At 74.6% G+C, this 221,342-nt stretch carries 228 protein-coding genes, 1 tRNA gene, 1 other RNA gene and 2 pseudogenes (2 of these 232 only partly in view); 143 read left to right on the top strand and 89 right to left on the bottom strand.

All coding sequences use genetic code 11. The annotated features are described in order from the left end of the window. The 3 genes in view from G1H19_RS09245 to G1H19_RS09235 are tightly spaced (at most 10 nt apart) and all read right to left on the bottom strand, a layout consistent with a single transcriptional unit that may run on beyond the window. Positions 1 to 67: the beginning of an exodeoxyribonuclease VII small subunit gene (locus G1H19_RS09245; protein ID WP_162393085.1), read on the bottom strand. 143 nt of this gene lie to the left of the window's left edge; the window shows 67 of its 210 coding nt (coding positions 1–67); the start codon lies at positions 65 to 67; its stop codon lies beyond the left edge, outside the window. Beyond that, positions 64 to 1,299, bottom strand: coding sequence for an exodeoxyribonuclease VII large subunit (xseA, locus tag G1H19_RS09240; RefSeq protein WP_162393086.1), 1,236 nt, complete (start codon positions 1,297 to 1,299; stop codon positions 64 to 66). The genes G1H19_RS09245 and xseA overlap by 4 nt, the downstream gene beginning before the upstream one ends. A gap of 10 nt (positions 1,300 to 1,309) precedes the next feature. Further along, positions 1,310 to 2,770: a hypothetical protein gene (locus tag G1H19_RS09235; protein WP_152729992.1), complete on the bottom strand. Its 1,461-nt coding sequence runs from the start codon at positions 2,768 to 2,770 to the stop codon at positions 1,310 to 1,312. A gap of 128 nt (positions 2,771 to 2,898) precedes the next feature. On the opposite strand from G1H19_RS09235, the gene G1H19_RS09230 reads away from it, so the two are divergent. Continuing rightward, the gene (locus G1H19_RS09230; protein ID WP_152729991.1) at positions 2,899 to 3,885 is read left to right on the top strand and encodes a 4-hydroxy-3-methylbut-2-enyl diphosphate reductase; all 987 of its coding nucleotides are present in this window, start codon (positions 2,899 to 2,901) and stop codon (positions 3,883 to 3,885) included. A 93-nt stretch (positions 3,886 to 3,978) separates the two neighbouring features. Here the strand turns inward: G1H19_RS09230 and G1H19_RS09225 are convergent, their stop codons facing one another. The 7 genes from G1H19_RS09225 to G1H19_RS09195 form a co-directional block, all read right to left on the bottom strand. Beyond that, positions 3,979 to 4,491, bottom strand: coding sequence for a DUF6542 domain-containing protein (locus G1H19_RS09225; protein WP_152729990.1), 513 nt, complete (start codon positions 4,489 to 4,491; stop codon positions 3,979 to 3,981). A 266-nt stretch (positions 4,492 to 4,757) separates the two neighbouring features. After that, a complete protein-coding gene (locus G1H19_RS09220; protein ID WP_152729989.1) occupies positions 4,758 to 5,912 on the bottom strand; it encodes a DNA recombination protein RmuC in 1,155 nt (384 codons plus the stop codon). Positions 5,913 to 5,978: 66 nt separating this feature from the next. Next, on the bottom strand, positions 5,979 to 6,503 hold the full coding sequence (locus tag G1H19_RS09215; protein ID WP_152729988.1) for a methylated-DNA--[protein]-cysteine S-methyltransferase: 525 nt from the start codon (positions 6,501 to 6,503) through the stop codon (positions 5,979 to 5,981). Further along, a complete protein-coding gene (locus tag G1H19_RS09210) occupies positions 6,500 to 7,981 on the bottom strand; it encodes a DNA-3-methyladenine glycosylase 2 family protein (RefSeq protein ID WP_322099367.1) in 1,482 nt (493 codons plus the stop codon). Before G1H19_RS09210 ends, G1H19_RS09215 begins: the two co-directional genes overlap by 4 nt. Before the next feature lie 50 nt (positions 7,982 to 8,031). Continuing rightward, the gene (locus tag G1H19_RS09205; protein WP_152729986.1) at positions 8,032 to 8,424 is read right to left on the bottom strand and encodes an MmcQ/YjbR family DNA-binding protein; all 393 of its coding nucleotides are present in this window, start codon (positions 8,422 to 8,424) and stop codon (positions 8,032 to 8,034) included. A gap of 5 nt (positions 8,425 to 8,429) precedes the next feature. After that, on the bottom strand, positions 8,430 to 8,813 hold the full coding sequence (locus G1H19_RS09200) for an MmcQ/YjbR family DNA-binding protein (RefSeq protein WP_152729985.1): 384 nt from the start codon (positions 8,811 to 8,813) through the stop codon (positions 8,430 to 8,432). Between the two features lie 9 nt (positions 8,814 to 8,822). Next, a complete protein-coding gene (locus G1H19_RS09195) occupies positions 8,823 to 9,593 on the bottom strand; it encodes a TetR/AcrR family transcriptional regulator (RefSeq protein WP_152729984.1) in 771 nt (256 codons plus the stop codon). Between the two features lie 96 nt (positions 9,594 to 9,689). On the opposite strand from G1H19_RS09195, the gene G1H19_RS09190 reads away from it, so the two are divergent. From G1H19_RS09190 to ychF, 12 genes are all read left to right on the top strand, one after another. After that, a complete protein-coding gene (locus tag G1H19_RS09190; RefSeq protein WP_162393087.1) occupies positions 9,690 to 10,655 on the top strand; it encodes an ATP-binding cassette domain-containing protein in 966 nt (321 codons plus the stop codon). Beyond that, on the top strand, positions 10,652 to 11,470 hold the full coding sequence (locus G1H19_RS09185; protein WP_152729983.1) for an ABC transporter permease: 819 nt from the start codon (positions 10,652 to 10,654) through the stop codon (positions 11,468 to 11,470). The genes G1H19_RS09190 and G1H19_RS09185 overlap by 4 nt, the downstream gene beginning before the upstream one ends. 32 nt (positions 11,471 to 11,502) lie before the next feature. Continuing rightward, complete coding sequence (locus G1H19_RS09180) at positions 11,503 to 13,770, top strand: ATP-binding cassette domain-containing protein (protein ID WP_162393088.1); 2,268 nt, start codon at positions 11,503 to 11,505, stop codon at positions 13,768 to 13,770. An 83-nt stretch (positions 13,771 to 13,853) separates the two neighbouring features. After that, entirely contained in the window at positions 13,854 to 14,762 is a 909-nt protein-coding gene (locus G1H19_RS09175; protein ID WP_152729982.1) for an ABC transporter ATP-binding protein, read from the top strand. Then, positions 14,759 to 15,619, top strand: coding sequence for an ABC transporter permease (locus tag G1H19_RS09170; protein ID WP_152729981.1), 861 nt, complete (start codon positions 14,759 to 14,761; stop codon positions 15,617 to 15,619). Before G1H19_RS09175 ends, G1H19_RS09170 begins: the two co-directional genes overlap by 4 nt. Continuing rightward, positions 15,616 to 16,851, top strand: coding sequence for a sensor histidine kinase (locus tag G1H19_RS09165; RefSeq protein ID WP_235928157.1), 1,236 nt, complete (start codon positions 15,616 to 15,618; stop codon positions 16,849 to 16,851). Before G1H19_RS09170 ends, G1H19_RS09165 begins: the two co-directional genes overlap by 4 nt. Then, a complete protein-coding gene (locus G1H19_RS09160; protein ID WP_162393089.1) occupies positions 16,848 to 17,483 on the top strand; it encodes a response regulator in 636 nt (211 codons plus the stop codon). The genes G1H19_RS09165 and G1H19_RS09160 overlap by 4 nt, the downstream gene beginning before the upstream one ends. A 50-nt stretch (positions 17,484 to 17,533) precedes the next feature. Beyond that, positions 17,534 to 18,433: an ABC transporter ATP-binding protein gene (locus G1H19_RS09155; RefSeq protein ID WP_162393090.1), complete on the top strand. Its 900-nt coding sequence runs from the start codon at positions 17,534 to 17,536 to the stop codon at positions 18,431 to 18,433. Then, positions 18,430 to 19,230, top strand: coding sequence for an ABC transporter permease (locus G1H19_RS09150; protein ID WP_162393091.1), 801 nt, complete (start codon positions 18,430 to 18,432; stop codon positions 19,228 to 19,230). Before G1H19_RS09155 ends, G1H19_RS09150 begins: the two co-directional genes overlap by 4 nt. Before the next feature lie 38 nt (positions 19,231 to 19,268). Then, a complete protein-coding gene (locus G1H19_RS09145; RefSeq protein ID WP_162393092.1) occupies positions 19,269 to 19,523 on the top strand; it encodes an antitoxin in 255 nt (84 codons plus the stop codon). Next, positions 19,520 to 19,945 carry a type II toxin-antitoxin system VapC family toxin gene (locus G1H19_RS09140; RefSeq protein ID WP_162393093.1) on the top strand — a complete coding sequence of 142 codons (426 nt, stop codon included), beginning with the start codon at positions 19,520 to 19,522 and terminating at the stop codon, positions 19,943 to 19,945. The genes G1H19_RS09145 and G1H19_RS09140 overlap by 4 nt, the downstream gene beginning before the upstream one ends. A 36-nt stretch (positions 19,946 to 19,981) precedes the next feature. Beyond that, positions 19,982 to 21,055 carry a redox-regulated ATPase YchF gene (ychF, locus tag G1H19_RS09135; protein ID WP_162393094.1) on the top strand — a complete coding sequence of 358 codons (1,074 nt, stop codon included), beginning with the start codon at positions 19,982 to 19,984 and terminating at the stop codon, positions 21,053 to 21,055. Positions 21,056 to 21,124: 69 nt separating this feature from the next. Here ychF and G1H19_RS09130 read toward each other — a convergent pair whose 3' ends face one another. Beyond that, entirely contained in the window at positions 21,125 to 21,769 is a 645-nt protein-coding gene (locus G1H19_RS09130) for an SMI1/KNR4 family protein (protein ID WP_152729979.1), read from the bottom strand. 222 nt (positions 21,770 to 21,991) lie between these two features. Between G1H19_RS09130 and G1H19_RS24475 the strand changes: the two genes are divergently transcribed. Continuing rightward, positions 21,992 to 22,864, top strand: coding sequence for a leucine-rich repeat domain-containing protein (locus G1H19_RS24475; RefSeq protein ID WP_152729978.1), 873 nt, complete (start codon positions 21,992 to 21,994; stop codon positions 22,862 to 22,864). A 112-nt stretch (positions 22,865 to 22,976) separates the two neighbouring features. Here G1H19_RS24475 and G1H19_RS09120 read toward each other — a convergent pair whose 3' ends face one another. From G1H19_RS09120 to G1H19_RS09110, 3 genes are all read right to left on the bottom strand, one after another. Then, entirely contained in the window at positions 22,977 to 23,393 is a 417-nt protein-coding gene (locus tag G1H19_RS09120) for a hypothetical protein (RefSeq protein ID WP_152729977.1), read from the bottom strand. A 179-nt stretch (positions 23,394 to 23,572) separates the two neighbouring features. Beyond that, a complete protein-coding gene (locus tag G1H19_RS09115) occupies positions 23,573 to 23,878 on the bottom strand; it encodes a hypothetical protein (protein ID WP_152729976.1) in 306 nt (101 codons plus the stop codon). 89 nt (positions 23,879 to 23,967) lie between these two features. After that, complete coding sequence (locus G1H19_RS09110) at positions 23,968 to 25,158, bottom strand: flagellin N-terminal helical domain-containing protein (RefSeq protein ID WP_152730136.1); 1,191 nt, start codon at positions 25,156 to 25,158, stop codon at positions 23,968 to 23,970. A gap of 378 nt (positions 25,159 to 25,536) precedes the next feature. Between G1H19_RS09110 and G1H19_RS09105 the strand changes: the two genes are divergently transcribed. The 4 genes from G1H19_RS09105 to G1H19_RS09090 all read left to right on the top strand — a co-directional run bounded on the left by G1H19_RS09105 (position 25,537) and on the right by G1H19_RS09090 (position 29,797). Further along, positions 25,537 to 26,202 carry a slipin family protein gene (locus tag G1H19_RS09105; RefSeq protein WP_162393096.1) on the top strand — a complete coding sequence of 222 codons (666 nt, stop codon included), beginning with the start codon at positions 25,537 to 25,539 and terminating at the stop codon, positions 26,200 to 26,202. Positions 26,203 to 26,335: 133 nt separating this feature from the next. Then, a complete protein-coding gene (locus tag G1H19_RS09100; RefSeq protein WP_162393097.1) occupies positions 26,336 to 27,733 on the top strand; it encodes a TonB-dependent receptor in 1,398 nt (465 codons plus the stop codon). 46 nt (positions 27,734 to 27,779) lie between these two features. Beyond that, on the top strand, positions 27,780 to 28,508 hold the full coding sequence (locus tag G1H19_RS09095; RefSeq protein WP_162393098.1) for a glutamine amidotransferase: 729 nt from the start codon (positions 27,780 to 27,782) through the stop codon (positions 28,506 to 28,508). A 101-nt stretch (positions 28,509 to 28,609) separates the two neighbouring features. After that, positions 28,610 to 29,797, top strand: coding sequence for a DUF4407 domain-containing protein (locus G1H19_RS09090; protein ID WP_152729974.1), 1,188 nt, complete (start codon positions 28,610 to 28,612; stop codon positions 29,795 to 29,797). 81 nt (positions 29,798 to 29,878) lie between these two features. On the opposite strand, the gene G1H19_RS09085 is transcribed toward G1H19_RS09090, so the two are convergent. The 5 genes from G1H19_RS09085 to G1H19_RS09065 all read right to left on the bottom strand — a co-directional run bounded on the left by G1H19_RS09085 (position 29,879) and on the right by G1H19_RS09065 (position 34,250). After that, positions 29,879 to 30,151 (bottom strand): hypothetical protein, encoded by a 273-nt coding sequence (locus G1H19_RS09085; protein ID WP_152729973.1) that lies wholly within the window; start codon positions 30,149 to 30,151, stop codon positions 29,879 to 29,881. Between the two features lie 107 nt (positions 30,152 to 30,258). Beyond that, positions 30,259 to 30,762, bottom strand: coding sequence for a hypothetical protein (locus tag G1H19_RS09080; RefSeq protein ID WP_152729972.1), 504 nt, complete (start codon positions 30,760 to 30,762; stop codon positions 30,259 to 30,261). Between the two features lie 68 nt (positions 30,763 to 30,830). Next, entirely contained in the window at positions 30,831 to 31,586 is a 756-nt protein-coding gene (locus G1H19_RS09075; RefSeq protein ID WP_162393099.1) for a succinate dehydrogenase/fumarate reductase iron-sulfur subunit, read from the bottom strand. Continuing rightward, positions 31,583 to 33,529 carry a fumarate reductase/succinate dehydrogenase flavoprotein subunit gene (locus G1H19_RS09070; protein WP_152729971.1) on the bottom strand — a complete coding sequence of 649 codons (1,947 nt, stop codon included), beginning with the start codon at positions 33,527 to 33,529 and terminating at the stop codon, positions 31,583 to 31,585. Before G1H19_RS09070 ends, G1H19_RS09075 begins: the two co-directional genes overlap by 4 nt. Positions 33,530 to 33,542: 13 nt before the next feature. Then, complete coding sequence (locus G1H19_RS09065) at positions 33,543 to 34,250, bottom strand: succinate dehydrogenase cytochrome b subunit (RefSeq protein ID WP_162393100.1); 708 nt, start codon at positions 34,248 to 34,250, stop codon at positions 33,543 to 33,545. Positions 34,251 to 34,458: 208 nt separating this feature from the next. Between G1H19_RS09065 and G1H19_RS09060 the strand changes: the two genes are divergently transcribed. The 3 genes from G1H19_RS09060 to G1H19_RS09050 all read left to right on the top strand — a co-directional run bounded on the left by G1H19_RS09060 (position 34,459) and on the right by G1H19_RS09050 (position 36,775). Further along, positions 34,459 to 35,070 (top strand): sulfite oxidase-like oxidoreductase, encoded by a 612-nt coding sequence (locus G1H19_RS09060; RefSeq protein WP_152729970.1) that lies wholly within the window; start codon positions 34,459 to 34,461, stop codon positions 35,068 to 35,070. Between the two features lie 87 nt (positions 35,071 to 35,157). Continuing rightward, on the top strand, positions 35,158 to 35,859 hold the full coding sequence (locus G1H19_RS09055; protein ID WP_235928158.1) for an FAD-binding oxidoreductase: 702 nt from the start codon (positions 35,158 to 35,160) through the stop codon (positions 35,857 to 35,859). A 97-nt stretch (positions 35,860 to 35,956) separates the two neighbouring features. After that, on the top strand, positions 35,957 to 36,775 hold the full coding sequence (locus tag G1H19_RS09050; RefSeq protein WP_162393101.1) for a formate/nitrite transporter family protein: 819 nt from the start codon (positions 35,957 to 35,959) through the stop codon (positions 36,773 to 36,775). Positions 36,776 to 36,779: 4 nt separating this feature from the next. Here G1H19_RS09050 and G1H19_RS09045 read toward each other — a convergent pair whose 3' ends face one another. After that, complete coding sequence (locus G1H19_RS09045; RefSeq protein ID WP_152729969.1) at positions 36,780 to 37,328, bottom strand: DUF1990 family protein; 549 nt, start codon at positions 37,326 to 37,328, stop codon at positions 36,780 to 36,782. A 122-nt stretch (positions 37,329 to 37,450) separates the two neighbouring features. Between G1H19_RS09045 and G1H19_RS09040 the strand changes: the two genes are divergently transcribed. From G1H19_RS09040 to G1H19_RS09030, 3 genes are all read left to right on the top strand, one after another. Then, on the top strand, positions 37,451 to 38,308 hold the full coding sequence (locus tag G1H19_RS09040; protein WP_162393102.1) for a HipA family kinase: 858 nt from the start codon (positions 37,451 to 37,453) through the stop codon (positions 38,306 to 38,308). Continuing rightward, on the top strand, positions 38,305 to 38,697 hold the full coding sequence (locus tag G1H19_RS09035) for a DUF3037 domain-containing protein (RefSeq protein ID WP_162393103.1): 393 nt from the start codon (positions 38,305 to 38,307) through the stop codon (positions 38,695 to 38,697). The genes G1H19_RS09040 and G1H19_RS09035 overlap by 4 nt, the downstream gene beginning before the upstream one ends. 167 nt (positions 38,698 to 38,864) lie before the next feature. After that, on the top strand, positions 38,865 to 40,805 hold the full coding sequence (locus G1H19_RS09030; protein WP_152729968.1) for a PhoX family protein: 1,941 nt from the start codon (positions 38,865 to 38,867) through the stop codon (positions 40,803 to 40,805). 97 nt (positions 40,806 to 40,902) lie between these two features. Here G1H19_RS09030 and G1H19_RS09025 read toward each other — a convergent pair whose 3' ends face one another. After that, a complete protein-coding gene (locus G1H19_RS09025; protein WP_152729967.1) occupies positions 40,903 to 41,994 on the bottom strand; it encodes a DUF3616 domain-containing protein in 1,092 nt (363 codons plus the stop codon). A 68-nt stretch (positions 41,995 to 42,062) separates the two neighbouring features. Between G1H19_RS09025 and G1H19_RS09020 the strand changes: the two genes are divergently transcribed. Further along, on the top strand, positions 42,063 to 42,437 hold the full coding sequence (locus tag G1H19_RS09020; protein ID WP_152729966.1) for a VOC family protein: 375 nt from the start codon (positions 42,063 to 42,065) through the stop codon (positions 42,435 to 42,437). Here G1H19_RS09020 and G1H19_RS09015 read toward each other — a convergent pair. From G1H19_RS09015 to G1H19_RS08995, 6 genes are all read right to left on the bottom strand, one after another. Beyond that, positions 42,416 to 42,775, bottom strand: coding sequence for a 4a-hydroxytetrahydrobiopterin dehydratase (locus G1H19_RS09015; RefSeq protein ID WP_152729965.1), 360 nt, complete (start codon positions 42,773 to 42,775; stop codon positions 42,416 to 42,418). The genes G1H19_RS09020 and G1H19_RS09015 overlap by 22 nt on opposite strands. A gap of 68 nt (positions 42,776 to 42,843) precedes the next feature. Continuing rightward, on the bottom strand, positions 42,844 to 43,557 hold the full coding sequence (locus G1H19_RS09010; RefSeq protein WP_162393104.1) for a phosphoadenylyl-sulfate reductase: 714 nt from the start codon (positions 43,555 to 43,557) through the stop codon (positions 42,844 to 42,846). A 166-nt stretch (positions 43,558 to 43,723) separates the two neighbouring features. Next, positions 43,724 to 45,388: a nitrite/sulfite reductase gene (locus G1H19_RS09005; RefSeq protein ID WP_235928159.1), complete on the bottom strand. Its 1,665-nt coding sequence runs from the start codon at positions 45,386 to 45,388 to the stop codon at positions 43,724 to 43,726. A 114-nt stretch (positions 45,389 to 45,502) separates the two neighbouring features. Then, positions 45,503 to 45,589, bottom strand: coding sequence for a putative leader peptide (locus G1H19_RS24870; protein ID WP_407647143.1), 87 nt, complete (start codon positions 45,587 to 45,589; stop codon positions 45,503 to 45,505). 69 nt (positions 45,590 to 45,658) lie between these two features. Continuing rightward, a complete protein-coding gene (gene cysC / locus G1H19_RS09000) occupies positions 45,659 to 46,249 on the bottom strand; it encodes an adenylyl-sulfate kinase (RefSeq protein ID WP_152729964.1) in 591 nt (196 codons plus the stop codon). Between the two features lie 34 nt (positions 46,250 to 46,283). After that, the gene (locus G1H19_RS08995) at positions 46,284 to 46,760 is read right to left on the bottom strand and encodes an RrF2 family transcriptional regulator (RefSeq protein ID WP_152729963.1); all 477 of its coding nucleotides are present in this window, start codon (positions 46,758 to 46,760) and stop codon (positions 46,284 to 46,286) included. Here G1H19_RS08995 and G1H19_RS08990 point away from each other — a divergent pair. Both G1H19_RS08990 and G1H19_RS24470 read left to right on the top strand, forming a co-directional pair. Continuing rightward, positions 46,759 to 47,553 (top strand): (deoxy)nucleoside triphosphate pyrophosphohydrolase, encoded by a 795-nt coding sequence (locus G1H19_RS08990; protein WP_152729962.1) that lies wholly within the window; start codon positions 46,759 to 46,761, stop codon positions 47,551 to 47,553. The genes G1H19_RS08995 and G1H19_RS08990 overlap by 2 nt on opposite strands. A gap of 198 nt (positions 47,554 to 47,751) precedes the next feature. Then, complete coding sequence (locus G1H19_RS24470; protein WP_162393105.1) at positions 47,752 to 48,621, top strand: endonuclease domain-containing protein; 870 nt, start codon at positions 47,752 to 47,754, stop codon at positions 48,619 to 48,621. A 305-nt stretch (positions 48,622 to 48,926) separates the two neighbouring features. Here the strand turns inward: G1H19_RS24470 and G1H19_RS08980 are convergent, their stop codons facing one another. Continuing rightward, entirely contained in the window at positions 48,927 to 49,097 is a 171-nt protein-coding gene (locus G1H19_RS08980) for a CsbD family protein (RefSeq protein ID WP_152729960.1), read from the bottom strand. Positions 49,098 to 49,539: 442 nt separating this feature from the next. Here G1H19_RS08980 and G1H19_RS08975 point away from each other — a divergent pair, with 442 nt between their 5' ends. From G1H19_RS08975 to G1H19_RS08945, 7 genes are all read left to right on the top strand, one after another. Next, positions 49,540 to 51,270: an ABC transporter family substrate-binding protein gene (locus tag G1H19_RS08975; RefSeq protein ID WP_162393106.1), complete on the top strand. Its 1,731-nt coding sequence runs from the start codon at positions 49,540 to 49,542 to the stop codon at positions 51,268 to 51,270. 251 nt (positions 51,271 to 51,521) lie between these two features. Continuing rightward, positions 51,522 to 52,514 (top strand): ABC transporter permease, encoded by a 993-nt coding sequence (locus G1H19_RS08970; RefSeq protein ID WP_152729958.1) that lies wholly within the window; start codon positions 51,522 to 51,524, stop codon positions 52,512 to 52,514. Positions 52,515 to 52,544: 30 nt separating this feature from the next. After that, positions 52,545 to 53,501 (top strand): ABC transporter permease, encoded by a 957-nt coding sequence (locus tag G1H19_RS08965; protein WP_152729957.1) that lies wholly within the window; start codon positions 52,545 to 52,547, stop codon positions 53,499 to 53,501. A 12-nt stretch (positions 53,502 to 53,513) separates the two neighbouring features. Continuing rightward, complete coding sequence (locus G1H19_RS08960) at positions 53,514 to 54,776, top strand: ABC transporter ATP-binding protein (RefSeq protein WP_152729956.1); 1,263 nt, start codon at positions 53,514 to 53,516, stop codon at positions 54,774 to 54,776. Next, positions 54,773 to 55,870 (top strand): ABC transporter ATP-binding protein, encoded by a 1,098-nt coding sequence (locus G1H19_RS08955; protein WP_152729955.1) that lies wholly within the window; start codon positions 54,773 to 54,775, stop codon positions 55,868 to 55,870. Before G1H19_RS08960 ends, G1H19_RS08955 begins: the two co-directional genes overlap by 4 nt. Positions 55,871 to 55,934: 64 nt before the next feature. Beyond that, positions 55,935 to 56,822: an N-acetyl-1-D-myo-inositol-2-amino-2-deoxy-alpha-D-glucopyranoside deacetylase gene (mshB, locus tag G1H19_RS08950; RefSeq protein WP_162393107.1), complete on the top strand. Its 888-nt coding sequence runs from the start codon at positions 55,935 to 55,937 to the stop codon at positions 56,820 to 56,822. Next, on the top strand, positions 56,819 to 57,235 hold the full coding sequence (locus G1H19_RS08945) for a hypothetical protein (RefSeq protein ID WP_162393108.1): 417 nt from the start codon (positions 56,819 to 56,821) through the stop codon (positions 57,233 to 57,235). Before mshB ends, G1H19_RS08945 begins: the two co-directional genes overlap by 4 nt. Here the strand turns inward: G1H19_RS08945 and G1H19_RS08940 are convergent. Further along, positions 57,214 to 57,951 carry a GNAT family N-acetyltransferase gene (locus G1H19_RS08940; RefSeq protein WP_152729953.1) on the bottom strand — a complete coding sequence of 246 codons (738 nt, stop codon included), beginning with the start codon at positions 57,949 to 57,951 and terminating at the stop codon, positions 57,214 to 57,216. The two genes, G1H19_RS08945 and G1H19_RS08940, sit on opposite strands and share 22 nt — an antisense overlap. A 103-nt stretch (positions 57,952 to 58,054) precedes the next feature. On the opposite strand from G1H19_RS08940, the gene fdxA reads away from it, so the two are divergent. Next, a complete protein-coding gene (gene fdxA / locus G1H19_RS08935) occupies positions 58,055 to 58,435 on the top strand; it encodes a ferredoxin (protein ID WP_152729952.1) in 381 nt (126 codons plus the stop codon). Beyond that, positions 58,432 to 59,550 (top strand): succinyldiaminopimelate transaminase, encoded by a 1,119-nt coding sequence (dapC, locus tag G1H19_RS08930; protein ID WP_152730123.1) that lies wholly within the window; start codon positions 58,432 to 58,434, stop codon positions 59,548 to 59,550. The genes fdxA and dapC overlap by 4 nt, the downstream gene beginning before the upstream one ends. 12 nt (positions 59,551 to 59,562) lie before the next feature. On the opposite strand, the gene G1H19_RS23885 is transcribed toward dapC, so the two are convergent. Beyond that, entirely contained in the window at positions 59,563 to 60,456 is an 894-nt protein-coding gene (locus tag G1H19_RS23885) for a hypothetical protein (protein ID WP_152729951.1), read from the bottom strand. Positions 60,457 to 60,575: 119 nt separating this feature from the next. On the opposite strand from G1H19_RS23885, the gene G1H19_RS08920 reads away from it, so the two are divergent. Then, positions 60,576 to 61,679 carry an alpha/beta hydrolase gene (locus tag G1H19_RS08920; protein WP_152729950.1) on the top strand — a complete coding sequence of 368 codons (1,104 nt, stop codon included), beginning with the start codon at positions 60,576 to 60,578 and terminating at the stop codon, positions 61,677 to 61,679. A gap of 132 nt (positions 61,680 to 61,811) precedes the next feature. On the opposite strand, the gene G1H19_RS08915 is transcribed toward G1H19_RS08920, so the two are convergent. Both G1H19_RS08915 and dapD read right to left on the bottom strand, forming a co-directional pair. Further along, complete coding sequence (locus G1H19_RS08915; protein ID WP_162392785.1) at positions 61,812 to 62,663, bottom strand: NAD-dependent epimerase/dehydratase family protein; 852 nt, start codon at positions 62,661 to 62,663, stop codon at positions 61,812 to 61,814. A 19-nt stretch (positions 62,664 to 62,682) separates the two neighbouring features. After that, the gene (dapD, locus tag G1H19_RS08910) at positions 62,683 to 63,663 is read right to left on the bottom strand and encodes a 2,3,4,5-tetrahydropyridine-2,6-dicarboxylate N-succinyltransferase (RefSeq protein WP_162392784.1); all 981 of its coding nucleotides are present in this window, start codon (positions 63,661 to 63,663) and stop codon (positions 62,683 to 62,685) included. A gap of 54 nt (positions 63,664 to 63,717) precedes the next feature. Between dapD and dapE the strand changes: the two genes are divergently transcribed. The 5 genes from dapE (at position 63,718) to G1H19_RS08885 (ending at position 67,973) form a co-directional block, all read left to right on the top strand. Then, positions 63,718 to 64,830, top strand: coding sequence for a succinyl-diaminopimelate desuccinylase (gene dapE, locus G1H19_RS08905; protein ID WP_162392783.1), 1,113 nt, complete (start codon positions 63,718 to 63,720; stop codon positions 64,828 to 64,830). Then, complete coding sequence (locus G1H19_RS08900) at positions 64,827 to 65,726, top strand: LOG family protein (protein WP_152729949.1); 900 nt, start codon at positions 64,827 to 64,829, stop codon at positions 65,724 to 65,726. Before dapE ends, G1H19_RS08900 begins: the two co-directional genes overlap by 4 nt. A 10-nt stretch (positions 65,727 to 65,736) precedes the next feature. Further along, the gene (locus tag G1H19_RS22580; RefSeq protein WP_193616512.1) at positions 65,737 to 66,285 is read left to right on the top strand and encodes a DivIVA domain-containing protein; all 549 of its coding nucleotides are present in this window, start codon (positions 65,737 to 65,739) and stop codon (positions 66,283 to 66,285) included. A 26-nt stretch (positions 66,286 to 66,311) separates the two neighbouring features. After that, on the top strand, positions 66,312 to 66,773 hold the full coding sequence (locus G1H19_RS08890; protein WP_162392782.1) for an SRPBCC family protein: 462 nt from the start codon (positions 66,312 to 66,314) through the stop codon (positions 66,771 to 66,773). Between the two features lie 189 nt (positions 66,774 to 66,962). After that, complete coding sequence (locus G1H19_RS08885) at positions 66,963 to 67,973, top strand: LacI family DNA-binding transcriptional regulator (RefSeq protein WP_152729947.1); 1,011 nt, start codon at positions 66,963 to 66,965, stop codon at positions 67,971 to 67,973. A 4-nt stretch (positions 67,974 to 67,977) separates the two neighbouring features. On the opposite strand, the gene G1H19_RS08880 is transcribed toward G1H19_RS08885, so the two are convergent. The 4 genes from G1H19_RS08880 to G1H19_RS08865 are packed head-to-tail and all read right to left on the bottom strand — an operon-like array spanning position 67,978 to position 71,118. Beyond that, positions 67,978 to 68,499 carry a hypothetical protein gene (locus G1H19_RS08880; RefSeq protein WP_152729946.1) on the bottom strand — a complete coding sequence of 174 codons (522 nt, stop codon included), beginning with the start codon at positions 68,497 to 68,499 and terminating at the stop codon, positions 67,978 to 67,980. Further along, complete coding sequence (locus G1H19_RS08875) at positions 68,496 to 69,734, bottom strand: molybdopterin-dependent oxidoreductase (protein ID WP_162392781.1); 1,239 nt, start codon at positions 69,732 to 69,734, stop codon at positions 68,496 to 68,498. The genes G1H19_RS08880 and G1H19_RS08875 overlap by 4 nt, the downstream gene beginning before the upstream one ends. Next, a complete protein-coding gene (locus G1H19_RS08870; protein WP_152729945.1) occupies positions 69,731 to 70,468 on the bottom strand; it encodes a TIGR04282 family arsenosugar biosynthesis glycosyltransferase in 738 nt (245 codons plus the stop codon). Before G1H19_RS08870 ends, G1H19_RS08875 begins: the two co-directional genes overlap by 4 nt. After that, the gene (locus tag G1H19_RS08865; protein ID WP_235928070.1) at positions 70,465 to 71,118 is read right to left on the bottom strand and encodes a glycosyltransferase family 2 protein; all 654 of its coding nucleotides are present in this window, start codon (positions 71,116 to 71,118) and stop codon (positions 70,465 to 70,467) included. Before G1H19_RS08865 ends, G1H19_RS08870 begins: the two co-directional genes overlap by 4 nt. A gap of 60 nt (positions 71,119 to 71,178) precedes the next feature. Between G1H19_RS08865 and G1H19_RS08860 the strand changes: the two genes are divergently transcribed. The 3 genes from G1H19_RS08860 to G1H19_RS08850 all read left to right on the top strand — a co-directional run bounded on the left by G1H19_RS08860 (position 71,179) and on the right by G1H19_RS08850 (position 74,647). Next, positions 71,179 to 72,540: a hypothetical protein gene (locus G1H19_RS08860; RefSeq protein WP_162392780.1), complete on the top strand. Its 1,362-nt coding sequence runs from the start codon at positions 71,179 to 71,181 to the stop codon at positions 72,538 to 72,540. 114 nt (positions 72,541 to 72,654) lie between these two features. Then, positions 72,655 to 73,548, top strand: a complete 894-nt coding sequence (locus G1H19_RS08855) for a DMT family transporter (protein ID WP_162392779.1) — start codon at positions 72,655 to 72,657, stop codon at positions 73,546 to 73,548. Positions 73,549 to 73,618: 70 nt separating this feature from the next. Next, positions 73,619 to 74,647 (top strand): glycoside hydrolase family 43 protein, encoded by a 1,029-nt coding sequence (locus G1H19_RS08850; protein ID WP_202925866.1) that lies wholly within the window; start codon positions 73,619 to 73,621, stop codon positions 74,645 to 74,647. 16 nt (positions 74,648 to 74,663) lie between these two features. Here G1H19_RS08850 and G1H19_RS08845 read toward each other — a convergent pair whose 3' ends face one another. Then, positions 74,664 to 75,722 (bottom strand): NAD-dependent epimerase/dehydratase family protein, encoded by a 1,059-nt coding sequence (locus G1H19_RS08845; protein ID WP_162392777.1) that lies wholly within the window; start codon positions 75,720 to 75,722, stop codon positions 74,664 to 74,666. Positions 75,723 to 75,748: 26 nt separating this feature from the next. On the opposite strand from G1H19_RS08845, the gene G1H19_RS08840 reads away from it, so the two are divergent. The 4 genes from G1H19_RS08840 (at position 75,749) to G1H19_RS08825 (ending at position 78,493) form a co-directional block, all read left to right on the top strand. Further along, entirely contained in the window at positions 75,749 to 76,330 is a 582-nt protein-coding gene (locus tag G1H19_RS08840; protein ID WP_152729943.1) for a DNA-3-methyladenine glycosylase I, read from the top strand. A gap of 140 nt (positions 76,331 to 76,470) precedes the next feature. Beyond that, on the top strand, positions 76,471 to 76,638 hold the full coding sequence (locus G1H19_RS08835; protein ID WP_012947303.1) for a DUF3117 domain-containing protein: 168 nt from the start codon (positions 76,471 to 76,473) through the stop codon (positions 76,636 to 76,638). 98 nt (positions 76,639 to 76,736) lie between these two features. Then, the gene (locus G1H19_RS08830; RefSeq protein ID WP_235928069.1) at positions 76,737 to 78,236 is read left to right on the top strand and encodes a leucyl aminopeptidase family protein; all 1,500 of its coding nucleotides are present in this window, start codon (positions 76,737 to 76,739) and stop codon (positions 78,234 to 78,236) included. An 80-nt stretch (positions 78,237 to 78,316) separates the two neighbouring features. Continuing rightward, positions 78,317 to 78,493, top strand: coding sequence for an antitoxin (locus G1H19_RS08825; RefSeq protein WP_152729942.1), 177 nt, complete (start codon positions 78,317 to 78,319; stop codon positions 78,491 to 78,493). Between the two features lie 74 nt (positions 78,494 to 78,567). On the opposite strand, the gene G1H19_RS08820 is transcribed toward G1H19_RS08825, so the two are convergent. Then, complete coding sequence (locus G1H19_RS08820; protein ID WP_152729941.1) at positions 78,568 to 80,064, bottom strand: phytoene desaturase family protein; 1,497 nt, start codon at positions 80,062 to 80,064, stop codon at positions 78,568 to 78,570. 15 nt (positions 80,065 to 80,079) lie between these two features. Continuing rightward, complete coding sequence (locus G1H19_RS08815) at positions 80,080 to 80,628, bottom strand: GNAT family N-acetyltransferase (protein WP_152729940.1); 549 nt, start codon at positions 80,626 to 80,628, stop codon at positions 80,080 to 80,082. 59 nt (positions 80,629 to 80,687) lie between these two features. Between G1H19_RS08815 and G1H19_RS08810 the strand changes: the two genes are divergently transcribed. After that, the gene (locus G1H19_RS08810) at positions 80,688 to 81,521 is read left to right on the top strand and encodes an alpha/beta fold hydrolase (RefSeq protein ID WP_152729939.1); all 834 of its coding nucleotides are present in this window, start codon (positions 80,688 to 80,690) and stop codon (positions 81,519 to 81,521) included. On the opposite strand, the gene G1H19_RS08805 is transcribed toward G1H19_RS08810, so the two are convergent. Then, positions 81,455 to 83,242, bottom strand: a complete 1,788-nt coding sequence (locus G1H19_RS08805; RefSeq protein WP_162392776.1) for a putative bifunctional diguanylate cyclase/phosphodiesterase — start codon at positions 83,240 to 83,242, stop codon at positions 81,455 to 81,457. The genes G1H19_RS08810 and G1H19_RS08805 overlap by 67 nt on opposite strands. Next, a complete protein-coding gene (locus tag G1H19_RS08800; RefSeq protein ID WP_152729938.1) occupies positions 83,239 to 84,078 on the bottom strand; it encodes an alpha/beta fold hydrolase in 840 nt (279 codons plus the stop codon). The genes G1H19_RS08805 and G1H19_RS08800 overlap by 4 nt, the downstream gene beginning before the upstream one ends. A 176-nt stretch (positions 84,079 to 84,254) precedes the next feature. Here G1H19_RS08800 and G1H19_RS08795 point away from each other — a divergent pair, with 176 nt between their 5' ends. From G1H19_RS08795 to G1H19_RS08785, 3 genes are all read left to right on the top strand, one after another. Next, on the top strand, positions 84,255 to 85,253 hold the full coding sequence (locus G1H19_RS08795) for an App1 family protein (protein WP_162392775.1): 999 nt from the start codon (positions 84,255 to 84,257) through the stop codon (positions 85,251 to 85,253). Positions 85,254 to 85,369: 116 nt separating this feature from the next. Then, the gene (locus tag G1H19_RS08790; protein WP_162392774.1) at positions 85,370 to 86,206 is read left to right on the top strand and encodes an undecaprenyl-diphosphate phosphatase; all 837 of its coding nucleotides are present in this window, start codon (positions 85,370 to 85,372) and stop codon (positions 86,204 to 86,206) included. A 194-nt stretch (positions 86,207 to 86,400) separates the two neighbouring features. Further along, the gene (locus G1H19_RS08785) at positions 86,401 to 86,700 is read left to right on the top strand and encodes a hypothetical protein (RefSeq protein ID WP_152729936.1); all 300 of its coding nucleotides are present in this window, start codon (positions 86,401 to 86,403) and stop codon (positions 86,698 to 86,700) included. Between the two features lie 108 nt (positions 86,701 to 86,808). Here the strand turns inward: G1H19_RS08785 and G1H19_RS08780 are convergent, their stop codons facing one another. Continuing rightward, positions 86,809 to 88,857, bottom strand: coding sequence for a DUF222 domain-containing protein (locus G1H19_RS08780; RefSeq protein WP_235909716.1), 2,049 nt, complete (start codon positions 88,855 to 88,857; stop codon positions 86,809 to 86,811). 565 nt (positions 88,858 to 89,422) lie between these two features. Further along, a complete protein-coding gene (locus tag G1H19_RS08775; RefSeq protein ID WP_162392773.1) occupies positions 89,423 to 89,842 on the bottom strand; it encodes a hypothetical protein in 420 nt (139 codons plus the stop codon). A gap of 112 nt (positions 89,843 to 89,954) precedes the next feature. Here G1H19_RS08775 and G1H19_RS08770 point away from each other — a divergent pair, with 112 nt between their 5' ends. Then, positions 89,955 to 90,695, top strand: coding sequence for a hypothetical protein (locus G1H19_RS08770; protein WP_162392772.1), 741 nt, complete (start codon positions 89,955 to 89,957; stop codon positions 90,693 to 90,695). Positions 90,696 to 90,701: 6 nt separating this feature from the next. Here G1H19_RS08770 and G1H19_RS08765 read toward each other — a convergent pair whose 3' ends face one another. Beyond that, on the bottom strand, positions 90,702 to 91,841 hold the full coding sequence (locus G1H19_RS08765; protein ID WP_162392771.1) for a spore photoproduct lyase family protein: 1,140 nt from the start codon (positions 91,839 to 91,841) through the stop codon (positions 90,702 to 90,704). 152 nt (positions 91,842 to 91,993) lie between these two features. Between G1H19_RS08765 and G1H19_RS08760 the strand changes: the two genes are divergently transcribed. Genes G1H19_RS08760 through G1H19_RS08740 form a run of 5 tightly spaced genes read left to right on the top strand, consistent with a single transcriptional unit; the run spans position 91,994 to position 94,743 of the window. After that, positions 91,994 to 92,347, top strand: coding sequence for a YciI family protein (locus G1H19_RS08760; protein ID WP_162392770.1), 354 nt, complete (start codon positions 91,994 to 91,996; stop codon positions 92,345 to 92,347). Next, a complete protein-coding gene (locus G1H19_RS08755) occupies positions 92,344 to 93,588 on the top strand; it encodes an RNA polymerase sigma factor (RefSeq protein ID WP_152729932.1) in 1,245 nt (414 codons plus the stop codon). Before G1H19_RS08760 ends, G1H19_RS08755 begins: the two co-directional genes overlap by 4 nt. Before the next feature lie 21 nt (positions 93,589 to 93,609). Beyond that, the gene (locus tag G1H19_RS24465) at positions 93,610 to 93,891 is read left to right on the top strand and encodes an SH3-like domain-containing protein (protein ID WP_152729931.1); all 282 of its coding nucleotides are present in this window, start codon (positions 93,610 to 93,612) and stop codon (positions 93,889 to 93,891) included. Continuing rightward, positions 93,884 to 94,156: an SH3-like domain-containing protein gene (locus G1H19_RS24460; RefSeq protein WP_162392769.1), complete on the top strand. Its 273-nt coding sequence runs from the start codon at positions 93,884 to 93,886 to the stop codon at positions 94,154 to 94,156. The genes G1H19_RS24465 and G1H19_RS24460 overlap by 8 nt, the downstream gene beginning before the upstream one ends. Further along, the gene (locus tag G1H19_RS08740; RefSeq protein ID WP_152729930.1) at positions 94,153 to 94,743 is read left to right on the top strand and encodes a nitrile hydratase subunit alpha; all 591 of its coding nucleotides are present in this window, start codon (positions 94,153 to 94,155) and stop codon (positions 94,741 to 94,743) included. Before G1H19_RS24460 ends, G1H19_RS08740 begins: the two co-directional genes overlap by 4 nt. A gap of 82 nt (positions 94,744 to 94,825) precedes the next feature. On the opposite strand, the gene G1H19_RS08735 is transcribed toward G1H19_RS08740, so the two are convergent. From G1H19_RS08735 to glgA, 3 genes are all read right to left on the bottom strand, one after another. After that, complete coding sequence (locus G1H19_RS08735) at positions 94,826 to 95,344, bottom strand: hypothetical protein (protein ID WP_152729929.1); 519 nt, start codon at positions 95,342 to 95,344, stop codon at positions 94,826 to 94,828. A 40-nt stretch (positions 95,345 to 95,384) separates the two neighbouring features. Continuing rightward, entirely contained in the window at positions 95,385 to 95,852 is a 468-nt protein-coding gene (locus G1H19_RS08730; RefSeq protein WP_152729928.1) for a hypothetical protein, read from the bottom strand. A gap of 98 nt (positions 95,853 to 95,950) precedes the next feature. Next, positions 95,951 to 97,123, bottom strand: a complete 1,173-nt coding sequence (gene glgA / locus G1H19_RS08725; RefSeq protein ID WP_162392768.1) for a glycogen synthase — start codon at positions 97,121 to 97,123, stop codon at positions 95,951 to 95,953. 78 nt (positions 97,124 to 97,201) lie between these two features. On the opposite strand from glgA, the gene glgC reads away from it, so the two are divergent. Both glgC and G1H19_RS08715 read left to right on the top strand, forming a co-directional pair. Beyond that, positions 97,202 to 98,422 carry a glucose-1-phosphate adenylyltransferase gene (gene glgC / locus G1H19_RS08720; protein WP_152729927.1) on the top strand — a complete coding sequence of 407 codons (1,221 nt, stop codon included), beginning with the start codon at positions 97,202 to 97,204 and terminating at the stop codon, positions 98,420 to 98,422. Continuing rightward, the gene (locus G1H19_RS08715; RefSeq protein ID WP_202925865.1) at positions 98,320 to 98,988 is read left to right on the top strand and encodes a 2'-5' RNA ligase family protein; all 669 of its coding nucleotides are present in this window, start codon (positions 98,320 to 98,322) and stop codon (positions 98,986 to 98,988) included. The genes glgC and G1H19_RS08715 overlap by 103 nt, the downstream gene beginning before the upstream one ends. 18 nt (positions 98,989 to 99,006) lie before the next feature. Here G1H19_RS08715 and G1H19_RS23085 read toward each other — a convergent pair whose 3' ends face one another. Then, positions 99,007 to 99,690, bottom strand: a complete 684-nt coding sequence (locus G1H19_RS23085; protein WP_162392766.1) for an O-methyltransferase — start codon at positions 99,688 to 99,690, stop codon at positions 99,007 to 99,009. Between the two features lie 186 nt (positions 99,691 to 99,876). Here G1H19_RS23085 and sigE point away from each other — a divergent pair, with 186 nt between their 5' ends. The 5 genes from sigE to G1H19_RS08685 all read left to right on the top strand — a co-directional run bounded on the left by sigE (position 99,877) and on the right by G1H19_RS08685 (position 104,506). Beyond that, a complete protein-coding gene (gene sigE, locus G1H19_RS08705; RefSeq protein WP_235928067.1) occupies positions 99,877 to 100,530 on the top strand; it encodes an RNA polymerase sigma factor SigE in 654 nt (217 codons plus the stop codon). Further along, complete coding sequence (locus G1H19_RS08700; protein WP_152729926.1) at positions 100,527 to 101,084, top strand: anti-sigma factor family protein; 558 nt, start codon at positions 100,527 to 100,529, stop codon at positions 101,082 to 101,084. The genes sigE and G1H19_RS08700 overlap by 4 nt, the downstream gene beginning before the upstream one ends. A 65-nt stretch (positions 101,085 to 101,149) precedes the next feature. Beyond that, positions 101,150 to 102,724 (top strand): S1C family serine protease, encoded by a 1,575-nt coding sequence (locus G1H19_RS08695; protein ID WP_162392765.1) that lies wholly within the window; start codon positions 101,150 to 101,152, stop codon positions 102,722 to 102,724. Positions 102,725 to 102,791: 67 nt separating this feature from the next. Then, positions 102,792 to 103,190 carry a twin-arginine translocase TatA/TatE family subunit gene (locus G1H19_RS08690; RefSeq protein ID WP_162392764.1) on the top strand — a complete coding sequence of 133 codons (399 nt, stop codon included), beginning with the start codon at positions 102,792 to 102,794 and terminating at the stop codon, positions 103,188 to 103,190. 362 nt (positions 103,191 to 103,552) lie between these two features. Beyond that, on the top strand, positions 103,553 to 104,506 hold the full coding sequence (locus G1H19_RS08685; protein WP_152729925.1) for a hypothetical protein: 954 nt from the start codon (positions 103,553 to 103,555) through the stop codon (positions 104,504 to 104,506). Positions 104,507 to 104,578: 72 nt separating this feature from the next. On the opposite strand, the gene G1H19_RS08680 is transcribed toward G1H19_RS08685, so the two are convergent. Beyond that, positions 104,579 to 105,736, bottom strand: coding sequence for an Mrp/NBP35 family ATP-binding protein (locus G1H19_RS08680; RefSeq protein ID WP_152729924.1), 1,158 nt, complete (start codon positions 105,734 to 105,736; stop codon positions 104,579 to 104,581). A gap of 172 nt (positions 105,737 to 105,908) precedes the next feature. Between G1H19_RS08680 and G1H19_RS08675 the strand changes: the two genes are divergently transcribed. Beyond that, positions 105,909 to 106,586, top strand: a complete 678-nt coding sequence (locus tag G1H19_RS08675) for an AzlC family ABC transporter permease (protein ID WP_162392763.1) — start codon at positions 105,909 to 105,911, stop codon at positions 106,584 to 106,586. Continuing rightward, the gene (locus G1H19_RS08670; RefSeq protein ID WP_162392762.1) at positions 106,583 to 106,894 is read left to right on the top strand and encodes an AzlD domain-containing protein; all 312 of its coding nucleotides are present in this window, start codon (positions 106,583 to 106,585) and stop codon (positions 106,892 to 106,894) included. The genes G1H19_RS08675 and G1H19_RS08670 overlap by 4 nt, the downstream gene beginning before the upstream one ends. Positions 106,895 to 106,914: 20 nt before the next feature. Here G1H19_RS08670 and G1H19_RS08665 read toward each other — a convergent pair whose 3' ends face one another. After that, complete coding sequence (locus G1H19_RS08665) at positions 106,915 to 108,453, bottom strand: alpha/beta hydrolase domain-containing protein (RefSeq protein WP_162392761.1); 1,539 nt, start codon at positions 108,451 to 108,453, stop codon at positions 106,915 to 106,917. 115 nt (positions 108,454 to 108,568) lie between these two features. Here G1H19_RS08665 and G1H19_RS08660 point away from each other — a divergent pair, with 115 nt between their 5' ends. Further along, on the top strand, positions 108,569 to 109,192 hold the full coding sequence (locus G1H19_RS08660) for a P-loop nucleotide/nucleoside kinase family protein (RefSeq protein ID WP_162392760.1): 624 nt from the start codon (positions 108,569 to 108,571) through the stop codon (positions 109,190 to 109,192). After that, the gene (locus G1H19_RS23080; protein WP_202925864.1) at positions 109,189 to 109,656 is read left to right on the top strand and encodes a GNAT family N-acetyltransferase; all 468 of its coding nucleotides are present in this window, start codon (positions 109,189 to 109,191) and stop codon (positions 109,654 to 109,656) included. The genes G1H19_RS08660 and G1H19_RS23080 overlap by 4 nt, the downstream gene beginning before the upstream one ends. On the opposite strand, the gene G1H19_RS08650 is transcribed toward G1H19_RS23080, so the two are convergent. Continuing rightward, positions 109,649 to 110,269, bottom strand: a complete 621-nt coding sequence (locus tag G1H19_RS08650) for a DUF1003 domain-containing protein (RefSeq protein WP_162392759.1) — start codon at positions 110,267 to 110,269, stop codon at positions 109,649 to 109,651. The two genes, G1H19_RS23080 and G1H19_RS08650, sit on opposite strands and share 8 nt — an antisense overlap. Next, positions 110,262 to 111,500 carry a magnesium transporter MgtE N-terminal domain-containing protein gene (locus G1H19_RS08645; protein ID WP_162392758.1) on the bottom strand — a complete coding sequence of 413 codons (1,239 nt, stop codon included), beginning with the start codon at positions 111,498 to 111,500 and terminating at the stop codon, positions 110,262 to 110,264. The genes G1H19_RS08650 and G1H19_RS08645 overlap by 8 nt, the downstream gene beginning before the upstream one ends. 24 nt (positions 111,501 to 111,524) lie before the next feature. Between G1H19_RS08645 and G1H19_RS08640 the strand changes: the two genes are divergently transcribed. From G1H19_RS08640 to G1H19_RS08630, 3 genes are all read left to right on the top strand, one after another. Beyond that, positions 111,525 to 112,442, top strand: coding sequence for a PhzF family phenazine biosynthesis protein (locus G1H19_RS08640; RefSeq protein ID WP_152729922.1), 918 nt, complete (start codon positions 111,525 to 111,527; stop codon positions 112,440 to 112,442). Continuing rightward, a complete protein-coding gene (locus G1H19_RS08635; RefSeq protein WP_235909715.1) occupies positions 112,439 to 113,371 on the top strand; it encodes a DMT family transporter in 933 nt (310 codons plus the stop codon). The genes G1H19_RS08640 and G1H19_RS08635 overlap by 4 nt, the downstream gene beginning before the upstream one ends. Positions 113,372 to 113,527: 156 nt before the next feature. After that, entirely contained in the window at positions 113,528 to 114,481 is a 954-nt protein-coding gene (locus G1H19_RS08630) for an HpcH/HpaI aldolase/citrate lyase family protein (RefSeq protein ID WP_162392757.1), read from the top strand. A gap of 34 nt (positions 114,482 to 114,515) precedes the next feature. Here the strand turns inward: G1H19_RS08630 and G1H19_RS08625 are convergent, their stop codons facing one another. After that, positions 114,516 to 115,256: a hypothetical protein gene (locus G1H19_RS08625; protein ID WP_152729921.1), complete on the bottom strand. Its 741-nt coding sequence runs from the start codon at positions 115,254 to 115,256 to the stop codon at positions 114,516 to 114,518. Between the two features lie 123 nt (positions 115,257 to 115,379). On the opposite strand from G1H19_RS08625, the gene G1H19_RS08620 reads away from it, so the two are divergent. Together G1H19_RS08620 and G1H19_RS08615 are read left to right on the top strand one after the other, a co-directional pair. Then, positions 115,380 to 116,579: an acyl-CoA dehydrogenase family protein gene (locus tag G1H19_RS08620; RefSeq protein ID WP_152729920.1), complete on the top strand. Its 1,200-nt coding sequence runs from the start codon at positions 115,380 to 115,382 to the stop codon at positions 116,577 to 116,579. Between the two features lie 116 nt (positions 116,580 to 116,695). Next, on the top strand, positions 116,696 to 120,289 hold the full coding sequence (locus G1H19_RS08615; protein ID WP_202925863.1) for an ATP-binding cassette domain-containing protein: 3,594 nt from the start codon (positions 116,696 to 116,698) through the stop codon (positions 120,287 to 120,289). A gap of 65 nt (positions 120,290 to 120,354) precedes the next feature. On the opposite strand, the gene G1H19_RS24455 is transcribed toward G1H19_RS08615, so the two are convergent. Further along, positions 120,355 to 121,170: a L,D-transpeptidase family protein gene (locus G1H19_RS24455; RefSeq protein ID WP_152729919.1), complete on the bottom strand. Its 816-nt coding sequence runs from the start codon at positions 121,168 to 121,170 to the stop codon at positions 120,355 to 120,357. Between the two features lie 148 nt (positions 121,171 to 121,318). Between G1H19_RS24455 and G1H19_RS08605 the strand changes: the two genes are divergently transcribed. Beyond that, on the top strand, positions 121,319 to 123,700 hold the full coding sequence (locus G1H19_RS08605; protein ID WP_152729918.1) for a right-handed parallel beta-helix repeat-containing protein: 2,382 nt from the start codon (positions 121,319 to 121,321) through the stop codon (positions 123,698 to 123,700). A 75-nt stretch (positions 123,701 to 123,775) separates the two neighbouring features. On the opposite strand, the gene G1H19_RS08600 is transcribed toward G1H19_RS08605, so the two are convergent. The 3 genes from G1H19_RS08600 to G1H19_RS08590 form a co-directional block, all read right to left on the bottom strand. Next, a complete protein-coding gene (locus tag G1H19_RS08600; RefSeq protein ID WP_152729917.1) occupies positions 123,776 to 125,815 on the bottom strand; it encodes an ArnT family glycosyltransferase in 2,040 nt (679 codons plus the stop codon). Further along, complete coding sequence (locus G1H19_RS08595; protein ID WP_152729916.1) at positions 125,812 to 127,095, bottom strand: bifunctional glycosyltransferase family 2/GtrA family protein; 1,284 nt, start codon at positions 127,093 to 127,095, stop codon at positions 125,812 to 125,814. Before G1H19_RS08595 ends, G1H19_RS08600 begins: the two co-directional genes overlap by 4 nt. A 309-nt stretch (positions 127,096 to 127,404) precedes the next feature. Then, a complete protein-coding gene (locus tag G1H19_RS08590; protein WP_152729915.1) occupies positions 127,405 to 127,629 on the bottom strand; it encodes a hypothetical protein in 225 nt (74 codons plus the stop codon). 103 nt (positions 127,630 to 127,732) lie between these two features. Here G1H19_RS08590 and G1H19_RS08585 point away from each other — a divergent pair, with 103 nt between their 5' ends. The 3 genes from G1H19_RS08585 (at position 127,733) to G1H19_RS08575 (ending at position 130,808) form a co-directional block, all read left to right on the top strand. Then, positions 127,733 to 127,975 (top strand): hypothetical protein, encoded by a 243-nt coding sequence (locus tag G1H19_RS08585; protein ID WP_152729914.1) that lies wholly within the window; start codon positions 127,733 to 127,735, stop codon positions 127,973 to 127,975. A 19-nt stretch (positions 127,976 to 127,994) separates the two neighbouring features. Next, the gene (locus G1H19_RS08580; protein WP_152729913.1) at positions 127,995 to 128,699 is read left to right on the top strand and encodes a glycoside hydrolase family 16 protein; all 705 of its coding nucleotides are present in this window, start codon (positions 127,995 to 127,997) and stop codon (positions 128,697 to 128,699) included. Positions 128,700 to 128,825: 126 nt separating this feature from the next. Continuing rightward, positions 128,826 to 130,808, top strand: a complete 1,983-nt coding sequence (locus G1H19_RS08575; RefSeq protein ID WP_235909714.1) for a glycosyltransferase family 2 protein — start codon at positions 128,826 to 128,828, stop codon at positions 130,806 to 130,808. 40 nt (positions 130,809 to 130,848) lie between these two features. Here the strand turns inward: G1H19_RS08575 and G1H19_RS08570 are convergent, their stop codons facing one another. Beyond that, positions 130,849 to 131,787, bottom strand: coding sequence for a quinone oxidoreductase family protein (locus G1H19_RS08570; RefSeq protein ID WP_152729912.1), 939 nt, complete (start codon positions 131,785 to 131,787; stop codon positions 130,849 to 130,851). Between the two features lie 248 nt (positions 131,788 to 132,035). On the opposite strand from G1H19_RS08570, the gene G1H19_RS08565 reads away from it, so the two are divergent. Next, on the top strand, positions 132,036 to 132,236 hold the full coding sequence (locus tag G1H19_RS08565) for a hypothetical protein (protein WP_152729911.1): 201 nt from the start codon (positions 132,036 to 132,038) through the stop codon (positions 132,234 to 132,236). A 20-nt stretch (positions 132,237 to 132,256) separates the two neighbouring features. Here G1H19_RS08565 and G1H19_RS08560 read toward each other — a convergent pair whose 3' ends face one another. Further along, positions 132,257 to 134,368: a S53 family peptidase gene (locus G1H19_RS08560; RefSeq protein WP_152729910.1), complete on the bottom strand. Its 2,112-nt coding sequence runs from the start codon at positions 134,366 to 134,368 to the stop codon at positions 132,257 to 132,259. A gap of 241 nt (positions 134,369 to 134,609) precedes the next feature. Between G1H19_RS08560 and G1H19_RS22575 the strand changes: the two genes are divergently transcribed. From G1H19_RS22575 to G1H19_RS08520, 8 genes are all read left to right on the top strand, one after another. Beyond that, entirely contained in the window at positions 134,610 to 135,215 is a 606-nt protein-coding gene (locus tag G1H19_RS22575) for a hypothetical protein (protein WP_193616511.1), read from the top strand. Further along, entirely contained in the window at positions 135,212 to 135,628 is a 417-nt protein-coding gene (locus tag G1H19_RS08550; protein WP_162392755.1) for a type II toxin-antitoxin system VapC family toxin, read from the top strand. Before G1H19_RS22575 ends, G1H19_RS08550 begins: the two co-directional genes overlap by 4 nt. 185 nt (positions 135,629 to 135,813) lie before the next feature. After that, entirely contained in the window at positions 135,814 to 137,064 is a 1,251-nt protein-coding gene (locus G1H19_RS08545; protein ID WP_162392754.1) for a CpaF family protein, read from the top strand. Further along, a complete protein-coding gene (locus G1H19_RS08540) occupies positions 137,061 to 137,924 on the top strand; it encodes a type II secretion system F family protein (RefSeq protein WP_162392753.1) in 864 nt (287 codons plus the stop codon). Before G1H19_RS08545 ends, G1H19_RS08540 begins: the two co-directional genes overlap by 4 nt. Then, positions 137,921 to 138,862 (top strand): type II secretion system F family protein, encoded by a 942-nt coding sequence (locus G1H19_RS08535; protein WP_235928066.1) that lies wholly within the window; start codon positions 137,921 to 137,923, stop codon positions 138,860 to 138,862. The genes G1H19_RS08540 and G1H19_RS08535 overlap by 4 nt, the downstream gene beginning before the upstream one ends. Positions 138,863 to 138,881: 19 nt before the next feature. Continuing rightward, positions 138,882 to 139,100, top strand: a complete 219-nt coding sequence (locus tag G1H19_RS08530) for a hypothetical protein (RefSeq protein ID WP_152729908.1) — start codon at positions 138,882 to 138,884, stop codon at positions 139,098 to 139,100. Continuing rightward, positions 139,090 to 139,506: a TadE/TadG family type IV pilus assembly protein gene (locus G1H19_RS08525; protein ID WP_162392752.1), complete on the top strand. Its 417-nt coding sequence runs from the start codon at positions 139,090 to 139,092 to the stop codon at positions 139,504 to 139,506. The genes G1H19_RS08530 and G1H19_RS08525 overlap by 11 nt, the downstream gene beginning before the upstream one ends. Next, positions 139,503 to 139,994 carry a hypothetical protein gene (locus G1H19_RS08520; protein WP_235928065.1) on the top strand — a complete coding sequence of 164 codons (492 nt, stop codon included), beginning with the start codon at positions 139,503 to 139,505 and terminating at the stop codon, positions 139,992 to 139,994. Before G1H19_RS08525 ends, G1H19_RS08520 begins: the two co-directional genes overlap by 4 nt. Before the next feature lie 34 nt (positions 139,995 to 140,028). On the opposite strand, the gene G1H19_RS08515 is transcribed toward G1H19_RS08520, so the two are convergent. After that, positions 140,029 to 140,388, bottom strand: coding sequence for a hypothetical protein (locus G1H19_RS08515; protein WP_152729907.1), 360 nt, complete (start codon positions 140,386 to 140,388; stop codon positions 140,029 to 140,031). Between the two features lie 188 nt (positions 140,389 to 140,576). On the opposite strand from G1H19_RS08515, the gene G1H19_RS08510 reads away from it, so the two are divergent. The 16 genes from G1H19_RS08510 (at position 140,577) to G1H19_RS08435 (ending at position 153,412) form a co-directional block, all read left to right on the top strand. After that, positions 140,577 to 140,939, top strand: coding sequence for a hypothetical protein (locus tag G1H19_RS08510; protein WP_152729906.1), 363 nt, complete (start codon positions 140,577 to 140,579; stop codon positions 140,937 to 140,939). Between the two features lie 106 nt (positions 140,940 to 141,045). Beyond that, on the top strand, positions 141,046 to 142,161 hold the full coding sequence (gene prfB, locus G1H19_RS08505) for a peptide chain release factor 2 (RefSeq protein WP_162392751.1): 1,116 nt from the start codon (positions 141,046 to 141,048) through the stop codon (positions 142,159 to 142,161). A 141-nt stretch (positions 142,162 to 142,302) separates the two neighbouring features. After that, entirely contained in the window at positions 142,303 to 142,992 is a 690-nt protein-coding gene (gene ftsE, locus G1H19_RS08500; RefSeq protein ID WP_162392750.1) for a cell division ATP-binding protein FtsE, read from the top strand. Positions 142,993 to 143,068: 76 nt separating this feature from the next. After that, on the top strand, positions 143,069 to 143,953 hold the full coding sequence (gene ftsX / locus G1H19_RS08495; RefSeq protein ID WP_152729905.1) for a permease-like cell division protein FtsX: 885 nt from the start codon (positions 143,069 to 143,071) through the stop codon (positions 143,951 to 143,953). Positions 143,954 to 143,978: 25 nt separating this feature from the next. After that, positions 143,979 to 144,461, top strand: a complete 483-nt coding sequence (smpB, locus tag G1H19_RS08490) for an SsrA-binding protein SmpB (protein ID WP_152729904.1) — start codon at positions 143,979 to 143,981, stop codon at positions 144,459 to 144,461. Next, entirely contained in the window at positions 144,458 to 145,378 is a 921-nt protein-coding gene (locus G1H19_RS08485) for an NADP-dependent oxidoreductase (RefSeq protein ID WP_162392749.1), read from the top strand. Before smpB ends, G1H19_RS08485 begins: the two co-directional genes overlap by 4 nt. Before the next feature lie 250 nt (positions 145,379 to 145,628). After that, positions 145,629 to 146,588, top strand: coding sequence for an amidohydrolase family protein (locus G1H19_RS08480; protein ID WP_235928064.1), 960 nt, complete (start codon positions 145,629 to 145,631; stop codon positions 146,586 to 146,588). 10 nt (positions 146,589 to 146,598) lie between these two features. Next, positions 146,599 to 147,594 carry a GNAT family N-acetyltransferase gene (locus G1H19_RS08475; protein ID WP_162392748.1) on the top strand — a complete coding sequence of 332 codons (996 nt, stop codon included), beginning with the start codon at positions 146,599 to 146,601 and terminating at the stop codon, positions 147,592 to 147,594. A 41-nt stretch (positions 147,595 to 147,635) separates the two neighbouring features. After that, on the top strand, positions 147,636 to 148,517 hold the full coding sequence (locus tag G1H19_RS08470) for an SCO6745 family protein (RefSeq protein WP_152729902.1): 882 nt from the start codon (positions 147,636 to 147,638) through the stop codon (positions 148,515 to 148,517). A gap of 24 nt (positions 148,518 to 148,541) precedes the next feature. Beyond that, positions 148,542 to 149,000, top strand: a complete 459-nt coding sequence (locus tag G1H19_RS08465; protein WP_152729901.1) for a cupin domain-containing protein — start codon at positions 148,542 to 148,544, stop codon at positions 148,998 to 149,000. Then, the gene (locus G1H19_RS08460) at positions 148,993 to 149,532 is read left to right on the top strand and encodes a carboxymuconolactone decarboxylase family protein (RefSeq protein WP_202925861.1); all 540 of its coding nucleotides are present in this window, start codon (positions 148,993 to 148,995) and stop codon (positions 149,530 to 149,532) included. Before G1H19_RS08465 ends, G1H19_RS08460 begins: the two co-directional genes overlap by 8 nt. Before the next feature lie 256 nt (positions 149,533 to 149,788). Next, positions 149,789 to 150,940 (top strand): magnesium and cobalt transport protein CorA, encoded by a 1,152-nt coding sequence (locus tag G1H19_RS08455; protein WP_152729900.1) that lies wholly within the window; start codon positions 149,789 to 149,791, stop codon positions 150,938 to 150,940. A 196-nt stretch (positions 150,941 to 151,136) separates the two neighbouring features. Next, positions 151,137 to 151,512, top strand: a transfer-messenger RNA (tmRNA) gene (gene ssrA / locus G1H19_RS08450). Between the two features lie 108 nt (positions 151,513 to 151,620). Next, the gene (locus tag G1H19_RS08445; RefSeq protein WP_162392747.1) at positions 151,621 to 151,794 is read left to right on the top strand and encodes a hypothetical protein; all 174 of its coding nucleotides are present in this window, start codon (positions 151,621 to 151,623) and stop codon (positions 151,792 to 151,794) included. Between the two features lie 298 nt (positions 151,795 to 152,092). Continuing rightward, a complete protein-coding gene (locus G1H19_RS08440) occupies positions 152,093 to 152,932 on the top strand; it encodes a hypothetical protein (RefSeq protein WP_163638799.1) in 840 nt (279 codons plus the stop codon). Positions 152,933 to 152,986: 54 nt separating this feature from the next. Further along, complete coding sequence (locus G1H19_RS08435) at positions 152,987 to 153,412, top strand: SRPBCC family protein (RefSeq protein WP_152729898.1); 426 nt, start codon at positions 152,987 to 152,989, stop codon at positions 153,410 to 153,412. A 12-nt stretch (positions 153,413 to 153,424) separates the two neighbouring features. Here the strand turns inward: G1H19_RS08435 and ggh are convergent, their stop codons facing one another. From ggh to G1H19_RS08415, 4 genes are all read right to left on the bottom strand, one after another. Further along, positions 153,425 to 154,927 carry a glucosylglycerate hydrolase gene (gene ggh, locus G1H19_RS08430; protein WP_217269513.1) on the bottom strand — a complete coding sequence of 501 codons (1,503 nt, stop codon included), beginning with the start codon at positions 154,925 to 154,927 and terminating at the stop codon, positions 153,425 to 153,427. 137 nt (positions 154,928 to 155,064) lie between these two features. Next, entirely contained in the window at positions 155,065 to 156,069 is a 1,005-nt protein-coding gene (locus G1H19_RS08425; protein WP_162392746.1) for a potassium channel family protein, read from the bottom strand. A 30-nt stretch (positions 156,070 to 156,099) separates the two neighbouring features. Continuing rightward, on the bottom strand, positions 156,100 to 156,600 hold the full coding sequence (locus G1H19_RS08420) for a MarR family winged helix-turn-helix transcriptional regulator (RefSeq protein ID WP_152729897.1): 501 nt from the start codon (positions 156,598 to 156,600) through the stop codon (positions 156,100 to 156,102). A gap of 54 nt (positions 156,601 to 156,654) precedes the next feature. Continuing rightward, on the bottom strand, positions 156,655 to 158,418 hold the full coding sequence (locus tag G1H19_RS08415; protein ID WP_152729896.1) for a class I adenylate-forming enzyme family protein: 1,764 nt from the start codon (positions 158,416 to 158,418) through the stop codon (positions 156,655 to 156,657). Between the two features lie 101 nt (positions 158,419 to 158,519). Between G1H19_RS08415 and G1H19_RS08410 the strand changes: the two genes are divergently transcribed. The 3 genes from G1H19_RS08410 to G1H19_RS08400 all read left to right on the top strand — a co-directional run bounded on the left by G1H19_RS08410 (position 158,520) and on the right by G1H19_RS08400 (position 161,716). Further along, on the top strand, positions 158,520 to 159,374 hold the full coding sequence (locus tag G1H19_RS08410; RefSeq protein ID WP_152729895.1) for a patatin-like phospholipase family protein: 855 nt from the start codon (positions 158,520 to 158,522) through the stop codon (positions 159,372 to 159,374). Between the two features lie 183 nt (positions 159,375 to 159,557). Next, complete coding sequence (locus tag G1H19_RS08405) at positions 159,558 to 160,790, top strand: hypothetical protein (protein ID WP_162392745.1); 1,233 nt, start codon at positions 159,558 to 159,560, stop codon at positions 160,788 to 160,790. 161 nt (positions 160,791 to 160,951) lie between these two features. Beyond that, the gene (locus G1H19_RS08400) at positions 160,952 to 161,716 is read left to right on the top strand and encodes a crotonase/enoyl-CoA hydratase family protein (protein ID WP_152729894.1); all 765 of its coding nucleotides are present in this window, start codon (positions 160,952 to 160,954) and stop codon (positions 161,714 to 161,716) included. A gap of 142 nt (positions 161,717 to 161,858) precedes the next feature. Here G1H19_RS08400 and G1H19_RS08395 read toward each other — a convergent pair whose 3' ends face one another. Continuing rightward, positions 161,859 to 163,496 carry a long-chain-fatty-acid--CoA ligase gene (locus G1H19_RS08395; protein WP_235909713.1) on the bottom strand — a complete coding sequence of 546 codons (1,638 nt, stop codon included), beginning with the start codon at positions 163,494 to 163,496 and terminating at the stop codon, positions 161,859 to 161,861. 103 nt (positions 163,497 to 163,599) lie between these two features. On the opposite strand from G1H19_RS08395, the gene G1H19_RS08390 reads away from it, so the two are divergent. Further along, positions 163,600 to 164,361: a 3-hydroxyacyl-CoA dehydrogenase gene (locus G1H19_RS08390; protein ID WP_152729893.1), complete on the top strand. Its 762-nt coding sequence runs from the start codon at positions 163,600 to 163,602 to the stop codon at positions 164,359 to 164,361. Positions 164,362 to 164,468: 107 nt separating this feature from the next. On the opposite strand, the gene G1H19_RS08385 is transcribed toward G1H19_RS08390, so the two are convergent. Continuing rightward, positions 164,469 to 165,164 carry a TetR/AcrR family transcriptional regulator gene (locus G1H19_RS08385; protein ID WP_174278000.1) on the bottom strand — a complete coding sequence of 232 codons (696 nt, stop codon included), beginning with the start codon at positions 165,162 to 165,164 and terminating at the stop codon, positions 164,469 to 164,471. A gap of 106 nt (positions 165,165 to 165,270) precedes the next feature. Between G1H19_RS08385 and G1H19_RS08380 the strand changes: the two genes are divergently transcribed. The 3 genes from G1H19_RS08380 to G1H19_RS08370 are packed head-to-tail and all read left to right on the top strand — an operon-like array spanning position 165,271 to position 168,448. Further along, positions 165,271 to 166,560 (top strand): acyl-CoA dehydrogenase family protein, encoded by a 1,290-nt coding sequence (locus G1H19_RS08380; protein ID WP_152729892.1) that lies wholly within the window; start codon positions 165,271 to 165,273, stop codon positions 166,558 to 166,560. After that, positions 166,557 to 167,549 (top strand): acyl-CoA dehydrogenase family protein, encoded by a 993-nt coding sequence (locus tag G1H19_RS08375; protein ID WP_162392744.1) that lies wholly within the window; start codon positions 166,557 to 166,559, stop codon positions 167,547 to 167,549. Before G1H19_RS08380 ends, G1H19_RS08375 begins: the two co-directional genes overlap by 4 nt. Next, positions 167,546 to 168,448 carry an enoyl-CoA hydratase-related protein gene (locus tag G1H19_RS08370; protein WP_235928063.1) on the top strand — a complete coding sequence of 301 codons (903 nt, stop codon included), beginning with the start codon at positions 167,546 to 167,548 and terminating at the stop codon, positions 168,446 to 168,448. Before G1H19_RS08375 ends, G1H19_RS08370 begins: the two co-directional genes overlap by 4 nt. Positions 168,449 to 168,466: 18 nt before the next feature. Here G1H19_RS08370 and G1H19_RS08365 read toward each other — a convergent pair whose 3' ends face one another. Together G1H19_RS08365 and G1H19_RS08360 are read right to left on the bottom strand one after the other, a co-directional pair. Then, positions 168,467 to 170,302 carry a sigma factor-like helix-turn-helix DNA-binding protein gene (locus G1H19_RS08365; RefSeq protein ID WP_162392743.1) on the bottom strand — a complete coding sequence of 612 codons (1,836 nt, stop codon included), beginning with the start codon at positions 170,300 to 170,302 and terminating at the stop codon, positions 168,467 to 168,469. Positions 170,303 to 170,355: 53 nt separating this feature from the next. Then, positions 170,356 to 170,880, bottom strand: coding sequence for a MarR family winged helix-turn-helix transcriptional regulator (locus G1H19_RS08360; protein WP_152729890.1), 525 nt, complete (start codon positions 170,878 to 170,880; stop codon positions 170,356 to 170,358). 87 nt (positions 170,881 to 170,967) lie between these two features. Between G1H19_RS08360 and G1H19_RS08355 the strand changes: the two genes are divergently transcribed. From G1H19_RS08355 to G1H19_RS08335, 5 genes are all read left to right on the top strand, one after another. After that, complete coding sequence (locus G1H19_RS08355) at positions 170,968 to 171,525, top strand: YceI family protein (protein WP_152729889.1); 558 nt, start codon at positions 170,968 to 170,970, stop codon at positions 171,523 to 171,525. 192 nt (positions 171,526 to 171,717) lie between these two features. Then, positions 171,718 to 172,638, top strand: coding sequence for an ATP-binding cassette domain-containing protein (locus tag G1H19_RS08350; RefSeq protein ID WP_152729888.1), 921 nt, complete (start codon positions 171,718 to 171,720; stop codon positions 172,636 to 172,638). Next, complete coding sequence (locus G1H19_RS08345; protein ID WP_152729887.1) at positions 172,635 to 173,468, top strand: ABC transporter permease subunit; 834 nt, start codon at positions 172,635 to 172,637, stop codon at positions 173,466 to 173,468. The genes G1H19_RS08350 and G1H19_RS08345 overlap by 4 nt, the downstream gene beginning before the upstream one ends. Then, on the top strand, positions 173,384 to 174,751 hold the full coding sequence (locus G1H19_RS23880; RefSeq protein ID WP_456071369.1) for a sensor histidine kinase: 1,368 nt from the start codon (positions 173,384 to 173,386) through the stop codon (positions 174,749 to 174,751). Before G1H19_RS08345 ends, G1H19_RS23880 begins: the two co-directional genes overlap by 85 nt. Next, positions 174,748 to 175,410 carry a response regulator gene (locus G1H19_RS08335; RefSeq protein ID WP_162392742.1) on the top strand — a complete coding sequence of 221 codons (663 nt, stop codon included), beginning with the start codon at positions 174,748 to 174,750 and terminating at the stop codon, positions 175,408 to 175,410. The genes G1H19_RS23880 and G1H19_RS08335 overlap by 4 nt, the downstream gene beginning before the upstream one ends. A gap of 25 nt (positions 175,411 to 175,435) precedes the next feature. On the opposite strand, the gene G1H19_RS08330 is transcribed toward G1H19_RS08335, so the two are convergent. Continuing rightward, entirely contained in the window at positions 175,436 to 176,125 is a 690-nt protein-coding gene (locus G1H19_RS08330; protein WP_152729885.1) for a histidine phosphatase family protein, read from the bottom strand. A 323-nt stretch (positions 176,126 to 176,448) separates the two neighbouring features. Between G1H19_RS08330 and G1H19_RS08325 the strand changes: the two genes are divergently transcribed. The 5 genes from G1H19_RS08325 (at position 176,449) to typA (ending at position 181,480) form a co-directional block, all read left to right on the top strand. Continuing rightward, the gene (locus tag G1H19_RS08325) at positions 176,449 to 176,958 is read left to right on the top strand and encodes a MauE/DoxX family redox-associated membrane protein (RefSeq protein WP_235928062.1); all 510 of its coding nucleotides are present in this window, start codon (positions 176,449 to 176,451) and stop codon (positions 176,956 to 176,958) included. Continuing rightward, positions 176,948 to 177,718, top strand: a complete 771-nt coding sequence (locus G1H19_RS08320; RefSeq protein ID WP_162392741.1) for a DsbA family protein — start codon at positions 176,948 to 176,950, stop codon at positions 177,716 to 177,718. The genes G1H19_RS08325 and G1H19_RS08320 overlap by 11 nt, the downstream gene beginning before the upstream one ends. A 47-nt stretch (positions 177,719 to 177,765) precedes the next feature. Next, positions 177,766 to 179,124 carry a DUF4232 domain-containing protein gene (locus G1H19_RS08315; protein WP_152729883.1) on the top strand — a complete coding sequence of 453 codons (1,359 nt, stop codon included), beginning with the start codon at positions 177,766 to 177,768 and terminating at the stop codon, positions 179,122 to 179,124. 22 nt (positions 179,125 to 179,146) lie between these two features. Then, entirely contained in the window at positions 179,147 to 179,500 is a 354-nt protein-coding gene (locus tag G1H19_RS08310) for a hypothetical protein (protein ID WP_152729882.1), read from the top strand. A gap of 87 nt (positions 179,501 to 179,587) precedes the next feature. Next, complete coding sequence (gene typA / locus G1H19_RS08305) at positions 179,588 to 181,480, top strand: translational GTPase TypA (protein ID WP_152729881.1); 1,893 nt, start codon at positions 179,588 to 179,590, stop codon at positions 181,478 to 181,480. Positions 181,481 to 181,570: 90 nt separating this feature from the next. Here the strand turns inward: typA and G1H19_RS08300 are convergent, their stop codons facing one another. After that, the gene (locus G1H19_RS08300) at positions 181,571 to 182,212 is read right to left on the bottom strand and encodes a TetR/AcrR family transcriptional regulator (RefSeq protein WP_174278001.1); all 642 of its coding nucleotides are present in this window, start codon (positions 182,210 to 182,212) and stop codon (positions 181,571 to 181,573) included. Between the two features lie 35 nt (positions 182,213 to 182,247). Between G1H19_RS08300 and G1H19_RS08295 the strand changes: the two genes are divergently transcribed. The 4 genes from G1H19_RS08295 to G1H19_RS08280 all read left to right on the top strand — a co-directional run bounded on the left by G1H19_RS08295 (position 182,248) and on the right by G1H19_RS08280 (position 185,803). Next, positions 182,248 to 182,655 carry a RidA family protein gene (locus G1H19_RS08295; RefSeq protein WP_152729879.1) on the top strand — a complete coding sequence of 136 codons (408 nt, stop codon included), beginning with the start codon at positions 182,248 to 182,250 and terminating at the stop codon, positions 182,653 to 182,655. A gap of 93 nt (positions 182,656 to 182,748) precedes the next feature. Further along, positions 182,749 to 183,810 carry a Rieske 2Fe-2S domain-containing protein gene (locus tag G1H19_RS08290; RefSeq protein ID WP_152729878.1) on the top strand — a complete coding sequence of 354 codons (1,062 nt, stop codon included), beginning with the start codon at positions 182,749 to 182,751 and terminating at the stop codon, positions 183,808 to 183,810. Between the two features lie 213 nt (positions 183,811 to 184,023). Next, positions 184,024 to 184,521: a DUF5994 family protein gene (locus G1H19_RS08285; protein WP_235928061.1), complete on the top strand. Its 498-nt coding sequence runs from the start codon at positions 184,024 to 184,026 to the stop codon at positions 184,519 to 184,521. A gap of 304 nt (positions 184,522 to 184,825) precedes the next feature. Continuing rightward, positions 184,826 to 185,803, top strand: a complete 978-nt coding sequence (locus G1H19_RS08280) for an NAD-dependent epimerase/dehydratase family protein (RefSeq protein ID WP_162392740.1) — start codon at positions 184,826 to 184,828, stop codon at positions 185,801 to 185,803. A gap of 50 nt (positions 185,804 to 185,853) precedes the next feature. Here G1H19_RS08280 and G1H19_RS08275 read toward each other — a convergent pair whose 3' ends face one another. Both G1H19_RS08275 and G1H19_RS08270 read right to left on the bottom strand, forming a co-directional pair. Next, positions 185,854 to 186,525, bottom strand: coding sequence for a class I SAM-dependent methyltransferase (locus G1H19_RS08275; protein WP_152729877.1), 672 nt, complete (start codon positions 186,523 to 186,525; stop codon positions 185,854 to 185,856). A gap of 11 nt (positions 186,526 to 186,536) precedes the next feature. Beyond that, entirely contained in the window at positions 186,537 to 187,550 is a 1,014-nt protein-coding gene (locus G1H19_RS08270) for an NAD(P)/FAD-dependent oxidoreductase (RefSeq protein ID WP_162392739.1), read from the bottom strand. A gap of 102 nt (positions 187,551 to 187,652) precedes the next feature. Here G1H19_RS08270 and G1H19_RS08265 point away from each other — a divergent pair, with 102 nt between their 5' ends. Next, complete coding sequence (locus G1H19_RS08265) at positions 187,653 to 188,237, top strand: helix-turn-helix domain-containing protein (RefSeq protein WP_162392738.1); 585 nt, start codon at positions 187,653 to 187,655, stop codon at positions 188,235 to 188,237. A 4-nt stretch (positions 188,238 to 188,241) separates the two neighbouring features. Here the strand turns inward: G1H19_RS08265 and G1H19_RS08260 are convergent, their stop codons facing one another. Genes G1H19_RS08260 through G1H19_RS08250 form a run of 3 tightly spaced genes read right to left on the bottom strand, consistent with a single transcriptional unit; the run spans position 188,242 to position 190,547 of the window. Further along, complete coding sequence (locus tag G1H19_RS08260) at positions 188,242 to 189,645, bottom strand: MFS transporter (RefSeq protein ID WP_235928060.1); 1,404 nt, start codon at positions 189,643 to 189,645, stop codon at positions 188,242 to 188,244. Continuing rightward, positions 189,642 to 190,214 carry a sigma-70 family RNA polymerase sigma factor gene (locus G1H19_RS08255; RefSeq protein ID WP_162392737.1) on the bottom strand — a complete coding sequence of 191 codons (573 nt, stop codon included), beginning with the start codon at positions 190,212 to 190,214 and terminating at the stop codon, positions 189,642 to 189,644. The genes G1H19_RS08260 and G1H19_RS08255 overlap by 4 nt, the downstream gene beginning before the upstream one ends. Before the next feature lie 57 nt (positions 190,215 to 190,271). Then, positions 190,272 to 190,547 carry a hypothetical protein gene (locus G1H19_RS08250; protein ID WP_152729875.1) on the bottom strand — a complete coding sequence of 92 codons (276 nt, stop codon included), beginning with the start codon at positions 190,545 to 190,547 and terminating at the stop codon, positions 190,272 to 190,274. Positions 190,548 to 190,628: 81 nt separating this feature from the next. Between G1H19_RS08250 and G1H19_RS08245 the strand changes: the two genes are divergently transcribed. The 8 genes from G1H19_RS08245 to G1H19_RS08210 all read left to right on the top strand — a co-directional run bounded on the left by G1H19_RS08245 (position 190,629) and on the right by G1H19_RS08210 (position 198,398). Further along, positions 190,629 to 191,189, top strand: coding sequence for a TetR/AcrR family transcriptional regulator (locus G1H19_RS08245; RefSeq protein ID WP_152729874.1), 561 nt, complete (start codon positions 190,629 to 190,631; stop codon positions 191,187 to 191,189). A gap of 73 nt (positions 191,190 to 191,262) precedes the next feature. After that, positions 191,263 to 191,907 (top strand): zf-HC2 domain-containing protein, encoded by a 645-nt coding sequence (locus G1H19_RS08240; protein WP_152729873.1) that lies wholly within the window; start codon positions 191,263 to 191,265, stop codon positions 191,905 to 191,907. Beyond that, complete coding sequence (locus tag G1H19_RS08235) at positions 191,904 to 193,643, top strand: copper resistance CopC/CopD family protein (protein ID WP_162392736.1); 1,740 nt, start codon at positions 191,904 to 191,906, stop codon at positions 193,641 to 193,643. Before G1H19_RS08240 ends, G1H19_RS08235 begins: the two co-directional genes overlap by 4 nt. 47 nt (positions 193,644 to 193,690) lie before the next feature. Beyond that, a complete protein-coding gene (locus tag G1H19_RS08230; RefSeq protein ID WP_162392735.1) occupies positions 193,691 to 194,413 on the top strand; it encodes a YcnI family copper-binding membrane protein in 723 nt (240 codons plus the stop codon). Continuing rightward, positions 194,410 to 195,084: an SCO family protein gene (locus tag G1H19_RS08225; RefSeq protein ID WP_162392734.1), complete on the top strand. Its 675-nt coding sequence runs from the start codon at positions 194,410 to 194,412 to the stop codon at positions 195,082 to 195,084. The genes G1H19_RS08230 and G1H19_RS08225 overlap by 4 nt, the downstream gene beginning before the upstream one ends. After that, entirely contained in the window at positions 195,081 to 196,157 is a 1,077-nt protein-coding gene (locus tag G1H19_RS08220) for a hypothetical protein (protein ID WP_152729870.1), read from the top strand. Before G1H19_RS08225 ends, G1H19_RS08220 begins: the two co-directional genes overlap by 4 nt. 44 nt (positions 196,158 to 196,201) lie before the next feature. Then, positions 196,202 to 197,446: an APC family permease gene (locus tag G1H19_RS08215; protein ID WP_235928059.1), complete on the top strand. Its 1,245-nt coding sequence runs from the start codon at positions 196,202 to 196,204 to the stop codon at positions 197,444 to 197,446. Positions 197,447 to 197,645: 199 nt separating this feature from the next. Continuing rightward, complete coding sequence (locus tag G1H19_RS08210) at positions 197,646 to 198,398, top strand: M23 family metallopeptidase (RefSeq protein WP_152729869.1); 753 nt, start codon at positions 197,646 to 197,648, stop codon at positions 198,396 to 198,398. A 320-nt stretch (positions 198,399 to 198,718) separates the two neighbouring features. Here the strand turns inward: G1H19_RS08210 and G1H19_RS08205 are convergent, their stop codons facing one another. From G1H19_RS08205 to G1H19_RS08195, 3 genes are all read right to left on the bottom strand, one after another. Beyond that, complete coding sequence (locus G1H19_RS08205; protein ID WP_162392733.1) at positions 198,719 to 199,507, bottom strand: class I SAM-dependent methyltransferase; 789 nt, start codon at positions 199,505 to 199,507, stop codon at positions 198,719 to 198,721. A 499-nt stretch (positions 199,508 to 200,006) separates the two neighbouring features. After that, positions 200,007 to 200,615 carry a class I SAM-dependent methyltransferase gene (locus tag G1H19_RS08200; RefSeq protein WP_162392732.1) on the bottom strand — a complete coding sequence of 203 codons (609 nt, stop codon included), beginning with the start codon at positions 200,613 to 200,615 and terminating at the stop codon, positions 200,007 to 200,009. Positions 200,616 to 200,730: 115 nt separating this feature from the next. Beyond that, on the bottom strand, positions 200,731 to 201,099 hold the full coding sequence (locus G1H19_RS08195) for a hypothetical protein (RefSeq protein ID WP_193616510.1): 369 nt from the start codon (positions 201,097 to 201,099) through the stop codon (positions 200,731 to 200,733). Positions 201,100 to 201,363: 264 nt separating this feature from the next. On the opposite strand from G1H19_RS08195, the gene G1H19_RS08190 reads away from it, so the two are divergent. Continuing rightward, positions 201,364 to 201,582, top strand: a complete 219-nt coding sequence (locus tag G1H19_RS08190; RefSeq protein ID WP_152729867.1) for a hypothetical protein — start codon at positions 201,364 to 201,366, stop codon at positions 201,580 to 201,582. A gap of 7 nt (positions 201,583 to 201,589) precedes the next feature. On the opposite strand, the gene G1H19_RS08185 is transcribed toward G1H19_RS08190, so the two are convergent. The 7 genes from G1H19_RS08185 to G1H19_RS08160 form a co-directional block, all read right to left on the bottom strand. Beyond that, the gene (locus tag G1H19_RS08185) at positions 201,590 to 202,075 is read right to left on the bottom strand and encodes a hypothetical protein (protein ID WP_152729866.1); all 486 of its coding nucleotides are present in this window, start codon (positions 202,073 to 202,075) and stop codon (positions 201,590 to 201,592) included. Then, positions 202,072 to 202,359: a helix-turn-helix transcriptional regulator gene (locus G1H19_RS08180; RefSeq protein WP_152729865.1), complete on the bottom strand. Its 288-nt coding sequence runs from the start codon at positions 202,357 to 202,359 to the stop codon at positions 202,072 to 202,074. Before G1H19_RS08180 ends, G1H19_RS08185 begins: the two co-directional genes overlap by 4 nt. Before the next feature lie 44 nt (positions 202,360 to 202,403). After that, positions 202,404 to 203,078 carry a response regulator gene (locus G1H19_RS08175; RefSeq protein ID WP_162392730.1) on the bottom strand — a complete coding sequence of 225 codons (675 nt, stop codon included), beginning with the start codon at positions 203,076 to 203,078 and terminating at the stop codon, positions 202,404 to 202,406. Next, a complete protein-coding gene (locus G1H19_RS08170) occupies positions 203,075 to 205,633 on the bottom strand; it encodes a sensor histidine kinase (protein ID WP_162392729.1) in 2,559 nt (852 codons plus the stop codon). The genes G1H19_RS08175 and G1H19_RS08170 overlap by 4 nt, the downstream gene beginning before the upstream one ends. Positions 205,634 to 205,691: 58 nt before the next feature. Then, the gene (locus tag G1H19_RS23875; protein WP_268895254.1) at positions 205,692 to 205,820 is read right to left on the bottom strand and encodes a hypothetical protein; all 129 of its coding nucleotides are present in this window, start codon (positions 205,818 to 205,820) and stop codon (positions 205,692 to 205,694) included. Beyond that, a complete protein-coding gene (locus G1H19_RS08165) occupies positions 205,817 to 205,960 on the bottom strand; it encodes a hypothetical protein (RefSeq protein ID WP_162392728.1) in 144 nt (47 codons plus the stop codon). The genes G1H19_RS23875 and G1H19_RS08165 overlap by 4 nt, the downstream gene beginning before the upstream one ends. A 100-nt stretch (positions 205,961 to 206,060) precedes the next feature. Further along, positions 206,061 to 206,393: a hypothetical protein gene (locus G1H19_RS08160; protein WP_152729863.1), complete on the bottom strand. Its 333-nt coding sequence runs from the start codon at positions 206,391 to 206,393 to the stop codon at positions 206,061 to 206,063. Between the two features lie 400 nt (positions 206,394 to 206,793). Here G1H19_RS08160 and kdpF point away from each other — a divergent pair, with 400 nt between their 5' ends. From kdpF to kdpC, 4 genes are read left to right on the top strand one after another with little or no spacing between them, the layout of a single operon-like run. Then, positions 206,794 to 206,886 carry a K(+)-transporting ATPase subunit F gene (kdpF, locus tag G1H19_RS08155; protein WP_152729862.1) on the top strand — a complete coding sequence of 31 codons (93 nt, stop codon included), beginning with the start codon at positions 206,794 to 206,796 and terminating at the stop codon, positions 206,884 to 206,886. Continuing rightward, the gene (kdpA, locus tag G1H19_RS08150) at positions 206,886 to 208,547 is read left to right on the top strand and encodes a potassium-transporting ATPase subunit KdpA (protein ID WP_152729861.1); all 1,662 of its coding nucleotides are present in this window, start codon (positions 206,886 to 206,888) and stop codon (positions 208,545 to 208,547) included. The genes kdpF and kdpA overlap by 1 nt, the downstream gene beginning before the upstream one ends. After that, positions 208,544 to 210,610, top strand: a complete 2,067-nt coding sequence (kdpB, locus tag G1H19_RS08145; RefSeq protein WP_152729860.1) for a potassium-transporting ATPase subunit KdpB — start codon at positions 208,544 to 208,546, stop codon at positions 210,608 to 210,610. The genes kdpA and kdpB overlap by 4 nt, the downstream gene beginning before the upstream one ends. Then, complete coding sequence (gene kdpC / locus G1H19_RS08140; RefSeq protein WP_152729859.1) at positions 210,610 to 211,221, top strand: potassium-transporting ATPase subunit KdpC; 612 nt, start codon at positions 210,610 to 210,612, stop codon at positions 211,219 to 211,221. The genes kdpB and kdpC overlap by 1 nt, the downstream gene beginning before the upstream one ends. A gap of 49 nt (positions 211,222 to 211,270) precedes the next feature. Here kdpC and G1H19_RS23060 read toward each other — a convergent pair. After that, positions 211,271 to 212,323: pseudogene (locus G1H19_RS23060) on the bottom strand (glycerophosphodiester phosphodiesterase family protein). A 216-nt stretch (positions 212,324 to 212,539) separates the two neighbouring features. Between G1H19_RS23060 and G1H19_RS08130 the strand changes: the two are divergent. Beyond that, a tRNA-Ala gene (locus G1H19_RS08130) sits at positions 212,540 to 212,612 on the top strand. Between the two features lie 152 nt (positions 212,613 to 212,764). Here G1H19_RS08130 and G1H19_RS24865 read toward each other — a convergent pair. The 3 genes and pseudogenes from G1H19_RS24865 to G1H19_RS08115 form a co-directional block, all read right to left on the bottom strand. Next, positions 212,765 to 213,280 (bottom strand): annotated as a pseudogene (locus G1H19_RS24865) (site-specific integrase); the annotation flags it as partial. A 256-nt stretch (positions 213,281 to 213,536) separates the two neighbouring features. Continuing rightward, complete coding sequence (locus tag G1H19_RS08120; RefSeq protein ID WP_152729858.1) at positions 213,537 to 213,836, bottom strand: hypothetical protein; 300 nt, start codon at positions 213,834 to 213,836, stop codon at positions 213,537 to 213,539. Between the two features lie 74 nt (positions 213,837 to 213,910). Beyond that, positions 213,911 to 214,153: a helix-turn-helix domain-containing protein gene (locus tag G1H19_RS08115; protein ID WP_152729857.1), complete on the bottom strand. Its 243-nt coding sequence runs from the start codon at positions 214,151 to 214,153 to the stop codon at positions 213,911 to 213,913. Positions 214,154 to 215,102: 949 nt separating this feature from the next. On the opposite strand from G1H19_RS08115, the gene G1H19_RS08110 reads away from it, so the two are divergent. From G1H19_RS08110 to G1H19_RS08100, 3 genes are all read left to right on the top strand, one after another. Next, positions 215,103 to 218,906, top strand: coding sequence for a P-loop NTPase (locus G1H19_RS08110; RefSeq protein WP_152729856.1), 3,804 nt, complete (start codon positions 215,103 to 215,105; stop codon positions 218,904 to 218,906). Between the two features lie 372 nt (positions 218,907 to 219,278). Beyond that, positions 219,279 to 220,919, top strand: a complete 1,641-nt coding sequence (locus G1H19_RS08105; protein WP_152729855.1) for an SIR2 family NAD-dependent protein deacylase — start codon at positions 219,279 to 219,281, stop codon at positions 220,917 to 220,919. A 407-nt stretch (positions 220,920 to 221,326) separates the two neighbouring features. Continuing rightward, a protein-coding gene (locus tag G1H19_RS08100; RefSeq protein ID WP_152729854.1) for a hypothetical protein crosses the window boundary here: on the top strand, positions 221,327 to 221,342 show its beginning. Its footprint extends 746 nt past the window's final position; the window shows 16 of its 762 coding nt (coding positions 1–16); it begins with the start codon at positions 221,327 to 221,329; its stop codon lies off the right edge, out of view.

The following is a 221,342-nucleotide window of genomic DNA, read 5'->3' as shown; positions in this document are numbered from 1 at the left end:
GCACCACGTCGGCCAGCTCCTCCCGGGCCTGCTCGTAGCTCTGGCTGGGCTGCTCCTCCGACGTCACGGTGTCGCATCCTCCCCGGCGCCCGCGGGCTGCACGCGCACGGGTAGCCGGCCGCCGGCCACCCGCACCGCGAGCAGCTCGCCGGCGGACACCTCCGCTGGGTCGCGCACCAGGGCGCCGTCGGCCCGCTGCACGACGGCGTAGCCGCGCTCCAGCGTGGCCGCCGGGGAGAGCGCCGCGACGCGGGCGCGGGCGTGCTCCAGGTCGCGCTCGGCACCCTCGACGCGGTGGGTGAGCGTGCGCACCGCGCGGGCGCGCAGCGCGACCACCTCGTCGGCCCGGCTGCCCAGCAGCCGCTGCGGCTCGGCCAGCACCGGCCGGCTGCGGGTGGACTCCAGCCAGCGCTCCTGCTGGTCCAGCCGCGCGCTGAGCAGGGCCCGGGCGCGGGCGCGCAGCCCGTCGACCAGCCGGCGCTGCTCACCGATCTCCGGCACCACCCGGTGCGCAGCGTCGGTGGGGGTCGCGGCCCGGACGTCGGCGACGTGGTCGACCAGCGTCGTGTCGGTCTCGTGACCGACCGCGGTGACCACCGGCGTGCGGCAGGCGGCGATGGCCCGCACCAGGCCCTCGTCGGAGAACGGCAGCAGGTCCTCCACCGACCCGCCACCCCGGGCGATGACGATGACGGCGACCTTGGGGTCGGCGTCCAGCCGGCGCAGGCCCTCCATCACCGAGGCGGCCGCGGTGGGGCCCTGCACGGCGCAGTGGTGCACCGCGAAACGGATCGCGGGCCACCGCCGGCGGGCGGTCACCAGCACGTCGCGCTCGGCGGCGCTCTCCCGGCCGGTGATCACCCCGAGCACGGCCGGGGCGAACGGCAGCGGCCGCTTGCGCACGGCGTCGAACAGGCCCTCGGCCGCGAGCAGCTGGCGGATCCGCTCGATCCGGGCCAGCAGCTCACCGAGGCCGACCGCCCGGATCTCGGTGGCCCGCAGCGAGAAGGAGCCGCGGGCCACGTAGTAGTCCGGGCGGGCGCGCACGATGACCCGGGCGCCCTCGGTGAGCTCCAGGCCGGGACGGTCGGCGACGTCCCGGTGGCAGGTCACCGGCACGGACAGGTCGGCCGCCGGGTCACGCAGGGTGAGGAACACCGTGGCCGCCGCTCCCCGCCGGGACAGCTGGGCGACCTGGCCCTCGACCCAGACCTCCCCGAGCCGGCCGATCCACTCGGCCACCTTGCGGGCGACCGTGCGGACCGGCCACGGCGACTCGGGGGACGACGGGCTGGTCACCGGATGGCCGTCAGCTGTCGGCCTGCAGCCGCTTCAGCCGGTTGCGCAGCATCGTGACGTAGGGCGCCCGGCCGCGGGTGGCCTCCTCGTACTCCAGCAGCGCCTGCACGGTCTCGACGCTGTACCGGCGCAGGTGCCCGCGCAGCGAGGCGATGCTGAACTGGTCGTAGCCGTCGACCGGCTCGCTGTGCGTCCCGGCCGCGACCGGCTCCTCCGGCTCGTCGGTTGCGGCGTCGGGCTCGGCGGTGGCGTCGTCGGCATCCGGCGTCCCGGAGGCCGGCTCCTGCGTGCCGGCCTCCTCTGTGGGATCGCTGTCGGGGACGGCGTCCGTCGTGGGGGTGCTGTCGGAGATGGCGTCGGTGCCCAGGGGGCCGGCGGTGTCGTCGGCGAGCACGGCGGCCTCCGTGCTCTCGGAGATCTCGCCGGTGTCCGGGACCTCCTCCAGCGCCGCGGCGACCTCGGTGCTCACCGCGTCGGAGGTCTCGGCGGCGGGGTCCAGCACCGCCTCGGGCGCGTCCGCGGGGGCGCGCTCGTCGCCCGGCGCCGAGGTCGCGTCCCCGGCGTGCGCGTGGTGCCCGTGCGGGTGCTCCAGGTGCTCCTCGGCTGCCACGACGCGCTGGTCCAGCGGCGCCTCGAGGCCGATCTCGTCGGCCACCTCCTCGACCGCGTCGATGACGGCGTCGGCGATCGGGTCGTCGGGCAGGCTCTCCACGACGTCGTCGGTCAGGCTCGCCGCGCGGCGGGCGGCCCGCTCGTCGATCTCGGCGTCGTCCTCCAGCAGGCCGTCCAGCGTCACGTCACCGAGCACGGCGGCGTCGAGGGCGGCGTCCGCGTCGGACCGCACGGCGTCGTCGGGCGCGGTGCCGGCAGTGGCGGTGTCGACCGGAGCGGTGTCGACGGGAGCGGTGTCGTCGGTGGTGCTGTCGTCGGTGGCGGTGTCACCGAGGGCGAGGGTCAACTCGTCGGCGGCGGCAGCGTCCGGTACGACGGCGAGCTCGTCGGCCGTGCCCTCCACGACCGCCAGCGCCACGGCGACGTCGTCGACGTCCAGGCCCTCGACCGAGGGGTCGGCGGCACCCTCGACGACCTCGGCGGCCACGTCGTCGGCCAGCTCGTCGAGCAGCTGGTCGGTCAGCTCCTCCTCGGTCTCCTCCGGGACGTCCTGCACCAGGTCGAAGGACGACGTCCGGTTGCCCAGCCCGGCGCCGCGCGGCGGGGGCGGCGGCAGCTCGTCGTCGTCGTCGAAGGTGGCCAGGCCGCGGTCGGAACCGCCGCGCAGCTCGTCGAAGAGCTCGTCGCCGCGGGCGACCAGGCCGGAGTACTGCTGCTGCAGGCGCAGCGAGGTCTGCAGTGCCAGCCCGAGCACGCGCACCGGCAGGCCAGGCAGCTCCTCGGGCAGCTTGCGGACCTCGTCGACGACGGTGGCGGCCAGTCCTACGGCGGCTCGGAGGGCCATGGGGATCTCGGGCATGCCCCAAGAGTGCCTCAGGACGGCGACCGTGGCAGGCCGACGGTGCTCCGCTCCACCCCCCGAGTGACGCACGTCGCGGCTCGGGTCGTCCGGCGCCACGGCTGCGCCGGCGCCCCTACCATGGGGTCATGGCTGAACAGCGCGGACGCGTCCTGCTCGCCGATCCCCGGGGGTACTGCGCCGGTGTCGATCGTGCGGTGATCGCGGTGGAGCGAGCTCTGGAGATCCACGGGGCCCCGGTCTACGTGCGCAAGCAGATCGTCCACAACAAGCACGTGGTGGCGACCCTGGAGCGCAAGGGCGCGGTGTTCGTCGAGGAGACCGACGAGGTGCCCGAGGGCTCGGTCGTCGTCTTCAGTGCCCACGGGGTGTCCCCGGCGGTGCACGAGCAGGCACGTGAGCGGCAGCTGCGCACGATCGACGCCACCTGCCCGCTGGTCACCAAGGTGCACATGGAGGCCAAGCGCTTCGCGCGCGACGACTACGACATCCTGCTGATCGGCCACCGCGGGCACGAGGAGGTCGAGGGCACGATGGGCGAGGCCCCGGCCCACACCCAGCTGGTCGACGGCGCGGACGACGTCGCCTCGGTGCAGGTGCGCGACCCGGACAAGGTGGTGTGGCTGTCCCAGACCACGCTGTCGGTCGACGAGACGCTGGCCACGGTCGACCAGCTCAAGGGCCGGTTCCCGGGTCTGCAGGCGCCGCCGAGCGACGACATCTGCTACGCCACGCAGAACCGGCAGCAGGCCGTGAAGCAGATGGCCGCCGACTGCGACCTGGTCGTCGTGGTCGGCTCGACGAACTCCTCGAACTCGGTGCGGCTGGTCGAGGTCGCCCTGGAGGCCGGTGCCCGCGACTCCCACCTGGTCGACTACGCGACCGAGATCGACGAGGCCTGGCTGGACGGGGTCTCCACGGTCGGTGTCACCAGCGGCGCCTCGGTGCCGGAGATCCTGGTCAGCGAGGTGCTGGACTGGCTCGCCGCGCGCGGCTACGCCGACGTGGAGACCGTGGTGGCGGCCGAGGAGCGGCTCGTGTTCGCCCTGCCGCACGAGCTCAAGCCGCGCCGCGCGGCGCTGGCCGTCGACACCGAGGCCGCCACGGCCGACTGAGCACCAGGCAGCCCCAGGCCCAGGCCCAGGCCCAGGCACGACGACGGCCCGGCCCCTCCGTGGAGGGGCCGGGCCGTCGTCGTGCGGACCGGGTCAGCGGCGGGCGGCCATCCGCAGCAGGGCGATGACCAGGGCGGCGCCGGTGGCGAGGGCCATCGCGGGGAAGCCGCGGATCAGCAGCGTCGCGATGCCGGCCAGGCCCACCGAGGAGGTCAGCGCGGTGCCGATCAGCGCGGCGGCGATGTAGACCAGCGGGGGGGACACGACGACGGTGGCGAGGTCGCGCCGGCGCACCAGCAGGGTGGCCAGTGCGGCGGCGATCACCAGGCCGGCGGTCGTGATCAGGCCCAGCCCGGTGCTGAGGTAGGAGTCGACCACCGCGGTGAGCAGGGTCATCAGCAGCATCGCGAGCACGGCCAGTGACCCGCGCAGCCGGGAACCGGTGGGTTCGGGCCGGGCGGGCTCCACCCGGCCGCGGCCGGTGCTGCGCAGCGGGCTGGACCCGTGGGCGACCTCGTCCGAGGCCCAGGACGACGCGCGGTCGTCCGGTCGGGCCTGCGGGCGTCCACCGGCAGCGGGTCGTGGCCCGCGCGGCAGTGGCGGCACCGGGTGTGGGCGACCGGCAGCCGGTCCGCGCTCTGGGCGCACGCCGACCTCCCTGCTGACGTCAACAGCACGCATGGATGCGATGGTGCCCCTCCTTCGACCTGCGACGGCAGAGGCCGACCGCTGCTCAGGGAGAACCGTAACTGCCGACGCTGAGAACTGGGTGCACGTTGCCGGGAGTGGCGGCGCCCTCGTGGTCCGCCGTGCGTGACGGGGCGGACGGGTGGGGCGCGGCGTGACCGCTGGGGATGCCGGGCCGGGTGGGATCAGCCGGTGGCGCCGTCCGGAGCCCGGTGGGATGGCAGGTCGTGCGGTGCCCGCTCACGGCCGGCTGGGTGGTCTGGCAGATGTTGTGCGAGAGGCCCGGTGCCGGTGGCGCCGGGTGCGGGCGGCGGCGGCACCGCGCGCAGCGGCCGCACGCCGGTGTCGACCGGGGTGGGGGCGGGCACCGGCGACTCGGCGACCCCCAGGTCGTCGAAGCGTCGGGCGGCCACCAGCACGGAGTTCTCGTAGGAGCCGACGGTGTCGTTGTAGCGGCCGACGGCGGAGCCGAGCGCGGAGCCCAGCCGGGTCAGGTGGCCGGACAGGGTGGCCAGCCGGGCGTGCACGGTGCGGCCGACCTCGAGCACCGCGGTGGCGTCGCGGGCCAGCCGCTCCTGCCGCCAGGACCACGCCACGGTGCGCAGCAGGGTGAGCAGCGTGCTCGGGGTGGCGATCACCACGTCCCGGGCGAAGGCGTGCTCGAGCAGGGCCGGCTCGGCCTCCAGTGCGGTGATCAGGAAGCCGTCGGAGGGCACGAACAGCACGGTGAACGGCGCCGCGGAGCTGAACGCCGACGGGTAGTGCCGGGCGGCGAGCACGTCGACGTGGGCGCGCAGCTGCCGGGCGTGGTCGGCGACCCGCTGGGCCCGGACCGCCTCGTCGGTGGCCTGCACCGCCTCGATCCAGCCGGCGAACGGCACCTTGGCGTCGACGAGCACCTGCCGGCCGTCGGACAGGGTGACGACCAGGTCGGGGCGCACCCGGGCGCCGTCGGAAGTGGTACCGCCGGGCTGCTCGACGAAGTCGCAGTTGTCCAGCAGGCCGGCGACCTCGACCAGCCGGCGCAGCTGCACCTCGCCCCACCGCCCGCGCACGTGCGGGGTGCGCAGCGCGGTGACCAGGGCGGAGGTCTCCTGCCGCAGCAGGGCGGAGGTGGCGCCCACCGTGCTGACCTGCTCCCGGAGCTCGCCGTGGGCGGTGGCGCGGTCGCGCTCGATGCCGGCGAGCAGGCGGTGCAGGTGGTCCAGCGACTCGTGCACCGGCTCCAGGCCGGCGTCGGCGGGCTGCCGGCGGCCGAGCAACGAGACGAGCCCGAGGGTCACCGCGGTGGCCAGCAGGGCCCCGACGACGAGCCCGAGCAGCAGGGAGGTCACGTCCATGCCGCGAGGGTGCCCGACCCCTCCGACATTCCGGTGTCGCCGGACCGGTGTGGGCCGAACGGCTGCTCACACCGGGACGGCGGCGTGCGCGGCCTCGTGGTCGAGCAGCCAGCGCTTGACCGGGGTGCCCCAGCGGAAGCCACCCAGCCCGCCGCCGGTGGCCAGCACCCGGTGGCAGGGCACGAACAGCGCGGCGGCGTTCCGCGCGCAGGCGCCGGCCGCAGCCCGGATCGCTGCCGGCCGGCCGCAGCGCACGGCGAAGGCGGCGTAGGTGTCCGGCGTCCCGGCCGGGACGGTCCGCAGCACCTCCCAGGCCTCCTGCAGGAACGGCCCGGACCGCTGCCGCACGACCACGTCGTCGATGGCGGCCACGGAGCCGGCGTGGAAGGCCTCGACGACGTCCATCACGTCGAGCCGGTCGACGCGCTCCACCGACGCCGGGCGCAGCGAGGCGTGCACGACCGGCACCAGGTCACCGACGTCGGCGGTCCAGCCGCTGGCCAGGACGACGTCGCGTCCGTCGTCGTCCGCGGTGACCAGAGCGGTGAACGGGCCGGGCGGCGTGGCGACGGTGGTGAAGCGGGCGGTCATGACGAGCTCCTGACAGGACGGGGATGGCGGGTGAAGAGGGAGGGCACGGCGAGCGCCCAGAGGTGCTGGACGGCGTAGGAACGCCAGGGCCGCCAGCGGGTGGCCGCGTCGGTGTCCGAGCTGCCGACCAGGGCCAGGCTCTTGCGCACCGCGAGGTCGCCGGGCAGCCAGACGTCGGGGTCGGCCAGCCCGCGCATGGCCACGATCGCGACGGTCCACGGGCCGATGCCCGGCAGGGCGAGCAGGTCGCGGGAGGCCTCGGCGCGGTCGGCGCCCGGGTCGAGCGTCACCGTCCCGTCGGCCAGCGCGGCGGCGAGGATGCCGACGGTCCGCCGGCGGGCGCCGGTCAGCCCGACCGTCGACAGGTCGGCGGAGGCCAGGGCCGCGGCGCGCGGGAAGACGTGGGTCAGCGTGCCGACCGGTTCGGCGAGCGGGGTGCCGGCGGTGGTCAGCAGCCGGGCGGTCAACGTGCGGGCGCCGGCGACCGACACCTGCTGGCCCAGCACCGCCCGCACGGCCAGCTCGTCGGCGTCCGGGGAGGCCGGCACCCGCCGCCCCGGCGCGGCGGCCACGAGCTCCCGCAGTGCCGGGTCGGCGCCGAGCACCTCGTCGACGGCGACCGGGTCGGCGTCCAGGTCGAGCAGGCGCCGGCAGCGGGACACCGCGGCGCCCAGGTCGCGCAGCTGGGAGAGCCGCAACCGAGCGCTGATGCCCCCGGCGGTGGGGGAGAGCTGCACGACGGCGGGGCCGTGCGGCAGGTCGAGCACCCGGGAGAACGTCGTCCCGTCCCACTCCTCCAGGCCACCGACGGCGTGCGCCCCGAGGAAGAGCAGCACCTCCTCGGCCGGGTAGGGCGCGCGGGCGGCCAGCCGCAGGGTGAGCCAGCCCGGTGCGCCGCCGTCCACCCGCGGGGTCGCCGGGCGCAACGCCGACGGGGTGGTCGCGAAGACCTCGCGCACGGTGTCGTTGAACTGCCGGATGCTGGCGAACCCGGCGGCGAAGGCGACGTCGGCCATCGGCAGCGTGGTGGTCTCGATCAGCAGCCGGGCGGTCTGCGCGCGCTGGGCCCGGGCGAGCGCGAGCGGGCCGACCCCCAGCTCGCCGACGAGCAGCCGGTTCAGCTGCCGCTCGGAGTAGCCCAGCCGGCCGGCCAGCCCGGGCACGCCGGCCCGCTCGACCTCGCCGTCGGCGATCAGCCGCATCGCCCGGGCGACGACGTCGGCGCGGACGTCCCACTCCGGCGACCCGGGGACGGCGTCGGGGCGGCAGCGGCGGCAGGCCCGGAACCCGGCGTGCTGCGCGGCGGCGGCGGTGGTGTGGAAGGTGACGTTGCGGGCCAGCGGGGTGCGCGCCGGGCACGACGGGCGGCAGTAGATCCCGGTGGTGTGCACCCCGGTGAAGAACCACCCGTCGAAGCGGGCGTCGCGGCTGGCCACGGCGCGGTAGCAGCGCTCGGCGTCGAGGCCCTGGAGGATCACGTCACCGAGCATGCCAGCGCCCCGCACCTGCTACTGGCGGTTTTCGGACGTCACCGTGCGAGCTCGGGGTGGGCCGCGACCAGCCGCTTCGGCGCCCGGGCCAGCCACGCCTCGGTGACCAGCTCGGTCAGCAGGTCGGCGTCGAGCTCGTCCAGCCGCACCAGCACCGCGGCGAACCCCTCGAAGGACCGGACCGTGAAGCAGACCTCCGGCTCCTCGACCAGCAGCGCCTCCTTGGCCCCCAGGTCGGGCACCCGGACGGCGAGCACCGGGCCGGTGGGCGCGGCGGCACCCAGGTCGGCCAGCTCCTTGGGCCGCATCAGCCGCTCCCACGCGAAGGCGGGCCGGCCGGCGACCGACCAGCCCCGGGTGCGGTGCACGGCGCTCACGGCGGTCTCCGGCAGCGCCAGGCAGGCCCGCTCGACATCGTCCCAGGTGGCCATGGAGGTCAGGTCGGCCGGTGCTCGGCCACCAGGCGCTTCGGCGCCGTCGACGCCCACGCCTCCTCCACCAGCTCGGCGAGCAGCTCGGGCCCGAGTTCGTCCAGGCGCACCAGCACGGCGGGGTGGCCGTCGAAGTGGCTGGTGGTGAAGCAGGCGGCAGGCTCCTCGGTCAGCAGCGCCTCCTTCACGCCGACGTCGGGCACCCGGACGCCGAGGACCGGGCCGGCCGGGGCGGCGTCGCCCAGCTCGGCCAGGTCCTTCTTCCCCAGCGGGCGCTCCCACACGAAGCTCTTCCCGCGCACCGCCCAGCTGCGCTTGCCGTAGGAGGTGCCCTCGGCCGTCTCCGGCAGCGCCAGACAGGCCCGCGCGACGTCGTCCCAGCTCGACATGGCCGGACGCTAGCGCTTCTGACCGACGAGGACGCCGATCCCGTCGAGCAGTCGGTCCAGACCGAACTCGAAGGACCGGCGGGGATCGCCAGCCCCGAGCTCCTCGCCGGCGACCGGGCCCACCCGGGCGGCGGTGGGGAAGCGCTCGGCGTCGAGGACCTGCGCGACGTACGGCTCGGTCGCCGCCCACCACTGGTCCTCGGTGATGCCGGTGACCCGCTCGGCGTCGGCCTTCTCCTGTACCCCGCCGACCGCGCCGCGCACGAAACCGGTCACCAGTGTCACCAGCAGGTCCATCTCGACCTCGGGCAGGCCCAGCCCGTCGACGGCGCGCAGCTCCAGCTCGTACTTGCGCATCAGGTGCGGGCCCAGCGGCGGCCGCCCGGTGGCCAGGTGCAGCGCCCAGGGGTGCCGGACGAAGAAGTCCCAGTTCGCCCGGGCCACGGTCGAGAGCCGGTTCCGCCAGTCGCCGGCGACCACCAGCGCCTCGTCGGGGTAGAGCTCGGCCAGGACGGCGTCCAGCATGAGGTCGACCAGTTCGCCCTTGCCCGGCACGTGGCTGTACAGGGTCATCGCGCCGACACCCAGGTCGGTGGCCACCCGGCGCATGGACAGGGCGGCCAACCCCTCCGCGTCGGCCAGCCGCACAGCCGCGGCGACGATCCGGTCGACGTCCAGGGTCGGACGGGGTCCTGGCCGGGCGGCACCGTTGAGCGGGACGCGCCACAGCAGCGCCATGCTGCGGGCCGGGTCGCCGGTGCCGGTGAACTCCGTCGCCATGTCTCCCACTCTCCCGCACGAGGTCCTGGCGGAGTGACTCCGTACGGCGTACGGTACTCCTCGGACCTGATGACGTACAGCGTACGGAGGTAGCCGGTGACCGGTGCGATCTCGATCCAGGGACTCGCCAAGAGGTACGGGGAGAAGGTGGTCCTCGACGGGATGGACCTGCAGGTGGCGCGGAGGTCGGTGTGCGCGCTGCTGGGCCCGAACGGGGCGGGCAAGACGACGGCGGTCCGGGTGATGACCACCCTGGTGCGGCCGGACGGCGGAACGGTGCAGGTCGCCGGGTTCGACGTGCGCCGCCACCCGCGGGAGGTGCGGCGGCGCATCGGCCTGGTCGGGCAGCAGCCCGCGGTGGACGACGTGCTGGGCGCGCGGCAGAACCTGGTGCTCTTCGCCCGGCTGCACCACCTGGACCGGCGGGCGGCCGGGGTGCGCGCCGACGAGCTGCTGGCCCAGGTCGGACTGCTCGACACGGGGTCGACGCCGGTCCGGGACTTCTCCGGCGGGATGCGACGCCGGCTGGACATCGCGGCCGGGCTGGTGCTGGCGCCCGAGGTGCTGTTCCTCGACGAGCCGACGACCGGGCTGGACCCGGCCGGACGCCGCGACGTGTGGGAGGCGATCCGAGCGCTGGTCGCGCGCGGGACGTCGGTGCTGCTCACGACCCAGTACCTGGAGGAGGCCGAGCAGCTGGCCGACGACGTGTGCGTGCTGGACGGCGGCCGGGTCGTCGCCCGCGGCACTCCCGGCGAGCTGACGGCCGCGGTCGGCGGGGACCGGCTGGAGCTGGTGGTGGCCGACCCCCGGCGGGCCCAGGAGGCGGTGCTGCTGGCCGAACGGGCGGCGGGCAGCGCCCCGGGTTCAGCACCGCCCGGCACGGGGGAGCGGGTCGTCGTGCCGGTCGCCCGGCGGCACGGCGTCGTCGGGGCGGTGGTCCGGGCGCTGGACGAGGCGGGGATCGCCGTGGACGACGTCGTCCTCCGCCCCACCACCCTGGACGAGGCCTATCTCCGGATCACCGGCCGGGACGACGAGCGCGCGGAGGTGTCGGCATGACCGCGGTCCTGGCGGGGGAGACCCTCGGTGCGCGGGTCCGGTGGGCGGTCACCGACGCGCTGACGGTGGCCGGGCGGGACGTCGCGCACTGGCGCCGGCAGCCCGCCGCCGTCCTGGTGGGCGCGCTGTTCCCGGTCCTGCTGCTGCTGATGTTCACCTACCTGCTCGGCGGCGGCATGGTGGTGCCCGGAGGCGGTGACTACCGGGACTTCCTGGTGCCCGGCATGCTCGCGCTGTCGATGGTCTTCGGCGTCGAGGCGACGATGACCGCCGTCGTCACCGACACCGCGCGCGGCATCACCGACCGGTTCCGGTCGCTGCCGATGGCCCCGTCGGCGGTGGTCGCCGGTCGCTGCCTGGCCGACATGGCGTCCTCCGCCGTCGGGCTGGTCGTGCTGATGCTGGCCGCGCTGGCGATCGGGTGGCGGCCGGCGGGCGTCGTCCCGACTCTGGCGGCCGTCGGGTTGTTGCTGCTCCTGCGGCTGGCGTTCCTCTGGATCGGCATCTGTCTTGGCCTGCTCGCCCGCGACCCGTCGATGGTCGTGGCCGTGCAGATCCTCGTGTGGCCGTTCGCCTTCCTCTCCAACGCGTTCGTGGCGGCGTCGTCCATGCCGGGCTGGCTGTCCACGATCGCGGAGTGGAACCCGGTCGCGGGCACGGTGACCGCAGTGCGCGAGCTCCTCGGTGCCCCGGTCGACACCGCCGGCGGCTGGGCGACCGACCACGCCATGACCCTCGCCGTGGTGTGGCCGATGGTGCTCACCGCGGTCTTCGCGGTCCTGAGCGTGCGCCGCTTCCAGGGCCTGTCCCGGTGAGCGTCGTCGGTACCCGGTGGGATGCTCCGGCCGTGATCACTGACGCCGGCTACGGCTGCATCCAGGTGCGCGGCGCGCGGGAGAACAACCTGCGGAACGTGTCGGTCGACATCCCCAAGCGGGCGCTGACCGTCGTCACCGGGCTCTCGGGCTCGGGCAAGTCCTCACTGGTGTTCGCCACCATCGCCGCCGAGTCGCAGCGGCTGGTCAACGAGACCTACCCGCCGTTCCTGCAGTCGCTGATGCCGCGGTTCGGCCGGCCCGACGTCGACGCGGTGGAGAACCTGTCGGCGGCGATCGTGGTCGACCAGGGCCGGATGGGCACCAACGCACGCTCGACGGTGGGCACCGCCACCGACGTCTCGGCGCTGCTGCGGGTGCTCTTCTCCCGGCTGGGGCTCCCCGCCGTGTGGCCGGCCTCGGCGCTGGGCGCCAACGACCCGGCCGGCATGTGCCCCGAGTGCGAGGGCCTGGGGCGCACCAGCCAGGTCGACGTCGACGCGCTGGTCGACCGTGACAAGTCGCTCGACGAGGGGGCCATCGACTTCCCCAACTTCGCCGTCGACTCCTGGTTCTGGACGATCTTCGCGAAGTCCGGCTTCTTCGACCCGGCCGCCAAGCTGCGCGACTACACCCCCGACCAGTGGGACACGTTCCTGTACCGCGGCGAGGGCAAGGTGCAGAACGGCAGCATGAAGTCCACCTACGAGGGCCTCATCCCGAAGCTCCGACGGCTGTACCTGTCCAAGGAGGCGGCCGACCTGCAGCCGCACGTGCGGCGGGCGGTCGAGCGCATCACCACCACCGGCCCGTGCCCGGAGTGCGGCGGCACCCGGCTCAACGAGGCCGCGCGGAACTGCCGGATCGACGGCGTCTCGATCGCCGACTGCTCGGCGATGCAGGTCGACGGCCTGCTGGAGTTCGTCTCCTCGCTGCGGGCGCCCGGGCTGGAGCGGGTGGTCGACGGCCTGGCCGCCTGCCTGCGCGACCTCGCCGACATCGGGCTGGGCTACCTCAGCCTCGACCGGGCGTCCTCGACGCTGTCCGGCGGGGAGAGCCAGCGGGTCAAGATGGTCCGGCACCTCGGCTCGGCCCTTACCGACATCACCTACGTCTTCGACGAGCCGTCGGTCGGGCTGCACGCCCACGACGTGCAGCGGCTCAACGAGCTGCTGCTCCGGCTGCGCGACAAGGGCAACACGGTGCTGGTCGTGGAGCACAAGCCGGAGGTCGTGGCCATCGCCGACCACGTCATCGACATGGGTCCCGGTGCCGGCACCGGCGGCGGTCAGGTGGTCTACGCCGGGCCGGTCGAGGGTCTGCCCCGGGCCGACACGGTCACCGGCCGGCACCTGGCGCGGCACCAGGCGGTCGCGGCCACCGGGCGCACCCCCACCGGTCACCTGCGGATCAGCGACGCCCGGCTGCACAACCTGCAGGGCGTCACCGTCGACGTGCCCACCGGCGTGCTCACCGCCGTCACCGGGGTCGCGGGCTCGGGCAAGAGCTCGCTGGTGCTGGGCTGCCTCCCGGCCCAGCACCCGGGCGTCGTCGTGGTCGACCAGAGCCTCACCCGCGGCTCGACCCGGTCCAGCACCGCGACCTGGACCGGCATCCTCGAGCCCATCCGCAAGGCGTTCGCCAAGGCCAACGGGGTCAAGCCCGCCCTGTTCAGCGCCAACTCCGAAGGGGCCTGCCCCGAGTGCAACGGGCTCGGGCTGATCTACACCGACCTGGCGTTCCTGGACACCGCGGTGAGCGTCTGCGAGACCTGCGAGGGCCGCCGGTTCACCGCCGAGGTGCTCACCTACACGCTGCGCGGCAAGGACATCAGCCAGGTGCTGGCCATGCCGGTGGTCGAGGCCCGGGAGTTCTTCCCGGAGAAGGTGATCGCACCGGTGCTGGCCGCCCTGGAGGACGTCGGGCTGGGCTACATCACCCTCGGCCAGCCGCTGAGCACCCTGTCCGGCGGCGAGCGCCAGCGGCTCAAGCTCGCCGTCGAGATGGCCGGGGACAGCGCCGTCTACGTGCTCGACGAGCCGACCAGCGGCCTGCACATGGACGACGTCGACCGGCTCATCGGCCTGCTGCACCGCATGGTCGACAGCGGCCGCACCGTGGTCGTGGTCGAGCACAACCTGGACGTCGTCGCCCGCGCCGACTGGGTGATCGACCTGGGCCCCGGCGCCGGGCACGACGGCGGGCGGGTGGTCTTCGAGGGCACGCCGGCTCAGCTGCTGGCGGCGACCGGGTCGCTCACCGCCGACCACCTCCGGATGCGCGCGCCGACAGCAGGCTGAACTCCACCGTCCACCGTCCGGTGGACGGTGGACCCACGACCCGGTCGTCCCGATCACCTGCCGCGCCGGGCGAGGCTCGGTGCATGACGACGACAGAACGAGAGCCGGTGGTCGTGGACACCGTCCGCGACGCACCGGCGGTGTGTGTGCGGGGCCTGCGCAAGAGCTACGGCGGGCGCGCGGTCCTGGACGGGCTGGACCTCGAGGTGTCCCACGGCGAGTGCGTCGCCCTGCTCGGGCCGAACGGAGCGGGCAAGACCACCACCATCGAGATCCTCGAGGGTGTCCGCGCCCGCGACGCGGGTCAGGTGCTGGTGCTCGGTGAGGACCCGGCCGTCGCCGGGCGCGGCTGGCGGGCACGCGTCGGGGTGGTCACCCAGGGGGAGGCTGCCGGTCAGGCGCTGACTGTCCTCGAGACGGTGGAGCACTTCGCCGTCTACCACGCGCGCCCGCGACCGACCGCCGACCTGCTGGAGGCGGTCGGGTTGCAGGAGCAGTCCGGCACCCGGGTGGCGCAGCTGTCCGGCGGCCAGCGCCGCCGGCTCGCGGTCGCCCTCGGCGTCCAGGGGGACCCGGACCTGGTGTTCCTCGACGAGCCGACCACGGGCATGGACCCGGTGGCGCGCAGGCAGTTCTGGGAGCTGGTCCGCGGCCTGCGGGCGGCGGGCACGACGGTCGTGCTCACCACGCACTACCTGGACGAGGCCGCCGAGCTGGCCGACCGGGTGGCGGTCGTCTCCGCCGGTCGCCTGGTCGAGGTGGCACCGCCGCGGGAACTCGGCGCGTCCCTGCGCCGGCAGGTCACCGTCACGTGGACCGAGGACGGCAGGCCGCGCCAGGTGCGCACCGAGAAGCCCGAACCGCTGCTGCGCGACCTCCTGCTCACCCACCGCCACCAGTGCGTACCCGATCTCACCGTCACCCGGCCGACGCTGGAGGACGTCTACCTGCAGCTGATCGGCGCCACCGGACCCACCGAGGAGAGACCATGACCGCGACCGTTCCCCCGCCGAGTGCCGACCGGGCGTCCCGGCCGGCCGGCCCACGCCCGTCCCCGCCTCCGCTGGCACGCATCTCATGGGCCCGGGTCGGGCTGGAACTGCGGTTGTTCGCCCGCGACCGGCAGCAGGTGGTGTTCTCCTTCGCCTACCCGGTGGTGATGATGGTCGTGTTCGGGTCGGTGCTCGGCGGGGACGACTCGCCCGGTGGCGTCCCGTTCCCGCAGTACTTCCTGGCCGGCATCGCCGCCACCGGCATCATGCTCACCAGCTTCCAGGCCCTGGCCACGTCGATCGCCGTGGAGCGGGAGAGTGGCCAGCTGGAGCGGCTGCAGCTCGTCGGCACGCCTCCGGTGGCCTACTTCGCCGGCAAGGCCGGTCAGGTGCTGGTCACCACCGTGGCGCAGGTGGCGCTGCTTCTGCCGGTGGCCCGGTACGGGTACGACGTGCCGATGCCCGCCGACGCCGGCCGCTGGCTGACGTTCGCGTGGGTGGCGGTGCTCGGTGCGCTGGCCGGGACGGTCGTCGGCATCGCGGCGTCGGCGCTGCCCGGTTCCGCGGCGTCGGTGGGCACCGGGGTGTCGGCGGTCGCCGTCGTCCTGCAGTTCTTCTCCGGGGTGTTCTTCGCCTTCTCCGAGCTGCCCGAGTGGATGCAGACGGTGGCCGGGCTGTTCCCGCTGAAGTGGATGACCCAGGGCATGCGCTCGGTGTTCCTGCCCGACGAGGCAGCGGCGTTCGAGTCCGGCGGGGGCTGGGACCACGCGGGGATCGCCCTCACCCTTGCCGCGTGGGCCATCATCGGCGTCGTGATCTGCGCGCGGACCTTCCGCTGGCGGCAGGGGCGCGAGTGAGCTGGGCCGCCCGCCTGCGAACCGCCGTCGGACCCGCCCGGGGCGGGGACGACGGCGGCCCGCCGCTGTCCGAGCGCGGCTGGCGGACGACCGTCGTCGGGGTCCACGTGGTCTTCGTGGTGATGCTGCTGATCGCTGCAGCCGCCACTCGGGTCGACGCCTTCGACGGCCCGCGCACCGCGACGCTGGCCGTCCTGGCCGCGCTCGGCGTCTCCTACGCCGTGCTGGGCGCGCCGGCGCTGAGCGGGGACCACCCGTGGCGGGCGATCGGCTACCTGCTGACCCTGGTCGTGGTGCTCGGCCTGCTCAGCCTCTGGGCGTCCCAGCTGCTGTTCCTGCTGTTCCTGGCCTACCCGCAGGTGTGGTTCCTGGTGGAAGGCGTACGGCCGGGCGTCTTCTGGACCGTGCTGCTCGCGCTGGCCAGCAGCGCCGGACCGGTCGTCGAGGTGGTCCGGGGCGAGCAACCGGTGTCCGGGGTCGTCGACTCCGCGGTCGGCCTCACCTTCAGCATCGCGCTGGGGGTGTGGATCAGCCGGGTGCTCGCCCAGAGCCGGGAGCGGGCCTCGCTGATCGAGCAGCTGGAGTCGACCCGGGCCGAGCTCGCCACCGCGCACCGTGAGCAGGGGGTCGTCGCCGAGCGCGAGCGGCTGGCCCGCGAGGTCCACGACACCCTGGCGCAGGGGTACACCAGCATCGTCGTCCTCGCCCAGACTGCCGCCGTCCAGGTCGACCGCGACCCGGCGGGAGCCCGGGAACGGCTCGCGCTCATCGAGGAGGTCGCCCGCGAGAACCTCGCCGAGGCCCGCGCGATGGTGGCGGCGTTCTCGCCGGTCGCACTCGACGGTTCGACGCTGGTGGAGGCCCTGCAGCGGCTGGCCGACCGGTTCGGCCGGGAGACCGGGACGTCCGTCCGGGTGGACGCGGTCGCGCTCGGCGACGGGGCGGTGCTGCGTCGCGACGAGGAGATCGTGCTGCTACGCGGCGCCCAGGAGGCACTGACCAACGTCCGGCGGCACGCGGCCGCCTCCGCCGTCGTCGTCCGGCTCTCGCGGGTGCGCGGGGTGGTGTCGGTGCACGTGGAGGACGACGGGGTGGGCTTCGACCCGTCCCGGGCGCACGGCGCGGGCCTCACCGGCCTGCGTGACCGGGTGGGACAGGTGGGCGGCTCCGTCGAGGTGGCGTCCGCGCCGGGGGAGGGGACCCGGGTGACGGTGCGGGTGAGCGGGGCGTGACGATCAGGGTGCTGGTGGCCGACGACCACCCGGTGGTCCGTGGCGGGCTGGTCGGCTGGCTCGACGCGCAGCCCGACCTCGAGGTCGTGGGCGAGGCAGCCGACGGGGTCGAGCTGCTGGCCGCCGTCGCCGAGCACGCGCCGGACGTCGTCCTGATGGACCTGCGGATGCCGCGGATGGACGGCGCGACGGCGACGGCTCGGCTGGCCGCGGCGCACCCGGCGGTGCGGGTGCTGGTGCTCACCACCTACGACACGGACGCCGACATCGTGCGCGCCGTCGAGGCGGGAGCGACGGGGTACCTGCTGAAGGACACCCCGCTGCCCCAGCTGGCCGAGGCGGTGCGGTCCGCGGCGCGGGGGGAGACGGTGCTGGCCCCGCCGGTGGCGGCCCGGCTCCTGTCGCGGCTGCGGGCGCCGGCGGCCGACGCCCCCACCGCCCGCGAGCTCGAGGTGCTCGCCGGCGTCGCCCGGGGGCTCACCAACGCCGAGATCGGCCGGGAGCTGTTCATCGGTGAGGCCACGGTGAAGACCCATCTGCTGCGGGTCTTCGCGAAGCTGGGGGTCGACGACCGCACGCGCGCCGTGCTGGTGGCCGTGGAGCGGGGCCTGCTGCCGCCGCCCGGCGGCTGAGAGGCGGCGGCCGGCACCTGCGGGCGCGCCGGGTGGGTGATGCTGGGTGCGTGACCACCACCGGACTGCAGCCGCCCCCGGCCGCGACCGACCGGGCCGCGCTCACCGTGCGCGGCCTGCGCAAGCAGTACGCCGGCCGGTCCGTGCTCGACGGCGTGGACCTGGAGGTGCGCGCCGGGGAGTGCTTCGCGCTGCTCGGCCCGAACGGCGCCGGCAAGACCACCGCCATCGAGGTGCTGGAAGGCGTCCGCAGCCGGGACGCCGGGGAGGTGACGGTGCTCGGCGAGGACCCGGCCACCGCCGGGCGGGCGTGGCGCGCGCGGATCGGGGTGGTCAGCCAGGGCGAGGCGGCCGGCCCGGCACTGACCGTCCAGGAGACCCTCGACCACTTCGCGGCCTACCACGCCACCCCGCGCAGCACCGCCGACCTGCTGGACGCGGTGGGACTGGCCGACTCGTCCGGCACCCGGGTGGCGCGGCTGTCGGGAGGCCAGCGTCGCCGGCTCGCGGTGGCGCTGGGCGTGCAGGGCCGGCCGGAGCTGGTGTTCCTCGACGAGCCGACCACCGGCATGGACCCGGTGGCCCGGCGGCAGTTCTGGCAGCTGATCCGCGAGCTGCGGGCCGCGGGCACCACCGTGCTGCTGACCACGCACTACCTGGACGAGGCCGCCGAGCTCGCCGACCGGGTGGGCGTGATCGCCGCGGGCCGGCTGGTGGAGGTGGCGCCGCCGGACGAGCTGGGCGCGGCGCTGCGCCGGCAGGCCACCGTCCGCTGGCTGGACGACGGCGCCTGGCGCGAGGTGCGCACCGAGCAGCCGGCCGCGGTGCTGCGCGACCTGCTCGCCGAGCACCCGCACGGTGAGGTGCCGGGGCTGGCCGTGACCCGGCCAGGCTTGGAGGACGTGTACCTGCAGCTGGTCGGTGCCGGGGCGCCGGAGGTGGACGCGTGAGCCGCCCGGCACCGCCGTCCGCGGCCCGGATCGCCCTGGCGCGGGTGCGGCTGGAGCTGCGGCTGTTCGCCCGGGAACGCCAGCTGGTGGTGTTCTCCTTCGCCTACCCGGTCGTGATGATGGTCGTGTTCGGGTCGGTGCTCGGCGGCACGACCACACCCGGCGGCATCCCCTTCCCGGCCTACTTCCTGGCCGGCATCGCCGCCACCGGGATCATGCTGACCAGCTTCCAGGCGCTGGCGGCGTCGATCGCGGTGGAGCGGGAGACCGGTCAGCTGGAGCGGCTGCAACTGCTGGGCGCCCCGCCGGTGGCCTACTTCGCCGGCAAGGCCGGGCAGGTGCTGGTGACCACGGCCGCGCAGCTGCTCGTGTTGCTGCCGGTGGCGCGCTACGGCTACGACGTGCCGATGCCACCGGACCTCGCGCACTGGGTCACCTTCGCCTGGGTCGCGGTGCTGGGGGCGCTGGCCGGGACGGTGCTGGGCATCGCGGCGTCGGCGTTGCGGGGGAGTGCCGCGTCGGTGACCACCGGGGTGTCGGCGATCGCGATCGTGCTGCAGTTCTTCTCGGGCGTGTTCTTCGCCTTCCCCGAGCTGCCCGGCTGGATGCAGCAGGCCGCCGCGCTGTTCCCGCTGAAGTGGCTCACCCAGGGCATGCGCTCGGTGTTCCTGCCCGAGCGCGCCGCGGCGTTCGAGGTGGCCGGCGGGTGGGAGCACGGCCGCACCGCGCTGGTGCTGCTGGCCTGGGTGCTGATCGGCCTGGCTCTCTGCAGCCGTACCTTCCGCTGGCGCCGGTGATGCTCACGCATCATCCAGCATGATGCTATGATGCGTCCGTGCGGACGACCGTGACCCTTGACGACGACACGGCGCAGCTCCTGCAGGAGCGCATGCGCCGGCACGGCATCTCCTTCAAGCAGGCGCTGAACGACGCGCTCCGAGCCGGCTTGACGGCGGATGCGCATCGGCCGGCCTTCGAGGTCAGGTCCGTCGCCATGGGCGCGCCGCGAGTGGACCTGGACAAGGCGCTGGCGGTGGCGGCCGACCTGGAGGACGACGAGCTGATCCGCAAGATGGCCATGCGCAAGTGAAGGTCGTCGACGCGAACGTCCTGCTCTACGCGGTCAACACCGACAGTCATGGCCATGCGCGCTCGAAGGCCTGGCTGGAGGCCGCCTTCTCCGGGCGCGAGGTCGTGGGCCTGCCGTGGGTGGTCATCCTCGCGTTCCTGCGGATCTCCACCCGGGCGGGCTTGTTCGACCGTCCGCTCACGGTGCCGGAAGCCATGGAGCACGTCGAGTTGTGGCTCGCCCAGCCCGGCTGCGTCGTCATCGAGCCGACCGCCCGACACCTGGCTGTGCTGCAGGGTTTGCTGGACGACGTCGGGACGGGCGGCAATCTCGTGAACGACGCGCATCTCGCTGCGTTGGCCGTCGAGCACGGCGCCACGGTCGTCAGCTGGGATCGCGACTTCGCGCGCTTCGCGGGTGTCCGGACCGAGCTGCCCGGCTGATCGGGAGCGGCGTTCCGGGCCGTACCCTCGACTCCCGTGGCTCTCTCCATCGGGATCGTCGGTCTGCCCAACGTCGGCAAGTCGACGCTCTTCAACGCCCTGACCAAGAACGACGTGCTCGCGGCGAACTACCCGTTCGCGACGATCGAGCCGAACGTCGGGGTGGTCGGCGTGCCCGACGACCGGCTCGGGAAGCTGGCCGAGGTGTTCAGCAGCCAGAAGACCATCCCGGCCACGGTGAGCTTCGTCGACATCGCCGGCATCGTGCGCGGGGCCAGCGAGGGGCAGGGCCTGGGCAACAAGTTCCTGGCCAACATCCGCGAGAGCGACGCCATCTGCCAGGTGATCCGGGTGTTCACCGACCCGGACGTGGTGCACGTCGACGGCAAGGTCTCACCCGCCGACGACATCGAGACGATCAACACCGAGCTGCTGCTGGCCGACCTGCAGACCCTGGAGAAGGCCGTGCCGCGGCTGGAGAAGGAGATGCGCAAGGACAAGGAGCGCGCGTCGCTGCACAAGGCCGCCGTCGAGGCGCAGCAGGTCCTCGACACCGGGAAGACCCTGTTCGCCGCCGGCGTCGACGCCGAGCCGCTGCGCGAGCTGGGCCTGATGACCACCAAGCCGTTCCTCTACGTCTTCAACATGGACGCCGACGAGCTGGGCAACGAGGAGCTGGTCGCCGAGCTGCGCGCGATGGTGGCGCCGGCCGAGGCGATCCTGCTGGACGCCCAGACCGAGAGCGAGCTGGTCGAGCTGCCCGCCGACGAGGCCGCCGAGCTGCTGGCCTCGATCGGGCAGGACGAGCCGGGCCTGGACCAGCTGGCCCGCGTCGGCTTCCGCACCCTCGGCCTGCAGACCTACCTCACCGCCGGCCCCAAGGAGTCCCGGGCCTGGACGATCCCGGTCGGCGCGACCGCCCCGCAGGCGGCCGGCGTCATCCACTCGGACTTCCAGCGCGGCTTCATCAAGGCCGAGATCGTGAGCTTCGACCAGCTGATGGAGGCCGGCTCCATGGCCGCCGCCAGGACCAGGGGCTGGGTGCGCATCGAGGGCAAGGAGTACGTCATGGCCGACGGCGACGTGGTGGAGTTCCGCTTCAACGTCTAGCGGATCACCAGGTGGGCAGCTGACCTGCGTGACGTCCCGCTCTGACCTGCGGCGACGAGGTGTCGGCAGTCAACGGTCCGTGGCGAAGCGGCGGACGTCGTCCGCGGTGAGCCGGGCCTGGTACGGGTCCCTCAGCGAACGCGGGATGGTCGGGCTGGCCCACTCGCCGACCAGCGCGAACGTCTCGTCGTCGGGGTCGTCGGCCCTCAGTCGTCGTGGCAGCTCCAGTGCGTCGAGGGCTGCCGTGACCTCCTCCCGATCAGGGAGCAGGAGGTGGTAGGCGGTCCAGGCGCGCAGGAAGGAGTCGAGGTCCTCGCCGAGGATGCCGAGGCACCCAGGTTCGAAGACCGAGCCCACCCCCACCACGAGTGGGCGCCCGGGCGTGGCGGCCGGCACCCAGAGTCCGATCGGGTCCCCTCCACCGCCGGTCCCGATCAGCACCAGTTCCTCCGGCACCGGCCACTCCCACCCGCGGTACGTCGTCGACGCACGGGCCACGGTCAGGTCGTGTTCACGCACCAGGGGGAAGAGGACGAGGTCCCCCGCGAGCCAGGAGCCGCCGTCGTGTCGGGCGTACAGCTCCCGGAACGCCGGCGGCATCCGCCGTCCTGATGCTCGCTCGACCTCGGCCAGGTCTCGAGGTGACCCCGGGCCCCCGGGCTCGTGCAGCCCCGCGCTCGCCGTCCACGCCGCCAGGACCCGCTGATCGAGCATGCGGGAACCCTAGGAGGCCGACCGGTCGCGCCGTCGTCGCCGTCCATCACCGTCGACAGCGAGCAGCAGGTCCGGGTCGGCAGGACACGCACGGATCAGCCACGGCGACGCGAGCTCCCGGGTGAGGATGGGGCATCGTCGGAGGCCCGCCGGCACACCCGTCGGGCCCTGGGAGTCGGAGGCACCGTCATCACCACGACATGGACCTGGACGGCGAGGTGGGTGCTCGTCTGCACGGTGCTCGCCGGCTGCGGTGCGGCGACCGAGGAGCAGGCCGGCGGCCCGGCGCGACCGGTGGACCAGGTCGTCCCGGACGCCGCCCTGGCCACGTGCGTCGCCGACGCCGCCGGCCTGCCCGACGCCACCGCGACGGCGACCGACGCAGCGCTGGCCGAGATCACCGAGCTGCACTGCGACGGCCAGGCGACGGGGCAGCGGATCGCCTCGCTCGAGGGAGTGCAGGCGTTGACGGCGCTCGGCGAACTGGACGCCCCGCGCAACGCCATCGCCGACCTGACGCCGCTGGCCGAGCTGCCGGCCTTGGGCACACTGACGCTCACCGACAACGCGGTGAGCGACCTGTCGCCGCTGGCCGGACTGGGGCTCTCCGACCTCGGTCTCTCGCTGAACCCGATCAGCGACCTGCGCCCGCTGGCCGGGACGACGACGCTGCGCGCCCTCGGAGTGGCCTCGGCGCAGGTCACCGACATCAGCGCACTCGCCAGCCATGACGGGCTGGCCTCGCTGGACCTGTCCGGCAACGCGATCACCGACGTGTCGCCACTGGCCGGGCTGCCGAACCTGGACACCCTGCGCCTGTCCCGCAACGCCGTCGTCGACCCCGCGCCGCTGGGCACCGTGCCCACGCTGCTGGTCCTCGACCTCTTCGGCAACCAGATCAGCGACGTCACCGGCCTGGCCGGCGCACCCCTGCTGCAGGAACTGCAGCTCGGCGCCAACCCGCTGACCGACCTCACCCCCCTGGTGCAGGTCCGGACGCTGGTCAACCTGGGACTGGACGAGACGGACTCGATCGGCCTGACCGGCATCGAGCAGCTGCGGGCGGCCGGGGTGTCGGTCAACGGCCTGGCCTGACGGCGTCCCCCCAGGGGGCGGCCGACCAGCCACGCGCCACGGCCAGGACCGTCGCAGCAGCTCGGCCACCTCGCCGGCATCCCGTCCCACGGCGGTCCCGCGGTGGACGGCGTCAGGAGATCGACAGGTCCTGCAACCCGGTGATGCTCTCCAGGGGCACCGCCACGCCCTCACCGCCTCGGGTGTCGAAGACCTCCAGCTCGAGGACCCGGCCCGAGGCCACGTGCAGGACGACGTCGACGTGTCCGAGCGCGCGGGACCGGACGGCGAGCACGTCGTCCCGGCCGGTGCCGGACAGCTGGGCCACCCGCTGCGGGGGGATCGCCGGTGCGTCCGTCCGGAGTGCCACCGAGGAACAGCCGCATCCACAGACGGCGGTGACCAGCGCGGTGCGGACCTGCTCGTGCAGCAGCGGCTCGTCGACGAACGCGGCGAGCTCGGCGAGCAGCCGGGTCTCCTCCGGACCGGGACACCGAGGCGGGTGGAGTTCGTGCCACACGGGCGCCCTGACGCCGGGCGGGTCGGTCACCGGCGGACCGTGGGACGTGGCCACCGCGTCGGCAGCAGACCGGCCGGAGCGGCCGTCGCGAGACCGGTGACGGGCGCGGGCATCACCCGGGATCGCCCACCCGACCAGGAGGTGACGTCGCCGCGCACAGCGTGGACGGTACGTGCCCGACCGGCGTCCCCGCAGGTCGTCGGGCCGGCTCAGGCAGCGAGGGCGTGGTGGTGGCAGCGGCCACTGCTGCCGGCGCGCGCGGCGCAGGGCGCGCCGGCGCGGGTCAGCCCACCGGTGTCGCCGCACCGGACCGGCTCGCCCGACGCCACGGCGACGGGGGCGACCAGGACCGGCCGGGTGAAGGGCAGCACGACGGCGTCGTGGCCGGTGTCCTGCACCGACGGGACCTCGACGACCGCGAGCTGACGGCGGGCCGACATGCCACGCAGCGCCGCGGCTGCGGTCAGTCCGGCGGTGAGGGCGGCGACGGCGGTGGCGACGTGGCTGGTGCGCATGCGCTGTCCATCGGCAGTCCGGGCGTCAGGTGGTACCGGTTCCCCGAGCCCGAGCCCGAGCCCGAGCCAGAGCCCGAGCCCGAGCCAGTTCAGCCCAGCAGTGTGAGCAGGTTCTGCGCCGACCGGTTCGCCTGGGCCAGCATCGCGGTGGCGGCCTGGGTGAGCACCTGGTTGCGGGCGAGCACGGTGGTCTCCCAGGCCATGTCGGCGTCCCTGATCCGGGACTCCGACGCCGCGGTGTTCTCCATCGCCACGCCCAACCGGCTGATGGTGTGCTCCAGCCGGTTCTCCAGCGCACCCAGCTCCGCGCGGGTCGACGTCACGTGCGCGATCGCCCGGTCGATGACCGCGATGCCGCCGCTGGCCCCGGTGTGGCCGCTGTAGGTGGGGGTCAGCCGGACGGCGTCCGCCGCGGTCGACGCCGGGCCCGGGACGGCGCCGGTGAAGGTCAGCCCGCCGGCGCTGCCGGTGAACGGGGTGTGCCCGGTCTGGAACACCGGCATCGCGGCCGCGGTGAGCCTGGTGAGGAAGTCCGTCGAGGTCACCGCTCCGGTGTAGTCGACGCTGCCCAGGTCGAACGTCTTCCCGTCGTAGGTCAGGGTGCCGCCGAGCGCGGCGAAGCTCGCCTCGTAGACACCCGGTGTCACGTGGTCACCGGCCAGCACGAGCCGGCCGGAGGCCGGGACGCCCTGCGCCGCGGACACCGCCGGGAACACCGTCGCGGCCAGGTCCACCGGTGCTCGGGTGACCGACACCGCTCTGACGCCGAGGCCGTCGGCGCCCATGCCGGACCCGGGCCGGCCGATCCGGATGGGGATCGTCTCGCCCACGTCGGCCCCGACCTGCAGCACCGTGTCGAAGCTGCCGTCCAGCAGGGGCGTGCCGTTGTACGTGGTGGCCGCGGCGACGCGGGACAGCTCCTGCTGCAGCTGGGTGACCTCGCTCTGCACGGCGGCCCGGGCGCCGGCGCTCAGCCCGCCGTCGTTGGCGGCCTGGACAGTCAGCGCGCGCATCCGCTGCAGGATCGTGGTCGTCACGTCCAGCGCGCCGTCGGCGATGCGGACGATGCTGATCCCGTCCTGGGTGTTGCGGATGGCGCGCGCCATGCCGTTCACCTGGGAGCGCAGGCCCTCCGCGATCGCCAGGCCGGCGGCGTCGTCGGCGGCCCGGTTGATCCGCTGCCCGGACGAGAGCCGTTCCAGCGAGCGGGTCATCGAGTCACCGGCCCGGGCGAGCGACCGCTGCGCGCCCAGCGCTGCGACGTTGCTGACGATGCTCATGGGCACGGCGTCCACCTCCTGTCCGGCTCCCTCGACCGGTCATCGGCCGCCCACGAGCTGGTCGGTACCGGAACGGCCAGGTGCCTGTGCTGATGACGGCGTGCCCCCGGCGCACCGGCCCGGCTACCGTCCTCGACGTCCGCGACCAGCAGCCGGGTGGCCTCGCCACCGCGGGTCCTGCACGTCGGGTCGCGGACGGTGCCACATGTGCAGGCGTCTTTCGGAACGCACGGGTTCGAGTCCTGAGAGCCGTCCGGCACGTGGTCGTCCCGGCATCGGCGGTCTGTGGCGCTGCGCGCGCCCCCCCCCGTCCGGTGCCCGACCGCGTGCCGGACGGTCCGTGCCGACCGGGCGCACACAGCAGGAGAGGAGCGGGTCGTGCGGGTCGTCGTGCAGGAGTGGGAGCGGGTCCTGGTGTACCGGGACGGCCGCTTCACGACCGAGCTGGGTGCGGGTCGGTACCGGCTGCGGCGGCGCCGGCACGCCGTCGTCCGGGTCGTCGTCCGGCCGCGGCTGGTCGTCGTCGGTGGGCAGGAGGTGCTCACCGCCGACGGGCTGTCGGTCCGGTTGAGCCTGGCGGTCACCTCCCGGGTCGTCGACCCGCGGCGCTGGCACGAGGCCGTCGAGGACGCCGACGGCTTCGCCTACGCGGGCCTGCAGGTCGCCCTGCGGGACGCCGTCGCCGACCGCACCCTCGACGAGCTGCTCGGTGCCCGGGGCGAGGTGGGCGAGCGGGTGCGCACCCTCGTGGAGCCCACCGTCGCGGCCGTCGGCGTCCAGGTGGAGACCGTGGCGCTGCGGGACGTGATGGTGCCGGCGGAGCTGCGGCGGGCCGCGGCCGAGGTGGCCACCGCCCGCGCGCAGGGCCAGGCGGTACTGGAACGGGCCCGGTCGGAGGTCGCGGCCACCCGGGCGTTGGCCAACGCCGGGCGCATGCTGACCGGCAACCCGGGCCTGCTGCAGCTGCGCACCCTGCAGGCGGTCGAGGCCGGTGGGGCGACGGTCGTGCTCACCCCGGGCCCAACCGGGGTGGGCCCGGCCTGAGCCGGTGCCCCGCGGCGCCGTCCGGACGACGGCGGCGCGGGGTCGCCGGACCGTCGGGTGCCGGACGCGCGCCCGTCACACCCGGCACCTACGCTCCGAGCGACGACGCCCACGCACCGTCAGGGGGACAGCTGTGGAAGCCGGCACGGACACGCTGCAGAAGGCGCTGCAGATCAACCTCGACCCGCGCTGGTACGGCACGATCGCCGAGATCGGCGCCGGTCAGGAGGTCGCCCGCTGGTTCTTCCGCGCGGGCGGCGCGGCCGGCACGGTGGCCAAGTCGATGTCGGCCTACGACATGTCGGTCAGCGACGCCGTCTACGGCAAGAGCGACCGGTACGTGTCCAAGGGCCGGCTGCAGGCCATGCTCGATCACGAGTACGAGCTCAACGTCGACCGCCTCGGCGACGAGCGTGGCGACGAGACGGCGTTCTTCGCCTTCGCCGACACCGTCGTCGCCCGCAGCTACCGCGGCGGCAACGAGTGCCACGGCTGGATGGGCGTGAAGTTCCAGTCGCACCCCCGCGACGAGGCCAGCCAGATCGTGCTGCACGTGCGGATGCTCGACGACGAGGCGGCGCTGCAGCAGGAGGCGCTCGGCGTCGTCGGGGTCAACCTGCTGCACGCCGCGTTCTTCACCCACCACGAGCCCGAGCGCCTGGTGGAGAGCCTGCTGGACCGGCTGACCACCGGGCGGATCGAGATCGACATGATCGAGCTGCGGGGCATCGAGTTCCGCGCCGTGGACAACCGGCTGATGGCGCTCAAGCTGGTGCAGGTCGGGCTCAGCGGGGCCGCGATGTTCGCCCCGGACCGCCAGGTGCTCCAGCCCAGCGAGGTGCTGCGCAAGAAGGCGATCCTGGTCGAGCGGGGCAGCTTCCGGCCGCCCACCGTGGTCAACATCGACATGCTGGAGGCGGCGCAGGCGCGGTTCGAGGCCGACCCCGCCGTCGCCGGGCGCGACGTCCTGGTGCTGACCGAGCTGACCATGGCCAACCTGCGGGCCGGTGGCGACGTCGACCGCCGCGACTTCCTCGCCCGGGCCGACCTGCTCGCCGCCTGCGGGATGACCGTGCTCATCTCCGACTTCGCCGCCTACCACCGGCTGGCCGCCTACCTGGCCTGGCGCACCGACGGGCGGATCGGCATGGTCATGGGCCTGCCCAGCCTGATCAGCCTGTTCGACGAGGCCAGCCACGCGCAGCTGCCCGGCGGCATCCTGGAGAGCTTCGGCCGGCTGTTCAAGAACGAGCTGCGACTGTTCGTCTACCCCATGCTGGACGACGGCGAGGTGGTCACCGTCGACACCGTCCGGGTGTCCCCGGAGCTGCAGCCGCTCTACGACTACCTGGCCGGGCGCGGCAGCTTCGTCGGGCTGGACGAGTACAAGCCGGAGTACCTGCCGATCCTCAGCCGCGACGTGCTCAAGCGGATCCCCACCGAGGACGAGAGCTGGGAGTCCATGGTCCCGGTCGAGGTCTCCGAGCTGATCCGCAAGCGCGGCTTCTTCGGGTACAACCGCGCTCGCTGACGGAACACCCGGCCCGCGGCGTGGGGGCGGGGCATAGCATCGCCCGGTGAGGCCCTTCCTGCTGCTGGCCTCCCGCGCCGAGGACGAGGCCGCGCAGGACGAGTACGCCGCCTTCCTCCGCGCCACCGGCCTGGCCCCGGAGCAGCTGCGGCACGTGCGCATGGAGGCCGCGCCGCTGGGTGACCTGCGGCTCGACGACTACTCCGGCGTCCTGCTCGGCGGTGGGCCGTTCAACTCCAGTGACCCGCCGCAGACCAAGTCGGCCGTGCAGCACCGGGTCGAGGCCGAGCTGCGCACCCTGCTCGACGAGGTGGTCGACCGGGACCTGCCCTTCTTCGGCGCCTGCTACGGGATCGGCACGCTGGGCGTGCACCAGGGCGGCGTCGTCGACCGGGTGTTCGGCGAGCCGATCTCGGCGGTGCCGGTGACGCTCACCGCCGAGGGGCTCGCCGACCCCGTGCTCGCCGGGATGCCCGAGCGCTTCGACGCCTTCGTCGGGCACAAGGAGGCCTGCCGGGTGCTGCCGCCGTCGGCGGTGCTGCTGGCGTCGTCGCCGGCGTGCCCGGTGCAGATGTTCCGGGTTCGGCGCAACGTGTACGCCACCCAGTTCCACCCCGAGCTGGACGTCGCCGGCATCCTCACCCGGGTGCGGGTCTACCAGCACGCCGGCTACTTCCCGCCCGAGGAGCTCGACACCCTGGTCGAGCGGCTCTCGCCCGCGGTGGTGACCGAACCGGCCCGCATGCTGGCCGCCTTCGTCGCCCGGTACGCCTGATCCCGGCCGGTCGTGGCGTGCCCGGCGGGGCCCGCGACTGCCGATGAGGGACAGCGGACCCTGCGCCGCCGGGTGCCCCGTCGCCGCAGGAGGAGATCAGCATGGCCGGTCGGATCCGCCCGATGCTGTGGGCGTCAGGGGTCGACGTCGACGCCGCCGAGCAGCACCGGGAGACCCGCCGGTACGCGACGTTCGGTGCGCTGATCTGCCTGATGACGCTCTGGTCGGCCGGCGCGATGTTCACCACGGCCCGGTTCACCCTCGGCCTGGCGCTGCCGCTCGCGCTCGCCGCGGCCGCCGTGTTCGGCGGGGTCATGTTCAGCATCGACCGGCTGATCAGCCAGATGACCATCGAGAAGGACACGCTGCGCTACCGGGTCGGGCACGTGCTGCTGGTCCGCGGTCTGCTGTCGGTGGTCATCGGGATGGTCGTGGCGCACTCCAGCCTCACCTTCCTGTACGCCGCCGACATCCGGCACCTGGTCGCCGTCGACGCCGCCGCGGCCGCGTCGCGGGAGGTGGCGCTGGTGGCGCAGAGCGCCCCGGAGACCGAGCGGATCGCGGCGCTGGAGGCCGAGGTGGCCCGGCTGGACGCCGAGGTGGCCGCCGCCTACGCGCGCACCGACGAGCTGAAGGCGGCCTGGGTGGCCGACGCCATCCCGGTCAACGGCACCAACCGGGCCGCCAACGGCAACTACGCGGGCCCCGGCGACGTCGCCGACCCGCTGCGGCGGGAGTGGGAGACCTACCGCGACGTCGCTCTGCCCGCCGTGCTGGCCGCGCGCGACACCGCCCTGCCCGGGCTGCAGGCGCAGCTGGCCGAGCAGCGGCAGGCGCTGGGGCAGCGCCAGGACGCCGCCCACGACGCCGCGACCACCACCGGTCTGAGCGCGGAGAGCCGGGCCTTCCTGCAGCTGCTCGGCGACGACCCGACCGTGTGGCTGTGGCTGCTGTTCTTCGTCGTCCTGGACCTGGTGGTGGCCGGCCTCAAGGCGTTCTGGCCGGCGTCGGAGGTGGACAAGGCCAAGCGCGCGGTCATCGCGGAGACCGCCGCGCAGGCCGAGTTCAACCGCACCGACACCGCGATGGCCGCCGCCTATGCCCACCGCGCCCGCCGCGCGGCCGAGGTGTACATGGCGCTGACCGACGCCGACGCCTCCCGGGAGATCGCCGCGGCGGTCGCCCGGGAGCAGCAGGGCACGACCGCCGCCGCGCGGCTCGGCGGGCGGCAACCGGAGACCCGCGAGCTGCGTCCCCGCCGGGGCAGCCGGCTGCCCTCCCGCGGCTGACGCCGCGGCCAGGCCCACCACGGGCGTTGCCAGCTCTCCCGAGCTGTCGTGGGTCGTCGCCGGCCACGCCCTCGCAGCGGGTCAGCCGCCCGGGACGGCGGCGCGGTCGCGCTCGGTCTCGCCCACGGCGGACGACAGCACGTCGGCCGGCCGGGTCAGCCGCAGCAGGTGCAGGACGGCCAGCATCGCCACCGCCCAGCCGGCCAGCACGAACAGGTCGCCCAGGTGCACGCCGTGGTTCCACGACAGCCGGGTGACCACCGGACCGTCTTCCAGGTACTCACCGGTGACGAGCAGTACGGCGAACCCGGACACGACCGCCGCCAGCACCACGGCACTCGCCCAGCGCAACATCCCCCGACCGTAGCGCGCTCAGCAGGGCGCCGGTGGCGCCGTGGACACCCGCCCCCCTTGTCCGGGGCGTCAGGCCTGCCCGGACCGCCGGCGCAGGCTGCTCCCGGTCACCGAGGCGACCTGCTGCAGCAGGCTGGCCGCAGCGCGCCGACCACCTCCGGTGGCAGCTCCAGCCCGAGGACCGACGGCTCCCGGGACAGTGCGGCCAGCGCCCGGCGCTGTGCGGTCAGCTCGGCCAGCAGCCGCTGGTCCGTCCGCATCCCCGGGGCCGTGGCCCGCGAGGCGGGTGGTCGCAACGGGCGCGCGGGTGCCGGGGGCGCGGGCCGGCGCAGCCCAGGGTCGTCGGCGTCGAAGCGCACGGCTCGGCTCCGAGCGGCGAACCGGAGCCGCACCACCTGGTGCAGGACCGGCGGCACCAGGCCGCGGCCGCCCGGGGGTGCCGCCACCCGGCTGCGGAACACCTCGCCGGCCGCGGTGCGCACCTCCACGGTCCACTCCTGCCCGGGTCCGGCCGGAACTGCGACGACCACGCCGGTCGCCGTTTCCCAGCGCTTCCAGAACACCTCGGCTGCCTCCTGCGTGTCGGCCGCGTCGACGCGGGTGCCGGCCATGGTGGCAGCCCGGACAGCACGACGGGCGGGCACCCAGGGAGGGTGCCCGCCCGTCGGCAGGGGTCAGCTCAGCTGGCCGGCACGGCGTTGGCGCGCAGGGCGCCGAGCAGGTCGTGGTTGAGCCGGGAGATGGTCTCCATGGAGATGCCCTTGGGGCACACCGCGGAGCACTCGCCGATGTTGCTGCAGCCACCGAAGTCCTCGGCGTCCTGCTGCGCGACCATCTTGATGACCCGGGCGTCCCGCTCGGGCTGGCCCTGGGGCAGCAGGCCGAGGTGGGACACCTTCGCCGCGGTGAACAGCATGGCCGAGCCGTTCGGGCACGCGGCCACGCAGGCGCCACAGCCGATGCAGGTGGCGGCGTCGAAGGCGGCGTCGGAGTCCTTCTTGGGCACCGGGGTGGCGTGCGCCTCGGGCGCGGTGCCGGTCGGTGCGCTGATGAACCCGCCGGAGGCGATGATCCGGTCGAACGCCGAGCGGTCGACGACGAGGTCCTTGATCAGCGGGAACCCGCCCGAGCGCCACGGCTCGATGTCGATCTCGTCGCCGTCCTTGAACGACCGCATGTGCAGCTGGCAGGTGGTGGTCTGCTCCGGCCCGTGCGCGTAGCCGTTGATCATCAGCCCGCAGCTGCCGCAGATGCCCTCACGGCAGTCGTGGTCGAAGGCGACCGGGTCGTCGCCGGAGAGGATCAGCTGCTCGTTGAGGACGTCGAGCATCTCCAGGAACGACATGTCCGGGGACACGTCGCTGACCTTGTAGGTCACCATCTTGCCCTTGGCGGTGGGGTGGGGCTGCCGCCAGACCCGCAGGGTCAGGTTCACTTGTAACTCCGCTGAGCGAGGTGGACGTACTCGTAGTTGAGGTCTTCCTTGTGCAGCACGGGCGGCTCGCCCTCCGGCGTCCACTCCCAGGCCGCGACGTAGGCGTAGTTCTCGTCGTCGCGCAACGCCTCGCCCTCCTCGGTCTGGCTCTCGACCCGGAAGTGGCCACCGCAGCTCTCGTTGCGGTGCAGCGCGTCGATGCACATCAGCTCGGCGAGCTCGATGAAGTCGGCCACGCGGCCGGCGTGCTCGAGGTTCTGGTTGAAGGTGCCCTGCTCGCCGGAGACCTTGACGTTGGTCCAGAACTCCTTGCGGATCTCCGGGATGCGGTCCAGCGCCTTGCGCAGGCTCTCCTCGCTGCGCTCCATGCCGCAGTAGTCCCAGACCAGGCGGCCGAGCTCGCGGTGGAACGAGGCGACCGTGCGGGTGCCGTTGATCGACAGCAGCTTCTCCGACTGGGCCACGACGGCCTGCCGGGCCTCCACGACCGCCGGGTCGTCCTCGGCCACCTTGGGGAAGGGGCCGGCGGCGAGGTAGTCGGTGATCGTGTTGGGCAGGACGAAGTACCCGTCGGCCAGGCCCTGCATCAGGGCCGAGGCACCGAGCCGGTTCGCGCCGTGGTCGGAGAAGTTGGCCTCGCCGATCACGAACAGGCCCGGGATGGTCGACTGCAGGTCGTAGTCGACCCACAGACCGCCCATCGTGTAGTGCACGGCCGGGAAGATCCGCATCGGGACCTCGTACGGGTCCTCGCCGGTGATCCGGGCGTACATGTCGAAGAGGTTGCCGTACTTCGCCTCGATGGCCTTGCGACCCAGGCGCTGCATGGCCTCGTCGAAGTCCAGGTAGACACCCAGACCGCCGGGGCCCACGCCGCGGCCCTCGTCGCAGACGTTCTTGGCCTGCCGCGAGGCGATGTCGCGGGGCACCAGGTTGCCGAACGCGGGGTACTTGCGCTCCAGGTAGTAGTCGCGCTCGTCCTCGGGGATCTGCCGCGGGTCGCGGTCGTCGCCGCGCTCCTTGGGCACCCACACGCGACCGTCGTTGCGCAGCGACTCGCTCATCAGCGTCAGCTTCGACTGGTAGTCACCGCTGGTCGGGATGCAGGTCGGGTGGATCTGGGTGTAGCAGGGGTTGGCCAGCAGTGCGCCCCGCTTGTGTGCCCGCCAGATCGCCGTCGCGTTGGAGCCCTTGGCGTTGGTGGACAGGTAGAACACGTTGCCGTAGCCGCCGGTGGCCAGCACGACGGCGTCGGCCATGTGCGTGGTGACCTCGCCGGTGACCAGGTTGCGCGCCACGATCCCGCGCGCCTTCCCGTCGACGACGATGAGGTCCAGCATCTCGGTACGGGCGTGCTGCTCGACGTTGCCCAGGCCCATCTGCCGCTCCAGGGCCTGGTAGGCGCCGTAGAGCAGCTGCTGGCCCGTCTGGCCCCGCGCATAGAAGGTGCGGGACACCTGCGCGCCACCGAAGGAGCGGTTGTCCAGCAGGCCGCCGTACTCGCGGGCGAAGGGCACGCCCTGGGCCACGCACTGGTCGATGATGTTGGTGCTGATCTCGGCCAGGCGGTGCACGTTGTTCTCCCGCGAGCGGAAGTCCCCGCCCTTCACCGTGTCGTAGAACAGCCGGTGCACGCTGTCGCCGTCGTTGCGGTAGTTCTTCGCGGCGTTGATGCCGCCCTGCGCGGCGACGCTGTGCGCGCGGCGCGGGCTGTCCTGGTACCAGAAGGACGTGACCTTGTAGCCGGCCTCGGCCAGGGTGGCGGCGGCTGAGCCACCGGCCAGACCGGTGCCCACCACGATGACGTGCAGCTTGCGGCGGTTGGCCGGGTTCACCAGCCGGCCGCGGAACTTGCGCTCGCTCCACCGCTCCCCGATGGGGACGTCGGTGGGGGCCTTGGTGTCGGCGATCGGGTCGCCCTCGGTGAACAGCTCCAGTGCCATGTCTGCGCTCCCGTCAGTTCACGAAGTCAAGGGCGACGGCGACCGGGGTCACCAGGTACAGGGCGATCAGCCCCGTCGCGAAGGTGGTGGCGGTGATGTTGAGCAGCCGCTCGCGTCGCTTGTTGGTCTGCCCCAGCGTCTGGGCGGCGCTGAAGATGCCGTGGCGCAGGTGCATGCCGAGCAGGACCAGCGCCAGCACGTAGAAGGCGGTGATGAACGGGTTCTCGAAGCTGGCGACCAGCCGGTCGTACGGCGTCGAGTCGGTGCCGTCGGGGTTGACCGCGCCGAAGGTCATGTCCAGCAGGTGCCAGATGATGAACAGCAGGATGATCACCCCGCCCCAGCGCAGCGTGCGCGAGGCGTAGCTCTGCTGGACGCGCTTCTTCGTGACGTAGGCGACCGGGCGTGCCCGCTTGGCCTGACGCCAGAGCGAGAAGGCCGACCACATGTGGGCGACCACGGACACCAGCAGACCGATCTCGATCAGGGTGAGCAGGGTCCGGTGGGGGAGTGCCGGCTCGCCGAACTCGCGGAGCCACTCGGAGTACTCGTTGAACGACTCGGCACCCTGGAAGACGTGCAGGTTGCCGATCGCGTGGGCCACCAGGAACAGCACCATGAGGATGCCGCTGATGGCCATGACTGCCTTCTTGAAGACCGAGGAGGATCCCCGCCCGGTCTTCGCTGCCCTGCGCTGGGCTGTCTGCGTTGCGGTCGCCACAGGGCAACGCTACGTCGTGCACAGACGGACGCCCATGTGAACGTGACGTGACACGTCTCATGTAAGGCCGTCCTCATCCGTGGGTGGTCCGTTGTGCACCACCAATCTCCCACGTCACAGGCCCCGGCGCTCGCCCCGGGACGGGCGTTCCCGCGTCCGACGAGGCAAGATGCACCCGCACCGGCACGACGGCGAGGGGACGACGACGATGGCTGGACCGACCCGGGGCTTCCTCGGGCGAGCACGCACCCCGCGCGACGCGCGACTGCCCCCGGGCCAGTACGACACCGGCAGCGACTGGCCGGTGCTCACCGCCGAGCCGACCCCCCGGATCAGCCCGGAGACGTGGAGCATCACCGTCGACGGGCAGGTCGAGACGCCCACCACCTGGTCCTGGGACGAGGTGCACGCGCTGCCCGCCGCCGAGTACCGGGGCGACATCCACTGCGTGACGACCTGGTCGAAGTTCGACACCCACTTCGCCGGCGTCAGCGTCGACTCGCTGCTCGAGGTGGCCCGGCCCACCGAGGAGGGCCGGTTCGTCATGGCCACCGCCAAGACCGGCTACACCACCAACCTCCCGCTGGACGACGTCCGGGGCGGGAAGGCGTGGCTGGTGTGGGAGTTCGACGGCCGGCCGCTGTCGCTGGAGCACGGTGGCCCGGTGCGACTGCTTGTGCCGCACCTGTACTTCTGGAAGAGCGCCAAGTGGGTCACCAGGCTGACGCTGATGAAGCGCGACCAGCAGGGGTTCTGGGAGCGCAACGGCTACCACGACCGCGGCGACCCGTGGCTCCAGCAGCGCTACCAGGGTGACTGAAGGAGGACCCCGTCCCTCCCCACGACGTGCTGCGCACGCCGCGGGCCCCCGGGACGGGGCCGACGGGTGGCGGACGGAGGTGACCCCGTGACGCGAGCGAGCCGCGGCGGGTGGCGGACGGCGACCGTGGCGGGGGTGCGACGTCCGGTGGCCCGGGGCGTGCAGCTGCGTCTGGACGTCGCCGACCGGGTCGACCACCTGCCCGGGCAGCACTACGTCGTCCGGCTGACCGCGCCCGACGGGTACACCGCGCAGCGGTCCTACTCGGTGGCCTCGGCGCCCTCGGACCCGCTGCTCGAGCTGTTCGTCGAGCGGCTGGACGACGGCGAGGTGTCCGGGTACCTCGCCGACGTCGTCGAACCGGGCGACGAGCTGGAGGTGCGCGGCCCGATCGGCGGCTGGTTCGCCTGGGACGGCGTCTCCCCGGCGCTGCTGGTCGGCGGGGGCAGCGGCGTCGTCCCGCTGGTGGCGATGGTGCGGCACGCGGTCGACACCGGCCGCACGGACCTGCTGCGGGTGGCGGCGGCCGGGCGTACCCGGGCGGGACTGCCCTACGCCGACGAGCTGGTGTCCGCCGGCGCGGTGCTGGCCCTCTCCGGGGAGGCCACCGGCGTCCGCCCGGCGTCCCGGCTGACCGCGGCGGACCTGGTGCCGCTGTGGGAGCCGGGCCAGACGGCGTTCGTCTGCGGTTCCACCGCCTTCGTCGGCGCGGCCACCCGGCTGCTCACCGACGACCTGGGCATGCCGGCCTCGGCGGTGCGGGTGGAGCAGTTCGGGCCGAGCGGCTGACGACGGTGCCCGCCGGCCCGGTTCCGGGCGGGCGCGCCGGGTAGTGCCGCCGGGCAGGCGTCGAGCCACGGACCTGCTCTGCGACCGAGGAGGCACCGTGGTCGACCAGGCGCGGGTGGAGCTGGGCAGCACCGACGCCCCGGCCGAGGACGAGGTGCAGGAGGCCTTCGAGCTCATCGTCAGCGAGGGCGCGCAGCGGCTGCACCGCACGTGGCGGGAGGTGCTGGCCACCGGGCTGGCCGGCGGGGTGGAGGTGGCGACCGGCGTCCTGGCGCTGCTGGCCGTCTACACCGAGACGCAGAGCCACCTGCTCGCCGGGTTGGCGTTCAGCATCGGCTTCATCGCGCTGCTGCTGGCCCGCAGCGAGCTGTTCACCGAGGGCTTCTTGGTGCCGGTCACCGCCGTCGTGGCCGGCCGGGCGGCACCGGGCCAGCTGGCCCGGCTGTGGAGCGGCACGCTGGTCGGGAACCTGGTCGGCGGCTGGTTGATGATGTGGGTCGTCGTGCACGCGTTCCCGCAGTACCGGGCGACCGCGGTCGAGTCGGCGGTGCACTTCGTCGACGCGCCCTTCGACGTCACCTCGGCGTGCCTGGCCTTCCTCGCCGGGGCCGCGCTGACCTTGATGACCCGCATGCAGCACGGCACGACGTCGGACCCGGCGAAGATCGTGGCCGCCGTCGCGGGGGCGTTCCTGCTGGCCGGCCTGCAGATGTTCCACTCGATCCTGGACTCGCTGATCGTCTTCGCCGCCCTGCAGTCCGGCGCCCCGTTCGGCTACGGCGCGTGGCTGGGCTGGTTCTGGTGGACGGCACTGCTGAACATGGCCGGCGGCCTGCTCGTGGTGACGCTGCTGCGGCTGGTGCGCAGCAAGGACCTGATCCAGCACGAGCGCGCCGAGGCCGGCGCCGGGCGGTGACCGCTCAGCGGCCGGCGGCGGCCCGGCGGATCGCGCGGGTGTACAGGCCCAGCGCCAGGGGCGGCACGTGCGTGCTCACCGGGCCGCCCAGCTTCGCCAGCCGGCTGGCCATCCGGGCGAAGGCGCGCATCGTGAACACGACCTCGCCGGAGGGCTCCAGGCTCACCACGAACGACTCCTCGCCGCTCTCCGGGTGGCCCGGCAGCGTGCCGTAGCCGAAGCCGCGGCGGTCGGGCTGCTGGACCACCCACACCACCCGGCACGGGATGTCCAGGCCGAGGCGGGGCAGCCCGATGGTGAGCAGCACCAGCGAGCCGACCTGGCTGGCCGGCCCGGTGGCCCGCACCCGCAGCCCGGAGCCGCGCTGGGCCTGCCAGTCGAACACCGCGGCCGCGGCGCGCTCGAAGTCCTCCCGGCCGGAGCCGACGACCTCCCGGCGCTCGATGTGCTGGTACCCCTCCGGCAGCTCGGCCCGCTGCGTGGCGCCGATCTCGGGGTAGGTGAGCGCCAGGTCGGCCATCCGGGACAGCGACGTGGTGCGTCCGATGCCCATCAGGGCGCGCCCATCAGCATGGGACCCATCAGTGCGGCGGCGTCGCGGGCGGGGCGGGAGTCCTCACCGGCCCAGTGTCCCCGGGGCCTCCGGAAGGCGCGCGCCGGTAGGGTCGCGGCATCGTGCTGCCCGCCGTCACCGCCACCCGCTACGTCACGCCGCTGCGTGAGGGCGGGTCGCTGCCCGGGCTCATGGAGGCCGACGACCTCGGCACCTACGTGGTCAAGTGGCGGGCTGCCGGCCAGGGCGTGCGCGTGCTGGCGGCCGAGGTGGTCTGCGGCGAGCTGGGGCGGGCGCTGTCCCTGCCGGTCCCCGCGCTGGTCACCGTGGACGTCGCACCCGAGCTGGCCGTGGGTGAGCCCGACCAGGAGGTGCAGGAGCTGCTGCGGGCCTCCGCCGGGGTCAACCTCGGCATGGACTTCCTGCCCGGCGCCCTGGACTTCGAGGCCGGCGCGGCCGGGGTGGACCCGGAGCTGGCCGGCCGGGTGCTGTGGTTCGACGCGCTGATCGGCAACGTGGACCGCTCCTGGCGCAACCCCAACATGCTGTTCTGGCACGGCCGGCTGCAGCTCATCGACCACGGCGCCGCGCTCACCTTCCACCACTCCTGGGCCGGTGCCCCGGCGGCCGTCGCCCGGCCCTACGACGCCGCGCAGCACGCGCTGGTCGAGTCGGCCCCGGACGTGCGGGCCGCCGACGCGGCGCTGGCCCCGCGGGTGACCCGGGACCTGCTGGTCCCGGTTCTCGACGCCGTGCCCGACGCCTGGCTGGAGGGGCCCACCGGGGAGGAGCCGGCGGCCCGGGTGCGGCAGCGCTACGTCGACCAGCTGCTGGCCCGGCTGGCCGCCCGGGACGCGTGGCTGCCCGGGCTCGTCGAGGCCGCCGCGGCCGGGGGAGCCGGGCGGCGCGCCGCCCCGCGCGGGCAGAACCGCCCGACCTGGCTCGGGCCGCCGCCGCCGGACGGGGTCACGCAGCGGTGAGGCGGGAGACCTTCGAGTACGCGGTGCTGCGGGTGGTGCCGCGGGTGGAGCGGGGGGAGGCGATGAACGCCGCGGTGCTCGTCTACTGCCGCCAGCTGGACTTCCTCGGCGCCCGGGTGCACCTCGACGTCGACCGGCTGCGCGCCCTGGACCCGACGGCCGACCCGGGGGCCATCGGCCGGGCGCTGCAGGCCGCCGCCGACGTGTGCGCCGCCTCCGCCGCCGCGGGTGCCGCCGGCCGCGAGGTGCTGGGCTCCCGCTTCCGCTGGCTCACCGCACCGCGCAGCACCGTCGTCCAGCCCGGGCGGGTGCACACCGGGCTCACCGCCGACCCGGCGGCCGAGGCGGACCGCCTGCTGCAGCTGCTGGTCCTGCCCGTCCCGGCCTGAGGAGGACCTGAGCAGGGCCTGAGCAGGCCTGCGGGGGCCGGGCCCTACCGCGTGCGGGTGAACGACCGGTGGACAGGAGGTTCACGATCGGCACGTCGCTCGTCCACCTCCCGGTCGTCCGGGCTGCCTAGCGTGCCGCCCTGTCAGGCCCCCGAGACAGGAGAACGATGAGCGAGTACGGCGACGCCTCCGAGAACGTCGGCACCAACCCCACGACCGCGACGCACATGAGCGCACTGATCGACGCGCGCCTGTCCCGTCGCAGCGTGCTGATGGGCGGTCTGGCCACCGCGGTCGGCTTCATGAGCGCCTCCGTCGTGACCGCCGGCTCCGCCGCAGCCGCGCCCGGCAAGGGCAACGGGAACGGCAAGGGCAAGGACCGCACCGGCCTGCTCGGCTACACCCCGGTGCCGCTGGCGTTCGGCGACCAGGTCGTCGTCCCGGCGGGGTACAAGGCGACGCCGTTCCTGCCCTGGGGCACCCCCCTGCTCGGCAGCTACCCGGCCTTCCGCCCGGGCCAGAACACCGCTGCCGAGCAGGAGCAGCAGGTCGGCATGCACCACGACGGGATGCACTTCTTCCCCGACCACGGCAGCAGCACCCGCGGCACGCTGGTGGTCAACCACGAGTACACCGACGAGCAGCTGCTCCAGGTCGGCTCCAAGGCCACGCCCCGCCCGGGCAAGGACGTCATCACCGCCGACCAGGTGCGCAAGTCGCAGGCCGCGCACGGTGTCAGCGTTGCGCGCATCGAGCGGGGCAGGGACGGCGCCTGGGCGCTGGTCCGCTCCGCGCAGAACCGGCGGATCACCGCCAACACCCCGATGGCGATGAGCGGGCCCGCCGCCGGTCACCGGCTGGTGCGCACCCCGGCCGACCCGGACGGCCGTCGTCCGGTCGGCACGCTGAACAACTGCTCGAACGGCGCGACCCCCTGGGGCACGTACCTGACGTGCGAGGAGAACTTCAACGGCTACTTCGCCGTCGAGGGCACCCTCGACCCGGAGGCGGAGGCCCTCAAGGCCCGCTACGGCATCGGCGGCGACAACTACTACTGGGCCGCCCGGGACGCCCGGTTCCGGCTCTCTGCCGGCAACTCCAACGAGGTCAACCGCTTCGGCTGGGTGGTGGAGATCGACCCGGCCGACCCGCGGTCCACCCCGGTCAAGCGCACCGCGCTCGGGCGCATCAAGCACGAGGGCGCCTTCGTGCACACCACCAAGGGCCAGCGCGTCGTCGTCTACATGGGTGACGACCAGGTCAACGAGTACGCCTACAAGTTCGTCAGCAGCGGCAACTGGAAGAGCCTGCGCGCCCGCGGCAAGAGCCCACTGGACGAGGGCACGCTGTACGTCGGCAAGTTCGGCGAGGACGGGCGCGGCACCTGGCTGCCGCTGGTGCACGGGACCCCCGGGCTCACCGCGGCCGAGGGCTTCGCCGACCAGGGCGACGTGCTGGTCAAGGCCCGCCTGGCCGCCACCAGCGTCGGCGCCACCCCGATGCACCGCCCGGAGTGGACCTCGGTCGACCAGAACACCGGTGCGGTGTACCTGACGCTGAGCAACGACGGCGGCTCGGCGTCGGCGGTCAAGAACGCGGCCAACCCCCGCGTCCCCAACAAGTGGGGCTCGGTCATCCGCTGGTACGAGGACGGCGACGACCACGCCGCGACGTCCTTCACCTGGGACCTGCTGCTGCTGGCCGGCCCCGGCCGGGACGCCGTCGGGGTCGCCCCGGACGGCTCCACCGTGCTCGCCGAGGACGCCTTCGGCTCGCCCGACGGTCTGTGGGTCGACCGGGACAGCCGGGTCTGGGTGCAGACCGACGGCACCCAGCCGCTGGGCGCCAACGACCAGATGCTGGCGGTCAACCCGTTCGTGACCGACGCCGACGGCCGCCCGGAGATCAAGCGCTTCCTCACCGGCGTCCGGGGCTGCGAGGTCAGCGGGGTCATCGACACCCCCGACCAGCGGACGATGTTCGTCAACCTGCAGCACCCCGGTGACGGCGTGCCCGAGGCGACCTGGCCCGGGCTCGACGGCGTGACCGTGCCCCGGTCCGCCACCGTCGTCATCACCAAGGACGACGGCGGGGTCATCGGCAGCTGAGCCGGCGCCGACCGCCGCCGGACCTCAGGGGAAGGGTCCGGCGGCGGTCGTGCGTCCTGTGCCGTCGGGAGCAGGGTCCCGACGGCACCCGTGCGGGTCAGCGGTCCGGCAGGTCGACCACGTCGGCCAGCAGCGCACCGGCCTCGGCGTGCCGGTCGGCGGCCGGGCTGTCGTGCACGACCAGCAGCCGCCGGGCGCCGTCCGGGCCGGTCTCGTCCAGCACGGCGATCCCCTCCGCGTGGTCCTGGCCCTCGCCGTGGGCCAGTTGCAGCACCGCCGGCAGCTGCTCCCGGCGGACCACGGCGGGCGCGTCGGTGGCGCACCCGTCCAGCCAGCGGTGCACGCGCACCGGGCCGGACAGGCTCATGCTCGGACCGGCGAGCACCAGCAGGTCGGGCCCGTCCGGGCAGAGGTCGCGCACCCCGAGCCCGTCCAGGTCGAGCAGGTGCAGCCGGTACCGGCCGCCCTCGGGCAGCTCCCGGAGCCGCAGCCGGTGCGGGTCGCCGGGGGAGGTCTCCGGCCACACCTCGGCCACCACCGCCCAGCCGCGCAGCACCGGGCCGCGGAAGCCGACGTAGAGCCGGTCGCCGTGCACCGCGATGCCCTCGACGTCGACGCCGTTGTCCTTGCTGGGGATCGACAGGAACGGGGCGAGCAGCGGGTCGCGGGCCATCTCGTCGGTGAGCGCGTCGCCGCGCCCGCCGAGGACCGCGGCGGTGAGCACGCCGTCGGGGCCGGCCACCCGTCGTGCGGGCAGCCCGGTGGCCGGGTCGACCGGCAGCCGCATGAGCACGAAGCGGTTCGGCTCGCGCACCACCTTCGCCAGCCGTCGCCGGGCCTTGGCGTCGTCGTCGCCCGCGCGCAGCCGCTTGCGCTTGAGGCTGTGCGAGCCGACGGCCCACAGCCACGGGCCCTGCCGGGCGATGCCCTCGACGTCGACCTCGTCGTCGGCGGCGGGCAGCTCGACCAGGTCGGCGAGCCGGACGCTGTGCTGGTCGGACCAGCCAGTGGCGACGCCGTCGGTCGTGCGCACGGTCAGCCGCTCGAGCGTCGCGGTCTCGTCCCCGGCCACCCACAGGTGCGGCCCGTCCTGCCGGACGGCGGACAGGTTCACGTGGGTGGCCGCGGCGCGTGACCCCTCGGTGAAGTGCAGCGCCACCTGACGCACGACCGGGGCGGGGGTGATCATGCCGGCAGCCTGCCAGACCACCGCCGGGCGCCCGTCGATCTGTCGGTGGGGTGCGGTAGGACCTGGGCATGGAACTCGCTGCCGTCGCCGTGTCCGCTGCCGACCTGCCCCGTGCCGTCGCCTTCTACGAGCTGCTGGGCTTCTCGTTCCCGCCGCTGCAGCCGGGGGAGCAGCACGTGGAGTCGACCGGGTCGCCGAAGCTCATGATCGACGACCACGAGATGATGACGGGGCTGCTCGGCGAGCCGCCGCGGCCGGGCAACCACGCCGCCATCGCCCTGCTCTGCGGTTCACCGGCCGAGGTCGACGAGGCGGTGGCCGCGATCGGGTCGCTGGGCACGGTGGTCACCGCCGCCTGGGACGCGCCGTGGGGGCAGCGGTACGCCACCGTCGCCGACCCCGACGGCTACCGGGTGGACCTCTACGCCCCGCTGCCGGGCTGAGCGGGCGGCCGGCGCGCACGGGTGCGCTGCTCGTCGGTCCGGTCGAGCGCCCGCGGGCCCTGGTCCTCGCCGAGCACCCGGTCGATCTCGCGGGCCAGGCGCAGGTCCAGCTCGGTGACACCGCCGACGTCGTGGGTCGTCAGGCCGACGTGCATCGTCCGGTACCGCAGGTCGACGTCCGGGTGGTGGTCCATCTCGTCGGCCTCGGCGGCGATCTCGACCACCGCCTCGGCCGCGGCGAGCATGCTGGGGAACCGGCGGGACCGGCTGATGCCGTGCTCGTCGCCCTGCCAGGCCGGCAGCCCGGCGAGCGCGGCGGCGACCTCGGCGGCACCCAACGCCGTTGGCCTCGTCCTCGGGGCCCGCGGCGTGCGGAGCGCGTCGTGGGGAGGGACGTGGTCCTTCTTCAGGTGTGCAGCCCGCACTCGGTCTTGCCGTTGCCCGCCCAGCGGCCGGCGCGCGGGTCCTCGCCCGGGGCGACCGGGCGGGTGCAGGGCGCGCAGCCGATCGAGGCGTAGCCGATCTCGGCGAGCGGGTTCACCGGCACCTGGTGCTCGGCGGTGTAGCGGTCGACGTCGTCCTGGGTCCACGCGGCCATGGGGTTGACCTTCACCATGCCGAGCTTGGCGTCCCAGTCGACCAGCCGGGTGCCGGCGCGGGTCGGCGACTCGTCGCGGCGCACGCCGGACCCCCAGGCGGAGAGCCCGGCCAGCGCCCGGGCCAGCGGCTGCACCTTGCGCAGGTCGCAGCACCGGTCGGGCTCGCGGTCGTGCAGCCGGGGCCCGTACTCGGCGTCCTGCTCGGCGACGGTCTGCGCCGGGAGCACGCTCTGCACCTGGATAGGCATGACCGAGGCGATCCAGTCGCGGGTGCCGATCGTCTCGGCGAAGTGGTAGCCGGTGTCCAGGAACACCACGCGAACCCCCGGGACGGCGCGGCCGGCCAGGTGCGCCAGCAGCCCGTCGGCCATCGAGGAGGTGATCGCGAACGAGTCGCCGAAGGTCTGCCCGGCCCAGGTGAGCACGGCCAGCGCCTGCTCGACGGGCTCGGCGATGCCGGAGAAGCGGGCGTCGGCCTCGGCGGCGAGCTCGGGGCCGGGCTGGGTGAGGGCGACGGTCACGGTTGCTGCACTCCTGTCCCGGTCAGGCGGAGGGTGAACGTCCGCAGGCAGGACCCGCAGTGCCACTCGCCGTCGTCCTCGCGCGGCCGGAGGGTCTCCTCGCCGCAGTACGGGCAGTGGAACGGGGGCAGCTGCCGGGTTCTTCCCTCCGTCGGTGGAGGCGGGGTCAGCGCAACCACTCCTCGTCGGCCCGCGCGGCGTACGCGGCGAAGCGCTCGCCGGGCTCGCGGTGCTCGAGGTACCCGCGGAGCACCCGCTCGACGTAGTCGGCGGTCTCCTCGGCGGTGACCTTGTGGCCGCGCAGCTTGCGGCCGATCGAGGACTCGAAGCCCAGGTGGCCGCCCAGGTGCACCTGGAAGCCCTCGTCGCCGCGCACGACCATGCCCTTGAAGCCGATGTCGGCGGTCTGGAACCGGGCGCAGGAGTTGGGGCAGCCGTTGACGTTGATCGAGATCGGCTCGTCGAAGTCCGGCAGCCGCTGCTCCAGCTCCGTGGTCAGCGTGCGGGCGCGGCCCTTGGTCTCCACGATCGCCAGCTTGCAGAACTCGATGCCGGTGCAGGCCATCGTGCCGCGGCGGAAGGCGCTGGGCCGGACCTGCAGGTCGTGCACGGCCAGCTCGGTGACCAGGTCCTCGACGTGGGCGTCCGGCACGTCCAGGATGACCAGCTTCTGGTCCGCGGTCGTGCGGATGCGTCCGGCACCGAACCGGTCGGCCAGGTCGGCGACGGTGCCGAGCAGCTCGCCCCCGATCCGGCCGGTGTGCAGGGCGAAGCCGACGGCGTTGGTGCCGTCGACCTGGCGGGCGACACCGACGTGGTCGCGCTGGTCGGTCGCCGGGCGCTCGGGGGCCGGGCCGTCGGGCAGTGCCTCGTGCAGGTACTCGTCCTGCAGCACCTGGCGGAACTTCTCCGTGCCCCAGTCACTGATGAGGAACTTGATCCGGGCGTGGGTGCGCGAGCGGCGGTAGCCGTAGTCGCGGAAGACCGCGCACACCCCGGCCCACACGTCGGAGACCTGCTCGGGGCGCACGAAGACGCCGAGCCGCTGGGCGAACATCGGGTTGGTGGACAGCCCGCCGCCGACCCACAGGTCGTAGCCGACCTCGCCCGCGGCGTTGCGCACACCGACGAAGGCGACGTCGTTGATCTCGTGGTTCGTGCAGTGGTGGCTGCAGCCGGAGATCGAGGACTTGAACTTGCGCGGCAGGTTGGAGAACTGCGGGTCACCGACGTACTTCTCCACCGTCTCGGCGATCGCGGCAGTGGCGTCGACGACCTCGTCGTCGAGCACCCCGGCCAGCGGGCAGCCCAGGACGACGCGCGGGGTGTCGCCGCAGGCCTCGGTGGTCGACAGCCCCACCGCCTCCAGCCGCTCCCAGATCTCCGGCACGTCCTCGATCCGGATCCAGTGCAGCTGCACGTTCTGCCGGTCGGTCACGTCGGCGACGCCGCGCCCGAACTCGGTGCTGATCCCGGCGATGACGCGCAGCTGGTCGGCCGACAGCTGCCCGCCGTCGATCCGGACGCGCAGCATGAAGTAGCTGTCCTCCAGCTCCTCGGGCTCCAGGACGGCGGTCTGGCCACCCGGGATGCCCGCGGCTCGCTGCGTGTAGAGGCCCATCCAGCGCATCCGGCCGCGCAGGTCACCGGGGTCGATGGAGTCGAAGCCGGCCTTGGAGTAGATGTCGATGATCCGCTGGCGCACCTCGAGGCCGTCGGAGTCCTTCTTCATCCGCTCGTTGGGGTTCAGCGGCTCCCGGTAGCCCAGGGCCCACTGACCCTGCCCCCGCGTGGGGGCCTGGCCGGGGCGGCGAGTGGGGGAGTAGGTCACGACGGCACTTCTTCCTGCGCCGGGTGCGGCCCCAGGGGCCGGGCTCGGGCGCTGACGGAGCGGACGCGGCGGGGCCGCAGGGGAGGCGGCGGGGCCGCGGGCGGGGCGGTGCTGTCAGCCGGCGGCAGGACACGCGGCGCTGGAGACGCGCCCGAGGTCGACGTGCAGGCGCGCGACGAGGACGAGGTCACGGCGCGGCACGGGCCCATGGTGCCACAGCGGGGACCGGCTGCCGCCCCTCGTCCGGGTGCACCGGTGACGGTGCGCTGCTCAGCGCCGGGCGCCGGCCTGCGCGCGGTCCCCCTGCGCGCGGTCCATCGCCTCCCGGATCAGCGCGACCGACCCGGACACCGGCGTGCGGGAGGTGTCGATGGTCAGCTCGGGGTCGACCGGCAGCTCGTACGGGTCGCTGATGCCGGTGAACTCGCGGATCTCACCGGCACGGGCCCGGGCGTAGAGACCCTTCACGTCACGCTCCTCGCACACCTCCAGCGGGGTGGACAGGTGCACCAGCAGGAAGTGGCCGTGCTCCTGGACCAGCGCCCGCGCCTGCTGCCGGGCCTGCTCGTAGGGCGCGATCGCGGCGACGACGACCGTGCCGCCGTGCCTGACCACCTCGCCGGCCACCCAGCCGATCCGCCGGATGTTCAGGTCGCGATCCGCCCGGCTGAAGCCCAGCTCGCTGGACAGGTGGGTGCGCACCACGTCGCCGTCCAGCACGGTCACCGGCCGGCCCGCCGCGGTCAGCTCGGCGACCAGTGCGTCGGCCACCGTCGACTTGCCGGCGCCGGACAGGCCGGTGAGGAAGACGGTGACGCCGGGCGGCGGCGGGGTCCAGGGTGCGGCGGACGGGGCGCTCATGCGCACAGTGTCGCCGAGCCGCTGGTGGGTGCGGTCAGTCCCGGCGCTCGGGGTCGCCGAAGGACCGCCAGGCGCTCTCCACCTCTGCGAGCTCCGCGACGGCGGGCGGCAGGGTGCCGGACACCACGTCGGCCAGCGTGACCTGCTCCAGGACCCGCCGGTAGCTGTCCCGGGCGGCCACCCAGACGCTGGTCAGCGCCTGCGCGCTGCCCGGGTAGGCGACCTCCTCCGGCCGCTGGCCGTGCACCTCGGCGAGGAAGCCCTGCTCCACCCGCATGACCCGGGCGATGGACACCTCCTCCGGCGGCAGGGCCAGCCGGTAGCCGCCGTCCCGGCCGCGCTGGCTGGTGACCAGCCGGGCGTGCTGCAGGTCGCCGAGGATGGCCTGCAGGAACCGGGAGGGGATGCCCTGTGCCTGGGCGATCCGGTCGCAGGTGAGGGCGTCCGGGGCGGCGGCGGCCAGCTCGATGGCCGCCCGCACCGCGTAGTCGACCCGGGCTGTGATGCGCATGACGCCCATCGTGCCCTGCGTGCGGCGCGGGCTGGTGGCCGGCAGCCCGCGCTGGGAGGCTGCCGGGGTGGTCCACCTGCGGTTCAGCACCCTGGTCCAGGCACCGACGACGGTGGCCTTCGACGTCGCCCGGGCCCTCGGCCGGCCCTGGCGGGCGCCGTTGCAGGAGGTGGAGTCCCGTCGTCCGCACCGGGACGTGTACGCGGGTGGCCCGGGCCCGCGGGTGGTGCACACCCGTGAGTTCACCGCCACCGGCGCCGGCACGCGCGTCGAGGAGCTGGTGGACTGGGACGCAGGGCCGCTGGACCAGGTGGTGCTGCGCCGGCGGGTGGTCCGGGCGATGCGGGCACACCTGGACGGCTACGCCGCCGCGGCTGCCACCCGCGCCCTGGACGTCGTCCAGGTGGTGGGTGCGGCGGTGGTGCGGGGCGACCGGGTGCTGGTGGCGCAGCGGCGCGGCGGGGCCTTCGACGGCCGGTGGGAGTTCCCCGGCGGCAAGGTGGAGCGCGGCGAGCACGACCTGGACGCCCTGGTGCGGGAGTGCCAGGAGGAGCTCGGTGTCCGGGTCGAGCCGGGCGCGTTCGTCGGCGAGGTCGTGCTGGACGCGCGCATCGGTGGCGGTCCGCCGGGCACCTCGACCATGCGGGTGTGGGCCGCCGGGCTGGTGTCCGGCGAGCCGGCGGCCCGCGAGCACGCAGACCTGCGCTGGGTGGGTGCCGGGGAGCTGGCCGCGCTGGACTGGATCCCCGCCGACCGTCCCCTGCTCCCCGCCGTCCGCGCCCTGCTCGGCTGACCCGACCGCCGACCCTCATCCCGAGCCGGTGCGCCCACCCGAGACCGACTACTCCGGGCTCGAGTCCGGTCTCTGCGCGACGTGGGAACCCGCTCCAACGGACTTTTTCGGGCTCAAGTCAGGGAGCGGGTGACACGGCCGGCCTGACCTGTGGACGACGCCAGCAGGGAACGGCTCCGGCACCCCATGATCCGTCGCGTGACCCCAGATCGTCGGGAACTGCACGGCGTCTTCCTCGGCACTCACGCGGTCGCGGCCGGGTACGTGACCCGCCCGCAGCTGCGCCGGTACCGCCGGTTGATGCAGAACGTCTACGCCGATCCGGCGCTCAACGCCGACCACGAGCTCTACAGCCGGGGGGCTGCACTCCTGCTGCCGCCGGGCGCAGCGCTCGGCGGCCGTTCGGCTGCGGCGTGGTTCGGGGCGCCGTTCGCTTCGGCGATCGAGCCGGTGCTGGTCGTGGCACCCCGGGGCTGTCCGTGGGACGGGCCTCGCGGGGTCCGGGTGCACAAGACCGACGTCGCACCGGGAGAGATCTGGACGACCGACGACGGCATCCCGCTCACCCGGCGCGGACGCACCGCCTGGGACGTCGCGGCGATCGAGACGGTGGCCACGGCCGTCGGCCTGCTCGACGCCATGGTGCGCAGCGACGGCGGGCTCGACCTTGCCGGCGAGCTCGCGCGACGCCGCGGACGGTGGCGCTCGGCCCGGGTCGGCCGAGTGTTCCCGCTGGTCGACGGCCGGGCCCAGAGTCCCCCTGAGTCGTGGGTGCGCGTCGCCTGCCACCGGGCCGGACTGCCGGCTCCGGTCCCGCAGTTCGTCGTCACCGAGGGGGGCTGGTCCGCGCAGGTGGATCTCGCCTGGCCGGAGGCGAAGCTGATCGTCGAGTACGAGGGCGAGTACCACTTCGACGAGCTGCAGATCCGCCGGGACGACCGGCGCTACGCCCGGCTCGTCGCCGCCGGCTGGCGGGTCATCCGACTCAGCGCCAACGACCTCCGTGATCTCGACGGCGTGGTCAGCCGGATCCGTGTGGCACTCCGCGAGGCACCGATCGCCGGTTGACCCGAGGCCCGGGGTGCCGTCCGGCGGTGCTGCCGGGCAAGCCCGCTACGACCGGGGCCGACCCGGGGCTGCTCCACGGCGGTGACCGGCCACCACTGCCCGGACAGGGCGATCAAGCTGCCCGGACCGGTGACCTGAGCCCGAGATAGTCAGCAGCAGGGGAGGGGCAGGCGCGAGGGCGGTCACTTGAGCCCGAAAAAGTCAGGGAGGGGGCGCGCGGGGCGACCGGGGCCGGACGCACGAGGACGCCGTCGGCGTACCGACGGCGTCCTCGTGCGTGCTCCGGCGTCAGCCGCCGGACGGGGTCACTTGAAGACGTCCTTGAGCTTCTCGCCGGCCTGCTTGACGTTGCCGCCGACCTGGTCGGCCTGGCCCTCGGCCTGCAGGTCCCGGTTGCCGGTGGCGTTGCCCGCGGCCTCCTTGCCCTTGCCGGAGAGTTCCTCGGCCTTGTTGTTCAGCTTGTCCATGGCGCTCATGACTGCTCCTCGGGTGGGCGGCGTGATTGCGAGCTCCTACCCGGGGTGGGCGGCGGTCACACCTGTCGACCGCCTGGCAGCAGGCGCCGGCGGCGGGATCGACCGTCCGCCGGGGGCGTCCCCCGGCGCGCGCTCAGGCGTCTCGTGGGGCCGCCGGACGATCCGGTCGTGAGTCGACGATTGGCCGCAAGACGTCCTGGACAGGGGGTGTCCAGGTGGACGTTCACAGGCCCAGCTCCCGGATCGTGAGGCAAGGTCACAAATCGGACACGGGCATGGACTGCCTTCTCCGCTGGTGCCTAGGGTCCTCGCAGTCGACCTCGGCCGGCAGTGTCCTGCCAGGTTCGTCCCCAGCTCGTCCCAGCCAGCCGTCTGCCCCGCACGCGGACTGGTCAGACACATGAAGTCCCCCCGCGCGAGCGGGCAGAGGAGGCATTCGAACGTGAGGTTCAGCAAGCAGAGCGCTGGGCTCGTCGCCGTCGGGCTGATCAGCGCCATGGCGCTGACCGCCTGCGGTGGCAGCGACGACGGTGGCGGCGACAGCGAGAGCGGTGCCACGGGCACCGGCACCGTGGTCTTCGGCGAGTCGACCGACTTCCCGGAGAACCTGTACCAGTTCATCTCCGCCGGCAACGCCACCTCGGTGCAGAACATCATGGGCCGCATCCTGCCCAGCACCTACAACGTCGCCCCCGACTTCTCGGTGGCCTGGGACGAGAACGTGCTCGCCTCGGAGCCGACGCTGTCGACCGACGGTGGCACCCAGGTGAACACCTACGAGATCAACCCGGACGCGGTGTGGAGCGACGGCACCCCGATCACCGCCGACGACTTCGCGTTCACCTGGAACGCCAACCGCAGTGCCGACCCGGCCGACGGCGGCTGCGAGTCGGTGCTGTCGACCAACGGCTACGCCAACATCGCCTCGGTGGAGGGCAGCGGTGACGGGAACAAGACCGTCACCGTCACCTACGCCGAGCCGTACGCCGACTGGCAGTCGCTGTTCACCGGCATGATCCCGGCGCACCTGATGGCCAACGAGGACCCGGTCGCGCAGTGCGCGACGACCACCGCCGGCTGGCCGATCGACCAGGGCATCGTGGGTGACATCTCCGGTGGGCCGTTCCAGCTCAAGAAGGAGAACATCGACGTCGGCAACCAGGAGGTCACGCTGACGCCGAACCCGGAGTGGTGGGGCGAGCCCGCAGGCGTGGCCTCGCTGGTCGTCAAGAACATCGGCAATGACCCGACCACGGCCGTGCAGGCGCTGCAGAACCAGGAGATCGGGGTCATCTACCCCCAGCCGCAGCTGGACCTGGTGAGCCAGATCGAGAACCTCGAGCCCAACGTCACCTCCGACATCACGTTCGGTCTGTCGTTCGAGCACCTGGACTTCAACACCACCGACGTGCACCTGGCCGACCCGCTGGTGCGCCAGGCGTTCGGTCAGGCGCTGGACCGCCAGGAGATCGTCGACCAGACCGTCGGCCAGTTCTCCGACGACGCGCAGGTGCTGAACAACCGGCTCTACGTGAACAACCAGCCGGAGTACCAGGACAACGCCCCGGAGCAGTACAAGCAGGCCGACCCCGAGGGCGCCAAGGCGCTGCTCACCCAGGCCGGCTACACGATCGGTGCCGACGGGATCGCCACGCACCCGCAGCGCGGACCGCTGAACATCCAGATCGACACCACGGCCAACAACCCGCTGCGTGAGACGACGATCACCGTCATGATCCCGCAGCTGAAGGCCGCCGGCATCAACGCGACCTTCAGCGCCAACCCGGACATCTTCGCCGATGTCGACAAGCCCCGGAGCCTCGTCGCCGGTGGGTTCCAGGCGGCGCTGTTCGCCTGGGTGTCGACGCCGTTCGTCTCGTCCAACCAGTCGATCTACTACTCACCGGACAACGGTCTGGGGCAGAACTACTCCCGCACCGGCACCCCGGAGATCGACGCGCTGCTGGCCCAGATGGTGTCCCAGCCCGACCCGGCCCAGGCCGCCGACCTCGCCAACCAGGTCGACGTCGCGCTCTGGGAGCAGCTGGCCACCATCCCGCTCTACCAGAAGCCCACGTTCATCGCGTACCAGAGCAGCATCCAGAACGTGGAGGACAACGCCAGCCAGGCGGGTCCGCTCTGGAACGCGGAGAAGTGGACCGTCGCCGAGTGACCTGAGGTCGGCGCCCCGTCCGCGGGGCGCCGACCACACCCCGGCGTCTCCCCGCGACGTCCGGGTGCACCATGTGAGTGATGTCCGCAGTGCCCACGACCCCCGGCGCCCCGCCCCGGGGGTCGTGGCATGTCCGGGTTGTGTGTCGGCTGTGTGACGACCACGTACCGACGTCGGGACCTGCGCCGGAGCGCTTCCGGTACACCGCCGTCCGAGCTGAACCGTTGCCCGTAGAGAGCTAAGGTGCGTTGATGTTCTTCTTCACGATCCGGCGGGTCGTCAGCTCCGTCTTCGTGCTGCTCGCCAGCTCGCTGCTGGTGTTCGCGCTGTGCGCGGCGAGCTTCGACCCGCTGGCTCGCGAGCGGATCCGACAGCCACCGCCCACGGCGGAGTACCTTGCGAGCCGGGCAGAGGCGTTGGGCCTGAACGACCCGTTCTTCCAGCGGTACTGGGACTGGCTGTCCGGGGTGGTCCGCGGCGACTTCGGCACGACCGTCAACGGCACCGAGGTCGCCGACCAGCTCGGCGGACGCATCCTGGTGACCGGCCGGATGATCGTGCTGGCCATCGTCGTCGCCGTGCTGCTGGCGATGGTCGTCGGCGTGATCGGGGCCGTGCGGCAGTACAAGCCCTCGGACTACGCCTTCACCTTCCTGGCCTACCTGCTCATCGCGCTGCCCACGTTCTGGTTCGCCGCGATCCTCAAGGAGTTCGTCGCCGGCGGGGTCAACGACCTGTTCGGCAAGCGGCTGCTCTACACGATCGGCGAGCAGTCACCGGGCATCAGCGCCACCGGGGCCGATGCGTGGACCATCTGGACCGACCGGTTGGGCCACCTCGTGCTGCCCACGCTGAGCCTGGCGCTGCTGTCCTTCGCCGCCTGGAGCCGCTTCCAGCGCTCGGCCATGCTCGACGTGCTCGGCTCGGACTACATGCGCCTGGCCCGGGCCAAGGGGTTGAGCTACCGCCGCACCGTCTGGAAGCACGGGCTGCGCAACGCGCTCATCCCGCTGACCACCGTCGTCGCCTTGGGCGTCGGCACGCTGTTCGGCGGCGCGGTGATCACCGAGCAGGTGTTCGTCTGGAACGGCATGGGCCGCTACCTGCTGCAGGACGGCATCGGGGACGGCGACATCAACGTCGTGCTCGGCTGGCTGCTGGTCAGCGCCGTGTTCGTGGTGCTGTTCAACCTGATCGCCGACATCCTCTACGCGGTCCTCGACCCGCGCATCCGCCTGGCCTGACCGGGCCGACAGCGAGAGAGAAGACACCTCATGGCCACCACCCAGGCCACCACCGAAGCGCCCGTCCCGGCCGAACCCGGCCTGCCCCCGGGCGGCGGCGTCGAGCGGGAGTTCACCGTCAAGGCGCGCAGTCAGCGCCAGCAGGTGCTCCGCCGGTTCCGGCGCAACAAGGTCGGGATGACCGGGTTGGTCATCTTCCTGGCCATGCTCGCTTTCGGTTTCCTCGGACCGCTGTTCTACGACGTGGACTACGCCACGCTGGACCGGAACGCCCAGTCGGTGCCACCGGGGGAGCAGGGCTACCCGCTGGGCAGCGACGAGATCGGCCGTGACCTGCTGGCCGGGCTGATGAGCGGCGTGCAGCGCTCGATGCTCATCGTGCTGCTGTTCGTGGCCATCGCCCTGCCACTGGGCCTGCTCGTCGGCGCGCTGGCCGGCTACTTCGGCAAGTGGGTCGACAGCCTGCTCATGCGGCTGGTCGACCTGATCCTCACCGTGCCGCTGCTCGTCGTGCTGATCGTCGTGGCCAGCAACTTCCCCGAGGCGCGCACGCCGCTGGGCGTGGGCATCCTGCTGGGCCTGTTCGGCTGGCTGGACCTGGCCCGCATCGTGCGCAGCCAGTTCCTCTCGCTGCGCGAGAAGGAGTACGTCGAGGCGGCGCACGCACTCGGGGCGTCGAACTCCCGGATCATCTTCCGGCACCTCATCCCGAACGCCCTGGGCTCGCTGATCGTCTGGACGACGCTCGCCGCGGCGACCGCGATCATCCTGGAGGCCTCGCTGACCTACCTGGGCGTCGGCGTCAACGGCGCGGGGGAGACCTCGCTCGGCCGCCTGGTCTCCGACGGCGTACAGGCCACCACGACGCGCCCGTGGCTCTTCTACTTCCCCGGCATCACCCTGCTGATCATCGTGCTGTCGATCAACCTGATCGGCGACGGCATCAGGGACGCCTTCGACCCCAGCAACCGCCGCGTGCGGGCCTGAGCAGGAGTTCCCATGTCCAGCCACGGCGCCACAGCCGTCACGCCCTCGTCCCGGTCCACCGGCGGCCTCACCGCCGGCGGCACCCGCGCCACCAGCCTGCCCGGCTTCGACGCCTCCGCCCCGCTGCTGGAGGTGACCGACCTCGACGTCCGGTTCCCCACCGAGGACGGCTCCGTGCACGCCGTGCGCGGCGTCGACTACTCGCTGCGCTCCGGTGAGGTGCTCGCCATCGTCGGGGAGTCCGGCTCCGGCAAGTCCGTCACGTCGCTGGCGGTGATGGGCCTGCTGCCGGGTTCCGCCCGGGTCACCGGCTCGGTGCGCTACCGCGGGCAGGAGCTGCTCGGCCAGCGTGACCGGGCGATGTCCGGGGTGCGCGGCAAGGGCGTCTCGATGATCTTCCAGGACCCGATGACGTCCCTGGACCCGGTCTACAAGATCGGCTACCAGATCGAGGAGACGCTGCGCCAGCACGACCGGTCGCTGTCGAAGAAGGCAGCCGGTGCCCGCGCCGTCGAGCTGCTCGAACTGGTCGGCATCCCGAACGCCGCCGACCGGGTGCGCTCCTACCCGCACGAGTTCTCCGGCGGCATGCGCCAGCGGGTGGTCATCGCCATCGCCATGGCCAACCAGCCCGACGTGATCATCGCCGACGAGCCCACCACCGCCCTCGACGTCACCGTGCAGGCGCAGATCCTCGAGGTGCTGCAGACGGCCCTGCAGGAGACGGGTGCGGCGATGGTGCTGATCACCCACGACCTCGGCGTGGTCGCCGGCATCGCCGACCGGGTGCTGGTCATGTACGCCGGCCGGCCGGTCGAGATCGGCAGCGTCGAGGACATCTACTACGAGCCGCGGATGCCCTACACGCTCGGGCTGCTCGGGTCGCTGCCGCGGCTGGACGCACCGCCCGGGCAGCGGCTCATCCCGATCACCGGCTCGCCGCCCTCGGTGGTCAACATGCCCCCCGGCTGCCCGTTCGCACCGCGCTGCCCGCTGCACGTCGCCGACTGCGACGTCGCCGAGCCCGAGCGGCTGCTCGTCGGCCCGGACCACACCGCGGCGTGCATCCGCACCGAGCAGGTCGCCGCGGCCGGCGGCGACGCGCACGCCGTGTTCGCCGAGACCGCCAGCGACGCCGGGCTCGTCGGTGTGGACCAGACCTCCCCGGCCGCGCCCGAGCCGGAGCAGTCCGAGCACACCGGCGGACCCACCGGCACCGGCTCCGTCGTCTCCGGCGTCGGCAGCCCCACCACCTCGACGGGAGACCGGGCATGAGCGCCCCCACCACCACAGGGCGGGATCCGGGGGCAGGGCGGGAGACGCACCGCGCCGCCGGCGGCGTCGACCGCACCGGCGAGCCGATCCTGAGCGTCCGCGGCCTGGAGAAGCACTTCCCGATCAAGGGCGGTGGGCTGATCAAGCGCACCGTGGGTGCCGTGCGCGCCGTCGACGGCCTGGACCTGGACATCCACCCCGGCGAGGTCGTCGGCCTGGTCGGCGAGTCCGGCTGCGGGAAGTCGACCACCGGCCGGGCGATCCTCAACCTGCAGCCGGCCACCGGCGGCTCGGTGAAGTTCCAGGGCAAGGAGCTGGTCGGTCTCAACCGCTCCCAGATGCGGTCGCTGCGCCGGGACATCCAGATCGTGTTCCAGGACCCCTACGCCTCGCTGAACCCGCGGCTGCCGGTCTTCGACATCGTCGCCGAGCCACTGGTCATCCACGGCCTGACCAAGGACGCGAAGGAGCTGCGCGAGCGGGTGCGCACCCTGGTCGAGACCGTGGGCCTGAACCCGGAGCACACCAACCGCTACCCGGCGGAGTTCTCCGGCGGCCAGCGGCAGCGGATCGGCATCGCCCGGGCGCTCGCGCTGCAGCCCAAGCTGCTGGTGCTCGACGAGCCGGTGTCGGCCCTGGACGTGTCGATCCAGGCCGGCGTGATGAACCTGCTGTCCGACCTGCGCGACGAGCTGGGCCTGGCCTACCTGTTCATCGCGCACGACCTGTCCGTCGTCCGGCACATCTCCGACCGGGTCGCGGTGATGTACCTGGGCCGGATCATCGAGATCGCCGACCGGGACGAGCTGTTCGAGCGGCCGGCGCACCCGTACACGCAGGCCCTCATGTCGGCGATCCCGCTGCCGGACCCCCGGCGCGAACGCGCCCGCCAGCGGATCATCATCTCCGGCGACGTGCCCAGCCCGGCCAACCCGCCCTCGGGCTGCCGGTTCCGCACCCGCTGTCAGAAGTTCGCCCACGTGCTGGACGACGGGCGACGCGAGACCTGCATGACGGTCGACCCCGTCCTGGAGGACCGCGGCGCCGGGCACCTCAACGCCTGCCACTTCGCGGAGCCACTGAAGGTGCTGTAGCGCGGGAGGGCAGCGCGGCCCCCTGGTCGCGCTGCCCTCCTGGTCGCCGGGATGTAATGGTGGGGTGATCCCCGACCGGCGTCTGTTGCTCGTGCACGCCCACCCGGACGACGAGACGATCAACAACGGCGCGACGATGGCCCGCTACGCCGCCGAGGGGGTCGGCGTCACCCTGCTCACCTGCACGCTGGGGGAGGAGGGCGAGGTCATCCCGGACGAGCTCCGCCAGCTGGCCGCCGACCACGCCGACCAGCTCGGCGGGTACCGCATCGGCGAGCTGGCCGAGGCCATGGCGCACCTGGGTGTGACCGACCACCGGTGGCTCGGCGGCGCCGGGCGGTGGCGCGACTCCGGGATGCTGCACACCCCGCCGAACGAGCACCCGCGGGCGTTCTGGCGCGCCGACCCCGCCGAGGCGGTGGCCGCGGTGGTGGCCGTGCTGCGCGAGGTGCGCCCGCAGGTGGTGGTCACCTACGACGAGAACGGTGGCTACGGCCACCCCGACCACGTCCAGGCGCACCGGGTGACGATGGCCGCCGTCGACGCGGCTGCCGACCCCGCGGCGCACCCCACGCTCGGTGCGCCGTGGCAGGTGTCGAAGGTCTACTGGACCTGCCTGCCGGTGTCGGTGCTCCGGCGTGGCCAGCAGGCGCTCGCCGAGGCGGGGCAGGAGACCGGCTTCGCGATCGCCCTGGACGCCGGGGAGCTGGGCGACGCGACCGCCGACGAGCTGGTCACCGCCGAGGTGGACGGCGAGGCGTTCCGGGCGCACAAGGAGGCGGCGATGCGGGCCCACGCCACCCAGATCACCGTGCGCGGGTCGTTCTTCGCGCTGTCCAACGGACTCGGCCAGGAGCTGCTGGCCACCGAGCACTACCGGCTGGCGCGGGGCGAGCCCGGGGTGGCGCAGGGCCGGGAGCAGGACCTGTTCACCGGCATCGACCCCGCGTGAGCGTGCTGCGGGTGCTGGGCTGGGCGGTGCTCGCGCTCCTCGTGCCCGCGTGGCTGGCCCTGGTGGAGGTGCTGTGGCTGAACTGGCGGGTGGCCGGTGTGCCGGTGCCGCTGTCGGTGCCGGTCGCCGTGGTGGGCAACCTGATGCTGGTGCCCCTGGCCCACCGGCTGTCCGGCTCGCGCCTGGTCGGCGTGCTGCCCGCGCTGGCCTGGCTGGTCGTCGCCGTCCTCTCCTCGGTGCGCACCTCCGAGGGCGACCTGCTGCTCACCGGCACCCCCGCCGGGCTGGTGTTCCTGCTCGCCGGCGTGGTCGCGGCGTCCTTCGCGGTGGGCCGCGTGGTCGCGGGGGGCCCGCGGCCCGGCCGGCCGGCCGTCTCGCCGCCGGCCGCGGGTCAGGTGACCAGCCGGCGGTAGTGGTAGCGGTGGTGCTCGATGTGGCCGAGGCGCCGGTAGAGCGCCCGGGCAGCGGCGTTGTCCTCGGTCACCTGCAGGTAGCTGCTGTGCGCCCCCCGCGCCACCGCCCAGCCGCGCAGGGCCTCGGTGAGCGCGGTGGCCAGGCCCCGCCGCCGGTGCTCGGCGGCGACGCTGAGGGCGCTGGTGCCGAGCCAGCCGTCGGTGAGCACGCCGCGGGCCACGGCGACCACGGGACCGGGGCCGCCCACCGAGGCGAACACGACGTCCTCCGGGCCGGTCAGCACCTCGAGGGCCCCCGCCGGCAGGGCGCCGTCTCGGTGGCGGGCCAGCCAGGCGTCGTCCGGGGCGGGGCGCAGGTCGACCGGCACGGACGGCGGGACCGCCGGACCGAGCGGCGCGGTGAGCACCAGCGTCCGGTCCTGCGCCTGCCAGCCGGCGGCCGCGAACGCCGCGTCGGCCCGGCGGGACGCGGTGCCGGGCAGCATCGCCGCCGGGGTCAGCCCGCGCTCGGCGTACCAGCGGGCGACGGCGTCGACGGCGTCCGGCAGCGGCAGGCCGGGGTCGCCGACGACCAGCACCGAGTTGGCGCGCCCGGTGAACCCACCGGCCGCGCGCAGCAGCCAGTCGCCCAGCGGGGCCTGCTCCGGCGCCGGCCACCCGCGGGCGGCGAGCCGTTGGAGGTCCTCCACCCCGAGCGGTGAGCGGCGCTGTCCCATGCCGGGATCCTCCGGCCCCGTCCGCCGCCACCGCGCACCGGCCCCCGTGCGGGTGGCACCGGTGCACCCGTCGCGCTGGATGCCCGGGTGCCGGGTGATACTGATGACGATCGAACGCACCCCTGGCCTGCCAGGGAACCCGCACCCGGAGGAACTCGTGACCTACGTCATCACCCAGGCCTGCGTCGACGTCCTCGACAAGGCGTGCATCGACGAGTGTCCGGTGGACTGCATCTACGAGGGCGACCGGATGCTCTACATCCACCCCGACGAGTGCGTGGACTGCGGGGCCTGCGAGCCGGTCTGCCCGGTGGAGGCCATCTACTACGAGGACGACGTCCCGGACAAGTGGAAGGACTTCTACAACGCCAACGTGGAGTTCTTCTCCGACCTGGGCAGCCCCGGTGGCGCGGCCAAGACGGGCAAGATCCCCAAGGACCACCCGCTGGTCGCCGCCCTGCCCCCGCAGGGCGAGGGGCACTGACCACGGTCCCGGGGGCGGGGCCGCACGCGCTGCCGGACTTCCCCTGGGACTCCCTCGCCGGGGCGCGGGCACGGGCTGCCCAGCACCCCGGCGGGGTGGTCGACCTGTCCATCGGGACGCCGGTCGACCCCACCCCGGGCGTGCTGCGGCACGCGCTCGCCGCGGCCGCGGACGCGCCCGGCTACCCCACGGCCCTCGGTACCCGGGAGCTGCGGCAGGCCGCCGCCGGCTGGCTGCAGCGCCGGCTCGGGGTGCAGCTGGCCGACCCGCTGGGCGCCGAGCCCTCGGTGGTGCCCACCGTGGGCTCCAAGGAGCTGGTGGCGCTGCTGCCCACGCTGCTCGGGCTGCGCGGGCGGGGCACGGTCGTCGTCCCGGAGGTGGGCTACCCGACCTACGAGGTGGGCGCGGTCGTGGCCGGCCTGGCCGTGCACCGCACGGACACCCCGCCGGAGCGGCCCGGGGACACCGTCCTGGTCTGGCTGAACAGCCCCGGCAACCCGCACGGCCGGGTGCTCACCGACGCGCAGCTGTCGGACTGGGTGGCCTGGGGCCGGGCGCACGGCGTGCCCGTGGTCGCCGACGAGTGCTACGTCGAGCTCGGCTGGGACGTCGTCCCCACGTCGGTGCTGCACCCGCGGATCGCCGGCGCCGACCACACCGGCCTGCTCGCCGTGCACTCGCTGTCCAAGCAGTCGACGGCGGCCGGCTACCGGGGCGGGCTGCTGTCCGGTGACCCCGCGCTGGTGCGCCGGGTCTGGGAGGTGCGCCGGCACCTCGGCCTGCTCGTGCCCACGCCGGTGCAGGCCGCGATGGCCGCGGCGCTCGCCGACGACGCGCACGTCGCCGCCCAGCGCGAGCGCTACCGTGCCCGCCGCGAGCTGCTGGCCGCCGCGGTGCGTGCGGCCGGTGCCCGGATCGACCACTCCGAGGCCGGGCTGTACCTGTGGGTCACCCGCGACGAGGACTGCTGGACGACGATCGACTGGCTGGCCGGCCTCGGCGTCGTCGCCGCGCCCGGCGCCTTCTACGGCCCGGCCGGTGCCCGCCACGTGCGGCTGGCCCTGACCGCGAGCGACGAGCGGATCGCCGCCGCCGTGGAGCGCCTCACCGCCTGACCGGCCGGCGCCTCAGGTGGCCAGGGTGACGGTGAGCTGCGGGCCCGCGGCGGCGGACTCGGCCCAGCCGTCGCCCGGCGTCCAGGCCCAGCCCGCCAGCCGCACCTCGGCGAGCTGCAGCCGCTCGGCGTGCGCCACGGCCCACTTCGCCGCCGCCCAGCCCCCGCCATCGAGCCGGACGACGCCCTCGGGCAGCGGCGTGGTGATCAGGCCCAGCTCGCGGCCGGCGACGGTGGCCACGGCCGCCGCCCTGTCGTCGACCGGGCCGGTGGCGTCGGGCGGGGAGTAGGTGCAGGACAGCCGCCCCGGGACGTCGGAGAGCAGCGCGTCGGTGACGGCCTGGGCGACCGGCTCGTGCTGCTGGTAGGCCTCGGGGAACCCAGACCGCTGCACCGACTGCGCGACCTCGGTGAGCCGGCCGGTTTCCCAGCCGCGCACCTCCACCAGCCCGTCGAAGAACTTGCCGGCGCTGTAGACCGGGTCCTGCACCTGCTCTGGGCTGCCCCAGCCCTGCGAGGGCCGCTGCTGGAACAGGCCCAGGGAGTCGCGGTCGCCGTAGTCCAGGTTGCGCAGCCGGGACTCCTGCAAGGCCGTGGCCAGGGCGATCACCGTCGCCCGGTCGGACAGCCCGCGGACGCGGGCGACGGCGGCGATCGTGGCGGCGTTGGCCGCCTGCGCCGTCGTCAGGGTGATGGCGGTGTCGGTGACGGTGCACCGGCCGGCGACCGGTGGCTCGTCACGCCGGTCGGTGTCCCAGGACAGCGCGACGGCGATGCCCAGCACCACCAGCAGCGCCGGCCACGCCCGGGCGATCCGCACCAGGGGGTGCACCCGGCGGCCGGGACGCCGCGCCGGCGGCCGGCCGGCCGCGCGCCGGGGAGGGGCCCCGCCCCGGACGCTGCTCATCCCGGCCAGGGTAGGACGGCAGGCTGGCAGGAGCCGGGACGTCGGCCCCCGCGGTGTCCCGGCTGCGAGCGGCGGGGCCTACCGTGCTCGGCGACCGGAGCCCCGAGCGAGGAGAGCCGATGAGCACCGACGCGCTGCTGCCGGGGGTGACCGCCGAGCGGGTGACCACCGCACGGCTGACCCAGCAGGTCCTGCACCCCGACGGCGTCGACCCGCGGGCCGGTGGCGAGGCCGTGCTGCTGGTGCACGGCAACGTCAGCTCGGCGCTGTTCTGGCAGCCGGTGCTGCTGGCCCTGGACCCGGCGCTGCGCCCGCTGGCGGTCGACCTGCGCGGCTTCGGCGGCACCGACCCGGAACCGGTGGACGCCACCCGCGGCGTGCGGGACTGGGCCGACGACCTCGACGCGCTGCTCGACGCCCTCGACGTCACCCGGGTGCACCTGGTCGGCTGGAGCATGGGCGGCGGCGTGGTGCTGCAGCACCTGCTGGACCACCCGGAGCGGGTCGCGTCGGTCGCGCTGGTCGCGCCGGTGTCCCCCTACGGCTTCGGTGGCACCACCGGCCAGGACGGCCGGCTGGTGCACCCGGACGGCGCGGGCTCCGGCGGCGGGGCTGCCGACCCGGCCTTCGTCGCCGCCCTCGCCGCGGGCGACACGGGCGACGGTGGCCCCTCCAGCCCACGGTCGGTGCTGCGCGCGTTCTACGTGGCCCCGGGCAGCCTGCCGCTGGACCCGGCGCTGGAGGACGTGTTCGTGGCCTCCATGCTCACCACCCGCACCGGCCCGGACCACTACCCGGGCGACGCGAGGGCCAGCGACGGGTGGCCGGGCACCGCGCCGGGCGGGCGGGGCGTGCTCAACACCATGGCACCCACGGTCTTCGACGTCTCCGGCATCACCGAGGTGGATCCCAAGCCGCCGGTGCTGTGGGTGCGCGGGGACGCCGACCAGGTCTGCAGCGACACGTCCGCCTTCGACCTGGCGTTCCTCGGCTCGGTGGGCGCCGTGCCCGGCTGGCCGGGGGCCGAGGTGTGCCCGCCGCAGCCGATGGTCACCCAGACCCGCGCGGTGCTCGACCGGTACGCGGCCTCCGGCGGCGCCTACCGGGAGGTCGTCGTCCCCGGTGTGGGGCACGCGCCGCACCTGGAACGGCCCGCCGACGTCGTCGCCGTGCTGGTCGAGCACCTCACCGCGCCGCCGGCGCCCCCCGACCGCTTCTGGTGACCCGCCCGGTCCCCGGCCCCTGACGATCATGGACCTGGGTGAACGACACGCCGGCGTGTCGCTCACGCAGCTCCATGATCACCGGGAAGAGGTGGGGGGTGGGGGGTGGGGGGTGGGGGGCAGGGGTGGGGGTCAGATGTGGTTGCGCCAGGAGTGTTCGGGCTCGTAGGCGAGCACCTGGCGGGCGCGGTCGATGCTGAGCAGGGTCTCGTGCTCGCCGAGCTCCCTGGTGACCGGCACCCCGGGGAACTGCTCGGCGACCAGTTCGGCGCTGGACCGGCTCATCACCGTGTCCGCGTTGGCGATCACGAACAGCTCCGCGCCCGTGCCGTCGTGCAGCAGGGCCCGCTCCACGGCCTGGGCCCCGTCCCGGGCGTCGATGTAGGCCCAGGCGTTCCACCGGCGCAGCGTGGCGTCGGCGTCGAAGGAGGGGAACCGGGCGTAGTCCTCGACGTCCATGACGTTGGAGAAGCGCAGCCCGATGATCGACAGCCCGGGACGCCAGCGGGCGAACTGCCGGGCCATCTCCTCCTCCAGCGTCTTGCACAGCGAGTAGGAGCTCTCCGGGTTCGGCCCGGTGTCCTCGTCGACGGGCAGCCGGTCGGGCGGGGTCTCGAAGGGCAGCCCGAGCACCGTCTCGCTGGAGGCCCAGACCACCTTGTCGATCCCGGCGAGCTGGGCAGCCCGGAAGACGTTGTAGGTCGTGGTGACGTTGTTGTGGAACAGCGCCGCGTCCGGGCGCAGGCCCGGGGCGGGCAGCGCGGCCAGGTGCACCACCGCGTCGGGGGTGCCCCACCGGTCGTCGACACCGGTGAGCGCACCCACCGCCTGGCCGTAGTCGGACAGGTCGGCCCGGGTGGCCGGCACGTCGGTGCGGTGCGGGGCGGCCAGGTCGACCACCGCCACCTCGTGCCCGCTCGCCACCAGCCGGTCGACGACGGCCCGGCCCAGCTTCCCGCTGCCCCCGGTCACCACGATGCGCACGGCTGCGTCCCTCCCGGGGTCAGTTGGCGTGCAGGGCGGCGTTGAGCGAGCCCCAGGTGCCCTCGCGGGCCAGGGCCTCGAGCGCGCCGCTGACGCTGTTGCGGCGGAACAGCAGCCCGTCCCGGCCGGACAGCTCCGCGGCCTTGACCACGGAGCCGTCCGGCAGCGTCACCCGGGAGCCCGCGGTGACGTAGCACCCGGCCTCGACGACGCACCGGTCGCCCAGGCTGATGCCGATGCCGGCGTTGGCCCCCAGCAGGCAGCCGCTGCCGATGGAGACGACCTGCTTGCCGCCGCCGGACAGGGTGCCCATGATCGACGCCCCGCCGCCGATGTCGGAGTCGGCGCCGACGACGACGCCGGCGCTGATCCGGCCCTCCACCATCGACGGGCCGAGCGTGCCGGCGTTGTAGTTCACGAAGCCCTCGTGCATCACCGTGGTGCCCTCGGCCAGGTGGGCGCCCAGCCGCACCCGGTCGGCGTCGGCGATCCGCACCCCGGCGGGGACGACGTAGTCGACCATCCGCGGGAACTTGTCCACCCCGAAGACGGTGAGGTGGCCCAGCCGCGCCCGCAGCCGGACGGCGGAGAAGCCCGCAGCCTCGACCGGGCCGGCGCTGGTCCACGCCACGTTGGTGAGCAGACCGAACACCCCGCTCATGTCCATCCCGTGCGGGCGCACCAGCCTGTGGGAGAGCAGGTGCAGCCGGAGGTAGACGTCGTGGGCGTCGACCGGCGGCCGGGCCAGGTCGGCGATCACGGTGCGCACGGCGACGACCTGCACGCCGCGGGCGTCGTCGGTGCGGGTGAGACTGCCGTAGTCCGGGCCGAGCTCGCTCTCCAGCTCCAGCGTGCCCAGCTGCGTGGTGCCGGTCGCGGCGCCGTCGGGTGCGCCCAGGCGGGGGGCCGGGTACCAGGTGTCCAGGACGACGCCGGCGGTGGTCACGGTGGCCAGGCCCACCGCCACGGCACCGGGGGCGGGATCTGCAGCAGAGGTCACGGGTGTCCACGCTACCGATCCGCGCGCGCAGGGGGTTCCGTAGGCTCGGTCACCGTGAGCACCGCCTACCAGCTGGACCTGTCCACCGACGTGCTCGCGCTGACCCGGGCCCTCGTCGACGCCCCGTCGGTGTCCGGCAGCGAGGAGCCACTGGCCGACGCGGTGGAGGCCGCGCTGCGCGGCCTGGGCGGGCTGGAGGTCGAGCGGGTGGGCAACTCCGTGCTGGCCCGCACGTCGCTGGACCGGGACACCCGGGTCGTGCTGGCCGGTCACCTGGACACGGTGCCGATCGCCGACAACGTGCCCAGCCGGCTGGACGAGGCCACCGGCCGGCTCTACGGCTGCGGCACCAGCGACATGAAGTCCGGGGACGCGGTGATGCTGCGCCTGGCCGCCCGGTTCGGGGTGCCGGGCGCCGAGCCCGCGCACGACCTGACGTTCGTCTTCTACGACAACGAGGAGGTCGACTCCTCGCTCAACGGCCTGGGCCGGGTGGCCCGCGAGCGCCGCGGCTGGCTCTACGGCGACCTCGCGATCCTGCTGGAGCCGACCGACGGGCAGATCGAGGGCGGCTGCCAGGGCACCCTGCGCGCCGTCCTCGAGGTGAAGGGGGTGCGCGCGCACAGCGCGCGCAGCTGGCTGGGCAGCAACGCCGTGCACGGCGCCGCCGGCATCCTGGCCACCCTGGCCGGCTACCGGGCCCGTGAGGTGGACATCGACGGCTGCCTGTACCGGGAGGGCCTGAACGCCGTGCGGATCACCGGCGGGGTGGCCGGGAACGTGGTGCCCGACGAGTGCTCGGTGACCGTCAACTTCCGGTACGCCCCCGACCGCGACGAGGACGCCGCCGAGGCGCACGTGCGGGAGGTCTTCGCCGAGGCGATCGCCGCCGGCGTCACGCTCACCGTCGTGGACAACGCCGGCGGCGCGCTGCCCGGGCTGTCCGAGCCCGCGGCGGCGGCCTTCGTCGAGGCCGTCGGCACGCCGGCCCGGGCCAAGCTGGGCTGGACCGACGTCGCCCGGTTCGCCGCGTTCGGCATCCCGGCGGTGAACTACGGGCCGGGCGACCCCAACCTGGCGCACACCCGCGAGGAGCACGTCGTCGTGGCGGGGCTGCAGCCTGCCGAGGACGCACTCGTCGCCTACCTGAGCAGGAGCGCCCGATGACCGACGAGTCCGCCCGCCCGCCCGGCCGGCCCACCCGGCACCGGGGGCCGGTCACGCTGCGCGGCGGCGAGCCCGACCCGCGCACCGAGGGCACCACCACCGACCAGCGGCTGCTGGACGCCCGCGGGCCCAGCGACTGGGTGCACGCCGACCCGTGGCGCGTGCTGCGCATCCAGGCCGAGTTCGTGGAGGGCTTCGGGTTGCTGGCCGACCTGCCCCGCGCGGTGAGCGTGTTCGGCAGCGCGCGCACCACCCCGGACGACCGGTTCTACGCCGCCGGCGTCGAGCTCGGCGCGGCACTGGCCCGGGCCGGCTACGCGGTGATCACCGGTGGTGGCCCCGGTGCGATGGAGGCGGCCAACCGGGGCGCCTGCGAGGCCGGCGGCATGTCGGTCGGGCTGGGCATCGAGCTGCCGTTCGAGCAGGAGCTCAACGAGTGGGTCGACGTCGGCATCTCCTTCCGGTACTTCTTCGTGCGCAAGACGATGTTCGTGAAGTACGCCCAGGCCTTCGTGATCCTGCCCGGCGGCTTCGGCACCCTGGACGAGCTGTTCGAGGCGCTCACCCTGGTGCAGACCACCAAGGTGACCCGCTTCCCGGTGATCCTGTTCGGGACGGCCTACTGGAGCGGGCTGATGGCCTGGGTCCGGGACACCCTGGTGCCCGCCGGCACCGTCTCCGCCCGGGACGTCGACCTGCTCACCGTCACCGACGACGTCGCCGAGGTGATCCGGGTGATCCAGCAGGCCGACCGGGCGCGGGCCGGCGGGGCGGACGCCGCGAAGCCGGTCCCGACCCACCCCGCCACCGGGGACCCGGCCGCGGCGGACCCGGCCGTCGTGCCGGGAGCGCGGCCGGGGGCGGTCGACCCGGCCGGTCCGGCGCCGGCCGGCTGATCGGTCCGGCGTGGTCACCTTCGTCTTCTTCGTCCTCGGCCTGGTGCTCGTCGGGGGCCTGCTGTTCGCCGGTGCGTCCCTGCTGCTGGGCCGGGGGGAGACCCAGCCGCCGCAGGAGCTGGACCGCTCCCCGGTGGAGCTGCCCGGCGACCGGCCGGTGGTCGCCGACGACCTGCGCCGGCTGCGCATCTCGGTCGCCGTGCGCGGTTACCGGATGACCGAGGTGGACTGGCTGATCGAGCAGCTGGCCACCGCCCTGGACGAGCGGGACCGGGAGCTGGCCGCCCTGCGCGGCACCCCAGCGGGGCCCGACGACGAGCTGCCCACCGGGCCCTCGGCGCAGGAGCTGGACGACGCCGACCCGCCGGCGGACGGCGACCCGACGGCCGGGGCCGGGGCCGGAGCCGGGGCCGGGGCGCTGACCGGGCACGCCACCCGGGTGCCGGCGGGCCCGGCCGGGACCGGTGCGCACGCTGCCGGCCGGTCCGAGGCGAGCGCGGCGGATGATGGGCACCGCACCGACCCGGTGCCCGGATCCGAGGAGCTGCCCCGTGCCTGACCGCACATCCCCGACGGACCCCCGCTGTGCCTGAGCTCGAGCTGCGGGTCGACGTCGACGCACCGCCCGCCCGCACGTTCGCCGCGCTGGTCGACTGGGAGCGGCAGGGCGAGTGGATGCTCGGCACCGACGTCTCCGCGGTCGACGGCGACGCCCAGCAGGTGGGCGGCCGGCTGGCCGCCGTGACCGGGCTGCCGCTGCCCGGCGGGAAGCACCTCGGCGTGCTGGACACCATGGTGATCACCGCCTGGGAGCAGGACCACCGGGTCGACGTGCTGCACACCGGCCGGGTCGTGCGCGGCACCGGCAGCTTCGTGGTGCTGCCCCGCACCGGCGGTGGCTCCACGTTCGTATGGGGCGAGCAGCTGGACCTGCCGCTGGGCGCCCTCGGCCGGCTCGGCTGGCCGCTGGTGCGGCCGTTCTTCGTGGCCGGGGTGCGGCTGTCGCTGAAGCGGTTCGCCGCCTTCGCGCGCGACCACACGGGCTGACCGGAGCTGCTTGACGAGGCGGATGTGAGCGCTCACACTCGCCGCGGTGAGCGTCTCCACGTCCCCAGCCGCGCGGCCGCCCGGCGCGGTCTGAGCGTGGACACCCCGCTGCCCGACCCGGCGGGCCCGGGTCCTGAGAGTCCCCGGCCCGCTCGGGCGGGCCAGGGCCGCGCCGGCCGCCCGGCGGTCATGATCGACGTCGCCCAGCTGGCCGGTGTCTCGCACCAGACGGTCTCCCGGGTGCTCAACGACCACCCGCACGTGCGGGAGGAGACCCGGGTCCGGGTGCTCGACGCCATGCTGGAGCTCGGCTACCGGCGCAACCTCACCGCGCGCGCCCTGGCGACCCGGCGGACCGACACGATCGGCGTCATCGCCTTCGACACCACGCTGTACGGCCCGGCCCGCACCCTGTTCAGCATCGAGCAGGCCGCCCGGGCGCGCGGGTACGTGGTGCACATGGCCACCGTTCCCGACCCGGAGGAGGACGCGTTCTCCGACGCGCTGCGCCGGCTGCTGGAGCAGTCGGTCACCGGCGTCGTCGTGCTGGCCCCGCAGCGGGCCGCCGTCCGGGTGATGGGCGGGTTGCCCGCCGACCTCGCGGCCGTCGCCGTGGAGGGCGGGGCGGTGCCCGGCCTGCCGTCGGTGGTGGTCGACCAGGTCGACGGCGCGGTGCAGGCCACGGTGCACCTGCTGGAGCTCGGGCACCGGGAGGTGGTGCACGTGCGCGGCCGGGAGGACTGGATCGAGGCCTCGGCCCGGCACCAGGGCTGGCAGCAGGCCCTGGTGACCGCCGGCGTCGCCGTGCGCCCGGCGCTGCCGGGTGACTGGAGCGCGCGGTCGGGCCACGAGGCGGGCCGCCGGCTGCTGGCCGAGCACCCCGGGGTGACGGCCGTGTTCTGCGCCAACGACCACATGGCGTTGGGGCTCGTCCGGGCGCTCACCGAGGCCGGGGTCTCGGTGCCGCACGACGTGAGCGTGGTCGGCTTCGACGACATCGCCGAGGCCGAGTTCCTCTGCCCGCCGCTGACCACCGTGCACCAGGACTTCGCCGAGGTGGGCCGGCGCTGCGTGGACGTGCTGCTGGAGCGGGTCGAGGCCGACGGCGGCTGGTTCGACGGGCCGCCGGTCGTCGTCCCGTCGGAGCTGGTGGTGCGTGCCTCGACCGCGCCCCCGGGCGCGGGCATCCCGGCCCGCTGACCGCTCAGGACGACGGCGGCCCGGGGGACAACGGCTCCGGCGACGACGGCTCCGGCGACGACGGCTCCGGCGACGACGGCGCGCGCCGCACGGCGACCACCGCCCAGACCACCGACGCCGCCAGCACCGCGGCGACCAGCACCAGCAGGTTCCGGCCGTAGCCCCGCGGCAGGAAGGAGGGGTTGGTCGGCTCGTAGCCGTAGCCCAGCACGAAGGGCAGCGCCACCAGCACCAGGACGCCGCTGACCAGTGCCCCGGTGACCACCGCCGGCCGGGCCGCGCGGGGCGCGAACCGCGCCACCAGCCAGCCACCGGCCATCCACAGCGGCGCGATCAGCAGGTCGTGCACCAGGGCGCTGCCGACGAACCAGGTGGCCCACGGCAGCAGCGGCACCCGGCCGCCGGCGCCGAGCAGCCCGACCGTGCCGTAGGCCACCGCGGCCAGGCCGGGCAGCAGGAACAGCCAGCGCCACCACGGCCCGCGCAGCGCCGAGGCGACCGGGCGGGCCGCGTCCGGTCCGCTCATGCCGGGGCCACCCGGGTGACCCACTTGGTCTGCATCACGCCGGGCCGGTTCGGTGCGATCAGCCGCACCGGGGAGCCGTGGTCGACGTCCAGTGGCTCGCCCGCCAGCTGCAGCGCCAGCAGGGTGCGCGGGCTGCGCGCGTGCGGCGGGGCCACCGTGGACACCCGGTACAGCCCGCCGGTCTGCAGCGACTCGACGGTCACCTCGGTGTCCCGGGGCAGACCGGCCGCCGCCAGCACGTCGCCCAGCCGCACCCCGGTCCAGGTGGCGTCGGCGCTCCAGCCCTCCACGCAGGCGATCGGCAGCCGCTCGGTGTGCTGCGGGAAGGCCTGCAGGTCCGCCAGGGTCAGCCGCAGTGGCGTCGGCCCCTCGACGGTGAGCCGGTAGCCCGGGTCGGCGGCGGACTCCAGCACGCCGGCCGAGCGCCCGGTCTGGCGCACCGGCAGCCCCTGCGGACCGACCCCGGGGATGCGCGGGGCGAGCAGCGACACCTGGCCGAGCGGGGACAGCGACTGCCCGACGGTGGCCAGCGTGACGGCGCCGACGCCCAGGCCGGTGGCCAGCACGAAGGCCCGGCGCGGCACGGCGGCGGTCTCGGCGGCGTCGTCGACGGCGGTGAGCTCGGCGGCCTGCTCCGGGGTCAGGCCGGCGACCGAGCCCGGCGAGCCGCGGCGGGCCAGGCCGCGCCGGATCTCCGGTGCCTTCGCGGCCACGTGCACGCCGACCGCGCCGATGGCGATCCAGCCCGTCCAGTAGTGCGCGGCGGTGAAGAAGAAGCCGAACGGGTACCACTCGGAGATGTTGATCAGCCCGGTCGCCAGCTGCATGGTGGCCGCGCCGACCAGCACCAGCAGCGACAGCCGGCTCAGCAGCCGGGCCGGGGTGGCGGCCGGCGGCCAGGCGAACAGCGCCGGGTAGACGCCCCACAGCTTCACCAGCAGCAGCGGGACGGCGGCGATGCCCACCGCGACGTGGGTGCCCTGGGTGACCCGGTACAGCCAGGACGGCGACGCCGGCCAGACGAACCAGGACGGCGGCTGCTGCACCAGGTGGCTGAGCAGCCCGGTGAGGAAGCAGACGGCGAACGCGGCACCCAGCCAGACGCCGACCCGGGAGGCGCGGCGCTCGGAGTGCAGCGGGCTGGTGAACGCGCCGTCCCGGAAGGGTCCGCGGCGCAGCGCCTCCGGCGGGTCGGGCAGGCGCGCGCCGAGCAGCCGGTCCAGCGCGGGGGTCACCCGGGACCGGCCCCGTCGGCGAGCTCGGCGGCGACCTCGCCGACCACGCGGTGCGTGCGGCTGCCCGGGGGACAGAGCCGGGCCACGGCCAGGGCGTCGGGGAAGTGGTCGACGTCGGTGAGCACGGGCAGGTCCAGCACCTCCAGCCCGGCCCGCTCCAGCGCCGCGCGGGTGAGCGCGGCGGTGTCGTCGCGGCTCATCGGCACGGCGGGCAACACCGCGGCGGCGCCGGGGGAGTGCACGCCGAGGGCCCACCAGCCGCCGTCCGGTGCCCCGCCCAGGACGGCGGTGCCGGGCCCGGCGGACAGCAGCTGGTCCAGGCAGTCGGCGAGCAGGTCCGGGGTGACCTGCGGGGTGTCCATGCCGATCAGCAGGGTCGCGGCCGGGTCGTCGCCCGGCATCGCTGCGGCGAAGGCGGCCGCCAGCCGGGTGCCGAGGTCGCCCTCCACCTGGGGCACGACGTCGCAGCCGGAGAGGTCCAGCGCGCCCGGGTCGCCGTCCAGCGCGACCACGCGGCGCCCGACCGGGGTGGCGCGCACCGCGTCCAGGGTGTCCCCGACGGCGGCCTCCGCGATCCGGCTCGCCTGCAGCGGGGTGCACGGCGGGGTGAGCCGGGTCTTGCTGCGGCCGGGCACCGGTGCCTTGGTGATCACCAGCAGCTGCGCGTCGGCGAGCAGCTCGGCGTCGACGTCGGGCGGGGTGTCGGCGTCGTCCTCGGGTGGGAGGGTGGTCATCGGGCCAGCACCCGGCGCATGTCGCGCACGGTCCGCACGGTGCCGCGGACCGTGCCGGTGACCTTGGACCTCGTGCCCTCCGCGCGCGGGTGGTAGTCGACGTCGACCTCCCGCACCCGCCAGCCGGCGTCCGAGGCCCGGGTGACCATCTCCAGCGGGTAGCCGAAGCGCCGGTCGGTGATGCCCAGGCCGAGCAGGGCCTCCCGGCGGGCGGCCCGCATCGGCCCCAGGTCGTGCAGGGACAGGCCGGTGCGCCGGCGCATCAGCACGCCGAGGGCGGTGTTGGCCACCCTCGCGTGCGGCGGCCAGGCACTGCGGTGGCTGGGGCGGCGGCGGCCGAGGACCAGGTCGGCGGTGCCGGCCAGCACCGGGTCGGCGACCAGCGGCAGGTCGCCCGGGTCCATCGAGGCGTCGGCGTCGCAGAAGCACACGACCTCGTCGGTCGCCGCCTCCAGCCCGGCGTGCGCCGCCGCGCCGAAACCCCGCTGCGGCACGTGCACCACCAGCGCGCCGTGGTCGGCGGCGATCTGCGCGGATCCGTCGGTGGAGCCGTTGTCGGCGACGATCGCCCGGTAGCCCGCGGGCAGCCGGGTCAGCACCCAGGGCAGGGCGCCGGCTTCGTCCAGGCAGGGGAACACGACGTCGGGCACCCCGCGGACGGTACCCAGCCCGGCCGTGCGGCGGAGGTCCGGCGCTTACCCTCGGTGCGCGTGAGCACCTCCGTGTCGCCGGCGCCGGCCGTCGCGGCGTCGCCGTCCCGCCGGTCGCTGCCACTGATGGCGGTGCTGCTCACCGGTCTCGCGGTGCTGGGCATCGGCTGGCAGGGCTCCCGGTTGGCCGCCGACGGCGTGACGCTGCACCTGCTCGGCGGGTACGTGCTGCGCGGCGGCTTCGACGTCGTCTGGTCGGGCCGGGTGGTGGGCCCGGTCGTCGTCGGGCTGGCCGTGGTGCTGCTCGGGCCGGGCCTGGCCGCGCGGGTGCCGTGGCGGGTGCTGCTGCCGGGGTCGGCGGCGCTCGCGGCACTGTGGGCGGTGGTGCTCGCCCTGACCAGCGGCACGCACCGGCTGACCGAGCCGCTGGCCTCGCGCTTCGAGTACCCGCACGACGTGCCCCGGGTCGGGTCGGTGGGTCGGCTGCTGGCCACGTTCACCGACTCGGTGCCGGCCGACTCCGCCGACCCCTGGACGACGCACGTGGCCGGTCACCCACCCGGTGCCCTGCTGGCCTTCGTGACGCTGGACCGGCTGGGGCTCACCGGCCTGGGCTGGGCCGCCGCGCTGTGCATCGCGGGTGGGGTGCTGGCCGTGCCGGCGGTGCTGGTGGCCGTGCGGGCGGTGGCCGACGAGGAGCGGGCCCGGGTGCTCGCGCCGTTCCTGGTGCTGGCGCCGCTGGTGCTGTGGGTGGCCACCAGCGCGGACGCGCTGTTCGCCGGCGTCTCGGCCTGGGGCATCGCCCTGCTGGCGGCGGCTGCGGCCCGCGCGCCGGGCCGGCGCAGCGACCTGTGCGCGCTGGGCGGCGGGCTGCTGCTGGGGCTGGCGCTCTTCCTCTCCTTCGGGCTCGCCGCGCTGGGCCTGACGGCGATCGCGGTGGTCGCCGTGCAGCTGCCCCGGCTGGGCTGGGCCGGGGTGCTGCGGGTGCTCGCCGTCGGCGGGGTCGGCGTGCTGGCCGTGGTGGCGCTGTTCGCCGCCGGGGGGTACTGGTGGCTGGACGGTCTGGCCGCCGCCGACGACCGGGTGCGCTCGGGCCCGTCGTACGCCGACCGCCCGCTGGGCTACTTCGTGTTCTCCAACCTGGCGGCTGCCGCCGTCGCACTGGGGCCGGCCGTCGTCGGCGGGCTGGCCGCGCTGCGCCGCAGCCGGCTGGCCGTGGTGCCGCTGGCCGCGCTCGCCGGCCTGCTGGTCAGCGACGCCACCGGCCTGGTGCGCGGGGAGACCGAGCGGATCTGGCTGCCGTTCTACGTGTGGATCGCGGTCGCCGCCGCCTTCCTGCCGGCCCGGCACCGGCGGGTCTGGCTGGCCGCCTCGGCGGTGCTGGCGGTCGCCGTCGAGGTCGTGGTGCGGACGGAGTGGTGAGCCCTGCGGACCGGCCCGGCGGGTGAGCGCGGGTCGGCGGCCGGTGCCGGGTCATGATGGCCGGGTGTCGTGTGGCGGCTGTCCAGCAGCGGGTGTCCGGTCGAGGTGGGTGCGGTGAGCCGGCGCGGCTGGGTGCTGTTCCTCGCCATGTCGGTGATCTGGGGGCTGCCGTACCTGCTGATCAAGGTGGCGGTGGATGAGGTGTCGCCGGCCGCGGTGGTGTTCGTCCGGTGCGCGCTGGCCGCCGCCCTGCTGCTGCCGTGGACGATCGCCCGCGGGCAGCTGCGCCCGGCGCTGCGGCACTGGCGGGCGCTGCTGCTGTTCACCGTGCTGGAGATGACCGGCCCATGGCTGCTGATCAGCTGGGCGGAGCAGACGCTCACCAGCTCGCTGGTCGGGCTGGCCATCGCCGGCGTGCCGCTGGTGGCGGTGCTGACCGCCCGCCTGTCCGGGGACACCGACCGGCTGGACGCGGTGCGCCTGGCCGGGCTGGCGCTCGGGGTGCTCGGCATCGCGCTGCTGCTGGGCCTGGACCTGGACGGCGCGCAGCTGCCCGCCCTGGGCGCTCTGGTGCTGTCGATCATCGGGTACGCGACCGCGCCGATGGTGGTCAACGGGGCGCTGGCGGAGGTGCCCGGGGTGGCCGCCAGCGCGATCGCGCTCACCGTCACCGCGCTGGTCTACGCCCCGTTCGCGCTGCCGCAGACCGCCCAGGTGCTGGACGCCTCCACCGGGGCGCTGGCCTCGCTGGCCGGGCTGGGGCTGGTCTGCACCGCGGCGGCGCTGGTGCTGTTCTTCGCCCTGATCCGGGAGACCGGCCCGCAGCGCGCCCTGGTGATCACCTTCGTCAACCCGGTGGTCGCGGTGCTGCTCGGCGTCCTGCTGCTGGACGAGCCGCTGACGCTGGGCCTGGCCGTCGGGCTGCCGGTCACCCTGGTCGGGTGCGTGCTCGCCACCCGCCGGAACGCACCGGTCTCGGAGACGGTCGCGGACCGACCTACCGTGTGAGGGAGTGCGACGTGGGTCGCACCCGGTGCGGGGAGACGGTGTGGACGACGGTGGGCGGTCAGGTCGAGGTGTGTCGAGGCGTGCGGTGCTGATCGGTGCCGGTGCGCTGCTGGGTGCCGCGGCGGTGGCGTCGACGGTGGCGCTGACCACCGGCTCGGACGGCGACGACGGCTACGACCCGGCCGAGCCGCTGATCCGGCAGCGGGCGGACCCGTTCGTCGTCCGGGCCGAGGACGGCCGGTACCTGTTCACCGCCTCGGTGCCGGAGTACGACCGCATCGTGCTGCGCGGCGCGGACACCGTCGAGGGTCTGCGGACGGCGGAGGAGCGCACGCTGTGGACCCGGCCCGGCACCGGGCAGATGGGCGGCTACATCTGGGCGCCCGAGCTGCACCTGGTCGACGGCGTGTGGCACGTGTACTTCGCCGCCGGGGACGCCGACGACGAGTTCCACATCCGGCCCTACGTGCTGGTCGCCGACGGGCCCGACCCGCTCACCGCCGGGTGGAGCGTGCTCGGGCAGATCGAGACCGCGTGGGACAGCTTCTCCCTGGACGCGACGACGTTCACCCACCGCGGCACCCGCTACCTGGTGTGGGCCCAGCAGGAGGACGCCGTCGGGCCGGGCACCAACCTCTACATCTCCGCGATGTCCGGTCCGGCCACGCTGACCGGCGAGCAGGCGCGGATCGCGGTGCCCAGCCGCGAGTGGGAGACGATCGGCTTCCGGGTGAACGAGGGCCCGGCGGTGATCGTCCGCGGCGACCGGGTGTTCTGCTCGTTCTCCGCCAGCGCCACCGACGCCAACTACTGCATGGGCCTGCTCACCGCCCCGGCCGACGCCGACCTGCTCGACCCGGGCAGCTGGACGAAGTCCGACCAGCCGGTGTTCCGGTCCAACCCGGCCACCAGCCAGTACGGGCCCGGGCACAACAGCTTCACCGTCGCCGAGGACGGCAGCGACCTGTTCGTCTACCACTCCCGGGACTACGAGCAGATCGACGGCGACCCGCTGTTCGACCCCAACCGCAACACCCGGGTCCAGCAGCTGCGCTGGACTGCCGACGGCACCCCCGACTTCGGCGTCCCCGAGGCCTGAGGGCGCTGCTGCCCTGTCAGGGGGCCGGGCGCAGGGGGGCGGTGGCGAACTCGCGCATGCCGTCGGCGAAGGCGACCTGCGCGGTGTGGCCCAGCTCGGTCCCGGCCCGGGCGGGGGAGGCGACGACGTGTCGCACGTCGCCGATCCGGTACTCGCCGGTGACCTGCGGGTCGGGGCCGCCGAAGGCGTCGGCCAGCGCCCGGGCCATGTCGCCGACGGTGTGCGGCACGCCGGAGGCGATGTTGTAGGCGCGCAGCGCGGCGTCCGGCGGGTCGGCCTCCAGTGCCAGCAGGTTGGCCCGGGCGACGTCGGTGGCGTGCACGAAGTCGCGCATCTGGCCGCCGTCCTCGTACACCGACGGCGCCCGGCCGGCCTCCAGCGCGCTGCGGAAGATCGAGGCCACCCCGGCGTAGAAGGTGTCCCGGGGCATGTGCGGGCCGTAGACGTTGTGGTAGCGCAGCGCCACCGCGCCGCCGCCGGTGGACCGGGCCCACGCGGCCGACAGGTGCTCCTGGGCCAGCTTGGTCGCGGCATAGGTGTTGCGCGGGTCCAGCGGGGTGTCCTCGCCGACCTCGCCCCAGGCCAGCGGTGCGCCGCACACCGGGCACGGCGGCTCGAAGCGGCCGGCGTCCAGGTCCGCGCGGCGGCGCGGGGCGGCGGGCACGACGCCGTGCTCCGGGCACTCGTAGCGGCCCTCGCCGTAGACCACCATCGAGCTGGCCAGCACCAGCCGGGACACCTGCGCCCGGGCCATGCCGGCCAGCAGCACCGCCGTCCCCAGGTCGTTGATGCCGGCGTAGCTGGGCATGTCCTGCACGTCGATGCCCAGGCCGACCATCGCCGCCTGGTGGCAGACGGCGTCCACGCCGTCGAGGCAGCGCTCGACGGTGTCGGCGTCGCGGACGTCGCCGACGACGACGTCGACGCCCTCGGTGCCGGGCGGGCCGTCGGGGTAGGGCGGGTGCACGGCGGGCAGCAGCGCGTCGAGCACCCGCACCTCGTGCCCGGCCTCGCGGCAGGCGGCGACGACGTGCGAGCCGATGAAGCCCGCTCCTCCGGTGATCAGGACCCTCACGGGTGCAGACGCTAGCTTCACGCCCCATGGAGCGCCCCGCCGACGACCTGCCCCGCTGCGGCTGGGCGACCAGCGCGCCCGAGTACGTGCGCTACCACGACGAGGAGTGGGGCGTGCCGGTGCACGGGGACGACGCGCTGTTCGAGCGGCTGTGCCTGGAGGCGTTCCAGAGCGGGCTGAGCTGGATCACGATCCTGCGCAAGCGCCCCGCCTTCCGGGCCGCCTTCGCCGGCTTCCGGGTGGACGCGGTGGCGGCCTTCGACGACGCGGACGTCGAGCGGTTGATGGCCGACGCCGGGATCGTGCGCAACCGGGCCAAGGTGCTGGCCGCGATCGCCAACGCGCGCGTGGTGCAGCAGCTGGACGTCGGTCTGGACGAGCTGCTGTGGTCCTTCGCCCCCGCGGGTCCGCGCTCCCGGCCCGGCACGCTCGCCGAGGTCCCGGCCATCACGCCCGAGTCGACCGCCATGGCCACCGAGCTCCGCCGCCGCGGTCTGCGCTTCGTGGGCCCGACCACGGCGTACGCGCTGATGCAGGCCACCGGGATGGTCGACGACCACGTGGCCGGCTGCTGGCGCGCCGGCGGTGCCGACCACCCGTCCAGGTGAGCACGGGGTCACCCGCTCGGGCCCCCGGTTGGTCGTTGCCGGGGCATGCGGGAGAATGGGGCGTACAGCTGAGGCAATTGCACGACCAACGCCACACCGCGGCCGCACCGGTTCGCGGGTGGCCGGTGAAGGAGGCACGCATGGCGGCCATGAAGCCGCGCACGGGTGAAGGTCCCCTCGAGGTCACCAAGGAGGGCCGCGGCCTGGTCATGCGCGTCCCTCTCGAAGGTGGCGGGCGGCTGGTGGTCGAGCTCTCGCCCGACGAGGCAGCAGCCCTCTCCGAGGCCTTGAAGGGCGCGACGAGCTGAGCGCCGCCGCGAGCCTGCCCCCGGGCAGCCCCGCGGCAGACGACACGGCCCCGACCACCGGCACCACGCCGGCGGCCGGGGCCGCGCCGTTCCCGCAGGTGCACTTGCGCACCGACCTGCCGGAGTTCGCCGAGGACGACGTCCTGGCCGTGCCGGTGGGCGCCGCCGGTGCCCTGCCCACCTGGTTCGCCGCCCACGGGCCGGTCGACGCCGGGTTCCTGGCCGGCGCGCTGGCCGACACCGGCAACGGCGGCAAGCCGGGCGGGATCACCAACGTGCCGGTGCCCGGGCGCCGGCCACGGTCGCTGGTGGCCGTCGGCGTCGGCGACGCGACGCTGCCGCACCTGCGCAGCGCCACCGGGGTCGCCGTGCGGCGCGGGCAGACCCTCGCCGAGCACGGCGCGCGCCGGCTCGTGCTGCCGGTGGACTCCCGGGCGGGTGCCGACGGGGTGCGCGCCGTCGTCGAGGCCGCGCTGCTGGCCGGGTACCGGTTCCGGCACACCTCCACCCCGCACCCACCCCGCCTCGCCGAGGTGCTGGTCGTCACCGCCTGCGCCGGCGAGCCGCAGGTCGTCGCCGCCGCGCAGGCCGGCCGGGTTACCGCCGGGTCGGTGGCCTGGGCCCGGGACCTGGTCAACACGCCCGGCAGCACCAAGGACCCCGGCTGGGTGGCCGAGCGGGTGCACGAGCGGCTCACCGCCGAGCACGTGCAGGTCACCGTGCTGGGCGCCGGTGACCTGGCCGCCGGCGGCTTCGGCGGCGTGCTGGCCGTGGGCGGCGCCTCCGCCTCGCCGCCGTGCGTGGTCGTCGCCCGCTACGACCCGCCGGGCGCAGGCGCCGGGCACCCGGTCCTGGTCGGTGCGGGCACCACCTTCGACACCGGCGGCATCTCGATCGCGACCACCGCCGTGATGCGGCACGCGCACACCGACGTGGCCGGGGCAGCCGCCGTGCTCGCCGCGGTGGACGCCGCGTCCCGGCTGCGGTTGCCGGTGCGGGTCACCGCCGTCGTCCCGCTGGTGGAGAACCACGTCGGCGCCGGCGGCTACCGGCCGGGCGACGTCGTCCGGCACGTCGGCGGGCGCACCACCGAGGTGCGCCGCACCGACGCCGAGGGTCGGCTGCTGCTCGCCGACGCACTGGCCTGGGCGCGACTGGAGCTGGGCGCCTCGGTGCTGGTCGACGTCGGGACGCTGACCCGGGCGGTGTCCACCGCGCTCGGCTCCCGCACCGCGGGCCTGTACGCCGGCACCGACGGGCTGGCCGGTGCGCTGCAGGCCGCGGCCTCCCACACCGGTGAGCGCCTGTGGCGGATGCCGCTGACCGAGGAGCACGTCGGGCACCTGCGGGCGCAGCTGCACTCCGACGTCGCCGACGCGAACAACGCCCCGGGCGACCCCGGCGCCACGACCGCGGCGCTGTTCCTGCAGCCGTTCGCCGGTGACCTGCCGTGGGCGCACCTGGACGTCGCCGGACCCGCTCGCGCCGCCGCCGACGACGCGGAGGTGGTCAAGGGCGGCAGCGGGTTCGCCACCCGCACGCTGCTGCGCTGGCTGGAGGCCGGCGCGCCGACCGACGCCGAGGTGGCCGTCGCCTGACCGGTTGAGACCGGTGCATCGGGGGCACGGTCGCAGGGACGTCGCGTCACCCGGCGCGATGCTGACGTGAGGAGCACCCCATGGCCGGACTGGCCGACAAGGCGAAGGACTTCCTGAACAGCGACAAGGGCGAGACGGTCAGCGACCAGGGCCTGGAGAAGGCCGGCGACTTCGCCGACCAGCGGACCGGTGGCACGCACGACGCCCAGATCGACAAGGGCCGGGACCTGCTCGACGGCAAGATCGGCGACCAGTAGCCGATCGGGTGGACGGGCCGGGTGGCGACCGTGAACGTGGTCGCGGCCCGGCCGCCGCTCTTGGCTGACGCGCCCTACCGGGCCGGGCCGACCAGACCGGTGACGATCTCGGCGGACAGCAGCACCAGCGGCAGCCCGCCACCGGGGTGCGCGGACCCGCCGACCAGGTAGAGCCCGGGCAGCGGTGAGGCGTTGGCCGGCCGCAGGAACGCCGCCCGCGCACCGTTGCTGGACGTGCCGTAGATCGACCCGCCGACGCTGCGGGTGTCCCGGGCCAGGTCGGCCGGGGTGCGCACCACCCGCCAGCGCACCCGCGACCGCACGTCCAGCCCGCGCTCGGCCAGCACCGCGAGCACCCGGTCGGCGTAGGAGTCGGCGAGCCCCGGGGTGTCCCAGTCCACGCCCCGCCCCGGCTCGTGCCGCGGTGCGTTGACCAGCACGAACCAGGACTCGCTGTCGTCGTCCGGGCGGGTGGCGGGGTCGTCGGGGGCGCTCACGTAGACGGTCGGGTCGGCGACCGGCCGGGGCGGGCCGCCGCGGCCGAACAGCGCGTCGAACTCGGCGTCGTAGTCCTGCGGGAACAGCACCGTGTGGTGCGCCAGCCCGGGCGTGCGGCCCTGCAGCGCCAGCAGCAGCACGAAGCCGGAGAACGACGGGGTGGTCCGGGCCAGCTGCGCCCGCGCCGCCCGGACGGGGGCGCCGGCCGGCAGCAGCCCGGCGTACAGCGCCTCGGCGTCCGCGTTCGACACCACGACGTCGGCAGCGATCCGCTCGCCACCGGCGAGCTGCACGCCCCGGGCACGACCGCCTTCGGTGAGCACCCGGGCGACCGGCGCCGACGTGCGCAGCTCGGCACCCCGGTCGGCCGCCCGCCGGGCCACCGCCTCGGCCACCCGGCGCAGCCCGCCGCGCACGTACCAGGAGCCGAACGCCTGCTCCACGTAGGGCACGGTGGCCAGCGCCGCCGGGGCGCGCCGCGGGTCGGAGCCGGAGTAGGTGGCGTAGCGGTCCAGCAGGGTGCGCAGGTGCGGGTGCTGCAGGTACCCGGAGCCGAGCCCGCGCAGCGACCGCCAGGGCGCGATCGTGGCGACGTCGCCGGTGCTGCGGGCCAGCCGGGCCAGGGTCGCCGCGCCGGCCAGCGGGGAGCGCAGGAACGGCTGCTCGGTGGCCTGCCACATCCGCTCGGCGCGGTCCAGGAACGCCGTCCACTGCGTGCCGGCGCCGGCGCCGAGGGCGTCGTCCAGGGCGGCCGGGATGCCGGCCGGGTCGCCGGGCAGCTGCAGCCGGGTGCCGTCGGCGAACCGGTAGCCGGTGGCCGGGTCCAGCCGGAGCAGGTCCAGCTCGCTCTCCAGCGGTGCGCCGGTGGCGGTGAACAGGTCGCGCAGCACCTGGGGCAGCGTGACCAGGCTGGGGCCGGTGTCGAAGCCGTGCCCGTCGCGGGCGTACCAGCCGAGCTTGCCGCCCACCTGGGGTGCCTGCTCCAGCACGGTGACCTGGTGCCCGCCGGCGGCCAGCCGGGCCGCGGCGGCGAGCCCGCCCAGCCCCGACCCGATGACGACGACCCGGGACATGCGGCCCACGGTAGGTCAGTCCGGGCGGCGCAGCCGGTAGACGACGTGGTCGCGTGGGTCGACCGGGTTGTCCGGGGTCATCCCGCCCTCGGCGACCCGCGCAAAACCGGCCGCCTCCAGGCTGCGCCACGACGCGGCGTTCCCCGCAGCCACCGGCACGACGACGTCCTGCGCGTGCGGGTGGGCCGCCCAGCACAGCTCCACGAACGCGGCGACCATCCGGCCGCCGAGCCCGCGTCCGCGCGCGGCCGGCTCGCCGATCAGGTAGTCCACGCTGATGGCGCCGGGCGGCACGGGGTACACGGCGTCGAGCTCGGCGGCGTCCTCGGGGTAGGAGGTGATCTCGTAGCGCTGGATCAGCCCGAACGGTCGGCCGGCCTGCTCGGCGAGGAACACCTGGGTGGGCTCGGCGCCGTCGATGCAGGGCCCGTAGTCGCGTTCCAGGGTGGCCGGGTCGTGCTCGTCGTGCCACCACCGGTGCACCAGGGGCTCGGCGAGCCAGCCGGCCAGCAGCGGGAGGTCGCTGCGGCGCAGCGGGCGGAAGGTGATCGGCTCGTCGGCCATGCGCGCAGGGTAGGAGCGCCGAGGAGCAGGGGCGAGCGAGTTGCCCTTACCGTGACCCGGTGCGGTGGCCGGGCAGTGCGCGCCGCACACCGCTGGAGTGGGCGCCCGGTCGCTCGGCGTCGCTCTTCCACCGGGAGCGCGGCCGGGGCGGGGTGCCGGTGGTGCTGGTGCACGGGCTGGGCATGTCCAGCCGGTCGATGCTGCGGCTGCTCCGCCGGCTGTGCGGGCAGGGTCGTGTGCTCGCCCCCGACCTGCCGGGCTGTGGCCGCACCCGCGGCGGGCGGCGGGTGGTCACCGCCGCGGAGCTGGCCGCGGCGCTCACCGCCTGGCTGGACGCGCTCGGGCTGGACGACGTGGTGCTGGTCGGGCACTCCCTGGGCGCGCAGGTGTGCTGCGAGGTGGCCGTTCGGCAGCCGGCCCGGGTGCGGGCCCTGGTGCTGGTCGGCCCCACCCGGGACCCGGCCGCGCCCACGGTGGCCCGTCAGGTGCTGCGGCTGGTCGCCGACGTACCGCGCGAGCACCCGGGCCTGTGGGCCGTGGGTGCCCTGGACTACCTGCGTGCCGGGCCGCTGCGGATGCTGCGGGTGCAGGCCGCGGTGCTCCGCGACCCGGTCGAGGTGCCGGCCGCCCGGATGCGGGTGCCGACCACGGTGGTGCGCGGCGCGCGGGACCCGGTGAGCGGGCAGGCGTGGTGCGAGCGGCTGGCCGCGCTGGTGCCGGGTGCGGTGCTGCGGGTCGTGCCGGGTGCGGCGCACGGCGTGCCGTTCTCGGCACCCGGCGCGCTGGCCCGGCTGGTCGGTGAGGTGCGCGCCGCCGACGGGTCGGGTCAGGCGACGCCCACCGGCAGCGGCGGGAACAGCACGTCGGCCGGCTGCGGCCGGTCGAACAGGTAGCCCTGCAGCTGGTCGCAGCCCAGCTCCACCAGCGCATCGCGCTGCTCGGCGGTCTCCACGCCCTCGGCGACGGCGATCATCCCCATGGCATGGGCCAGGTGGACGCAGCTGGCCACGATGGCCCGGTCGCCCACGCCGGTGGTGAGGCCGGCGACGAACGAGCGGTCGATCTTCAGCTCGTCGACCGGGAACTGCTTGAGGTAGGTGAAGCTGGAGTACCCGGTGCCGAAGTCGTCGACGGCCAGGTCCACCCCGACGGCGCCGAGCTGCTCCAGGGTGCGCAGTGCCAGCTCCGGCGAGCTCATCAGCGCGGTCTCGGTGATCTCCAGGACCAGCCGTGCGGCGGGCAGCCCGGCCCGGGCGAGGACGCCGGCGACCCGGTCGGCCAGCCCCGTCTCGGCCAGCTGGCGGGCGGACAGGTTGACCGAGACGTGCAGGCCGGCGGCGTCGCCACCGGCCCGGTCCCAGCGGACCACCTGCTCCACCGCCTCCTGGAGCACCCAGGCCCCCAGCTCGCGGATCAGGCCGGAGTCCTCGGCGGCGTCGATGAAGGCCGACGGCGGCAGCAGCCCGCGGGTCGGGTGCTGCCAGCGCACCAGCGCCTCGACGCCCGCCGTCCGGCCGGTGGCGGCGTGCACCCGGGGTTGGTAGTGCACCCGGAGCTCGCCGTCCCGGAGGGCCACGCGCAGCTGCTCGAGCAGGGTCAGCCGGTCGGTCGCCGGGTCGCTGTCGCCCGGCTGGTGCGCGGCCCAACGACCGCGGCCCTGGGCCTTGGCCCGGTACATCGCGGTGTCGGCTCGGCGCAGCAGCAGCTCCGCGGTCGCTCCGGCCTCATCGGGGGCACCCGGGAGGGCGGCGGCGATGCCGATGCTCGCGGTCGGGACCACCTCGACGCCGGCCAGCTCGACCGGCTCGGCCAGCGCCGCCAGGAGGCGTTCGGCGACCGCCGGCGCTGCCGACGGCGGGAGGTCGTCGAGCACCACGAACTCGTCTCCGGCGAACCGGGCGACGGCGGCCCCGGCGCGCGCGGCAGCGGTCAGCCGGGCGCCGAGCACCTGGAGCAGCTGGTCGCCGACGGCGTGCCCGAGGTCGTCGTTGACGGTCTTGAACCCGTCGAGGTCGATGAACAGCACGGTCGGCACGGCGTCGTCCGGGCCGGTGCCGCCGGGCGCGGTCAGCCGGGTGTTCAGCGCGCGCCGCAGCCCCGGGCGGTTGAGCAGGCCGGTGAGGGAGTCCCGGTGCACCAGGGCCTGCAGTCCGGCCTCGGCCTCTGCGATCTGCGCGGCCCGCTCCTCGGCGCTGCGCCGGGCCGAGAGGAGCTCCTGCTCGTAGCGGCGGCGCTGCTGGGCGTCGACCAGGGTGATGCGCACCTCGGGGCCGGCGGCGGTGGTGACCCGGCTGGCGCTCATCAGCACCGGGTGGCGGGCGCCGTCGGCTCCGCGCACCTGCACCGACACCTCCGCGACGCGGCCGGTGGCGGTCAGCTGGGCGACGCACCGGGTCGTCCAGAGGATCCGGTCACCGGCCGGCAGCAGCTGGGCGAACGGGGTGCCCAGCGCGGCCGCGGGGGTGTGCCCGGTCCAGGCGGTGAACGTGGCGTTGACCGCCTGGACGAGCCCGTCGTCGCCCAGCAGCAGGTGGGCGCTCGGGGCGTTCTGCCACAGCTCCTCGAAGTCCCGCCCGGTCGCGGTGGTGGACCCGGCGGGTGCCGGTGCGTTCACGGCGTCCCGAGCAGGTGGGCACGGATGACCGCGGCGGTCTCCGCGGGTGCGCTGACGTGCGGGCAGTGGCCGATGGCCTCCAGGCGCACCAGCGTCGCGTCCGGGATCCGGTCGGCCACGTGGTCGCCCACCGACAGCGGGGCCATGGCGTCGTCCCGGCACTGCAGGACGACGGTCGGGACGCCCACCTGCGGCAGCAGGGGGCGGAAGTCGGTGGTGAAGGCGGTGCGCATGAGCCGCCGGGCGATGTCCGGGTCGGCGCGGCAGAAGCTGGCGGTCAGCTGGTCGCCGAGCTCGGGCTGGTCGGGGGTGCCCATGATCACCGGGGCGAGCGACTCCGACCAGGCGAAGTAGTTGCTGTCCAGGGACTCCAGCAGGTCGGCGAGGTCCTCGGGGGTGAAGCCGCCGTCGTAGCCGTCCGCGGGGTCGGCGAGGTACCAGGGCGACGGCGCGACGAGCACCAGCTGGCGGAAGCGGCCGGGCTGGGCGATGGCGGCGATCGCGGCCATCATCGTGCTGACGCTGTGCGCGACCAGGGTGACCTCCTGCAGGTCCAGCTCCTCGCAGATGGCCAGGATGTCCGCGGCGTAGCCGTCGAAGCCGGCGTGCCGGACCGGATCCCAGGCCGAGCTGTCGGAGCTGCCGGCGCCGATGTGGTCGAACAGGACGACGCGGTGGTCGTCGGTGAAGGCCGGCACCACGCCGCGCCACATGTCCTGGTCGCAGCCGAAGCCGTGGGCGAACACGATCGGGGGGCCGTCGGGGCGGCCGGTGATGACGACGTTGTGCCGGGTGGCCACGCTGCTGGACGGCCGGGTGACTGCTGGGACTGACATCTGACCGCCTCGGGGCGTTCGACTGCTGCGCCCTGTTCTCGAGCGTTGGTCATCTGGTTCATCGGCGCAGCGGCCGGCTGGGCCGAGCGACACGGGGTGGACCTCACCCCGAGGGGTGGCCGGCAGGTGGGTGCGGGCCGCAGGTGCGGTGGCCGTCGAGGTGGCAGGGTGTCCGCGTGAGCAGCCTCCCCGCCGTCGCGTACCGCTGGGAGACGGGGGTGCGCGACCTGCTGGCCCGGTTCGCCCGCCGGCGCGGCTGGACCCCGACGGTGCTGGCCCACCCCGGCTACGGCAGTGGCGGTCGGGTGCGGGTGCTGGGCCGGGTCCTGCTGGCCCCGGCCGGCGCCCGGCCCGAACGCCGACGTCCGCTGCCGGGCTGGCAGCGGCTGCTCACGCTGGAGAGCCCGGGCACGCAGGTGCAGGTGCACGTGGGTGGGTACGTGGCGCAGACCGTCAGCGACCGCAACGGGCTGGTCGACGTGACCGTCGACCTGCCGACCGAGCTCCAGGGCCGCGGTCAGGTGCCGGTGGTGCTGCGGGTGGAGGGGCGCTCGGCCGGGACCGTGGCCCACCTGGCCGCCCCGGGGGCGGCGCAGGGCGTGGTGTGCGACCTCGACGACACGCTGCTGGTCACCGGCATGACCTCGCCGCTGCTGGCCGCGTACCGCACGCTGGTGCAGCTGCCCACCCGGCGCCGGGCCGTGCCGGGGATGTCGGAGCTGCTGCGGGAACTCACCACCGCAGCGGTGCCCGTGCCGGTCGTGTACCTGAGCAACGGGCCGTGGAACTTCGCCGGCAGCCTGGCCAGGTTCCTGGACCGCAACGGCTTCCCGCCGGGGGCGCTGCTGCTCACCGACTGGGGCGTGCAGCCCGACCGGTGGTTCCGGGACGGCCGGGCGCACAAGCGGGCGTCGCTGCGGAGGCTGGTGGACGACGTGCCGTCGGTGCGGTGGACGCTGCTGGGTGACACCACCGAGCACGACCCGGTGCTCTACCGCGAGTTCGCCGCGCAGGCGCCCGACCGGGTGCGGGCCATCCTGCTGCGCGACCTGGCCGTGCCGGACGGGCCGGCGCGGGTGGAGTGGCTCGGGTCCGTGCCCGTCGTCTCGGGCCCGGACGGGCTGGTGCTTCGGGACGCCGTGCGCGCTCTCGGCGGCCGGGACCAGCCGGTCTGAGGACCGCCGTCCAGGTCCCGTCCAGCTGACGTCCAGCGACGTCCAGGTCGGCGTGGGCACACTGCCGTGCGCCGGGCGACGCCGGGTGGGTGCCGGACGACCGGGGAGTGGACGACGTGGACGTGCTGCAGGCTGTGGTGCTGGGCGTGGTGGAGGGGTTGACGGAGTTCCTGCCGGTGTCCAGCACCGGTCACCTGACCATCGCGGAGCAGCTGCTGGGTCTGCAGGTGGACGACGCGGGGGTCACCGCGTTCACCGCGATCGTCCAGACCGGCGCGATCCTGGCCGTGGTGCTCTTCTTCCGCGCGGACATCGGCCGCCTGGTCGCGGGCCTGCTCCGGGGGCTGGTCAGCGCGGAGGCCCGCCGGCTGCCTGCCTGGCGCGAGGCGTGGGTGGTGGTCGTCGGCTCGGTGCCGATCGGGGTGGTGGGCCTGCTGGCGCAGGGCCTGGTGTCCGGGCCGCTGCGCAGCCTGTGGGTGGTCGCCGTGGCGCTCGTCGCGTGGAGCGTGGTGATGGTGCTCGCCGAACGGCACGGGCGGCAGGACCGCGGGGAGGGCTCCGTGGGTGTGCGGGACGCGCTGGTCGTCGGGCTGGTGCAGTGCGTGGCGCTGGTGCCCGGGGTGTCCCGGTCCGGGGCCACGATCAGCGCCGGGCTGGTGCGCGGGCTGGACCGGGTGGCGGCGACGCGGCTGTCGTTCCTGCTGTCGGTGCCGGCGTTGCTGGCCGCCGGTGCGCTGGAGGCGGTGCGCGAGGGTGGCGCGGTCTCCGCCGGTGTCGGGTGGGGGCCGACCCTGCTGGCCACCGCGGTGAGCTTCGTGGTGGGGTACGCCTCGATCGCCTGGCTGCTGCGGCTGGTCGCCCGGTACCCGATCACCGTCTTCGTCGGGTACCGCGTCGGGCTGGGGGTCCTGCTGGCCGGGCTGCTGACGACGGGAGTGCTCAGCGCCACCTGACGCGCGCCGGTCGGGTGGACCGTGCCGGAGTCCTACGCGCGGACGGCGACGCGGGGGAGTGCGTGCCGCCGGCGCGTTGTCTGCCGGGGGTGTGGAAGGTGCGTGCCGACTGCGGGCTGTGTGGCGCGGGGTGGCGGAGGTGCGTGCCGACGGTGACGCGGATGGCTCGCGGGGCGGTCGGGTAGGGGACGCCCATGGTCCTGCGCAACGCGGCGGTCGCGGCCGCCGGCCAGTGGGTCGACCCCGACGACGGTGTCCGGTACCCCGGAGGTGAGGTGCACGCCTGGGAGCGCGGCCGCAACGAGACGGTGTGCGGCCTGTCGCTGTACCGGTCCGGGCTGGCCCGGTTCCCGCACGTGCCGTGGAGCGACGTGCAGCCGGAGTCCGGCCGGCACGCCGAGGAGGTGCAGGAGGTCTGCCGGCGGTGCCGGGCCGCCCTGGGGGTCCGCCGGGACGATCGCGGCTGGACGCGCAGCAACCCGCGCCTGCGCTGACCGCCGTCGCCGGGACGACCGGCTTCCGGCTGGGTGGGCGACGGCCACCCCGATGACGGTCACCGGCTGGTCGATGGTGGTGCACGGAGATGCCGGCAGCCGGCCGACTCAGAACGGCGGCGTGTCGGTGTGGGCGCCCGGCGGTGTCCCGGGGCCTGGTGGCGCGTCGACGTAGCCCGGTGGGCGCGTGGTGGTGGTCAGCCCGGTGGGGGTCGTGACGGTGAGCCGGCCGTCGGCGTGCAGTTCGTGCTGCCAGCCGGGGGCCTGGTGCTTGCCGCGGTGGTCCCGGGTGCAGTAGCCGCCCAGGTTGGCTGCGCTGGTGGGCCCGTCAGGGTAGGGCACGGCGTGGTCGAGCTCGCCGCCGAGCGGCACCCGGTTGCGGCAGCCGGGGAACCGGCAGCGCCGGTCGCGGGCGCGCACGAAGCGGTCGAGCTCCGCCCCGGGCCGGTACCCCGGCGTCGGCGGTGGCGGGAGGAGACCCGGCCGGTCGGTGAGGTCGTGGGTGCAGGGCCGGGTGCGGCGGGCGCAGGCCCGTCGGCCGCAGTGAGCCAGACGGCGAAGCCGTGGTGCATCGGTGAGGGCCAGCAGGGTGCCGGTGAGCGCGTCGACCACGGCCAGCCGCGGCCGGTCGACCAGACCCCCGCCGCCGGTACGCAGCAGCAGGTCGCCGACGGTGGCGCGCTGATCGGCCGAGAGCAGGGTGAGCGCCTCGACGCTGGTCCGGGCGTCGGTCAGGCGGCCGGCCGGCGAGCCGGCGTGGGCGCGCTCGTCGGCGGCGGCGCGGTGTTCGGCGGTGGCGACGTCGTGGCGGGCTCGGGCGATCGCTCGTCGGCTGTCCTCGAGCAGTCGGCTGGCGGCCTGGACGACGTCGTCGACGGCTGACCATCCCGGGAGGTCGGTCTCCGTGCCGCACGCGGGTGCTGTGCTGCGGGCGGCGGACCGACCGGGGCAGGTGGACTCGTCGCCAGGACCTGCCAGGGGGCTGCGCGGCCGCCGCGGGACCGGGTCGGGGAGGGGCTCGGCGTCCCAGGCGCTGGTCGCGGCGGCGATCTCCCGGGCACGCCAGTCCTGCCAGAGCGCAGCCCAGCCGGCGTCGTCGTCGACGTCGGGGAGGTCGGAGTCGGCGAGCTCCGGGGGCAGCTGCTCGCGGACCGGCCACCGCTGCTGGTCCACGGGTTTGCGCTCCTCCGCCTGCACGGCGGCGAGCAGGCGGCGCTCCTCGTCGCTGGGGGCGGCTCCCCACTGTGCGCCGACCAGGTCGTGCCCGCTGTGGTCACCGGTGCGTACTTCCTCGTCCGGCCAGCTCGCGCCCCGGCGGGGGGACCCCGAGATGCCCGCTCGTGGGTCGGCGCTCTCGCCTGCTGGGGCACCGACGGCATCCTGATCGGGCGTTGCAACGCCCGCCGGGGGTCTCGGCTCGGGCAGCAGACCGAGTCCGCGGGCGAGGTGCCGGACCATCTCCGCGGGTACGACCTGGCCGTCGACCTCGCCGGGGGCGTCACCGCCGGCGAGCGTCTCGACGGTGGCCACGACCGTGAGCCGGGCCTGGACCGGGGGCAGGTCGACGGCGCCCGGGCGCAGGACGAGGTCGAGCAGGACGTCGACCATCTTCTGCGCCCGGGTGCGCGGGGAGGCGGCGTCGGGGTCGTCGGGGAGCAGGTCGGCGTAGGCGCCGAGGACCTGCCAGCAGGCCCGTGCCTCGGGCGTGGTCAGCACCGCGGTCAGCTGCTCCATCCCGGCTTCCCGGTCTGCGGACAGGTACACGCCGCGCGAGCGGATGGCCCGCTCCAGCCGGCGCGCAGCGGCGGTGGCGTCGAGCCGGAGCACGACTCGCTGGGCCCGGTCGGCGAGCTGGGCGGGGGTGGTGACCTGCCCGGCCGACCAGGCGATGAGGTCGGCCTCGACGGTGCTGCGCACCGCCGCGTCGTCGATGGGCGCGACCTGCTCCAGGAACACCCGCAGGTGCCCGGCGTGTACGGTGCCGCACTCCAGTGCCACGAGCGTCGCGGGCAGCCGGTCGACCAGCAGCAGGGCGTGCTCCAGCAGGCGCTGCGCTGCCGCATGGCCGATGGACAGCGCGATGGTGAGCTCCCGCGGCGCCCACTCGCTCACGTCCTGCAGGGCGGTGGGCCGGGCCGCCCGGGTCGCGGCGGACATGGCGCCGAGCGTGCCGGCCGGACGGTCGAGGCACGCCGGGCGGGTGCGGGCGAAGGCCGCCGCAGCTCGGTATCGCGCCGCGGTCAGCCGGCCGATCTCCCACTCCGCTGCCTGCAGGTCGCCCAGCTGACCGCTCGAGCGTCCGACCGGCGGGCCGGTCCGTGCGGCCGGGACGGCGTCGACGGCTGGGCCGACGTGTGGCGGGACGGGGACGCGGCGGCGTGCCGTTCGAGGAGGTGCCGTCGCCGCCATGTGTTCGATCATATGTTCGAATTGTCCGAATGGCAAGCCTCTGAGCTGCACGGACTGCGCTGTGGAGGCGGGCGCAGACTGTCACTAGCTCGTGTTGAGGTGGTGTGCGCCCCCGCGTGTCTCGCTCTGCCAGCGGGTCGTCCGGGGGGCAGGCCGGGCAGCAGCACAGGCGGGATGCGGGTGCAGCGGTCCGCCCGGTGGTGGCCGGCAACGCGCGGGGGTGATCCGGTCCGGACACCTTCCGTGACCTCCCAGCGCACCCCGGTCGCGCCTCCTCGGGTCGTCTGCTGGGTGGGCGACGAGGGAGTGCGGGTCAACCGGCCGCGGCCGGTCCGCGGCCGTCGTCGCTGTCGTCGTCGGACGACCAGCACCGGACAGCCGGCCGGGACACGAGGACGGTGGTCGCGACCGCGGGGACCACGAGGAACGCCACCGCCCATGCGACGCCGACCGGGCCCTCGGAGGCGAGCTCCGGGTCCGTGGCGCAGCCCAGGACGACGATCGCGGCCGTCGCTGGCATCGCGGCCAACAGGGTCGACCGCCCGCGGCGCAGGGCGAGCACCAGCACGCCGACCGCCGTGACCACGCCGGTGGCTGCGGCTGCGACCGCGAGGCCCCGGACGTCGGTGAAGACCGCCACCAGTGCGGTCATCGGCAGGGTGCAGATGCCGCCCGCCGCGGCCAGGACCACCTCACCGGGCCGTCCCCGCACCGGCGTCGGTTGCGTCGTCACCCGAGCAGTCTGCCCCGGTCGAGCGCGCGCCGACCGGAGGAGGAGTGCCGAGCGAGGCCACCGTCTCCCGAGCACCGCCCCGCTCCGCGGGCCGCCGTCTACGGTGCCGGGGATGACCAGCAGCGACCCGTCCCCGGCCGTCGCGGCCGCGGTGGCCGACAACGTGGCCTGGTGCGAGGCGGTCTGCCGTTCCCTGGGCCGGCGCACCGGCCGGACGGCGCACGTGTGGTCCTCGCCCGACCCGCCGCGCTGGTTCTCGCACCGCATCACCCTGGGCCCCGGCACGACGGCGGAGCAGGTGCTGGCCGGCCTCGACGGGCAGGCGTCCTGCTGGGTCGAGGACAGCCACGCGTCGCTGGCACTGGACGAGCACGGGTTCGTGCCCGTCGTCGACGCCTGGTGGACGTGCCGCCCGCCGGGCGCCCCGGCCGGGACACCCGACTGGACGATCGTGCGCTCGCCGGACGAGCCGGACGAGCCGGACGAGCCGGACGAGCCGGACGAGCTGGACGAGCCGGACGAGCTGGCCGCGTGGACGTCGCTGACCGGCCTGACCGACGTGGTCACGCCCCGGCTCGCGGCCTGCCCCAGCGTGCGGCTGGTGACCGTCCGGGAGCGTGGCCGACCGGTGGGGGCGGCGGCGTTGAGCACCGGCGCCGACGTCGTCGGGGTGTCCTGCGTCGTGTCCCACGGCCAGGACCCGGACGCGACGTGGGCGGCGGTCGTGCACGCCGCCACGCAGCTGTTCCCCGGGCGCCTCCTGGTCGGCTACGAGAGCGGCGAGGACCTCGACGCCGCCCGGCGGGCGGGCTTCACGCCCACCGGGCCGGTGCGCATCTGGCACCGGCCGTAGGACGCGTCAGAACGCGTACCGCACCCGCAGCCACGGGGCGTGCTGGTCGATCAGCTCCTGCAGCCGCTGCACCCCGGCCCGCTTGACGTCGTTGCGGTACCGCACGTTGAGCTGACCGTTCTGCGAGCGCTTGGGCTGCTGCAGGTCCGGGCGCCACAGCGCGTCCTCGGCCTTGGGGTGCCAGCCGAGGTTGACGGTGTGCAGGTCGGCGTTGTGCGTCAGCATGATGACCTCCACCGCCGCCTGCGCCTTGGTGGCCTCGGACAGCTCGTCGTCCAGCTGCTGCAGCAGCGTCGTCCAGTCGGCCTCCCAGCCCTGGCGCAGCACGACGGGGGAGAAGTTGACGTGCACCTCGTAGCCGGCCTCGACGAAGTCGTCCATCGCCGCGATCCGCTCGGCGATCGGGGAGGTGCGCACGTCCAGCAGCTTGGCGTCGTCGTGCGGCATGAGGGAGAAGCGCACGCGGGTGCGTCCGGCCGGGTCCAGTTCGAGCAGCTGCCGGTTGACGAACTTGGTGGCGAACGACGCCTTCGCGGTGGGCAGCGTGCGGAACAGGGCCACCAGGTCGGCGACGTTGTCGCTGACCAGCGCGTCGACCGAGCAGTCGCTGTTCTCCCCGAGGTCGTACACCCAGGCCAGCGGGTCGCACTGGTCGGGCTCGGGCTTGACCCCCTGGCGGGCGACGTGCCGGCGCAGGTAGCCGGTGATCTGCTCGATGTTGGTGAACACCGTGATCGGGTTGGCGTAGCCCTTGCGCCGCGGCACGTAGCAGTAGGCGCAGGCCATGGCGCACCCGTTGGACGTCGACGGGGCGATCCAGTTGGTGGAGCGGCCGTTCTCCCGGGCGGTCAGCGACTTCTTCACCCCGAGCACGAGCACCTCGCTCTTGACCCGCACCCAGCGCTCGACGTTGCCGGCGTTGCCGTGCAGCTCCGGGATCTGCCAGTGGCTGGGCACCTCGACGACCTCGGCGTCGGGGAAGCGGGCGAGGACCTGCTGCCCGCGCGGGGAGGCGAGCGCCGCGGGTTCGGCGTACACCTCGCGGACCCGCAGCAGGCGGGGGAGGTCGGTGCTGGGCGGGGGAGGGGTCTGGTCGGGCAGGGAGTCGAAGAGGGTCAGCGGCAGGTGGTCAGCAGCGGCCGGCACGCCCTGTGCAGCGACCGGACCGGCAGCTGCATTCCGGTGCGCCGGGTGTGTCCCGGACCCACCGGGACGTGGTGTCCTTCTGGCGGTCCGCCGTTCGTCCACTGCGCAGAGGATGGCGACCGACGCCGCCCACAGCCCCCGAGGAGATCGACGTGCCCACCTACGCAGCCATCCTGTACAGCAGCCGTGACGCCGACTGGACCGCCCCCGAGGAGGGCCCCGTGATGGCCGAGTACGGCGCCTTCAGCCAGGTCGCCGGCCCGGCCGTCACCGGTGGAGCCGCACTGTTCCCGACGTCGACGGCCACCACCGTGCGCGTCCAGGGCGGCAAGGGCGGCGACGTGCTCACCACCGACGGCCCCTTCGCCGAGGCCAAGGAGGTCCTCTCCGGCTTCTTCCTGCTCGACGCCCCCGACCTGGACGCCGCGATCGCCCTGGCCGCGCAGATCCCGGCGGCGTGGGACGGCGCCGTCGAGCTGCGACCGGTCATCCCCATGGCCGGATGACCAGCGCTGGACAGCAGCAGGCCGCCCAGCGGCTGGCCGACGTGGTGCGGGACGAGGGGCGCCGCGTGCTGGCGACCCTCGCCCGCACCACCGGCAGCCTCACCGTCGCCGAGGACGCCGTCGCCGACGCCGTCGAGACGGCCCTGCGCCGGTGGCCGGTGACCGGCGTGCCCGACGAGCCGCGCGCCTGGCTCACCACCGTGGCGCGCAACAAGGCCCTGGACACGCTGCGCCGCGAGGCCGCCCGGGTGGGCAAGGAGGCCGACGCCGTGGAGGTGGCCGCGCTGAACGCACCGGAAGGCCCACCGGAGGCCTCCGTCGTGCGCGACGACCTGCTGCGGCTGGTGTTCACCTGCTGCCACCCGGCGCTGCAGGTCGAGGCCCAGGTGGCGCTCGCCCTGCGCACGGTGTGCGGGCTGGCCACCGCCGACGTCGCCCGGCTGCTCGTGCTGCCGGAGGCGACGGTGGCCAAGCGGCTCACCCGGGCCAAGCAGAAGATCGCCGTCGCCGGGATCCCGTACCGGGTGCCGGACGCCGAGGACCTGCCCGCGCGGCTCACCGCCGTGGCCACCGTCGTGCACCTGGTGTTCACCGCCGGGCACAGCGGCGGCGAGACGCTGGTGCGCCCGCAGCTGTGCGACGAGGCGCTCCGGCTGGCCCGGCTGCTGGTCGAGCTGATGCCGGACGAGTCCTCGCTGCAGGGGCTGCTCGCCCTGATGCTGCTCACCGACGCGCGCCGGGCCACCCGCACCGACGCCGACGGCCGGCTGCTCACCCTCGCCGAGCAGGACCGCAGCCGCTGGGACGCCGACGCGATCGCCGAGGGCGCCCGGCTGGTCGAGGCGGCGCTGCGGCGCAGCCGGCTGGGCGCCGGCCGGTTCGAGCTGCAGGCGGCGATCGCGGCCTGCCACGCCTGCGCGCCGAGCCTGGAGCAGACCGACTGGGCCGACGTCGTCGCGCTGTACGACGCCCTGCTGCGGGTGGAGGACACCCCGGTGGTGCGGCTGAACCGGGCCGTCGCCGTCGGTGAGCTGGCCGGCCCGGCCGCCGGGCTCGCCGCGCTGGAGGCCGTGGGCGGCCTGGGGCGGCTGCACCTGTGGCACGCCTGCCGGGCCGAGCTGCTGGCCCGCCTCGACCGCCGCGGCGAGGCCGTGGCGGCGTGGCAGCAGGCACTGGACTGCCGGCCCTCGCCCCCGGAGGAGGACTTCATCCGGCGCCGGCTGGCCGGTACGACCGGCTGAGCGGTGCGGGAGGATGCCGGCATGAGCCGGATCAACGACGTCGGGGGCGTGGTCGGCTTCCCCGCCGTGGTGCAGGAACCCGACGAGCCGCCGTTCCACGCCGACTGGGAGGCGCACGTCTTCGCCCTCAACGGCGCGCTGATCAAGGCCGGGGTCTACAACCTCGACGAGTTCCGGGACGCGCAGGAGCGGATGGACCCGCAGGCCCACCTGGCGGCGTCCTACTACGAGCGCTGGTTCACCGCGATCACCACGCTGCTGGCGGAGAAGGGCGTCGCGACGCCCGCCGAGCTCGGTGGCTGACCGCTTCGTGCCCGGTGACCGGGTGCGGACCCGCTCGGTCGACCCGGCTGGGCACACCCGGCTGCCGCGCTACGCCCGCGGGGCCCTCGGCACCGTCGTCGAGCGGGCCGGTGTGCACCCGCTCGCCGACGACCGGGCGCGCGGCCTGCCGGGCGCGGCCGAGCCGGTGTGGCACGTGCGCTTCGAGGCGACGGAGCTCTTCGGGACGGGCGACCACGCGGTCACCGTCGAGGTGTGGGACAGCTACCTGGAGGCGGTGTCATGAGCTCCGACCACGGCAGCTCGGCGATCAGCGAGCGGGTGCGCCGGGTGGAGGCGCTGCTCGAGCAGCGGGGCGTGATCGCCGCCGGTGAGGTCGACCGGCGGATCGAGGAGTTCCTGGCCGGCGGCTCCCCAGCCAACGGGGCGCGCATCGTGGCCCGGGCCTGGGTGGACGACGGCTTCCGCGACCGGCTGCTGGCCGACGCCAACGCGGCGCTGCCCGAGGTGGGCCTGTCGATGGCCGGTGGGATCCAGGAGCAGCGGCTGAAGGTGGTGGCCAACTCCGCCACCGAGCACCACGTGCTGGTCTGCACGCTGTGCTCCTGCTACCCGATCGCGCTGCTCGGCCCGTCGCCGAGCTGGTACAAGAGCGAGGCCTACCGCTCACGCGTGGTGCGCGACCCACGCGGCGTGCTCGCCGAGTTCGGGACGACGCTGCCCGACGACGTCCGGATCTCGGTGTGGGACGCCAGCGCCGAGTCCCGGTACATGGTGCTGCCGGTGCGCCCGGCGGGCACCGGCTCGCTGTCGGAGACCGAGCTGGCCGCCCTGGTCACCCGCAACGGCCTGATCGGTACCGCCCTCCTCTGACCCCGGCGGCTCGACCGTGCGGTCCGGGTCGACACGGGCGGCGTGTCCGCCCGTGTCGCCGACCCGACCGCGCACTCGAGCCTCAGCCGGCGAGCCGCTGGGCGACCGTGTGCACCTGCTCCAGGCCGGCGTCCTGGTCGGCGGGCCGGCCGGGGCCGCGCGGGGTGCTGGTCACCCGGGCGATCGGTGCGTCCCGGTGCCCGGTCAGCTGGACGACGACGTCGTTGCCCCAGCTGCGGCGCCCGGCGGCGGTCACCGCGGCGAACCGGCCGGCCGCGACGTCCACGTCGGTGACCTCCGCGGGCAGCGCGCGCAGGACGGCGACGATCCGGTCGGGCAGGTCGGGGCGGGCGGTGACCGCGACGCTGGCCTCCTGCGCCCGCACCGGCTGCTCCCGGGCTGCCGCCCCGCGCCGCAGCAGGAGCATCCCGGCGCCCACGGCGACGCCGGAGAGCAGCCCGAACAGCAGCCCGACGCCGACACCGGTGCCCACGCCGACCCGCGCGGAGTCGTACGCCGCGCCGGTGACCACACCGGTCAGCAGCCCGAACAGCAGCCCGCCGACAGCCACGACCAGCAGGGAGGCGCGGAGGGCGTGCACGCGTCCATCCTCGGCGCCGCAGCCGGTGCCGTCGACCCGGTCAGTCCCGCAGGTGCTCGGCGACCGCGGTGACGCTGCGGTACCCGCGGCCTCCGTCGGCATCGACCGGCCAGTGCGGTGTGCTCGTCACCCGGGCGGTCCACCGGTCGTCCGGTCCGGCCACGAGCGTCACCGCGACCTCCTCGCGGGTGCCCCAGCGCCCGGCGGTCCTGGCCACGAAGCTCCTGGACACGGGGTCGGCCGACGTGACCTCGGCGGGCAGCGACTCCAGCACCCCGACGATGCGGTCAGCCAACTCGGGGTCTCGGTCGACCAGCACGGTCCGCTCTTGACGCGGGGAGATGCTCACGCCCGCCGGGACGTCCCGGGTGCGCCACAGATGCGGGCCGATCGTGATCGCCGTCGTGACGAGGATGAACAGCACCGCCCGAAGGAGCACATCGAGCCACGAGAACGGGATGTCGCCGAAGAGGGCGGTGAACACGCCGAAGAAGACCCCTGCGGGCACCTGCCGCACCAGTGCTCGGCCGGTGCAACGCGCCGCGCGCCGCTGCCGGGACGCGCGGTCGCCGGCGACCGGGCTGGTCCCCGCTGACAGCATGCTGCTCAGGCGCGCGCGGCCAGCACGCTCGCGTAGACGTCCATGGTCGCCCGCGCGACGGCCGGCCAGCCGAACTCGGCGAGCACCCGCTCCCGCCCGGCCGCACCCATGGCGGCAGCCCGGGCCGGGTCGGCGAGCAGCTCGGACATCCCCTCGGCCAGGCCGGCCTGGAAGGCGACCGGGTCGTCGGGGTCGTGGTGCACCAGCAGGCCGGTGCGCCCGTCCGCGACCACCTCGGGGATGCCGCCCACGTCGCTGGCGACCACCGCGGTGCCACAGGCCGCGGCCTCCAGGTTCACGATGCCCAGCGGCTCGTACACCGACGGCACCACGAACACGGTCGCCCGGGTGATCAGCGGCACCAGCTTCTCCCGCGGCACCATCTGCTCGATCCACACCACCCCGCTGCGGCGGGCCTGCAGCGTCTCGACGGCGTCGGCCACCTGCTGGCGCTCCGCCGGCGTGTCCGGGGCGCCGGCGCAGAGCACGAGGGCGGCGTCCGGCGGCAGCTGCTCGGCAGCGGCCAGCAGGTGGGTCAGCCCCTTCTGCCGGGTGATCCGGCCGACGAACAGCGCGTAGGGCCGGTCCGGGTCCACGCCCATCGAGCGGACGACGTCCGGGTCGTCGACCGGGTGGTAGGCCTCCGCGTCGACGCCGTTGACCACCACGTGCACCTTCGCCGGGTCCAGGTCGGGGTAGGCGTCCAGCACGTCGGTGCGCATGCCGTTGCTGACCGCGATGACGGCGTCCGCGGCCAGGTAGGCAGTGCGCTCCACCCAGGAGGACAGCCGGTAGCCGCCGCCGAGCTGGTCGGCCTTCCACGGCCGCCGCGGTTCCAGCGAGTGCGCGGTGACCACGTGCGGGACGCCGTGCACCAGCGAGGCCAGCTGCCCGGCGAGGTTGGCGTACCAGGTGTGCGAGTGCGCCACGTCGGCACCGGCCAGGGCCGCGGCCATCTCCACGTCCACCCCGACCGCCTGCAGCGCACCGTTCGCACCGGTCAGGCCCGGCGGGACGGCGTGACCGGTGGCGTCGTCCCGGGCACCGCCGAAGCAGTGCACGTCGACGTCCGGGCCGCCCTCCAGCTGTCGCAGCGCCGCGACCAGGTGCTCCACGTGCACACCTGCCCCGCCGTAGACGTCCGGCGGCCATTCCCTGGTGATCACTCCGACGCGCACGTCCGTCACCCTAGGGCGAACGGGTGGTGCCAGCCGGGCGAGATCGCGCTGCGGCCATGATCCGGTTAGGTTCGCCCCATGCGCGGTGGTCCTCGGGTACTCGGAATCGTGCTCGCCGGTGGCGAGGGCAAGCGCCTGTCGCCCCTCACCCAGGACCGGGCCAAGCCGGCGGTTCCCTTCGGGGGCAACTACCGGCTGGTCGACTTCGTCCTGTCCAACCTGGTCAACGCCGACATCCGGCGGATCGCGGTGCTCACGCAGTACAAGAGCCACAGCCTCGACCGGCACATCACCACCACGTGGCGGATGTCCAGCCTGCTGGGCAGCTACGTCACCCCGGTCCCCGCCCAGCAGCGCCTGGGCCCGCGCTGGTTCACCGGCAGCGCCGACGCGATCTACCAGAGCCTCAACCTGATCTACGACGACCGGCCCGACATCGTCGTGGTGTTCGGCGCCGACAACGTGTACCGGATGGACCCGGCGCAGATGATCGAGCAGCACGTGGCCAGCGGTGCCGGCGTCACCATCGCCGCGCTGCGGGTGCCGCGAGCGGACGCCACCGAGTTCGGCGTGATCGACGCCGGCGAGGACAAGAAGATCCGGGCGTTCCTGGAGAAGCCGGCCGACCCGCCCGGGCTGCCGGACTCCCCGGACGAGAGCTTCGTGTCGATGGGCAACTACTGCTTCAGCACCGACGCCCTGCTCGAGGCCCTGCGCGCGGACGCCGAGGACGAGGACTCCGTGCACGACATGGGCGGCTCGATCATGCCGATGCTGGTGTCCACCGGCGACGCCTACGTCTACGACTTCTCCACCAACGTCATCCCCGGCTCCACCGAGCGGGACCACGGCTACTGGCGCGACGTCGGGACCATCGACTCCTACTACGACGCCCACATGGACCTCGTGTCCGTGACGCCGGTGTTCAACATGTACAACGACAAGTGGCCGATCTACACGCTGCCGCCGCAGTTCCCGCCGGCCAAGTTCGTGCTCGGTGGCCGCGCCGAGGAGTCCATGGTCAGCGCCGGGGTGATCCTCGGCGGTGGCTCCGTGCTGGGGTCCGTGCTCTCCCCGGGCGTGCGGATGGACCGCAGCTCCCGCGTCGAGGACAGCGTGCTGATGGACGGCGTGCAGATCGGCGAGGGCGCCGTGGTGCGCCGGGCCATCCTGGACAAGAACGTCGTCGTGCCGCCGTGGGCACGGATCGGGGTCGACGAGGCCGCCGACCGCGAGCGCTACCACGTCAGCGCCGGCGGGATCACCGTGCTCGGCAAGGGCGCCCGGGCCATCGTGTGACGCCGGGCGGCGACGCCGCGGCCCCGCTGGTGGTGACCCTGCTGCTCCAGGAGGAGGCGCAGGCGCGGTTCGACCGGTTGCGGGCCCAGCACTTCCCGGTGAGGCCCCTTCCAGGGGCCCGCCGCGAGCGTGCGAGTGGTGGAGGGGAAGGGGTGTTTCGACTCGCCGCGCACGTGACGCTGTTCCACGCGCTCCCGGGGGAACAGCTGGCCGCCGTGGACGCCGATCTCGCGGCCGCGGCGGACCGCGCGCCCTTCGACGTCGCCGTGACCGGGGTGCGGATGCTCGGCCGGGGCGTGGCCTACGACCTCGCGGCACCCGAGCTGACCGCGCTGCGGGACGGGCTGGCCGTCGGCTGGGCGCCCTGGCTCACCCGGCAGGACGCGCAGCGGCTCCGTGCGCACATCACCGTGCAGAACAAGGTGACCCCGGCGCGGGCCCGCGCGCTGCACGCCGAGCTCACCGCCGGCTTCGTGCCCGAGCGGGTACCGGCCCGCGGGCTGGGCCTGTGGCGCTACCTCGGCGGGCCGTGGGAACCGGTCGCCGAGCACCCGTTCACCGGCTGAGGAAGCCCCCGTGACCGGTCAGCCCCGGCGGGACGCCACCAGCAGGCCGGCGCCGACCGGCAGCACCGCGGTGAGCAGGTCGTCGTCCTCCCGCAGGGTGCGGGTGACGTCCCGCCAGGCCACCGTCTCCGGGTCGCGGGCCGAGCGGTCGGCGATCAGCCCGTCCGCCAGCAGCCCGTGGCACACCAGCGCGCCCCCGGTGCGCACCAGGCCGAGCAGCCCGGCCAGGTGCGGGCGGTACTCGGTGGGCGGGCCGCAGCAGGTGACCAGGTCGTAGGCGCCCGGCGACAGCCGCGGCAGCACCTCGGCGGGGGTGCCGAAGATCAGCCGGGTGCGGCCGGACGGGATGCCGGCCTCGCTGAACGCGCGGCGGGCCGAACGCAGCTGCTCCGGGTCGCCGTCCAGCGCGGTGAGCACGCCGTCCGGACGCATGCCCTGCAGCAGCCACAGCCCGCTCACCCCGCCGGCGCTGCCGATGGACACCACCGACCGGGCCTGCACACCGGCGGCCAGCACCGCCAGGGTCGCGCCCACGGCCGGCTCGACCAGGGCGCGCCCGCCGAGGGAGGCAGCGCGGTGCCGGGCCGCGAGCTGCGCGGTGGTCTCGGTGGCGAAGCGGTCGGCGTAGGCGGCCGCCACCGCCCGCACCTCGGCGCCGGGCCCGGCCGGGGTCGCGCGGGGCGGTCCACCGGCGCTGGTCACCGGGAGAGGGTAGTGGGCAGGTCCGGCGGGCGCCGGACCTGTGGGTTGCCTGGGCGTCGGCGGGGAACGGGAACACGTTCCGGCGCGCCGACCGTTGGACCGGGTGTGCGCCTGAGCCCTGGCCCCCTGTCCACCGACACCCCCGGTGGGGAGGTCGCCGCCCCCGCCGTCTGCGATCCTGGTGCCGTGCCCGAACCGACCGTGCCTGCCGAGACCACCGGCCAGGCCGCACCGCCGTCCCCCGACCAGCCGGTCGCGGGCACCCGCGTCGCCGGCGCGGTGACCGACGGCGTCGACGGCTGGGTCGCTCCCAGCTGGGAGCAGGTCGTGCGCGAGCACTCGGCCCGCGTCTACCGGCTGGCCTACCGGCTCTCCGGCAACGCGCAGGACGCCGAGGACCTCACCCAGGACACCTTCGTCCGGGTGTTCCGCTCCCTGGCCGACTTCTCGCCCGGCACCTTCGAGGGCTGGCTGCACCGGATCACCACGAACCTGTTCCTGGACATGGTCCGGCGGCGCCAGCGGATCCGCTTCGACGCCCTGCCCGAGGACACCGAGCGGCTGCCCGGCAGCTCGCCGAGCCCCGAGCAGGTCTACAGCGACACCCACCTGGACCCGCAGGTGCAGGCCGCGCTGGACGCGCTGAGCCCGGAGTTCCGCGTCGCCGTCGTGCTCTGCGACATCGAGGGCCTCACCTACGAGGAGATCTCCGCGACCCTGGGCATCAAGCTCGGCACCGTGCGCAGCCGCATCCACCGCGGCCGCGTGCAGCTGCGCGAGGCCCTCGCCCACCTCGACCCGCGCCGCGTGCCGGGCCCGGCCGTGGTCGAGCCGGCATGAGCCTCCCGGTCACCCACCTGTCCCAGGACGCCGTCGCCGCCCTGGTCGACGGCGAGCTCAGCTGCGGCGCGGCCGGCCGGGCGGCGCGGCACCTGAGCGGGTGCGCGCAGTGCCGGATGGCGGTGCAGGCGCAGCGGGAGGCCAAGAGCGCCCTGCTGGACACCCGGGACGTCGCCGTCCCGACCGACCTGCTGTCCCGGCTGCGGGACATCCCGTTCACCGCCGACGTCGGCGGCAGCCCGTCGGTGCTGTCCACCGACGGCAGCGCGCTCACCGCCTCCGCCGGCGGCTCCTCCTGGTCGCTGCCGCTGACCGCCAGCGCGCCCGAGCCGCAGCCCGGTCACGCCCGCTGGTTCCGGCGCAGCATGATCGGGGTCGTGACCGGCGTGGGCATCGGGGTGGCCGCGCTCGCCGCCAACCTGCCCACCGGCGTGCCGTGGGACCCGCCGGTCTCCGTGGCCGGCCCGGGCGCCTCCACCGACCGCACCGAGGTCGTGCCGCCGGTCGTGCGCACGATCACCGTCACCCGGTCGCCGGCAGGCGGCACACCCTGAGCGAGCGGGCGGACCACCAGGGCACGGGACGAGCGCAGGACCCACCCGCCGGGGAGACTCGACCGGTGACCGACCCGACCCGCCCCGGCGCCACCGCTCCGTCCGGTGCCGAGCAGGAGTACGCCCGCCCCAGCGGTGCGCGCGGCTCCTTCGACCTGCCGCCCGAGCGCCGCCCCGCCCCGCCGCGCCCCCCGCTGCCTCCCGCGCCCGGGCAGCAGACAGCCTTCGGCCGGCCCGAGCGCGTGCGGGGCTCGTTCGCCGGTGACCGGCCCGGTGGCCTGCCCCGTCCCGCCGCACCGCCGCCGCCCCCGGAGGCGGTGCTGCGCGCCTTCGCCCCTGGCCGGCCGGGTGAGCGCGGCCTGGGCGACCCACCCGGTGGCCGCGCCCCCCGCCGGCGCACCGCCAGCGCGCCCTGGTGGAAGCCGGACGCCGCCGCCGACCCGTGGCGCGACCCCTACGCACCCGCCTCGCTGGGCGCCCCGGCCGAGTACCCCGACGAGGACGAGCAGCCCGGGCCGCTGGTCACCGACGCCCGGGGACGCACCCGGCTGCGGGTGCGGCAGCTGTCGATCCCGCTGTCGATCCTCACCGTGCTGGTGATGCTGTTCTCCGGTGCGGTCGGTGGCAGCGCCGGCTGGCTGCTCACCCGCACGGCCGACGAGGAGCCACTGCTCAGCCCGGACGCCCAGCTGTCCCAGACGTCGGAGGGCATCACCCGCGAGCCCGGCTCCGTCTCCGACATCGCCGGCCGGGTCAGCCCCGCGGTGGTGTCCGTGGAGGTGCGGGTCGGGGAGGCCGGCGCCACCGGCTCCGGCGTGGTGATCGACGCCGAGAACGGCTACATCGTCACCAACAACCACGTCATCTCCGGGGCCGCCGACGTCGAGGGAGCCGAGATCCGGGCGGTCTTCAACGACGGCAGCGGGTCGGCCGCGCGCATCGTCGGCCGTGACCCGGCCAGCGACATCGCCGTGATCAAGGTGGAGAAGCCGCAGCTGCTGGCCGCCACCCTGGGCACGTCGGACAGCGTCGTCGTCGGTGACCCGGTGGTGGCCATCGGCTCCCCGCTGGGGCTGGCCGGCACCGTGACCAGCGGCATCGTCAGCGCCCTGGACCGGCCGGTGCGGCTGTCCGGTGAGGGCAGCGACACCAACGCGGTGATCAGCGCGGTGCAGACCGACGCCCCGATCAACCCGGGCAACAGCGGCGGCGCGCTGGTCGACGCCACCGGGGCGGTGATCGGCATCAACACGGCCATCGCCTCCCTCGGCGGCAACGGCACCACCGGCGGCTCCATCGGCCTCGGCTTCGCCATCCCCATCGACACCGTCCGCGACATCTCCGAGCAGCTGATCACCACCGGCGAGGCGGTGCACGCCAGCCTCGGCGTCAGCACCCGGTCGGTCACCGACGGCACCCGGGACGGCGCCCTGGTGCTCAACGTCGACCCCGGTGGCCCCGGCGAGCAGGCCGGCATCGACGAGCAGGACGTGATCATCAGGGTCGGTGACACCCGGATCGGCAGCTCCGAGGAGCTCGCCGTCGCCGTCGACGCGCAGGACCCCGGTGAGCAGATCGAGGTCGAGCTGGTCCGCGGCGGCGCCTCCCGCACGGTCACCGCCACACTGGGCACCGCCTAGCGTCAGCAGTGCCCCCAGCCGGGACACCTACGCTGGGCGCGACCACGGGGGCACGAGAGGAGCTGGGGTGTTCGACTCGATCGGCTGGGGCGAGATCATCGTCCTCGGGCTCGCCGCGCTCTTCATCTTCGGCCCCGAACGGCTGCCCAGCCTCGCGAAGGACGCCGCCGACGGGCTCAAGCGGGTCCGCTCGGCGGTCACCGGCGTCCGCGGGCAGCTGCACGACTCGCTGGGCGAGGACTTCGACCAGCTGCGCGACATGGACCTGCGGCAGTACAACCCCAAGACCTTCATCCGCAAGCAGCTGCTGGACGACGACGACGACGGCCCGCCCGTGCGCCGCGGCAGCGGGCCGGGGTCGGCCGGCGTCCCCGGCGCGGCCGCTGCTGGTGCCGCAGCCGGTGCCACGCGCGCCGTCCGCCGGGACCGCAGCGTCCCGCCCCCGTTCGACCTCGACGCCACCTGACTGCGGGCCCGGGCGGCGGCGCGACGCCGAGGCCGCCGCGGCCCGGGTCGACCCCACCGACCGGACGGGGCTCCCGGGACGCAGAGTCCGTCACAACCGGACAGTCCGCCGGCATCGTCTTCGTGCACCTCTCCCGCTGAGCCGCCGCGCAGCAGCCCCGACTCGCTGGGATGCTGAGCCAGCCGCCGATCCGGGCACGGCCCGCCGTTGCCCGGGTCGCCGGCGTGGCGTCGGCGGCCGCACGCCGACCGTCGTGGTCGGCGACAGGACGGGCGGGAGGCGACGAGTCCGCGGTCCGCGAGCCGTGTCCACGGGCACCGCTGTACCCCGGACCGCATCGAGCGGCCGACGACAGGAGACGCATGTCCACCCGTGCCGCCCGGCTCCCCGCGCTCACCGCTGCGACCCTGACCGCGCTGACCATCGCGACCATGACACCCGCCGCCGCCCGCTTCACCACCGGCGGCGAGGTCGAGGGCCGCGGCCCGGTCTACCTCTTCAGCGGTGCGTTCAACGTCGACGGCCAGGCGCAGCGGGGCATCCTCTTCGGTGAGGACGACGACCTGGCGTACGTCGGGGACTGGTACGGCACCGGCCGCGACCTCCCCATGGTCCGCCGTGGGAACACCTTCCACGTGCCCGGCCGGGTCGACCCGTCGGTGACGGCCACGGTGTTCAGCTACGGCGACGTGCAGGACGACGTCCACGTCGGCGACTGGGACGGCGACGGCATCGACAGCCTCGCCGTCCGCCGGGGCAACACGTACTTCGTCAAGAACGACGTCCGGACGTCGGGCGTGGCCGACACGGTGTTCACCTACGGCGACCCCGAGGACCACGTGCTCGTGGGCAACTGGAACGGCGAGGTCAGGGCGCCGGCACCCGGGGTGACGGGCAAGGGCGACACCCTCATGGTGGTCCGAGACGGGCACTTCTTCGTCAAGAACGACCTGAGGACCGGCACGGCCGACGCCGACTTCCTCTTCGGCAACCCCGACGACGCCGTCTACGCCGGGGACTGGGCGCCGCAGACCACGGTCGGCGGCAAGCCCACCGCCACCGACGCCGACGGCGCCGACCAGCTGGCCGTGCGCCGCGGCAACCAGTACTTCCTGTCCGCGGAGCTGCCGACCTCGGGCGGGGCGACCAACCCCCGGACGACGCGCGTCCTCACCTACGGCAACCCCGACGACGCGGTGTTCGTCGCGACCTCCCCGACCCTGGTGGACGCGAACGGGGACGTCACCGAGGACGACACCACGGCCACCGGCGTCATCACCGGCGACGGGCTGGGCGTGCGGCGCCTGCTCAGCTGACGGGCGCCGGCCGGAGACGGCGACGGCCGGTCCCCGTGTGGGGGACCGGCCGTCGTGGTCGTGCGGCCGGAACTACTTGCGGACCGGGGTCAGGCTCAGCGACATGCCGGACAGGCCGCGCTGGCGCACGGCCAGGCCGTCGGCGATCTTCTGCAGCGCCTGGGCGGCCGGGGCGTCCGGCTGGGCCAGCACGATCGGCGCACCGCTGTCGCCGGCCTCGCGCACCCGGGTGTCCAGCGGGATCTGGCCGAGCAGCGGCACCCGCGCGCCCAGGGTCTTGGTGAGCGCGTCGGAGACGGCCTCACCGCCACCGGAGCCGAACAGCTCCATCCGGCTGCCGTCGGGCAGGTCCAGCCAGGACATGTTCTCGATGACGCCGACCACCTGCTGGTGGGTCTGCGTGGCGATCGCGCCGGCGCGCTCGGCCACCTCGGCGGCGGCCTGCTGCGGCGTGGTGACCACCAGGATCTCGGCGTTCGGCACCAGCTGGGCCACCGAGATCGCGACGTCGCCGGTGCCCGGGGGCAGGTCCATCAGCAGCACGTCCAGGTCGCCCCACCACACGTCGGCGAGGAACTGCTGCAGCGCGCGGTGCAGCATCGGCCCGCGCCACACCACCGGGGTGTTGCCCGGGGTGAACATGCCGATCGAGATGACCTTGATGCCGTAGGACTGCGGCGGCATGATCATGTCGTTGACCTGCGTCGGCTTGTCGTCCACGCCGAGCATGCGGGGCACCGAGTGGCCGTAGATGTCGGCGTCCACGACGCCGACGGACAGGCCCTTCTTGGCCAGCGCCGCGGCCAGGTTCACCGTCACGCTGGACTTGCCGACGCCGCCCTTGCCCGAGGCGACCGCGTACACCCGGGTCAGCGAACCGGGCTGGGCGAACGGGATGACCGGCTCGGCGGCGTCGCCGCGCACCGTCCGGCGCAGCTCGGCGCGCTGCTCGTCGTCCATCACGTCCAGCTCGACCTGCACCGAGGTCACGCCGGCGACCGCGGAGACGGCCTGGGTCACCCGGTTGGTGATCGTCTCGCGCATCGGGCAGCCGGAGACGGTGAGGTACACGTCGACCCGCACGGCGCCCGGGTCGCCGCCCACGCCGATCTGCACGTCCTTCACCATGCCCAGCTCGGGCAGCGGACGGTTGATCTCGGGGTCCTGGACGGTGGCGAGGGCCGCGTTCACGGCGTCCAGGGCCGGAGAGCCGGTCAGGGTGTCGGGCATCTGCGGTGTGTCTCCTTCGACGGGGAGGCCAGGGGATCGAGGAGTCGCCGCATCGGCGGCGACCCTCGCACCGGGCCTCCTCCACTGTACGGCGGCGCACAGGGGGCACCTGGGCGCGGCGGTGTGACGACCGTGGCACCGGCGCCGGGGGGTGCTGCCTAGGGTCGGGGGCGTGCCGTCCACCCGTGCCCAGACCGTCCGCGACGCCGTCGGGCTCGGGGTCGCGGTCGGCCTCTACGGCGTGGCCTTCGGAGCCGCCGCCGACGCCGCCGGGCTGGACGTGTGGCAGGCGCTGACGCTGTCCGCGCTCATGTTCACCGGCGCCTCGCAGTTCGCCCTGGTCGGCGTGCTCGGGGCCGGTGGGGGAGCGCTCGCCGCGGTCGGCAGCGCGCTGCTGCTCGGCACCCGCAACACCGTCTACGGCGTCCGGCTGCTGCCGCTGCTGCAGCCGCGCGGCACCCTGCGCCGGCTCGGGACGGCGCACTGGGTGATCGACGAGACGACGGCGCTGGCGCTGGCCGCCCCGGACCGCGACCTGGCCCGGCTGGCGTTCTGGACCGGCGGCGCCAGCCTCTACCTCAGCTGGAACGCGATGACCGTCGTCGGTGCCCTCGGCGCCGCCGCCCTCGGGGCCACGGCGCAGGCCGCCCTGGACGCCGTCGTGCCCGCGGCGTTCCTGGCGCTGCTGTGGCCGCGGTTGCAGCGGGGCTGGGACGAGGCGCCCGCGCAGCGCCGGGTGGCCCTGGGCGGTGCGCTGGTCGCCCTGGCGCTGACGCCGGTGGTGCCGGCCGGCGTGCAGGTGGTGGCGGCGGTGGTGGCGGTCGCCCTGGCCGGGCGGGGGCGCCGGTGAGCACCGTGTGGGTCGCCGTCGTCGTCGGCGCGGTGGGCTGCTACCTGCTCAAGGTGGCCGGGCTGTCGGTGCCGGCCGCGTGGGTCGAGCACCCGGTGGTCGCCCGGGTGGTGGAGTTCGTGCCCGCGGCGCTGCTCGGCGCGCTGGTGGCCGTGCAGGCCGCGACCTCCGGCAGCGAGCTGGTGCTCGACGGCCGGCTGGTCGGGCTGGCCGTCGCGGCGCTGGCCCTGGCGCTGCGGGCGCCGTTCGTCGTGGTGCTGCTGCTGGCCGGTGCCGCCGGGGCGCTGGTGCAGGTGCTGACCGGCTGACCTCGGCGGGCCCGCAGCGGTCAGGCGGGCGCGGACAGGAAGGCGGCCCGGGCGGCGTCCAGCATCGGCGCACGCTCCTCGGCGCGGAGGTACCCCTGCCGGACCTGCTCGTCCACGGCCGCTGCGTAGCGTGCGAGGTAGTCGTCCACCGTGCCGTACCGGGTGGCCAGCTCGCCGGCCGTGAAGGGCTGCCACCCGCCCCAGTTGCCGCAGACGTCGAGGATGTTCCGGGTGCTCACCGGGGGCAGCGCGACGGGCAGCGGCCGGCCCAGCGGCACGGTCGCCTCCGGGAAGCGCACGCCGCCCAGCGGCTGCGCGGTGTCCGGGTCGACCCGGGGCACCGACAGCGCGACGCCGGGCAGCGCGTTGAAGGTCGCCGAGGCGGCCGGGGCGGCGGTGAGCTCGAACAGCGCCGACGGCGGCAGCGCCCGCCGGGCGCCCGCGCCCGGGTGGGTGAGCGCCGTCGCGAACTGCGTCACCAGGGTGCGCAGGTGGGGCCGGTAGTCGATCGGGTTGCGCGGTACCACCGAGCCGTCGTTGCAGCGCAGCAGGCCGAACACCACCGCGTCGGGGAAGCTGGTCCCGGCGTGCGGGGACGGCCAGTCGTAACGGCGCGCGTCCGGTCGCCGCGGCGCCTGGTCCGAGACGCTGGCGCGCAGCCGGTAGAAGTCGGTGTAGTTGGCGACGTCGACGTACAGCGGGTCGCTGCGGTGCCGGGTGAGCAGCTGGTCGATGGTGACCGGCACGCCGTCGGGCAGCAGGTACGGCTGCTGCGGCGCCGTGCCGGCGAGCCGGTTGATGGCCAACCGGTTGCCGGTGCCGTCGACGGCCAGGGCCCCGTCGAACACCCGCCGGCCGGTGCGCGGGTCGGCGTTGAACCCCTCGTCGACCAGCGTGTTCACGAACCACGCGCTCTGGCTCACCCCGGCCAGCAGTGAGGCGCCGAACACCGGCAGCCCGCGCCGGTCGGCCACGCCCCGGTCGGTCCCCTCCAGCAGCCGGCCGAAGTCGCGGGTGATCACCTCGCCGATGCCCTGCGCGGTCGCCGGCACCCCGGCGGAGATGCCGGTCTCCCACTGCACCCGGGCGTAGGAGACCCCGACCGACTGCAGGAAGCCGTTGCCCAGCCCGGGCGGCCAGTTGATGGCCCGCGGGCTGGTCGGGGAGCCGACGGGCAGGGTGAGGTCCTGGAGTGCGCCGAGCACCAGCGGTGAGCCGCGGTTCTCCGCCTCGACCAGCACGAGGTCGGCCCGGGTCGCCCCGGTGGGCGCCAGCACCTCGAACTCGGACGTGTAGTGGTGGCGCCCGGCGGCGTCCACCGGCAGGCCGGCGAGCCCGGCGACCTGCTCGCGCGGGTCGACCACCCCGCTGACCGTGCCCACCGTGCGCGTCCAGGAGGCACCGGCCAGGGTCAGCTGCGTCGTGGTGGCCTCGATGCCGGTGACGGCGGACACCAGCGGGGACCGGTCGCCTGCCTGGGCCCCCGGCATGCCGACGGTGACCGCGGTCACCAGCCCGAGGACGGCGGCGAGGGCTCGGGCCGGGCTGCGTCGGTGCATCGTCCGGGATCTCCTGGCTGTGTGCCGGCAAGTGACGCCGGCCACCCTACCCACGCGCCGGGTCCCGGCCGGCGGGGCGACCAGGCGGCCGGCGCCGCTCGGGCATGCTGACCCGGTGCTGGTGCTCATCGGTGGGCTGCCCGGGGTCGGCAAGACGACGCTGGCCCGGGAGCTGGCCGGCCGGCTGCGGGCCGCGCACGTGCGGATCGACGCCGTCGAGGCCGCGCTGGTGCGCAGCGGCCTGGTCGCCGGGCAGGACGACGTCGGCGGGGCGGGGTACGAGCTGGCGCTGGCCATGGCCGGCACCTGCCTGCAGGCCGGCACCGACGTGGTGGTCGACGCCGTCTTCCCGGTCGCGGCCTCCCGCGCGCCGTTCGCCGAGCTGGCCGCGGCCACCGGCACCCCGGTGCGCTGGGTGCGGCTGGTCTGCGGCGACCGGGCCGAGCACCGGCGCCGGGTGGAGCAGCGCCACGCCGACCTGCCGGGGCACGTGGTGCCGAGCTGGCAGCAGGTCGCCCGCCGCGACGTCGACGCGTGGACCGAGCCGCACGTCGTCGTCGACACGGCCGGGCCGGACCCGCTGGGGGCGGTCGAGGCGGCGCTGACGGCCGCCCTGACCCCGGAGGCCACCCGGCGCACCGGCCGGATCGCCGCGGCGACGGTCCACCGGGAGGGCAGCGCCGACCCCGGGGAACTCGGTGGTGCCGGCGACGCCGAGCCGGTAGGCAGAGCACCGTGATCACCATCCGCGACTACGCACCCGCCGACTGGCAGCGGGTCACCGAGGTGCACGACGCCGCCCGGCTCGGCGAGCTGGCCGCCTCCGTCGGCGTCGAGGCCTTCCTCACCCTGGAGCAGACGTACGAGGGCGAGGGCCTGTTCGACGGCGACCTGTGGGTGGCCGAGCTCGACGGCCGGGTGGTCGGTTTCCTGGCGTTCTCCGACGCCGAGGTGACCTGGATGTACGTCGACCCCGCCTGCCACCGGCGCGGCGTGGGCCGGGCGCTGCTCCGGCACGCGCTGGAGCGGGCCGGTGCCGAGGTGGAGCTCACCGTGCTCGACGGCAACGACGCCGCCCGGGCGCTCTACGAGAGCGAGGGGTTCGTGGTCACCAGCACCACCACCGGGCGGCTGGTGGGCAACGAGGCGTTCACCGCGACCGGGCACGAGATGCACTGGTACCGGGAGCGCACGGTCAGCTGAGGGGTTCCTCCCGGCGCCGCGGCGGCCGCCGGTCGGCGGTGGACGACGACCCGGAGCGGGCCGCGGCCGCCGCGGCGGCGGCCTCGCGCTTCTTCTTCTGCTTCTTCTTGCGCTCGGCCGCGGCGGCCGCCGCGTCGCCCTCGTCGCCGCCGATGGCCCGCTGCAGCTCCCCGCGGATGAAGTCCCGGGTGGCCAGCTCACCGACGGCCACCCGCAGCGAGGCCAGCTCACGGGCCAGGTACTCGGTGTCGGCCCGGGTGCTCGCCGCGCGGGCCCGGTCCTCCTCGGCCTGCACCCGGTCGCGGTCGGTCTGCCGGTTCTGCGCGAGCAGGATCAGCGGCGCGGCGTAGGCCGCCTGGGTGGAGAAGGCCAGGTTCAGCAGGATGAACGGGTACGGGTCCCAGCGCAGCTGCACCGCGAAGACGTTGAGCGCGATCCAGACGACCACGATCATCGTCTGGATCGCCAGGAACCGCCCCGTCCCCAGGAACCGGGCGATGCCCTCGGCGAGCCGGCCGATGGTGTCCGGGTCCAGCCGCACCAGGTTGCCCAGGCCCCGGGCGGCCCGCGGCTGGTCCAGCCGGCGCGCGCCCTCGCGGGGGCCGTCAGCCACGCCGGGCCTGCTCGCGCCAGTCGTCGGGCAGCAGGTGGTCCAGCACGTCGTCCACGCTGACCGCGCCGACCAGCCGGCCCTGGCTGTCCACCACCGGGGCGGCGACCAGGTTGTAGGTGGCGAAGTAGCGGGTGACCTCGTTGAGGGTGGCGCCGGGGCGCAGCGGCTCCAGGTCGTCCAGCACGCCGCTGACCAGCGTGGAGGGTGGCTCCCGGAGCAGCCGCTGGATGTGCGCCAGGCCCAGGTACCTGCCCGTCGGGGTGGCCGAGGGTGCCCGGCACACGTACACCTGGCTGGCCAGTGACGGGGTGAGCTCGGGCTCGCGCACCCGGGCCAGCGCCTCGGCGATCGTGGCGTCCGGGGTGAGGATCACCGGCTCGCTGGTCATGATCCCGCCGGCGGTGTCCTCGTTGTAGGCCAGCAGCTGGCGCACCGACTCAGCCTCGTCGGGCTCCATCAGCTCCAGGTAGCGCTGCTGGTCGGCCCCGGGCATCTCGTTGAGCAGGTCGGCGGCGTCGTCGGGGTCCATCTCCTCGAGCACGTCGGCGGCCCGCCGGTCGGCCAGCGTGCCGAGGATGCCGATCTGCTCGGCCTCGGGCAGCTCGCCGAGCACGTCGGCCAGCCGGTCGTCGTCCAGGGCCTCGGCGACCTCGTGCCGGCGCTTGACCGGCAGGTCCTGCAGGGCGTGCGCCAGGTCGGCGGCGTTGAGGTCGCGGTAGGTGGCCAGCAGCGTCTCGGTGCCCTGCCCGCCCTGCGGCAGGGCCAGCCCGCTCACCTCGTCCCAGGCCAGCTGGCGCAGCTGCCCGCGGCGCCCGATCCGGCCCGGCTCCTGGACGGCGACCCGGGACAGCACCCACTCACCGGTCCGGGTCTGCTCCATGCCGGCGTCCACGACAGTGGCCGGGCGGTCGTTCTCCAGGATGCGCACCGAGCGGTCCAGCAGCTCCCCGAGCACGAGGGTCTCCCCGGCCCGCTGCTCGAAGCGCTTGAGGTTCAGCGTGCCCGAGCCCAGCACCACCGAGCCCGCGTCCAGCCCGGTGACCCGGCCCATCGGGATGAAGATCCGGCGGCGGGCCACGATCTCCACGACCAGGCCCAGCACCCGCGGCGGGGCGGAGTCCACCCGCAGCGCCACGACGACGTCGCGCAGCTTGCCGACCCGGTCGCCGTTGGGGTCGAAGACGGTGAGCGCGGCCATCCGGGAGACGTAGGCCCTGCTCACCGTGGTCACGAGGAGCGAGGTTACCGTCGCGCCATGGCGGATCCCCGTGCGCGCGGCGTCGGTGACCACGGTCTCGGCGAGGCCGGCCTCCGCTACGAGGTGGTCGACGTCTTCGCCCCGCGCCCCTTCGCCGGGAACCCGCTGGCCGTCGTCCTGGACGCGGGTCACCTGACCGCGGCGCAGTGCCAGTCCATCGCCTCGGAGTTCCACCTGTCGGAGACCACGTTCGTCTCCGACGTGACCGCGACCGGGTACCGGGTGCGGATCTTCACCGCGTCGGTCGAGCTGCCCTTCGCCGGTCACCCCAGCGTGGGCACCGCGCACACGCTGGTGCGGCTGGGCCTGCTGCCGGCGGGCACGCTGCAGCAGCAGTGCGGCGTCGGCGTCGTGCCGGTCGAGGTCGGCCCGGACGGTGCCCGGCTCACCGGCGGGCCGGTGTCGCTGCGACCCGCGCCCGACGCCGCCGACCTGGCCGCCGCCGTCGGCCTGACCGCCGCGGACCTCACCGGGCGCCCCGCGCACCTGGTCGGCTGCGGCATCGACTTCGCCCAGCTGGAGGTGCGGCCCGAGGCGCTCGCCCGGGCGGTGCCGGACCGCACCGCGCTGGCCCGGCTGCTGCCCGACGTGGAGGGCGGCATCTCCCTGCTGGTCTGGGACGCCGCCACCCGCACCGGCACCGTGCGGGTCTTCGCCGGAGGCATGGCGTGGGAGGAGGACCCGGCCACCGGGTCCGCCGCGCTCGGCACCGGGGTGTGGCTGGCCGCGGTCGGCCTGGTGCCCGACGGCACCACCGACTTCGTGCTGCACCAGGGCGAGCAGATCGCCCGGCCCTCGGTGCTGCGCTGCACGGTGACCAGCAGCGGCGGCCGGGCCGAGCGGGCCACGGTCGCCGGGGACGTCCTGCCGGTCGCCCGCGGTGTCATCCGGGTGCCGGCACCCGACGGGGCATGAGCGCCGCCGACAGCGTCACCGCGGCGCCGGCGTGGGCGCTGCACCGCCCCGGGGGGCGCGACGTGCTGCTCATGGGCATCGCCGTCGTCGGCATCTCGCTGTCCGGGCCGCTCACCGCACTGGTCGTGGCACCGGTGCTGGCCATCGCGTTCTGGCGCAACGCCGCCGGGGCGGCCGCGCTGCTGCCGGTGCTGCTCACCCGGGAGCGAGGCACGCTGGCCGGCCTGCGGCCCCGCGACCTGCGCAGTTCGGTGCTCGGCGGCGTGCTGCTGGCCGCGCACTTCGCCGCGTGGCTGCCCAGCCTGTCGATGACCACGGTGGCCGCGTCGGTGGCCCTGGTGACCACCACCCCGATCTGGACGGCGCTGGCCGCGCGGCTCACCGGCGTGCGGCTGCCGGCCGCGGTGTGGTGGGGCCTGGTGCTCGCCGTCGTCGGGGCGGGGCTGATCGCCGGGGTCGACGTCACGGTGTCCCTGCGGGCACTGGCCGGGGACGGGCTGGCCCTGCTGGGCGCGGTCTGCGCCGCCGGGTACGTGCTGGCCGGGGCGCACGCCCGGCAGCGGCTGGCCACCTCGGCGTACGCGGTGGTCTGCTACTCGACCTGCGCGGTGGTGATCGCGGTGGCGGCGCTGGCGGTCGGGGTGCCGCTGACCGGCTTCAGCGCGCAGGACTGGTGGCTGATCGCGGCCATCACGTTCGTCGCCCAGCTGCTCGGGCACACCCTGTTCAACCTGGTCGTGTCCTCGGTGGGGCCGACCATCGTGGGCCTGGCGATCCTGCTGGAGGTGCCGGGGGCGCTGCTGGTGTCCCTGGCGCTGGGCCAGGCGGCGCCGCCGCTGCTGGCGCTGCCCGGCATGGCCGCCGTCGTCCTCGGGGTGGGTCTGGTGGTGCGGGCCAGCCGGCCGGTCGTGGCCGAGCCGGTCGGCTGACCGGGTCCCCATCGCGGGTGAGCGCGCGCTGTGGACCGCCTCACGTCTGGCCGCTGGGATGCCGCCCGAGGCGGGCCGCGTGGTTACCCTCCGGCGACGCCGGACCTTCCCGGTGTGCCGTCATGACCGTGCAGCACCACCCCAGCAGGAGGCATCGTGGCCGAGCTCCGTCCCCGTCGTTCCAACCTCGCCGTCCCGGGCAGCAACCCCCGGTTCCTGGAGAAGGCCAAGGGCCTGCCGGCCGACCAGGTGTTCCTGGACCTGGAGGACGCCTGCGCCCCGCTGGCCAAGCCCGGCGCCCGCAAGAACATCGTCGCGGCGCTGAACGAGGGCGGCTGGGGCGACAAGATCCGGGCGGTCCGGGTCAACGACTGGACGACGGAGTGGACCTACCGCGACGTGGTCGAGGTCGTCGAGGGCGCCGGGGCGAACCTGGACGCGATCATGCTGCCGAAGGTGGCCGACGCCGCCCAGGTGCGCGCGCTGGACATGCTGCTCACCCAGATCGAGAAGAGCAACGGCCTCGAGGTCGGCCGGATCGGCATCGAGGCGCAGATCGAGACGGCGCAGGGCCTGATCAACGTCAACGACATCGCCTTCGCCAGCCCGCGGATCGAGACGATCATCTTCGGCCCGGCCGACTTCATGGCCAGCATCAACATGAAGTCGCTGGTCGTCGGTGCACTGCACCCGGACTACCCCGGCGACCCGTTCCACTACATCCTCATGCAGATCCTCATGGCCGCCCGCGCCCGCGGCGTGCAGGCCATCGACGGGCCCTTCCTGCAGGTGCGCGACGTGCCGGCCTTCGAGGAGGTCGCCAAGCGCGCCGCGGTGCTCGGCTTCGACGGCAAGTGGGTGCTGCACCCGGGCCAGATCGACGCCGCCAACGCCATCTTCGCGCCGTCGCAGGAGGAGTACGACCACGCCGAGCTGATCCTCGACGCCTACGAGTACGCGACGTCGGAGGCCGGTGGGAAGAAGGGTTCGGCCATGCTCGGTGACGAGATGATCGACGAGGCCAGCCGCAAGATGGCCCTGGTCATGGCCAACAAGGGCCGGGCCGCCGGTCTGACCCGCACCTCGGTCTTCACGCCGCCGGACGCCTGAGCCGACCGGGCCGGGGCGTGCTGCCCCGGCCCGCTCAGCCGCCGACGGCAGCCGCCGGGAGCAGCGCCAGCCGCTGGGCGATCGAGCCGCCGGCGGCCAGCACGGCGGCCTGGTCGCTGCCGATCAGCACGGACAGCACCGACCCGCGCGCCTGGCCCACCACGACCTGCAGGAACCCGGTGCTCAGCTGGTAGGCGACCCGGAAGTTCTGCGGCGCCAGCCCGTCCGCCGGGGGCGTCTGGACGAAGGTGTAGTCCTCCGGCGGGCAGCCCTGGAAGGCCGCGGCCAGCTCGGTGAGGGCCAGTGACGCGCTCTCCGGGGAGTCGTAGGCGATCGCCTCGCTGGTGATCCCGGCCGCGCCGGAGGGGTCGACGCCGACCACCGGGTACTTGGCGGTGCGCCGGTCCTCGGAGGTGAAGGCGTAGCCGCAGATGCCGGCCAGGCTCTGCCCGAGGTCACCGGCCACGACCGGGTTGGCCTGCACGCTCCAGCCCGCGGGCAGGTCGGCCGCGCGCAGCGCGCTGGCCAGGGCGGCGCCCGCGGGGTCGGTGGCGGCGGCCGGGTCGGCGGCGGCCGCCGCGGACGCCTCGGCCGCGGCCACGGACGGCTCGACGGCGGTGGGCGTGGCCGCGGCGGTCGGCCCGTCCGGCACCGCACTGGTCGAGGCGGCGGTCGCGTCGGCGGGGTCGGGTGCGTCCCCGCCACCGCACCCGGCGAGCAGCAGCATCGCGGTGGCGGCGGCGGCGGTCAGGGCGCGTGTCGGTCGGGTCGTCACCGCCACGACGCTAGCCGCCCGTGCCCAGCTGGGGTGACCGTGAGCAGGGACACCCCGGCGCGGGCGTCGTCGTCGTCCATACTCGCCGGTAGCCCGGACACCGGAGTCCCCGGAGGAGACCTCATGACCCGCTTGGCCCAGACCCTCGACCTGACCGACGTGCAGCAGGAGATCCTGTCCACGGTCAAGCGGTTCGTCGACAAGGAGATCATCCCGCGGGCGCAGGAGTTGGAGCACTCCGACACCTACCCGCAGGAGATCGTCGACGGCATGAAGGAGATGGGGCTCTTCGGCCTCATGATCCCGGAGGAGTTCGGCGGGCTGGGCGAGTCGCTGCTCACCTACGTGCTGGTGGTCGAGGAGATCGCCCGCGGCTGGATGAGCGTCTCCGGTGTGATCAACACCCACTTCATCGTCGCCTACATGCTGGTGCAGCACGGCACGCAGGAGCAGAAGGAGCGCTTCCTGCCCCGGATGGCCACCGGCGAGGTGCGCGGCGCGTTCTCCATGTCCGAGCCGGGCCTGGGCTCCGACGTCGCCGCCATCCGCACCAAGGCGAAGCGGGACGCGAACGGTGACTACGTCATCGACGGCCAGAAGATGTGGCTGACCAACGGCGGCAGCTCCACGCTGGTCGCGGCCTTGGTCAAGACCGACGAGGGCGCGGAGAAGGCGCACCAGAACCTCACCGCGTTCCTGGTGGAGAAGCCGGCCGGCTTCGGCGAGGTCAAGCCCGGGCTCACCATCCCCGGCAAGATCGACAAGATGGGCTACAAGGGCGTCGACACGACCGAGCTGGTCTTCGACGGCTACCACGCCAGCGCCGACGACGTGCTGGGCGGCGTGCCCGGCAAGGGCTTCGCCCAGATGATGGACGGCGTCGAGGTCGGCCGGGTCAACGTGGCCGCCCGCGCCTGCGGCATCTCCATCCGGGCCTTCGAGCTGGCCGTCGAGTACGCCCAGCAGCGGGAGACCTTCGGCAAGCCGATCGCCCAGCACCAGGCGATCGCGTTCCAGCTCGCCGAGATGGCCACCAAGGTGGAGGCCAGCCACATGATGATGGTCAACGCGGCCCGGCTGAAGGACTCCGGCCAGCGCAACGACGTCGAGGCCGGCATGGCCAAGCTGCTGGCCAGCGAGTACTGCGCCGAGGTGACCACGCAGTCCTTCCGCATCCACGGCGGCTACGGCTACTCCAAGGAGTACGAGATCGAGCGCCTCATGCGCGAGGCGCCGTTCCTGCTCATCGGCGAGGGCACCAGCGAGATCCAGAAGACGATCATCAGCCGCGGGCTGCTCAAGGAGTACGCCAGCAAGCGCTGACCGCCGGGCGGCGCCGATCGGGGTGATATCCAGGCGCGGACCGTCGGTGGGGCGCTCTAACGTCCGGCGCGGGCCCCACGGGTGGGCCGGACACGAGCCGGGCGGAGGTGGGGCGGGTGCGGCAGCACGCGCCGCGGGGTCTGCGGCGGCTGGCCGGCCCCGGCACCGTCGTCGCGTTCGTGCTGGCGGTGACCGCCGCCGTCATCGAGACGGTGGGGACGGTGGTCACCGGGCGCATCGCCGAGGATCCGACCGCCGGCCTGGTCGGGGTCCTCGCCGGCCTCCTGGTCGTGGCCGCGGCCGGTGAGGTCGTGGGCCGCACCCTGTTCGCCACCGCGGTCGGCCGGGCCGAGGGCGTGCTGCGGGCCGACCTGCTCGACGCTGTGCTGCACCAGCCGCTGACCACGCTGGAAGGACAGGGCGTGGGCGAGTTGCTGGACCGCGTGGACGACGACACCCGTCAGCTCGCCACCCTGCTGCGGATCAGCGGCTGGGCGATGGGCCGGGCGGTGCTGCGCTCGGTGCTCGCCTGGGTCACCGCCGGTGTGGTCTGGTGGCCGGCCTGGGTCGCCTTCCCGCTGGTCGCGGTGGTCGTGCTGGCCGCCGTCCGCCGGTTGACCCCGGAGCTGGCCCGGTCCAAGACCGTGGAGGAAGAGGCCTGGTCCGACGGAGCGGCGCAGCTGGAGGAGGCGGTCGCCGGTCGCGACGACGTCCGTACCTCCCTGGGGCAGGCGCACGTGCTGGCCCAGTTCGCCCAGCGGTCGGCGGAGATCCTGCGCCGGAACGGGCGCACCTCCCGGGTCGCCGCACGGGTCGCGCTGCGCAGCGGGCTGGTGCTGCACGGGCTGCTCGCGGCGCTGGCGCTGCTGGCGATCGCACTCGTCGACGGCGGCACCCTCGACGTCGCCACCCTGGTCACGCTCTGGCTGCTGGTCACCACCTTCGTCGGCCGGCTCGACGAGGTGAACCACCACCTGCCCGAGATGCACGAGGGCCTGGGCGCCCTCACCCGCATCCGCACGCTCATGGCCACCGCCCCCGAGCCGACCGGCGGCGCGCCGCTCCCCGTCACGGACAACACCGTGGAGGTGCGGGAGCTCGACTTCGCCTACGACGGCGAGGGCCACGCCGAGCCGTTCCACCTGCGCATCGACGGGTGGGTGGTGCCCGCCGGGACCACCTGCGCGCTGGTCGGACGCAGCGGCGCCGGCAAGTCGACGCTGGCCAAACTGCTCTCCCGCGCGGTGGAGCCGCCACCGGGCACCGTGTGGGTCGGGGGCCAGGACGTGACGGGTACCGACCTGCAGCAGCTGCGAGCCGGCGTGGGCGTGGTCACCCAGCGCACGGAGCTGCTGGGCGCCACCCTCGCGGAGAACCTCACCCTGTTCGCCGACGTGCCCCGCGACCGGGTCGAGGCGGCCGTGGCCGAGCTGGGCCTCACCTCCTGGGTCGACTCGCTCCCTGACGGCCTGGACACCCAGATCGGACCCCGGGGCACCACCCTGTCCGCGGGGCAGGAGCAGCTGGTGGCCTTCGCCCGGCTGCTGCTGCGCGACGTACGGGTGGTGGTGCTCGACGAGGCCACTGCCCGGATGGACCCGGCCACCGAGCAGCTGGTCACCCGAGCCACCCGTCGGCTGCTGCGCGACCGCACCGGCATCGTCGTCGCCCACCGGCTGGGCACCACCCGCTGGTGCGACGCGGTCGCCGTCCTGGACGCCGGGCGCATCGTGCAGCACGGCCCCCGCACGGAGCTGGCGACCACCCTCGGACCGTTCCGCGACCTCCTCGTGGCGGCCGGCGCAGGCGCCGGGGGCACGCTGGACGCCACCACGCCCGAGCCGCACCTGGCCGAGCCGCACCTGCCCGCGCCGCACCTGCCCGAGCCGCACCTGCCCGAGCCGCAGACGCCCGCACCGCACGGGCCCGGCCCCACCGTCACCGGGGAGCGGGCGGCCCGCGGCACGCCGGACACGGGACCGGCCACCGCCGGGGAGCGGCGGGAGCCTCGACCGCCGCCCGACCCGCCCCGGGTCCGGCTGGCCCGCACCGTGACGCGGGCGGTCCTCGCCCACCCGGCCTGGGGTCTGACCGCCGGCCTGGCGTTCTGGCTGGGGTCGGTCACCGGCACCTACGGGGTCCTCACCGGCGCGCTCTGGGGCGAGCTGGTCGCCGGGCTGGAGCGGGGCGAGGGCCCGGCCGGGACGGCGATCGCCCTCGCGTCGTCCCTGGTGGTGTCCTCGGTCTTCGTCGGCTTCGCCTTCCGCTGGTTCCCGCTGTGGTGGACCGGGGTCACCCTGCGGCTGCGGCTGGCCGTGCTGCGCGGGCAGACCGAGCAGCGCCGGCTGGCCCGCACCCCACCGGGGGAGGTGACCGCCCGGGCGCTGGACTCCGACCGGCTGCTCAACCTCACCGACCGGTGGATCGACGTCGTGCTGGGAGCCGGCGCCACGGTGCTGACCGTCGTCGTCACCGGTCAGCCCGTCGCCGGCCTGGTCGCCGGCGGCGTCATCGTCGGGTCGGCTCTGGTGGCCGCGCTGGGCGCACCGCTGGCCGGCCGCGCCGGGCGGGTGGCCGGTGACCTGCGAGCCGACTTCGGCCGCCAGCTGGTCTCGGCGCTGGAGGCCGTGCGCACGGTGAAGCTGGCCGCGGCCACCGGCCCGGTCCAGCGTCACCTCGAGCAGGTAGACGCGCGTCGGGTCGGCGCCACCGTGCGGGAGACGCGGATCCGCACGCTGTTGGAGGGCGCGCCCGTGCTGCTGGTGCAGCTGGCCGTCGTCGCCACGTGGACGCTGCACCTGACCGGGGCCTGGGACCTCGCCACCGCGTTGACGGTGAGCACGGCCGTGGCCGGTTTCGGCTGGTACGGCACCACCGCCGGGCTGGCCGTCGTCGAGCGGCCGATCGCCGGGGCATGGCTGCGCGAGGCGACCCGGCTGGCGGGCCGGGAGGACCTGGTGTCCGTCCCGCCCGGAGTCGACCTGGTCGCCGGCAGCGCCCCGGCACCGGCGGTGGGAGACCGAGTCCGGCTGGAGCGGCTGCGCCTGTCCGGGGTGACGGTGGTGCACGACGACGGGACGGTGGGTGTCTCCGAGGTCGATCTGGACGTGCCGGCCGGGTCGCTCACCCTGCTGGTCGGCCGGGTCGGCTCGGGCAAGTCGAGCCTGCTGGCCGCGCTGGCCGGACTGGCCGACCACGAGGGCACCATCCGCTGGAACGACACGGTGGTCGGCGACCCGCAGCTGTTCCTGCGGCCCGGCCAGGTGGCGCACGTGGCCCAGCTGCCGCGCGTGCTGTCGGGGACCATCACCGACAACGTCGCCCTGGGCCACGACCGGGAGGTCGACGGGGCGCTGGTCGCTGCCCGGATGCAGACCGACGTGCTGGCCGCGGGCGGGGTCGGCACCCTGGTCGGCCACCGGGGGGTGCGGCTGTCCGGCGGGCAGGCGCAGCGGCTCGCGCTCGCCCGGGCACTGGCCACCGACGCCGAGCTGGTGCTCGCCGACGACGTGTCCTCGGCCCTGGATGCGCGCACCGAGCTGGAGCTGTGGGCGGCGCTGCGCGACCGCGGGACCACGGTCGTGGGCGCCACCGCCAAGCGGGCCGCGCTGGCGCTGGCCGACCAGGTGGTGGTGCTCGAGGGCGGCCGGGTGGCGGCGACCGGCAGGTGGACCGACCTCGCCGAGGCGTGGGGCCACCTGGCCGGGTGAGGAGCACCGTCGGTGTCCGGCCCGGCGACGTCGCGGAGGCCGCGCGGACCCGACGTCCCGTCCGGTCAGGCGGTGATCGTGACCCGGGTGCCCAGCGGCAGCCCGATGTCCTCGACCATCTGCCTGACCACCTCGTTGGTGACCCGGATGCAGCCGTCGCTGACGTCGGTGCCGACGGTCTCCGGGGCGTCGGTGCCGTGGATGCCGATGACGCCCTCCCCGCCGGAGTAGCTGGTGAACACGGTGGAGAAGCCGGACAGACCGTAGGCGTACGGGCCGTAGCCGCCGTCCGGGTCCGGCGGCTGCAGCAGCTCCTTGAGGTAGTACGTGCCGCCGGGGGTGGGCGCGTCGGCGGCGCCGACCCCGACCGGGGTGTCCAGCAGGACGGCGTCGGCCTGCCGCACCAGCATCCGGTGCTCGGCCAGCCGCACCTCGATGCTGTAGTCGTGCGAGGTCAGGCTCATGTCGGCGGCACGCACCCAGCCGGTGGAGCCGTTGGGCCGGGTCGGCAGCTGGACCTGCAGCCAGTCGCCCTGCTGGCTGTCGACCACGAAGGTCAGCTGCCCGGAGAGCTGGTCACCGGCGTCCAGGGACTGCACCGGCGCCGCGCCGGCGTCGGGCCCGGCGAACACGTCCACCTCGTCGACGACGGCCGCGGCGACCGTGGTCGGGAACGTGGCGGCGGGGGTCTCCGGGGGTGCGTCCGGGACGGCGGGGGAGGCGCTCGCGGTGGTCGGCGTCGGGTCCGCGGTCGGCCGGGTGACCGGCTCGTCCCCGGGCAGCAGGACGGCGAGCAGCACGGCCAGGGCCAGGACCACCACCGTGCCGGCCGCGACGAGGCGGCGGCGGGTCGTACCGAGCAGCGCTGTCCACGAGGTCACGAGCACCGACAGTAGTGCCGCGTCACGCAGCATCACGAAACGCTGGCCGTGTCGCACGGCAGGTCACCAGTTGGTCACCAGTATTGACATAGCTTGTGCCTCACAGGGCGGAACGGGGCCCACCCTCCACACAGACGGACGACCAGACATGCGACGTATCACCACCGTGCTGGCAACATCTGCCGTCCTCTGCGGGATGGCCGTGTTCAACCCGCTGAACGCCAGTGCCGCCAACGTGCCGCTGAGCAGCGCCGACATGGCCGGCCTGCGCGCCGCCGTGTCCACCGCCAACGGCACCGCCGAGGCGGACACCATCACCATCGCGCCTGCCGGTGCCTTCACGCTGTCCGCGGGTGCTGCGAGCGAGGACGCCAACGCCGGCGGCGACATCGACGTGATCGGCCAGCTGGTGGTGGACGGGAACGGGTCGGTCTTCAACGCCGCGGGCGTCGACCGCCTCTTCGACGTGCTGCCCGGGGCCTCGCTGACCCTGACGAACATGACGATCACCGGCGGCGTGGCCCCGGCGACCGAGAACGGCGGCGCCGTCCGCGTCGCCGCCGGCGGCGCGCTGACCCTGACCGGCGTGACGATCCAGAACAGCACCGCGCTCAACCCGGGCGCGCCCGCGGCAACCGCCGGCAGCGGCGGTGCCGTCGCCACCGCCGGCACGCTGACCGTCACCGGCAGCACGTTCACCGGCAACACCGCCACCCGGGCCGGTGGCGCCGTCGAGGTGCTGGCCGGCGGGAAGGCCGCCGTCACCGGCTCGACCTTCACCGGCAACAACGGCGGCGCGGCGCCCGGCAACGGCGGTGGGCTGCACATCACCGGTGCCGGTTCCGCCACCGTCGCAGGCTCCACGCTGACCGGCAACGCCGCCGCCGAGGGCGGTGCGCTGTGGAACTCCGCCACGGGCACGCTGGCCGTCACCGGCAGCACGATGCGGCAGAACGTCGCCAACGGTGCCCTCGCCGACCAGGGCGGTGGCGCAGTCTTCACCGAGGGCGGGGCCGTCACGGTCGACGCCTCGACCATCGACGACAACGACGCGACCGGCGCCGCGGGCTCCGGCGGCGGCATCCTCAGCGTCACCGGCCGGGTCACCGTGACCAAGTCCGCGATCACCCGGAACACCGCCGTCCGCGCCGGTGGAGGGGTGGAGGCCGGCCCGCTGCTGGCCACGGCCACCGCGCCCGCCCGCGCGGATGCCACCACCACGACGCTGACCGGCGTGGACCTCTCGGACAACGTGGTCACCGGCCCGCCCGGCAACGGTGGCGGCCTGCACGTCACCGGTGCGGGCACGGTCACCGTCGACGCCTCCACCGTGCGCCGCAACACCGGCGTCGAGGGCGGCGGCCTGTGGAACTCCGCGGTCGGCGAGATGGTCGTGACCAACAGCGAGATCACCGACAACACCGCCACCGGCGCCCTGGCCGACCAGGGTGGTGGCGGCGTCTTCACCGAGGGTGGCGCCGTCGCGATCAGCGGCTCCCAGGTCCGCGGCAACCGGGCGACCGGCACGCTGGGCTCCGGCGGCGGCATCCTGAACATCACCGGCGAGGTGCTCGTCGACTCCTCGACGGTCGCCGGCAACACCGCGGTGCGCGCCGGTGGCGGCATCGAGGCCGGGCCGCTGCTGCCCACGGCCACGGCGCCCGGCCGCACCGACGAGACCGCGACCGTGCTCACCGGCGTCGCGCTCAGCGGCAACGCCGTCACCGGCCCGCCCGGCAACGGCGGTGGCCTGCACCTGACCGGGGCCGGCGACGTGCTCGTCCAGGGCTCCACGGTCAGCGACAACACGGCCGTCGAGGGCGGTGGGCTGTGGAACTCCGCCACCGGCTTCCTGGCGGTGCTGGAGTCGACGCTCAGCGGCAACTCCGCCACCGGCACCACGGCGCCCGTGGGTGGTGGTGCCGTCTACAACGACGGTGGCGAGGTCGTCGCGATCAACTCCACGATCAGCGGCAACACCGCCGCGAGCCAGGGCGGCGGCGTGTACAGCGTCGCCGGCACGGTGGACCTGCTGCACGCCACGGTCACCGGCAACTCCAGCGGCATCACCGGCGCCGCCTCGATCGCGAACACCGTGCTCGCCGGCAACACCGGCGCCGACGTGACCGGCCCGGTCGTCTCCTACGGCGGCAACGTGCTGAAGGCGGCGCTGCCCTACGGCCCGGGCCGCCTCGCCGGGGACGTCGACGTCACCGGGGTGAGCGACCCGCGCCTGGGTGCGCTCGCCGCCAACGGCGGGCCCACCGCGACCCGGCTGCCCGCGCCGGGCAGCCCGGTGATCGACGCCGGCGTGCTCGTCCCCGAGGCGATGGACGAGGCCGTGGAGGGCGTGAACCTGATGACCGACCAGCGCGGGGTCACCCGCCCGCTGGACGGCAACGGCGACGGAACCGCCCGGGTCGACGCCGGCTCGGTCGAGGCCCCGGCCGTGGCCCGCACCGTCGCTCCGGTCACCGGCACCAGCCCGCGGGCGACCCCGGTGAAGGCCCGTCCGGACTACACCGGCTGACCCGGTCCCCGCGGCACCGACGGCCCCCTCGCCCAGGCGTGGGGGCCGTCGTCGTGCCGGGGCCGGCCGGGCGGGTCAGCCGGCCGGCTGGGTCAGGTCGTAGAGCGTGACCCCGTCGACGGTGGTCGCGGTGAAGGTCGCGGCGACCCAGGTGCTGATCTCGCCGGCCGTCCCGCCGCCGCCACGACCGCCGGCTCCGCTGCCGCTGACGTACCAGTGCACCTCGCCGTCGGCGACGTACTGCTGGAACTGCGCCAGCGTCGGTGAGGGGTCGCTGCCGCTGAACCCACCGATGGCCATCACCGGGTCGCCGGTGGCCAGCTGGTAGCCCGCGGCGCTGGTGGAGCCGGTGGTCGCCGCCGCCCAGGTGTAGGAGTCGGCGTCCTCGGCGACGAGGGTGGTGACCTGGTCGCTCACCTGGCCCTCGCCGCCGGGCCCTGCACCGCCGCCCGGTCGGCCCGCGGCTCCGGCGCCGTCTCCGGTGCCGGCCCCGCTGGGTGCGTCCACGCCGGGCGGCGGCTGCATGCCCGCCGGCGGGCCGCCCCCGGCGCGGCCGGGGCCGCCACCGAAGCCCCCGCCGGTGCTGGCACCCGCGGGACCGGCGGTCACGACCGACCCGGTGAGCGGCGTGCTGACGGTGCTGGCGGCGTAGGCGGCGGGCCCACCGAGACCCACGACCAGCAGGGCCGCCACCAGCCCGGTGAGCACGCCCCGGCGTCCCAGCACCGGCAGGTGCCCGACGGTCAGGGCCACGGCGGCCAGGACCCCGGCCACGACGACGACCCAGCGCAGCCAGGGCAGGTGGTCCGGGGTGCGGGACAGCAGCACCGCCGACCACACGGCCGTGCCCAGCACGGTGCCCGCGAGCACCAGTCGCGGCCACGCCTGCGCCCGGCGCTGCCACAGCAGCCGGCCGCCGATCCCGACCAGGGCGGCGATCGCCGGGGCCAGGGCCACGGTGTAGTACTGGTGGAAGGTGCCCTGCATGAAGCTGAAGACGGCGGCGGTGACCAGCAGCCAGCTGCCCCACAGCAGCAGCGAGGCCCGGCGCAGGTCGGTGCGGGGGGCCCGGCCGACGGCGACCAGGCCGCCGACCAGCAGCACCAGGGCCGCGGGCAGCAGCCAGGCGATCTGGCCGCCGACCGAGCTGTCGAACATCCGGGTCAGCCCGGTGTCCGAGTTGAACCCGCCGGCACCGCCGCCGCCGGCCGCGGAGCCCTCGCCGAAGATCCGGCCCAGGCCGTTGTAGCCCCAGATCAGCTCCCAGGTGGAGTTGCCCTCGGAGCCACCGATGTAGGGGCGGCTGTCGGCGGGCACCAGCTCGACCACGGCGATCCACCAGCCACAGGAGACGCAGAACGCCGCCCCCGCGACCAGCAGGTGCCTGACCCGCGCCCACAGCACGGTGGGTGCGGCCACCAGGTAGGCCAGCGCGAAGCCGGGCAGCACCAGCACCGCCTGCAGGGTCTTGGTCAGGAACGCGAGGCCCAGCAGCACCCCCACCCCGACCAGCCAGCGCAGCGAGGCCCGCTCCACCGCCCGCACCGTGGCGTAGGCGGCGGCCGTCATCAGCAGCACGAGCTGGGCGTCCGGGTTGTTGAACCGGAACATCAGGACGGCGACCGGGGTCAGCGCCATGACCAGCCCGGCGAGCAGGCCGAGGGCGGGGCCGCTCACCCGGCGCACCGCGAGGTACACCAGCCCGACGGTCGCCACGCCCATCAGCGCCTGCGGGGCGAGCATCGACCAGGAGCTGAAGCCGAACACCCGGCCGGAGAGCTCCATGATCCACAGCGACCCCGGCGGCTTGTCCACGGTGATCGAGTTGGCGGCGTCGGAGGAGCCGTAGAAGAACGCCTCCCAGCTCTGCGTCCCGGCCTGCACGGCGGCGGCGTAGAAGCTGTTGGCGTAGCCGTTGACCGACAGGTCCCACAGGTACAGCAGCCCGGTGCCGGCCAGCAGCCCGGCCAGCGACGGGCGGACCCACGCCGGGTCGTCCACCCGGCCGCGGAGCAGGCGCTGCAGCCGGGAGCGCGGTGCCGCCGGCGGCGCGGCGGGCAGCCCGGGTGAGGCGGGACCCGCCGGGCCGGGGGGCGCGGTGGTGACGGTGCTCATCGGGCGTCCTCCAGGTCGCTGCGGGTGGTCGACGACGGGGTGCCGCCGTGCGGGGTGCGGTGCCGGAACACCCAGGCCCGCAGCAGCAGGAAGCGCACGAGGGTGGCCAGCGCGTTGGCCACCACCAGGACGGCCAGCTCCAGCAGCCGGCTCGGGGTGCCCGCGCCGGAGTGCAGCAGGGCGAGCGCGCCGCTGGTCAGCGCGAGACCCAGGCCGAACACGACCAGTCCCTGCAGCTGCGCGCGGGCGCGGCCGCCGGAGCCGCGGATGCCGAAGGTGACCCGCCGGTTGGCCGCCGTGTTGGCCACCGCGGTCACCAGCAGCGCGAGCAGGTTGGCCACCTGCGCCGGGCTGACGGTGCGCAGCAGCACGAAGAGCACCAGGTAGGCCAGCGTGGAGAGCACGCCGATCACGGCGAACCGGACGAGCTGGCCGACCAGCCCGGTGGGCACGCCGGGCACCGGGTCGGTCAGCGGGCGGCGGCCGATCTGGGCCCGCAGGTCGGCGACCGGGAGCCGGCCGGTGCTCAGCGCCCGCAGCATCCGCGCGATGCCGGCGAGGTCGGCGCGCGCGGTGGCGAGCACGTCCACCCGGCTGTCCGGGTCGTCGACCCAGTCGACCGGCACCTGGGCGATCCGCAGCCCGCTGCGCTCGGCGAGCACCAGCAGCTCGGTGTCGAAGAACCAGCCCTCGTCCTCGACCAGCGGCAGCAGCCGGTGCGCGACGTCGCGCCGCACGGCCTTGAACCCGCACTGCGCGTCGGACAGCCGCGTGGCCAGCGTGCCGCGCAGCAGCAGGTTGTAGCTGCGGCTGATGAACTCGCGCTTCGCCCCCCGCACCACCCGGGAGTCCCGGGCCAGCCGGGTGCCGATCGCCAGGTCCGAGTGCCCGGAGATCAGCGGGGCGACCAGCGGCAGCAGCGCGGCCAGGTCGGTGGAGAGGTCGACGTCCATGTAGACCAGCACGTCGGCGTCCGAGGCGAGCCAGGTGGTGCGCAGCGCGCGACCGCGGCCCGGCTCGCGCAGGACGACGACGTGCACCCCGGTGAGCTCGGCGGCGAGCCGGCGTGCCACGGCGACGGTGCCGTCGGTGCTGGCGTTCTCGGCGACGGTGATCCGGAAGGGGTAGGGCTGCTGTGACAGGTGGTCGTGCAGCCTCCGCAGGCAGGGCTCCAGACCCGCTTCCTCATTGTGCACGGGGACGACGACGTCGAGGACGGGTGGACGGGCAGGGGCAGGGGTGACGGCGCGGGCCTGCGCGCCGAGGCTCACGGCTGACATGGGTCCGTCGGTGGCATGTCGCAACCGTCGGGCGCCCGCCTGGCGGCGCACCCAGGCGCGGCTGAGCATGCCCTGTGCGACCGGCGTCCCCGTGCTGGCACGGAGCGGGATCGCGCACCGTCGCCAGACGCACGCGCCAGGTCAGCGGACCTGGGGCGTGTCACGACTGGGCTGTCGACGCCGTCCGGTCCGGGTCATCCTGAGGGCACCGACGGCGCCGGGGCCATGCCCCAGTCCCGGCGTCGGAGGACCCCGCCCGGCCGTGCTGCCCGGCGGGCGCCTCTGGATCCGGGCAGCTGCGGCCCGGGCTCACCCGCCGCGCTCGACCTCGGCCTGCACGATCGAGCGGACGGCGAGGGTCAGCGCGGCGTCGTCGGTGTCGCCGCGCTCCAGGGCCGCGCGGGCCGGCTCGGGCAGCAGGCCGATCGCGACGTCGTCCAGCCAGACGACGTCGTCGCCGGTGCGCCGGCCGATCGCGAGGGTGTCGCCGTCCCGGCGCAGGAGGTGGTCACCGCAGATCAGGTCATCGCTCATGCCGCTGCCCCTACCCGTGTGCCGCGCTCCACACCCGGAGTCCGGGGGGTGCCGGGAGGGGCCGGGAGCTGCGCCGGGGGCCCCGGGTGTCTACGGTCCTCCTGTGGAGATCGACGTCCTCGTCCGCAACATCGAGAAGGCCCGCGACCAGGCACTGGCCGACCACCGCGCGTTCATCGCCGAACGCGACCAGCTGGCCGGCAGCGCCGACAGCCTGGGGGAGACCCTGCGGCTCACCATCAGCGCCATCGCCGCCGACACGGTCGCGGCGAACCTCAGCCGCATCCTGGGCGAGGAACGCAGCCGCCCGACCCAGGAGGCGCAGGTGACCAGCGGTCAGGCCTGAGCGGGTCGGCGGGCGGCGCCTGGTCTGGGCCGACGACTTCGCCGGGCCGCCCGGCGCGCCGCCCGACCCCGCCTCCTGGACGCCGGCGACCGGCGCCGGTGGCTGGGGCAACGGCGAGCTGCAGACGTACACCGGTGACCCGTCCAACGTCGCCCTCGACGGCGCGGGTCACCTGCTGATCACCGCCCGCCGGGACGACGACGGCACCTGGACGTCGGCCCGGGTGCACACCGCGGGCCGGCGCAGCGTCCGGCACGGGCTGGTGCAGGTGCGCGCCCGGCTGCCGGTCGGCACCGGCATCTGGCCGGCCGCCTGGACCCTCGGTGAGTCGCTGCCCCAGGTCGGCTGGCCGCGGTGCGGCGAGGTGGACCTGATCGAGACCGTCGGGGACGGCGCCGTGCGGGTGCAGACCGTGCACGGCGCCGACCGGGACGGCGGGCACTGGCAGCGCGGCGTGCCCGTCCCGCCCGGGCCGCCGCTGAGCGAGCGGTTCCACGTGTTCGCCGCCGACTGCGGGCCCGACCAGGTGGTGTTCTCCGTCGACGACGTGGTGACCGGTGTGGTGTCGGCCGACGACGTCCCGCCGGGCGGCTCGTGGGCGTGCGACGGCCCGCACCACCTGCTGCTCGACGTGGCGGTGGGCGGGCACTGGCCCGGCCCACCGGACGCCTCGACGCCGCCGGTCGTGACGATGGTCGTCGACTGGGTGCGCCTCCACGGCTGAGCCGGCCTCACCCGTCCGGGTGCGCCGCCCCCTGCTCGGCTGCACAGCGTGACCGCGGCGTCCGATGCCCGGGGACGGAGGTCCGGGACGCGACCTCCGTTGCCGAGCAGAGGTGGATCGATCCGGATGACCAGGGCGATGGGCAGCGTGCCGCCGATGGTGGTGCCGGTCGAGCGGCGGGAGAGGGGCCGGCTGTACGGCCGGGCGTCGTCGGAGGTGGCCGGGCCGCTGGCGCCCTGGTCGCCGGTGGTGCGCTACCGGGCGGCCCTGCAGCCGCGCACCCGCGCGGCGATGGTCGCCGCCGGTGGCGTGCACCTGGCCACGACGTTCGCCCTGGTCGTCGTCCTGCTGTGGCCCTCGCACCTGCCGGTGCTGGACGACGGGCCGCTGCTGGGCGCCGTCGTCGTCCTCGGGTTCGCGGTGCTGCTGCTGATCCAGGCCGTGTCGGCGTTCCGGACGTGGGTGGCGACCTGGTTCCTGGTGCACGCCCGCGACCCGATCCCGACGCAGGCGGCGCCGGGGCTGAAGGTCGCCGTGCTCACCACGATCGTGCCGGGCAAGGAGCCGCTGGAGCTGGTGCTGACCACGCTGCGGGCGATCCAGCGCATCCGGCACGACGGGGAGATGGACGTGTGGCTGCTGGACGAGGGCGACAGCCCGGAGGTGCGCGCGGCGTGCGAGCAGCTGGGCGTGCAGCACTTCAGCCGCAAGGGCGTCGCCCGCTGGAACACCGAGGCCGGCGCGTACAAGGCGCGCACCAAGCACGGCAACCACAACAGCTGGCGCGAGCAGCACGCCGCCGACTACGACGTGGTGGCCCAGATGGACCCCGACCACGTGCCGTTCCCGCACTTCCTGGAGCGCACGCTGGGCTACTTCTCCGACCCGGACGTCGGGTACGTCGTCGCCCCGCAGGTGTACGGCAACCAGGACGAGTCGTTCGTGGCCCGCGGCTCGGCGCAGATGTCCTACGGGTTCAGCGCGGTCACCCAGCGCGGGGCCAACGGCCTGGGCATCCCGGTGCTGATCGGCACCAACCACCTGTACCGGCCGGCCGCGTGGGCCTCGATGGGCGGCTACCAGGACAGCATCATCGAGGACCACCTCACCGGCATGACGGTGCTGACCAAGGTCAACCCGGACACCGGCAACCACTGGACGGGCGTCTCCACGCCGGACGTGCTGGCCGTGGGGGAGGGGCCGGTGACCTACAGCGACTGGTTCAGCCAGCAGAAGCGCTGGGCGTACGGGATGTGGGAGGTCATCCGCGAGCACTCGTTCCGGGTGGTTCCGCAGATGCCGCGCCGCAGCCAGCGGATCGCCTACGCGGCGCTGCAGGCGCACTACCCGCTGACGGCGGTGAGCTGGCTGGCCGGCATCTCGATCTTCTCCCTCTACCTGTTCGGCGGTGTCTCGGTGACCCGGCTGCCGGCCACGCTGTGGGTGTCGCTGCTGGTGCTGAACCTGGCTGTGGGCTTCGGGGTCTTCCAGCTGCTGCGGCGGTTCAACCTGGCCGAGCACGAGCGGCGCAGCTGGAACCTCACCGGGACGGCGCTGGACCTGGTGACCGGCGCCGTCTACGCGGGTGCCGCCGCGGCGCAGCTGGCGGGCCGGCCGCTGGTGTACGTCGTCACCGCGAAGGGCTCGGCGGCCACCGGGGACACCTGGCGCACCTTCCGCCCGCAGCTGCTGTGGCTGGCCGTCGCGGCGGCCGCGATCGGCACCGGCCTGGCGCTGGGCCACCAGTACGTGACCCTGCTGTTCTGGGCCGCGGTCACCGCGCTGGTGTGCCTGGCCCCGGTGGTGCACCTCGCGCTCAGCCGGGTGGCCGACACGGTGCCGGCGCTGGTGGCCCGGGTGCAACCGGTCCTGCGCACCCGCCGGATCGGCGACGTGCTGGTGGAGCAGGGCGTGCTGACCGTCGAGCAGCTGCGCGACCTGCTGGACCTGCAGGCCACCCGGGACGCGTCCTGGCTCCGGCTGGGTGACCTGGCCGTGGCCGAGGGCCTGGTCAGCCGGTCGCAGCTGGCCGCGGCGCTGCTGGCCGCCACCCCGGCCCGCCGGCCGCTGGGCGGGGTGGCGGCCGTCGAGCAGGCGGCGGTGCTGTAGCCGGTCGCGCCCGGCGTCCCGCGGGGCGCCGGGCTGTTCGTCAGAAGGTGAGCACCAGCCGTCCGCGCACGCCGCCGGCCTCGAGCCGGCGGTGTGCCTCGGCGGCCTGCTCGGCCGGGAACGTGGCGGCCACCCGCAGGGTGAGCACGCCGTCCTCGGCCTGCCGGCGCAGCCGGTTCAGGGCCTCGCGCTCCTCCGCGTAGCGCCGCACCAGCACCGGGTGCACCCGCAGGTCGCGGGAGCCGTCGCCGCGGTAGCCGCGCACGGTGGCCACCGTGCCGCCGTCGCGTACCGCGGGAAGCACCCGGGCGTCCTGCACCGAGCCGTCGGCCAGCCCGTCGACGCCGTCGGGGAACAGCTCCCGGACGCGGTCGGCGACGTCGTCCCCACGGCGCACCACGTGCTGTGCGCCGAGCCCGCGCACCAGCTCCTCGTCGGCCTTTGACGCGTCGGCGACCACGGTGAGCCCCTCGGCGACGGCGAGCTGCACGACGTACCCGCCGAACGAGCCGGCCGCCCCGGTGACGGCGAGGGTCTGCGCGGGCTGCAGGCTCATGAGGTCCAGCGCGAGCCGGGCAGTGAGCCCGTTCATCGGCAGGGTGGCCGCCTGCTCGTCGCTCGCCCCGGCCGGCGCCCGGACGACGGACCCCGCGGGCAGCACGATGTCCTCCCGGTAGCCGCCGTGCGCTCCGGTGGGCACCACGATGCCCATCACCCGGTCGCCGACGGCGAGGTCGGTCGCGGTGTCCGGTCCGATCCCGGTGAGCACCCCGGCGACGTCCATGCCGGGTACGAAGGGCGGCTGCTTCACCGGGTCCCGGCCCGCGTAGGCGCCGGAGCGGGCGTGGGTGTCCGTCGGGTTGACCGCGGCCGCGGTCACCCGCAGGCGCAGCTGCCCCGGGCCCAGCGGCTCCGCCGGCACGTCGACGATGTGCAGGGCCTGGGGCCCGCCGAACTCGGTCACACCGGCTGCTCTCATGCCCCCTGCCTACCGCATGCCGCGGCTGCCTGCGCCCGAGCCGTCCCCGGTGCCCGTGACGATGGGTGACCGGCGACCGGACCACTGCGGTCCGGATCCGTCACCCGATCGGTGCGATGTGACGCTCCGTGGTGGGAATCCCTGCCCACGAGGGGGTGGACCACGGGAACGGGCGGTCTCGTACGCCCTAGCCTCGGAGCATCGACCGGCCGCCCTGGGTGGGTGCTGGTCCTGACGAAGGAGAAGCGTTGCGCACCTCGATCCGGGCCGCCGCCGACCGTCTCACCGCCGTGGTCGTACGGGTCCGTGACGACGAGCGCGGCGAGGTGACGCACTGGGGGGCGTTGGCCGGCCTGGCGTCGGTGGGCACCGTGGTGATGGTGGCGGCCTACCAGGACCTGCTCGTCCGGGCGATGACGTCGGTGTGGGCGGGCCTGCCCGGGGTCTGACCCGCCCACGGGCGTGGGGGTCACCGCAGGAGCGCCGCGAGGAACGCGTCGCCGTCGGGCGTGCCGACCCCGGAGCCGGTGTCGTACCCCCGCACGGTGTGCAGGGTGGTCAGCGGGGTCTCCTGCGTGCGCACGCTGAGGGTGAGCCCGCCGGCGGCGCTCTCGCTGTCGGTGTAGTTGACCCGCACCACCGCCGGCAGCGGGTCCGCCGCGGTGCAGGCGCGGCCGCCGCAGGACAGGTCGGACTGGTCGACGTCGTACAGCGCCGACGGCGTGCCGGCGTAGACGGCGTAGATGCGCGGGTTGAGGAAGCCCAGCGCGTGCCCGGCCCGCTGGTCGGCCACCGCGGCGAGCCCGGCCATCAGCGGCGCCGCCAGCGACGTCCCGCCGATCCGGTACTCGTCGTACTGCACCCCGGTGGTGAACTGCTGGGTCTGCCCGACGAGGAACCCGGTGTTCGGGTCGGCCAGGGCGCTGATGTCGGGCACGAGCCGCCCCGAGCCGGGCAGCGCCGACTGGTAGGCGGGCTTGGCGAAGACCGTGCTCACCCCGCCGCCGGCGCCGCCGGTGAACGGCGCGGGCAGCGGCTGGGCCAGGGTGCCGTCGGCGGTGTAGGTCGGCGCCCCGGACGCGGCCCGCGCGATGGTGCCGGAGAGGGCGTCCTGCGAGGTCTGCCAGCCGGTCTCGAAGCCGCGGGTCCAGTTGGCCGCCGCGGTGAGCGCGTTGCCGCCGGCGTTGCCGAACAGCGGGCTGTCGCTGGTCAGCGGGGCCGTGCCGGCGGTGGGCACGACGGCTGCGGACGTGCCGCCGACCGCGGTCACGTAGGGGCTGTCGGCGTAGAAGTCCGGCTGTGCCACCCCGGTCGCGGCGACCTCGTCACCGGAGTCGCCGCTGGAGACGAAGACGCCGACGCCGGTGGCCACGGCCTCCTCGAAGGTGTTGGACAGGCTGGTGACGAAGCCCTGCGGCACCTGCTCGCCACTGAAGCCGTAGCTGATCGAGAGGGTGGCGGCGAGGTGCTTGTCGACGATCGCGTTGATGCTGGCGTCGAAGTCCTGGCCGGCGTTGGCGGAGCCGACGTAGAGCAGCGTCGCGTCCGGCGCCATCGTGTGGATGGCCTCGGCGTCCAGGGTCTGCTCGCCGTAGAAGTCGCCGGGGGTCTGCCGCGGGGTGTCGGGGTGCCGGTAGGTGCCGGGGGCCACCTGCTGCTGGATGGACGGTGCCGGCAGGCCGTGCAGGGAGCTGTACCGCGTCACGTCCTGCACGATCGTCGGGCTGGCGTTGGCCCCGACGAAGGCCACCGTCTGGCCGGCGCCGGTGTCACCGGGGGTCAGCCCGTACAGCCCGCGGACCTGGGCCGGGGTGTAGCCGCACGGCGCCAGCGGGGTGCTGGTGTCGCCGTACACCGGTGAGCTGGTGGTCACGGTGGAGGAGCCGTAGTACGACGCGCACGGCTGGCCGGCCCGGAAACCGACGCCGGGGGCGCCGTGGGTCTGGCCGTTGCCCTTGCCGTTGCTCTGGGCGTTGCCGTTGCCGTTGCCGGTGGTCGAGTCGGGGGCCAGCAGCGTCGCGCCGTCGTCGAGCCCGACCACCGCCGAGACCGTGCCGGCCAGTGCCGCGGGGACCGACGGGGCGCTCTCTGGGGCGCGCAGCGTCCGGCCGTGGGTGGAGTAGAGGCCCAGCGTCGTGCCGAAGGCCGCCTGCGCCTGGGCGACGGTGCCCTCGACGGCGACGTAGTGCCCGTTGTCCGGGGTGTCGGCGATGCTGAACCCGGCGGAGCGGAGCCACTGCTGCACGGCCGCGACGTCCTGCTGGGAGGGGGCGAAGCGCGAGCGGAACTGCTGCGGGCTCAGGTACTGGCCGTAGGACGGCGAGCCGGGTGTGCTCACCGCGGTGGCCAGGGCGTCGAGCCCGGCCTGGTCGCGCCAGGGCAGGTACACCCGGGCGTGCACGACGTCGCCGGCCGGGGCGGCACCGCGCAGCGCCGACGCGGTGGCCCAGCTGGGGACGCTGGTGGGCAGGGCGCCCCGGGAGGGCGCGGCGAGCGCGCCGGTGGCCGCGCTGACGGAGCCCACCGCCAGGGCGAGGCACACCGCCCCGGTGAGTGCTGTCAGGCGTGTCGATCGGCGCATGGCACCCGCTCCTCGGGGGTTCAGCCCCACCCCCGTGGCGGCGCTGGTTGCGGGATGCAATCACCCGTTCCTGGCGGTCGGCTGCCAGTCGGCTGTCAGCCGGCGTCGTGGCCGGTGAGCGGTCGGCACGGCGGGTGACCGCCTCCGGCACCGGTCGGTTCCCGCCGGACCGGGTCCGGGCACCGCGCAGTCGAGCAGTCGGTCAGGACGAGGCCGGTCGTGCGAGCTGGGCGGAGTGCACATGGCCGGCAGGACCGCGCCGACGAGGGACGACGAGGACCTGCAGGCGCCTCGGCTGAACGGGTTGCTGGTGCTCACCGCGGTGGCGTCGGCGATCTCCGGGTTCGGCGTGACCGTCTCCGGTGGGCTGCTCGGGCTGCTGCTCGGCGTCGGGCTGCTGCTCATCTGGCGCAGCGGCCCGCGCGCCCCCCAGCGACGCCCGGCCGCCGAGCGCTCCGGACGGCGGCGGCAGCTGCTGACCGAGGCCGGGCTGACCGGCATCAACCCCGCCCAACTACTCACGCTGAGGGCTTCCGGCCGCTGTCCAGATCCACCCGTCGGTGGTCTCGCGGCTACTCTCACCGTCGTGAGCGCTGCGGACGGGTGGGATCTGACGGTCCCAGAGGACGGGTCCGAGTTGCTGGCCGAGCTGCGGCGCCATGGCGTGCGGCCGGGACAGCGCCTGCACGTCGTACCGGCGTCCGCCCAGTCCGGCGGTCGACCTGATGAGACCGCGTCCGCAGAAGACCGGCCGAGACGGCGACTGAGCTTCACCGCGACCGGCGACGGCGAGTCGGACTTGGCCCGGAACACCGACGAGTACCTGAAGGGCTTCGGCCAGGCGTGATCCTGGTCGACACGAACGTCATCGTGGCGCTGGCGAACGGTCGGGACGATCTGCACGGCGTCGCCGTCGAACTCGTGGCAGGGCTCCCGACGGAGGTCCTGCTCGTGCCACCGACGGTCGTCGCCGAGGTCTGCTACCTGCTGGGTGAGCGCGTGAGTCCGCGGTCCGAGGCCCAGTTCCTGCGGTCCTTCGCTGCGGGTGAGCTCCAGCTGGCCGAACTGTGGCCTGTCGACCTCGTGCGGATGGCTGAGCTGACCGAGCAGTACGCCGACCTCGGGCTGGGCGGGACCGATGCTTCGGTCGTCGCCATCGCCGAGCGCTTGGGGATCGAGCGCGTGGCCACCTTCGACCGGCGGCACTTCGGTGTCGTCCGGCCCGACCACGTGACCGCGTTCACCCTGCTGCCTGACTGACCGTCGCCGACCGCGCCCGGGCGCCTCGCCGGGCTGACGTGCTGGTTCACCCGGTCGGGTGGAGTCGTGCGCGCAGAGTGGTGGCGTTGTCCACAGGTGGCCCCGTTCGGGTCCCGCGGGGCCGCTGGGTTCCTTAACCTCCGCGGGTCAGGCGCGTCCGGTGCCTGCAGCGGAAGGGGAACTCGGTGCCTGCTGCGACCAGTGCCCTCGACGTGGTCGACGGTGAGGTGCGGGAGCTGATCCGCCGGCGCGGGCTGGACCCGTTCGCCGACCCGGCCCCGATCCGGCTGCTGGTGCGCGAGGTGGTCAGCGACTACGCCGACCGGTCGATGACCTCGGCGCTGCCGGCGCTGGGTGACGCCGACGGTGTGGTGCGCGACGTGCTGGACCGGGTGGCCGGGTTCGGGCCGTTGCAGCGGTGGCTGGACGACCCGGAGGTCGAGGAGATCTGGGTCAACGAGCCGGGCCGGGTGTTCGTGGCCCGGCGCGGGCGCAGCGAGCTGACCACCACGATCCTGGGGCCGACGCAGCTGGCGGACCTGGTGGAGCGGATGCTGCGCACCTCGGGCCGCCGGGTGGACATGAGCCAGCCGTTCGTGGACGCGATGATGCCCGACGGGTCCCGGCTGCACGTGGTCATCCCGGACATCACCCGCCGGCACATGGCCGTGAACATCCGCAAGTTCGTGCTGCAGGCCCACAGCCTGGACGAGCTGGTCGGCTTCGGCACCCTGACCCCGCAGGTCGCCCGGTTCCTGGAGGCCTCGGTCGCCGCCGGGCTGAACATCCTGGTCTCCGGCGGCACCCAGGCGGGCAAGACCACCTTGCTGAACTGCTTGACCGCGGCGATCCCGGCCCGGGAACGGGTGATCACCTGCGAAGAGGTCTTCGAACTCCGCGTGCCGCTGCCCGACGTCGTGTCGATGCAGACCCGGCAGCCGAACCTGGAGGGCGCCGGGGAGATCCCGCTGCGCCGCCTGGTCAAGGAAGCGCTGCGGATGCGCCCGTCCCGGCTGATCGTCGGCGAGGTGCGCCAGGAGGAGTGCCTGGACCTGCTGATCGCGCTGAACTCCGGGCTGCCGGGCATGTGCACGCTGCACGCCAACTCCGCCCGGGAGGCGGTGGTGAAGATGTGCACCCTGCCGCTGCTGGCCGGGGACAACATCGGCCACGCGTTCGTGGTGCCCACGGTCGCGGCCAGCGTCGACCTGGTGGTGCACGTGGGCACCGACGCCACCGGGCACCGCCGGGTGCGCGAGGTGGTGGCCCTGCCGGGCCGCGCCGAGGACGGCGTCATCGAGACCGCCGACGTGTTCACCACCCGGGAGGGCCGGCTGGTGCGCGCGGACGGCTACCCGCCGCACCCCGACCGGTACGCCGCCCTCGGCATCGACCTGCCGGCGCTGCTGGGCGAGCCCGGGCGGTGGTCGGCGTGACCGTCTCCGGTGGGCTGTTGGGGCTGCTGCTCGGCGTCGGGCTGCTGCTCATCTGGCGCAGCGGCCCGCGCGCCCCCCAGCGACGCCCGGCGGCCGAGCGCTCGGGACGGCGCCGGCAGCTGCTGGCCGAAGCCGGGCTGACCGGCATCAACCCCGCCCAGCTCGCCGCGCTGCAGGTCGCGTTGGGGCTCGCCGCGCTCGTCGTCGTCCTGCTCACCACCGGCACCGTCACGATCAGCCTGGCGTTCGGCCTGTTCGGCGCCGCCGTGCCCGTGGTGCTGGTGCGCCGGCTGGCCACCAAGCGGCGCAGCGACCTGCGCGAGGTGTGGCCCGAGGTGGTGGACAACCTGGCCTCCGCCGTCCGGGCCGGGCTGTCGCTGCCCGAGGCGCTGTCCGCGCTGGCCACCCGCGGGCCCGAGGTGCTGCGGGCACCGTTCGCGCGGTTCGCCGCCGAGCACCGGTCCACCGGCCGGTTCAGCACCTGCCTGGACCGGCTCAAGGACGACCTGGCCGACCCGGTGGGCGACCGCATCGTCGAGACGCTGCGGGTGGCCCGCGAGGTCGGCGGCAGCGACCTCGGCCGGGTGCTCCGCACCCTGGCCACCTTCCTGCGCGAGGACGCCCGGGCCCGCGCCGAGCTCGAGACCCGGCAGGGCTGGGTGGTGTCCGCGGCGCGCCTGGCGGTGGCCGCGCCCTGGGTGGTGCTGCTCCTGCTGGCCACCCAGCAGACCACGCTGTCGGCCTACGACTCCCCGGTCGGCACCGCGATCCTGGTCGTCGGCGGCGCGGTCTGCCTGGTCGCGTACCGGCTGATGCTGCGGATCGGGAAGCTGCCGCAGGACATCCGGGTGCTCCGGTGAGCGCCACCCTCGTCGGCATGCTGCTGGGGCTCACCGCGGCCACCGGCGTGGTGCTGCTGTTCTGCTACGCGCCGCCGCTGCGACCGGTGCGACTGGTCGACCGGATCGCCCCCTACGTGCACGACACCCCGCCGCCGTCCCGGCTGCTGGGCACGGCCACCGAGCCCGGCATGCTGAGCGCCGTCCGGCGGATCGTCGGCCCCTCGCTCACCGACGGCGCCCGGCTGGTCGACCGGCTGCTCGGTGGCCGCAGCGCGGTACGGCGACGGCTCGACGCGCTGGGCAGCGGCCAGACCGTCGAGGACTTCCGGGTCGAGCAGGTCGTGTGGGGGGCGCTCGGGCTGCTCGCCGGCGCGGTGGTCAGCGCGGTTGGCGTCGCGGCCGCCACCGAGGTGAACGTGCTGTCGGTGGCGCTGCTGTGCCTGGCCGGCCTGGTCGGCGGCGTGCTCGGCCGGGACTGGTGGCTGACCCAGCAGGTGCACGCCCGCGAGGAGGTGCTGCTCGCGGAGTTCCCCGTGGTCGCGGAGCTGCTGGCCCTCGCGGTGACCGCGGGGGAGAGCCCCACGGCGGCGATCGCCCGGGTCACCCGGCTGTCCGGCGGTGAGCTGTCCCGCGAGCTGGGCGGCGCCCTGGGCCGGGCCCGGGCCGGGGTGCCGCTGGTCGACGCGCTGCAGCAGGTCGCCGACCGCACCTCCCTGGAGGCCCTCGCCCGATTCGTCGACGGCGTCATCGTCGCCATCGAGCGCGGGACCCCGCTCGCCGAGGTGCTGCGCGCCCAGGCCGCCGACGTCCGGGAGGCCGGCAAGCGCCGGCTGCTCGAGGTCGGTGGCCGCAAGGAGATCCAGATGATGGTCCCGGTGGTCTTCCTCGTGCTGCCGGTGACCGTCCTGTTCGCCCTCTTCCCAGGCCTCATCAGCATCGTCTCGCTCGCCCAGTGAGCACACCAAGGAGAACCGGATGCCGTTCCTGACCACGCTGCTCACCACCCTGACCGCCGGACTCGCGGCGCTCGACGCCCGGCTGCGCGACGACGACCACGAGCGCGGTGACGTGCCCGGCTGGGTCATGATCACCGTGATGACGGCGGCGCTCGTGCTCGCCATCCTGGTGCCGTTCCGGACCGCGATCGTCGCCGCGGTGACCAACGCGCTGACGTCGGTGACGGGTGCTCGCTGAACGACGGCCCCCCGCAGGACGGGACCCGGAGCGGGGCAGTGCGGTCGTCGACTTCGTGCTCGTCTCGCTGCTGGTCGTGGCACTGCTGCTGGCGGTGCTGCAGGTCGCGGTCTACGCGCACGTGCGCAACGTGGTCACCGCCAGCGCTCAGGACGGCGCCCGCTACGCGGCCAACGCCGACGTGCCCAGCTCCGCCGGCGCCGGCCGCACCCTGCAGGTGGTCGCCCGGGCCACCTCGCAGCAGACCGCGGACGGGCTGGACTGCACGTCCACCCAGCAGCAGGACCCGAGCGGGCTGACGCTCGTCGTCGTGCGCTGCACCGGCTCGGTGCCCAGCCTGTTCGCCGCGCTGGGTGACCTGTTGCCGATGGACGTGACCGGCCGGTCGGTGGAGGAGGCGCCGTGACCGTCACCCGGTGGGTGCGGCGGGGCAGCGCGTGGCTGCGGGGCCGGATGGTCGAGGGGGAGCGCGGGTCGGCGATCGTCGAGTTCGTGTTCATCGCGCTGGTCGTGTTCGTGCCGCTGGTGTACCTGGTAGCCGGCTTCTCGGCGGTGCAGCGCGGCGTGTTCGCCTCCACTGCTGCGGCCCGCGAAGCGGGCCGGGCGATGGGCACGGCGCCTGACGCGGCCATCGGGCAGGCCCGTGCCGAAGCCGCCGTCCGGCTGGCGGTGGCCGACCAGGCGGTGGACGCCACCGACGTCCGGCTGGCCTACGCCCCGGCCGGAGCCGACTGCGCCGCCGCCGGCTCCTACACGCCGTCGCTGACGCCGGGGGAGGAGTTCAGCGTGTGCGTCACGGTGACCGTGCGGGTGCCGCTGCTGCCGGAGTTCGTGGACACCAACACCGCGACCGGCCAGTTCGTCGTCGAGCGCGACCGCTACGTCGACGGCTGAGCCCGGCGGGGCAGCGGGCAGCAGTCGTGCCGGCTCAGGGAGCCGGCGCGGAGTCGTCCAGCAGGGTCGGGCCGTCGTCCGGGATCACCGTCGGCTCACCGCGGGACACCCGCCGGATGACGATGACCACGTCGGTCAGCGCGAGCGCGGCGAAGAGGAAGAGCACCAGCGCGTAGGCGATGGTCCGCCCGCTGTGCCAGAACACGATGCCCAGGCCCACGCTGAGCGCGAAGACGGCCAGGTCCAGCAGCAGCCGCCCGACGGGCAGCGGCACCTTGGCGTGCGGGTCGATCGGCACCTCCACCTGGGTGGCGCCGCTGTCGCTGCCGGTCCGGGGCTGCGCGCCCGGGGCAGGGGCGGCCTGGTCTCGGTCCGCGTCCCGTTGCTGGCTCATGCCGCGCCCGGTACCCAGCTCGGCGCCCGGCAAGCAGGGAGTCTGCTCGCTGCCCACCCCGCCGACGGAGGCCCAGCGGAACGGCCCCGCGCGAGGTGGGAGACCGGCTCGCGCCACCCGCTCAAGTCCACCCGCAGTGCCGCCGATCACAGGAGCAACGAGCAGCACACCGACGAGGAGCCACCACCATGATCGACCAGGACCTGCGGGACGCGATGCACCGCGACATGGCCTACCGCGCCGCCGACGAGGCCATCGCCGCCGCCCGCGCCCAGGTGCCCGCCGTCGAGCGCCGCCTGGCCGACGAGATCTGGACCCTGGGCACCCTGCCCCGCGGTGGCTTCTCCTCCGGGTCCGCGCGCCGCGCCGCCCGCGAGGTCGTCCGCGGCCTGGAGCGCCAGCTCGAGGTGCTGCACGAGCAGATCGAGCTCGCCGAGCTGACCCGCCGCACCCTCACCCGTCAGGCCGACGAGGCCCGCGGCCGGCACACCCCCGCCCTGCCCGCGCCGCGCCACGCCGCCGACGACGTCCGGCAGGACGCCGTCGCCTGAGCTCCGGAGCCCACCCGGACCCTGGAGCCGGCCGGGGGCACACCCTGGTCCGCGAGCCCGGACGCGTCGGTCCGGGGTGCGGGCCCGGCGACTACGCTGAGGCGTTGTGGCTGCTGACTTCTCGACCCGACTGGACGAACTGGACGCCACGCTGCGCTCGATCGAGGCCGTGCTGAAGCTCGACGACATGCGCGCCGAGGTCGCCGACCTGGAGCTGCAGGCCGCCGCCCCCGACCTCTGGAACGACGTCGAGGCCGCCCAGTCGATCACCTCCAAGCTCTCCTACCTGCAGGGCGACCTGCGCCGGGTGGAGGAGTTCCGCAGCCGCCTGGACGACGTCGGCCTGCTGCACGAGATGGGCGCCGAGGAGCACGACGAGGCCACGATGGCCGAGGCCGAGCGCGAGCTGGAGAGCCTGCAGAAGGGGATCGAGGAGCTCGAGGTCCGCACCCTGCTCTCCGGTGAGTACGACCAGCGCGAGGCTCTGGTGACCATCCGCTCCGAGGCCGGCGGCGTGGACGCGGCCGACTTCGCCGAGATGCTGATGCGCATGTACCTGCGCTGGGCCGAGCGGCACAAGTACCCCACCGAGGTGTACGACGTCTCCTACGCCGAGGAGGCCGGGATCAAGTCGGCCACCTTCGCCGTCAAGCAGCCCTACGCCTACGGCACCCTCTCGGTCGAGCAGGGCACCCACCGGCTGGTGCGCATCTCGCCTTTCGACAACCAGGGCCGCCGGCAGACGTCGTTCGCCGGCGTCGAGGTGCTGCCCGTCGTCGAGCAGACCGACCACGTCGACATCCCGGAGAACGAGATCCGGGTCGACGTCTTCCGCTCCTCCGGCCCCGGCGGGCAGAGCGTGAACACCACCGACTCCGCCGTCCGGATGACGCACATCCCCACCGGCATCGTCGTCTCCTGCCAGAACGAGAAGAGCCAGATCCAGAACCGTGCCGCCGCGCTGCGCGTGCTGCAGGCCCGGCTGCTGGTGGTGCGCCAGCGGGAGCAGAAGGCCGAGATGGACGCCCTCAAGGGCGACGGCAGCAGCTGGGGCAACCAGATGCGCTCCTACGTGCTGCACCCCTACCAGATGGTCAAGGACCTGCGCACCGAGCTGGAGAGCGGCAACCCCAGCTCCGTGCTGGACGGCGACATCGACGGGTTCATCGAGGCCGGCATCCGCTGGCGCCGCGAGAGTGAGAACGCCGACAGCGACGCCTGACCGCCGTCACCGCCTGACCTGCGGCGCAGCAGGTCCGGCACCCAGCTGACTGCCAGACGCCGTGCCCGGCGGGCAGGTCTGTGCACGGCGCGCCGTCGCAACCGGACATCGTGGCCTCCGGGGCAGGTAGCGTGGACCCTCGTGATCGAATTGCAACACGTCACCAAGCTGTACCCGGCCAGCGGCCGCCCAGCCCTCGATGACGTCTCCATGGAGATCGACAAGGGCGAGTTCGTCTTCCTGATCGGCGCCTCGGGCTCCGGCAAGTCGACGTTCCTGCGGCTGCTGCTCAAGGAGGACGCCCCGACCAAGGGCGTCGTGAAGGTGAACGACAAGAACCTGAACACCATGAGCAAGTGGCAGGTGCCGAAGCTGCGCCGCACGATGGGCTGCGTCTTCCAGGACTTCCGCCTGCTGCGCAACAAGACGGTGGCCGAGAACATCGCCTTCGCCCTCGAGGTGATCAACAAGCCGCAGCGCACGATCAAGCGCGTGGTCCCCGAGGTGCTGGAGATGGTCGGCCTGGAGGGCAAGGCGCACCGCCTGCCCAACGAGCTCTCCGGTGGTGAGCAGCAGCGCGTGGCCATCGCCCGCGCGTTCGTGAACCGGCCGCTGGTGCTGCTGGCCGACGAGCCCACCGGCAACCTGGACCCCGAGACCAGCCAGGGCATCATGCTGCTGCTGGAGCGGATCAACCGCACCGGCACCACCGTGGTCATGGCCACCCACGACTACCACATCGTCGACTCCATGCGGCGACGGGTGATCGAGCTCCACGAGGGCGTCGTCAGCCGCGACCAGTCCCGCGGCGTCTACGGCGTCGGGCGCTGACCCCCCAGCTCACCCCCGCTCCCGCGGCCCGCACGCCGGGACACCCCGTGCCGGGCCACCACACGACAGGGAACTGATGCGCGTCAACTTCGTACTCTCCGAGGTGGTCACCGGACTGCGTCGGAACCTCACCATGACGGTCGCCATGATCCTGACGACCGGCATCTCGCTCGGTCTCATGGGCACCGGTCTGCTGATCGCCAACATGATCAGCGACATGAAGGACATCTACTACGACAAGATCCAGGTGTCCATCTACCTGACCGACGACGTCACCGAGGAGCAGCGCGCCGCCATCCAGGCGAAGCTGGAGGCATCCCCGGAGGTGGCCTCGGTCATCTACGAGACCAAGGCCGAGGCGTACCAGCGGTTCCAGGAGCAGTTCAGTCAGCAGCCCGCGCTAATCGAGAACACCCCGCAGGACGCGCTGCCGGAGAGCTTCCGGGTGGAGCTGGTCAACCCCGAGCGCTACCCGGTGATCGCGCAGGAGTTCCCCGAGGGCCAGAACGGCGTGGACCAGGTGCGCGACGAGGGCGACTTCCTCGACCGGTTGTTCAGCCTGCTCAACGGTGCCCGCAACGCGACGATCGCCGTGGCGGTGGTCCAGGCGCTGGCGGCGCTGCTGCTCATCTCGAACACGATCCAGCTGGCCGCGTTCAACAGACGCAACGAGACCAACATCATGAGACTCGTCGGCGCCTCCCGCTGGTACACCCAGCTGCCGTTCATCCTGGAGGCCGCCGTCGCCGGGCTCATCGGCTCGATGCTGGCCATCGGCGGTCTCGTCGTCACCAAGCTGCTGTTCGTGGACAAGACCCTGGCCGGGCCGATCCGGAGCGGCATCATCCCACCGGTCGACTGGTCGGCGATCATCACCATCTCGCCGATCATCGCCGGGGCCGGCATCGGCCTCGCCGCCGTCGCCGCCTACGTCACCCTGCGCCTGTACGTGAGGCTGTAGGCCCGGCCTCGCTAGTCTGGAGGGCATGCCGCGGGAACAGGGGCGGAAGTTCATCGCCCAGAACAAGAAGGCGCGGCACGACTACTCGATCCTCGACACCTACGAGGTGGGCCTGGTGCTCACCGGCACCGAGGTCAAGAGCCTGCGGATGGGTCGTGCCTCGCTGGTCGACGGCTTCGCCCTGGTCGAGGACGGCGAGGTGTGGCTGCACCACGTGCACATCCCGGAGTACACCGAGGGCACCTGGACGAACCACACCCCGCGCCGCAAGCGCAAGGTGCTCATGCACCGCGCCGAGATCGAGAAGCTGATCGGCAAGACCAAGGAGGGCGGGCTGACGCTCGTCCCGCTCGACCTTTACTTCAAGGACGGCCGGGCCAAGGCCACCCTCGCCCTGGCCAAGGGCAAGAAGAGCTACGACAAGCGCCAGGACCTCGCCGAGCGGGACTCCCGCCGGGAGATGGAGCGCGCCTTCGGCTCCTACGTCAAGCGCGGGGTGCGCCGGTGAGGGGCATCGCCTACGACCGGTTCGGCGGCACCGAGGTGCTCACCTACCGCGAGGACCTGCCCGAGCCGCCGGTCGGGCCGGACACCGTGCTCGTCCGGGTGCGCGCGGCCGGGGTCAACCCGGTCGACATGCTGGTCCGCGGCGGTGGACTGGCCGGGGCGTTCCCGCACCACTTCCCGATCGTGCCCGGCTGGGACGTCGCCGGCGTCGTGGAGGCGGTCGGCCCCGCGGTGGTCGCCTTCGCCCCCGGTGACGAGGTGTACGGCTACGTGCGCCGGGACGACGTCCAGTGGGGCACCGCCGCCGAGCTGGTGCCCGCGCCGCAGCGCTGCCTGGCGCACAAGCCGGAGTCGCTGTCGTTCACCGAGGCCGGCGGGCTGCCGCTGGCCGGGCTCACCGCCTACCAGGCGCTCACCGAGGCACTGGACGTCGGCGAGGGCGACCGGGTGCTGGTGCACCGCGCCGCCGGGGGAGTGGGCTTCAACGCCGTGCAGATCGCGGTCGCTCTCGGGGCGCACGTGATCGGCACCGCGAGCCCGAAGAACCACGACGTCCTCCGCACCGCCGGCTGCGCCGAGGTGCTCGACTACTCCGCGGGGCCGATCAGCGGGCAGCTGTCCGAGCCGGTGGACGCCGTCCTGGACCTGGTCGGTGGGGACACCCTCACCGACGCCCCAGCCCAGGTGCGCGACCCGGCCCGGATCGCCTCGGTCGTCGAGCCGCGGGTGCTCGAGCTGGGTGGGCGGTACGTGTTCGTGCGGCCCGACGCCCACGACCTGGAGGAGCTCGCCCGGCTCGCCGACGACGGGCAGCTGCGGGTGCCCATCGCCCGGGCCTTCCCGCTGGCCGAGACCGCGGCCGCCCACGAGCTGGTCGCCGGTGGTCACGTGCGCGGCAAGGTCGTCATCACGCTCTGAGACCGGTGCGGCGCGGCGACCCGTCGTCGAGCCACCTGCCTGCCGGTCGGCTCCGGCCCCGTCCGGCGCCTACCTGTCCCGCCGGGAAGTGTCAGGGATCCTCGACACTCCCCGGCGAGGTGGTCGTCGGCTGCGGATGGTCCGGGGTCGCCGAGGGTGGGCCCATCGGCCCAGGACGACATCGACCGGGGCGCACCGATCGGCGCGCATCGACCGGGTCACGTCGGCCGGCGCGGCTAGGGTCGCCTGCGTGATCGAGCCGCCCACCGACGACGCCGACGTGCCCCGGTACTGGCGGGGACTCGGGCTGCCCGGGCTGGTCGACGTGCACGTGCACTTCCTGCCCGAGCGCGTGCAGGAGAAGGTGTGGGCCTACTTCGACCAGGCGCCGGACCACTACGGCGCGCCGTGGCCGATCACCTACCGCGGGTCGGTCGCCGAGCGGCTGGCCACGCTGCAGGCGCTCGGCGTCCGGGCGTTCTCGACGCTGCCCTACCCGCACAAGCCGGGCATGGCAGCGTGGCTGAACGAGTGGTCGGCAGCGTTCGCCCGCACCGACCCGCGGGTGCTGCCGTCGGCCACGTTCTTCCCCGAGCCGGAGGCCGCCCGGTACGTGGAGCAGGCGCTGCACGCCGGTGCGCGGGTGTTCAAGGTGCACGTGCAGGTGGGGTCGTTCGACCCGCGGGACCCGCTGCTCGACGACGTCTGGGCGCGGCTGGAGGGGACGGGCACCCCGGTGGTGATCCACTGCGGGTCGGGGCCGCTGGCCGGGGAGCACACCGGACCGGCGCCGATGGCCGGGCTGCTGGAGCGCCACCCGCGCCTGCAGCTGGTGATCGCCCACCTGGGCATGCCGGAGTACGCGGCCTTTCTCGACCTGGCCGAGCGCCACGAGCGGGTGCACCTGGACACCACCATGCTCGCCACCGACCTCGCCGAGCGGCTGATGCCCTTCGACCGGGCGCTGCTGCCGCGGCTGGCCGGGCTGCGGGACAAGGTCCTGCTGGGCTCGGACTTCCCGGCGATCCCGCACTCCTACGCCCACCAGCTGGCCGTGCTGCACCGGCTGGACCTCGGCGAGGACTGGCTGCGCGCCGTCCTCTGGGGCAACGGCGCCCGCCTGTTCGACCTGCCCGGCAGAGGCGCCGGCGGCCCGGCCGTCGGGGCCGGCGGCGAGGCTGCGAGGCGCGGGGGGCCGCCGGGTCCCTAGGCTCTGCAGGGTGTCCTCCGCCCCGCTGACCCTGCCCGACGGCTTCACCGGCCGCCCGCTGACCGCCGACGACGCCCCCGCCGCGGCGGCTCTGCTGGCCGCCGCCGAGCCCCTCGACGACACCGGTGAGCACCACTCCGCGGCGGACCTGCTCGAGTTCTGGGTGAACGAGCTGGTGCACCTGGCCGACGACGGCCGCGCCGTGCTCGACGCCGACGGCACCCTGGTCGGCTACGCCACCACGATCGCCCCGCCCACCTTCCGCGACGCCTACGGCGTGCACCTGGAGGGCCGGGTGCACCCGGACCGGCGCCGGCGCGGCATCGGCCGGGCACTGCTGGACTGGCAGCTGGCCCGCGGCGCCGAGCTGCACGCCGAGCGGCACCCGGAGGCCCCGGCCCGGCTCACCGTCACCGCGCACACCACGATGCCCTCGCTGGAGGCGCTGCTGCGCACCGCCGGCCTGGAGCAGCTGCGCTGGTACCACCACATGCACCGCGACCTGGCCGAGCTGCCCCCGGCCCGCACCGTCGAGGGCGTCCGGCTGACCTCCTTCACCTGGGACCGGGACGAGCAGCTGCGGCACGCCCACAACGCCGCCTTCACCGAGCACTACGGCTCCAGCGAGCGCGACGTCGCCTCCTGGCAGGTCATGTTCACCGGCCAGCGGTCCTTCCGGCCCGACCTCACCGTGCTGGCCCTGGACGGCGAGGAGGTGGTCGGGTACGTGATCGCCTACGTCTACGAGTCCGACACCGCCGCCACCGGCCGCGAGGAGGTCTACTACGGGCAGATCGGCGTCGTCCCGGTCGCCCGCGGGCGGGGGCTGGCCAAGGCGGTGATCATCGAGGCGCTGCGCACGGCGGCCGCCGCCGGGTGCGCCGGTGCCGGGCTCGAGGTGGACAACGACAACGTCACCGACGCGCTCGGGCTCTACGAGAGCCTCGGCTTCGCCACCGCACGCACCGTCGTCTCCTGCTCCCGGCGGATCCCGCCGCTGCGCTGACCGGGCCGGACGCGGCGCGACCCGACCGCTAGGGTCCGCACATGGTCAGCGTCGATCACCCCACCGCCCTGGAACCGAAGCTCGTCGCGCGGGCGCACCGGGCCGTGGAGCCCCTGCACTCGCACGTCTACTTCGCACCCGAGACCGACGAGCACCTCGTCGCCGCCGGTCTGCGACCCGGCCGGATGGTCTACTTCGCCGGCCGCGCGGCGGCGTTCGGCCCGTGCGGTCCCGGCCTGGTGACGGCGACCTTCTACAACTTCGCCCCGGCGATCGTCGCCCGGCACGTGCCGCGGGCGTGGACCCTGGTCGAGCCCACCGCGGTGCTCGCCGCCCGCACCGACGCCGCCCGGGCCTCGCTGACCCGGCTGCTCGGCGGCCCCGACGCCGTCGCCGGCCCGGAGATCGCCGAGCTCGGCGGGCTGCTGCGCGAGGCGTGCACCGCGCTGACACCCGAGGGTCGGCCGCTGTACGCCGCGCACGCCGACCTGCCGTGGCCCACCGAGCCGCTGCTGGAGCTGTGGCACGCCGTCACCCTGGTCCGCGAGCACCGCGGCGACGGGCACATCGTCAGCCTGGTGCGGCACGGGCTCAGCGGCCTGGACGCACTGGTCACGCACACCGCCACCGGCCGCGGCTTCACCCGGGCCGCCGCCCAGGCCACCCGCGGCTGGACCGACGAGGAGTGGGCCGAGGCCGTCGAGCGGCTCACCGCCCGCGGGCTGCTCGACGCCGACGGGCTCACCGACGCCGGCCGGCAGCTGCGCGCCGACGTCGAGGCCGAGACCGACGCGCTGTCGGCCGCACCGTGGGAGCACCTGGGCCGCGAGCGCACCGAGCGGGTCGTCGAGGTGGCCCGCGCGCTGGCCGGCCGGCTCGTCGCCCACGGCGCCTTCCCCGACAGCGTGTTCGCCCGCTCCTGACCGGCCACCCGCCCGGAGGACCCGATGAGCCACCTGCCGGACCCGGCGACCTTCTCCGCCCGGGCCGACCAGCGCTCGGCCGGGCGTACCCGGTTCGTGGCAACCGGCAGCCAGACCCGCGGTGACTTCGGGCTGTTCGAGGTGACCATGTCGCCCGGTGGCGGCGGGCCGGGCCCGCACCTGCACCGCACGTTCAGCGAGAGCTTCCACGTGCTGGAGGGCGAGCTCGCGGTGCTCGACGGCGACCGCTGGACGACGGCCCGGGCCGGGGACCTGGTGTACGTGCCGCGCTCGGGCGTGCACGCCTTCCGCAGCGCCGGCCCGGACGTCGGGGCCCGCTTCCTCATCCTGTTCACCCCGGGCGCACCGCGCGAGCAGTACTTCGAGCAGCTGGTCGAGCTGCACGCCGGGGGCCGCACGCCGTCCACGGCCGAGATCGACGAGCTGGCCCTGCGGCACGACCAGCTGAACCTGCGTGACTGACCGCCCCCGGCTGCCGGACGGCCCCACCCAGACCCCCACCGCCGACCTGCTCCGGGCCCGCCGCGGCGGCGAGCTGTCCGGGCTGGACCGGCTGCTGCTGCACAGCCCACCGGTCGCCGAGGGCTGGAACGCCCTGCTCGGCGCGCTGCGCAACCGGACGACGCTGCCCGCGGAGCTGACCGAGCTGGTGGTGCTGCGGATCGCCGTGCTCAACGGCGCGGGGTTCGAGTGGGCGGCGCACGAGCCGGCCGCCCGCCGCGCCGGGGTCACCGACGTCCAGCTCGCCGCGCTGCGCGCCGACGACCCGGCCGGCTCGGGGGAGTTCACGGCGGCGCAGGCCGCGGTGCTGCGGGCGACCGACGCGTCGACCCGCGACGTCGTCGTCCCCGAGGGGGTGTTCGACGGGCTGCGGGAGCACCTGGACGACCGGCAGGTGGTCGAGCTGCTGGTCACGGTGGGCGGCTACGCGATGGTGTCCCGCTTCCTCGTGGCCCTGGAGGTGCCACCCCCGACGGGTGAGGTCGCCGGCTGAGAGACGATGTTCACCCGCCGGTCGCGCGGCGCACGCTCGTCGGGGTCGCGCCGGCGTGTCACCATGGACGACGGCCCACCGCACGGACGGCGGGCGCCGACGGAGGAGGTGGCGGGCGTGCGCACCGAGCCCCCCAGTCACAGTCCCGAGGTCCCCGCCCGCTGACCCACCCGTCCCGACCCCCGGGACCGGCGGGGAGCAGCGGCGCCCGGGACCTCTCCCGCGCCCACCGCCCCGCCGCACCCGGGAGCCCGTCATGGCCGACCGTCGACTCACCCCGCTCAGCGCCCCGCTCACCGCCCTGTCCACCCTCACCCGCCGCGGACGGGTCAACGGCGGGGCGACCCGCGCGCCGCAGCCGCGCCTGGAGCTGCCCGGCCGCGCCTCGCGGCTGGTCGACAACGCGGTCTACGCCAGCGGACGGCGGATCGCCACGCCCGACTCGCCCGCCGAGAGCCACGAGTGGCTGACCGAGGGCCACGACGACCGGTTCGTCTGGATCGGTCTCTACCGGCCCGAACCGCACGAGCTGGGCGAGCTGGCCGTGCAGTACGAGCTGCCCGAGCTCGCCGTCGAGGACGCCATCCAGGCCCACCAGCGGCCCAAGTTCGAGCGCTACGGCGACACGCTGTTCGTCGTCCTCAAGGCGGCGCGGTACCTCGACGCCCGCGAGGAGGTGGAGTTCGGTGAGCTGCACCTGTTCCTCGGCCCGGACTTCGCCATCACGGTGCGGCACGCGGAGTCCCCGGACCTGTCCCGGGTGCGCCGGCGGCTGGAGAGCGACCCGGAGCTGCTGGCCCGCGGCACCGAGGCGGTGCTCTACGCGATCCTGGACGCCGTCGTCGACGGGTACGCGCCGGTGGTGGCCGGGCTGGAGAACGACATCGACGAGATCGAGCTGGAGGTGTTCCGCGGCGACCCGCGGGTGTCCCGGCGGATCTACGAGCTCTCGCAGGAGGTCGTCGACGTGCAGCGGGCCTGCCAGCCGCTGACCGGCATCCTCGCCGCGATCACCGCCGGGTTCGAGAAGTACGGCGTCGACGAGGACCTGCGGGCCTACCTGCGCGACGTCGCCGACCACGTGGTGGTGGTCAACGAGCGGGTGGAGGGCTTCCGGCTGCAGCTGCGCGACATCCTCACCGTGAACGCCACGCTGGTGGCCCAGCGGCAGAACGAGGAGATGAAGACGCTCACCGAGACGTCCATCGCGCAGGGCGAGGAGGTCAAGAAGATCTCCGCCTGGGCCGCCATCCTCTTCGCCCCGTCGCTGGTGGGCGGGGTCTACGGCATGAACTTCGACCACATGCCGGAGCGGACGTGGGTGTACGGCTACCCATTCGCGCTGAGCCTGATGTTCCTGACCAGCCTCGTCCTGTACGTCGTCTTCAAGCGCCGCGACTGGATCTGACCCACCACCACCCCGCTGCCCCTGCCCAGCCAGCCCGGCCTCCCCGCTCGGTGATCATGGAGCTGCGTGAGCGGCGCGCCGCGTCCGGCCTCACGCAGCTCCTTGATCGCCGCGGAGGCGGGTGCGGGGGGTGGGGTGCGGCGGGGTGGGAAGACTGCCGGGGCGGCGCGGGTTAAGGTGGGTGCACAACTGCACAGGGGGTGATTGGTCTCGACTTCGGTCGTGAGGCCAGGGGAAGCGAGCCGAGGAAGCCAACGATGATCTCGTTAACCATCCGTTGGAAAAAAATCAAGCGCCGATTCCAATCAGCGCGACTTCGCTCTCGCTGCCTAACAGCAGCTAGGCGAGTCTGTCAGCCCGGGTTCGCCTTCGACCCGGTTCCTGGCATCAGCTAGGAGGCTCACCGTGCGGATCGGTCGCGGATCCGCACGGGACATCGCACAGCGACTGGGCCCGTCACACCGGCTCGTCCGTGGGACCGGTGGGGTCGAGCAGAGACAGAGCGGACTGCGCTCGGAGAAGCCCTGGTGTTGCGTCGGAGGACGCGGGTTCGATTCCCGCCACCTCCACCACCCCGGTACGAACACGGAGGGCCCGGTCAGCTGACCGGGCCCTCCGTGCGTCCGGTGCGCCGTCGCACTCGACGGTTGGTCCACGCGGCGATCGGGCAGGTCCCGGGCATGACCGAGACCAGCCCCACCCACTCCGAGGACCCCGCCGAGGGTGCCGTCAGCGGCACCGAGAACGACACCGGTGGCCGCACGCCGCACACCGAGCAGCCCGCGGAGGGCGGCGACGCCGAGCAGCACGCCCGCGAGGGTGTCGACGCGGACAGCCGGATCACCGACGGCTGAGCCCCCGGGCGGGGCGCCGTCCGGGCACCGAGTCGCGAGGTGGGAGCACGGGCTGTCACCGACGCGCCGGGACGGCGCCGTCCGACCGGCCTCTGAGCAGGGCAGATGCCACCGGGCCTGGTTACCGTGGGCGCCCCCTGCCCGCGCGTACCCGGACGGGACGCCGGTCGTAGTCAGAGAGCAGGCCCCCGTGACGACAGTGAGAGAACAGCACGGCCCGGTCCACGAGGCGAAATCGCGGCCGACGTGGCACGGACTGCTGCTGAACGCGACCGATCGTGACGCGACAGCCGACCGGGTGCCGCCTGGCTTCGCCCGCACGGTGCTGCTGACCCCGGTCGTCGGACTGGCCCTGCTGCTGGCCCTGGCCGTGGTGGACCGCCCGGCCTTCTACTGGGCGCTGCGGGAGGACCGGCTGGTCGAGTGGGGCCAGTTCGCCCTGTGCCTGGTGACGGCGCCGGTCGCCGTGGCCGCAGCCACCCTCTTCGTGCTCCGCCGGGAGCCGTTGCTCGCCGCCCTGGCTGCGGCGACCGGTCTGGGCTCGTTCCTCCTGGCCGGTGAGGAGATCTCCTGGGGGCAGCGGGTCTTCGCCTTCAGCACCCCCGACGAGCTGGCCGGGGCCAACCAGCAGGCGGAGTTCAACCTGCACAACGTGGACGCCGGGCTGGAGCTGCAGGACCTGTTCAAGCTCGTCGAGGTGGCCCTCGGGGTCACCGGCATCGTGCTCGCCCTGCTCGTCTGGGGCGGACGGCTCACCCACCCCTTCTGGACGGCGGTCGCGCCGCCCCGGTACACGGTGCCGGCCTTCGCCATGATGGTCGTCTACACCCCGATGCTGTTCCTGCCGCTGGACGCGGCCCCGCTGATCGTGCTGCAGGAGTGGGCCGAGCTGTGCCTGTTCCTCGGTCTGGCGATGACCGTGTGCTGCGTCCTGGTGCGCGCTGCCGGAGGTGCGCCGGGCGTGTCCTCGGCGCCCGTCCACCGGGGCCGGCACGCGGCCGTCAGCCCCGGTCGGCCGCTGCTGTCCCGCCCGTGGGCGGTGCCGGCCACCGCGGTCGTCGCCGTGCTGGCGCTGACCGTGGTGTTCGCGACGCTCACCGCGGTGCACGGCATCGTGCCGGGCGACGTCGTCCAGTAGGCCTCCGCGCCGCACCGGTGTGTCGCTGCCGGGCCGTCGGGTAGCAGTGACCGCATGCAGGCACACAACGAGCGCGTCATCGCCGCCCCACCCGCCACCGTCGCCGCCGTCCTGGCCGACCGCGAGCTGTTCCCGCAGGTCGCCGCCGGGCGGTCCGGTGAGTTCGAGGGGGACTGGCCCCAGGTGGGGTCGGTCTGCACTGTCCAGCGCGGCGTCGGCCCGCTGCACGCCGCCGACGTCATGCGCGTCACCCGCCGGGTCGGCCACGGCTTGCAGGTGGTCGGCGGCACCGACGGCGTGCTCACCGGCACCGTCACCATCGACGTGGAGCCGGTGGGTGCGGACCGCACCCGGGTGCGGCTCACCGAGGAGCCGACCGGCGGGGTGGGCCGGCACCTGCCCGGGCTGCGCCGGTTGCTGGAGGCGCGCAACGAGGGCGTGCTGGCCCGGCTGGAGCAGCAGGTCGGCGCCCGGTCCTGACCGCCGGGGCGCTCAGCCGGTGCGGCCGGGCGGCCGGATCTGCCGCACCGACGCCGGGGGCGTCGTCCCCGCCGGGGTGATCGCCGGCAGCTCCCGGGTCAGCAGCCGCACCGCGCGGCGGCGCCCGGGCCGGCGGGCGGCCAGGAAGTCCAGCGCGATGGCTGCCGTCCAGGACTGGTCCTTGCTGCCCAGGCTCTCGCCGGTGATCGGCTCGTAGTACTCGGCGAAGTCGCAGTCGACCAGCTGGGCGAGGCCCGCGGCGCGCAGCGAGTTGGCCGCCTCCTGCTCCCCGGAGCGGTTCAGCGCCCACGCGTAGAGCCAGTTGAGCACCGGCCATTGCGGGCCGCGCCAGTAGGTGCGCTGCCGGAAGTCCGGCGAGGCGGGGGAGACCGAGGGCACCGTGGGCCAGCGCAGCCGGGAGTGCCCGCACCAGCGAGGGCCCAGCAGCAGGTCGCGCTGGCGGCGGATGGCGGCCTCGTCGCCGCCGCAGATCAGCAGGGCGAAGCCCGCCGCGCTCTCCACCTCCAGCCACTCGCCGGTGCGCAGGTCGAGATCCCGGCACAGCCCCGTCTCCGGCGACAGCGAGCGGAGCACCCCGCTGCGGAAGCGCCGGGCGATGCCGCGCAGCTCGTTGACGCCGTCGACCGGGCAGCCCAGCTCCTTGCCCATGTCGGCCAGCAGGTCGCTGGCCGCGGCCAGCAGGGCGGAGACCAGCACGTCGCCGACCACGAAGTCGCCGCTGGCGCGGTAGGTGACGTCGTCGTAGCGGGCGCGCACCTTCTGCTCCAGCAGCCAGAGGTAGCGGGCGTACTCGGTGTCGGAGGGGCGCTGGCTCGGGTCGGACACGTGGGCCAGGTCCCGGCGGACGAAGGGCGGCAGGTCGGGGCCGGGGTGCACGTTGGCGTAGGGGGCGTCCCAGCGGGGGCTGTCGTCCATGCCGGACTCCCAGCCGTGGTGGATCTCCACCAGGCCGTGCTGGTGCGGGTCCCGGGCGGTGGCCAGGTAGCGGTGCCAGGCCAACCAGCGGTCGAAGGTCTCCACCACGAAGGCCTCGGCCTGCTCCTGGTCGTCCCCGCCCTTGCGGCGGGCGTCGTGCAGGATCCGGGACAGCGCGATCACGTGGATCGGCGGCTGGCATATGCCGGAGGTGAGCACGCCGGCCGGGCGGGCCGCCGCCACCTGGGTGCGCCAGCGCTCCGGGCCGGGGAAGTAGTCGCTCTCGGTGTGGAACAGGATGTGCGGGATCATCCCGTTGGCCCACTGGCCGCCCAGCAACGTCCGCAGCTCGTCCAGGGCGCGCGGCACCGAGACGGTGGCGATGCCGAGGGCGACGAAGCCGGCGTCCCAGCTCCACATGTGCGGGTACAGCCGCGGCGAGGCCACGGTGAAGGTGTCCCGGTCGTTGGCCTTCAGCACGTACCCGGCGCGGCCGGCCATCAGGGCCACCTCGACCGGTGACGGCGGCGGCAGCGAGCGGCCGGGGACGCGCTCGTCGATCGGGGTCGGGCGGTCCATGGGGTCTCCTCGACGTCTCGTCCGAGGGCAGTCTTCCCCGCGGTCGTCGCGGCACCAACGTGGTGGCGGTCTCACCGCCGGCGGGCGGTGGCTGTCCTCACCGAGATCATCGGCGCGCCCGCGCCCGAGGTTGAGCCTCAGCGGTTGGAGCGGATCACGACCAGCACGTCGCCGCTCTGCAGGGTGCCGATCAGCGGGTCGTCGAAGCGCAGCGCCCGCCCCCCGCGGGACACCGACAGCACGATGTCGCGCAGCTGGCGGGCGTCCATGCCGACCTCCCCGGGACCCACCGGGCGCTGGGTGATGTCCAGCCCGCGGCCGGAGGTGACCAGGTCCTCCACCACGGCGACGACGTTGGGGCTGTCGCAGGAGAGCCCGAGCAACCGCCCGGACGTCGCCGAGGAGGTGATCACCGTGGTCGCCCCGGACTGCCGCAGCAGGCTGGCGTTCTCCTCCTCCCGGACGCTGGCGGTGATCGGCACGCCGGGGTTGAGCTGGCGGACGGTGAGCACGATCAGCGCCGCGGCGTCGTCCCGGTTGGCCGCGACGATGACGGCGCGGGCCTTCTCCACCGCCGTGCGGCGCAGCACCTCGGTGCGCCCCGCGTCGCCGACGACGCCGATGTGCCCGGCCCCGGTCGCCTCGGCCACCATGCTGCCGTCGGGGTCGACGACCAGGATCTGGTCGGCCGGCGTGCCGTCGGCCAGCAGTGCGCGGATGGCGCTGCGGCCCTTGGTGCCGTACCCGCAGACGATGACGTGATGGCGCACGCGTGACCTCCAGCGTCGGACCCGGAACTCGTCCCGGGAGCGGGCGGTGAGCGCTTCCAGGGTCGTGCCGATCAGGATGAGCAGGAACAGGATGCGCAGCGGCGTGACGAACAGGATGTTGACCAGCCGCGCCCCGGCCGTGACCGGCGTGATGTCGCCGTAGCCGGTGGTCGACAGGCTGACGGTGGCGTAGTACGTGGCGTCCAGCAGCGACAGCGCGTTGCCGCTGTTGTCCCGGTAGCCGTCCCGGTCGAAGTACACGACCAGGACCGTGGTGATCAGCACGGCAGCGGCGAGGACCACCCGCCGGCCCACCTGCCGGGTCGGCGACTCCTCGAACCGTGGCAGCTCGACGTCGGCGCGATCGCTCACGAGGTGCCCGTGCCGTCCACGCCGGGCAGCCTAGTGAGCAGCCGGGGCGCCCGCGTCCGCGACAGGCGTGCCCAGGGCGGAGACCACCCGATCGAGCAGGGTGTGCAGCGTGCGGGCCTCGGCCGGGGTGAGCCCGAGCAGCGCCGGGTCGGAGAGGTGCTCGAGCACCGGGCGCGTCCGGTGCAGGGCGGCGCGGCCGGCGTCGGTCAGCCGGACGTCGATCCGCTGCCCGCGGCGGGCGCCCGCGGTGCGCTCGACCCAGCCCGCCCCGGCGAGCCCATGCAGCAGCGTGCCCATGCTCTGCGGCGTCACCTCCAGCCGGCGGGCGAGCTCCGCCGAGGTCGACGTCGGCTCCCGGGACAGGTGCAGCAGGACGGCGAAGGTGTGCGGTCGCAGCCCCACCGCCGCCAGCCGGTCACCGAACACCGCCGTCGCCGCGCGCCCTGCCCGGCCGACCACGAACAGCGTGGAGGACGCCGGGTCGCGGTGCAGCGGGTCGACCGGGTCCGCGTCGGTCCCCGGCTGGCTCATGCCCCCACGGTAGGGCCCCGCACCCGGACGCCGGTCCGGGTGCGGGGCCGCCGGTCAGGACCGGGCGTCGGCGGCCGCGCGCTCCCGGGCCGACAGCTCCCGCTTGAGCACCTTGCCGGCCGGGGACACCGGGATCGCGTCGACGAAGACCACGTCCCGCAGCCGCTTGTACGGCGTCACCTGCTCGTTCACCGCCGCCATCACCGACTCCGCGGTGAGCGCGGCCCCCGCGTCGTCGCCGCGCCGGACGACGTAGGCGACCGGCAGCTCACCCGCCTCCGGGTCGGGCCGGCCGACGACCGCCGCGCCGGCGATCCCGGGCAGGCCGAAGAGCACCTCCTCCAGCTCGCGCGGGAACACGTTGTAGCCCTTGTAGAGCAGCATGTCCTTGGTGCGGTCGACGATCGCCAGGTAGCCGTCGGCGTCCAGCACCCCGACGTCGCCGGTGTGCAGCCAGCCGTCGGCGTCGATCGACTCCGCGGTGGCGTCCGGACGGCCGGCGTACCCGCGCATGACCTGCGGGCCGCGGATGCAGACCTCGCCGCGCTCACCGGTGGGCAGCGGGTCGCCGCCGCCGAGCGGCCGGATGCTGATCTCGGTGTCGAACACCGGGCGCCCGACCGTGCCCGGCTTGCGCAGTCCCGAGGTGTTCGTCGGGTTGCCGGTGGCCTGCATGGTCACCTCGGTGAGCCCGTAGCCCTCACCGATCACCGCGTTCGGGAAGAGCGTGTGCAGCCGCTCGATCAGCGGCACCGGCAGCGGCGCCGCGCCGCTGGAGATGCCCCGCACGCAGGTGAGGTCGGCCTCGGCGATGCCCGGCACCTGGAGCAGCGCCACGAACACCGGCGGGGCGCCCCCGATGCTGGTCACCCGGTACCGGACCGCGTCGGCGACGTAGGCGACCGGGTCGAACCGGTCGTGCACCACGAGGCTGGCCCCCGCGACGACCTGGCCGTTGAGGTAGCCGATCGCCCCCATCGCGTGGAACCACGGCGTCAGGTTGACCATGCTGCTGGTGCCCAGGCGCACCGGGAACTCCGCCGGGTCGCCGACCTGCTCGACGGTGACGTCGCCCTCGTCGTCCCGGGCGGGGACCGACCCCGACGTCCAGCACACCGACTGCAGCACGTTGGTGACCACCGTGCGGTGCGGCAGTTCCACGCCCTTGCTCACCCCGGTCGTGCCGCCGGTGTAGGCCAGGTGCGCCAGGTCGGCGACCGGGTCGACGCCGGCGTCCAGGTGCCGGTCGGTGGGGTCGCCGCCCACGAGCTCGGCCAGTGACAGCACCCGCGCACCGGACCCGTCGACGGCCGCGGTGTCGACCGCCGCCGCGGGGTCGGCGACCTGCGCGGCGTTCGTGACGACGACGGTGTCCACCCGCGTGCCGCCGAGCGCCGCCGCCACCACGGGCAGCACCGGCTCCCAGGTGACCAGCGCGCGGGCGCCGGAGTCGGCCAGCTGCGCGGCGAGCTCACCGGGGGCGAGCAGCGGGTTGGTGGGGGAGAAGGTCGCCCCGGCCAGCAGCACGCCGTAGTACACCGACGGGTACTGCAGGCAGTTGGGCAGGTGCACCGCGACGACGTCGCCCCGGCCGATGCCGTGGTCGGCGAGCCCGCCGGCCACCGCGTGCGCCCGGCGGGCCATCTCGGTGTAGGTGAGCGGCACCTCGTGGTGCGTGAACGCGACCCGGTCGCCCCAGCGGCGGGCGGCCGCCCGCAGCAGCGACCCGACCGGGACGCTCGGGTACTCCAACGAGGTGGGCAACCCGGCCGGCCAGGTCTGGCCGGTGGTGCCGGTGGTCTCCGCAGTGGCTGTCATGGGTCCTCCCGATCGATGATCTCCACCGTCAGAGTGGCCTCCCTCACAGCAGCTGTCGAGACCGGGGGGTGCGCGGGCCGGCCGCTCGGCATGATGGGCGGATGAGCCCCCAGCGCACGGCACTGGTCCTCGGCGGCGGCGGGATCACCGGCATCGCGTGGGAGGTCGGCCTGCTCGCCGGCCTCGCCGAGGCCGGCGTCGACCTGTCCACCGCCGACCTGGTGGTCGGCACGTCGGCCGGGTCGGTGGTCGGGGCGCAGGTCACCAGCGGCGTGCCGCTGGCCGACCTGTACGCCCGTCAGCTGCTCCCGGTCACCGAGCAGGGGCCGCCGGCGCGGGTGGGCCGCCGGCTGATCGCGTCGCTGGCGCTGGCCATGCTGCGCACCCGGGGCAGCGACGTGGCCTTCCGCCGCCGGGTCGGGGCGCTGGCGGTCCGGGCCGCCGACGCCGGGCACACCCCGACCGAGCAGGAGCGGCTGGCCGTCATCGGCGACCGGCTGCCGTCCCGGGAGTGGCCGGCCCGGCCGCTGCGGGTCACCGCCGTCGACGCCGAGAGCGGTGAGTTCCGGGCCTTCGACCGCACCTCGGGGGTGCCGCTGCTCCAGGCCGTCGCGGCCAGTTGCGCGGTGCCCGGGGTCTACCCGCCGGTGACCGTGGCCGGCCGGCGCTGGGTGGACGGCGGGATGCGGTCCCCGGCCAACGTCGACCTGGCCACCGGCTGCGAGCGGGTGGTGGTGCTGGCCCCGATCGTGCGGGGCGTCGGCCCGGTCGCCAGCGTGGACGCGCAGGTGACCGCGCTCGTCGCCCGGGTCACCGTGGTCTCCCCGGACCCCGCCAGCGTCGCGGCGATCGGCCGCAACGTGCTGGACCCGGCCGCCCGGGAGCCGTCCGCACGGGCGGGGCACGCCCAGGCCGTCGCCGTCACCGAGCAGGTGCGCGAGGTCTGGGCCGGCTGACCGGTCGCCCCGCGGTCGCTCTCCGTCGTCGGCTCGCGGACGGGTGTCACCCGTTCGTGTCCTGTCCCCCGTGCACAGCCGGCTCTCAGGCAGCGGTGTCCTCCCGCCGGGTGTGACGGTCCGCCCGCAGCGGTCGAGACCACGGCCGATGGACGGCCTGCGGGCCTGACGGACAGGACACACGTGCACACGACACTCTCGAGGACGGTGGTGGCGGGCCTGCTCGCCGTCGGCGTCTGGACCACCGGCGCCGTCGGCGCCCAGGCCGCCGAGGACACCGCTCCGGCGTCCGGCGCGGTGAGCTCCGCTCCCGCCACCACCGAGGCGCCGGCCGACCCGGCCGAGACCGCCCCCAGCGAGGCCGCGACCGAGGCCCCCACCGAGGACACCGCCACCGAGGACACCTCCACAGAGGCCCCCGCCGAGGCCCCCGCCGAGGTCCCGGCGACCACCGGGGACACCGCGACCGAGGCGTCGGCCGAGGCCCCCGCCGCCACGACCGAGGCCCCTGCGGCCGCGCCGGCGCCGACCTCCGAGGTCCCGGTCGCCGTCCCGCCGGTGACGCCCGCCCCGCCGGCGGCCCCCGCCCCGCCGGCGCCGGTCGCGCCGCCCGCTGCGCCGCCGGCGCAGCTGGACGTCCAGGTCACGGCGTCGATCGGCTGTGACGCCCTGGTGTTCGGGACGGTCACCGTCGCCGGCCTCACCGCCGGCCAGGTCGTCGACATCACGGCGGCCGGGCTGACCGACCAGGTCGTCGCCGACGAGACCGGCGTCGTGCTGTTCTTCGTGCAGAGCGAGCCGGCCGGTCCCGCCATCGACGTCCTCGTCGCGGTGGACGGCGCCCCCGTGTTCGCACAGACGGTGCCCACGCCGGACGTCTGCACGGGGACCGGCACCGTCAGCGTCGACCGGGACTGCGCCACGCCGGACACGCTGCTCGCCCGCGTGAGCGTCACCGGCCTCACCGACGGCCTGCACAGCCTGGTGCTCAACGGCGCCGACGGCGAGGTCGCGATCGGCCTGTTCGAGGTCGTCGGTGGCGGCTTCACCGGTGACGTCGAGCTGACGTCGCTGCTCGGCACCCTGCCGGCCGGGGCGTTCGAGGCCGAGGTGCGCGCGGTCGACGAGACCCGGGCGACCGTGCCGTTCTACACCGTGGTCACCGTGGCGAGCTGCCCCGTGGCGGCCCCCGCCCCGGTGCAGCCGATCGCCCCGGTGCCGCCGGTGACGCACCCGGTCGCCCCGGCGCCGCACCCGGCCCCGGCCCCCGCCCCGGTCGCGCACCCCGCGCCCGCGGCCGCCTCGGACGAGCTCGCCTACACCGGCTCGCCGGTCGGCGGGCTGGCCCTGCTCGGCGGGCTCCTGGTGGGCAGCGGCGCGGTGGCCACGGTCGTCGCGCGCCGACGGGTCGCCTGACCCGAGAGGCAGGCGGGCGTCCCCCGGTGCCCGGGGGACGCCCGTCCGACGGTCAGGGTTGACTGTTCCGCCGTCAGCTGGCAGAACTGGCCCGGGCACCCGACACGGGTGCCCGGGCCCCTGCACGTGGGCCCCGGGGACGGCGAGAGGCTCACACTGCGATGACGGGACCCGTGCTCAGCGAGGTGTCCGACGGCGTCGGCGTCATCACGCTCGACCGCCCGGAGGCGAAGAACGCCATCGACAAGGCGACCGCCGAGGCCATGGTCGCCGTCCTGGACGACTTCGCCGAGCGGGACGACGTCGCCGTGCTCGTGCTCACCGGGGCGGGCAGCACCTTCTGCGCCGGCATGGACCTCAAGGCCTTCGCCCGCGGCGAGACCCCGGCCATCCCCGGCCGCGGGCTGGCCGGGCTCACCGAGGCGCCCCCGGCCAAGCCGCTGATCGCCGCGGTGGAGGGCTGGGCGCTGGCCGGCGGCTTCGAGCTGGCGCTGTCCGCGGACCTGATCGTGGCGGCCCGGGACGCCCGGTTCGGCATCCCGGAGGTGAAGCGCGGACTGGTCGCCGCCGGTGGTGGCGTGCTGCGCCTGCCCAAGGCCCTGCCGTACCACCGGGCGATGGAGCTGGCGCTGACCGGCGACCCGATGGGTGCCGAGGAGGCGCACCGCTTCGGTCTGGTCACCACGCTCACCGAGCCCGGCGGGGCGCTGGAGGGCGCCCGGGCGCTCGCCGCCCGGATCGCGGTCAACGGCCCGCTGGCGGTGCAGGTGACCAAGCGGCTGGTGGCCGGTGCGGTGCGCTGGACCGACCCCGAGGCCGTCGCCCACCAGCGCACGCTCACCGACCCGGTGTTCCGCTCCGCCGACGCGCTGGAGGGTGCCCGCGCGTTCGCCGAGAAGCGCGCCCCGGTCTGGACCGGCCGCTGACCACCGCCTGACCCCGGGCCCGCCGACCCGGGCCGGCCGGCACCGGGCCCCCGTCCGGTGCCGGACCCCCGTCCGCTGCCGTACCCCATGACTCTTGCCCGAAAAAGTCAGGCAGGAGCAGGGGCAGGGAGGGGTGGGGGAGTCAGACGGCGGGTTCGGCGACCAGGGAGCCGGCCGAGTGCTCGGTGCGCAGCCGGGTCTTGAGCACCTTGCCGCTGGGGTTGCGCGGCAGCGGCCCGCCGATCGAGTAGTCCCGCGGGTTCTTGTAGCGGGCCAGCCGCTCGCGGCACCAGTCGGCCAGCTCCGCCGGGGTGGGCGGGTCGGCCGGGTCCCGCGGCGCGACGACGGCCAGCGGGGCCTCGCCGTACCGGCTGTCGGCGACCCCGATCAGCGCCACCTCGGCCACCTTGGGGTGCGCGGCCAGCACGTCCTCCACCTCGGCGCAGTACACGTTCTCCCCGCCGGTGATGATCATGTCCTTCTTGCGGTCGACGACGTAGTAGTAGCCGTCCTCGTCCTCGCGCACGAGGTCCCCGGAGTGGAACCACCCGCCCGCGAACGCCTCCGCGGTGGCCTCCGGCTTGCCCCAGTACCCCGTCATCACCATCGGGCTGCGGTAGACGATCTCGCCGACCTGCCCGCGGGGCACGTCCTGCATCTGCTCGTCGACCACGCGCACCTCGACGTTGAGCATCGGGGTGCCGACCGAGCCGATCTTGCGCAGCGAGTCCTCCCCGCGCAGCAGCGTGGTGACCGGCGAGCACTCGGTCTGCCCGAACGCCGTCATCACCTCCGCCTGCGGGAAGGTGTCGATCAGGGTGCGCAGCAGCGTCGTGGACGCCGGCGCCGCGCCCCAGGAGACCCGGCGCAGGCAGGACAGGTCACGCTCGGCGATGCCCGGCACGGCCACCACCGCCGCCCACATCGCCGGCACCAGGAAGATGTTGTTGACCCGCTCCCGCTCGATCAGGTCCAGCGTCGCGACCGGGTCGAAGCCGCCGGAGCGCAGCACCACGTGGGTGCCGCCCAGCAGCAGCGGCGGCAGGCCACCGGCGAGCCCGGCGATGTGGAACATCGGCGTGCCCGGCGCGCTCACCCTCTCCACCGACGGGTCGACGCCGTTGGTGACGGTCTGGCTGAAGGCGTGCATCAGCAGGTTGTGGTGGCTCAGCACCGCGCCCTTGGGGCGGCCGGTCGTCCCAGAGGTGTACATGACGAACGCCGCCGCCGACTCGTCGACCGCGACGTCCAGCGGGTCGGTGGGCGCGGCGGCGAGCGCGGCCTCGTACTCCGGGCCGATCTGCAGCACGCTCTGCACGCCGGGCGCCTGGGCGCGCGCCGTGGCGGCCACCTCGGCCGTGGTGGCGTCCACCACGAGTGCCACGGCGCCGCTGTCGTCCAGCACGTAGGCCACCTCGTCGGCGACCAGCCGGAAGTTGACCGGGACCACGATCGCGCCGAGCCGCACGCCGGCGAGGTAGGTCTCCCACACCTCCGGCCCGTTCATCGCCAGGACGGCGACCCGGACGCCGACGCCGACGCCGCGCCCGGCGAGCACGTGCGCGAGCCGGGTGACCCGCTCGTCGAGCTCGGCGTAGGTGAGCCCGGTGCCCTCGAAGCGCAGCGCGACGGCGTCCGGGGCGGTGCGGGCGTGCCGGGCGAGCTGGTGGCTCATCGTCATGCCCCGCCAGCCGTCGGCCGGGTGGGCAGGTGTCATGGCGGTGGCCGGGGAAGTGGTCGGCGCGGTGGCCGGGGCGGGGGTCCGAGCGGCGCTGCTCATGGGGGCTCCTGGGGGGCCGGGACGCGCTGACGTGGCGTGGGTCATGCTGTCGCCGTCAGTCGTGAGCGGTCAACCCTGACTGCCGACATCGGGAGGAACACGCATGGACGTCACCGACAGCGTCGCCGTCATCACCGGAGGCGCCTCCGGGCTGGGCCTGGCCACCGCACGCCGGCTGGTCGCCGCCGGGGCCCAGGTCGTGCTGGTCGACCTGCCCGGCTCCGCGGGGGAGCAGGTGGCCGGCGAGCTCGGCGGCGCGGCGCACTTCGCGGCCGCCGACGTCACCGACGAGGCCGCGGTGACTGCGGCACTGGACCTCGCGTCCGAGCTCGGCCCGCTGCGCGTGGTGGTCAACTGCGCCGGCATCGGCAACGCGATCAAGACGGCCGGCAAGAAGGGCGCCTTCCCGCTGGACGCCTTCCAGAAGATCATCCAGGTGAACCTGGTCGGCACCTTCAACGTCCTCCGGCTGGGCGCGCAGCGCATGCTCGACGTCGAGCCGCTGGGCGAGGAGCGCGGCGTCATCGTCAACACCGCCTCGGTGGCGGCCTTCGACGGGCAGATCGGCCAGGCCGCCTACTCGGCGTCCAAGGGCGGCATCGTGGGCATGACCCTGCCCATCGCCCGGGACCTCGCGTCGTCGCTGATCCGGGTGGTCACGATCGCGCCGGGGCTCTTCGACACCCCGCTGCTGGCCAGTGCGTCCGAGGAGGTCAAGGCCGCCCTCGGCGCCCAGGTGCCGCACCCGGCACGGCTCGGCGCGCCCGACGAGTACGGCGCCCTGGTCGCGCACATCGTGGCCAACCCGATGCTCAACGGCGAGGTGATCCGGCTGGACGGCGCCATCCGGATGGCGCCGCGCTGACCCGGGCGGGGCACCCGCACCGGGGCCGGCGCCGTCCACGGTGATCAGCTGAGCTGATCACCGTCCTGCCGAGCTCACCAGCGTTGGTGAGCTCGGCAGGATCCTGATCAGCTCAGCTGATCAACGCTGAGTGCCGGCGTGTCCCGCGGCCCGGCGGTGGGGTCGGGCAGGAGCTCGCGGGCCAGGGCCTGCCACATCTCCACGTGCGGGTCGGTGGCTGCCGGGCGGTCCTCGAAGGCGTAGACCACCGCGACCCCGCGCATGCTGGTGAACAGCAGTTCGCGCAGCTGCGGGTACCGCGGGGAGGCGACGACGACCGGACCCCAGATCCGGTCGCTGACCGCGCGGATCGCCGCCCGCAGCCGGCGCTCCTGCACCTGCAGCGCCGCGCGCAGGGCCTGGTCGGTGCGGGCCGCGGTCCACAGCTCCATCGCCGCCCAGAACGGCGGCTCCTGGAACGTGGCCCAGAGCAGCTCCACGCAGCGGTCCAGCCGCTCCCGCTCGTCGGTCACGGTGGCGGCCATGGCGGCGACGCGGTGCTCGGCCTCCGCCAGCAGCGTGCCGGCCAGGTGCTGGGCGGCGGCGACCAGCAGTTCCTCCCGCGACGGGAAGTGGTGCAGCAGCCGCCCGCGGGACACCCCGGCGCGTGCCTGGATCGCCAGCGTGGAGGCCCCGGCGTAGCCGTTCTCCACCAGGCAGGCCACCGCTGCGTCCAGGATCAGGGCGCGGCTGTCCGCGGTGCGCTCGCTGCGACTGCGGGTGGCGACCGCACCGTGCGCCGGGTCGGGGCTCTCGACGTCCACCCCGTGAGCGTAGGCGGCCGGGCCCGCGGACAGTCAGGGTTGACCGCCCGCCTCCTCCGGCCGGAGGATGCGAGCACCACTCGACGAGGAGAGGCACTGCCGTCCCATGGACTTCGAGGACACACCCGAGGAAGCCGAGTACCGGGCGCACGTGCGCGCGCTGCTCGAGGAGCACTCCGCCGAGCTGGTGCACATGGACACCGGCGAGGAGGGCGCCGCCGAGGGGCCCGAGCAGGAGCTCGCGCTGCGCCGCACCCAGCGGGTCCTCGCCGAGGCCGGCCTGGTCGGGGTGGCCTGGGCCCGGGAGCACGGCGGTCGCGCCGGGACCCTGGCGCAGCAGTCGATCGTGCACCAGGAGCTGGCCCGCGCCCGGGTGCCGGGTCTGATCAACCACATCGGCCTGGGCATGTGCGCGCCGACCGTCATCGCGCACGGCACGCCCGCGCAGCACGAGAAGTACCTGCAGCGGCTGCTGCGCGCCGACGACGTGTGGTGCCAGCTGTTCAGCGAGCCCGCCTCGGGCTCGGACCTGGCGGCGCTGCGCACCACCGCCGTGCGCGAGGGCGACGGCTGGGTCGTCAACGGCCAGAAGGTGTGGACGACGCTCGCCCACGTCGCCGACTTCGGCATCCTGCTCACCCGCACCGACCCGGCGAAGCCCAAGCACGCCGGTCTGACCATGTTCGTGGTGGACATGCACGCCCCCGGCGTCGAGGTGCGCCCGCTGAAGCAGATGGGCGGGCAGTCGAACTTCAACGAGGTGTTCTTCACCGACGTGCACATCCCGGACACCGAGCGCCTCGGCGAGCCGGGGGAGGGATGGCGGGTCGCGCTGACCACACTGCTCAACGAGCGGGTCGCGGTCGGCGGCGGTGGCACCGACCTCGGGCTGTCGGTCGAGTCGCTGGCCCGGCTCGCGGCCGAGCGGGTGCCCGGGCTGTCACCCGAGCGGCAGGTGCTCGCCCGGCAGGCGCTGGGCCGGGCGGCGGTCGCCGCGCTGGCCAACCGCTACACCGGCTACCGGCGGTACACCGCGATCAGCCAGGGCGGGCTGCCCGGCCCGGAGGCCAGCGCCGGCAAGCTGGCCGGCACGGCCTCGGCCAAGCTGATCGCCGACCTCGGCGTGCGCCTGCAGGGTGACGACGCCGTGTTCCTGTCCGGCGCCGACGACCGCTGGCAGCGCACGATGGCCACCCTGCCCGGGCTCGCCATCGCCGGCGGCACCGACGAGGTGCTGCGCAACATCGTCGGCGAGCGGGTGCTCGGGCTGCCGCCGGAGCCGCGGGAGGACAAGCACCGACCGTTCAACGAGAAGGCCGCGGCGGGACCGGGAACGGGTCGGGCCGCGGAGCCCGCGAACACCGCCCGCACCGACGCCCCGGGGGCGATGGCGTGAACTTCGACCTGGACACCGACCAGCGCGACGCCGCGGCGGGCGCCAAGGACTTCTTCGCCGGTCAGGCATCGCCGGCCGACGCCCGGCGGGCGCTGGACGGGTCGCCGGTGGCCCCGGGCCGCGCGGCGCTGGCCGAGGTCGGCTTCCTGGGCATCACCGTGCCCGAGTCGGCCGGCGGCGCCGGGGCGGGTGTGCTCGACCTCGCCGTCGTCGCCGAGCAGGCCGGTGCCGTGCTGGCCGGCCCGTCGCTGGTCACCGCGGCCCGCGCGGCGGTGCTGCTGGCCGACCACCCCGACCTGCTGGCGGCCCTGGCCGACGGGTCGCGGGGCTTCGCCGTCCTCGACGGCCCGGTCGGCGGGTCCGCCCCGTCCCTCGACGCCCGGGACGCCGACACCTTCCTGGCCCTGGACGGCGGGGCGCTGGTGGTCGGCGAGGGCGAGGTGACGTCCGGGGCGCCGATCGACGCCACCCGCGGGCTGGGCTCGGTGCGGCTGACCAGCAGCCGCGTGCTCGTGGAGGACGCCGGCGCGCTGTGGGCCCGGGCCCGCCAGGTCGGTGCCGTGGTGCTGGCCGCCGAGGACCTCGGTGCCGCCGGTCGCGCCGTGCAGATGGGCGTGGACTACGCGCAGATGCGCACCGCCTTCGGCCGGAAGATCGGGTCCTACCAGGCGGTCAAGCACTCCCTCGTCGACGCGTGGGTCGGCGTGGAGCAGCTGCGCTCGCTGGTGTGGTGGGCGGCCTGGGCCGCCGACGCCGCCCCGGGCGAGCTGCCGCTGGCTGCCTCGGCCGCGAAGGCCTTCGCCGCCGAGACCCTGGAGCGGGCCGCCGAGACGGTGATCCAGGTGCACGGCGGCGTGGGCTTCACCTGGGAGCACGACGCGCACCTGTACTGGCGGCGGGCCAAGGTGGACCGGCTGTTGCTGGGCGACGAGGCCGAGCACCTGGACGCCGTCGCGGCGCTGGTGCTGGACGGGGCGCTCACCCGGTGACCGCGACCGTGGGTGCGGCCACGACGCTGCGCTACGAGGTGGACGCCGGGATCGCCGTCATCACGCTGGACCGGCCGGGCGCCCGCAACGCGTTCACCTCCACGATGGCCCTGGAGCTGGCCGCGGCCGCCCACGCCGCCGACGCCGACGACGCGGTGCGGGTGGTGGTGGTGACCGGCGCCGGCCGGGACTTCTGCGTCGGCGCCGACCTGTCCGCCGGTGCGGACACCTTCGACGCCCGGTCCCGGGCCGAGCGGTCCGCCGGCGCCGGCACGATCGACGGCGTCGCGCGGGACTGGGGCGGGGTGGCGTCGCTGCCGTTCGCCGAGCTGCGCAAGCCGGTCATCGCCGCGGTCAACGGCGCCGCGGTCGGCATCGGCTCGACCCTGGTGCTGCCGATGGACGTGCGGATCGCCGCGGAGTCGACCCGGTTCGGGTTCGTGTTCGCCCGGCGCGGCATCGTGCAGGAGGCGGCGTCCAGCTGGTTCCTGCCCCGGGTGGTCGGGATCAGCCAGGCGATGGAGTGGGTCGCGACCGGGCGGGTGTTCGGCGCCGAGGAGGCGCTGCGCGGCGGCCTGGTGTCCCGGGTCGTGCCGGACGACCAGCTGCTGGACACCGCCCTCGGGCTGGCCCGGGAGATCGCCGACAACACGTCGGCGGTGTCGGTCGGCGCGGCCCGGCAGCTGCTCTGGTCGATGCTCGGTGCCGCCTCGCCGTGGGACGCGCACCGGGCCGAGTCCCGCGCCCTGCTGGAGGTCGGCGCCGGCCCGGACGCCACCGAGGGTGTGCGCTCCTTCCTGGAGAAACGCCCCGCCCGGTTCACCGGGCCGCTGGGGCAGGGCTCGGTGGCCGGCGTGCCCCGCTGGCCCGCGGTCCCGGGCGACGTCGGGCCGGGGTGAGCGGGGCGGGGCCGGACGTCAGGACGGGAACAGGTCGCCGGGGCCGGTGTGCGAGATGTCGCCGGGCTCGCCGTCCCGGGTGAAGTGGGTGAACGTCACCGAGACCCCGCCGAGGTTGGCGAAGCCGTCCTGCAGCGGCTGGTCCAGCACCGGCGCCTCCGGGTTGAACCCCATCCGCACCGCGGTCACCCCGGGCGGCGCCGTGACCAGCACCGACGGCACCTGCCGGCCGCGGCCGTCGGAGACCTGGCAGCGGGCCACCACGGTGAGCGACGTCGGGTCGGTGCCGGCCGGGTGCGCCTGCGACCCGCAGCTGCCACCCGTGCCACCCGGGGTGGTGGCGCGGGGCAGGGCGTAGGCCGTCGTGGTGACCACCGCCCCGCTGGGCACGACCGCGGCCAGCACGGTCGCCTCGGCGGTGCTGCCCGCCGGGCCGGTGATGCGGCCGAGCCACAGCACCACCGGGTCCAGGTCGGCGGCGGTGAGCCCGGTGGCCGAGGTGAGGGTGTCCAGCGCCAGCGTCCACGGCAGCGGGCCGACGTCGCCCGGCCCCGGGCGCAGCGCCGGCGGGGGCGTCGACGGCTCGGGCACCGGGCGCTCGGAGCCGGTCGCGGGCCGGCCGGTCTCCTGCACGGCACCGGCCGCCAGCACCCGGTAGCGGACCGGGGCGGAGGCGTCGTCGAGCCGGACCGCGGCGATGCCGCCGGCGTCCGGCACCGGTGTCCAGCGCGGGTCGGCGGTGCCGTCGGCGCGCACCTCGACGCCGGGGGAGTACTCGACCTCGGCCTCCCGTTCGGTCAGCACCAGCAGCACCGGGCCGCCGGCGGACCGGCTCAGGTGGGCCGCCGTCCCGCCCTCGGACACCTCGATCGTGCCCTCGGCCCGCAGCCCGGCGGGGTCCGTGCCCGCCGGTCCGACGTACCACTGGCCGCGCAGCACCCCGCTGGTGCGGCCCAGCACCAGCGCCCAGCGGGAGCCCAGCACGTCACCGGCGAAGGCGACCTGGCGGCTGCCGGACGACGGCGGGGCCATCGGCCAGGCCAGCCGCTGCACCCCGTCGAGGAACCGCGGGTCGTCGGCCAGCGACCCGGCGGTGGGCCGTTGCCAGGTGGCCCCGGCGGGTGTGCTGCCCCCGTCGACCGGGGCCGCCGCCGGGGCCGGGGCGGGGGCGGATGCGGTCCGCCCGGCCACCGACGGCAGCAGGACCAGCAGCGCCAGCACCGCCGTGACACCCGCGCTCAGCCGCAGGCGCCGGCCCCGCTGCTGCCGGACCAGGGTGGCGCCGTCCGGGACGTCGTCCAGGGTGCGGGCGTCGCTCTGCGCAGCCAGCCCGTCCAGCCGGGACGGCAGGTCCGCCGCCGCCACCTCCGGGGCCAGCCGGGCCAGCGCCGCCCCGACCAGGGTGCGGACCTCGGCCGCCGGGCGGCCCAGCAGCGCGGCCACCGCCGGCACCGGCAGACCCTCGTGCGCCCTGAGCACGACGGCGGCCCGCTCGGCCGGCTCCAGGGTGTCCAGGGCGGCGCCGAGCCGGCGGGCGGCCTCGGCGTCGGCGGGCGAGGTCCACCAGGCGCCCGGCGCCCGGCCCCCGCCGTCTTCGGTGAGCACCCCGTCCCCGCGCAGCCACCGGCGGGTCGGGGCGAGGTGGGCGCGGGCCAGCCCGCGCAGGGCGAGGGCCCGCTGCTCGCCGGCGCCCGCGTCCGGGGGCAGCCGGCGCCACGCGGGCCAGGCGCGCAGCAGCCCGCGGCGCACCAGGTCGGCGGCGGGCCGGTCGGCGCCGGTGAGCAGGTGGGCGGTGACCAGCAGCGCCGGGCGCTGGTCGGCCGCGAACCCCGAGAACCCGCCGGTGTCGCGCACGTGCCCTCCTCGGTCGGCGATGACGGTCGACCCCCGCCGCGGGGCGGCCCGGGTCAGACCGACGGGAACGCCTCGACGGCCGGGCCGCCGAGGTGGGCGATCAGCGTGTCGCCGACGTCCTGCAGGGCGGCCTGCTGCGCCGGGGACAGCTGGTCGAGCAGGTGGGTGCGCACGCTCTCCACGTGCAGCGGCGCCGCGGCCGCCAGCGCGGCGAACCCCTCGTCGGTGAGCACCGCGAACTGGCCGCGCCCGTCCTCGGGGCACACCTCGCGCCGGATCCAGCCCCGCTCCTGCAGCCGGGACACCGCGTGCGAGAGGCGGCTGCGGGAGGACAGGCAGCGCTCGGCCAGCGTGCTCATCCGCAGCGACCGGTCCGGCGCCTCGGACAGCTGCACCAGGATCTCGTAGTAGGCGGTGGAGATGCCGGTGCCCCGGGTGAGCTCGCGGTCCAGCCGCTCGCCGAGCAGCATGCTGCTGAGCAGCCACGCGCGCCAGGTGTGCATCTCGTCGTGGTCCAGCCACCGCGGAGCGGGCGGGTCGACGGCGTCGGCTCGGTCGGTGGAGAGGTCCGCGCTCATCACCCGAGGGTATGGCGGAATAATCAAGTCCTCAACTACGCTGCCGCCCGAGCCCGATGATCCTGCTCTCAACCACCTGGAGTCCGCATGACCAGCACCGTCCAGATCCCCGGCTACGTCGTCGGCACCTGGGACATCGACCCGACGCACTCGACCGTCGGGTTCTCCGTCCGGCACATGATGGTCAGCAAGGTGCGCGGCTACTTCCGCGAGTTCTCCGGCACCATCGTCACCGCCGAGGACCCGGCGCTGTCCACGGTGACCGCGACGATCGACATGGACTCGATCGACACCCGCCAGGCCCAGCGCGACGCGCACATCAAGTCCGCCGACTTCTTCGACGTCGGCAACCACACCACCATGTCCTTCACCTCGACGTCGGTCGTGGCCGACGGGGACGACTGGCACGTGGTCGGCGACCTCACCATCAAGGGCATCACCCGCTCGGTCACCCTGGCACTGGAGCTCAACGGCTTCGGCCCCGACGCCTACGGCGGCACGCGCGCCGGCTTCACCGGCGCCACCTCCATCTCCCGCAAGGAGTTCGGTGTGGACATCGACATGCCCATGGACGGCGGTGGCGTCGTCGTCGGCGACAAGATCAACGTCGAGCTCGAGATCGAGGCCGTGCTGCGCGCCTCCTGACCCCCGGCGCCGCCGTTCCCGGGCCGCACCGGCCCCGGGAGCACGCGGTCGCCCCGGCCCCGGGCCCCGTCGCAGCCGCGGCGGGGCCCGCTGCCGTCCCGGGTGGCGTACGCCTGCAGGCGTAGGCCGGCACCGGGAGATGACGCCCCGGGACGGATGGAGAGAGCCGGCTCCGCTCCTACCGTCGTCCTCATGATCGAACTCCACGGACTGACCAAGCGCTACGGCGAGAAGCTCGCCGTCGACGACCTCACGGTCACCGTCCGGCCCGGCGTCGTCACCGGCTTCCTCGGGCCCAACGGGGCCGGCAAGTCGACCACCATGCGGATGGTGCTCGGGCTGGACACCCCCACCTCCGGGACGGCGCTGGTCGGCGGCCGGCCCTACGCCCGGCACGCGGCCCCGCTGCACGAGGTCGGGGCGCTGCTGGAGGCCAAGGGCGTGCACCCGGGGCGGACCGCGCGCAACCACCTGCGCTCGCTGGCCGCCACCGGTGGGGTCGCCGCCGCCCGGGTCGACGTCGTGCTGGAGCTCGCCGGCCTGACCGCGGTCGCCGACAAGCGGGTCGGCGGCTTCTCCCTGGGCATGGGCCAGCGCCTGGGCGTGGCGGCCGCGCTGCTCGGCGACCCGGCCGTCGTCATGCTGGACGAGCCGGTCAACGGGCTGGACCCCGACGGCGTGCTGTGGATCCGCCGGCTCACCCGCGGGCTCGCCGCCGAGGGGCGCACCGTGTTCCTCTCCTCGCACCTGATGTCGGAGATGGCCGTCACCGCCGACCACCTCGTCGTGGTCGGTCGCGGCCGGCTGCAGGCCGACCTGTCGACGGCGGACTTCATCGCCCGGGCCGGTCACGAGAGCGTCGACGTGCGCAGCCCGCGGGCCGGCGAGCTGCGCGACCTGCTCGTCGGACCCGACGTGACCGTCACCTCGCGGGAGCGGGACCGCCTGGAGGTCGTCGGCCTCCCCGCCGAGGCCATCGGCGAGACCGCCGCCGCGGCGGGCATCCCGCTGCACCAGCTCAGCACCGTCCGCCCCTCCCTGGAGGACGCCTTCATGGCCGTCACCGGGGACACCCGGGAGTACCGCACCGACCAGGAGGTCACGGCAGCATGAGCACCGACACGATCCGGACCCCGCCGACCGGGCGGACGACGACCGGCAGTGCACCGCGGGTCACCGCCGCCGGCCTGCTGCGCGGTGAGTGGCTCAAGCTCCGCTCGCTGCGCTCCACCTGGTGGACCCTCGGGGCGGGCCTGCTGCTCATGGTCGGGCTGGGCGCGCTGATCTCCGGCACCTACACCCCGGGCGCGCAGGGCCCCGACGGGGGCGGGGCCGGGGCGGTCGTCGACCCGGTGACCCTGAGCCTGTCCGGCTCCGGCATCGCCCAGCTGCTGGTCGCCGTGCTCGGCGTGCTCGTGGTCAGCGGCGAGTACTCCTCCGGCACCGTGCGCGGCACCTTCGCCGCCGTGCCCCGCCGGTGGCCGGTGGTCGCCGCCAAGGCCGCGGTGCTCGGCGGCGTCCTGCTGGTCACGACGACGATCGCCGCGTTCGCCGCCTTCTCGCTGGGTCAGGTCACCTACGGCAGCGGGGCCGCGACGCTCTCCACCGACGGTGCACTGCGGGTGGTGGTCGGCACCGGGCTCTACCTGACCGGGGTCGGGCTGCTGGCCATGGCGATCACCTGGCTGCTGCGCAGCACCGCCGCCTCGATCGCGACCGTGGTCGTGCTGATGCTGGTGCTGCCGGCGATCAGCGGACTGCTGCCCGACTCGTGGGGTGACGTGCTGGAGAAGTGGCTGCCCACGCAGGCCGGGTCGGCCATCATGACGCTCGTGACCGACTCGACGATGTTCTCGCCGTGGGCCGGGCTCGCCGTGATGGTCGGCTGGGTGGCGCTGCTGTTCGCCGCTGGCACCGCGCTGCTGCGCCGCCGGGACGTCTGATCCCGGTGCGCCGACCACGGGTGCCGGGAGGGGATCGGGGGCAGGGCGGGAGGCTCCGCGGGCGCTGGCCCGGGGACCACCCGGTGCTCGTCGACGTCCTCCCGGTGCTCGGGCTCGCCGTGCTGGCCATCGCCCCGGCGATCCGGCTGGAGTCGGTGGGGCTGCGCGAGTGGGTGCTGTCGGTCCTGCTGTGGCTGCCGGCCCTGGCCCGGCGGCGCCGGCCGGTGGCCGCCTTCCTGCTCACCGCGGCGCTGGTGCTGGCGGGCATGGCCGAGGTGGGGGTCGGGGCCGAGCAGCTGCTGTTCTCCTACTCCGCGCTGTGGTTCGCGCTGTTCAGCGTGGCCGACCGGTGCGACGGCCTCCGCACGCTGCTGGCGGTGGCGGCCTGCGAGGGCGTCGCGCTGCTGACCCTCCTCGGGCCCCCGACGGCCGACGGCGCCCCGGCCGTCGTCCCGCTGACCACGTTCACGGTCGCGGTGGCCGTGCTCGGCCGCAACCGGCAGACCCGCCGCGCCTACACCGCGAGCCTGGAGGACCGGGCGGCCCGGCTGGAGCGGGAGCGGGACCAGCAGGCCCGGGTGGCGGTCGCCGAGGAGCGTGCCCGGATCGCCCGCGAGGTGCACGACGTCGTGGCGCACAACATCTCGGTCATGATCGCGCTGGCCGACGGCGCCACCTACGCCACCACGGAGCCTGCCGCGAGCACCGCGATGGCGCACGTGGCCACCACCGGCCGGACGGCGCTGACCGAGATGAGCCGGCTGCTCGGCGTGCTGCGCGAGGACGACGGGTCGCCGTCCCGCCGCCCGGCACCGGCGCTCGGTGACCTGGAGTCCCTGGTCGAGCAGGTGCGGGCCGCCGGCCTGCGCACCGACCTGGCGGTCCGTGGCACGCCCGTGCCGCTGGAGACCACGGCACAGCTCGCGGTCTACCGGCTGGTGCAGGAGGCCCTGACCAACACGCTGAAGCACGGCCGCGGCGTCCGCCGGGCCCACGTCGGCCTCACCTGGCAGCCCGACGTGCTGGTGCTCGACGTCCGGGACGACGGGGCGGCGGTCGGTGCCACGACGCCCGGGCACGGCATCACCGGCATGCGCGAGCGGTTCGGCGCCTGGGCGGGCACCGTGACCGCCGGGCCCGCCGACGGCGGCGGCTGGCTGGTGCACGCCCGGCTGCCGCTGGCCGGCACCCGGGCAGAGCCGGCCGCCGAGCCGGTCGCCGAACGGGTCGCCGAGCCGGTCCCCGCGGCCGGGGACGCGACGGGGACGGTGGTCCGGACGTGACCAGCGTGCTGCTGGTCGACGACGAGCCCCTGCTGCTGATGGGCTTCGGCATGGTGCTGGCCGCCCAGGACGACCTCGCGGTGGTCGGGCAGGCCGCCGACGGCGTCGAGGCGGTCGACCTGACCACCCGGCTGCGGCCGGACGTGGTGGTGATGGACGTGCGGATGCCCCGGATGGACGGCGTGGAGGCCACCCGGCGGATCGTCGAGGCCGGGCTGTCCAGCCGCGTGCTGATCCTGACCACGTTCGACCTCGACGAGTACGCCTTCGCCGCGCTGCAGGCCGGCGCCAGCGGGTTCCTGCTGAAGAACGCGCCACCGGAGACGCTGCTCGCGGCGATCCGCACCGTGGCCGAGGGCGACGCGGTCGTGGCCCCGCGGGTGACCCGCCGGCTGCTGGAGACCTTCGCCGCGCAGCTGCCCGCACCGCACGGGCCGCCGGCCGCGCCCCGCCGGGTCGACCGGCTCACCGACCGGGAGCGGGAGGTGCTCGTCGAGGTCGCCGGCGGGCACAGCAACGCCGAGATCGCCGCCCGGCTGTGCCTGTCCGAGCTGACCGTGAAGACCCACGTCGGCCGGATCCTGGCCAAGCTGCAGCTGCGCGACCGCACCCAGGCCGCCGTGCTCGCCTACGAGGAGCGGCTGGTCCGGCCCGGCTGAGGGCGGCACATCGCCGCGGACGCGCTCAGTGGGCGGGGCCCGGGCGGCCCGGGTCGGAGGCGCGGTCGCCGCCGGGCCGGCGAGTGCCGGTCACCAGGAAGGGCGCCGGGTCGTCGGCCGGGTCCGGCACGGTGTCCAGCCAGCGCTGGAGCCCGGCCGGCTCCAGGCGCGCCATCTCGTCCAGGCAGTCCTGCCGGGCCTGGACCAGCAACGCCCGCCGGGCCGGGTCGGTGCAGCGGCCGAGGGCCTCGTGCGTGGTGCGCCAGGCCCGGCACAGCTGGGTCAGGTCCGGGGGACCCGGCGGCAGCTGCGGGTGCCGCGGCCGGCGCACCCGCCCGCCGCCGGGCCGGACCGCCGCACGCACCAGCGCCCGGTGCCACACCCGCAGGCCGTGACCGGTCGCGGTGAGCACCATCACCAGCGCCAGGCCCGCCTGGCCCAGGCTGGTCAGGGCACCCACCACCGTGACCGCGACCAGGCCCGCGCACCCGACCAGCCGGGTCCGGGGCCACGTCCGGCCGCACGGCTCCGGCCGGAGCGCCAGCGCCAGGGCCGTGCCGCCCGCGGCGGCCAGGGCCGTGCCCACCACGCCCGCCGGCCCCACCACCAGCGTCGCCCCCAGCACGGACACCGCCACGGTGCCGGCGGTCAGCGCCGCCCACACCGCGCCGGCCGCCCGCCACGCCACCCGCCACGCCCTGCTCGTCCAGCTCATCGCCGCTCCGTCGTCCCCACCGGGCGGGCCGCTGCTGGACCTGGCGTCGCCGGACGCCCCCGGTTGCTGCCGGCGGCCTACCCCGACCGGGCACGGATCAGTGCAGCCGTCGGCGCGTCGCCGCCACCTCCACCGTCCCGGCTTCCTGTACAGAAAGTGGAGCGCTTTCTGTACAGAAAGTGGAGCGCTTTCTGTACAGGAAGTGGAGCGCTTTCTGTACAGGGAGCGCGAGGGGTCGCCGCCAGGGGGTGCGCGGGAGACGGGCAGGTGACCCACAGCCGGTCCGCAGGTGGCTCACCGGCTGCACCGGGACCGTGATGCCCGTGCAGCGCCCCTCCCCGTCCCTCCTGCCGTGGGCGGCCACCGCGGCCCGCCTGCTGCTCGGCGTGGTGTTCCTGGTGGCCGGGGCGCTGAAGGTGCCGGACCCGGCGGCGGCCGAGCGGGCGGTGCGCGCCTACCAGCTGCTGCCCGAGGCGCTGGTGCCGCTCGCCGCGTTCGGCCTGCCGGTGCTCGAGGTGGCCGTCGGGCTCGCGCTGCTGGTCGGCGTCGCGGTGCGGGCGGCCGCGCTGGGCGCGGCTGTGCTGCTCGTCGTGTACCTGGCCGCCATCGTGTCGGCCTGGGCGCGCGGGCTGCAGATCGACTGCGGCTGCTTCAGCAGCGGGGGCACGGTGGCGCAGGGGCAGACCGCCTACCCCTGGGACGTCGCCCGCGACCTCGCGCTGCTGGCCGTCGCCGCCGCACTCGCGCGGTGGCCCCGGTCCCGGCTGGCCCTCGGCGGCCGCGACCTGCCCACCGCAGCACCCACCCGGACGGAGACCTCGCGTGCCCACTGACCACCGGCCCCTCAGCGGACGGGCCGCCGCCCAGCAGCGCATCGCCGCCCGCCGGGCCGCCGAGAGCGCCGCCCGGCAGGCCGCCGAGCGCCGGCACCGGCAGCTCGTCGGGGCGGTGGTGACCGCGGTCCTGCTCGTCGTCGCCGTGGTCGTGGTGGTGGCGGTGCAGTCCAGCCGCACCTCGACCGCCGCCGACGCGGCCACGCCGGCCGGCACCACCGGCGGGTACGCCTTCGCCGTCGGGCAGGCCGACGCCCCGGTGACCGTCCAGCTGTACGAGGACTACCAGTGCCCCAACTGCAAGGCCTTCGAGGACGCCGCCGGCAGCACCCTGGAGCAGCTGGTCGCCGCCGGCACCGTGCGGGTCGAGTACCACGGCATGGCGTTCCTGGACACCTCGGGCAACGACCGGTACTCCACCCGGGCACTGAACGCCGCCGCGGTCGTGGCCAGCACCGCCGGCACCGACGCCCTGGAGCGGTTCCACGACCTGCTCTACGCGAACCAGCCCGCCGAGGGCGGGTCCGGGCTGACCGACGAGCAGCTGGTGTCCTACGCCCAGCAGGCCGGCGCGACCGGTGCCACGGTGTCCCGGCAGATCACCGACCTGACCTACGGCGACTGGGTCGCCGGGGCCACCGAGCAGGCCAGCAAGGACGGCGTCACCGGGACGCCGACGGTGTTCGTGGACGGGGAGCGGCTGGGCGACCTGTCCGCGGCCGGGGTCACCGCCGCGGTCACCGCCGCCCAGGCGGGCTGACCGGGAGTCGGCGGGTCCGCCCGGCCACCGGTACCGGCTCGGGCATCATGCCCACGACCGAGCCGCCAGGCCCGGACCCGGGGGTGGTGGACGTCGAGCGAGGACGACGACGCGCGATCGGGTGGGTCACCTGGACCACGGCTGCCGTTGCCGGTGCCGTCGCCGTCGAGGCGGCGGTCGGGGCCGCGCGGTACGTCCGGGGGTTCCCCGACGGCACGAGACCCTGCGAGTTGGTCGAGGCGTGCACCGAGGCACAGGTCGTCGACGCGCTCAGCGCAGCCTGGTGGACGACCGGCACGGCGCTGGCGGTCGCCGTCGCCGCCCTGTTCGCCGGCGCCTGGTCGCTGTCGTCCTCGCCGGTCGAGCGCCCGCTCCGACCCAGGTCGGCCACCGCCCAGGCCGTGGCCACGGGAGTCGCCGGCGCGCTCGTCTGCTTCGTCGGCAGTGCCGGACTGCTGTTCGCCCTGTTCGCCTCCGCACAGATGCTCGGCGTGGCGTTCACCGTGCTGGGGCTGCTCCAGGCAGTCGTCGTGCACGGCGTGGACAGCAACTGGGGGCCGGGCAGCAGCTCGCCTCGCCGGTCGTGGCTGACGGCGATGGCGAGCAGCACGGCGGCCACCGTGGCCCTCACCGCGGTGGCGACCCGGCTGACCGCTCCGGTCGACGGGTGGTGGCTGGCCGTGGCGATCGACGCGCTGGTGCTCGCCGGTGCAGTGCTGGCCTTGCGGCTGACCGCCGGCCGGTCGGTGCGCGTGATCGCGGCCGGGGCTCTCTGCGTCGGCCTGCTCACGGCTGCCTGCGCGGCCTGGCTCGTCACCGGCCTCGTCCCGGACCCGGTCACCGTGCGGTGGCCGGCAGGCCCCGTGGCGCGACCCCCGTCGCAGCCCGATCCGGAACCCGTCCCGCCACCGTCGACCCCTGCGCCGGCACCGGCCACGTCACCGCCCCCCCGGCCCGTCGTCCTGGCCGACGTGCCTTGCGACCCGGCCGTCCTGTCCTTCCTCGTCCCCGGTTTCGACGGCGCGATGGGCGCCCGTGCCGCCTCGGTGCAGGCCACCAACACCGGGGACCGGGCGTGCTGGGTGGAGGGGGCGCCGGTGGTGACGCTGCTCCAGGGCGGCACGCCACTGCAGCTGACCGTCACCCCGGCGACCGACCCCTCGGGTGGCCCGGCGGTGGCCGGGCGGATCGGGCTGGCCCCGGGCGACCGGGCTGTGGTCCCGCTGTCCTGGCGCACCTACGGCGGCTGGGCGGACGACGAGACGCCGCAGTCGCTCACGGTCGCCCTCGTCGCGGGCGCGCCCCCGGTCGACGTCCCGTTCTTCGCCACGTACGGGCCCGCGCCGTTCGACATCGCCGACGGCGGTGCCTGGCAGGTCGGTGCCTGGGCCCTGCCGTCGGCCTGATCGGCGGAGGACACTCGACCTCATGACCACCTCGACGCTCAGCCGCGCCCGCACCCGCCTGCCCTCCGCCGTCCCGGTGGCGGTCGGTCTGGCGGTCGGCTTCGGGGTCGCGCAGTCGACCGGCAACCGCGCGCTGGGCGGGGTGGTGTTCGCCGCGGGCGGGCTGGTCGCGGGCTGGCTGTGGCGGGAGCGGCGCGGCACCGCCGTCGCGGCCGGGCTGGGCGTGGCCTACGTGGCGGCCTTCGTGCTCGCCCACGTGCTCGCCATCGCCGTCGGCTGGTCGGCGTGGCTGGCGGTGACCGTGGTCACCCTCGCCGCCGCCGCCCTGTCCTCCTGGGTGGCAGACCGGTCACAGACCACCGTGCGGGGCCGCTGAGCGCCTACCATGGGAGGGTCGCCGGTCGGCGATCCTCGGCGTTGACGGCGCCGACCCCTTTCGAACCCCGCTCTGAGGTGCCTCTGCATGCCCACTCGCGACGACCTGCGCAACGTGGCGATCATCGCCCACGTCGACCACGGGAAGACGACCCTCGTCGACGCCCTGCTGCGACAGGCGGGCGCTCTCGGCCGGTCCAAGGGCGAGGGAACCGACAACGACTCCACCCAGGACCGGGTCATGGACTCCATGGACCTGGAGCGTGAGCGCGGCATCACCATCCTGGCCAAGAACACCGCGATCCACCTGTCCGACGACGAGGGCAACCCCGTCATCGTGAACATCGTCGACACCCCCGGCCACGCCGACTTCGGTGGCGAGGTCGAGCGCGCGCTGTCCATGGTCGACGGCGTCGTGCTGCTCGTGGACGCCTCCGAGGGCCCGCTGCCGCAGACCCGCTTCGTGCTGCGCAAGGCGCTGGCCAAGGGGATGCCGGTCATCCTCGCGGTGAACAAGACCGACCGGCAGGACGCGCGCATCGAGGAGGTCGTCGACGAGACCTACGAGCTCTTCCTCGAGCTGCTCGAGGACGCCGGCCTGCCCGCCGAGACCCTCGAGTTCCCGATCGTCTACTGCAACGGCCGCACCGGCCAGGCGTCGCTGAACAAGCCGGAGAACGGCACCGTCCCAGACAGCCCGGACCTCGGCCCGCTGGTCCGCACGCTGCTGGACACCGTGCCGGCCCCGGTCTACGACGCCGAGGAGCCGCTGCGCGCGCAGGTCACCAACCTCGACGCCTCGCCCTACCTCGGCCGCCTGGCGCTGCTGCGCATCCACTCCGGTGAGATGAAGAACGGCCAGCAGGTCGCCTGGTGCAAGGCCGACGGCACCATCACCCGCACGAAGATCACCGAGCTGCTGGTCACCGAGGGCCTCACCCGCACCTCGGCCGACAGCGCCGGCCCGGGTGACCTGATCGCCGTCGCCGGCATCGAGGACATCATGATCGGCGACACCCTCGCCGACCCGAACGACCCGCGCCCGCTGCCGGCGATCACCGTCGACGAGCCGTCGATCTCGATCACCATCGGCATCAACACCAGCCCGATCTCCGGCCGCTCCGGCAAGAAGCTCACCGCGCGGCTGATCAAGAACCGCCTCGACCAGGAGCTGGTCGGCAACGTCTCGGTGCGCATGCTGCCCACCGAGCGTCCCGACACCTGGGAGATGCAGGGCCGCGGCGAGCTGGCACTGGCCATCCTGGTGGAGCAGCTGCGCCGCGAGGAGTTCGAGCTGACCGTCGGCCGCCCGCAGGTGGTCACCAAGACCATCGACGGCAAGCTGCACGAGCCGGTCGAGCGGGTCACCATCGACACCCCCGGCGACTACGTCGGCACCCTCACCCAGGCCCTCGCCGTCCGCCGCGGCCGGCTGGAGAACCTGGTGCACCACGACACCGGCTGGGCGCGGATGGAGTACATCGTCCCCTCCCGCGGCCTGATCGGGTTCCGCACCGAGTTCCTCACCGAGACCCGCGGCACCGGCGTGCTCAACCACAACCTGGAGGGCTACGAGCCCTGGCTCGGCGACATGCGCGCCCGGCCCACCGGCTCGCTGGTGGCCGACCGTCAGGGCGTGGCGACCACGTACTCGATGTTCTCGCTGCAGGAGCGCGGCTCGATGCTGGTCAACCCGGGCACCGAGGTCTACGAGGGCATGATCGTCGGTGAGAACTCCCGTCCGGACGACATGGACGTGAACATCACCAAGGAGAAGAAGCTCACCAACATGCGCAAGTCCACCTCCGAGGAGCTGGAGCGCCTGATCCCGCCGCGCATCCTCAACCTGGAGCAGGCGCTGGAGTTCTGCGCCGAGGACGAGTGCGTGGAGGTCACCCCGGCCACCGTGCGCGTGCGGAAGGTCGTGCTGGACCAGACCGAGCGCGGCAAGAGCAAGAACCGCAAGCCCAAGCCGGTCTGAAGAAGGACCCGGCTGCCCGCCACGACGCGCTCCGCGCGCCGCGGGTCCCTGCAGCCGGGCCGTTCCACGACGGTTCCGTCGCCGCCCTCGTCACCTCTCGGTGACGGGGGCGTCGTCGTCCCCGGGCGGGTGCCAGCCGGCGGCGGCGGAGTCCCGGGCTGCGTCGGGGTCGTCGCCGAAGCCGGCGAAGGCCGCGGCGGACATCGCGGGCAGGTGCGCGTCCAGGGCCTCGCGGGGCAGCACGCCGCCGATCACCAGCGCCACCAGGCCGTGGGTCATCGCCCAGAGCTGCAGCGCCGCGCCCGCGGGGTCGACGTCGGTGGAGAACCGGCCGGCCACCCGCGCCCGCTCGACCGCCTGCACCAGGACGCCGAGTGCCGCGTCGGCAGCGGCCGCGTCGTCCAGCTCGCTGCGGTCGTCGAACATCGCCCGGTAGAGCGCCGGGTGGGCCAGCGCGTTGGCCACGTAGGCGGTGCCGAACGCCATCACGTCACGCACCGGGTCCGCCGTCCGCGGCGCCGTGGCCAGCCGCCGGGCCAGGTGGGTGAACCCCTGCTGCCGCACCGCGCGCCACAGGCCGGGCATGCCGCCGAAGTGGGTGTAGACCGCCATCGTCGACGTGCCGGCCGCCGCGGCCACCGCACGCAAGCTCACCGGACCGGTGCCGGCGAGGAGCTCGGCGGCCCGCTCGACGAGCTCGTCACGGACGCGGGGATCAGCGGGGCGAGGCACTGGACGAGCATACATGGCACTGCTATAACAGTGCTATGTCCATCGAGCTGATCAACCCCGCCGGCCTGCCCAGCCCCGACGTGTACGTGCAGATGGCCGTGGCCACCGGCACCCGCACCCTCTACCTCTCCGGCCAGGTCGCCCGGGACGCCGACGGCCGGCCGGTCGGCACCGGCGACCTCGCCGCCCAGGTCGCCCAGGCGTTCCGCAACGTCGACACCGCGCTCCGGGCTGCCGGCGGCACCTTCGACGACGTCGCCCGGCTGGCCGTCTACGTCGTCGACTGGACCCCGGACAAGCTGGCCGACCTCGGTGCCGGTGTCCAGGCGGTCGCCGGGGAGCTCAGCGGCAGCCCGGTCCGGCCCATCACGCTGATCGGCGTGGCGGCGCTGGGTGAGCCCGACCTGCTCGTCGAGGTCGAGGCGACGGCCGTCCTGCCCTGACCCGGCCGGCCCGGGTGGTCCCGGGCCCCGGTGGTGACGCGGTCGTCACCTGGTCGTGACGGGGCCGTCGTCGTCCTGCGCTTGCATGCTGCGATGACCTCGATCGCCGACCGTCCCGTCGGTCGCGCCACCCGGCACGCCGGGCCCGACCACCTGGTGCTCAGCGAGCACCCGGTGTTCCGCCGCTTCTGGTACGCCACCGGCTTCGCGGCCGCCGTCGACACGGGCCCGGTGAAGCGGACCGTGCTGGGGGTCGACCTCGTGCTCTGGCGGCCGGAGTCGACCGCGCCGGTGAGCGTGGCCCTGGACCGCTGCGCCCACCGGGACGCCCCGCTGTCGCGCGGCTGGGTCGCCGACTGCCACCTGGTCTGCCCGTACCACGGCTGGGAGTGGGACGCCGACGGCCGCACCCAGCGCATCCCGCAGACCCCGGGTGCGCCGCTGCCCACCAAGAGCGGCCTGACGATGGTCGCCAGCCAGGAGCGGTACGGCATGGTCTGGGTCTGCCTGGCCACCGAGGCCGAGGGCGGGCCGATCACCGGCGTCCCGGAGGTGCCGCAGTACGGCGCGCCGGGCTGGCGTGCCGTGCCGGAGTACGAGTGGCCCTTCGCCTGCACCGCCATGCACCTGCTGGAGAACAACCTCGACCCCGGCCACGTCGCCTTCGTGCACCGCAACACCTTCGGTGACATCGACCGGCCCGAGGTCACCGACACCGTGGTCACCCGGGAGCCGTACGGGCTGTCCAGCTACGGGGAGATCCCGGTCGGGGGCCGGCCCGGCGAGGTGGGGACGACGCTGCGGTGCACCGTCTCCCAGCTGCACCTGCCGTTCTCCGCGCACATCCACATCACCTACCCCGACGGGCTGCAGCACGTGATGGTCAAGGCGATCACCCCGGTGGACGACCGGACGTGCCTGCTCACCCAGACGGTGCTGCGCACCGACACCGAGGCCGACCGCCCGGCCGCGGACATCCTGGCCTTCGACGACGAGGTGGAGGCCGAGGACCGCGACCTGCTGGAGTCGCTGCCGGCCGACTTCCCGCTGGCGCCGCACCTGAACGCGCACGCCGCGGCGGACCGCAACTCCCTGGCGATCCGACGGCTCTGGACCGACCTGGTCACCGGCCGCTGGACACCGCCGGCCGGATGACCGTGTCGGCTTCGTGACCTGCAGTGAGGACGAGCCGTTCCCTCACGCGCCACACGCGCCACGCCGGTCCCGTGTCGCGGGCGGCGCGCCCGGCCCCCTAGCTTCTGCTGCAGGGACCTCGGGTGTGCTGTCGCCGCGTGCGACGGAGCGCCGGAGGACCGGGGGAGGGCCGGCGGACCGGCCCGTGAGAACGAGAGCGAGAGGCGGTGCGGCGTGCCCGTGGACCTTGGTCGGGGATCGTGGACGGCGCAGGAGTTCCGTGAGGGGATCGACGTCCGGGTCAGCGTGCGCGCCGACGCGGGCACCGGCGCCGCGCTGGACGGCGCCTGGTGGCCGCGCACGCGCGACCTGGCGGTGGAGGTCCCCGAGCTGATCGCCGCGCTGGACCGGCGCGGCATCGAGGTCGAGCGGTTCACCTACGCCATGGACGCCTGGACGCCGGCGCCGCGCAAGGTGGTGGTGCGCGGGCGGACGGTGCGCACCGGTGGTTTCTCCGCGATGGACCCGCAGGTGGTGTGCCTGACCGTCAACGGCGGCTCCCGCCGGCTGGACCTCGTCGTCGTCCCGCCGGAGGCCGACGCGCTGACCGGCGCCCGGGCGCTGCGGATCAGCACCCGCCCCGGCCCGCGTTCGCCGCTGCTCGTGCTGGCCGCGGCCGGCTGCCCGCCGGTGCCGCAGGTCGCCCGGCTCCAGGCCGTCCGCGCCAGCTGACGGACCCCCCGCGGGGCTCTGCCCCTCCCGCGGACGTGGCCGCCGAGCACGTGGCCCTTCCCGCGGAAGTGGCCGCTGGGTGCGGCCCTTCCCGCGGAAGTGGCCGCCGCGCTCGTGGCCCTTCCCGCGGAAGTGGCCGCTGGGTGTGGCCCTTCCCGCGGAAGTGGCCGCCGCGCTCGTGGCCCTTCCCGCGGAAGTGGCCGCTGGGTGTGGCCCTTTCCGCGGGAGTGGCCGGACTCATGGGGTGTTGCGCCGTCGGCGTACCGGCTGGACCGTGGCGGTCGGCTCCGGTTCAGTCGGGCGGGTGACCTCCCGTCTGCTCGTGCTCGGTGGTACCCACTTCCTCGGCGTGCACGTGGTCGAGGCGGCCCTGGCTCGCGGCCACGAGGTCGCCACGTTCAGCCGCGGGGTGTCCGGGGCGCCGCCGCCGGGTGCCCGAGCGCTGCACGGTGACCGGGACGACCCCGCCGCGCTGCCCGCCGCGCTGGACGGCTGGACGCCGGACCTGGTCGTGGACACCTCCGCCCAGACGCGGGCGGCCGCGGACAACGCGGCCGCGGTGCTGGGCGGCGTCTCTGGCTACGCGTTCACCAGCAGCCTCAACGCCTACCGCACCTGGCCGCCGGGGCCGGTGCCGGACGAGCAGTCGCCCACCTGGGACACCCCGGACGACGAGTACGGGCCGGTCAAGGCGCACGCCGAACGGGTGCTCGCGGCAGCGCTGCCCGGGCGGTTCCTCACCGCCCGCGCCGGGCTGGTCGTCGGCCCCCACGACCGGCTGTACCGGCTCGGCTGGTGGCTGGACCGGATCGCGGCAGGCGGCCGGGTCGTCGTCCCGGATGCCCTGGACCAGCCGATCGCGCTGGTCGACGCCCGCGACCTGGCGGGCTGGCTGGTGCAGGCCGCCGAGCGCGGGCTCGCCGGGCCGGTCAACGCCACCGGCCCGGCCGGGATGACCACGCTCGGCGGGCTGCTGGACACCTGCCGCACGGTGACCGGGTCCGACGCGGAGTGGGTGCCGGTGCCGGAGGACGACCTGCTGGCCGCGGGCGTCCAGGAGTGGGTGCACCTGCCGCTCTGGCTGCGCGCCGAGACCGCGCGCACCGCCTGGGACGTCGGCACGGCGCGGGCCCGGGAGCTGGGGCTCCCGTCCCGGCCGCTGGGCGACACGGTGGCCGACACGTGGGCGTGGCAGCGGTCCGCACCGCGGCCGACCCCCCCGGCCGGCCGGCCGCTGCCCGGGCTCCCGGCCGACCTGGAGGCCCGCCTGCTCGCCGGCTGAGCGCGGGGCCGGCGCCGCGGGGCCGGCGATGCGGGGTCAGCGATGCGGGGTCAGCGCCGCCGGGCGCGCAGCACCTCGTCGGCCCGGCGCTGGCCCTCGCCGCCACCCGGGCGGGGCTGCTGCTCGGCCAGCAGCACCTCCCACACCTGCGGGTCCAGGTCGGCGGCCACCTCGCTGGCGGCGGCGAACCGGTCGGCGCCCCAGACCGCGGCGGCATCGGCGTCGAAGGGGTGGCCGACCCAGAGCAGCGTGCCGCCGGGCGCCACCGACGCAGCCAGCCGGGCCAGCACCCGGTGTCGCTGCGGCTCGGTGGGGTGCAGGAAGTGGGCGGTCACCAGGTCGTGGGTGTCCGCCGGCGGCTGCCAGGTGTCGACGTCGCCGCGGACCCACTCCACCCGGTCGGCCAGGCCGGCCGCGGCGGCGTGCTCCGCGGCGCGGGCCAGCGCGACCTGCGACCAGTCCAGGCCGGTCACCCGCCAGCCCTGCCCGGCCAGCCACAGCACGTCGCCGCCCTCGCCGCAGCCGACGTCCAGGGCGTGGCCCGGGGTCAGCCCGGCGGTGTGGGTCACCAGCGTCGCGTTGACCTGCCCGCTCCACAGCGCCGGGGCGCCGCCATAGCGCTCCTCCCAGGAGGCCAGGTCGCTGCCAGTGCCGCCGGGACGGTCCTCCGGCGCGGTCCCGTGCCCGTGCTCGTGCCGGTGCCCCTGCTCGTGGGTCGACATGGTCGCCCTCCTCAGTTCCCGTGCCGGCGGCCGCCGGGCACCAGGTCGCGCGGTCCCGCCCCGGCGGGGGAGGGGGACGCCCGGTGGGCGGCCACCGCGAGCCGGGTGTCCTCGGCGATCAGGTCGGCGTTGAGCGCCGCCGCGGCCTCCAGCCCCGCGGCGGCCGAGACGACCACCTGGGCGCGGGGGTCGGTGACGTTGCCGGCCACCCAGACGCCGGGCACCGTCGTCGCCCCGGCCGGGCCGCTGGGCACGACCCGGCCGAGCACCTGCCCGCCCATCTCCTGGTCGACCGCGGCGAGCCCCAGGGACTCGAGCACCGCCGACCGGGCGGTGAACCGGGACAGCACCACCAGTGCTGTCCGCGGCACGACCTGCCCGGAGGCCAGCCGTACCCCGGACAGCCGGCCGCCGTCGGTCTCCAGGCCGGCCACCTCGCCGGTGACCACGCTGATGCCGCGGGCGGCCAGCGCCTCCCGCTCGTCGTCGGAGGGCTCGGGCCCGGTGTGCAGGAAGAGCGTCACGTCGGCGGTCCACTGCCGCCACATCTGGGCCTGCAGCACCCCGAACGGGCTGGTGGAGAGCACGCCGACCGGCTGGTCGCGCACCTCCCAGCCGTGGCAGTACGGGCAGTGCAGGACGTCGGTGCCCCACAGCTCGGCCACGCCGGGCACCTCGGGCAGCTCGTCGACGAGGCCGGTGGTGACCAGCAGCCGGCGGGCCCGCACGCGGCGGCCGTCGGCCAGGTCGACGACGAACCCGTCGCCGTCCGGTGCGGCGGCCACGGCCTCGCCGGACTCCAGGTGGGCGCCGTACCCGGCGACCTCCGCCCGGCCGATCGCCAGCAGCTCACCCGGCGCCGTGCCCTCCCGGGCCAGGTAGTTGTGCACCTGGCCGGCCGGTGCGTTCCGCGGCCGGCCGGCGTCCAGCACCAGGACCGACCGGCGGGCGCGGGACAGTGCCAGGGCGCCGCCCAGCCCGGCCGCGCCGCCACCGACCACCACCACGTCGTACTGCTGCTCCACGGTCGTTCCTCCACTCCTGCGGCGGGTCCCCGTCGCTCCACGAGGGTGGCCCGCACGAGCAACTACTGGCAACATTCGTTGCCGTTGTGGCAAGCTCCCCCCGTGGACGACGACCTGGACGGCGTGCTCGAGGGCGTGGGCCCACGACTGCGGGCCCTGCGCCGGCAGCAGGACGCGACCCTGGCCGAGCTGTCGGCCACCACCGGCATCTCGGTGAGCACCCTGTCCCGGCTGGAGTCCGGGCAGCGCCGGCCCACCCTGGAGCTGCTGCTGCCGCTGTCCCGGGCGTACCGGGTGCCGCTGGACGAGCTGGTCGGCGCACCGTCGGTGGCCGACCCGCGGGTGCAGGCCCGGCCGGTCACCCGCAACGGCATGACGATGTGGCCGCTGAGCCGCCGTCCCGGTGGGGTGCAGGCCTACCGGGCGCTGTTCCCGCCGGGCGTGCCGGCCGGTGAGCCGGAGCAGCGCTCGCACGAGGGCTACGAGTGGATGTACGTGCTCGACGGCCGGCTGCGGCTGCTGCTCGGCGAGCACGACCTCGACCTGCGGCCCGGTGAGGTGGTGGAGTTCGACACCCACGTGCCGCACTGGTTCGGCAACGTCGGCGACCGGCCGGCGGAGGTGCTGATGCTGTTCGGCCCGCAGGGCGAGCGGATGCACGTGCGCGCCCGGCCCGCCGGGAGCTGACCGGTCAGCCGGCCCGCAGCACGTCGGAGCGGATGGTGAGCAGGGCGATCACCCCGCCGGAGGCCAGCACGGCGGCGCACAGGGTCATGCCGAGCGCGTACCCGGACGTGAGGGCGTCCGGGTCGGCGTAGTCGGCCCCGGAGAGCCCGACGGCCACCGGCAGTGCGGCCACCGCCAGCAGCTGCGCGGCGCGGGCGGCGGCGTTGTTGACCCCGCTCGCCACGCCGACCAGGTGGTCGGGCGCGGCGCTGAGCACGGTCGCGGTGAGCGGCGTCGCCACCAGCGCCATCCCCAGCCCGAACAGCAGCACCCCCGGCAGGACGCCGGTGAGGTAGCCGCTGCCGGCGTCCACCCGGCTCAGCAGCAGCAACCCGCTGCCGGCCACCAGCGGCCCGACCGTCATCGGCCACCGGGGCCCGATCCGCTGGGCCAGGGCGCCGCTGGAGGAGGAGAGCAGCGAGATGACGGCGATCCCCGGCACGGTGGCCGCCCCGGCCGCGGTCGCGTCGTAGCCCAGCACGGTCTGCAGCTGCAGCACGAGGAAGAAGGAGAACCCACCGAGTGCGCCGTAGACGGCCAGCGTGCTCAGGTTGGCCCCGCTGAACTGCCGGTCGGTGAAGACGCCCAGCGGCAGCATCGGGTCCGCGGCCCGCCGCTCGCGCAGCACGAACCCGACCGCGGCGCCGACGCCCACCGCGGCGGTACCCCAGACCGCCGTCCCGGTGCCGTCGCCGGCGGTGATCAGGGCGTAGGTCGTGCCACCCAGCGCCAGCGCCGCGAGCACCGCGCCGAGCACGTCGAAGCGGCCGTGGTGGGCGGGGTCGCGGCTCTCCGGCACGTGCCGGGCCGACACCCACACCACCGCCGCGGCCAGCGGGACGTTGACCAGGAAGACCAGCCGCCAGCTCACCGAGTCGATGAGGAAGCCGCCGACGAACGGCCCACCGAGGCTGGTCACCCCAGCCAGCGCCGACCACAGGCCGATCGCCCGGGCCCGGTCCTGCACGCGGAACGAGGCCTGGATGAGCGACAAGCTGCCCGGGGTCAGCAGCGCGCCGCCGATGCCCTGCAGCACGCGCGCCGCGACCAGCTGGCCGGTCGACTGGGCCAGCCCGCAGACGAGTGAGGCGACGGCGAACCAGACCACGCCGACGACGAACACCCGCCGCCGCCCGTACCGGTCACCGAGCGCGCCGCCGAGCAGGATCAGCGAGGCCAGCGACAGCGTGTAGCCGGTCACCGTCCACTGCAGGCCGGACAGCGACGAGTCCAGCTCGGTGCCGATCGCCGGCAGGGCGACGTTCACCGCCGTCGAGTCCAGGAACGCCATCGCCGAGGCGAGCACGGTCGCGGCCAGCACCCAGCGGCCGCGGGCCGTGCCCAGGGCCACCGGGTCGCCGGCGGTCACCCGTCGGCCTGCGCGCGCGACGGCTCGTCCTGCAGCGCGTCGACCAGGTCGGCCCGGGCCCGGGCCACCCGGGAGCGGATGGTGCCGACCGGGCAGCCGGCGACGGCGGCCGCCTCGGCGTAGGGCAGCCCGAGCAGCTGGGTGAGCACGAAGGCCTCGCGGCGCTCGGCCGGCAGCCGGGACAGCAGGTCGGCGGCGGCCACCACCTGGCCCACCTGGTCCGGCCCGGTGCCGCCGCTGCCCGGCGACGCCGCGGCCTCCAGCGACACGGCGTCCGGGACGAGGGTGAGCGGCCTGCGCCGCCGGGCCCGCAGCGCGTCGGCGCAGGTGTGCCGGGTGACGGTGAGCAGCCAGGTGCGCACCGAGGAGCGGCCCTCGAAGCGGTGCAGCGAGGTCAGGGCCCGCAGGAAGCTCTCCTGGGCGAGGTCGTCGGCGGAGTCCCGGTCGACGAGGTGGGCGCACAGCCGCCAGACGTCGTGCTGGGTCGCCCGCACCAGCGCGCCGGCGGCCACCGGGTCACCGGCGGCGGCCGCCGCGGCGGTGCGGGCCAGCTCGTCGCGGACGTCCACGCTGCCATCTTCCGCTGTGACGGCGGTGACGGGTGCCCCGCCACCGCGCGTCCCGGCTCAGTCGCCGGTGAGGTCGACCCAGGAGCCGTCCGGACTGCGCAACTGGGCACGGGTCAGCTCACCGACCATGCCCGAGTGCAGTGCCACCTCGACCTCGGTGCCGTCACCGAGCCGGGCGGTCAGCGTCCTCTCCCCGTAGACGACTCGGGTCGCGTCGACCTCCACGCCGTCGACGAACAACCGGGCCCTGTTGACGACGGAGAGCTTGCGGTCGAACTCCAGCTCGACGCGGTGGCCGAGCAGGTCTGCTCCGTGGCGCGACACCGTGGACACGAGTGCTCCTCCCGAGAGGTTACGTTCCTGCGAGTAACGTAATCGGTGGCCGCGCCGGCCGCCAGGGGAGTGGAGGACCGGATGGCCAGACCCCGTGACCCCGCGGTCGACCGGGCGGTCGTCGAGGCGTGCGTGGAGCTGCTGGACGAGGTCGGCCGGGCCGGCCTGAGCCGGGCGGCCATCGCCCAGCGGGCCGGGGTCGGCGCCCCGACCCTCAACCGGCGCTTCGGCAGCGTGGAGGAGGTGCTGGTGGCCGTGGCGAGCTCCCGGCCCGCGCAGCCACCGCTGCCGGCGGACGTCGACTCCCTGCGCGGCCACCTCGTCGCCCAGCTCACCCGCACGGCCCGCGCCTTCGCCGCCGGCGGGGTCCGCCGACCGGCCGCCGAGCTGCTCGCCGCCGCGGCGGGGGACGACCGCGTGCAGCAGGCCCTGCAGGAGACGCTCGCCGAGGTGCGCGCCGAGGGCCTGCGGTGGGTCGAGCGCGCCCGCGCCGCCGGCGAGGTCCGGGCGGACGTGGACGGCGAGACGGTGCTGGACCTGGTCACCGGGGCCGCGTACTACCGGCTGCTCTGGCGGGGTGAGGTGCTCACCGAGGACGAGGTCGAACCGCTGGTCGACGCGGTGCTCCGCGGCCTGCGCTGAGGCGCAGCGCGGCGTGGCGCACCGCACACCCGGCGCCGGGAACCAGCCGGCCGCCGGGCACGACTGATTCAGCATGTCGTGTGCACCGTTCCGCGAGGCGCTGTCGGCTCGGCTCGACGGCGAGGACCCGGGTCTGCCCGTCGCCGAGCTGGACGCCCACCTGGCCCACTGCGACGGCTGTGCGCCGTGGGCCGAGCGGGCGGCGCTGGTCACCCGGCGGGCCCGGGTCGCCCCGGTCACGGTCACCCCGGACCTCACCCACGCGGTGCTGAGCGCCCTGCCCGCGCGGCTGCCGGCAGCACGACAGGGCTCCGGCCGGCTGGCCGACCGGGTGCTGCGTGCCGCGCTGGTGCTGCTCGCCGTGGCCCAGGGCGTGCTCGCCTGGCCGTCGCTGGTGCACGGCGTGGACGACATGAGCGCCCCCGCGCACGTGGCGCACGAGACCGGGGCCTGGAACGCGGCGCTGGCCGTGGCGTTCCTCGCCGTCGCGGCCGCCCCGCGGCTGGCCGCCGGTGCGCTGCCGCTGCTGGGCAGCTTCGTCGCGGTGCTGACCGTGGTGACGGTGCGCGACCTGGCCGCCGGCCGGGTGGACGCCGACCGCGCGCTCACCCACGTGCTGCTGCTGACCGGGCTGCTGCTGGTCGGGCTGGTGGCCTGGCGCGGCCGCTCGCGCGGGGTCGACCGGCCGGCCCTGGTGCGCCGTCGAGCCGCCGCGTGAGGCGCCTGGTCGCGCTGCCGCTGCTCCTGCTCGCCCTGCTGGGCCTGGCCGGCGCGGTCGACGTCGGCACCGCCCGGCCCGCCTCCGCGCACGCGGTGCTGGCGGACACCACCCCGGCCGCGGACGCCCGGCTGGACGTGGCGCCCACCATCGTCGAGCTGCGGTTCAGCGAGGCGGTGTCGCTGGGGGCCGGCTACGCCCGGGTGCTGGCCGCCGGCGGGGACCGGGTGGACACCGGCTCGGCCGCCGTGGCCGGCGACGTGCTGACCGTGCCGCTGCGCACCGGCCTGTCCGAGGGCAGCTACGTGGTCACCTGGCGGGTGGTCTCCGCCGACTCCCACCCGGTGTCGGGTGCCTACGCCTTCGTGGTCGGCGACGCCGAGCTCGTCCCGGCCGACGCCGCCGCCTCGGGCAGCGGCACCGACGCCGCGGTCGCCGTCGCGCTCCCGGCCGCCCGGACGCTGGGCTACGCCGGGCTGGCGGCCGGCATCGGCGTCCCGGTGCTGCTGGCGCTCTGCTGGCCGGGGGGCTGGGCGCTGGCGCGGCTGCGCCGGCTGGCCACCGCGGGCGCGGCCGGGGTGGCGGTCGCGGCGCTGGCCTCGTTCCTGCTCCAGGGCCCGTACGCGGCCGGGGCCGGCCTCGGGTCGCTGCTGGACCCGGCCCTGCTGGACAGCACCGCATCCTCCGCCTACGGCGCCACCCTGCTGCTGCGGGCGCTGCTGGCCCTGATGCTCGCCGCCCTGCTGGCCACGGTCCGGCTGCCCCCCGGCCGGCCGGCACTGGTGGGGGGGGCGGTGCTCGCCACCGGCCTGGTGCTCACCACGGCCGCGGTCGGGCACCCGGTCGCCGGGGCGGGCACCGGCCTCGCGGTCGCCGCCGCGGTCGTGCACGTCGCGGCGATGGTGGTCTGGCTGGGCGGGCTGGCCGGCCTGCTGGTCGCGCTGCTGCGGCCCGGCGTCCCGGTGGCCGAGCTGCGGGAGGCGCTGCCCCGGTTCTCCCGGCTGGCGTTCGGCGCGGTCTCCGCGCTCGTGGTCAGCGGCGTCGTGCAGTCGGTGCGGGAGGTCGGGTCGCTCGGCGCCCTGGTGTCCACCTCCTACGGCTGGCTGCTGGTCGCCAAGCTGGCCCTGGTCGCCGTGGTGCTCGCCGCCGCCGGGGTCAGCCGGGTCTGGGTGCAGCAGCACGTGGGCGCCCTCGCCGGGCGCCGGGTGGTCGGCCACGTCACCGCGCACGCCTTCGCCGCCACCCCCGGGCCGCAGGAGCGGGTGGACGCCGCAGAGCTCGACACGGCACCGTTCCGGCGCTCGGTCCTGGTGGAGGCGGCGGTCGCGGCCGTGGTGCTCGCGGTCTCCGCGGTGCTGGTCGGCACCGCCCCGGCCGCCGACGCCGCGGGCCGGCCGGTCGACGTCACGCTGCCGCTGCAGTCGTCGGCGGGCAGCACCGGCAACGGCAGCGTCGGCCTCACGCTGGACCCGGCCAGCCCCGGCCCCACCGCGATGCACATCTACCTGCTCGACGAGTCCGGCCGGCTGGTGCAGCCCCGGGACATCGCCGTCGACCTGCGCGAGCCGGCCCAGCAGATCGGCCCGCTGGCCGCCGAGCTGGAGCCCAGCGGCCCCGGTCACTGGACCGGGGTCGACGTCGCGTTCCCCACCGCCGGCAACTGGACGGTCACCGTCACCGTCCGCCTGGACCAGTTCACCGCGGTCACCGCCAGCACCGTCGTCGCCGTCCGGTGACCGGTCACCGGACCACCCGCCGCACCCACCTCACCCTCAGGAGAACCGTGTCCCCGCACCGCCCGACCGCCCGTCTCGGCGTCGTCGCCCTCGCCGCCGCCACCGCACTGGTGGGCGGCGCCGGCGTCGCCTCCGCCCACGTCACCGTGTCCTCCCCGGACGCCGTGGCCGAGGGCTACGGCAAGCTCGTGTTCCGGGTGCCCAACGAGAGCGACACGGCCAGCACGGTCTCCCTGCAGATCCAGCTGCCCACCTCCGACCCGCTGGCCTCGGTGAGCATCGAGCCCGTCCCCGGCTGGACGGCGACCGCCACCGACACCCCGCTGGACCCGCCGGTCACCACCCGGGACGGCGACACGCTGAGCTCCGCGGTGTCGGTGGTCTCGTTCACGGCCGATCCGGGCGGCGGCATCGCGCCGGGGCAGTTCCAGGAGTTCGCGCTGTCCGCCGGCCCCTTCCCGGACACCGACACGATGACGTTCAACGTCGTGCAGACCTACAGCGACGGCACCGAGGCGGCCTGGATCGAGCCGACCGTCGAGGGCCAGGAGGAGCCGGAGAGCCCCGCGCCGGTGCTCACCCTGGGCGCCGCCGGGGACGGGCACGGCGGGACGGCGTCCAGCACACCGGCCGCCGCCGCCACCCCCGCCGCGGACGGCGACGACACCACCGCCACCGTCGCCCTGGTGCTGGGTGGCCTGGGCCTGGTCGCCGGGCTGGCCGGGCTCGCCCTCGGCTGGAGCGGGCGCCGACGTACCGTGGGCTCGTGACCCGCTCCGCCCGCCCCGCCACCGGTCGCCGCCCCGTCGTCGGTCGCTGCGCCGCCCTGCTGCTCACCGCGGGGGTGCTGCTCGCCGGCTGCAGCTCCGGTGCCGAGGAGCACGACCACGGCAGCGACGCCGCGGCGGCCACGGTGTCCGGCCCGGACAGCCCCTACGACGGCCTGTACCTGCAGACGCCGTACCAGAAGCCGGAGTTCACGCTCACCGACCGCACCGGCGCCCCCTACGACTTCGGGACGGCGACCGCGGGCGCGCCCACGCTGCTGTTCTTCGGGTACACCAATTGCCCCGACGTCTGCCCGACCACGATGGCCGACGTCGCCACCGCGCTGCGCACCGTCGACCCGGCCGTCGCCCAGCAGGTGCGGGTCGTGTTCGTCACCACCGACCCCGCGCAGGACACCCCGGAGGTGCTGGGGGAGTACCTGGACCGGTTCGACCGCGACCTGGCCGTGGACTTCGTCGGGCTGACCGGTGACCAGGCTCAGATCGACCAGGCCCAGCTCGCTGCCGGCGTCCCGCTCGCCGAGGACATGGGTCGCCAGCACTCCTCGCTGCTGCTGCTGTACGGAGCCGACGGCGAGGCCGACGTGGCCTTCGACGCCGGCAACACCGCGCGCGACATCGCCCACGACCTCACCGTCGTCGCCGGCGCATGACCCGGGCGGTCGGCCGTCCCGCCGTCCGGCTGGGGGTGCTGCTGCTGGCCGTGCTGGCCGTCCTCGCCCTGGCCGGCCCGGCGTCGGCGCACGTGGGCGGGGGAGCCGCCGGCAGCGACTACGACGGCCGGGTCACCTCGGTGAGCCCTGAGGTGCCCGGGCTGCGGGTGCGGGCGCTGCAGTTCGGCGACCAGCTCGAGGTGGTGACCAGCGGCCGGGACGTCGAGGTGCCCGGCTACTCCGGTGAGCCCTACCTGCGGATCGGCCCGGACGGCGTCTGGCGCAACACCCGCAGCCCCGCCACCTACCTCAACCTGGACGCCGAGGGCCGGACGCCGCTGCCCCCGCAGGCCGACCCGGACGCCCCGCCGGAGTGGGAGCAGGTGTCCACCGCGGCCACCTACGTCTGGCACGACCACCGCACGCACTGGATGAGCTCCGAGCTGCCCCCGCAGGTGCGCGCCGACCCCACCGCCGAGCACACCGTCATCGACTGGACCGTGCCGATGACCGTCGACGGCGCCCCGGTCACCGTGGCCGGCCGGCTCACCTGGGAGCCCCCGCCCCCGGGGTGGCTGGTCTGGCCGCTGTACGCCGCGCTGGCCCTGGCCGGGGTGCTCGCCGGTGCCCGGGCCCGCACCCCGCGGCCGCTGGGGCTGGTGCTGCTGGCCGGCGGCGTGGCGTCCGTGGTGCACGCCGCCGGCACCCCGGAGCCCGCCGTGTCGGTGTCCTCCTGGCCCGGGGCGCTGGCCGGCGCGCTGCTGCCGGCGCTGGTCGTGCTCGCGGTGGCGGTGCTGGGCTGGCGGGCGTCCCGGCGCGGGCGCGGGGTGATGACCGGCCTGCTGGCCGTCGTCGTCGGGTGGCTGATGCTGGTGCAGGGCATCCCGGACGTCGACGCGCTGTGGACGGCGAACCTGCTCGGCACCACGCCCGCGGCGGTGACCCGGGCGGCGGTCGCGGTGCTGGTCGGCCTGGGCCTGGGGTCGGTGATGGGCGGCGTGCTGGCGGTCCGCCGCTTCCGCGACCCGGCCCAGCCGGTGGTCGCCGCGGCGGGCGCCCCTCCCACCACCTGACCGGCGTCACCGGCCGTCCACCTGGGTGCGGCACCCTGCTGGGCGTGGCAGGCACACTGGCGAGGCGACTGGGCACCGGCGACGCGGTCGTGCTCGGGCTGGGCTCGATGATCGGCGCGGGCGTGTTCGTCGTCTGGGGGCCGGCCGCGGCCGCCGCGGGCTGGTGGCTGCTGGCCGGGCTCGCGGTGGCGGCGGTGGTCGCCTGGTGCAACGCGCAGAGCACCGCGGCGCTGGCGGTGCGGCACCCCACCTCGGGCGGCGCCTACCTCTACGGCCGCGCCCAGCTGGGGCCGTGGTGGGGCTTCGTGGCCGGCTGGTCGTTCGTGGTGGGCAAGACGGCGTCCTGCGCGGCGATGGCGCTGACCGTCGGCGGCTACCTGTGGCCCGGCCAGGCGCGGGAGGTGGCGGCCGTGGCCGTGGTGGCCCTGGCCGCGGTCAACAGTTGCGGCATCACCCGCACCGCGCGGCTGACCCGGGTGCTGCTCGCGGTGTCGCTGGCGCTGCTGCTCGTGGTGCTGGTGGCGGCCACCACCGGCGTCGCCGACGCGGCACCGGGCTGGGACGCCGACCCCGGGGGTGCCCGCGGGGTGCTGACCGCGGCCGGGCTGCTGTTCTTCGCCTTCGCCGGGTACGCCCGGATTGCCACGCTGGCCGAGGAGGTGCGCGACCCGGCCCGCACCATCCCGCGCGCGGTCTCCGTGGCGCTGCCGCTGGCCGTCGTGCTCTACGCCGTGGTCGGGGTCGTGGTGCTGCGGGCGCTGGGCCCGGAGGCGCTGGCCTCCTCGTCAGCTCCGCTGGCGGACGCCGTCCGGGCCGGGTCGCTGCCGGGGCTGGCGTGGGTGGCGGTGGCGGCTGCCGCCGTCGCCGGGCTCGGTGCCCTGCTCGGGCTGCTGGCCGGGATCGGCCGCACCGCCCTGGCGATGGCGCGGGAGGGCGACCTGCCCCGCGGGCTGTCGGTGGTGCACCCCCGGTCGTCGGTGCCGGTGCGGGTCGAGGTGCTGCTGGCCCTGCTGGTCGGCGCGCTGGTGCTCACCGCGGACGTCACCGCGGTGATCGGGGCCTCCTCCTTCGGGGTGCTGCTGTACTACGCGGTCGCCAACGCCGCGGCCTGGACGCTGCCGGCCGGTCAGCGGCCGCCCCTGGCGGTGCCGGCCCTGGGTCTGGCCGGGTGCCTGCTGCTGGTGGTCACCCTGCCGGTGGTCTCGCTCGCCGGTGGCGCCGCGGTGCTGCTCGCCGGTGTCGCCGGGCGGCTCGTGGTGCGGCGGCTCCGCCGGCAGCCGGTGCGGTGACCCGTGTGACGGGAGGGGCAGGACCGTGCTCGCCCGTCGAGAACTACAGGCGTGTCGTTCCGGACGCGCCGCACCGCCGGTCACAGGCCGGTCACGCCGTGTTTCGATGAACGCAGTCAAACGGTGCACGGCGAGCGGGGAGCTGATCTGGTTGAGCGCGAGGCACAGCACGGCGACGACGGAGAGCCGGTCGTCCGCCATGGTGCATGTGCCCCGCCAGCGCCGGGACCGCTCAGCACCCCGCCCTGCCCCCGGACCCCGCCGGGCCCGGCCCGTCGCGCTGCTCGTCGCGCTGATCGCCGGGGGTGCCGCCGCCGGCCTGCTCGGCGGGCAGCAGCTCGAGGTCGCCGAGGCCGGTGAGTCGGTGGCGGTGTCCTCGGTGCTCGGCTCCGGGGCGCAGGGTCTGGAGGCCGAGCTCGAGGCCACCCCGCAGATGGCCATCTCCGAGGCCGAGGCGCAGACCCGGCTCCAGGAGGTCGCCGCCTCCCGTGCCGAGCGGGCCGCCAAGGCCGCCACCGCCGCCGCCGAGGCCGAGGCCGCCGCCGAGGCGGCCCGCCCGGACACCGTGCTCCCGGTCGAGGGGGCCCGGCTGACCAGCCGGTTCGCCATGCGCTGGGGCGTCATGCACTGGGGCATCGACCTGGCCGCCCCGATGATGACCCCCGAGTACTCGGTCGAGGCCGGGATCGTGCTGCGCGCCGGTGCGGCCAGCGGCTACGGCCAGGCGATCTACATCAAGCACGAGAACGGCGACGTGACCGTCTACGGCCACATGGAGAAGATCCTGGTCGACGCCGGGGACTACGTGGAGGCCGGGCAGAAGATCGCGCTGCTGGGCAGCCGCGGCCAGTCGACCGGCCCGCACCTGCACTTCGAGGTGCACCAGGGCGGCCTGGACGGCAAGCGGGTCGACCCCGTCGCCTGGCTGCGCGACCGCGGCGTCGACATCTGACGAAGGACCCCTTCGCCCTCACCACTCGCAGGCTCGTGGCGTGACCCTGCGAAGGGGCCGTACCGGGCGGCCGGGTGGGCGTGTGACGTGCAGCGGTACATGGCGCGGGTCTTGCAGCGCCATGTGGCCGCGCACGACCCGGCGATCTCGTCTGTGAGCGCCACAGCACGGCGCTAGCTGGGTCCCGGGTGTCTGGAGAGCGGTTCCCTGAGGGCGTGACGGAGGTGGGGCACCGACCCCTCCAACGTCTGGTCGACCAGGTGGTGAGCACATCGACACCACGACCCGGAGGCTCAAGAGGTGCCGACGATGTCAGATCATCAGTCCCTCCCGCGCCGTCCGACGAGGGCTGTGGTGGTGACTTCTTCGAGCAAGTGACCGTTCTGGCTGACCAATGAGGCGCGGAGCCGCTCGGCCAGCCCGTCGGGCTGGTCCAGTTGGAGGGCGCCGTCGGGCAGGGCGCTTCCCAAGTGCCCGATGACCCACTCGGTGTCGACCTGGTGCGTGGCCTGCCACCGCGTGATGCTGACGTCGAGACCTTGGTCGCGCAGGATGTCCGACCGCATGTGCAGGGCAGCCTCGTCGCTTCCGCAGGTGTCACGGACCTGGCCCCGCCCCTGCTCAAGCACTGCGCGGACGCCGGCTTGCCAGGGCTCAGCACCCAGCCACAGGGGTGGGCCTTGGGTGACCACTGCGACCCCTCCTCCGGTCCGGAGCAGGGCGCCGGCGGCAGCCAGGGCGGCTGGCTCGTCCATCCAGTGCAGGGCGTTGCCGATGACCACCGCGCCGGCCCCCGCACCCTGGCCGGAGACCAGCAGGGAACGGAGTTGGGGCAGATCACTGTCGGCGCCCAGCACGGTGAGGATCCCTGGTGCGGCCCGCGCGCGCAGGCCGGTGAGCATGCCCGGCTCGGGATCGAGGCCGAGCACCGCCCGGCAGTGGCGGCGCAGCGGGACGGCGAGCTGTCCGGTGCCGCAGCCCAGGTCGACCAGGACGTCATTCGCACTCAGGCCGAGCAGGTGTGCGAGCTCGGCGGCCTGGTCAGCGGGCAGGTCCCGCCGGTACCGGGCGTAGAGCCGGGAAGTGTCCCCGGCGAAGTCAACGCTCATGGTCGTTCTCCTCGGTGTCCGGCCGGGTGTCCAGCCATGTTCGCGGGACGTCGCCCGTCGGGACGTCGGTGGGGCGTCGGTGGTCGGAACTCGGGTGTCCGGGTCGTCGGTGCCGGCGGCGCGGAGTGCGGGTGCGGTGAGCAACGCGGGTGCGGCGATGACGACCGCGCTCACCCAGAAGACCGCCGACATGCTGCCGGTGACGGCTGCGACGAGGCCGGCGGCCAGTGCCCCGAGAGACGCCGAGCCCGCGTGACCGAAGAGTCGCGGAGTTGACCTTTCCCAGCAGACGGTCGGGTACCAGCCGCTGGCGCAGCAAGACGCCCAGGACATCCAGGAGCAGGACGCCGATGCCGTTGACGACCATGAGTGCGGCGGCCAGCACGCCGGGCACCCCAGAGTCTTCGGACATGTCGGGGCGGTCTACATGTGCCGTGGGACGGTCGTCTTCCGGACGGCTGCTCACCCGCCGGCCAAGTCGGCCGCGGGGTGGCGGGCCTCAGCAGGCGCGGACGGCGATCGCGGCGTACTTGCGGTGTGGCCGCTCTGGGATCTGGTGCTGGAGGCGCTGGATTTCGTCGAAGCCCGCCGCGACGAGGTGCTGGGCGAAGACGTCGGCTGGCCAGCGGTAGGCAGTGATGACTTTGTGCTCAAAGGCAGCTACGGCATCGTCGCTGTCGAAGAAGCCCGCGACCAGCACGCCGGAGGGGGCGAGGATCCGATGGAACTCCGCGAGGACGTCGCCGAGCTCCGGCGGCGGCACGTGGATGGTCGAGTACCAGGACAGGATCCCTGCCACTGAGTGCTCGGGGACGTCCAGCTCCATCATGGACCCCAGCCGGAACCTCGAGCCGGTGTACGTGGCCCGCGCGTGCGCGATGAACTCGGGGACCGGGTCAACGCCCGTCACCTCGGCCCCGAGAGAATCCAGGTAGGCGGTCCAGTGACCCGGCCCGCAACCCAGATCGAACACCGGTCCGGCGAGTCCGGTCAGGTGCCGTCGCACCAGGGCCGTGTCGTCCTGGTCGTCCGGCCAGCCACTGTCGAGCAGCCCGATGTACTGCTCGGACATAGTTGAGTAGGCGTCACGCACCGGCTGGAGATCCACGACGCCAACCTACGTATCGAAGCGCGACGAGTCCTCCGACACGATCCGGCCGCGAGCATCAGAGGGCGATCGGGATGGTCGCCGTCCGTCCGCCCGCGTGCCGGTAGCCGTTCAGCTAACGGTGCATGGTCACGGGCCACATCCAGGGCCACAGGCGAGGTGTCGCGGCTAGCAGCGCCAGCGTCAGCAGCGTGATGACCGCTTGACCTACTCGGCCGAGGGTCAAGCCGGCGGTCGCGTCGACTGCGTAGGTTGCATAGCCGTTGGCGGCTGCATCGGTGACCAGGACCGCGCACGCGAGCAGTAAGCCGGTCCGTCGCCGCAGCAGCAGGAGCACTGCTGCGAGCGGGTCGAGCAGGGTCAGTGAGGCGAAGTACGCCGCCAAGCACCTCGGCAGGGACGGGTACGGGTCCCAGCCGCCGACGAGGAGCTGGACGACGTGCACAACCGTGCCGTAGACGAGCACGGCAGACGTGACGAACACAGCTCGGCGCACCTCGTCCGGGACTCCAGCCCAACGTCCTGCGCGCACTTCCGCAGACTGTCACGTCGCTCCGGTAGCCGAGCACGTAACGGGCCAGGCGACCGGTGGGCGCGGGTCCGGTAGAGGTTCGGCCACCGACAGATCCCTGAGTCGCGGGCGGCCACATAGCGCTACGAGAACCGGGCCATGTACCGCTGCAAGTACACGGGTGGGCGGGACCCCGCGGAGCGGAAGTCCCACGCGGCGGGGTGGGAGCATGCGCAGGTGGGCACGGGCGGGCAGGACGACCTGGGGCAGCGGCTGCGCCGGGCCGGCGTCCGGGTGATGGACACCCTGCCCCCGCTGTGGGCGCTCACCCTCTACGTCCTCGCGCTGCTGGCCGTGGTGCTCGTCGCCGCGCTCGCGGCCGACGGCCGGGGTGGCTGCGACGCCGCCGACTGTGCCCCCGAGGGTCTGGGCCCACCGCGGACGGCGGGCCCGTGACCCCGGCTCAGAGCTCCCGGGTGGTGGCCGTGACCAGTGTGGGCAGCACCAGCCCCACGTGGAAGGGCAGCAGCACCGCCGCGGTGACCACCCCGGCGCCCGGGGCCGGCCAGTCGGCGACCAGCCACACGGCGACGACGGCGAGTGCCGCGGTCAGCAGCCCGAACCCGATCCGGTAGCTGCGGGCGTAGGCCTCCCCCCGCAGCTGCCACTGCCGCTCGTCGAGCACCTCCCCGGGCAGCTCTTCCACGCCGCGGGTGGTGCTCTTCAGCGCCCCCAGGCACAGCACGAAGGCCACCACGATGACGCCCAGCGCGATGACGGCGGGCACCGGCGCGCGGTCGATCACGGCCAGGACGAGCGCCTCCGCGACCAGCAGGCCCACCAGGGTGGCGGCCAACCAGCGGCGGGACCGTGGGTTGCGGTACCGCTCGAAGCGTGGGTCGTCGAGGAGCTGGGCGCGGCGCTCGGCGCGGGTGTCGGTGGTGCTCATCGGTTCTCCTTCGTGACGTGGGCGGGGACGCCGTAGACCTGCTCGGACAGGGTGCGGAACGGGGTGAGCGAGAAGACGGCCTCCATCGGGAGACCGAAGACGGTGGCCAGCCGCAGGGCGAGGGTGGCGCTGGGGCTGTACTCGCCCCGCTCCAGGTAGCCGATCGTCTGGTAGTGCACGCCGACCTGGTCGGCCAGCTGCTGCCGGGTCATCCCACGCTCGGCCCGGAGCAGCCCGATCCGGTTGTACAGCTCGGGCTCGTCGGAGCGTTTGCGCGGCGGCATGTAGCAAAATTACTACGCCGGATATCGAGCGCGCAACAGGGCGGTCAGGGGGTGAAGCGGTAGCCCATGCCGGGTTCGGTGTGCAGGTACCGGGGGTGCGCGGGGTCCGGTTCCAGCTTGCGGCGCAGCTGGTTGAGGTACACCCGCAGGTAGTGCGTCTCGGTGGCGTACGCCGGGCCCCACACCGCCTGCAGCAGCTGCCGCTGGCCGACCAGCCGCCCCGGTGCCCGCACCAGCTCCGACAGCAGGCCCCACTCGGTGGGCGTCAGCCGCACGACGGTGTCGCCGACGGTCACCTGACGGGCCACCAGGTCCACGGTGAAGTGCTCGGTGCGCACCACCGGCTCGTCGGGCTCGCTGGCCCCGCGCCGCAGCACCGCGCGCAGCCGGGCCAGCAGCTCGGCCATGTCGAAGGGCTTGGTGACGTAGTCGTCGGCCCCGGCGTCCAGCGCGCCGACCTTGTCCTGGCTGTCCGCCCGGGCGCTGAGCACCAGCACCGGCCCGGTGAACCACGGACGGAGCCCGGCCAGCACCTCGGTGCCGTCCAGGTCGGGCAGCCCCAGGTCCAGCACGACGACGTCGGGGTGCGTGTCCGCGGCCTCGCGCAGCGCCGACCGGCCGTCGGTGGCCGTCACCACCTCGTACTGCGCGGCCCGCAGGGTGATCCGCAGGGCCCGCAGCAGCTGGGCGTCGTCGTCCACCACGAGCACCCGGCTCACCGGGCGGCCCCGCTCGGCACGGCTGCGGACGCCGCCGTGGCCGGTGCGGTGGCCGGCTGCTCGTCCGGGACGGCGGCCAGCGACAGCACCATGGTCAGCCCGCCGCCCGGGGTGTCCTCGGCGTCCAGCGTGCCGGCCATCGCCTCGGTGAGCCCGCGGGCCACCGCCAGCCCGAGCCCGACGCCCTGACCGGCCGGGGAGTCGCCGAGCCGCTGGAACGGGGCGAACACGCGCTCCCGGTCGGCCGGCGCCACCCCGGGCCCGCGGTCGACCACCCGCAGCTCGACCCGGCCGCCGACCGCGCTGGCGGCGACGGTGATCGCGCCGTCGGGTGCGTGCCGGGCGGCGTTGTCGACCAGGTTGGCCACGACCCGCTCCAGCAGCCCGGGGTCGGCGAGCACGGCGGGCAGCTCGTCGGGGGAGTGCAGCTGCACCCGGCCCCGCTGGGTGACATCGACCCAGTCCAGCGAGCGGTGCACCACGCCGGTCAGGTCGGCCGGGGCCAGCACCGGGGTCACGGCGCCGGCCTGCAGGCGGCTCATGTCCAGCAGGTTGTCGACCAGACCGGCCAGCCGGTCGGCGGACTCGTCGACGGTGGCGATCAGCTCCTCGCGGTCGGCCTCGGTGAGCGCCAGGTCCTCCGCGCGCAGCGCCGACGACGCGGCCTTGATCCCGGCCAGTGGGGTGCGCAGGTCGTGGCTGACCGCGGCCAGCAGCGCGGTGCGCATGCTGTTGCCGGCGGCCAGCCGGTCGGCCTCGGCGGCCTGCGCGGCGAGCCGGCCGCGCTGCAGCGAGCTCGCGGCCTGCTCGGCGAAGGCCACCAGCACCCGGCGGTCGCTGGCCGTCAGCGCCCGGCCGCACAACCGCAGGAACAGGGTGTCGGTCACCGCGATCTCCTCCGGCTCGGCCCCCTCGGGCGAGCCGCAGGTGCCGACCACCCGCTCGCCGTCCCCGGGCCCGGAGCCGCGCTCGACCATGCTCACCGACCGCAGGCCGAAGGCCTCCCGGATCTGCTCCAGCAGGCTGGGCAGACCGCGGTTGCCGGCCAGCACCGAGCGCGACAGCGACGCCAGCATCGCCGTCTCGGCCGCCGACCGGGCCGCGGCGCTGGCCCGCCGGGCCGAGCGGTCGACCACGGTGGCCACCGCGATCGCCACGACCAGGTAGCCGACCAGGGCGATCACGTCGTCGACGTTCTGCACCGTCAGCCGGCCGGTGGGCGCGGTGAAGAACCAGTTCTCGACCGTGCTGGCCACCGCGGCGGCGAACAGGGCCGGGTACAGGCCCCCGACCAGCGCGACCGAGATGACCAGCAGAAGGAACAGCAGCAGGACGCTGGCCAGCCCGAGCGCGGCGTCGGCGGCCAGGCACACCGCGGTCAGCGCCGGGATGCCCAGCACCGCCAGCAGCAGGCCCGCCCAGCGGCGGCGCGGGGTCAGCGACCCGGTCAGCGGCGGCAGCCGCAGCGCCCGCGACCCGGCCGCGGAGTGGGTGACCATGTGCACGTCGATCTCGCCGGAGCGGGCGATCACCTCCCCGCCGATCCCGCCGCGCACCGCCCGTGCCCAGCGGGAGCGCCGGCTGGTGCCCAGCACCAGCTGCGTGGCGTCCACGCCGCGGGCGAACTCCAGCAGCGTGTCCGGCACGTCGTCCCCGACGACCTGGTGGTAGCTGCCGCCCAGGCTCTCCACCAGGGCCCGCTGGCTGCGCAGCGCGGCCGGTGAGCTGCCGGCCAGGCCGTCGGAGTGCAGCACGTGCACGGCCAGCAGTGCCCCGTTGCCGGTGCGGCGGGCCACCCGGGCGGCCCGCCGGATCAGCGTCTCGCCCTCCGGCCCGCCGGTGAGCGCGACGACGACCCGCTCCCGGGCCTCCCACACGTGGTCGATGTCGTGGTCGGACCGGTACCGGCGCAGGCCCTCGTCGACCCGGTCGGCCAGCCACAGCAGGGCGAGCTCGCGCAGCGCGGTCAGGTTGCCGACCCGGAAGTAGTTGCCCATCGCGGCGTCGACGCGCTCGGCGGGATAGACGTTGCCGTGCGCCATCCGGCGGCGCAGCGCCTCCGGGGACATGTCGACCAGCTCCACCTGGTCGGCGCGGCGCACCACCTCGTCGGGCACCGTCTCCTGCTGGGTGACCCCGGTGATCTGCGCGACGACGTCGGTGAGGCTCTCCAGGTGCTGCACGTTGACGGTGCTGAGCACGTCGATGCCGGCGGCCAGCAGCTGCTCGACGTCCTGCCAGCGCTTCTCGTTCCGGCTCCCGGGCACGTTGGTGTGCGCCAGCTCGTCGACGACCACGATCTCCGGCCGGCGGGCGATCACGGCGTCCACGTCCAGCTCGGAGAGGGTCACGCCGCGGTGGGTGACCTGGGCGCGGGGTACGACCTCCAGGCCCTCGAGCTGCTCGATCGTGCGGCGCCGGCCGTGCGTCTCGACCAGGCCGACGACGACGTCGGCCCCGCGGGAGCGCCGGCGGTGGGCCTCGCCGAGCACGGCGAACGTCTTCCCGACGCCGGGCGCGGCGCCCAGGTAGATGCGCAGCGTGCCCCGGGCCATGACCCTCATGATCACCCCTGCGCCGACGTCGCGGGGGGACCCGGGCGTCAAGGTCGCGTCAGGATCCCCCGCCCGGGTGGTGCGCGGAGCGCGCCGGCCCCCCGGTGCACCGGTACACGTGGTCGACCCCGACCGAGAGCAGCCAGGTGCCCGCCGCGACGGCGCCGAGCAGCGTGCCGGTGATCATGGCCGTCCCTCCCGCCCGGCGCCCGACACGACCGCGCGGGCGCCGGGCGAGCGGGCCGGGCGGCGGGCCAGCCGACCCGCGGCGGTGATGACGGCGATGGCCAGCAGGCCCCACAGCACGACGAGCAGTTGGTCAATCACCCGGCCATCAGGCGCCCGCCGCGGCACCCGCGGCAACGGTCTTGACCCGTTCTTGACACCCGGGCCCGGTTCCCTGACGTCGCGCCGACGCCCGGGTCGCTCAGGCGGCGACCGAGAAGGACGACGACGGGCCGGGGTGCTCGGTGTACCGCCGCGCCACCGAGCGCAGGTAGGAGGGCGTCACCTGGCCCAGCAGCCGCCCGTACGACCGCTCCTGGACCAGGGCGGCGACGAGCGGGTCCGGGTCGTGGTCGGGGTCGGGGTCGGGGTCCGGTCCCGGGTCGCGCGAGGCGCCGCCGGAGGCGACGGCCAGCCCGCCGACCGCGGCGATCGGGCCGCGCTGGTCCGGGTCCAGGGCGGTGACCCCCCGGCGCCGTACCGCTGCGGGGGTGTGACGGGGTCGGGCGGCGTGGTGGCCTGAGCTGATCTGCACGGGGTCCCTCCGGTCATGCCGGGGTAGGGGTCAGGGGGTGGCCCGGGGGGAAGACGAGCCGACATCACCATCGGCAGTCCGGGGCCCGGACGGCACCGGGGGCGACCCGTCCTCCCCGGCCGGGTGGCCGGACGGCGAGCCGGCGTCAGGACGGCGTCAACCTGGCGGGCCGGACCGTCAGGAACCCGTCAAGACGGCCCCCGCGGCCCCGCACCGCTCTTACCGTCCCCGCTCGGACGTGGACGACACCTGGTCGTCCACCGGTACCGGGCGAGGGTGACGGACGTGGGAGACGTGGTGTTCGTGCTGCTGACGCTGGTGGTCTTCGGGCTGCTGACGCTGGCGGTGCGTGGGGTGGAACGACTGTGAGCCCCTCGGTCGACTCCTGTGGAGCAGGGCGATGAGCGACGTCGAGGGCTGGGTCGGCCTCGTCGTCGCCGTCGCGCTGGTGCTGTACCTGGTGGCCTCGCTGCTGTTCCCGGAGCGGTTCTGATGAGCGCGACGACGGCGGGCTGGCTGCAGTTCGCGCTGCTGGTCGTGGCCCTGGTCGCGGTGTACCGCCCGCTGGGCGACTGGATGGCCCGGGTGTTCACCAGCCCGGCGCACTGGCGGGCGGAGCGGCTGGTCTACCGGGCGGTCGGCGTGGACGCCGACGCCGAGCAGCGCTGGCCGGTGTACCTGCGCAGCGTGCTGGCGCTGTCCGCGGTCGGCGTGCTGCTGCTCTACGGGCTGCAGCGGCTGCAGTCGCTGCTGCCGCTGGACAATGGCATGGCCGCGGTGGAGCCCGGCTCGGCGTGGAACACCGCGGTCAGCTTCGTGACCAACACGAACTGGCAGGGCTACGTCGGCGAGTCCACGATGGGCAACCTGGTGCAGATGGCCGGGCTGGCGGTGCAGAACTTCCTGTCCGCGGCCGTGGGCATCGCGGTGGCCATCGCCCTGGTGCGCGGGTTCGCCCGGGTCGGCACCGACCGGCTGGGCAACGCCTGGGTCGACGTCACCCGCGCCGTCGTCCGGCTGCTGCTGCCGCTGGCGGTGGTGACCACCGTGGTGTTCGTGCTGGCCGGGATCGTGCAGACGCTGAAGGCCGGCACCGACGTGTCGACGCTGGCCGGTGGCTCGCAGTACCTGCCCACCGGGCCGGTCGCCTCGCAGGAGGCGATCAAGGAGATCGGCACCAACGGCGGCGGCTTCTACAACGCCAACTCCGCGCACCCCTTCGAGGACCCCAGCGCGTGGATCTCGCTGCTCCAGGTCTTCCTGATGCTGATGATCCCGTTCTCGCTGCCGCGCACCTTCGGTCGGATGGTCGGCAACACCAAGCAGGGCCTGGCGATCGTCGGGGTCATGGCGTCGCTGTACGCGATCGGCGTCGGGCTGCTGACGCTGTTCCAGGCGCGCGCCGGGGGTGCTGCCACCGCGCTGGCCGGGGCCGCGACCGAGGGGCAGGAGGTGCGCTTCGGCGGGCCGCTGTCCGCGCTGTTCGGCGCCTCCACCACGTTGACCTCGACCGGGTCGGTGAACTCGCTGCACGACAGCTACACGCCGCTCGGCGGCGCGGTCACGTTGTTCAACATGATGCTGGGCGAGGTCGCGCCCGGCGGCGTGGGCTCGGGGCTGTACGGCATGTTGATGCTGGCGGTCATCGCGGTGTTCGTGGCCGGCCTGATGGTCGGGCGCACCCCGGAGTACCTGGGCAAGAAGCTCGGCCGCCGGGAGATGACCCTGGCCTCGCTGTACATCCTCACCACGCCGGCGATCGTGCTGGTCGGCACCGCGGTGGCCATCGGCACCTCCGCCGGGCGGGCCGGGATGCTGAACGACGGGCCGCACGGGCTCAGCGAGGTGCTCTACGCGTTCACCTCGGCCGGCAACAACAACGGCTCGGCGTTCGCCGGGCTGAGCGCGAACACCGACTTCTACAACATCGCCCTCGGGCTGGCGATGGCGTTCGGCCGCTTCCTGCCCATCGTGCTGGTGCTGGCGCTGGCCGGCCGGCTCGCCCAGCAGGGCCGCACGCCGGTCACCGCCGGCACGTTCCCCACCCACCGGCCGCTGTTCGCCGGGCTGCTGACCGCCGTCGTGCTGGTCGTCGTGGGTCTCACCTACTTCCCGGTGCTCGCACTCGGGCCGTTCGCCGAAGGACTCTCATGACCACCCTGACCCCGCCGGCCCCCGCGCCGGCCCGCCCGCCCGCCACCCCGGGCACCCGGTCGCTGCTCACCGCCGACCAGCTGGGCCCGGCGCTCGCCGGGGCGTTCCGCAAGCTGGACCCGCGCGGGCTGGTCAAGCAGCCGGTGATCTTCGTGGTCTGGGTCGGCTCGGTGTTCTCCACCGTCCTGGCCGTCGCCGACCCGTCGGTGTTCGGCTGGCTGATCGCGATCTGGCTGTGGCTGACCGTGCTGTTCGCCAACGTCGCCGAGGCCGTCGCCGAGGGCCGCGGCAAGGCGCAGGCCGCCACGCTGCGCAAGGCCAAGACCACCACCCAGGCGGTGCTGGAGGACGGTTCGGAGGTGTCCGCGGCCACGCTCGTGCCCGGCATGCGCTGCGTCGTCGTCGCCGGTCAGGTGATCCCCGGCGACGGCGACGTCGTCGAGGGCATCGCCAGCGTCGACGAGTCCGCGATCACCGGGGAGTCCGCACCGGTCATCCGCGAGTCCGGCGGCGACCGGTCGGCGGTCACCGGCGGGACGACGGTGCTCAGCGACCGGATCGTCGTGGAGATCACCAGCAAGCCGGGGGAGACGTTCATCGACCGGATGATCGCCCTGGTCGAGGGCGCGTCCCGGCAGAAGACGCCGAACGAGGTGGCGCTGAACATCCTGCTCAGCTCGCTGACCATCGTCTTCCTGCTCGCCGTGGTCACCCTGCAGCCGTTCGCGGTCTACTCCGGCGCCGAGCAGTCGATGACCGTGCTGATCGCGCTGGTGGTCTGCCTGATCCCCACCACGATCGGTGCGCTGCTGTCGGCGATCGGCATCGCCGGCATGGACCGGCTGGTGCAGCGCAACGTGCTGGCGATGAGCGGCCGGGCCGTGGAGGCCGCCGGCGACGTGGGCACCCTGCTGCTGGACAAGACCGGCACCATCACGCTGGGCAACCGGCAGGCGTCGGAGTTCGTCGCCGTCGGCGGCTGCTCGGACGCCGAGCTGGCCGACGCCGCGCAGCTGGCCTCGCTCGCCGACGAGACGCCGGAGGGGCGCAGCATCGTCGTCCTGGCGAAGACCGCGTACGGGCTGCGCGAGCGCACCGACCTGCCGGGCGCGGTGTTCGTGCCGTTCACCGCGCAGACCCGGATGAGCGGGGTGGACCTGCCCGACGGGCGGCAGCTGCGCAAGGGCGCGGCCGGGGCGTGCACCACCTGGGTGCGCACGCAGGGCGGGGAGGTCACCGCCGAGGTCGGCGACGCCGTCGACTCGATCTCGGCCTCCGGCGGCACCCCGCTGGTGCTCGCCGTCGCGGGCCCCGACGGTGCCCGGGTGCTCGGCGTCATCCACCTCAAGGACGTCGTCAAGGAGGGCATGCGCGAGCGGTTCGACGAGCTGCGCCGGATGGGCATCCGCACCGTGATGATCACCGGCGACAACGAGCGCACCGCCCGCGCGATCGCCGCCGAGGCCGGGGTGGACGACGTGCTGGCCGAGGCGACGCCGGAGGACAAGCTGGCGCTGATCGCCCGGGAGCAGGAGGGCGGCCGGCTGGTCGCGATGACCGGCGACGGCACCAACGACGCACCCGCGCTCGCCCAGGCCGACGTCGGGGTGGCGATGAACACCGGCACGTCGGCGGCGAAGGAGGCCGGCAACATGGTCGACCTCGACTCGAACCCGACGAAGCTGATCGAGATCGTGGAGATCGGCAAGCAGCTGCTGATCACCCGCGGGTCGCTGACCACGTTCTCCATCGCCAACGACCTGGCCAAGTACTTCGCGATCATCCCGGCCATGTTCGCCGGGGTGTTCCCGGGCCTGGACAAGCTCAACGTGATGCAGCTGCACTCGCCGGAGTCGGCGATCCTGTCCGCGGTCGTCTTCAACGCGCTGATCATCGTGGCGCTGGTGCCGCTGGCGCTGCGCGGCGTGAAGTACACGCCGGGCTCGGCCTCGGCGATGCTGCAACGCAACCTGCTGGTCTACGGCGTCGGCGGGGTCGTGCTGCCGTTCGTCGGGATCAAGCTCATCGACCTGCTCGTCTCCCTCATCCCCGGGATAGCGTGATGTCCGCTCCTCTGCTCCGGTCCGGCCGCCAGTACGTCGCCGCGGTGCGCGCCATGGTCCTGGCCACCGTCGCACTCGGCCTGCTCTACCCGCTGCTGATGACCGGCGTCGCGCAGGTGATCGCGCCCGACCGGGCCGACGGCTCGATCGTCTCGGTGGACGGTGCGCCGGTGGGCTCCTCGCTCATCGGCCAGTCGTTCACCGACGCCGCCGGCAACCCGCTGCCCCGGTACTTCCAGTCCCGGCCCTCGGCCGCCGACTACGACGGGACGGCGTCCGGCGGGTCCAATCTGGGCCCGAACTCACCGGAGCTGGTGGCTGCGGTGACCGAGCGCCGGGCCGCGGTGGCGGCGTTCAACGGGGTGCCGGAGTCCGACGTCCCGGCCGATGCGGTCACCGCGTCCGCCTCGGGTCTGGACCCGGACATCTCCCCCGAGTACGCGGCGATCCAGGTGCAGCGGGTGGCCAGCGAGCGGGGCGTGCCGGCCGCCGAGGTGCAGCGGCTGGTGGCCGACGCCACCGACGGCCGGGACGCCGGCTTCATCGGCGCCCCCACGGTCAACGTCCTGGAGCTCAACCTCGCCCTCGACCGCGAGCTCGGCGCGGGCTGACGGCCGCCCGCCCCGTCCTCCTCCCGGGGGACGGGGCGGCCCGCGGGGTTCAGCGGGCGGGGTACGCCCGGGGCAGCCGGAGGTCGTTGTCGGCCAGCACCTCGCGCAGCAGGTCCGGGTGGTCGGTGATCAGCCCGTCCACCCCGATGTCGATCAGCGACTGCATCGTCGCCCGGTCGTCGACGGTCCACGGCACCACGGTCATGCCCGCCGCGTGCGCGTCGTCGACCATCTGCGCCGTCGTGAACGGCACGTAGCCGGGCGTGCCCACCCCGCCGTTCTGCGGGTCGCCGTGCACGGGCGAGATGCCGTCCGCGCCGAAGGAGTCGACGGCGGCAACGAGGTCCCCGCCGAAGTCGTCGATGTCGATGCCGCCGAGCCAGGGGGAGGCCCCGGGCCGGCCGGCCTGCAGGAACTGCTGCCCGTTGGTCAGCGCGATCACCGGCAGCCGCGGCTCGGCCTGCTGCACGGCCATCAGCGTGCCCCAGTCGAAGGACTGGATCGTCACCTGCCGCAGCATCCCGGCGTCCCGGATCGCCCGGACGGCGACGTCGACGAACTGCTGCCGCGGCGCGGTCTGCTCCGGGGCGCCGGCCTCCACCTTGAGCTCGACGTTCAGCCGCACCTAGCGGGCCTTCCGCTCGTCGACCAGCGCCAGGACGCCGGACAGCAACGGCATCCGGGCGCCGGGGTCGGCGACCTGGCCGGGGAACTCGGGCAGCGTCAGCGAGCCGCAGTCGATGGTCTGCACCTGGGCCAGCGTCAGGTCCTTCACGTACCGGACGCCGGGCACGTACGGGAACTCCGGGTCGCCCGGGAACGCCGGGGCGGTGTCCTGGCACGTGCGCGGGTTCAGGTCGCGGTCGTGCGTGACCACGGCCTGCCCGTCCTCGGTGATCTGCACGTCCAGCTCCAGCGTGCTCACCCCCAGGTCCAGCGCCCGGGAGAAGGCGGCGAGCGTGTTCTCCACGGTCAGCCCGATGCCGCCCCGGTGCGCCTGCAGGTCGAACGCCGCCGGGCCGGGCCGCCCCGGCGCGGCCGAGGCCGTGCCGGCGGACAGACCGACGGCGAGCGTCGTGACGCCGACGAGGGCGGTGCTCACACTGCGGTGCACGGTGGTCTCCCAGGATGGGCGGCGGTGGGTTCCACGGTGCGCACCGCAGGTGGACGTCGGGTGCCCCGCGGGCGAGCAGCGAGCACACACGCGGGCCGCGGCAGCCGCCCGGCGCGACGCGCCGCGCACCCGGGCCCCCCGCAACCGTCGACCGCAGGCCATGTAGAGTTCTCCACGGCTCGGACACACCAGTCGAGTCGGTACGGGGCTGTGGCGCAGCTGGTAGCGCACCACACTGGCAGTGTGGGGGTCAGGGGTTCGAGTCCCCTCAGCTCCACCCCGATGACCAGGCCGTTCCCCTTCTGGGGAGCGGCCTGAGTCGTCTCTGGTTGCAGTTGTGGTTGCAGTTTGCCCACCCTTACCCGGCAGCAGCAGGGCGCTCATCCGGTCGGCGGCTTCGCGGGCCAGGGCCGGCATGACGTGGCTGTAGATGTCCATCGTCGTGCGCATCTGGCTGTGGCCGAGCAGCTCCATGACCACCCGCGGGTGCACGTTCTCGCTCAGCAGCAGGGTGGCGGCGGTGTGCCGGCCGTCGTGCAGCCGGACGTGCCGGACGCCGGCGGCCTGGAGCAGGCGGGTCCAGTCGTCGTAGTCGGTCTTCTTGTCGATCGGGCGGCCGTTGGGCTGGGCGAAGACCAGGTCCTCGTCCTGCCACTCCGAGCCGGCCAGCAGCCGCTCACCGAGCTGGGCGGCCTTCTGCTCCTGGAGCGCGTCGAGCAGGGGGAGCGGCAGGGCCAACGTGCGCTGGCTGCGGCGGGTCTTGGGTCCCTCGTAGACCAGCCCGCCGCCGCCGACCCGGTGGATGCTGCGCCGGACGGTGAGTGTGCCGGCCAGCGGGTCGATGTCCTTCCACTGCAGGGCGAGCGCCTCGGACTGGCGGAGGCCGAGGGCGAGGGCGACGGTCCAGCGGGCGGCGTTGCGGACGCCGGCCGCGGCGTGCAGCACGGCGCGGGCCTCGCCGAGGTCGAGGGCGGTGGCGATGTCCCTGGCGCGCTGGGCGGGTGGGTCGACGAGTGCGGCGACGTTGCGGGGGACGTGTCCGCGCTGGACCGCGACGGTGAGCGCCCGGGACAGGATGCGGTGGTGCCGCAGCACCGAGGCGGGGGAGTAGCCGTCGTCGAGCAGGGCGGTGTAGAGCTGGTCGAGGTGCTCCGGCCGCAGCCGGTCGAGGCGGTGCCGGCCGATGCCGGGGATCAGGTGCTTACGGACGGCCGACTCGTAGCTCCAGCGTCCGCTGGCGCACCCGGCGCGGGGCGATGGTGGTCAGCCAGTGCTCGAGCCATTCGGCGACGGTGGGAGTGGTTGTCTCGGTGATCATCTCGGAGTCGCGCTTGCGCTCGAGCTCGCGGACCTTCGTGACCACCACGCCCCGGCTCGTGCTGCTGACGTGCCGGCGGTCGAGCTTACCGGCGAGCGTGAACTCGACGGAGACGTAGCCGTGCCAGCGGCCGTCCGCGCCCTTGTAGATCGTCGACTCGCCGTTCGACGCGCGTCCGGCCATCCGCTACCCCTCGCCGCTGCTTCGAAGGCTCAGTTTCGCCGAGCACTCGGGCGATGGGCAGGCCCGCAGTGGATTCACGCGGCGTCCGGCGAGGGCTGTGGACGAGAGGCGAGAGCCTGAAGCTGATGCACGTAGCGCTCGACCTCTGCCTGAGAGATCCGGCAGCTGCGGCCGATGTGCACGGGACGCAGCTCCCCGCTCTTCATGAGCGCATAAACCGTCGTGGGGCCGACGCGGAGGACCTTCGCGGCTTCTTTGGGCGTGAGGAGGAGCCGATCGGCGATCGAGACCTCCCGGTGCGGCTGCGATTCACCCATGTCGACATCTCCGGATCAGTGGCGTCGCTAGTTGAAGGCTGCTGCACGACCGTGGGGGAGCGGCCTCCTGAACATCTCCTGTTCTTCTCTCGGGCGCGCACGAGTGGTGACCGCGCGCCGACTGGAGATGCGAGCACATGCCGCTCCTCACTGCGGGGCTGCTGCAGCATCGGTCAGTGCACGTGGGGAGCGCCGGTGAGATGGGCGCGTCTCCTGTAGCTCTCCAGTACCGGCTGGAGTGCCCGCGTTAAGGCGGGCAGGTCGCGGTCGTAGACCCGCCCGTCGTCAAGCTGGCCGCCGAGCTCACCGAGCAGTCTGGGCCAGTCGCGGCGGGTGGGCACGAGTGGGACCTGGACCTCGACTCGCCGCTCGACCACCTCCACCGCGGACAGACCGGAGGCAGCGGCCCTTGCCTGCTCCCATGCGCGGTGCCGACAGGTAGCCGAGCACCACTTCGGGATTGGCCCTCGGCCTCCAGGTGTGATCGGCCCACCACACCATCCGCAGGCTGTCGCCGCGGTCCGGCGATCTCGCCCCTCGACGCCGGATCCGGCCTTGGGCGAGCGGGCCTCGCTCATGGACGTCCGCTGAGCCCGCTGGCGCCGTTGCTGCCCCAGCTCAAGGCGCCGAGCCCGGTAAGGGCTTCCGCTGTGTCCCATGACGGCGACCGTGCACGTGATCCTGCAGTAACCCGTCACAACGAGCTCCGAGACCCGAGGTGCAATAGGTGTGTCCCTCTTGATCTTCAGTCTTCTGCAGTAGTCGCAAACGGTCGCCTTGGCGGCAACTGCGCGGGCGGCGGAGGGGCGACCATGTGTTCTGGGGCGGCAGCGGACCGGCCACGTGGGTCGGTGTCGAGGGTTAGCGTGGGTACGTGGGAAAGGGGGCGCGCTCACGAAAGCTGACGCGGCAGCGGGTGGTACCCACGAAGCCGCCGCAGGAGCTATGGGTGTCGCGCCGCGCCGGTGCTCGAAACGTCGCGGGGGTCAGATACCAGCTGCGGTTGACGGCGACGCTTCTCGTCCGGGCGGCGCAAGGCGTGTTCCCGGCGACTGCACTAACACCGGAGGGGCTGGAGGACGTTGACACGGTCCCCACCCCGGGCGCGGGGCGGCAGTTTGTGCAGGCGAAGGAACAAGCCTCGGCGGGCGCGTTCTTGGGACCGGGAGACCTAGCCGACTTCCTGGCTCATGTCGCGCCGATGCTCCGCGCCGATCCCGAGGCCACGGGGTGCCTCGTCACCAACGGTGGGTTCGGTGGCGGTCTTGTGGCTACGGGGTGGGATGAGCGCCTGGAGCTGGCGCCGGATGTGGTGGCGAACATTGCCTCCGTAGTGGACGGCGTGGGTGAGGCGGAGGTTGCGTCGCTCCTGCGAAGAGTTCGCTTGGTCAGCGATGCGGCCGACCTAACTGGAGCGGCGATGGATCTTGCTGATCTTCACGGCATCGATCCAGCGGTGGCGCAACTTGCCCTCGACCGGTGCCTAGTGGTGGCGGCGGACGCGTCCGCGGAGCAAGCCAGCCGGCCAGCGGAGCGGCCGGTGACGCTCTCGCTGGGCGAGCTGGACGTGGCCGTGGACGCTGCTACGCGGACAGTCGCAACGGCCGCAGTGCCGATCGATCGGGTGCGTCGCGTGGTCGCGCCGTTGACGTTCCGGTTGGAATCTGCGCTGTCGGTGGAGGAGTTCCTCAGTGGTGTAGACGTGCGGCCTGCCCACATCGCGGCCGGGCTTGACGTGGCGCGACCAGGCGAGTTGGAGGCGATCGCCGACGGGCTTACAAGCGATCGCCTGGTGCTGATCCTGGGGCCGAGCGGTGCTGGGAAGTCGGCGCTGCTGTGGCGGGCCGCGGCAGAGCATGCGCAGCGGATGCGCGTCTGGCGGGTGCATGAACTTGCGGAGGCGGACGCGGACTTGCTCGTCGCGGCTATCGATCAGCAGCGCCCCTCGAAGTCGTATCCCCTCCTAGTCTGTGTGGACGACATCGGCCGGGCCAGCCGTGCGGGGTGGCGTCGGGCCGCGGAGGCGTTGCTCGAAATGCCAGGCGTCTACATCGTCGGAGCGGCGCGCGAAGAAGACTTCGCGGTTGCCGACGCGCTGCGGCGAGCGGTGCTTGTGCGCCTGACCCTGACGCGGCAGGCCGCGAAGGACATCGAGCAGATCCTGCGCGAGCGTGGAGTCCGTCCGGTGATGGCAGTCGACGAGGCATGGGGCCAAGCCCGTGGTCTGTTGATGGAGTTCCTGCATCTAGTCGTGGCGGGGCGTCGGCTGACGTCGGTGCTGGCGGAGCAGGCGGCCGGACTTGAGGATCCTTCGCGGGCGACGGAGCTGGCGGTGGCACGCTATGTGACGACGGCACATAGCGTGGGGCTGGATGTGGATCCCGACACGCTCCTGCGGCGGGGCGGCGGCCCGAATCTCGCGGCAGCGCTGAATCGGTTGAACCGGGAGCATCTGATTGTCGAATCCAAGGCCGGCCTCTGGACGGGACTGCACGAGCTGCGCTCGGCACAGCTGCGCTCGCTCTTGCACGAACGCCCCCCGCCGCGCATCGCGGACACACTCGCAGCAATCGTGGACGACGCTTCCGCTGCAGCGGTCGCAGCCCGGCTGCCAGTCATCGTCCGAGAAGCAGGCGACCCTATGGCGATCGCGGACGCCGTCACACGTCGGGTCGCCTCCGCGGGCGCGGAATCGGCGCAATGGCTAGAAGCTGCGCGGCTGGCCGATGTGGCCGAACACGCACGCGCGTGCGTACGCGTCGCCCGGACACTGCAGCTGTCGATGAACCTCGGGCAATGGCTGACGCTGGCTGTTGGGGCGCGGTTTGCTGGGGTGGACCTGTCGATCCTCCCCGCGGCATTCCATGAGCAGGCGGCCGCACTGCCCAGACCCGACCCGGCCCTGTTCAAGCTAGCGGCCACCGCGGTCGACGCGGATGAATGGCTGCGGCGGATCACGGAGGCCACGGCTGCAGACGGTGCCCGCCTGCTCGAGGCGTTGGAGACCGGCGTGGCCTGGACGACCACCGCCTCGGAGCGCCTCGCGGCAGCGGCCCCGACCGGGAACGTACGAGTCGCCGCACGATGGATCGCCAGCGCGCATCGCGCAAGCGCAGACGACGCTGCTCGAGCCGCGCTGCTTACAGCGCTGCCGCCGCCAGCCGCCCGGCTCGACGCACTACGGGAGGAATGGCCGCTGCTTATCGACGCCCAACTCGACCACGCGAGCGGGACCGCGCGAACCAGGTTCATCCACCCCATCGACGGAGCCCAGTCGCCCGAGGCGCGGGCCGCCGAACTCGCGGCGACGGTGCTCGACCTGCTGCCCGAAGCACGCCTGGCAGAGGTGACCGTGGCGCGCTACGACGGCGCCGACCTGCCGATCCACGGCCGGACCGGGCCACACAAGGCGATACCGCGCGAGAACATGCCGCCGCAGGCCGTGACCCGATGGAACCGTGGGTTCAACGACTGGGTGCAGCGCGAACTCTCCTCCACGTCGCTGACCGCGCGGCTGCGGCAGCAGGCCGCGGCCGTCACGCTAGCTCGCGACGTAGTGCTGACAATGGTCGAACGCCTGGTGCGGCCGGGCGACGCCGACCGAAAACACTTGAGGCGGTGGGAGCAACGTCGCCAGCAACTGCAGCGCGAAGCCGCTGCGCTCGGTGCCATGCCGGCGACCGAGCCGGTCATCCTCGCGCCGCTCGGCTCGCCGCCCAGCAAGCGCGGAGACGACGCCGCACAAGCATTGGATACGGCGGCCGCGGCTGCGCACCAGTTCGCAGCAGCCGCCGCAGACCCCGACGTGGCCGCGAGGCGTCAACGGATGCGGCTCATCGGCTCGCAGCTGCGAGACGCCGGTGAGCACTTCCGTGCCGCGGCCGCCACCGGAGCTGCGCGGCTCGCGGGCGAGCCGGATCCCCTCGACCCGACCTTCACCGCGGTCCTCGACGACGCAGCAGCCGTACTGATCGGGTTCGCCGACGGCGCCACAATCGACCCTCCGCCGGAGCGGCTGACGGCGGCGGCCCTTCGCGACGCGGCAGCCGCCGTTCGCGACCGGCAGCTGCGCGATGAGCGCGAGCTGCTCCGTCAGGCACTCGCCGAAGTCTCCGGCGCCTCCGTCGACGCCGCTCGCCCCGTCAGTTCCGGCGCAAAGCCGGGCATGGTCGCGGAGCCCCGAAGGTGGCTGCTGCCGGTTGCGCCGGCGGCTCATGCCGCCGCCGTCGACGCGCTACTGCGGCTGGTGCGAGCTGCGCCAAGCGCGCACCCGCTCGCATTCCGCGTCATCGCCGCCCCGGCGGAGGCGGACGTCCTGTACAGCTACACCGCGACCGTGATCGGAGCCCGCGATTCCTTCCCGGTCATCGACATCGACGAGCTGCACGAGCTCGCGCAGGAGGCCGGGCTACCCGTGCGACCCGGCCGATTTGTCGCGGAGACCGCCGAGATCATCGCGGCACTTGTGCGGGCATCGCGGGCGGCGATTGCCACGGTTCAGCTCTCCGGGACGCGGCAGGAGCCCGAGCTCAGGCAGCAAGCCCGCGATGCGCTCCAGCGGGCACGAGGGCTCCTCAGCATCATTGACATTCCCGACGTCGCCGAACCGCTGCGACGCATCGCTGACGCCGTGGCGTCCGATGCCAGCCCCGGCAGCCTCGCCCATGAGATCGACGACATGCATACGCACGGCACGGTCGGCCCTTGCTTAGCGGCGCTCGAGTTGGCCGTTCAGACCGCCGCCACCGCATGATCCGACGCAGCTGTGGGTCTAGCCAGCCATCGGGGCCGTTCCGGCGGTGGCTTCCGCATTCCCGCGTCGGAAGCCTCGTGCAGTGTGGCCGACGTAGCGACAGTGTGGCGTCGAGCCTTGGGCGATCTCCGCGTCGCGGTCCCCCCGGCGTGCTGCTAGGCATCAGCGCGGCGCCGGCGGAGGAGTGCTCCAGCCGGCGGATGAGCTCCTACGTGACCGCACCGGTCGCAGCCGGCAGCGTGCCTCCCGGCTGACGTCGCGTGCGGCCGAACCACGCGGTCGGCGGCCAGCCGGCAGCCGGTTGCAGTTGCCTCGCGACAGAACGTTTAATCTGTCCCTCCCGGAGACGGGTCTGGCACGGAGGAGCGCAGATTGACGGAGTACCTGGAGTTTTTTCCCGCGCCCTTTCTAGAGGATCTCGTCCAGGGGCGATGCTTGCCGTTCATCGGTGCAGGTTTCTCGGTGAACGCGACTCTTCCGCCTGGCAAGAAGATGCCGGACTGGGACTCGCTAGGACGAGCGATAGCTGCAGCGCTTCCTGACTACGAATACTCCAACGCTCTCGAAGGGCTGTCTGCATATTCGCATGAATTCTCACGGGTGAAATTGGTTGAGGCGATTGCCGAGGAACTCCACACCTCCACAATCCAACCGGGGCGTCCGCACGAAGAGTTCTGTCGGATGCCGTTTGATCGACTGGTCACGACGAACTGGGATTTTCTCCTGGAAGAGGCGTACGCCCGACTCAAGCGTTATTGCATGCCAGTACTCTCGGAAGATCAACTCGCCGTTGCTAATGCGGCGGCAAGTGTTAAGCTGCTGAAGATGCATGGCGACCTGCATCATCCCGGTCGCATGGTGGTAACCGAAGATGACTACGATGCTTTCATAGGCAACTTCCCTTTGATGTCGACCTACCTTTCCAGCCTCCTTATCGACAGGACGGCATTCTTCATCGGGTATAGTTTGGACGACCCCGACCTCCGTCAAATCTGGCACATCGTGAAAGACCGACTGGGGAGTCTGAGGCGCCCGGCGTATGTGCTGCAGATAGGAGCCGCGCCGCATGCCCGTGCACGGTTCGAGCGGCGGGGTGTGAAAGTCATCAACCTGCCGTCCGCTCCGGGGCGTTCATATGGCGACGTCCTATCTATTGCATTCCGCGAGTTGCGGGAGTATTGGTCCGAAGGCATCATCTCCCGAAGTACAGCGACTGAGCCGGAATCCAAGGTGGAACTTGCGCTACCAAGAACTTCGCAGAGTCGCCTTGTGTTTTTCTCAGTACCGACTCAATGCGCCGCGATGTACAAGGAGCACGTTTACCCGATCGCGGAGCGTTGGGGCTTTGCTCCGGTAATGGCGGCCGACGTTGTCGCGCCCGGGGATAACCTTATGGCGAAAATCTACGCGCTCATCAACAAGGCGTCGCTAGTATTGGTCGATCTCGGCTCTCCAAATACTGCTTTCGAGGCTGGCTTGGCAGCCTCGGGCGACAGTGACTCACCGGAGTTCATATTCGTGGGGGACGAGCAGGCCCGACTCCCTGGGGATGTTAGCGGTCTCGAGGGTGCACTTGTGTCCAGGGCCGACCCGGAATCGAGCGTGGACTGGGCCGTATTTCTCCGACGCCTCGACCATGCCTTCCACCGCGCATTCGAGGTCATACGTCCGAAACTAGACGATGAGCCGACACGGCTCTTGAAACAGGGTGAGTATCGCGCGGCTGTTCTAGCATCCTTCTCCCTTCTGGAGCACGAATTGCGGCGCCTCCTCGAAAGGAGTAGCGCTGGCTCCATGCGACTCAGGCGCGCGCCAATACTAGGAGCGATGATCCAGGATACTGTGGTGCAGGATGCGCTCCCGCCGAGTCTTCGCGACAAAATCGCAACTCACTACAAGGTCCGCAACGAGATCGCGCATACCGACCGGCGAGTATCCGCAAAAGGCGCGACTGTCATTGTGATGGATGTGGCGGAGGCGGTTAACATTGTCAGGCGCTTGATGAACGATTGACCGTCAATAGTCGCCTTCTTGGTCCACTTCACGCAGGTGGCGCCCTGTCGAGATCTCGCTGCGACCCGCGGCGCTCAATCGGCCCTTCAGGGCCGCAGCTCCGCGGCCTGCGCCGCCGTCTACATCCGGGCGGCGGCCCCGCCTCGAGCCCTCCGATGGCCAGCCGTGGTTACGGGCGAGCCCCGAACACCGATCATGAGGCGCCTCGCTGGACGTATGGGGTTGCCTCGCATGACCAGCTCATGGCCGAGGATGCGGAGCAACAGGGCCGTGTTTGACGCGGTGAGCGCTCCCGAGGGGCTACTCGTCCGTGCTGGCGCTCGGCGCTCGGCGCGACCGTGGTCACGTGGTCACGTGGTCACGTGGTCACGTGGTCACGTGGTCACGTGGTCACTAGCCTTCATGCCATGAGTAACGCGACCG

The sequence above is a fragment of the Goekera deserti genome, from assembly GCF_010685995.1.
Classification (GTDB): Bacteria; Actinomycetota; Actinomycetes; order Mycobacteriales; family Geodermatophilaceae; genus Goekera; species Goekera deserti.
This window is presented reverse-complemented; position numbering and strand designations above follow the sequence as displayed.

Bases quoted from the DNA above. Each gene is read 5' to 3' on its own strand.
- G1H19_RS08395 (WP_235909713.1), bottom strand. From the start codon at position 163,496: ATGAGCAGCGCCGCTCGGACCCCCGCCCCGGCCACCGCGCCGACCACT.
- G1H19_RS08350 (WP_152729888.1), top strand. From the start codon at position 171,718: ATGATCGAACTCCACGGACTGACCAAGCGCTACGGCGAGAAGCTCGCC.
- G1H19_RS08435 (WP_152729898.1), top strand. From the start codon at position 152,987: ATGCAGGCACACAACGAGCGCGTCATCGCCGCCCCACCCGCCACCGTC.
- G1H19_RS08330 (WP_152729885.1), bottom strand. From the start codon at position 176,125: ATGAGCTGGACGAGCAGGGCGTGGCGGGTGGCGTGGCGGGCGGCCGGC.
- G1H19_RS08635 (WP_235909715.1), top strand. From the start codon at position 112,439: ATGAGCGCCGCCGACAGCGTCACCGCGGCGCCGGCGTGGGCGCTGCAC.
- kdpA (WP_152729861.1), top strand. From the start codon at position 206,886: ATGAGCGCGACGACGGCGGGCTGGCTGCAGTTCGCGCTGCTGGTCGTG.
- G1H19_RS08900 (WP_152729949.1), top strand. From the start codon at position 64,827: ATGACCGACGAGTCCGCCCGCCCGCCCGGCCGGCCCACCCGGCACCGG.
- G1H19_RS08120 (WP_152729858.1), bottom strand. From the start codon at position 213,836: ATGGCCGGACGCGCGTCGAACGGCGAGTCGACGATCTACAAGGGCGCG.
- G1H19_RS09115 (WP_152729976.1), bottom strand. From the start codon at position 23,878: ATGCGCACCAGCCACGTCGCCACCGCCGTCGCCGCCCTCACCGCCGGA.
- G1H19_RS08990 (WP_152729962.1), top strand. From the start codon at position 46,759: ATGACGCCCATCGTGCCCTGCGTGCGGCGCGGGCTGGTGGCCGGCAGC.
- G1H19_RS08380 (WP_152729892.1), top strand. From the start codon at position 165,271: ATGGACTTCGAGGACACACCCGAGGAAGCCGAGTACCGGGCGCACGTG.
- G1H19_RS08840 (WP_152729943.1), top strand. From the start codon at position 75,749: ATGGAGCGCCCCGCCGACGACCTGCCCCGCTGCGGCTGGGCGACCAGC.
- G1H19_RS08445 (WP_162392747.1), top strand. From the start codon at position 151,621: ATGACCGAGACCAGCCCCACCCACTCCGAGGACCCCGCCGAGGGTGCC.
- G1H19_RS08240 (WP_152729873.1), top strand. From the start codon at position 191,263: ATGTCGTGTGCACCGTTCCGCGAGGCGCTGTCGGCTCGGCTCGACGGC.
- G1H19_RS08960 (WP_152729956.1), top strand. From the start codon at position 53,514: ATGTCCAGCCACGGCGCCACAGCCGTCACGCCCTCGTCCCGGTCCACC.
- G1H19_RS08825 (WP_152729942.1), top strand. From the start codon at position 78,317: ATGGCCGGACTGGCCGACAAGGCGAAGGACTTCCTGAACAGCGACAAG.
- G1H19_RS08700 (WP_152729926.1), top strand. From the start codon at position 100,527: ATGAGCCTCCCGGTCACCCACCTGTCCCAGGACGCCGTCGCCGCCCTG.
- G1H19_RS08180 (WP_152729865.1), bottom strand. From the start codon at position 202,359: ATGCCGCCGCGCAAACGCTCCGACGAGCCCGAGCTGTACAACCGGATC.
- G1H19_RS08885 (WP_152729947.1), top strand. From the start codon at position 66,963: ATGATCGACGTCGCCCAGCTGGCCGGTGTCTCGCACCAGACGGTCTCC.
- ftsX (WP_152729905.1), top strand. From the start codon at position 143,069: ATGCGCGTCAACTTCGTACTCTCCGAGGTGGTCACCGGACTGCGTCGG.
- G1H19_RS08205 (WP_162392733.1), bottom strand. From the start codon at position 199,507: ATGAGCGTTGACTTCGCCGGGGACACTTCCCGGCTCTACGCCCGGTAC.
- G1H19_RS08940 (WP_152729953.1), bottom strand. From the start codon at position 57,951: ATGGGACAGCGCCGCTCACCGCTCGGGGTGGAGGACCTCCAACGGCTC.
- G1H19_RS08780 (WP_235909716.1), bottom strand. From the start codon at position 88,857: ATGTCCGCCGCGACCCGGGCGGCCCGGCCCACCGCCCTGCAGGACGTG.
- G1H19_RS08620 (WP_152729920.1), top strand. From the start codon at position 115,380: ATGACCCGCTTGGCCCAGACCCTCGACCTGACCGACGTGCAGCAGGAG.
- G1H19_RS08965 (WP_152729957.1), top strand. From the start codon at position 52,545: ATGGCCACCACCCAGGCCACCACCGAAGCGCCCGTCCCGGCCGAACCC.
- typA (WP_152729881.1), top strand. From the start codon at position 179,588: ATGCCCACTCGCGACGACCTGCGCAACGTGGCGATCATCGCCCACGTC.
- G1H19_RS09085 (WP_152729973.1), bottom strand. From the start codon at position 30,151: ATGTTGCGCTGGGCGAGTGCCGTGGTGCTGGCGGCGGTCGTGTCCGGG.
- G1H19_RS09130 (WP_152729979.1), bottom strand. From the start codon at position 21,769: ATGCTCGATCAGCGGGTCCTGGCGGCGTGGACGGCGAGCGCGGGGCTG.
- G1H19_RS24465 (WP_152729931.1), top strand. From the start codon at position 93,610: ATGAGCCGGATCAACGACGTCGGGGGCGTGGTCGGCTTCCCCGCCGTG.
- smpB (WP_152729904.1), top strand. From the start codon at position 143,979: ATGCCGCGGGAACAGGGGCGGAAGTTCATCGCCCAGAACAAGAAGGCG.
- G1H19_RS08880 (WP_152729946.1), bottom strand. From the start codon at position 68,499: ATGAGCGGACCGGACGCGGCCCGCCCGGTCGCCTCGGCGCTGCGCGGG.
- G1H19_RS08510 (WP_152729906.1), top strand. From the start codon at position 140,577: ATGATCGACCAGGACCTGCGGGACGCGATGCACCGCGACATGGCCTAC.
- G1H19_RS08605 (WP_152729918.1), top strand. From the start codon at position 121,319: ATGCGACGTATCACCACCGTGCTGGCAACATCTGCCGTCCTCTGCGGG.
- G1H19_RS09030 (WP_152729968.1), top strand. From the start codon at position 38,865: ATGAGCGAGTACGGCGACGCCTCCGAGAACGTCGGCACCAACCCCACG.
- G1H19_RS08665 (WP_162392761.1), bottom strand. From the start codon at position 108,453: ATGCACCGACGCAGCCCGGCCCGAGCCCTCGCCGCCGTCCTCGGGCTG.
- G1H19_RS08685 (WP_152729925.1), top strand. From the start codon at position 103,553: ATGTCCACCCGTGCCGCCCGGCTCCCCGCGCTCACCGCTGCGACCCTG.
- G1H19_RS08870 (WP_152729945.1), bottom strand. From the start codon at position 70,468: ATGACCACCCTCCCACCCGAGGACGACGCCGACACCCCGCCCGACGTC.
- kdpC (WP_152729859.1), top strand. From the start codon at position 210,610: ATGTCCGCTCCTCTGCTCCGGTCCGGCCGCCAGTACGTCGCCGCGGTG.
- G1H19_RS08980 (WP_152729960.1), bottom strand. From the start codon at position 49,097: ATGAGCGCCATGGACAAGCTGAACAACAAGGCCGAGGAACTCTCCGGC.
- G1H19_RS08770 (WP_162392772.1), top strand. From the start codon at position 89,955: ATGACCAGCAGCGACCCGTCCCCGGCCGTCGCGGCCGCGGTGGCCGAC.
- G1H19_RS08515 (WP_152729907.1), bottom strand. From the start codon at position 140,388: ATGAGCCAGCAACGGGACGCGGACCGAGACCAGGCCGCCCCTGCCCCG.
- G1H19_RS08210 (WP_152729869.1), top strand. From the start codon at position 197,646: ATGGTGCATGTGCCCCGCCAGCGCCGGGACCGCTCAGCACCCCGCCCT.
- G1H19_RS09195 (WP_152729984.1), bottom strand. From the start codon at position 9,593: ATGGCGACGGAGTTCACCGGCACCGGCGACCCGGCCCGCAGCATGGCG.
- G1H19_RS08465 (WP_152729901.1), top strand. From the start codon at position 148,542: ATGAGCCACCTGCCGGACCCGGCGACCTTCTCCGCCCGGGCCGACCAG.
- G1H19_RS22575 (WP_193616511.1), top strand. From the start codon at position 134,610: ATGGCCGGCAGGACCGCGCCGACGAGGGACGACGAGGACCTGCAGGCG.
- kdpF (WP_152729862.1), top strand. From the start codon at position 206,794: ATGAGCGACGTCGAGGGCTGGGTCGGCCTCGTCGTCGCCGTCGCGCTG.
- G1H19_RS08295 (WP_152729879.1), top strand. From the start codon at position 182,248: ATGTCCATCGAGCTGATCAACCCCGCCGGCCTGCCCAGCCCCGACGTG.
- G1H19_RS08560 (WP_152729910.1), bottom strand. From the start codon at position 134,368: ATGCGCCGATCGACACGCCTGACAGCACTCACCGGGGCGGTGTGCCTC.
- G1H19_RS08820 (WP_152729941.1), bottom strand. From the start codon at position 80,064: ATGTCCCGGGTCGTCGTCATCGGGTCGGGGCTGGGCGGGCTCGCCGCC.
- G1H19_RS08995 (WP_152729963.1), bottom strand. From the start codon at position 46,760: ATGCGCATCACAGCCCGGGTCGACTACGCGGTGCGGGCGGCCATCGAG.
- G1H19_RS09060 (WP_152729970.1), top strand. From the start codon at position 34,459: ATGGCTGGACCGACCCGGGGCTTCCTCGGGCGAGCACGCACCCCGCGC.
- G1H19_RS08570 (WP_152729912.1), bottom strand. From the start codon at position 131,787: ATGAGAGCAGCCGGTGTGACCGAGTTCGGCGGGCCCCAGGCCCTGCAC.
- G1H19_RS08600 (WP_152729917.1), bottom strand. From the start codon at position 125,815: ATGAGCACCGTCACCACCGCGCCCCCCGGCCCGGCGGGTCCCGCCTCA.
- G1H19_RS08530 (WP_152729908.1), top strand. From the start codon at position 138,882: ATGCCGTTCCTGACCACGCTGCTCACCACCCTGACCGCCGGACTCGCG.
- fdxA (WP_152729952.1), top strand. From the start codon at position 58,055: ATGACGATCGAACGCACCCCTGGCCTGCCAGGGAACCCGCACCCGGAG.
- G1H19_RS23875 (WP_268895254.1), bottom strand. From the start codon at position 205,820: ATGATCACCGGCACGCTGCTCGGCGCCGTCGCGGCGGGCACCTGGCTG.
- G1H19_RS09090 (WP_152729974.1), top strand. From the start codon at position 28,610: ATGGCCGGTCGGATCCGCCCGATGCTGTGGGCGTCAGGGGTCGACGTC.
- ggh (WP_217269513.1), bottom strand. From the start codon at position 154,927: ATGGACCGCCCGACCCCGATCGACGAGCGCGTCCCCGGCCGCTCGCTG.
- G1H19_RS08970 (WP_152729958.1), top strand. From the start codon at position 51,522: ATGTTCTTCTTCACGATCCGGCGGGTCGTCAGCTCCGTCTTCGTGCTG.
- G1H19_RS08115 (WP_152729857.1), bottom strand. From the start codon at position 214,153: ATGGGTGAATCGCAGCCGCACCGGGAGGTCTCGATCGCCGATCGGCTC.
- G1H19_RS23885 (WP_152729951.1), bottom strand. From the start codon at position 60,456: ATGAGCAGCGTCCGGGGCGGGGCCCCTCCCCGGCGCGCGGCCGGCCGG.
- G1H19_RS08390 (WP_152729893.1), top strand. From the start codon at position 163,600: ATGGACGTCACCGACAGCGTCGCCGTCATCACCGGAGGCGCCTCCGGG.
- G1H19_RS08680 (WP_152729924.1), bottom strand. From the start codon at position 105,736: ATGCCCGACACCCTGACCGGCTCTCCGGCCCTGGACGCCGTGAACGCG.
- G1H19_RS08955 (WP_152729955.1), top strand. From the start codon at position 54,773: ATGAGCGCCCCCACCACCACAGGGCGGGATCCGGGGGCAGGGCGGGAG.
- G1H19_RS08470 (WP_152729902.1), top strand. From the start codon at position 147,636: ATGGTCAGCGTCGATCACCCCACCGCCCTGGAACCGAAGCTCGTCGCG.
- G1H19_RS08315 (WP_152729883.1), top strand. From the start codon at position 177,766: ATGCCCACGACCGAGCCGCCAGGCCCGGACCCGGGGGTGGTGGACGTC.
- G1H19_RS09045 (WP_152729969.1), bottom strand. From the start codon at position 37,328: ATGGGCATCGGACGCACCACGTCGCTGTCCCGGATGGCCGACCTGGCG.
- G1H19_RS08785 (WP_152729936.1), top strand. From the start codon at position 86,401: ATGGTCCTGCGCAACGCGGCGGTCGCGGCCGCCGGCCAGTGGGTCGAC.
- G1H19_RS08455 (WP_152729900.1), top strand. From the start codon at position 149,789: ATGGCCGACCGTCGACTCACCCCGCTCAGCGCCCCGCTCACCGCCCTG.
- G1H19_RS08410 (WP_152729895.1), top strand. From the start codon at position 158,520: ATGAGCCCCCAGCGCACGGCACTGGTCCTCGGCGGCGGCGGGATCACC.
- glgC (WP_152729927.1), top strand. From the start codon at position 97,202: ATGCGCGGTGGTCCTCGGGTACTCGGAATCGTGCTCGCCGGTGGCGAG.
- G1H19_RS08590 (WP_152729915.1), bottom strand. From the start codon at position 127,629: ATGAGCGATGACCTGATCTGCGGTGACCACCTCCTGCGCCGGGACGGC.
- G1H19_RS08275 (WP_152729877.1), bottom strand. From the start codon at position 186,525: ATGTCGACCCACGAGCAGGGGCACCGGCACGAGCACGGGCACGGGACC.
- G1H19_RS08755 (WP_152729932.1), top strand. From the start codon at position 92,344: ATGACCAGCGCTGGACAGCAGCAGGCCGCCCAGCGGCTGGCCGACGTG.
- G1H19_RS08360 (WP_152729890.1), bottom strand. From the start codon at position 170,880: ATGAGCGCGGACCTCTCCACCGACCGAGCCGACGCCGTCGACCCGCCC.
- G1H19_RS09215 (WP_152729988.1), bottom strand. From the start codon at position 6,503: ATGACCGCCCGCTTCACCACCGTCGCCACGCCGCCCGGCCCGTTCACC.
- G1H19_RS08740 (WP_152729930.1), top strand. From the start codon at position 94,153: ATGAGCTCCGACCACGGCAGCTCGGCGATCAGCGAGCGGGTGCGCCGG.
- G1H19_RS08290 (WP_152729878.1), top strand. From the start codon at position 182,749: ATGACCTCGATCGCCGACCGTCCCGTCGGTCGCGCCACCCGGCACGCC.
- G1H19_RS09230 (WP_152729991.1), top strand. From the start codon at position 2,899: ATGGCTGAACAGCGCGGACGCGTCCTGCTCGCCGATCCCCGGGGGTAC.
- G1H19_RS08640 (WP_152729922.1), top strand. From the start codon at position 111,525: ATGGCGGATCCCCGTGCGCGCGGCGTCGGTGACCACGGTCTCGGCGAG.
- G1H19_RS08185 (WP_152729866.1), bottom strand. From the start codon at position 202,075: ATGAGCACCACCGACACCCGCGCCGAGCGCCGCGCCCAGCTCCTCGAC.
- G1H19_RS09025 (WP_152729967.1), bottom strand. From the start codon at position 41,994: ATGATCACCCCCGCCCCGGTCGTGCGTCAGGTGGCGCTGCACTTCACC.
- G1H19_RS09080 (WP_152729972.1), bottom strand. From the start codon at position 30,762: ATGGCCGGCACCCGCGTCGACGCGGCCGACACGCAGGAGGCAGCCGAG.
- G1H19_RS09175 (WP_152729982.1), top strand. From the start codon at position 13,854: ATGACGACGACAGAACGAGAGCCGGTGGTCGTGGACACCGTCCGCGAC.
- G1H19_RS09020 (WP_152729966.1), top strand. From the start codon at position 42,063: ATGGAACTCGCTGCCGTCGCCGTGTCCGCTGCCGACCTGCCCCGTGCC.
- G1H19_RS08400 (WP_152729894.1), top strand. From the start codon at position 160,952: ATGACGGGACCCGTGCTCAGCGAGGTGTCCGACGGCGTCGGCGTCATC.
- cysC (WP_152729964.1), bottom strand. From the start codon at position 46,249: ATGAGCGCCCCGTCCGCCGCACCCTGGACCCCGCCGCCGCCCGGCGTC.
- G1H19_RS09070 (WP_152729971.1), bottom strand. From the start codon at position 33,529: ATGGCACTGGAGCTGTTCACCGAGGGCGACCCGATCGCCGACACCAAG.
- G1H19_RS08815 (WP_152729940.1), bottom strand. From the start codon at position 80,628: ATGGCCGACGAGCCGATCACCTTCCGCCCGCTGCGCCGCAGCGACCTC.
- G1H19_RS08220 (WP_152729870.1), top strand. From the start codon at position 195,081: ATGACCCGGGCGGTCGGCCGTCCCGCCGTCCGGCTGGGGGTGCTGCTG.
- G1H19_RS08920 (WP_152729950.1), top strand. From the start codon at position 60,576: ATGAGCACCGACGCGCTGCTGCCGGGGGTGACCGCCGAGCGGGTGACC.
- G1H19_RS09220 (WP_152729989.1), bottom strand. From the start codon at position 5,912: ATGGACGTGACCTCCCTGCTGCTCGGGCTCGTCGTCGGGGCCCTGCTG.
- G1H19_RS08355 (WP_152729889.1), top strand. From the start codon at position 170,968: ATGACCAGCACCGTCCAGATCCCCGGCTACGTCGTCGGCACCTGGGAC.
- kdpB (WP_152729860.1), top strand. From the start codon at position 208,544: ATGACCACCCTGACCCCGCCGGCCCCCGCGCCGGCCCGCCCGCCCGCC.
- G1H19_RS08835 (WP_012947303.1), top strand. From the start codon at position 76,471: ATGGCGGCCATGAAGCCGCGCACGGGTGAAGGTCCCCTCGAGGTCACC.
- G1H19_RS09110 (WP_152730136.1), bottom strand. From the start codon at position 25,158: ATGAGCATCGTCAGCAACGTCGCAGCGCTGGGCGCGCAGCGGTCGCTC.
- G1H19_RS09200 (WP_152729985.1), bottom strand. From the start codon at position 8,813: ATGTCGAGCTGGGACGACGTCGCGCGGGCCTGTCTGGCGCTGCCGGAG.
- G1H19_RS08575 (WP_235909714.1), top strand. From the start codon at position 128,826: ATGACCAGGGCGATGGGCAGCGTGCCGCCGATGGTGGTGCCGGTCGAG.
- G1H19_RS08310 (WP_152729882.1), top strand. From the start codon at position 179,147: ATGACCACCTCGACGCTCAGCCGCGCCCGCACCCGCCTGCCCTCCGCC.
- G1H19_RS08245 (WP_152729874.1), top strand. From the start codon at position 190,629: ATGGCCAGACCCCGTGACCCCGCGGTCGACCGGGCGGTCGTCGAGGCG.
- G1H19_RS09185 (WP_152729983.1), top strand. From the start codon at position 10,652: ATGACCGCGGTCCTGGCGGGGGAGACCCTCGGTGCGCGGGTCCGGTGG.
- G1H19_RS08415 (WP_152729896.1), bottom strand. From the start codon at position 158,418: ATGACAGCCACTGCGGAGACCACCGGCACCACCGGCCAGACCTGGCCG.
- G1H19_RS09235 (WP_152729992.1), bottom strand. From the start codon at position 2,770: ATGCCCGAGATCCCCATGGCCCTCCGAGCCGCCGTAGGACTGGCCGCC.
- G1H19_RS08170 (WP_162392729.1), bottom strand. From the start codon at position 205,633: ATGGCCCGGGGCACGCTGCGCATCTACCTGGGCGCCGCGCCCGGCGTC.
- G1H19_RS08345 (WP_152729887.1), top strand. From the start codon at position 172,635: ATGAGCACCGACACGATCCGGACCCCGCCGACCGGGCGGACGACGACC.
- G1H19_RS08420 (WP_152729897.1), bottom strand. From the start codon at position 156,600: ATGAGCCAGCCGGGGACCGACGCGGACCCGGTCGACCCGCTGCACCGC.
- G1H19_RS09205 (WP_152729986.1), bottom strand. From the start codon at position 8,424: ATGGCCACCTGGGACGATGTCGAGCGGGCCTGCCTGGCGCTGCCGGAG.
- G1H19_RS08595 (WP_152729916.1), bottom strand. From the start codon at position 127,095: ATGTCAGCCGTGAGCCTCGGCGCGCAGGCCCGCGCCGTCACCCCTGCC.
- G1H19_RS08800 (WP_152729938.1), bottom strand. From the start codon at position 84,078: ATGTCAGTCCCAGCAGTCACCCGGCCGTCCAGCAGCGTGGCCACCCGG.
- G1H19_RS09170 (WP_152729981.1), top strand. From the start codon at position 14,759: ATGACCGCGACCGTTCCCCCGCCGAGTGCCGACCGGGCGTCCCGGCCG.